Source organism: Rhizorhapis suberifaciens (assembly GCF_014200045.1).
In the GTDB taxonomy this organism is placed as follows: Bacteria; Pseudomonadota; Alphaproteobacteria; order Sphingomonadales; family Sphingomonadaceae; genus Rhizorhapis; species Rhizorhapis suberifaciens.
In genome coordinates this window covers 167,728-394,197 of sequence record NZ_JACHOV010000001.1, presented here as the reverse complement: position 1 = coordinate 394,197, position 226,470 = coordinate 167,728, and the positions used below count along the sequence as shown (strand labels likewise).

The window sequence follows — 226,470 nt, the reverse complement described above, 5'->3', positions numbered from 1 at the left end:
GCGCCTTCATCATGAGAAATGCGCCGGAAAGCAGGGCGAACCCCACCGACCACCAAAGTGGCGCGAGCGAAAGCTTCCTGTCCGGGCCAGCTAGCCGCAGCCAACCAAAACCGCCCAGCAAACAAAATGACCCTATGAAACCGTGCAGATAGCGATAACCCCAGCCATGTCCCTGATAGACAAGCACCAGAAGTCCCATGCCGCACCCCAGCGTCAATGGCAGGATGACTGATGTTTCCTTTGGAAGAACGCGCCAAGGCTGTTGCATTGCGCCCAGCAAAGCCAGCGGAAGAAGCAGGACATTGTTCCAGGCCATGAAGCGCGCCAGGTTCAGCAAGGGCAGCATGTCCTTGGCAAGGCGGTAGGTGACAAGATGGTAAAGCCGAAAGCCCAGATCGATGCGCTTGCCCCCCTCAAGCGGCTTGGCTCCGCTATAAAGGTCCGCCAATAATGCCGGGTAGAGCTTACCCCAGACTATCACGATGGCGGCATAGGCAATCGCATAAAAGGCGGCCGGTCCCCAGCGGCGGCGCAGCGCCAGCCACAAGATGAAGGGCGCGGCGAACATCGGATGGAAATGCAGTTGATGCAAGCCAACCGCAAAGAACGCGACCAGGACCGCGCCTATATGCCCCTTCCAGTCGTTCCTCAGAAACAGCGCCAGCCAAAGCATGTTTAGGCCGAAATGCGCCGACATGGCATAGGCGGTCATCGACATGACCAACAGCTGCGTCGATGAGAAACCCAGCAGCAATGTCACCAGGACAGCGTCAGGCCGGTCCGGGAATAACCGCAGCGCTATACGCCACAGGCAGACATAGCCGAGCCCCAGAAAAAGCGGACTGGTCAGCGCCGGGTCGGCAACAAAGGAAATGAGCGCCCGGATGGCGGCATGAAGCGGCAGATAGTTTGAAATCCAGGCAATATTGCCGCTGTAAACGCTCATGAAAATGGGGTTGATGCCCCGCACATAGTCCTGCCACTGCGGCGGCACCGACATGCCCAGCCTGCCCTCCCGGAGATAGAAGGTGGCGAACTCTCCCATCTGTTCATCGCGCGACAGCGAATATCCGCCGAAGACCAGATAATGCCCTGCCCATCCGATCAGGACCAATAGCAGGATGACACCGCATATAAGAGCGGGCGTCGCTAGGCTGATGGAGCGGCCACGTTCGAAACGAGGCCAGGCGAGAAGGAACAGGAACAAGGCCGCTGGGCCGAGTACGAACCGGTCCTGCTGCACCATGAACATCTGGGGCAGCGAATAATATCGGCTAAGAGCGAAATGGAAGAGGTAGACCAGTGCCAGCCAGACAATGACGAACAGCGCCGAGCACAGAAAAAAACGCCTTGTCGAGATCATCCGCCCCCACCTGCCGCCAATAGCATCAAAGCCGATCCCTTAGCGCCGCGAGCGGACCAAGGCGAGCCCCTCTCATGTTTTCGCAAGAAGGCGCTTTCAATCGGAGCGGTATCTGCAAGCGGCTTGCACCTATTGAACCCGAAAGGGCGCCATTGCATAAAAAAGAGCTTCTCGGGACGACACATTCATCTTGCTGTAAAGCTGTCGAATATGGCTGCGGACGGTGTCCAGGCTGATATTCAGCGAAGCGGCGCAGCTTTCGACATTATGGCCTTTTAGCAATTGCCCCAGCACGCGGTCCTCGGCATGAGTCACGCCATAATATGCGCGATAACCGCTGTAGCACGCCGATTCCGCCTCATTGGCCCATCGCAGTTCGAGGCCATATAACCGTTCTGGCGTGGATCGGCACGGAAGCATGCGGATGACCACCACCAGCCCCCTCAAGTCGCCTTCGTTGAAGGAGTGGACCACGATATCATTGTCGTGAAGTTCAGATAGCCGTGATTGAAGGGCAACCGTCACAGCCGCGCGCGTCATGCAGACGAAGCCGTCCCGCTCTTCGATGAATTCCCGCTCCTTCAAGGAAAGTCGAGCCGCTTTATTGGCCCATAATATTTCAAACGCTTCGTTCACGATCAAGCGAGCCAGCCTGCTTGTGTCGAGCCAAGTTAATGCCGCGTCACGCAGCTCCCCCACATATTTGAGCACCAGTCACCCCCTCACGCGCCAGTACTAGAACGTTCTACACCGTCCCGTATTCGGACAATGATTGTTCAGCAACACGGCAATCCCCCAGTTAATATAGTTAATGATGTTAAAAGGTTGGGCGTCACCAATTTTGGTGATGCGAATCGATATATGTCGGTCGTACTAGCCGACCTAGAACATAATTAATAACTTCTTAAGGTCTGCCTCAAGGGGCAGAATGGAAACGGCCTACTGGAACGACGTACTTGCGTCGGGATGGACGCTTGGGGGCAAGCGGGGCAGTTCCGCCACAGAAGTTAAAGCGGGTCGCAACCGCAATTCAATGCCTAATGGCATGTGGGGGAATAAAATGAAATCTGGACGAAGGCTGACCGCCCGAGCTTTTGTTGCGTCTATCCCAGTCCTACTCGCCGGGACAGGCGCCGCGCGAGCTTCCGACATGGTTTATACGCCAACCAACCCGTCGTTCGGCGGCAATCCCTTCAATTCATCACATCTGTTGGGCGTGGCCAACGCTATTAATAAATATAAGGATCCTGCGGCGTCCACCAGCTCGGATCCCGCTGCGCAATTCCTCAGAACCCTGCAAAGCCGGCTTCTCTCTACCCTGGCATCGCAGATTACTGACGTGATCTTCGGCGAAAACGCTCAGGAAAGCGGCCTCATCAAGTTCGGCGACCAGGAAATCAGCTTTGTACGCGGCATCGATTCCGTGACGCTGACGATCTCCGATCTTGCCACGGGCTCCGTCAGTGAAATCATTGTCCCCCTGCTTCAGGGAGCGGACTGATGCTGCCTCACGATCATCTTATGAAATTTGCGCCTTTGGTTCTGGCGGCTTCTTCGCTGACCGCCTGCGCGACCTATTCGCCAAGTTCCTGGAAGCAGCCCGAGCTCGCCAAGGCCTCTCCTACGCAGAACAAGCTGTTGGAGCTTCCGGCGAGCGGAAAACGCGTGGCGGTTGCGGTCTACGGCTTTACGGACCAAACCGGGCAATTCAAGCCCACCGACAATGTCCAGACCCTTTCCCGCGCCGTCACTCAAGGCGCAACCTCGATCTTGATCAAAGCTTTGCAAGACGCCGGCAACCGACAGTTTTTCCAGGTGATAGAGCGGGAACGGCTGGACAATGTGCTGCGTGAACGTGCCGTCATCAGGGAAATGCGCGCCTCCTATCTGGGAGAGAAGCAGGTAAATCCCCAGGCGCTTCCACCCCTGCTCTTTGCCGGACTGCTGCTCGAAGGCGGCATTATCGGCTTTGATTCGAACGTGAAGACGGGGGGTGCTGGTGCGCGCTTTCTCGGGATTGGGGCCAATGGCCAATACCGCGAAGATACGGTAACGCTTTATCTGCGCGCGGTCAGCGTCAAGACGGGCGAAGTGCTGACCTCGGTCAATGTCCGCAAGTCCATCGCATCAGTGGCGCTCGGGGCCAATGCCTTCCGCTATGTGGGATTTAAGGAGCTGCTGGAGCTGGAGACGGGCATCACCTACAATGAGCCCGACCAGTTGGCCGTGCAGCAGGCCGTCGAAAAGGCCGTACACGCGCTCATCATGGAGGGCGCTCTTCAGGATTTGTGGTGCTTTGGCACGACTGAAGCTTCCAGCGAAGATTTGCTGCGCAGCTATGTAGCGGAACGCGATTCCATAAAGCTTGAGCAGGTGGCTCTGCCCGCGCGCGCCGATGGCGGTCGCGTGACCGGAGCCTGCCGCGCCGCAAATCCAAGAGCGGCCGCCGCTCGTCCGCAGCCTATGCTGCCAGCGCCTGCGGCCATGTAACCAGGAGACGTGGAATTTAAAAGGATTGGGCTGGTCCGTCAGCGACAGTGATTGGCGTCAAGACGCCGACGGACCAGGTGGACAAGGTTGCGGAACCAAGTCCGGAGTGAGTGAAGCACTCACGGCGCAATTGTGACACAGAGGGTTGGCGCAGGCAATGAGCCTACACTTCGTTCTGGCGTGACAATGCTGCCCGGCTTCATCCCACTCCCTGACATTCCGCCGGCTGCCCCGAGGCCGGGAGCGGCAGCCGCACCCTCTCCGGCCGGACGTTACGGTGCCGCCCGATGGCGGCATCGGGGGCCATTTTGCCCAGAACAAGGGAGTGAACGGGATGAAGAAGATTCTATTGACGGCGGTATCAGCCTTCGCGCTGACCACCGCGGCGCAGGCGAACAACTCCACCAGCACGGTCAACCAGACCGGTGTCAGCGGACAGGCCGATGTTGATCAGACCGGCACGCTAGCTGGCAAGTCCGTGTCCGACATTCAGCAGGGCGGCAACACCAACGCTGCCAAGGTGACGCAGGGTTCCGGCGCCAACTCCGGTAGTGCCGACGTGAACGACAGCTATGTTCAGCAAGATGGCGACCACAACAGCGCAACCGTCGTCCAGAACAACTTTGGCGCCCCCAATAATCCGTCGGTGAAAAATGAATCCGACGTTCTGCAGGACGGCTCCACCAACAAGGCCAATGTTGAACAGCGTGGCGACGGCAACACGTCCAACGTCGACCAGACGGGCAGCAATAACAGCGCGTCGCTGCTGCAGGAAAAGGCTGGCGGTCCGCCTAACGCTCATGTGGATTTCAACACCTCGCTGATCAGCCAGAGCGATAATGGCAACACGGCCGACGTGTTCCAACAGGCCGACGGCCATGACTCGACCGTGACCCAGTCCAACTCCGGCAACTCGGCCACAGTGACGCAGAAAGGCGGCACCGGCATTGGCAGCACCTCCACCATTCTCCAGAGCGGCGTCAGCGAAATCGCCGATGTTACTCAGGACGGCGACAGCAACACCTCGCTCGTGACGCAGGATGGCGCATTCGGCAAAGCAACTGTAAACCAGACCGGCAACGGCAACTACTCGAACGTCGATCAGACGTCGCTCGCTGCTTCCGCCCCCGGCAGCACCGTTGACGTCACACAAACCGGCAACGCCAACATCTCGACGGTTTCGCAGCTGGCATCCTCTTCGTCCGTGAAGGTGGATCAGTCGGGCAATGGCAATATCTCGGGCGCGGCGCAGATTGCCGGAGATTCGACGATTGCAGTCAAGCAGACGGGCACCACCAACGTGTCTGGCGTCCTCCAGGCCTCCTTGTCCTCCACTGTCACTGTTGACCAGAACGGCACCAGCAATAATTCGGGCGTCCTTGAAATCTCTGCGGGATCATCGGTCGATGTTGAGCAGACTGGCAACAGCAACAATTCGCTGGTCGGACAGCTCGCTGCCGGCGGAACCGTTAAGGTCAAGCAGAACGGCGACAACAACAACTCGTTGGTCGGCCAAGCCGTTCTCGGCGGCATTGTGGATGTCACTCAGACGGGCGATGGCAATGGTTCGACGGTAGGCCAGCTCGGCGCAGGCGTATCGGTAACCGTCAGCCAGGACAGCAGCGCCGCAGCTTCGGGCAACAAGTCGCTGGTTGGTCAGTGGGGCGGTTCGACCCAGCTGATCGGCTATGGTTCGGACGTCGACGTCGCTCAGATCGGTGGCAACAACGAATCCGAAGTTGCTCAGGCTTCCGACTATTCGGACATCGACGTTCTGCAGAACGGCACGGATAACAACTCCTATGTGACGCAGAATCCGCGCAGCGGCGATCTCAACGAACGTGATACTGTCAACGTGAAGCAGATCGCTGTGAATGCTCTGTCCACCGTCGTTCAGGACGGTCGCAAGCAGGAAGCCCAAATATTCCAGGGCGGCGTGGACAATGTTTCCGACATCTACCAGGCAGGCCGTCGCCAATATGCTGAAGTATCGATGAATGGGAACGACAACCTGTCCGATATCGACCAAAGCGGTGAAGACCATCAGGCCTATCTGACGACGACGGGATCAGACAATGAGTCCTTCATCACTCAGTCGGGCGACGCCAACTTCGCCAAGGTGACGCAATCAACGGACAATAATATCTCTACTGTGATCCAAAGCGGCTTTGGCAACAGCGCCTACGTGGCTCAATAACATATTGGGGAACGGGCCTGGCCTCACGCTGGGCCCGTTCCTAATCACTTCGAGGCCAGAGCCCCGGGGCGCACCAAAAAACCGGACGAATTCCGGGTCGTTATGATTGGGACCTTCGATCATGAAGAAACTGCTTCTGACCACCGTTGCGGCGCTTGCGCTTTCGAATGCGGCTCACGCTGGCAATTCGACGAGCAACGTCATTCAGTCCAACAGCGACAATATCGCGGACGTCGACCAGACAGGGTCGCTTGCCGGTGGCGATTCGAAGGTCGAACAGACCGGCAAGCGCAACAGCGCCACGATCAAACAAAGCGATGACGGCACAGATCTGAACAATACCGCACCGCCGATCAACAAATCGACCGTGCTGCAGTCAGGCAACGACAATAAGGCAACAGTCACTCAGGCATCGACCACCAAGCAGATTCTGTCAGAGTCGACGGTCGCTCAATCGGGCAGCGAAAACGTCGCTACCGTTACACAATATGATGACTCGCAAACCTCCACAGTGGCCCAGTACAGCAACGGCAACGTCGCTACCGTCCTGCAGGGCGACCAAGCCAGAGCCACAGATGACTTGAGCTTCGGCAACAGCTCTTCCCTCAGCCAGTCTGGCATTGGCGGTCATCAAACCTCTGTCACGCAGACGGGCCTTATCAACAGCAGCATCATTGATCAGCAGGGTGACGCCAACACCGCCGATGTTACGCAAAAGGGCAATTTCAACAAATCCACCATAACCCAGACAGGTGATAACGCACTTGCAACGGTGCACGCCCCCGGCACCAACAACAGTTCGTTCATCACCCAGGATGGTTCAGGCGTCACTGCTACCGTGCTTCAGGGCGGCACTAGCAATAGCAGCAGCGTCGATCAGACTTCGCCCGGCGGCATTCGACCGATCAACAGCGACGTCCTCGTAAATCAAAGCGGGTTCGGCAATGCATCGATCGTCGTCCAGCGCGGCAACAATGCCTATACTGAGGTCTTACAGTCAGGTGATTTCAATAAGTCCGATGTGACCGATAATGGCAATCGTTCGGATGCCTATGTCGATCAGATAGGTTCATACAATCAGTCGCTGATCATGAACCGCGCCGAAGACAGTTATGCCTCGGTAACGCAGGAAGGGACTTACAATCAATCGACGATCATCCAGCGTGAGGACAGCACTCCGACCGAAAACTTCCGGGCCGAGGTCAAGCAGCCTGGTCATGAAAATATATCGACGATCGACCAGGACGGCGACAACCACTTCGCCGATGTGATCCAGTCGGGCGATTTCAACACATCACTCTTAGTTCAAACAGGCAGCACCAACAGCGCAACGCTGGTCCAGTCCGGCAACCATAATGACTCAAAAATCGACCAGTCTGGCTCGCTCAACAGCGTCGATGTCAAGCAGTCTTCCGATTTCAGCGTCTCGACGGTCACTCAATCCGGCACCGGCAATATTGCCATAGTGACGCAATGATTTCCCTTGAGATTTCCCCAGGCGGCGGGAGTGGTCGGGGCCATCTCCTGCCGCCGCCCCTTAAAAGGTTTCGGCCATGACGAAGATGCTCTCCGCGGCGCTATTCCTATCGCTTCACCCCTTGGCGGCTGCGGCACAGACAAGCGTTGCGATCAACAGCAGCGGCAGCGATCAGAGCATCTCCGTGGATCAATCCCAATCCACAGCGAGCCGGGTGGATATCGAACAGATCGGTGATAGCAACCATTTGACCCATATTCAGGCGGGCGACTCACAAACCTCCGGCTTTCGCGTCCTTGGTAATGACAACAACATCACCGCTCGTCAGGAGGGAAGCGGGGCCAACAGCCTTGCACTCGACCTGTCCGGCAATGGCAACGAAGCACGCCTACACCAGTCAAGCCTGGAGGGAAGCTCCAACACGCTGGCGCTGCTACAAAATGGCAACGGCAATTTCGCTGACCTCAGCCAGAGCGCCTATGCCGGGGCCAATCAGATGGCACTGTCGCAAAATGGCGACGGCAATAGCGCATCGCTCACCCAGAATGGCGATGACAACACGCTTTCATTGACGCAAAATGGCGATAGCAACCGGGCCGATCTCAGCCAGACCGGCAACGGACTTGGGCTCTCCTTGACGCAGGACGGCGGCGCTTCAATTGTCATCTCGCAAGTTAGCCCTTGAAGGAGGCTGCATGATGTCCGGCATATTCCTGGTGATGGCGCTTCTGGTTAATGAGAGCCCTTCGGCTCCCATCATGGACGGTCCTGCCGTGCAGGTTGAACAGGTGCAGGCGAGTCACGATGGCGCCGCCGACGTCTCGGTACCCAATATTGGTTCTGCGACCGATAACCCCACCTCGGTCCCGCAACTCCCAAACACGCTGGACGCGCCCCGCGAAGCCCCCAAGGGCGAGGCGGTGCTCGCTACTGGTGGCGAGAAAAAGGACCTGGCCGCCGAGGTCGCGCGCGCGTTGGAGTTCATCCGGCAACGCGGGCAGCAGCCGACGCCGGAGATACTGGCGCGGGAGATTGGTCCCGATGCTTTGGCAGCCTATCTCAATCAGGATCCTGCCCATATCGACATTTTCAGTACGACCAACGACACTCACCCGCTGCCGGCTGGCGATCCCGCGGTTCCGGACGGGGTTCAGCTTGTCCGGCCGGCAAGTCCAGAGGGTTGACGCAATGCATCCCGCTCGCTCCCTATCTTCTGCCGCTTTACTATGCCTGGGGGCAAATATGACCTTCACATCTGCTCATGCTGGGGCTGCGAAAGAAGAGCCGGTTCAACTACAAGTGGAACGGTCAGACGGACAGGTCCTGCTTCTTGTCACAGGTAAAGCGCAGGAGCCGACAAAGCTGCGTTTCGAACTGACGGTGGAGGGCGACTCAACGGTTCGCAATGCCAGCAGCGCCACCTTAGCAGCGAATGCGGCGCCCGTAATCTTGAGCAAGGTCGTCATTGGTGACAACCGCCCCTGGTCAGCGCGACTCTCGGTCACGATGGCCGATGGCCTAAGCTATGCGGTAACAGCGGACAATTCTTCCGCCAAATAAAGTGGTATTGGGGTGAGGGCGTCAGTGCGCCGCCTCATCCAGCCAGGCTGAGCCTGGCCTCCTTGGCTGGTTCGGGCTGATCCCGCCAAATGCCCCTTGTGTCATAGACATGCTTGCCCAGGCGCTCATCGAGCGGCACTGATTTGAAGACATCATGATCGACCAGCACAATGAAGACAGGGCAGCGCTCTATGGCCGCATCAATGTCGATCAACTCCGCCCCCGTTCCTGCAAACTCCATCGGCAAGGCTTCGGCATAGGGTTCGACCAGCTTCACCCTTTGTCCATAGCGGCGAGCCAGACGGTGCGCGATCTTTAGCGCCGGACTCTCGCGAAAGTCATCGATATTAGCCTTGAAAGCCAAACCCAGGCAGGCAATCTCAGCCCCTGGCAAGTCATCCATCATATGTGATGCGCGCTCAAAAACGTGATCGACCTTGGCATCGTTCACTTCGCGAGCGGTTCGGATGAGGCGCGCATTTTCCGGATCGCCGTGGACGATGAACCAGGGATCGACGGCGATGCAATGACCCCCGACGCCCGGGCCCGGCTGCAGAATGTTGACGCGTGGATGGCGATTGGCGAGCCGGATCACTTCCCACACGTCCAGATCCAGGCCGTCGGCAATAACCGACAGTTCATTGGCGAAAGCGATATTGACGTCGCGATAGCTGTTTTCGACCAGCTTGGTCATCTCCGCCGCTCGGGCGTTGGTGGTGATGCACTCCCCACGCACGAACTGGCGATAGAAGGTCAACGCCTTTCGGGCGCAGCGCGGCGTGATCCCGCCTATGCAGCGATCATTGTTGATGAGTTCGACCAATATGCGCCCCGGAAGGACTCGCTCAGGACAATAGGCAATCGCCACATCGGCTGCGCTTCCACCCTTGTTCGGCATTTTGAGATCGGGCCGCAATTGTGCCAGCACATCTCTCATCTTTTCCGTCGTACCGACCGGGGAGGTCGACTCCAATATGATCGTATCGCCCGCTTTCAGCACCGGAGCCAACATGCGCGCGGCGTCAAGCACATAGCTGATATCCGGCGCGCGGTCCTCGGCGACCGGGGTCGGCACCGCGATCAGGAACAGGTCGCTTTCCTCGATCTCGGTGGAGGCTCGCAACGTCCCGCGCGCAACCACGCCCTGCACCAAACCATCAAGGTCGACTTCTTCGATATGCACGCGGCCGCTGTTGACGGTGTCCACCACATGCTGACTGACATCCACGCCCAATACCTTAAACCCTGATCGGGCGATCAGGGCCGCCGTCGGCAGGCCGATATAGCCCAAACCAATAACAGAAACCCTTTTTTCAACCTCGATGGGCATCAGCGATGATCCTGGCTATGCGTTCCCCGCTCTTGCCGTCGCCAAAGGGATTATGGGCGCGCGACATGGCGGCATAGGCCTCGCTATCATCCAAAAGGTTGAAGATTTCGGAAACGATCCGGTCTTTGTCAGTGCCGACGAGCTTCGCGGTCCCGGCCGCAATCCCCTCGGGCCGCTCGGTCGTTTCGCGCATAACGAGCACGGGCTTGCCCAGAGAGGGCGCTTCCTCCTGCACCCCCCCACTATCGGTGAGAACGATCTCGCACATATCGAGCAGCCGCACGAAATGCGGGTAATCCAGAGGATCGATCAACACCACATTGTCGCGGCCCGCAAGCATGTCGCTCATGATCATCCGCACATTGGGATTAGGGTGGACGGGAAAAATCACGGCCACGTCGGGGCGCGCGGCAACCTCATTGATGGCTGAGGCGATGCTCTCCATGCCGCCACCGAAATTCTCGCGCCTGTGGCTGGTGACCGCGATGATGCGCTTGCCCTTGAAGCGCGCGGCCAATGGACTGAGACCTGCCGCAAGCGACGGCGTCTCCCGAATCCGCTCCCGCGTCGCCAGCAAAGCGTCGATCACGCTGTTGCCAGTGATATGAATAGTGACGGGATCGCGATTCTCCCTGATCAGCGCGTCCGCCGCCGCCTGCGTCGGTGCGAAATTCAGGTCAGCAATACAGGAGACGACCATGCGGTTCACCTCCTCCGGCCAAGGATGATGAATATCTCCACTCCGCAGCCCGGCCTCGACATGGCCCACCGGTATCTTTCGATAATAGGCCGCCAATGTCGCCACCATCGTCGTCAGCGTGTCGCCATGAACCAGCACTCGGTCCGGCCACTCGCGGTCATATACCTCGCCCAAGGCGACGATCAGCCGGGCGGTCAGGCTGTCCAGCGATTGATTGTCCTGCATGATGTCGAGGTCGATGTCGGGAACGATTTGCGCTATATCCAGCACTTGATCGAGGAGGGCGCGATGCTGCGCGGTGACGCAAATGCGGGTGTCGATGTCGGCATGGACTCGCAGCGCCTGTATAACGGGAAAGAGCTTGATGGCTTCGGGACGCGTTCCGAAGACAATAATGACTTTCTGCTTGCTCAAACCCGCCCCCCGGCCCAAATCAATAATGCTGATGATCCCTTATCTCGATATGGTTTAATTAGGGTGAAGAGACGCAAAGCAGGAGAAAATCGCGCTGATGACGCCAGCTGAGTCCCATTACCCACCGATCGTTCCGGTGATCCTGTGCGGTGGATCAGGAACCCGCCTTTGGCCGCTGTCTCGGCCCGAAAGGCCCAAGCAGCTTCTATCGCTTATCGATACGGACAGCATGATACAGTTGACCGTAAAGCGGACGTCTGGCCGCCCCGGCTTTGCGCCGCCGATCATCGTGGCGAATGCTCGCCATGCTGACCTGATCGAAGCACAGGTTCGGGAGTCAGAAGAAAGTGACGCTCGTTTTATCTTAGAGCCAGAAGGCCGTAATACTGCACCCGCTATTGCCTTGGCGGCCCTTGCCGTGGACAATCCGGCAGCCCCGATCCTCGTCATGCCGAGCGATCATGTCATTTCCGATCTCGAAGCGTTTCACGATGCCATCAAGCAGGCGCTGCCCCTGGCACGAGAGAAATGGCTCATAACTTTCGGGATAACGCCAACCGCGCCAGAAACTGGCTATGGTTATATCAAAATGGGCGATCCTTTGGCTCCCGGCGTACAGGAGGTCGAACGCTTTGTTGAAAAGCCCCACGCGGACAAAGCGCGCGCCATGATCGCCCAAGGCGAACATGTATGGAATGCAGGGATTTTTATGTTCCGGGCCGATGCGTATCTCGCGGCCCTCGAACAATACCAGCCTGAAATATTCAGGGTGGTTACGCAATCGGTAGAATGCGGCATCAAACATGGGAACCGGATCGTTCCCAATAAGGACAAATTTGCAAATTGCCCTTCTAATTCCATCGACTATGCCGTCATGGAAAAAGCCGGACGCGTGGCAGTGGTGCCTGTTAGCATGGGATGGTCCGATATTGGCAGTTGGGACGCGCTGCATGCCATTAACGCGTGCGACTCAAACGGGAACGCTTGCCGGGGGGAGGTGCTGGCAATCGAGACCAGCAATTGCCTTATCCACAGTGAAGGACCACGCGTGTCTCTGGTCGGCGTTGAGGATCTGATCGTTGTTGCAACCGGCAAGGACATATTGATCTTGCCTCGTGGCCGCTCACAAGAGGTAAGAAAGATCACCGAAGCGCTTGAAGAGGACTGAATTTACCCGCGCAGACCTTTCAAATACTCCCCATAACGGCTCTTGCCCAACCGGTCGATCGCCCGATCTAGACCATCATCGCCTATGAAACCCTGGCGCCAGGCGATCTCTTCGGGACATGCGATCTTCATCCCCTGTCGACGCTCCAACGTTCCCACGAACTCTGCGGCCTCAAGCAGGCTGTCCGGCGTCCCCGTATCGAGCCAGGCGTAACCCCGACCCATAAGTTCAACATTAAGCGTGCCGCGTTCCAGATAGGCGCTGTTGACGTCGGTGATCTCCAACTCGCCTCGCGCTGAGGGCGTCAGATTAGCTGCGATGTCCACGACATCGGCATCATAGAAATAAAGTCCGGTAACAGCCCAGTTGGATTTCGGCCGAACGGGCTTCTCCTCTATGCTGATCGCGCGCATGCTATGGTCGAATTCCACGACGCCATAACGTTCCGGATCGGCGACATGATAGGCAAAGACGGTAGCGCCGCTCTCCCGCTCCCGTGCCGACTGAAGAATTTGCGGAAAGCCGTGGCCGAAAAAGATATTGTCGCCGAGCACAAGGCAAGACGGGCAACCCGCCACAAAATCGGCGCCGATCGTATAAGCCTGTGCCAGTCCCCTAGGCTCGGGCTGGACCGCGTAGCTGAGTTGCATCCCCCATTGCGAGCCATCCCCAAGAAGATTGCGAAAGTTTGAGGCATCATGCGGCGTGGTGATTATCAGTACATCCCGGATTCCCGCCAGCATAAGCGTAGTCAGCGGGTAATAAATCATCGGCTTGTCATAGACCGGCATCAGCTGTTTGGAGACGGCCATTGTGATTGGATAAAGCCGCGTGCCGCTACCGCCCGCCAATATGATGCCCCGCATAGCCCCTCCCCTTAATCAAGCCTGCACAAGAAGCAGGCGCTCAACGACCGTTTCCATGGAATGCCGCCAATCTGGCAAGCGAACGCCGTGAATGTCCTCGAGCTTCCTGCAATCAAGACGAGAATTGATGGGGCGCGGCGCAGGAGTTGGATATTCGGCGGTGGTAATCGGCCGCACCCTTGCGCAGGGCCCTCCTCTTTTTTCCGAAGCTTCAAAGATGGCGACTGCAAAGTCCGCCCAGCTTGCCTCGCCGCTCCCGGTCATATGAAAGATGCCTCTGAGCTCAGGTCGGGAGTCGGAAACAAGCCTCTCAGCTAAAGCAAAAATTCCATCGGCAATATCGAGCGCGCTGGTCGGGTTCCCCCGCTGGTCGGCGACCACCCCTATTTCCTCGCGCTCTCCTGCTAGGCGCAGCATGGTTTTCAGAAAATTATTGCCAAATGGGCTGTAAACCCATGCGGTTCGTAAAATGATGCTGTTGGCGCACGCTGCTTGGACGGCATGCTCCCCGGCGAGCTTCGAAGCACCATAGACGCCGAGCGGATCGGGGCTGTCCTCTTCGGAAAAGGGCTCGACCTTCCGCCCATTGAATACATAGTCCGTCGAAAGGTGAATGAGGGGAACCTCCAGGGCGCCGGCCGCCTGAGCGACCGCTCCTGCCCCCATTGCGTTCACGGCATAGGCTGCCTCCACGTCCGCTTCTGCGCGATCGACCGCCGTATAGGCTGCGGCCGAGACAATGATGTCTGGCTGGCTCCTTTCAAGCGCGGGAAGTATTGGAGCGGGATCAGTCAAATCCAGGAGCGGCCTGCCCAAAGAGATGATTTGGTCGCCAGCCACTCGGGCACGTTCCATCAACGACTGAACCACCTGCCCGCGCGATCCTGTAACGGCGATCCTCATTCCGCCGCCTTCATTTCCGGCAAGACGCCAAGCCGCTCTCCGTCATAGCGTTCACGCAGTGGGCGCCACCACCATTCATTGTCCAGATACCATCTTACAGTCTTCTCGATCCCGGTCTCGAAATTCTCCAGGGCCTGCCAGCCCAGTTCGCTTTCCAGCTTCGTTGCATCGATTGCATAGCGTGCATCATGTCCGGGTCGGTCGGTAACAAATTCTATCAGTTCTTCGCGAGGGCACTCGCCAGGGACAAGCCGGTCCAGCACCTCGCAAATGCACCGGACGACTTCAATATTGCGCCGTTCATTGCGGCCTCCGACATTATAGGTTTCCCCTGGCCGGCCTCGTTCTGCGATCAGGTCCAGAGCACGGGCGTGATCCTCGACATATAGCCAGTCGCGAACATTCTCGCCCTTTCCGTACACGGGCAGCCGCTTGCTGGAGAGCGCGTTCAGTATAGTGAGCGGGATCAGCTTTTCAGGAAAATGATAAGGCCCATAATTGTTCGAACAGTTCGACACCACTACTGGCAACCTGTAGGTGCGCTGCCATGCCTTGGCCAGATGATCCGACGATGCCTTCGACGCCGAATAGGGCGAGCTTGGATCATAGGGTGTCGTTTCTTGAAACAGTCCATCGGCGCCCAACGAACCATAAACCTCGTCCGTCGAGACATGCAGGAACCGAAAGCCGTCCTTGGCTGCAGCGGGCAATGCATTCCAATAGCCGCGCGCCGCCTCCAGCAGGGTGAAGGTCCCTATGACGTTTGTCTGTACGAAATCAGCAGCGCCAGTAATCGACCGATCGACATGGCTCTCGGCCGCCAGATGCATGATGCGGTCAGGCGTGAAGCTTGCGATCGCGGTCTCCACTGCTTGCCGGTCGCAAATGTCAGCCTGAAGGAACTGGTAGTTATTCCGCCCCTCGACCAGCCGCAGCGACGCCAAATTGCCAGCATAGGTGAGCTTGTCGATATTAAGGACATTATAGCCTTTTTCCAGCACCATGTGCCGGACAAGAGCCGATCCAATAAAGCCGGCGCCTCCCGTAACGATCACACGCATCGATCATCCCCCATGGGAGAAGTAGAATGGGAGGTCGGCAAGACGCGGCTGCACCCGATCTTTTGCCGACAGAGTTTCAGTATCTGCCATTTCGGGCCAGGCGACGCCAATATCCTCATCATTCCAAGCAACGCCTTTGTCATGCTCGCCGTTATAATAATCCGTGACCTTATAGCAGACGACGCTGTCCGGCAGCAGCGTGCAAAAACCGTGGGCAAAGCCCGGAGGCACCCAGAGCTGATTGCCTTTGTCCGCGGAAAGCTCAATCGCTATCCATTCCCCAAAACCGGGCGATCCTTCTCGCAGATCCACGACAACGTCGAACAACGCTCCGGCCAGGCAACGCACCAGCTTCCCCTGCGCAAAGGGCGGGGTTTGGAAGTGCAGACCCCGAATGGTCCCTGCCTTCACGCTGTGCGATTGGTTCTCCTGAACAAATCTTACGTCGTCAACGGATGAACAGAATTGGTCGAGGCGAAAGATTTCAGAAAAATATCCTCTTTCATCGACGTGGCGGGCCGGAATGATCTCCACCACACCGGTAAGGTCTAGCGGACGAAACTGCATCATTGCCCCTGTCATATGAAAATCAACAGCTTCGGCTCTGCCGTAAAACATGCAGACTGTCTATCCAGACATATTCGGATCATATCTTTCCCCCTCCAAAATGGTCAGAAATAGCGCGAGAAAATATAGCAGACGCACGGCGTTGTTGCGGCGCAGTAAGCATTTTTAAACCATATCCACTGTACCAAATCGCACGGAAAGGCGCCCCTGTGGGTGGGGGAGAAGTCGCAGATATGAAAAAAGACCAGGACCAGGTCCAATCCATAGCCAAGTACCGCCGTCTTTGGGACGACCTGTTTGCCAATCATGTCGATGACGATCCGCTTTCGGCGGAGATTGGCGCGCAACAAATCAAGGAAGTGGCCAAGGGCATCATGCGTACCCGGCCCGCGGTGATGATCCTGTCCATCTGCATTGCCATGGTCCATCGTGCTGGGCCTGCTGCGGAGTTCGTGTTTTTCTTTGCGGCATGGCAAATCATTACCGCTGTGGCCATTCAGTTTGTGGCGCCCGCCACCAGCATGTGCCGGGTGAAATATAAAAACGTCAGATCTCAGTTCCGGGCGATCATTGGCTATACCGCGATAATTTCCGTGGGTTGGAGCGGCTTGCTCATCTCTTCGGGCTATGGCGCCGACATGGCTACCCAGTCGATGATGCTCTGTATACACATCGGCATCATCTCCGTTGGCGGTTTGACCTTCTCGATGATTCCAATGGCGGCGTTCATCTATATCCTGGTGATGGGCATCTCGATCCAGTTCCATATCGCGCTGCAGAAGCATGAGATATCCATCCTGCTCAATATCGCGACCGGCCTTTTCGTTCTCCTGCTTTGCCGCGCCTTCTTTCATACAGCGGGCCAGTTCGTGGGCCGAATACGCAGCGACGCGGAGCTCCGTTCGTTGGAGCGCAAACGGGCGTTGGAGGAAAAGCGGGAGCTGGAACGCCAGGCAGAAGCCGAACGGGGTCAATTGCAATTACGGGAAGAAGACCGCAGGCGGGCCGCCCACCTGCAGGAACAAGCAATGCTGGCCCTGGCGGCGCGATATGAAGATTCCGTCGCCCACCTGGCCGAACAGCTCGACGAAGCAATGAATGTTCTTTCGACCGCAACGGACGATATTGGAGACATCAATATCAGGGCCCTGTCCAAGGCCCAACGTGTACTCAATCTCGCCAGCACCACTACGCGATCGGCTCAAGCAGTGGCAGAATCAACCAAAGCTCTCACTGGCTCGGCCAGCCATATTTCATCCCAAGTGGAGGAGCAGGCGCGCATGGGCGATGCAGCCATGAACGCCGGCGATTCTGGCCAGCAGAGCCTCATGGCACTCACGGAAGAAGCCGATAGCGTCAGCGAGATCGTCAACCTCATCCAACAGCTTGCCGGACAGACCAATTTGTTGGCTCTCAACGCCGCTATTGAAGCAGCCCGAGCGGGCGACGCGGGGCGTGGTTTCGCGGTGGTTGCTAATGAGGTTAAGCAGTTGGCGTCCCAGACCCAAGGCGCCGTCGGAAAAATTGGGGAGATCCTCGATGGTATCCGAAACCGAATGGCGCAGGCGGACGTATCCATGGAGCTCATCACGGAAAATATCCGCCAAATGTCCTCCCGCGCTTCCGCTATTGCCGAATCAGCGGGCAATCAGACAAGCGCCACCAATGTCATTAAAGACGCCGCCGCCCGCGCCGCGGCAGGATCTGAGCAAGTGAGCCAGACAGCCGAGCAGGTGGCCGATGATGCCCGGAAAGCCAATGCCCTGGCCGAAGACATCCGCGCCGCGGTGGACGGCCTGCGTTCACGTTCGGAAGCGCTGCGTTCAACCAGCAATGACTTTCTCGCCTCCTTGCGGCGTGGTGCCGCAAACTAAGGCGGTGTCTTCACCCCGTGCTAGGCTCGCTTGCTGTCAAAATCGGATGCACAATCTTGATCGACCGCCATTTATAAATACTGACCACGCGGCCGCCCTTTCCCGATGCCTGCAGCCCGTGGGCAAGCGCAACCGTCCCTGCTCCCAGAGCAGTCCCTACCTCAACAATGAGGCCGCCGCTTTTGGCAGTTTCCTAGATATGCTCATAGACGGCCGGCGACAGCATGCCGTCGCAACGATGAACAATCTCCTCGAAAACGGACAACATAGCCCAGAACCCTTGATTTTAGGGAGGATTGTAGACCTATAATCAAAAGGAGGTAGTAATCCATCTTATATTGCCCGTTATAATGAGCAGTATAATGATGAGCCCCTTGCAGGATCCAATACCGCACATTTCTATCGCTCTGAATTTACGGCCTTCTACTGTTTGCATGACAAATCGCTTTACTTGACCTGGAGGCTCGCCCAATAGCGTCGTTCGCCCGCAAAGCCTTTACAAAGCCGCCATGTCGCTCAAGCCTCTTCGAACTGCTCTCACATTACCTTTCTGGGCGCTCCAACTGGCTAGCGGCGCGAAGTCGTTTCGCGACAATCCGTTGATCGGGTCGCCCAGATTGAACCGAATGGGCCTCCATGTCGCGCGGGTGAGACTTGCGCATAGCCTTGCATGGAGACGGCGAGCGAAACTGGCCCGGAACGTCAACGCAGAACATCGCGCGGCCTTTGACGAACAGGGATTTGTGGCAATCGAAAATTTCCTGCCAGAGCCGCAGTTTGCGGCTCTGCGCGAAAAGATCCTGCGCCAGGAAGCGCCCGCGCGCGAGATGCTTCAGGGCGATACGATCACGCGGCGGATCGCCATTGATCCGTTCTTCCTGAAAGCCGTACCAGAGCTGCGGAGCCTGCTTGCCTCTTCGACATGGAAAGGGCTTCTGCGCTATGTCAGCAGCTTCGACGTCGAGCCGCTTTATTATATCCAGACCATTTTACCCCACCGCGCCAACGCTCCTCCCGATCCCCAGACGGCTTTTCACGCCGACACCTTTCATCCCACGATGAAGGCCTGGTATTTCCTCCATGATGTGGCCGACGATGAAGGCCCCCTGACCTATGTGCCCGGCTCTCATAAAATGACACCGGAGCGCCTCGCCTGGGAAAGGGAGATGAGCCTGCGTGGACCATCGGCCATGGATCGCCTGTCCGCCCGCGGCTCGTTCCGGATCGATGAGGCCGGACTGGTGAGACTGGGCCTAGGCCCCGCCCGCCGCTTTGCCGTCCCCGCCAACACGCTGGTCGTGGTGGACACCAACGGCTTCCACGCACGCGCCCAAAGCCTGCTCCCCAGCAAGCGAATCGAAATCTGGGCCTATAGCCGCCGCAATCCTTTCTTGCCCTGGACGAGCCTAGATCCGCTCAGCCTTCCCGGCATCGCCGAGCGGCGAGTCTCGTGGTTGTGGGCAGTGCGCGATCGCTACAAAAAACAGTTGAAACAACCTTGGCGAGACGTCGGCTTCAGGAAGGTCGATGAGGGTTGATGGTCCGCTGCCAATGTGGGGCCTGTGGGAAATTTAGTGCAGCACCAAATATGCCCTTCGTTCGAATAAAAGTATGTGCGCAGATTTTTGTTTCAAACCCGATCCCGGGGGGGTAGTGATATTTTAAGCTGCGCAATAACCACAAAAAATCCTTGCGTTAAACGGTGTAGAGTTTGAGATGAATTACGGTGCCGAAAAGTTCGTTCGCCTCGAACAAGGCTGGCCTTTTCGTGGCCTGAGCAGGAAATTTCATTTCTCACCTTCCGCCTTTCCGTTACGGACTCGTATTATCTTGCTGCAAGGGCCGGTTGGCCCCTTCTTCCGTCATTTGCAGGAGCATCTGGAGGAGAGCGGGTTTGATGCGTGGCGAATCAGTTTCAACGCTGGCGACCGTTTCTTCGCCCCCCGCCGCAAGCGCATCGATTTCGCCGGGAGCCTGGATGAGTGGGAAAGCTGGTTCACCGCACTGCTGACCGAGGGCGGCTTTACGCGTGTTATCCTGTTCGGATCGAGCCGCCCGGTTCACCGCGTCGCGCGGCGCGTGGCAAAGGCGGTGGGCGTTGAGGTTCTTTCGCTGGAAGAAGGTTACATCCGCCCCGGCTATGTGACGGTTGAACGGGATGGCAATAATGCCGATTCCCCCATCGCTGGCAAGCTGCCGCCAAAGGATTTCGTGGCGCCGCCAGAAGCGCGCGAAGAAGTGACCGACTATAATAGCTTTCGTGCCATGGCTTGGCATGCAGCTGTTTATTATCTGGTCCGGGAGTTGTTCAGCACACGCAAGCAGAAGCGGCTGTCCCACCGCCGCGTGTCGATCCTGGCCGAGATCGCATATTGGATCCGCAATGGATGGCGCCGCGTCACGGGACAAGGGCGCAACTTCGCCGCGATCCAGCGCCTTTTGGAACATTATCATCACCGCTATTTCCTCGTCCCCCTGCAAGTCGCGGCGGACAGCCAGATGGGAGAGGCCGCGCGCGGATGGAACACGCCGCGCCTGATTGCCGAAACGCTAAGCTCCTTTGCCAGAACCGCCCCCGCCGGCTACCGGCTCGTGTACAAAATCCATCCCATGGAGCGCGGCCGCAGCAACGACCGCGCATTCATCATGCAAACCGCCGAGGCGCTGGGCGTAGCCGACCGCGTCGATGTCATCGACACCGGTTCCATAGGCCTCCTCACCCGGCACAGCGCCGGCATGATCACCATCAACAGCACATCGGGCCTGTCGGCGATCTATCACGGCGCGCCCTTGATGGTGCTGGGCGATGCGATTTATGCCCATGATGCATTGGTGGTCTGTGCCGAAAGCCACCCCCAATTTGATGCATTCTGGACCTGCAATACGGTTGCGGATGCGGCCGTTCGCCGTCGATATCTTGGATGGATAAGGGCGAAATGCTTGGTTAGCGGTGATTTTTATGAATTAAGCGGAATTAAAATTGCCCTGAACTTTTTATCTCACTTCCGCGCTGTGGAAAATGGCAGGTTTAGGCTTCGTTAATCCGCCCGCCGACACGCAGCAGTTGGGCGTCCAGACAGGAAGACTTTAAACACGCTATTTACCTCGCCAATATGTTTCAGTGTAAGGCCAAGGCTTCGGCAGCTTGGGCATGGCCAGGTGGGCTGTGGACTCGTCAATCATTTCATAGCGCGACAGGGCAGATTGGTAGGTTTCTAAAGTAGTGGCCTCGATAACGCCATTTTGGCCCGGCGCGGCGGCGACACTTTGCCCCCCCATAGCCTGCATCAGATACACGTCTTTTGCCCCGGCGGCTGCGTCGATATAATGCCCGACGACATCAGGCTCCATTTCCTGAAAGGATGCGGCATTCCAAAGAAGATCAAAGGTGGCACCGCGTAAAATATCGATATGCCAATTGCCAAAGATATGTATCTTCCCGCGCTGGATCTGATCGAAGCTGGTCAGTATCCGGCTCTCTTCGAAGGGCACGACCTCTCCAGGAAGGACGGACTTGAGATACTGATTGGCGACATAAATCTGCGGTGGAATATCGAAGATTAAAATTGTCGCGTCAGGGTGCGCCATTTTCAACAAGTGGGCCTGCTTGGCTGATCCGGACCCAATCTCAACGACGATCTTGCCCGACAGATCCAGAAACCGGCTCACATAAACGTAACGAAGATAGTAGTTCAGCCATGATAGCGTGAAGAATACGCCTTGGTGCTCAAAGCCTTCGGGATTGCCTACTCGCGAGGCAGGCAATTCATAGACATTCCGGGCGTGGCTTTGAACAGCGCGGTTTTGCACAACAGACATTATAGCCTCAGAGGCAAGGGGAGGCATCAGGTCCACTGCTCCGAATGCAGCGAATGTGGCAGCGGGCGTCTTCCTTGGCGCGCGAATGCGGCGAAAATCCTTTAATCCTGCCTCGCGCAGATAGGCCACTGCCATATTGCACTTCTTCGCCCAATAGTTCGTCCATTGGTAGATAGATGGCGCGGCTTTTTGCTCCGACAGCATCATATCCAGGAGGGCTATATCATCTTGAACCTGCATTGCTTCCCCTTTTCCGGTGTGCTTCCTAACAGCAGGCATAAGTAGCCGCCAAGGGGTTAGAATGGCCTTGCCGCTCAAACGTTCTACCACGCGGCTAAGATGTTGCACCCCGAAATATTGAATCCGTTTGCGTAGCGTCGGCCGGTCCTTCCGGCTGACTCCTAATTTTGACCGAACGATGCGAGCCAACTCCTCACCAATGAGCCTGTGACCGTGACTTGAAAAATGGTGCGCGTCTGGATGAAGGAATGTTTCTGTAGATGTCACCTGTAGCGCCTGTACATCAAGAAATTCTGAGCCGGATGCATCAGCGTGAGATCGGATAATGCTGTCATAGTGACTTATCGCAGCCTTGAGACCAGGGGTTTTTTCATGCGTGCGCTCATCAGCAAGGGCAAGCCCCATCAGGATGATCAACCTATCTGGCCTGCGTTCCCGAGCGAACTGCAAGGCTTCCCCTAACAGCCTATCAAACTCAGGCGCGGGGCACTTCTGCCCCCTGTTCCGTGGCCAGCAATCGACAATGCCGTGGTTGATCACCAACACATCGTCGTCCATCCACCCCATAACTTCCAGACGGCGGCTGATCATGAAATCAATGGTGCCGCCCCTGGAACCGAAGACGGAGGTCTGAACATCGCCATAATCACTTAGCGCCCTACGGGCGATATGCGGATAGGTTTGCCAGTATCGGGTGAACATCTCCGGATACAGATGGTCTTCCTTGTGCAACCATGGCAACGGAAGAGCTTGGGAATTACTATCAACAACGATGTGGATCGCAGGCTTACTCAGGTCTGAAAAATTTGTCACCGTGTCCCTTTATCGTTCTTCAACGACTAAAGAGGTTTATAGGCTATGCTCTTCGATTGGGTCAATCTTTGGTTAGATTAATGCAATAGACAATGGCAATTTAAAGCCGATAGAACCTACTTACCGGCATGGATCAAGCTGCTGGTCTGGGACGGCACCGGCCTGGTGCTTGTGAGCAAGGTTCTGCAGACCGGAGGCTTTCATTGGCCCAGGGCGCACGATGGTGTGATGCGGCTGTCGGCCTCGCAGGCATCGGTCTTGTTCGAAGGGCTGCAATGGTCGAAAATGCACACGCCGCGCACCCAGGTTCCGGTGACGACACGATAGGTCGCACGCCTGATTCCCCTGATCGAAAGGCCATTGCGGACCGCCCGGAAACCGCCAGAAATGGGGCATGTCGCCACGGCAGCCGACCTTCCTGACGATGTCGCCACCCTCAAGGCGATGGTCCTGGCTGGCCTCGAGCGTGAAGCTCGGATGCAGCATATTATCGACCAGATCACCCGCACGACATTTGGGAAACGCTCGGAAAAGCTGATCGAAGATCAGTTGGCGCTTGCTTCGATGATCTCGATGTCGCCCGCGCTGAACTGGAGGCGCTTGGCGAGCAGGCGACGGGCCGGAAGAAGGAGCGGGCGCGAAGGGAAAGCGGGACAGCGCGGGGGTCGCTGCCGGCGCACCTGACCCGCATTGAGGAAGTGATCCTTCCAGACGAGCAGGAATGTCCCTGCTGCGGCGGCGCGCTGCACTGCATAGACAGCGACATATCGAGCCGGCTTGATGTCATCCCGGTCCGGTATCGCGTGGTCGTGACGTCCCGACCGAGAATGGCGTGCCGCGCAGGCAGCGACGGCGTGTTCCAGGCGCCTGCGCCCAGGCATATAGTGCCAAGTGGCCTGCCCACCGAGGCGCTGATCGCCGATGCCCTCGTCAGGAAATATGCCGATCACACCCCCTTCTATCGGCAAGCACAGGCGCTGCGGCGTCAGGGCATCGAGATCGACCGGGGAACCATGTGTGACTGGGCGGGCAAAGCCGCTGCCTGGCTCGGTCGCCTGACCAGCCGCATGAAAGCGGATCTGCTGACGGGCGCGAGGCTGTTCGTCGATGAGACCACCGCCAAGGTTCTGGCGCCCGGCACCGGCAAGGTGAAGACGGGATATCTCTGGACGATCGCTCGTGATGATGGCGCGCATGGCGGCACCGATCCACCGGCGGTCGTCTACACCTACATGCCCGGTCGCGGGAGAGTCTGGGCGGAGAAGCTGCTCGGAGACTTTACCGGCATCGTTCAATGCGACGGCTATGGCGCGTACAAGCACCTAGAGGCGCCGGACCGGAAGGCCGGCCCCGGGACGTTCGCCTTCTGCTGGGCACATGTCAGGCGTGGCTTCTTTGACAACGCCAAAGGTGGCAATGCCCCGGTAGCCGAGGAGGCGCTGCGGCGCAAGGCGCGCTGGGTCTGCGAGCAGGCGCATCAGCAACTCAAGGAAGAACTCGGCCTCGACCACTTTGAAGGTCGTTCATGGCAGGGGCTCCACCGACACTGCCTCATGTGCATGATCGCGCTCCCATTCCTGCAATCCAGGCGGCTCAAACAAGTCGAAGGGGAAAAAAGAATCCCCGGACCTCCGCCCCAACCAAGCCTGCCAGCAGTGCGGCGGGCAATCCTCAACGCACTCGCCCAGCCCCCGCCAACACAATGCTCTCGTTGCCGCAACATCATCCATCCTGAAAATCTGCCAAAATAGTGCTAGTCACCTGAATCCGAAGTTCGGCTCATTTCAGTTCCAGGTGACTAGGTCGAATTATTCGCGTAGCCTTTGGTATAAGGCATGGAAATTTAGCATCTTTAACCGCCATGCGGCATATTACCGAGCACGGCATTATGGACTTGTGCCGATATCGGCATAATGATCAACGGTGAGTGCAGCCAAGCTTCTATCAGAATGACCGGACTCGCCGTCATATGGCAGGTTGATCGACCACTAGTTATTCGCCAACAACAGGGCGATCACTGCACAACCAATCAGAATTATTGGCACCGAAAAGATCCCGACTTTTTGAGAAAAGCTTATAAAAAGCTCTTCTATACCACAACCGCTTCAATGATTTACCTGATGGCGCAACATAGATCCCGCCTTCTTGCGAACGGCAGAACGCGGAAGCTCCATTTCTGGACCCTCTTTTCGAATTTTGGAGATAAGACGGGCGATCAGGCCCGTTCATCCACCTTCATAATTTCATCAACACTCAGGAAGTGAGGGTTGTTGCCGGAATGATATTCAAACCCCATTTCCACTGGTTCACCCGCCTCCTCAATGGCGTTCACCATATAGTCATCGTTCCGGTGGTGAAATTGAATCGATGGGCGCAATACGAAATGATCTGAAAATTCCAGGGTGAGGTGACTGTCGTCAGCCGGGCACATAATTTCATGCAGCTTTTCCCCGGGACGAATTCCAATGAATTTCGCCTGCCGAGTGCCGCTATAAGCTTCCACCAAATCCATAATCTGGACTGAAGGAATTTTTGGCACGAAAATTTCGCCACCATACATGCGCTCAAAATTCTTCAGCACAAAGTCGACACCATCCTGAAGCGTAATCCAGAACCGGGTCATATCCTGATGTGTGACTGGTAGCGGCGTCTGGCCAGCATCAATGAGCTTTTTGAAGAACGGCACCACCGATCCGCGTGATCCAACAACATTACCGTAGCGGACAACAGAGAAGATCGGGCCATGCCCGCCTGTCACGTTATTTGCAGCCACGAACAGTTTGTCAGAGGCAAGCTTCGTGGCGCCATAAAGATTGATTGGGTTTGCCGCCTTGTCAGTGGACAGCGCAATCACTCGCGCAACATTGGCGGCAATGGCCGCTTGAATGACGTTTTGAGCGCCATCAATATTGGTCTTGATGCATTCCATGGGATTATATTCAGCCACAGGTACATGCTTGAGCGCAGCAGCATGAATAACGAAATCAATGCCTTCCATCGCCTGTCGCAGTCGCGGCTGATCACGGACGTCGCCAATGAAATAACGCATGACTGGATTGTCGTAGACCTGCGCCATTTCATATTGTTTGAGTTCATCACGGGAATAGATGACGATCCTTGACGGGTTGTAACGGGCCAATATCGTTTCGACATACTTCTTGCCAAAGGATCCAGTGCCACCCGTTATCAAAACCGACTTTCCGTTGAACATGTTATTAATTACTCCAAATTAAAGCTAGACATTCACCTTGAGGCGGCCATCCAGTGATCCGCCTCTTCATGCAAGTGTTGTACAATCCATTCGTTCATTTTCTGGACAAGGGCGACAACCAAGCTCTGCTTGTCCTGAAGGATGCGCCCTTCGACATGGGTTACAGAATTATGCCAAACATCACTCATAGTGCTTTCCAATTTACGCCAATGCAGTTCTGACGAGTTGGACATAAGCCAGGTCGGTACACCAAGAGCACCGGCTAGTTCTACCACCGTAGTTGCGGACGTTATGACCAAATCTAGGCCTGAAATGAGAGCAGCCACTGAGTCAAGATCGTTATACTGATCAATCCACTCAGGATCGAATAGTCGACCGGGAAAATGGCTGTTTACAAAATCCAGTTCCTGCCGACATTCATCATACTGGAGATTAACAAATTGGACATTTTCAATTGAAAAAAGAGGAAGAAGTTCCTGCACCGACAAGTAATGCTCGTTACGGGAAAATGTATTTAGACTACTCCTCCAGCTAATTCCAACACGCAACTTGCCTTCTGGCAAGCGACATTTATGCCCCTCCGCCAGCTGTTTATCAGCCAACAGATATGGCTGGCCCGAGAAAGCATCATATGAACTTCGGAATTCAGCCAGCGCGTCTGTAACCGCAGCTGTAGCATCAACCCCTTCAATTATATGGACCGCGCGATTATCCAAAATTCCGCGAAGAAATGGGTTTCGGGTGAGGTTGTATAGATTAGGATCAAAATAATCAGCCTTCCGCGATTTGCGCTCAACCGCCACCATTCTCGCCTCGGGAAATGATCGTTGAAACAAAGTAAGAAGCCTTGGCTCACAGCCAATAAAAAGTTCGGTCTGTTTAACCGTTCTAATTATATCCGAATAAATACTCGCAAATCTTATTTCATCACCCGGTCCATAGAGAGGCAAAAGAAATATACTAGATCCATCAAATTTTTCGATATCGTCGGAGTAGTATTTCTCAGAAAAATGCTGCCTGAAGGTTTCGACAAGTTCAATTTCACGAAATGTCGCCAAAGCCTTGCCTGGCTCCCTCATTCCGAAATAGGTCTTTCGTGTGAGCATCTCGCCGACGGGCACATGGTTCCTCTCTGCAGATGTCAATATCTGCCGGGCAAAATCATAATCTCCTCGCAAGATGCAGAGCCTGAGCATTTCCCTATAAACCAAAGGCGAGTGCACGAACGCCGGAAAAACCGATGACATGAATTGAAACGCTTTGGCGATCTTGCCACCAGCAGCCAAAGCTTGAGAGTGGACCACGAGGACCGCCGGGTCACGCGGTGATTTTTGTATCAGTATTTCGGACTTCTCAATTGCCGTGGAAAAGTCTTCTAGCGCAATCAAAGCCTGAATCGTCGAAACGCTGATCTCCCCATTCAAATACACATGTTGGGCGACCAACACTGAAAGTCGCTCAATCTCCTCAGCATTTTCTGGCTGATGTTTTGGCACTAGCAAAGCAGATGCAGCAGCGGGCCGCGCTCCCACCAGTGCCGCCTGCCAACAGGCGAAATCAACCGGACTTGCACGCGGGAATTGTTCACATACGACGGCTAATGCCCGCAACATGTTCTTTGACGACGATGCATAGAGCATGATATTTGCGAGAGCATTTAGTGAGATAAAATTGAAATTCATTGATGCAATAGCCATTAACCTAGACATAATGTCTTCAGATCTATAGCCAAGAAGGAGAAGCTGAATACAGTTTCTGTGCGCTATTACATAATTTCTATTTGAAAAATTTGCCTGCATTACTTCGTAGAGAATGGCCTTTTGATCGTCATTTAGATCAGCAGGTTCTATATTGAGTATATCATTATCAGAATTTTGTCCGCTAATTATTTCCCATCTTTTCTGCGTCCCTTCCCTTACTAGAGACAATCCCACTCGTCGCAGGAACTCAGTTGCATCGCCAAATTCCGGATATTGACGAAGGTGATTGGCCATTACCTGCTTCGCAGCAAGACTTCCATCTATTAACAATAGACTATTTAGCAATTTAAAATATTGATCAGCATCCATGAATGCGCTTGCTTGAACGATAAGTTTATACTTAACTGGATTGTTGCTAATCCATCCATACATAAGAGCTATAATAATCTCTTGAAGAAACGGATCTCTGGATGAGATCATAATATCTTTGGCAGGAAAACGGGGCGCACAATCTTCTTCAGCTGTATTTCTAGCTTCAGGATCATCTACATTATGCAGCAAAATTGCAGGCCAGTGTCTACTTCCAGCAAGCTGCTGCCTGACCCGCCCCTCTTGCTGCGCCGTTTTGCGACATTCGGACAGGGTAAGCAAAATCTGATCGCCGCGAATCTTCAACGCAGTCGATTCCAGTGCATCAGCAATGTTGGGCAGATTTACCATATATTTCGGATACAGCAGATACACCGCTGCAAAAATTTCGGTTGGCGTCAGCGTACGGCCCTTCGGCTGCGCTGCTCTATCATCTGTGGCCCCCCACCCGGCATAGAATGGCGTTCCGAGGGTGGTGACCTTCACTCCACGGATCAAAGCCTCGAGACCCGAGAGCGAGGAGAGGGTGTAAACCTGATCAGTCGTATTAAGCAGTTCTACCAATGATCCTTCGGGGGACACGATGGTGGCGATGTTTTCCACCAGTTTTCTTTGAAATTTGGTCCGTTGGTAGCCGCGATAAACTTCCGGATGGGGACGGTACAAGATTTCGGCGTCCGGATTTTCCAGCTTCGCCAGCCGGACAATATCCACCATTCGCCATTTTCCGGGATTACCCATGCGGACGGCGGCGTCATTATCAACCTGCCCGATTACCAGGACTCTGCGCCGCGTCTTGATGCGATATTGGGCGGCAGAGTCTGTGATATCCGGAAGATTATATTTCAGCAGACCGTGCTCAACCACCAGACGGCGCGCACGCTCTGCATCTTCCATCAGTTTGGATCGGCTGCGAAATCGTGACGAGCCAGAATGTCGGCAAGGTCATTCGGCTCCAAATTATTATAATATAGCCCTTGGGTATCGAACACGAGCGAATAGGGCGTCGCATGGTTGGCACCCAGATCGGCCGAGCGGAGGAAACCATCCTCCACACGGATGAGAGGAATGTTCCATCGCCGGGCGAACCGCGCAATCCACGGCCGATCTGTATAACCCCAGACATAGATGCGACTGAGGTTCGGCACCAACTGGCGCACGGCGCGGTGGGCGCGGGCTCCCATGAATTTCCGGGGCGCGAAGGCAATCCGGACATCGGGGCAATAATCCGCAATGAACCCATATTTCCAGGCATTCATGCCAAATGCCAGGGCGATCGGCGCATCAGGCCGGTAGCGCCAGTTGCGTCCCACCAAATGAAAATGCTCCAGCCCCTCCGGCACATTTTGAAGTGTCGGGGCATAATGGACTTCATAAGGGTATTTTTCGCCGACCGGACGCTTGCGGTCGAAGAAATCCAATGTATCCGCACGCAATTTACCGAGCGCCTGCGCCGGTGCTGACGCCCGCGTCAAGCGAAACCACAGGCTCTGGGTAGCAACGCTCCCTTCGGTTCCAAACCGCTTCAGCTTCTTCGGCAGATGAATCTTCATGGGAGCCCCAATGCCCTTGTAAAATCGAAAAGAAAAGTCATTGCCTATAAATCATTTTCCGTCAGCCGCTCGGCAAATGCGATGGACCGCTTTGCGGACTTGCCAAGCAGCTGGTCCCAATAACGCGGAGCAAGACTAAGCCCCGGACGGCAGATCTTCAGGTTCTCCATCGTGAACATCTCGCCTGCGGCGATATCTCTGGTGGGATAAATTGATTGCCTGAACTGCCGCGACTTCGCTTCATTCTCCGTGCCGGAATAACTGATGCTGCCGCTGGCGTGCCAAGCTCTAGCGGTTTCTTCCTTCAACAGCTTCATTTCCCATGGCTCCAGAGAGAAAGCGGAATCCACTCCGCCGTCATTCCGATCAAGCGTGAAATGCTTTTCTATGACCGTCGCCCCATGCGCAACTGCGGCAACAGCTACGCCAATACCAAGCGTGTGATCGGACAATCCTACCTGCACACCGAAGCGCTCCTGCATATCGGCTATGGTTCGAAGATTGGCGTCGGCCGCATTAGCTGGATACTGGCTGGTGCATTTCAGTATGACAATATGCCCCCCACCGGCTTCCCGTGCGGTGGAAATAGCCTCGCTGATATCCTCAAGGCTGGCCATGCCCGTGGACATGATGATCGGCTTGCCTGTCTTGGCGACTTTTCGAATAAGAGGCAGATGCGTCAACTCAAAGGACGCAATCTTGAACATTGGCACGCCAAGGTCGTCGAGGAAATCTACAGCGCTCTCATCAAATGGCGTGGAAAAGGATAGCACTCCTAGGTCTTTGGCCGCCTGGAAAAGATCAGCATGCCACTCCCATGGTGTATAGGCTTCTTTGTAAAGGTCATGGAGTTGACGGCCGTTCCAAAGACTTTTCTCGTCGCGAATGACAAAATCATTCCGCATAGAATTCAGCGTCATCGTATCTGCCGTGTAGGTTTGAAACTTCAGGCAATCCACCCCGCACCGTGCTGCTGCACGGACGATCTCCAGCGCGCGCTCTTTTGAGCCATTATGATTTCCGGACATTTCAGCAATGATGAATGGCTCATGCTCAGGGCCGATCCATTTGCCCCCCATTATGAATGAAGATGTCATCTTGCGTCCTTATTCCTTGATTCCCGTAGTCCATACCAGGCATAGAATTCAGCGTGATAAGGTTCAAAATTGGCTTTTTTAAAAAGCGCATGAGATGCGGCATTTCCGGGAAGGACATGCGCAACAATGATCTCGTCCGAATGAAGAGTTTGCAGCTCCTGAAGTGCTTGTCGCGCCACACCGCAACCGTAAAATTCAGGTGCCGTCAGAATGGACACCTCGCGAATCTGCCTCCCATCTGCGTTGGGAGGCACGGGGGCATCCGTCCGATCCAGGCGCACCATTCCGCAAGGAATCTGACCGACGGAGGGAATGTAAAAGCTGCTGCTCTTGTTGGCCAGCTTTCCCCGTATCCATGTTTCATGTTCGTTCCAGGAGGGAGCGGCTGGATTGACTGCATAGCGACGAGTATCCGGGTAGCACTGCCAATCAAAGATTATTGGCGCGTCATCCCAAATCGCGGGTCGCAAATGAATTGCGTGTCGCTTAACAATAGCTGACAGCATTGCCCTGATAACGCGCTGCGAGCCGAGGCCATCTGTGACCCTCCGCGCAGCTTCGCTTATCGTTCTTCGCCTGTCCAAATCCTTAAGCAGCAACAGGGTGCTATCACTCAACTGTGTCCGAACATGTGCGTCCCAGGGACTCCGACCTCTGCTAAGATCACCTCCGTCCACGACAGCGCCCTCTGATAAAAGCTCAGCCGCAACGACCCTCTGATTTTCGGCCAAAACGACATTGACAGTGGGAAGGCCCAAGCAACACCGCTCCCAGCTCGACGTACCTGCCGCTCCAATGCAAAGGTCCATACGACCAAGAAGTTCGGCGACATCCCTAACACTGCGGTGAACGACAACCCGATCGGTCAAATTTTTCACTCGACCATCAAGTTTGTCGTTGTTCGGATAGGCTGGACCTATGAGTGCGTGTATTTGAAAATCATATTCTTTCAGGAGGGGGCCTAGGGCGTCCAGCACAAGGCCTGTTGCATCATGGGGGTCCGCACCTCCCATCGACACTAATAGGTTCTGGACGGGACTCCCCGTGCCGAACGCCTGGTCCCTACAGTCCAGCACTGTTGAGCGCATTCTCGCGAAATCGGGCCTCAATAAAGCGAAATCGGAGCCAACCATAATATGACATTCGGCGGGAACTAGGCTCTCATACGCTGCGGGTTGCTTACCAAAGGTCGTATCGAGCAGAAATTCACAATGGTGCCGTCGATTGAGATCATCAATGGCCAAAATTGGCGCTTTTGGGTGGGCGTCCACCATGACCTCCCAAATATAATCGAGCCCGTAATGATCCACCACAATGGCAACAGGCAGAGGCTCATTGGACCTCCTCAAGACCGAAAGTACAGTTTCCGCATCATATTCTTGTGTAGTCCCCAGCCATTCTCCATAACGTTGCTGGGGAGACGCTGGCGGGCCATCTGTCGGCAGCCGAATCAGCTGGTGGCCAGCTCCTTCAATCCATTCTGCAAGGCCATTCTCGATATTACGGCACAAGAACAGGCTTTTAACACCCCGCCTGAGCAATGCATCAGCAAGAGTGAGGCAGCGCATAACGTGGCCTGTCCCGATTTGCACGGAACCATCTACCCGAAAAACCACCCTGCCCTGATTTACGTCAGTCATGGAAACCGCCTCTTTCGCCGCCTCCCCTTTCGCCTTGAGCCAAGGCGAAGAGTCGTTCTGCGAAATTCCAATCTTCAATGGTGTCAATGTCCTGGACTCGCGCCCGGTCCAAGAGATAAATTGCTGATTGGGGGCCAAAGATTGGAATGCGCGCCCGTACGGCATCTGGTCTTAGCCAGTAAAATTGGCCGGCATCATGATAAGCGGGCTCAAGATCCTGGGACCGAGTCACAAGATGGTTAGGCTGGAACATTGCTACGCGCCCATCTACGATCCGCAGAGCCCGCTGGATGGGGTAAGCATATTCAGTAGCTGTGAACACGCACGATGCGCCGCTTTCCTTCAAACGGCGATAGGCACCGGAGAGGTCTTCCGCCCTTACGAATGGCGCTGTTGCATAAAGGCAGCATATGGCGGCGAGAGGTTCATTAATTTCTCTGTCCGCCCATTCCAGCGTGTCGGCGATAACGTCCATGATCGTGGCGTGATCGTCGGAAAGATGCGCAGCCCGCACGAATGGCACCTCTACGCCGGCATTTTGCGCCACCTCGGCAATTTCAGCGTCATCGGTCGATACGATCACCCGGTCGATTTTATCGCAAGACAAAGCGGCTTCAATGGATCGTTCGATAATCGGCTTGCCAAAAAAAGGCTTCACATTCTTTCGCGGAATCCGTTTCGATCCTCCACGAGCCGGAATCAGGCAGAGCTTCACCGTAAAGCCTGCTCGATGACGTTCATAACACGATCCTGCTGCAACTCGGTCATGTCATGGTAAAGCGGGATCGATATGGAGCGGGAATAATATCTCTCTGCTTCCGGGCAGTAACCTGGATCGAAACCCATCTGGCGATAAAAGGGCTGCAAATATATTGGTATATAGTGAAGGTTTACGCCAATTCTCTTCTGGCGGAGCTCGTCAAACACCTCGCGATGAGTATGCCTGATCTGATCCAGCCGTAATTGAATGACATAAAGATGGAAGCCCGAATATGCGTCCGCGTGCCGGAACGGTAGGTCCAGCGGGAGAGAGCGTAGGCCATCGTCATAGCGGCTGGCCAGCACATGCCGGCGTGCAACGAAAGATTCAAGGCGCGTCATCTGAGACTTCCCAAGTGCGGCCTGCAACTCGGTCATTCGATAATTCATGCCAAGGTCTATTTGCTGATAATACCATGGACCATGAGATGGCTCGGTCATCTTGCGCTCATCTCGTGTAATTCCGTGGGATCGCAGCAATCTCATTCTCTCAGCAAGTTGCTCATTCTGCGTAGTGGCGCAGCCTCCCTCCCCCGTGGTGACAATCTTGACCGGGTGGAAAGAAAACACCGTGATATCGGAATAATCGCATGCTCCTATAGGACGCCCCTGATATTGCCCGCCAATTGCGTGGCTGGCATCTTCTATTATTTTGAATCCATAGCGTTTCGCCAGCGCGCCGATCTCGTCCATACGGCATGGCTGGCCGCAAAGGTGAACCGGTATCACAACTTTTGGAAGACGTCCCGCCGCCTCAGCTTGCTCTAGCTTTCTTACCAGCGCCTGTGGACACATGTTGAATGTCGCCGGATCGATATCGACGAAATCTACCCGCGCGCCGCAATAAAGAGCGCAATTGGCGGAGGCTACAAACGAGTTGGGCGACGTCCATACCCAATCCCCCGCGCCCACCTCGAGCGCCAGACAAGCAATGTGCAGGGCTGATGTCGCTGAGTTTACGGCGACGCAATGAGCAGCATCTGCCACATCACCAACCGCTTCCTCAAAGCGCTCTACCGCAGGACCTTGGGTCAGGAAATCTGAACGGAGGACGTCAACAACAGCCTTTATATCGTTTTCATCGATTGATTGACGGCCGTACGGTACGTAATCCAATGGGTCTCTCCGCTTACTTTTTGAATGCATGGCAACTCAGTGCTTCGGAGGACTTGCGAAGGCTCACCTCCCAATTTTGCCTCGACCTCAGAGCCGTTGTCAGATCAGCCGCAAAGTCAGGTGCGACCGTAGTTATTTCCCAGTGTTGCCAGAATGTCCTTCAGCTGAGCAACTGGCACCATGTTCGGTCCATCTGACGGTGCATTATCGGGATCTTCGTGCGTCTCTATGAACAACGCCGCGCAACCCACTGCAACTGCAGCCCGCGCCAATGCCGGCACAAAGCGGCGCTCGCCACCACTGCTCGTACCTTTGCCTCCCGGCTGCTGCACTGAATGCGTCACATCGAACACGACCGGATAGCCCGTTTCGGCCATGATGGGCAGAGAGCGAAAATCCGTTACCAGCGTGTTATAGCCAAAGCTGGTTCCCCTCTCGCACAGCATGATCCGCTGATTTCCGGTCGAGGCGAGCTTGGCAGCGACATTGGCCATGTCCCAAGGAGCCAGAAATTGGCCTTTTTTTACATTGATTGCTGCTCCCGTCTCCCCAGCCGCGAGTAAAAGGTCGGTCTGACGGCAGAGAAAAGCAGGGATTTGAAGCACATCCACCACCTGTGCCACAAGTGCGCATTGAGCCGATTCATGCACGTCGGTTAAGACCGGGCAGCCGAAACGGTCTTTTACGGTGGCAAGGATCTCCAGTCCCCTTTCCATCCCAACACCTCGCGCAGTGTTGTGCGAGGAGCGGTTAGCCTTATCGTAGCTCGATTTGTATATGAAGCTGATGCCGGTGGGGGCACAGGCTGTCGCGATCCGATCCGCCATCATAAGCGCATGATCCACCGTCTCGATCTGGCATGGACCGGCAATAAGGACAAGGGGCAGATCGTTCCCAATGCTGATGTCCCCAACCTGGATATGTTTGCTGGACGTGTTTTTTTCCATCACCTCTTACAACACTTCCTCAATTCGAGCGACGTCCACGGGATTGTTGAGTTCCCAGAACAGCCGGCCCCGTGCATCCACCTCAACACAGAGAACGCGTTCGCCATTCTCCAAGAAACGGAGTTGTTCAAGGCCTTCATTGGCCTCCAATGGCCCTTCTGTCCACTTTGAATAACGGCTAAGCGCTTCGGGCCGATAGGCGTAAACGCCGACATGATGAAAGACCGGAAGAGGTTCGGTCACTTTCTCTTGTGGGAGGTAGGGAACCACTTCCTTCGAGAAATAAAGTGCACAGCGATCGCGGCCAAAGACGGCGGTGGTCCCCCCTACCCTACCCTCCGCACGGTCGGCGCGAAAGTGGGCGTAAGTCTGCATATTACATCGAAGTACCGGGGTGGCAACTGCAATGTCATGGCGGTCTCCAAGCGCGGCTATCAAGTCCTCCAGGAACCAGAAAGGCGTTAGAGGCGCGTCACCCTGAAGGTTGACAATCAGATCGGGCACTTGCTGCAGGTTGGCAAGCGCCTCAGCACAGCGCTCCGTTCCATTGGCGCAATTTTCGCTGGTCATAATGACTTTTCCGCCGAAATCGCGAACGCGAGCGGCGATCCGATCATCGTCAGTGGCGACAAAAACATCCTCGACCCCGGATGCAGCCAGGGCCGTTTCCCATGTTCTCTGAATCAACGGCTTTGAAACTCCGTCCGATCCCTTCAACTCCACCAGGGGCTTGCCCGGATAACGCGAGGAGGCATAGCGTGCAGGAATAACTATGACAGTTTTCACTGCTTCACACTTGCCCTTAGACAGTCATGGATGTGAAGCAGTCCAATGAGGCGCCCCACTTCGTCTTCCACCAGGCAAGCAGTGATGCCACGTACTGTCATCAGTTCTAACGCATCGGCAGCCAAGCAATCGGCACGCACGAACACGGGATCAGGCGTGGCAATATCGGAAACTTTGGAATGCCAGAGACGATTAACGTTCCGGCGCATATCTCCATCCGTCACAACACCATGGATATGATCGCCCTGAAGCGAAACGAGAATACCCAAAGATTTTTCCGACATTACCACAACCGCTTCAGCCATAGGCGTATCAGGCGCCACTACCGGCAGCGCATCACCGACGTGCATGAGATCTCCCACGCTGAGCAGCTTCGCTCCCAATTTGCCGCCGGGGTGATATCGCCGAAAGTCCTCCGGCGCGGTACCCAGAAGGTGAACCAACCCCACCGCCAGAGCATCACCGATCGCCAATGAAAGGGTCGTCGAAGTGGTCGGCGCTAGACCATTGGGACATACTTCCTGCACCTGGCCATAAGCGATGGTCGCTGTCGAATTGCGCGCGAGCGTGCTTTCGGCATTCGCCGTGATTGCGACAGTATCAATGTCGTGGACTTTACAATAATGGATGAGGTCCGACAGTTCCGATGTCTCCCCTGAGTTGGATAGAATAAGAACCGCGCTGTTCGTTTGAATGACCCCTAAATCACCGTGACTTGCCTCAGCCGCGTGAACGAATACCGACGGCTTCCCAATAGAGGAAAAGGTCGACGCGATTTTTTTTGCGATGTGTCCCGACTTACCGATTCCTGCCACGACCAACGGGCCGGTTGATGTGTGGATAAGCTGAAGCGCCTGCAGGAAATCCGGCCCGAGACGTTCGGCAAAGTCAAAGAGAGCAGCTGCCTCGGCAATTATTGCATCGCGGCAGGCGGCAGCCAAATTGCCAATGCCTGACAAGCCCCCTTCCTCCTCCAGTTGAATCTGGGGCATGGCAGCAAGCTGTATTTTCATTTTTTTCCAAATCCCTGTTAATGGTGGCGATATAAGGCACCCCACGCCCTGCTTACGCCCTGGGACAGAACCCCTCTTGAGTGCAGTTGCGACACGCCTATTTGCCTATCATTGGTGTATTCTTCATAAACGCCGCGAGACCGCGTATCAAGCAGTGACTTCCTAGAATGGGATACCTCTCTTTTTTTAGGGGAATGGCTTAAAGGGGGCAAATAATTATGTGGCCCAAAACATCTTATACAGCAGTTAAGAGCCTCCGAAGGGGCTAGCTTTAATCCGCCAACCTCGTAGACGCAATCCTGATGACAATTCTGATTTCCCGACGCATAGCCGCTATCCCATTCATTTCGACATTTCTAGGCGAAAACGTGACTTCTAATCGTCTTGAGTTGCCGAAGGCCAGCGCTGTTGCGGGCTGGGGCATCAAGCGTTCGGGTCGCCGCGCAGAAAAATTGGCACAGAGGCAGAGAGTTCCCGTTCTGCGCCTTGAGGATGGCTTTTTGCGTTCCTTTGGCCCCGGTCGGCGGTTTCCGCCTATCTCCCTAGTTGTTGATGATGTTGGAATTTATTATGACAGTACCAGGCCGAGCGCACTGGAAAACCTGCTGAATTCGCCTGCCAGCCCGTTAGATGGCGTTGAAGAACAAGCAGCATTGGCTAGACAGCTGCTGCTCAAACATGGGCTTAGCAAATATAACAACGCGCCCATGCTCGACTCATCGATCCTTCGTTCTGGCGACAAGGGACGGATATTGGTTATCGACCAAACGCGCGGGGACCTCAGCATTTCTCTGGGCGGGGCCAAGCCGGAAAGCTTCACGGAGATGCTTGCGCTGGCGCGGCAGGAAAACCCTGAAGCAACCATCTATGTTAAAACGCATCCGGAGGTTAGCTCTGGCCGAAAGGGTGGGCATCTCTGCCACATAAGGAATGACCTTCGGACTGTGCTCCTGAACAAGCCCATCAATCCGTTCAGTCTGCTTGTTGAAATGGACCGGGTCTATGTTGTGACCTCAACTATGGGATTCGAGGCGTTACTGGCAGGAAAGCCTGTCACCGTTCTAGGATTGCCATGGTATGCAGGTTGGGGCGTGACAGACGACAGGCAAAGCTGTGCCCGACGTGGAGCACGCAGAACGGTGGACGAACTGTTCGCTGCGGCCTACATCCATTATGCGCGCTACCTCAATCCCACCACCGCCGAAATCGGCACCATATTCGATGGCATCGACTGGCTTGCTACCCAACGCGAAGCTTATCACAAACTTTATGGGACGGATGGCGCGGGGCGCATAATAGGTGTCGGGCTAAGGCGATGGAAGCGGGCGAGCCTCGCACCATTGCTTTCCCCCAACCGACGTCAGACCTTGTTTGTTCCAGACGCCCGGGCCGCTCGAAATCTTTTGCTCAAGGCTGGGGATAAGATCATTTGGTGGGGTAATGAAGCCCCCCTAGGCGTGACCGAACTTGCAGACGAAAGTGGGGCGGGCACGATGTGCATGGAGGATGGTTTCATTCGATCCGTTGGCCTGGGGTCTGACCTGATTGCTCCGCTGTCGCTCGTTCTGGATGGCCAGGGTCTCTATTTCGACCCCCGGCGGCCTTCAGATCTTGAAACGCTGCTGGCGACCATCGAGTTTTCCGAAGAGGAACGGGAAAGGGCAAGGAATCTCCGCAATCTTATAGCGGCTCAGGGTATCAGTAAATATAATATGGAGCCGCGCGCGCCAGCAGAATGGACGGGCCAGGATCGACGCGTCCTTTTCGTACCAGGACAAGTCGAAGATGACGCCTCAATCCGTTTTGGCTGTTCAGACGTTCGCACCAATCACGATTTGCTCCGCGCTACTAGAGAGGCTGCGCCTGATGCATTCATTGTCTATAAGCCGCATCCCGACGTGCTGTCGGGCAATCGCAAGGGACGCCTTCCGTTGACCAAAGCCCGCAAATGGGCCGATCACATCGAAAACAGACTGTCGGTCATCAGTTGCATTGAAGCCTGCGACGAGGTGCACACAATGACATCCCTTTCAGGTTTTGATGCACTATTGCGCGAAAAGAGCGTGGTTACCTATGGTCAACCATTTTATGCCGGCTGGGGTCTTACTCTAGATAAATGCCGGGACGGAGCGGGGCTCAAGCGGCGTCAGCGATGGCTCACGCTCGACGAACTTGTTGCCGGCACTCTCCTGCGCTATCCTTTGTACTGGGATCCCGATTTAAAGGGTTACACCTCGTGCGAGGCAATGGTTCATAGAGTTGTCAACACCCGCTACGCACTTGAAAATAACGGAATGCTCGACAAATTACGCGCGGGCTATGTCCGACGTCAATGGCGTAAGCTTCGTGTCCTGGCCAAGGCGTGCCTAGCCTTACCATTTTAAACAACTTCGTACGAACCCCTCCAAACGGCACTGCACGTCTCCAATATCTGCATGCGGCCAAATGGGCCAGCACTCAAATCCCTAGAGCCACTCTCGCGCTTACCGCGATCTGGTAAAGGATCTGCGTCATTTCCTTGAATATCTGTCGGGATTTTACGTCTATCCTGGGCAACACCATAATCTGGTCACCAGAATCTATGGCAGAGGCTCGGCTTCCGAAGCTGAGCATCTTCGAATTCCGCTTGGCTTCCGCGAAGCTCCCGTCCTGACGGGCTACAATGATGCGAGAGGCATCGGCATTATTTGTAAAGCCACCAGCGCGATCGATATAGTCTCTGACCGTCATATTGCCGTTAAATGCGACCGCATTGGGAAACAACACCTCGCCACTCACCAGCACCAGTCCGTCCCTGACCGGCACGCGCAATATATCGCCGTTTTCCAGGAGCAGGTCATTCATGTCTGGAGATTGGGAAATTACCACCTGTCCATTCGGCTCTATATCCCGAGCACGGTCCACCCAACGTAGAATGAGGTCCGCCTCTTCCTGCCGCAGACGCGCTTCATCGCTCGTTCCAGAGCGTGCGGTAAGGGCGGCTGTTTCAAGCGCTCGTAAAGAAACCTCCAAAAGTTCCTTTTGCCGTTCCTTAACGCTTTGCCTGAATAATTGAAGGTTCTGACGGTCCGATCGACTGGAATACTCAATCTGGCTCAACAACCCTCCCAGCTTGGCACCGTAAGGCAATACATATTCCTGAGGGCTCTCATGCTCCCCTTCCACTCTTACAGTGATAGTCCCAAGTTTCTTGTCGGCAGTGAAAGATAGCTCGTCCCCATCTTGGATAATGACGTTGGTGCCTTCCGTCAGCGGATAATATTCTACGTTGCGTGTCACGCCGCTATTTCGAACGACACGCACATGTGTTGCTGACGGCATCGGTTTCGCCATCGCGACCAATGAATGAAGCGATTTGCTTTTTTCCTGAAACTCAAAGCGCTTTGCGTTTTCAGCAAGGCCGCTAACTAGAACCGTATTCTGCCGCGGCCCAACAAATATTACATCGCCGTCGGCCAGCTGCACTTGAGGCATTTGGCCATCCAAAAGGAAATCATACAGGCTCATCCGAGCGCGTACAGCTGATCCCCTTTTTACCTGAACCTCAAGGAAGGAGCCACGGTCGGGATCGATGCCGCCAGCTTGGTCCAGATAATGGAGAACGCTGTCCATGCTCGTGCCCGCATATGCGCCAGGACGATTTACGAAACCTCCAACATAGATCCGCACGGGTTGAGCCGCCGCCAAGCTGGCATAGGAAAATACATTGGACCGGAAAACGCGGCGAACGGCATTATCAATGACCGGCTGCAAATCCTGATTTCGGACACCCAACAACTGGACGGGGCCCACATTGGGAAGGAAAACATTACCCTGAGGATCCACTGTTAATGCCGCTTGAAATTCAAATGCGCCCCACAACCGCACCTGAACGCTGTCACCTACATTGATCACGTAATTCGGGTTGAACTGCGCCCCCGCCTGTCGTGCAAAAGCACCGGTGAACAGGTTGGCGCCGAAGACCTCACTCGTGACATTGCGAGAATAATCCAAATATTGAGGCTGTTGGGGCTGTTGGGGCTGTTGGGGCTTTTGGCTTTGTTGGAGTTGTTGCGAATCCACTTGCGCACTTGGTTCTTCAGTTTTTTCGGTGGCCGTCGAGGGACGCCGTTCCCCCCTCCCAGTTGATCTGGGATCGACATTTTCCCGCTGCAGCTCGCTAGATCCCGACCATCCTTGAATGGCGTCGAGTTGATCGCTAGCCAAGGTGGCCATGGGAATGAAAGATATAGCTACAGACACGACAAGGATAGGCAGCCCCATTTTTGAAAACATTTTTTCTCAATCCCTGTGGTCGTTAATTATAGCTAGAAGCAAATGCGCAATTCCAGCAATCAATACCGCAATAATTATATATAAAATCGCATTATATATCCGACGCGGCTTCTCGACACTTTCAGGTAAACTGGGCTTCTGTACAATAGACATTTTTTTGATTGTTCTAGTTCCCTCAACGCGTCCTTTTTCAAGAGCCACCAAGGCGGATTTGTACAAATCCAGCGCAAACGAAGCTTCCATCTTCAAACGCTGAAATCTTTCCATTTGAGCGTTGAGCTTGCCTCCCCCGGACGAGGTCAATTTCCCCGTTTCCTCTTCAATCTGACGATTGATGGCGCCGATCTGCTGCTCAAGCTGCACGATGCTGGGATGGTCGGAGACGAGATAAGATTGAAGAGAACTAAGTTTCGTTTCCATTTCGGTGCGCTGCCCTTCAAGCTGCGCAACAATTCCGCTGATGGTCTCAGTTGCCGCTTCGGGGGAAACCAGGCCATGTTTGTTCTGATAGTCCAGGACCGCCCCGCGGGCGTCCATGGCGCGGCGGTTCAACAGTGCTACCTGCCGCTCAAGGAACAACACCTGATCCTGAGCTAGGCTATGCGCCATAGCATTCATGAACTGCTCGCCCTCGCGAACGAGAGCCTTGGTGATTTCCTGGGCTGTGGCCGGGTCAAACCCTTCAGCACGGATAATTAAAACCCCGGTATAGTCATCAAACTCAATCTCTACTCGAGAGAGAAAATATCGGTGGAGCTCTTCGATCGTTGGGTCGGACTTGAGCTTCGAAAAGGGATCGATGCCGAAAGCCGAATAGTGGTCGCGCAGATTAAGCTCAACGTCGAGCTTCCTGATCATGTCAATCGACCGCAAGTAATCCCGAAGGATCAGCTGGTCTGCTCGGTTCGTACTCGAAACTCCAGTAATAAGACCCGCCAAGTCTGTCGGATTGCCTCCCGTCAGCTCGGTACGTTCCACAATTACATGCGCCTCGGAGACGTATCGATCCGAGGCTATAAATAACCAATACACTGCAGAGAGAAACGAAAAGACAAGGGCGGCGGCCCAGATCGGATTACGCTTGGCAAGGGGCAAAATGCCTCGTTTCACAAGGCGCGTACTGCGAGCGGTCAGATCGTTAAACTGAAGCTCGAGAATTTCGTGCTTCATAAAGACAGGCTACCTTTATACGCATCCAAGGCATCGGTGATATCGTCGAACCAATATGCTTGCCCCTTGTCAATCCAGATGCCGGCCTGACAAAATTCGCGAAGCGTCTCCTCGCCATGTGAAACCATAATTATACTCGATTTCCCCACCAAATTCCGAAAGGCATTCCGCGCTTTCTTCTTAAATGCCGCATCGCCCACCGACGTAATTTCGTCGGATATATAGACATCAAATTGGAAAGCCAGCGATAACGCGAATTGCAGGCGCGCCTTCATCCCCGATGAATAAGTTTTGACGGGCTCGTCGAAACCGTCGCCGATCTCGGCAAAATCCTGCACAAATTCGATCTTTTCGGGTATCGAATGAGCATGCCCATGTATACGACACACGAATTTGGTATTCTGGCGTCCCGTAAGGGAACCTTGTAAACCGCCGCCAAATCCCATCGGCCACGACACGCGACAATGTCTTTGAACTTTCCCCCGCGTGGGTCGATCTACTCCCCCCAAAATGCTCAACAGGGTCGACTTTCCCGCACCGTTTCGTCCGACAAGTCCCACGTTCAACTGGGGTGGAATGACAAAATTCACTCCTTCCAGGACCCACTTGCCGGGCCCGTGATCAGTTCTATAGCGTTTGTATACATTTTCCGCGATAATCATCTGGTCACCATGAATTCCGCGAGCCGCCTGTGCAGCAACAAGCCGGCAAAAACTCCCACCAATGCAAATGTATAAAGATAGGACAGGCTCAATCCCGGCACATGATGATAATAGGGCGCAAAACCGGTACGAGCCGCATCTAGGCCATGGGCGATCGGATTGAGCATTAGCCAACCTCTATAAGGTTGTGGGATACTCGCAATCGGGGCCAAAACGCCGGATATAAAATAAAGTGGCATCATTACCATATTAACGATGCGCCGAAATTCAGGAGCTAGTTGCGAAACGGCTGCCACTATCAAGCCGAAAGCCATTCCCAATAGCCACAAACCGGCAAATGCCAACAGCACAGCCAGAGGGTCAATTGGAAGGATATCGTGCCCCAGTAGAAGAAGACCGACCATCATCGCCGTCACAACCATGGCCATCAATACGGCCTCAAGCACCCCACGTATAAGCACTGTATCCGTAGGCGTTACCTGGCGATAGGCAAACAGCGCACGGTTGGCGTCAATCGCTCCGGCAGTCTGCGAAGCCGTTCTCCTAAACAAGAAAAAACCCTGAAGGCCGAGAACCAGGAAGATCAGCGTATCGATACCCCCGACTGTATGATGGCGAATGAACGCGTAGATGAATCCAATGATAACCATATGCACAAGCGGTTCGGCCAATAACCAGAACCATGCAGCGCGACTACCGAATAGCCGCGAAAGCGCTTCGCGCAGAAGAAGCGCGTTCCAGACCGATAACGTCACCCCAAAAGAGTTGCGGCGCGATTTCATTCCCATCCCAAAATGTTTCAGTATTCCAAACTTTAGGTAATATGAGCCCGCAACACCCGCTGAAAACTACAAGCGCCAAAAGCGAAGCGTCCCGTAAAGCCCGCTCCCCTAGTTCCAATGCCTTCATCTGTCAAACGAGGCAGTCAGCCGCATCGCCTTAAGTAACTAGGTCATTGCACTGCCTCATAATGCAAGGTGCGCGACGGGAAGCATCAAGCCGTCGGCTCCAGTCCGCTTTCCGGAAACGCCCCTTTCGCTCGAGCAGCCCCAAACACCAAATTCATTAACCAGTTCGACCAGCCGCAGTTTGTGCTAAAATCCTGGCGAAGGGTGTCATGGTGGAGTTGGTGCGCTTCGGGAGTCATCAGCAGACCCATGCGCCGCATCGCCAGTATGATCCTTGGATTGTCCTCCCGGTGCAGGGTACCGTGAAAATACTGCGCAAAAGTTCCGCCCATCAACATAGAGAAAAATCCAGCCGCCACCCAGCCAGGCAACTCTCCTGACCAGCAGATGAGATTGAACAGCACTGACACTGGTAAACCCCCGGCGACCACCGTAGAGCCGATCTGCCGCCACATATTCCTACGGCCCAGGGCATTGGGCCTGGGATGATGGTTCTTGAAGTCGTAGACTAGCCGCTGAAACGGATTAATTCCCGCCATAGTCTGCTGGAACAGAAGCTGATACTCCTCAGACCCACGGGAGCCTTCATAGAAATAGAGCCGGTCCAGCCCCTTACCCCTTGGGCAGGGATGATAATCCATGAACATGTGGACTAGGCCGGAGAGCATGTCCGCCACATACCACCCCGCCAGCAGGGCGGGGATCGTAAGCCAGCTGGGATCCCGCGCTGCCCAAAATAGGTTCAGCGCAGCTGAGAGTATGAAAAATAGGAGGATCAGACGCAGCTTCATGGCGCATTCGATACAGAAGCTAGGCGCGGATATAAAGCTTTGAAATGGAACAGCTGTGTTCTTTCGACTGGACTTCACAGCAAAGTCGAGCATCAGTGTCGTTATGTACTCGGCTACACGGCCATGTCGCGATCCACGCCGCGACAGATATTCCGCGGCTTTACAAGAATGGCGGTCGTGCCCAAATCATATTGCATGATGATGAAATCGAGCGCTTCTGCACGGAAGCACCGCAGCCGGTCGCGGATGGCATGCGGCTGGTGGCGCTGACGGGGCTTCGGCGCGCTGATCTAGTGGGCCCGTGCTGGAACGAAATCGAAGCGGTGAAAATTAGCCGCGTCATGCCCAAGAGCCGACGACGTCGAAAACGCGCCATCGTACCCATGGACTTGTGACGGTTTTGTGCCGGTCACCTGAGCGTATAGAGCTCGCAGCATGAGACCGAAGAGATGATGAAGCCTTCCGAAGAGTTCAAGCAGGGGGCGGTGCGTATGCGCTGACGAGCGGGTTGCCGCGTGAGCGCGTGGCAAAGGATTTGGGGGTGGGCAAATCGACACTGGGCAAGTGGGTGGCGCAGTATCGGCCATCTGATCTGATGGCTGCGCCGCAGGCCGATTTGGCCCGTGAGAATGAACGAGTTTGCCTGGAGAACCGGATCCTCAAGGAGGAGAGGGACATATTAAAAAAGGCCACACAGTTCTTCGCGAGCCAAAAGCCGTGAGGTTCGCATTCGTGGAGAGCTGACGGCACATGTGGCCGGTGGAGACGATCTGCCGGGTGATGCAGGTGAGCCCCCGTGGCTATCGTTTCTGGCGATCACGCCCCATGACCCGGCGTGATCGCACCGATCTGAAAAGTGCTTGCCCATATCCCTGAACAATGCAGCCTGAGCCTTGGCAGCTACGGCCGTCCACGCATGACGATTGAACTGAAGGAGGCTGGCCTCGATGTCGGCGAGCGTCGCGGTTCGCAAGCGCCTCCATCGCTTCTTGGAATAAGGAAATCCCATTCCCAGCTGAATTCCCATTTCAGGCAAGCGTCGCCGCCCGAAGAAGCTGAGACTTCAAGGGGTTGTCGCTGGCCGTGGCGCAGGGCCGACGACGAAAGTGCAAACTTTCCCAATAAATTCCCAACTAAATGGGAATTCCAGGCAAGCCCGATGAGCGAGCTTGGGCTTCTAGCCCCGCCCCTTGACACTTGCCTCAAAAACGCCGAAATCCGCCTTTCTCGCGGGTGTAGCTCAATGGCAGAGCAGAAGCTTCCCAAGCTTACGACGGGGGTTCGATTCCCCTCACCCGCTCCAGCTTTTCCGCCGTTTTTCATGCACAGCCCGGTTTTATTCCCGACACCGGCTTCGTCGGATGAGGGAAAATCCGCGCATTCATCGCCATGCTCACCCGCTTTGAACGGGCATCCGTAAGACAGGCTTGATGACCCGGCCGCTGTCGCCCGCGTGCAGGGCCTCATTGATTGCCTCGAACGGAAAATATTCGACCAGGCGGTTAAAGGGGAAGCGGCCGGCCTGATAATGGGCGATAAGTTCGGGGATGAATATCTGGGGGTTGGAATCACCTTCCAATATGCCTTTCACGGTCTTGCCGCCGCCCATTAGCGCTCCTTCATTGAAGGTAAGCGTGGCGTCGACATCGCTTGCGCCGACCAGTCCAAGAACGCCGCGTGGAGCGATCAGGTTGAATGCGTTTTCGATGACGGACGAAATGCCAGTCGTGTCGAAGGCAAAGTTCAATCCCGTAGGGCATATCTCCCTGATCCGGTCGTAAACGTCCTTGCCGCCTTCCAGCGCGTGTGTTGCCCCCAATTCAAGCGCCAGTTCCAAGCGAACAGGATTGAGATCGACTGCAATGATGATTCCCGCGCCCGCAATTTTCGAAGCCATGATTGCCGACAGACCGACTGCGCCCGAACCGAAGACAGCTATGCTGTTTCCCGCCTTCACCTTCATGTTGTTCAGTACCGCGCCGGCTCCCGTTTGGATTCCGCAGCCCAAGGGCCCGAGTAGTTCCAGCGGAATTTCGCGCGCCGTATCCGGCACCCTTACGGTATTGCGGGCATGCGCCAACGCGTGCGTCGCAAAAGAAGACTGGCCAAAGATATTCCCATGGATAGCTCCGCCTTCCCCAGAAAGCGTTGTCGATCCATCAGGGCGAATGCCCGCAAAGTTAAAGAGGCCAAACTGATGGCAATAGGCTGGCGCATGTTCCGCACAGTTGGGACAGGTGCCGCAGCTATTGAAGCTCAGCACGACCCGGTCGCCCACGGCAAGGTCACAGACGCCTTCGCCCACCTGTTCTACAATGCCCGACCCTTCGTGACCCAGAACCGATGGTTGCGGCACGGGCAATTGCTGCGCGCGCATCGCCATATCCGTGTGGCAAACGCCTGCCCCGACGATCCTCACCAGTACCTCGCCAGGACGAGGAGCATCAATGGCGACCTCCTCCAGTGCGATTGGGCCATCGGGCGTACGGCAAACGGCGGCCGTAATTGTCAACGTCATAGCTACGTCCTTACATGATCCCTGCATTTACCGGCCTTCAGCTACCCGAATGCCCGCCAACGACGCGTCACTATGGACGGTTGCGCCAAGGATATGACCGGTAACTTAAAGGGCTGGCGTCGGTCTTGCATTCACACGCAAAGGGGTTTGGACAGAAGCGCAACCGGTTCCAATTCTCAATCGCCCTGCACCCTTATCACGACCTTGCCAAATAACTGGGATGAAGCCTGATACGCATAGGCTGCCTTGGCGTCTTCCATTGGGAATATGCGGTCAACCACGGGTTGGATGCCGTGCCCGTCGATGAAGTCATTGAGCCGCTCCGCCATCAGGCTTGAGCCGACGAAGATGCCGCGCATGCTGGCCCCCTTGAACATCAGGCCGTGGGGGCTGGTATCACCTTCCCGGGTCAGCACGCCGATCAGGGCTATTTCGCCGCCAAAGCCGACCGCCTGGATGGATTGGGCCAGCGTACCTACACCGCCCACCTCCACGACATGCTCTACGCCGCCCTTGCCTGAAAGCCTGGCTGTCTCTGCTCCCCAATCGGACAAGGTCCGGTAGTTGATCCTTGCATCCGCTCCAAGCGCGCTCGCACGGTTCAGTTTCGCATCGGAAGAGGACGTGGCAATGACGCTGGCTCCCACCGCCTTTGCTATCTGCAACGCCAACAATGACACGCCGCCCGTACCGATCACCAGCACATGGTCGCCCGGCTTTACTGGATTGGGGCCTTCCATCAATGCGTTCCAGGCCGTCACGCCGGCACAGGGCAAAGTCGCCGCTTCTTCGAAAGTCAGCGAATTGGCAAGGGTCACCACGCCCGTCTCCGGAAGGGTTACATATTCTGCCAACATGCCCGTGGCCGGCGGCGCGCCCAGGGCGGGTCCAGCCGCTGGAGTGATTGGTCCTTCAAACCAGTTCTGAAAGAAAATGCCGGCGACCCTATCTCCAGGCCGGAAGCGAGTGACGCCGGGACCGACCGTCTCCACTTCGCCCGTTCCATCGGACAGGGGCACAATATCCTCGCCGACCGTGCCGCCAAAATAATGACCTTTTGGAATGAGTTGATCACGGTAATTTAGCGAACAGGCCCGCACCCGAATGAGAATTTCACCGGGACCAGGCTGGGGCTTTTCGACATCCACTAGATGCATATCGTCAAGCGATGTTGCGCCCTTGCGCAGCAGCCAGGCTTTCATGGATTTCGTGCTCCCCCTATTGTCCGGGGACTCAACCTCCGCGAATTGATGTTCCTCTTCAAGCGAAAACGCTATCATTCGGTATGAACATTGCCGCAGTAACGCCCCTAAGGCGGAAACGGCGGAACGCTGCTAGCGGAACCGCTCAGGCAGGGGCGGCGTTGGTCTGTCATGAGTACTGAACGCGCACGTCATCTATTGCACGGCGCGTCAGTCCAGATGCTCTTGGGCATGGCTGTGCTGACTGGCGCTACCGTTGGATTGGGGTTGGCCGCCTATACGACAGGCGGTAACCTGCATGATCGGCTGGCCGACAATCTCCGGCCGGTGGCGGAACTGGTCGGCAATCCTTACGCCGCTGAGGCGGATTTGCCCGTAGGGACGCAGGATGGCGGCGGCATTCCGGCAGACGAAATTCGATGCAGGGGTTGCGGCCCCAGTATAAGGGAGCGGCTTTGGGAGCAACCATTCCGCGCCGTCTATGATGAGCCGGTGATGGAAAATGACAATTATTATGACCACCCCAACAACGACGCTTCCTCGCGCGAGGAAAATCCGGATGATCCAGCTCCACCGCCACCGCTTGACGAAAGCTTGGACACGCCTGTCCGCGACCCCATCGTAGCGGGGACCGTAGCAATCATCCATCGTGACGGGCTGGTCAGGATGGAAGATATCCAGGGCCTTCCTTGATCTATGCCGGCACCTTGGGCCGTTCTTTCAGGATCAACCAGCGGTAGATTCCGAAAAAGTTGGTCAACAGCAGGACGATGTTCTGCCATAGCAGCGCTTGCTCTCCGTCTCGCATCCCGGCGATAATCCAGGCAACCGAACTTGTAGCGAAAAGGACGAAAGCCCACCCCGTGATCCTTCTGCCCAGGTTGGACGCAATCACTATGGCCGCCAGCATTCCCGTGAGACTGGCGTACCATCCAAAGAATCCGTCCATTTGGTGAGGCCTTTCCGTTAACGATCGAACATCATCGGAACGCTGAAATCGTTAAAGAGTTTAATCGGATATCGCCAAAGCATCGAACAGAAGCACATGGCGGCAAATAGTGGGGGCACAGCTGACGGAGAGTGTTGTGCTAAAACGCGGAACAGCCCAGGGAAAACAAGTTCTTACATCCGACGGAGAGTTTCTCGGAACTATCGAGGATGTCGCGACGGACGGCTTTATCATGCGAAGGCCAGGAGGCGACAGTCCTACCGCGCCCCTTCCGGAACTTTGGATCGCCGATATCGACGACCGGGTTCATTTGAACCGTACGGGCGCAGAGGCGGCAGCCGGCTGGCAGGCCATGCAGTTCAGGAAAAGCGCCAAGCCAACTCCTGAAACCGGCAGTGAAAAGCCTCATCGGACCAGTTCGGCGACGTGGCTGATTTTTCTAGCCCTTGTAGCAGTGGTGGTGCTGATTATCCTGGCGCTGCTGATGTAGGTGATCGGTGCGCCGGAACGGACCGACGCACTCCTAACAACACTCAGAAGTCGAGTTGCGCCCGTGTGCCGATAACATCCGCGCTGTAGCTTGCGTCGCCATTGGCTGTGACGCGGGCCTGATCATATTCCATATGGCCATAGTTGATCATGAATTTCAGATAGTCGATGGGCGTCCAGACCAATGACGCGGCATAGCCGTTTTGCGTGCCGCCGATGATACCGGCGTCCACGAGGTCCAGATAGTCGTAACGTAGATTGATCTGGATGGCGCCAATACCGCCCTTGCCCACCGGGTTCGCTGGTTTTACTCGGTCGAAGGCGCCAGCCTTGTAGCCTCGCGTATCACCGCCGGTTAGGAAGTAACCCACTTCGGCATAGCCACCGAAGAAGGTGGGATCTGCCAGGCCCGGCCGGCTGGCACGAAGCCAGCTTGCTTCACCCGCCGCGTGCAATCGACCCGCGACAACCGCCGCTTCCAAGCCGTAATTGGTCTCCTTGGACGCTGTAAATGTGCCAGTGTCGATAAAGCGCACGTCAGTGCTGTGGATGAATGGCCGCGCCCGATATCGGCTGCCCGCGTCAGTCAGGCTGATGTTAAGATCCCGATAGTGGGCAGAAGCCCCCAGATGCAGCTGCGCACTGCCGAATTTGGGCATCCATACCACCCGGCCATCAACGCTGTAGGATTTGTTCCCATCCTCGGTCAAATCGGTGACATTATCCGTGAACACACCGGCATTCACCATGAAGTCGCCCCTGCTGTAGCCGGCGGAAAGGCCAACCCGCCGCTCAAAGCCGAACGCGGTGGTAAAGGCGGCCCGTTCTGTAAAGCTTGTGAACAGGTCGCTTGTCATCTGCTCCAGCGAAAGGAAGGGGTAATGCTGACCGACGGTGATATTCTTTCCCTCATGATCATAGGTAAGGTAGATGTCCGTCCATTCGACCTCATTGTCGGCCAGGTCCGCCTCGGCCTTGTAACCAAAGCCACCCGGCATGGTGCCCTGGACACCCACATAGGCCCGGCGCACTTCGCTGGAAAAGCCCAGACCATCGTCGTCGATCGAGGAGGGCGCATCCACATGCCCTGCATCGAACTGCATCCGGCCCCTGACTTTGAAAGACCATCCGCTCTTGGTGCTGAGTTCGGGGGCGCCTTTCCACTTGATTGTGGTTTCGGGGGCAGGTGCTGGCGCGGGCGCGGCGGCAATGGCCGTGCTGTTCTCCTGCGTCTTGGCGTCGATGCTGTTCAGCCTGGCTTCCATGGCGCCCAATTGAGCCTTCAACGCTTGCACTTCCGCCCGTAAGGACGCTGCCTCTTCTGCGGACAACGCCTGCGCATTTGCGATGCCGGGCGTCAGTGCCGCCAGCGAACATGCAGTAGAAAGCTGCATGGCCCATTTCATCTTCATTATGAATTCCCCTTTAAGCAACCCTTGAGATTAGCGGCCCTCCAGCGGCCTTTTATGACGTTTCAACGCCAATTTTATGACAGTTTTATTACCTGGGTGGTGAATTGCGCCGGCTGCGTCACACCGCCAGTTCCAACTGAGTGAAGCGGACGGCCATAATGGGGGCCATGTCGAAACCACCCTTATCATCTTTCGTGATAACCGTCAGCCTCTGGCTGCCCTTGTCGCCCAGTGGCATGATAAGGCGTCCCCCAGGACTCATTTGATCCAGCAACGCAATGGGTGGTTCTTCGGCCGCCGCGGTGACGAGCACGCGGTCGAACGGCGCATGCTCCGCCCAACCCCGCGACCCATCCCCCACACGGATTTCGATCCCTTCATAGCCGGCAAGACCAAGGCGAACATTCGCTTGCTCGGCAAATTCCTCGACAATGTCCACACTCCACAACCGCACGCCCATTTCAGCGAGAATAGCAGCCTGGTAACCAAGCCCCGTGCCCACCTCGAGAACTTTTTGCCCCGGTGACACGAGTAATAAATGGATCATCAAGGCTGCAATGAACGGCTGCGAAATGGTCTTGTCGAAGCCGATGGGCAGCGGCGTGTCCTGGTACGCCATGGCCGCGAACTGCTGCGGTACAAATAGGTGGCGAGGCACCTTCAAAAAGGCAAGCCGCACATTTTCATCAAGCCGTCCGCTCCCAATCTCTTCGCTCAGCAGTTCAAAATTTACGTCGATCACTTCCACCATATGCCGGCGGAATATGGCAAGGTGCTTTTCAGTGAGAGGTTTCATGTCGCCGTATCCGTGCCTGTTCCAGGAACAACGCAGCAGGAACAAAACATATCATCTGAGACGCAAAAAACCCGGATGGCCTTTCACTCTGTCAGGACGGTCGCTCGCTTCGGGGGCCGGGTGAGCGCATGCTGGCTCGACCTTCAACTTCGTCCCTCGTTGAAGACCCACATCGGGCTCACCTGAATCTGGTTAGCCGAAGCGGCGGGATTGCTTGCCCATTGTTTCAGCTTGGAAAACTTCCGCAGTAGCTAATTCCCCCCTACGGCAAGCTGCCTCTGTATGAATTCGTACAGAAAATATAATTGCCAAGCTGCGCGGACTTTGAGATAAGGACGGCAATCCTCGTAAGCGCGCGTGGTAAAAAAAGATATATACCATGCAATATATAGAACAAAATTAGGGTCGCCTCTAATTTTTCGATATAAAAATGAGAGGATAACTAATGGCCAGACGACAGAGCAGCAACGTTTTTCAAAAAAGAAATTCTCTTGTTCCTCCACTCCCACACCCCAGTTGGGACATTTCCAGAAAATCTGTCTCGCCGCGCAGAATTTCTTCACAGGAAGCGCAGCAGATAGTAGCGCAGTTCTGGGAATCTATTGACGTTTGAGCTTGTCCAACATTTTCCAGGTTACCTAGTCACAAGATTGATTGGTGGAGAATGTCATGGACATATTCGCGAAAGAAAGGCGCAGGGCATATCCGGTGTCCCTGCTATGCGCCGCCGAGGCGGTGTTTGGACCCGATGCCCGATTAAGGCAGCTTTCCGGGTGCAAATCACCCCCGCAGCCAACCAGAACACAGGATGATAAGGCCAGTGGTTAAGGCCGAATAGCAGATGACTGCCGCGGCCAAGCCTGAAGGAATGGGCAACTGCAGCTGCCGTTATCATATTGCACATTGAGAACCTGAACGTCGCCGTTAGTGAAAGCCACCAACCTATTGCGACCCGGGTTGGTGGCGACATCTGGAACAAATGCCTCCGTTCCGATGAACTACGCGCGCCGAAGGCACTGCCACCGCTTCCCATTCCCCCGGGGAGCGGTGGCATTTTTTGTGCCGATCAATTGCGGGAATTCCGGAAACTGGTGGAGCCGAGGGGAATCGAACCCCTGACCTCATCATTGCGAACGATGCGCTCTCCCAACTGAGCTACGGCCCCGGTTCGGGTTCTATAAGCGCGGAGAAGGGGCCGTTGCAATGGCTTTTTATGGGCCGCAAACATCGCCGAACGCCTTGTAATCAGGAGCGTGATTTGGAACAAGCACGCCATCTTTTCCGTTCTAAGATCACGCAGCACCCAAAAGCTTTTCCGCATGAAGTTGCGGCAAAGAGAGCGAAAATCGGAAAGGACAGGATCATGGGTCACGCCGATTTTGAAAGCCGTCGTCATTTACGCCGCAGGCAGGATTTACGCGGGGATCCGTTCCGCGGGCCTGGCAAGACAGCCGTCCCGCCATCACAGGAGGAGGCGGACGCGCCACCCCAAGGCTATAATTTCGAAACGCGCAGCTTTTTCGACCGAGTAGGCGACGAGGTACGAAGCTGGTTCGGCGACGAAGAGGCCGAGCGGCGCAGGCAATATGACGAACAGATGCATCACAGCTATCTCGAAACCTACCGCGTGGGTTTCGCTTCAGCGGGCGGAGCTGCAGGACCACGGGAATTCGGCCCGATGACCTATCCGCAGACAGGCGCCCTTTCCAGCCGGCCGCCGCGTCCATTCATTGAACATGACCGGGAATTCGACCTGGAATATCAGGTATGGCGCGAACGCCAAATGGCTGGTCTCGATCGCGAATATCAGGAATATCGCAAGGAACGGCAGCAGCAGTTCGAAGAAAGCTTCAACGACTGGCGGGAAAAACGATCAGCGCAGCGCGGGTGCCTGGAAAGCGTGGCGCCGCATATGGAGGTGGTCGGAAGCGACGGGGTTCACGTCGGCACCGTCGATGGCGTTCGGGACGATGCCGTCGTGCTCACCAGGACCGATCCGGCGGCCGGGGGAACGCACCACAGCATTCCTTCGCGCTGGATAGACCGGGTGGAAGACAAGCTGATCCTGACCTTACCGGCAGACCAGGCAAGAACGGAATGGCGGGACGAAACCGACCAATAGCTATGCCGTGGCGATTCCGAAACTGTAGGAAAGGAAATCCGGGATTGGGCCATTCCAGCCGTCATCGGGACCGTCGTCCTCATGCTCACGACGGCGCCTCGATCTTGCAGGAGGGGCTGTCGGCCTTTCGGCGGCAACTGGACTTTTCGGCTCGCCCTGCCTGACTGGGTCTTGGTTCGCGCGGCGCTGATTTGATCGGGCCGGCTTGTCGCCAGCATCAGCAATTGCGGGGCTTGCAACGCGCTCGATTTTATGGCCGGTGAGCTTTTCGATACTCGAAATCGCGTCGGCATCATCCTTGGTGGCAAAGGTATAGGACGTGCCAGTCGCTCCTGCGCGTCCAGTACGTCCGATGCGATGGACATAATCATCGGGATGCCACGGCGCATCGAAATTAAAGACGTGGCTCACCCCTTTCACATCCAGCCCTCGGGCAGCAACGTCAGAGGCGACAAGGATATTGATGTCGCCGTTCTTGAAGCGATCCAATTCTGCAATGCGTGCGGACTGTTCCATGTCGCCGTGAATTTCACCGGCTGAATAACCATGCCGCTGAAGGCTTTTGGCTAGTTCACGCACGGCCGTCTTGCGGTTGCAGAAGATGATCGCCGTGTTGACGTTTTCGCTTTTCAGCAGCCCCCGCAGGGCCTCGCGTTTGTTTCGGCTCTCCACGGGCACAAGCCATTGTTTTATAGACGCGTTGGCACTGGCTGGCCGCGCGACTTCGATGTGCTTGGGGTTTGTAAGGAACTTGTCCGCCAGCTTTTTGATCGGCGGCGGCATGGTGGCCGAAAACAGGAGTGTTTGGCGCGCGGCAGGCAGCTTGGTGCAGATTTCCTCAATGTCTGGAATGAAGCCCATGTCCAGCATTCGGTCGGCTTCGTCAATCACCAGCAGATTGCAGCCGGTGAGCAATATGTTGCCGCGTCCAAACAGATCCATGAGCCGCCCGGGCGTGGCGATCAGCACGTCAACGCCCTTTTCCAGCGCCCTTACCTGATCGCCCATCGAAACGCCGCCGATCAGCAACGCCATGGAAAGCTTGTGGTACTTGCCGTATTTCTCGAAATTCTCCGCCACCTGCGCCGCAAGTTCGCGCGTAGGCTCCAAAATCAATGAGCGGGGCATCCGCGCGCGGCTGCGGCCATGCGCCAAAATGTCGATCATCGGCAAAACGAAGCTGGCGGTCTTCCCTGTACCGGTCTGGGCAATGCCGATCAGGTCCTTCATCATCAGAACCGGAGGAATGGCCTGCGCCTGGATGGGAGTCGGACTGTCGTAGCCGGCTTCGTTCACCGCCCTGAGCAATTCTTCTGAAAGGCCGAGATCGGCAAAATTCATGTTTTTTCCGGAAAATGGCGAGCGCACGCCATGCGCGCCCCTTAGCGCGGGCCATGCGCAACATTGGCTAAAATGTCAAGAATTTCCCGAAAGACAGGGCGCAGACGGATTGCATCGCGGTATCGAAGAGAACAGCAATTGCTATTTCTCCACCACAAGCCGCCTGAATGCCTCTATTTCGCAAATTGCGCCGCTACGCGCGTGAATCACGTCCCGATCCGCACACAGCAGCTCATCCCCGGTCGGTTCCATGTAAAAGCCCTGGTAGAAATCCGCCGATCGGCAACTGTCCAGCTTCGCCCGTACGCGCCGCTGGTCGCTGAGGATCAGGTCGACGCTATCCTTCTCCTTGATGGCCGCGCCGACAATATTTTTCATCGGCAGGCAACGTCCGGCCTTCTTTTCCTTCCACTCTATTTCCTGCTGCGGAGCAGGTCCCGGACGGCGCGTGACCAGTACCGGTACCCGAATAATGATGCGCCGCTGGATGGTGAGTTGCGCATATTCCCGGCCGGCCAGCGCATAAGCCTCGCCCATCCCGGCAGGCGCGAGCAGAAACAGCAGGAAAGCAACGGAAGGCAAGCGAATCCCCTTTTAAAGCTCCAGCCCTATGGCCGCGTGATTGAACAGCGGATTAATCCCGTCCGATCAACTGGAATTGTCACCCATCCTCACGCATATAACCGTCATGATCAGTGACGACAGCTTGGCCGCCTTTCGTGCAATTCTGGGTGAAAAGGGTTTTATTGAAAATCCCGACGACATTGAACCCTGGGTGCATGACTGGCGTGGCCGCTATCACGGGACGGCCCGCGCTATCCTGGCCCCTGCCACAACAGCCGAAGTGGCGGCCGCTGTGGCGCTGGCCGCCGAAAGAGCTGTGCCGCTGGTTCCTCAGGGCGGCAATACCTCGATGGTGGGCGGAGCCACGCCGCCCGCCGATGGCAGCGCTCTCATATTATCCCTGCGCCGAATGAATCATATCCGCGCCATTTCAGCCAGCGACAATCTGGCGGTTTGCGAAGCCGGCGTCATTCTTTCGAACCTGCACGAGGTGGCGGAAGCAATCGGCCGCCGCTTCCCTTTGAGCTTGGGAGCCAAGGGCTCCGCCACGATCGGGGGACTTATCTCAACCAATGCCGGCGGCACCCAGGTGCTTCGCCACGGCACGATGCGTGCTCTGGTAGAGGGAATTGAGGCCGTATTGCCCGATGGCAGCATTCACTATGGTTTGGAGGCCCTTAAAAAGGACAACCGTGGCTATGATATCAAACAGTTGCTAATCGGAGCCGAGGGAACCATCGGCATTGTAACTGCCGCCAGTCTGCGCCTGGTGCCTGCCATTGCCGACCGGGCGGTGGGGTGGACCTGCGTTCAGACGCCTCATGACGCCCTGGCGTTACTCCGGCTTGCGGAAAGCACGATTGGCAAGGTGGTCGAAGGGTTTGAGGTGCTGGGCGACGAAACGCTGACGGCGGTACTCAATCTTCTTCCGGGCGCACGCTGCCCCACCGCGACCCGCTCGCCCTGGCATATATTGATCGAGGTTGATCTTGATTCGCTTGAAGGCCCAAGCGCTCGAGACAGGCTGGAAACCGCGCTGGGGGCGGCATTTGAACAGGGTCTGATCAACGATGCCGCCATCGCAACCAATGAAACACAGGCCGAGGAATTCTGGCGGCTGAGGGAGTCGCTTTCCCAGGCGGAGCGATCACTAGGTCCCGCCTTGCAATTCGACGTGAGCGTCCCCGTGGCGTCCATGCCCGATTTCATGATCCAGGCCGGTAAAGCCGCCGAGCGCGCCTTTCCGGGAACGAGCACCAGCAGCTTCGGCCATTTGGGCGACGGCAATGTCCATTTCCACGTTCGCGCGCCCCAGGGGGTCGATGGACCATTGTGGATCGCCGAGAGCGGTCCTGTTATCAGCGCCTTTGTCCATGATCTGGTTGTCGTGGCGGGAGGATCTATTTCCGCCGAGCATGGCATTGGCCAGATGAAGCGCGCCGAGTTGGGCCGTCTCGCCTCCCCAGCGCAACTGCACGCGCTCCGCGCGATCAAGGCTGCCCTGGATCCCCAGGGCATCATGAACCCCGGAAAACTCATACCCCTTGCGTCCGACACCTAGGATAATTACTGCCATTGGCTTCTTTACGCGGCTTTCCTGCACCCGTCGGCCGCTTCACTAGGAGAGTAATGATGGCCAGTGCGCCAAATGCACAAAACCTGCCGATTTTTTACAATGATCTGGTGCCGCTCAACAGCGGGCAGCATGGCGATTGGCGCATCCGGCAAGTCGATTCGGCCCCGCATCTGGCGAAACAGCATGCCGTGCCTCTCACCATCGACGAGTTCGTGCAGGCGCAGCGCTTTTTGCCGATCATCTTTTCATCCGGTCCCAACCCGGTGCCGCTGGCGCTGATGGGCCTCAACGAAGGCGTCAACACGTTCCTCGACGAAGAAGGAAAGCTGCGCGGTCCCGCCTATGTGCCGGCCTATGTCCGCCGTTATCCGTTCATGCTGGCAAAGCTGCGGCCCGATTCCGATGAACTTTCGCTCTGTTTCGACCCCACCTCGGAAATCATCGGCGCTTTTGACGAAGGCGACAAGCTGTTCGACGAAGCGCAACCCACCGAAGTCACCACGAATATTCTGGGCTTCTGCGAGCAATTCGAGCAAGCCGCCCAGCGCACGGGACAGTTCGTCGAAGAACTCAAATCCTATGATCTGCTGATGGATGGCGAAGTCGCGATCCAGATGCCGGGCAACGAACAGCCTTTCGTCTATCGCGGATTTCAAATGGTGAATGAGGAAAAACTGCATGAAATGCGTGGGGACCAGCTCCGCAAGATCAGCCAGAACGGCATGCTGCCGCTGATTCACGCTCACCTGTTCTCGCTGCAGCTCATGCGGGACCTTTTCGGCCACCAGATCGAGCAAGGAAAAGTGCCAAATGTACCGTCGGCTCAGGCGATGGAAAGCGCGGCCACCGGCGCTTGATGAACATCACATTAATATAGTCCATACTGGACAGTACGATTTTTTTTCAAATATTCCTTTGGGTGCTTGAAACTCCTGGCCCCCTATCTTAGTTTATAGGCATGCGGTTTGCTCGCCCCCCTTTCGAGTAGCCGCATGGGCGTCTCCCCCTTTGGAGGCGTCTCCTCCCTGAACCTTGGCCACCCCATGCTTGCATGGGGTGGTTTTTTAATAAGCTCAGCAATCGCACTTCGCCTTGGTGGACTTCTTCGGAGCAGTCGTCGCGAACTCCGCAGGCGTAAGCCGTCCGTCTCCTTCCAGATCAGCCTCGGCGAAGCGATCGGACGTCTTGATCGCCCACTCCTCGAACGACAGCAGGTTGTTTCCGTCGGTATCGAGCTTCTGAAAGGCCTTTGTGCGCGTGGAAAGCATTTCGGTGCGCGTCACGATGCCGTCGCGGTTCCGGTCATAACGCGAAAAACGCTTTTGCTCTCGTGTCTGCGGCAAGGCGCTGGGAGGCATGGGTGGTGCTGCGCCCTTTAGGTTGGAATTTCCCACGGGCAATTGATCGTCCGCCCCAACGACCGGCGGAGGCGTCGCCTCGATATTGATCTCATCCCCCTGAGCGCGGCTTTGCCACCAGAAGAGACCAGCCCCTGTAAACAGCAGCGCAGCAGCAGCACCCGCCCATATCCGCATTTTCGTCATTCATGCCCCCAAGATGAACTCCCGCTTCTAAACCGTTGGCCTTGCGTTTCAAACCCTTAGCCACCTCGCATGCCCAACCATAGAATGCGCGCATATTGCCGCAGTTGAAGACCCGCCGGCGCGATCCGATCATGCAACGCATCCCGCCGCGCCAGACCCGTTAGAATACGCAACGATGCAAGCGACTTTGGCCACCCCCTTGCAGGAACATCGGTCAGGAATTCGCGAGCCAGCACGATTGCGCGCCGGGCTGTATCCTGATGGCTGATGTGCCCTGACAGGTCCCAAAGCGCCCATCCCATCCCTGCCTGCGCCAGCCAACCAGGAAAGTCGCCCGTCAGCCGTCCGATCTGGCGAAAAATTCCACCGCCCCGATGCTCTGCAAAGGCGATGAGCTGGCTATCACTGAGAGGCATGGGTTCCAGCAGCACTTCCCAGCCCTCAATCGCGGCCAGCAGCCCCTCCACCCCCGCATCCGACCCGACATCGCGCCGAAGGGCCTCGACCAAGGGCTCCCCGGCCCCTTTCCCTTCCCTCAGCGCCTCATGCCACCACGTCAACCGCATCTGCCCGATCATGGGTTCGCTGGTGGTCCGAACAATGTCGGCCATCCGGATGTCGAAAGCCCAGATGAGGTGTATGCCATTCTGAACGATTTTCGGAGCATAGGCCGTAGTGAGGCGCTGGAGGTGAGTAATTTCCATAGTGATATCAGTCACCTGCTTACAAAAATTCAGATTTCACGAAACTCCATGGTTAACCTGATCCTAACCACGATGATGTAGAGACGCCTTAACCACCAGTCGTACATAACGGAAGCAGGACTATGCCCCGGGGTGGGGGACGGTATGTGCATCGCGACACGGATTGAGGCAGTCTATGGCAAATCGCTCGGGGATTTCACAAGGCTTTCTGACGCGCCTGTCGCGCCATCAGGGGGGCAATACGTTAGCCATTGTGGCGGCGGCGATGCTGCCTCTAACAGCGATGATCGGCGCTGGCGTGGATATGAGCCGCGCTTACATGGCTAAAGCCCGCCTGCAACAGGCTTGCGACGCAGCCGCGCTTGCTGGTCGGAGAGCCATGGAAGGCTCCAGCATGTCAGACAGCGATAAGGCGGAAGCCCAAAAATTTTTCGACTTCAATTTCCCGCAAGGCTCATTCGGAACGGAAGTGTTTGAACCGGACATCGACAGCAAGGCCGGCGAAACCACCACCGTCACGGTATCGGCCAATACGGCCATCCCAACAGCCGTCATGAAGATATTTGGTTATAACGAACTGCCATTAAACGTATCCTGCGACGCCAAATTCGATGTGGGCAATACCGATGTCATGTTGGTTCTCGACGTGACGGGATCCATGAGTGGTTCCATTGATGACGGTGAGGAAGGAACCACAACACGCATGGCCGCCCTTCAGCAGGCCGTCAGAGATTTTTATGATGTGCTTGGCGCAGGTAATGAGAACACCGGGCGCATTCGCTATGGCTTTGTTCCTTATTCGAGCAACGTCAATGTCGGCGACCTCATCCCAACTGAATTTATGATTGGCGGTTCCACCGGCGACACATGGACCTATCAATCCAGACTGCCTGTTTATTATTACCCAGCCACCCCCACAACTTCAACGTGTTACAAAATATATAACAAGAGCACTTGCTATACATCTGCCAGCGATGCCAACAATGCGTCAGGAACGACAAATTTGTCGGCAAATAATTGCACCAAATATGGAAATAACAGGTACCCATCCAATGGATCGAATCCTTCGACTAGCGGAACTGCGCCATCGACCACCACATCAACAAGCTATACTTATGCCATGTTTAACGGATCAACTTCTGCACCCAGCGGTAGTACCGATAAAAAATGCGTGCGGAAAGAAGTTACTACCACTACCACCTATACAACAACAACTACAGCTGGTTCCAACACTACTTTCTATCAGTGGCGATATACATCGATGGCATATGATGTTACTCAATATATTACCGGCAATGCCATAACTAATCCGGCTTACATCGACGGAACGCAATCGACATGGGCCGGATGCATTGAAGAGGCGGATACTGATTCCACCATCACCTCGACCTCGTCCCTGACGATACCCGACGCAGCGCTCGACTTGGATATTGATCTCATTCCCGATACAGATGAGGAGAGATGGCGCCCATACTGGCCGGATGTGTCGTGGTACCGTCTTTCAACGCCCGCAACATCCCCCAGCAGCCCATCGTCGTCATCGACAAACTGGTCCAGCAATTACGGCGCATGTCCAATTGCAGCACGGCATCTTGCGCAATACGCAACACGCGATTCCTCGCCGTCGGAAACGGCATATTCAAGCCTTTCCACATTCAACAGCTACATAGATTCTCTTTCCCCGACTGGATACACCAACCACGGCATTGGTCTGCTCTGGGGGGCGCGACTTATGTCGCCCGATGGCATTTTCGCCAACCTTAACGGTGAGGCACCAAATGGGTTCGCCATTCAGCGTCACCTCATCTTCATGACCGATGGTCAGATGAATATTCAAGAAAAAAATTACGATGCCTGGGGCATCAACAAAATTGACGGCCGCATAACAAGCACCAGCGCCAATGCAACCACGCTGACATCCATTAACAGGCGCCGATTCGAGATGATCTGCAATGCGGTAAAGGGCAAAGGCATCACAATTTGGGTCGTTATTTTTGGCGACGCTCCCGACGACGAGGTGGTCAGTTGCGCGAGCAGCACCGGCCATAAATTTGAATCAGATACCGCGGCATCCCTGAGCTCTAACTTCAAAACGATCGCTCAAAACATTGGTGGCTTGAGGCTGTCGCAATGAAAAGTCCACGTTTCCGCTTGAATTTATTCCACTCGGATAGTCGGGGTGCCACTTTGGTCGAATTCGGCTTTGTGGCGTTGCCTCTTTCTGTTCTGCTGATGGGCCTTTTCGATCTTGGCTATCAGACCTATCTCAACGCCGTGACCAAAGGTGTACTGGAACAGGCTGCACGTTCTGCTTCAGTCGGCACCGTCACCGGCGACGAACTGGATTCATACATCGAAGATAAAATGGATGACATAAATACCGACCATGGAACGACATCTGTCATCAAAAAAAGTTATTACAATTTTTCCAATGTTGGAAAGCCCGAAAAAATTACTGGGGATACAGTTCCGCTCGGCTCTTATAACGAAGGCGATTGTTTCGAGGATGCCAACGGTAACGGAAATTACGATACGGATACTGGAGAAACCGGCATAGGTGGGGCAGATGACGTTGTCTTTTATGAGGTAACAATCAGCCTGCCTCGCCTATTCCCCATGGCAGGCCTGCTAGGGTGGAGCGAGACACAGTCCTCTACTGCAAAAACCGCAATTCGCAACCAACCCTGGGGCAATCAGGCAACGCCGGAGGAGGTATGCGACTAATGCGTCCACTCTTTCAGAGCTGTACAATTTGGATGACGCGTCTCCGGCATGACATGTCCGGCCTGGCGCTCATTGAATTCGCATATTCCCTGCCCGTACTGACCAGCCTTGGACTATATGGGCTCGAGGCCGCTCATCTTGCACAAGCACACATGCAGGTCAGCCAGATAGCCATGCAAGTGGCAGATAACGCTTCGCGCGTTCGGTCTTCCATAGATGAAACTGATATCAATGAGGCGTTAACCGGAGCAGATATGATCGGTGAAAGCATCGACTTCACCGCTAATGGCCGAATCATCCTTTCCAGCCTTGAGCCTAATGGACTTACTGGAGCGGACGAAGGCCAGTATATTCGCTGGCAACGTTGCTATGGTGACGGTGACTATGCATCCTCATATGGAGCATCCGGCGATGGAGAGACCGGCTCGACCCTTGCTGACGGTATGGGGCCGGCAGGTAATGAAGTAACCGCAATGGACGGTTCTGCCGTCATATTTGCTGAGGTCATTTACGATTATCAACCGTTGATCTCGAACAAGCTTTTTGGTGCGAAAACCATACGCTACAACAGCGCTTTTGTTGTTCGTGAGCGCACAGATCAAAGCATGAAGAACGCAAGTAACCTATCGGATAGCGCCAAAGCTTTATGCACCTAGACAACCGTTGCTGCTTTCTCTTTCTGCCAGCTAGCGATAACAAACCTTCTTCACCGCCTCGACCACACGGCTGCTGTTCACCAGCGCCGCTTTCTCCAGGTTCGCCGCATAGGGTAGCGGTACGTCCTCGTTCGTCACGCGCATGACGGGGGCGTCGAGCCAGTCGAAGGCTTCTTCCATGCAGATGGCGGAGATTTCGCTGGCGATGGAGCAGACTGGCCAGCCTTCTTCGACCACGACCAAGCGGTTGGTCTTTTTGAGGCTTTCCAGAACGCTCGCCTTGTCGAGCGGGCGCAGGGTGCGCAGGTCGATGACTTCGGCGTCGATGCCCTCCTTGGCCAGCATTTCCGCCGCTTCCAGCGCCAGGCCGACGCCGATGGAATAGCTGACGATGGTGACATCCTTGCCCGGCTTCACGATCCGCGCCTTACCGATGGGCAGGACGTAATCGTCCAGCTTCGGCACGTCAAAGGAACGGCCGTAAAGCAGCTCGTTTTCGAGGAACACCACCGGATCCTCGCTACGGATGGCAGCCTTGAGCAATCCCTTCGCGTCGGCGGCGTCATAGGGCGCAATGACGATCAGGCCGGGAACAGCGGCATACCAGGGACCATAATTCTGGCTGTGCTGCGCGCCAACCCGGCTTGCGGCGCCATTGGGCCCGCGAAACACGATGGGGCAACGCATCTGGCCGCCCGACATATAATTGGTTTTCGCCGCGGAGTTGATGATGTGGTCGATCGCCTGCATGGCGAAATTGAAGGTCATGAACTCGATGACGGGGCGCAGGCCGCCCATGGCCGCACCCGCGCCGACACCGGCAAAGCCATATTCCGTGATCGGCGTATCGATGACGCGCTGGGCCCCGAATTCTTCGAGCAAGCCCTGAGTAACTTTGTAAGCGCCCTGATATTCGGCGACTTCCTCACCCATGATAAAGACGCGGCCGTCGGCGCGCATTTCCTCGGCCATTGCGTCCCGCAACGCTTCGCGGACGGTCTGCGCGACAAGCTCCGTGCCTTCGCTCAGCTCGGGATCGCTTTTGGGTGCGGCCGAAGAGCGTTCTGCCGCTTTGGGAGCGGCTGCCTTGGGCGCTTCTTCCTTAACCACGGGAGCGGCGGCCGCGCTTCCATTGGCCTTCGGAGCCGGCGCTTCGTTCTCGCCATCCTCACCGGCGATGACGGCAATCACGGTGCCGACCTTCACATTGCCGGTGCCTTCGGGGACGAGGATCTTCGAAACTACGCCCTCATCCACTGCCTCGAACTCCATCGTCGCCTTGTCGGTTTCTATTTCTGCAAGGATGTCGCCAGAGGAGACCTCATCGCCTTCCTTCACCAGCCATTTTGCGAGCGTGCCTTCTTCCATCGTGGGCGATAGCGCCGGCATTTTCAGTTCGATCGCCATCAATATTGCTCCACCAGCACTTCGGTATAGAGTTCGGACAAATCGGGTTCCGGCGAGCTTTCGGCAAAATCGGCGGAATCGGCCACGATCTTGCGAATTTCCTTTTCTAACGTCTTCAATTCGTCTTCGGACACGCCCGCCTTCAGAAGTGCTGGCTTCAACCCCTCGATCGGATCGGATTTGTCGCGCATGGACTGAACCTCTTCGCGCGAACGGTATTTTGCCGGATCCGACATGGAATGGCCGCGATACCGATAGGTTTTAAGCTCCAGCAGCACCGGCCCCTTGCCTGCACGCACCCATTTCAGGGCAGCCTCGGCCGCCCCTCGCACGGCCAGCACATCCATTCCGTTCACCTGGAGACCGGGAATGCGAAAGCTTTCGCCACGGCGATAAAGCTGATCTTCCGCTGACGAACGGTTGACCGACGTGCCCATCGCATATTGGTTGTTCTCGATAACGAAGATGATGGGAAGCTTCCACAGCTCCGCCATGTTGAAGCTCTCATAGACCTGGCCCTGATTGGCCGCGCCGTCACCGAAATAAGCGACGCACACGCCGCCGTCATTCTTGTACTTATGGGAAAAGCCCAGACCCGTGCCCAGTGACACCTGCGCACCGACGATGCCGTGGCCGCCATAGAAGCCATGTTCGACCGAGAACATGTGCATCGAACCGCCCTTACCCTTCGAAATGCCGGCGGCGCGCCCCGTCAGTTCGGCCATGATGACCTTGGGATCAATGCCATAGGCGAGCATGTGCCCATGATCGCGGTAACCCGTGATAACACTGTCCTTACCCACTTCCAGTGCGGATTGCAGGCCCACCGCCACTGCTTCCTGCCCGATATAAAGGTGACAAAAGCCGCCAATCAGACCTAGTCCGTAAAGTTGCCCCGCCTTTTCTTCAAAGCGCCGGATCAGCAACATTTGCCGGTAAAATTCCAGCAATTCTTCCTTCGTCGCTTGATAATCGACAGGATCTTCCGGACGTTCACGATTGGGGGTCGCGGGAGGAGCCGATTTCCGGGCGGATGCTGTGCCCTTGTTGGTTCGCGGCGATGAAGCTTTGGCCAAGGAATTTTTCCTTTTATGCTTTCACTGGGGACATCCCCTATAGGAGCGAAAAACCGGCGAAGCAACGGGTGGGGTGGCCGCCGGGCGATTCCGTAAGAATGTTCCAAATGAAGACTGAAATATTGCCTATTTGGTGCGCAGCCAGCGACGAAAGACTGACATTCCTTAAGTTCACCGCCACATTCGGCCGAGCGGAATCAGGTGAAATATAGGTGCATGATCCGGGCCGTAAACCTGCACGAACGCCATACATTTAGCGCAGCGGGACGATAACCTCGTCAGGATGCGTCACATTGAGTTCGCGACGAACGAGTTCGTCCACAAGGTCGGGATCGACATGACGGGGATCGAGACGATCCACCCGGTTCTTCAATCGATTACGCTCCGCCTGAACCAGTGCCAGTTCCTGCCGCCGCTCCTGAAGCGTTTGGGTGTAATCGCCCCAAGCCAGAATCCCGTTGGAACCAAGCACGGCATAGCCTGCAAACAAGGCCAGAAGCACAATTGCGAACGCCGGCCCAAAGGCCGACATTAAAAGAATTCTGAGTTTCGCTATTTGCGCCATGGTTAAATAGAATCACACGGCCGATTCGGTTGCAAGGAGAATCGTGGTTCGCCCGCGATTTTGCGCTGGATTGAAGGGCCAGGGCACGGCCGGACGCTATAATAGAGTGTGCCCCTGCACCAACAGGAGCACTTTTCATTCCTCCATCGCCGGTAATTCGGCCGGCTTTCTCGTCAGTTGAAGATGGATCGGCCTGCATAAGCGGCAACGCTGCCCAATTCTTCCTCGATCCGAATAAGTTGGTTGTATTTGGCGAGCCGGTCGGAACGGGCCAGGCTGCCCGTCTTGATCTGACCGCAATTTGTGGCGACCGCGAGATCGGCAATGGTCGCGTCCTCGGTCTCTCCCGACCGATGCGACATCACGGCGGTGTAAGAAGCGCGCTGCGCCATCGAGACCGCCGCCAGGGTCTCGGTTAATGTACCGATCTGGTTCACCTTCACCAGCAGCGAGTTGGCAAGACCTTTGCCGATACCCATGGAAAGGCGCTTTGGGTTCGTGACGAAAAGGTCATCGCCCACCAGCTGAACACTGCCGCCGATGCGATCGGTGAGCAGCTTCCAGCCCTCAAAATCATCTTCCGCCATGCCATCCTCGATCGACTTGATCGGGTAGCGTGCACAAAGGTCCGCCAGATAGTCGGTCATTTCAGCAGGTGTCAGGGTCTTGCCCTCCCCCGCCATTTCGTATTTTCCGTTCTTGAAGAACTCGGTCGAGGCGCAATCCAGCGCCAGCACCACATCGTCGCCGGGTTTGAATCCAGCCTTTTCGACGGAAGCCATGATGAAATCGAGCGCATCGGTCGTGGAGGCCAGCGCGGGGGCAAAGCCGCCCTCGTCGCCCACGGCGGTGGCGAGACCCTTTTCATGCAGCCCCTTCTTCAGCGTGTGGAAAATCTCCGCGCCCCAACGCACTGCTTCGGCCAAGCTTGCGGCACCCACCGGCATGACCATGAATTCCTGAAAGTCGATGGGGTTATCGGCATGCTCACCGCCATTGATGATGTTCATCATCGGCACCGGCAGCACATGCGCCGACACGCCGCCGACATAACGGTAAAGCGGAAGCCCCCTGCTGTCCGCCGCCGCCTTCGCCGTCGCCAAGCTGACGCCCAAAATGGCGTTGGCGCCCAGGCGGCTCTTGTTCTCCGTCCCATCCAGCTCAATCATGGCCGCATCGACTTCGCCCTGATCTTCCGCTTCAAGACCGATAATGGCTTCGGCGATTTCGCTATTCACCGCCTCGATCGCCTGCAGCACTCCCTTGCCCAAATATTTGCTGGTGTCGCCGTCGCGCTTTTCCACTGCCTCATAAGCGCCGGTGGAAGCGCCGGACGGCACGGCGGCGCGGCCGAACCCGCCGTCTTCCAACATCACGTCAACTTCGACGGTAGGATTGCCGCGGCTGTCCAGAATTTGGCGGGCGTGAATGTCGAGAATGGCGGTCATGGCGGTTCTCCGTTCGATGGGGCAAGTTTCTGCGCGCGCCTTAACCGGCAACCATCGGCATGGCAATGGCGCTGCGATTTTGCGCGCTCAGCATCGGATTTTCCTGTTATGATTGCGCAAACGGAACTACTGTTTGGCCCATGGGTTAGATTCCCGAACCGCTAAAAACCCCACCCGCTCATGGAAAGGATCCGACATGGCTGATACCCCACCGGCAAAGCCCAGGGCCCCTCGTAAGACTGCGGCGAAGTCCACTATGACCACACCTACCGGGCGCAAAAAGGCTGTGGCTCCCGTGGTCGCCGAACGGACGGCCGTCGCGGAACCCCGCAAGCGCACCGCATCAAGCAAGGCAGCGACAGGTCAAAGGTCCACGCTTCCTTCAAGGGAGAAGCTGCGCGAACAGGCCGACGTGCTCAAGACCCAGGCCGCCAAGACTGCCCGCTCCGCCGCGGTCACCGGCAAGGCCAAGGCGGGCTCCGCCATGCAGGGCTTGTCCAAACTGATCAACGACACCGCGGGCAATCTCGACGACAAGCTTGGTAGCCAATATGGCGATTATGCCCGCTATGCTGCGGAGGCGATTGCCGGGGCGGCTGCAACGCTCGACCGCAAGGATATTGACGAACTGGTCTCTGACGCCCGCGACTTCGTCCGCAAAAGCCCTGCGGTCGCCATCGGCACCGCGGCTGTGGTCGGCTTCGTTCTGATGCGCCTGGCGAAATCGTCCAAGACGCCAGAGGCCGAAACCGAAGAGGCCTGATACGCTTTACGGGGTAGCATTTTGTACGAACAGCATGATCAGGCCGCGCCGCCCGATGAAGGAATCGGCGAAGTGCTATCCCGCCTTGCCGAGAGCGGCAAAGGCTATGCGCAAGCCGAATTTAACCGGCAGAAGATACGCGCAGCCGAAATCGGGCTGGAGTTCCGCAACATCGCGGCGCTGGTCGCGATGGCGGCCTTTCTTGTTTTGGCGGCGTCGGTAGCATTGATGGTCGGCCTGATCATCGCCTTGACCCCGCTAATCAGCGCTTGGGGAGCCACAGCCGTCGTCGTGGGCGTGGCTCTGGCTGCGGCCCTCCTGTTTTTGGTCATGGCCCGGAGCCGCTTCCGGCGCTTGAACGGAGAAGGACGGCCATGAAGCTCATTCCACGCAGCCCCGCCTACCGCAGGGCGGAAACAGAGGCCGAGTTGGCGCGCAGCAGCTTTCTGCTGGCCCTTGAGCGCGCCCGCCATCGCCTGCATCCAAGCGCCCTTAAGCAGGACCTGGAACGCAAGGTCAGCGAAGCGGCACATGGTACGCGACAGGCAGCTGCGCACTCTGCGCGCAGCCATCCTTTCGTCACGGGCGGCGCTCTGGCTATCGTCCTTGGCCTTGTATTTCGCAGGCCTTTAGCCGCACTTACAAGGAAGGCGAAAGCTTCCCTATCGAATGCTTGGCAAGCACGCAGAAATTCGGGAGACGATCAATGAGCAATCAACTTGGCGACAAGTTCAGTCGCGCGCGGGACTATGCGAGTGAGAAGACCGCAATCGCTCGGGAAAATGCTGCGGTTGCTTATGATGCTTCGCGTGAAGCCGTCGAAGTGGCCAAAGAGCGAGGCACAAAGATGCTTCAGGAAAATCCTCTTGCCGTAGTGGCCGGAGGTTTGGTCGTAGGCGCGCTTTTGGGCGCGTTATTGCCCAAAGCAGCGAAAGGTGGCGGCCGAGCCGCAGCGGCACTGACCGCCAGTCTGTTAGCGGCCAAAAGTGCCGGGGCGACCGCATCCGACGAACTCGTCAAGGCCGGCGGCAGGATCAAGGACAAAATTGGCGATATCGACACGGAAGCGGCGAAGGCCAAGCTCACCGAACTTGCCAATGTGGAGCGCGCCAAGGAAAAGATCAGCGGCCTTATCGAAAAGGCGGGCGACGTCGTAAGTTCGGCGGGCAAGAGCGCTGCGGAAACGCTTCGCCGCAAGGATTAGCCAGAACTTATATCTTTGCGTTAATTCGATCATGACCCGTCTTGGCCGGTTCGACGTTCGCTGCTACCGGAGCACTTTCCACGCGAAAGGTTGGCGAGTGAGCAAAATGCATCTTGTTATGGGCGGTCGGGTCAAGGACCCCATGACGCTGGAGTTTGAAGACCTGAGCAAGATCGACCTTGTCGGGGTATTTCCCGACTATGCGAGCGCCGAAAAAGCTTGGCGCTCTGCAGCGCAGCGAACCGTCGACGATGCCGAAATGAAATATGTCGTCGTGCATCTGCACCGCTTGCTGGAGCCTGGTGGCAAATAGAGATAGAGCGCGACGTTGGGTTGACCCCACGGGCATTGATGCTGATCACTGGCTTGCTGTAAGGTGCGCTGAACGGAGTGAGAGCAGTCACTTTCGATTGGCGGCCTATTTCCGCTGCTTGAACCGCGCGTAAACCATTGGCTTGGTGAGCAGCAATCCGGCGACAAAGCCGCCAATATGGGCGCCGATGGCAATTCGGCCAATACCGCCCAAACTCACGATACCGATCATGATCTGGATAATGGTCCACGCAGCCGCGAGCCAGAGAATGCGGACCGCATTGGCCGACAAAAACCCGATCGCCCTCACCTCCTGCTGGCTGAAAAGCAGCGCATAGGTGCCGATAATGGCTGAAATAGCGCCACTTGCTCCAATCATAGGATTGTCCGAGCTCGGATGGAACAGAAACTCAGTCGCCGCGGCGGCATAAGCGCCGATTAGAAACAGCAGCAGTAGCAGCTTTCCTCCCAGCACCTTTTCCACAAAGCGACCGCAGAAAAGCAGCATCACCATATTGAGCGACAGGTGCAGTAGCCCTGCGTGCAGGAAAGCAGCAGTCAGAGGTGTCAGCCAGACCGGCACCCCGCCCGGAACAGCAAGCCCTCCGCTTGCGCGCAGGGGAATGAAACCGCCAAAGACGGCCGAATAGTCGATACCCCACAGAAAAAAGGACAATATGAAAGCCGTCGCGATTGCGCCGCCCAGCCAGTTCGTCGTTTTTCCATCAGGAATGTTCACTATCAGCCGCCCCTGCGCTCCTGCAAATGCAGGCCCCGGAATCACAAGTGATGCTTTGGCTTATCTGGATGCCTGCCCGCGCAGGAGTCCAAGTGAAATCAGGCCATATCGCAGCAGCGTTCAAATGAACTCGATCTTGGATACGAGATAAAAGCGGTCGCCGGAAGGAACTGTCACCTCTACCTCGTCATCGACCTTACGGCCGATCAGCGCCCGTCCGAGCGGGCTATTGTAGCTGATTCGACCTGACTTGGCGTCAGCTTCAGCCTGACCGACAATCTGATAGGTTACCGGCTTCTCATCCTCGTCGAGAAGGGTGACAGTCGCGCCAAACACGATCTTGTCCCCCGACAAGGTCTTGGGATCAATTATTTGAGCGCGGGACAGCTTGTCTTCAAGATCGCCAATGGTTGCTTCCACCTGACCCTGACGTTCCTTGGCCGCATGATATTCCGCATTTTCGGAAAGGTCCCCGTGCGCCCGGGCTTCTTCGATCGCATCGACAATCTTTGGCCGCTCTTCCTTCAATGCGCGAAGCTGCGCCGTCAGCTTTTCATAGCCCTCGGCGAGCATCGGCATCTTCTCAACGGTCGCCATACAAGCGTTCCTTCGTCAAAATTCTCTTCAAGCGGTCCAGTCGAAAGGCCGCCGCAGCGTGACAGGATTGTCGGAAATCAAGCGTGCGAACTGTCATAATAGGATTGCAGCGGCCGTACTTCAAGAGTTCGTCCACGCAGAGCCTCGATCGCCTCCACGGCTGCAACACTTCCTGCCGCCGTTGTAAAGGAAGGAATTTTCATGTTGAGCGCAGATGCCCGGATCGATTGGCTGTCTTTCAAAGACTGCCAGCCCTCCGTCGTGTTGAAGATAAGGTCGATGCCGCCATCCTTGATGCGGTCGACGATATGCGGTCGTCCCTGCGCCACCTTGTTGACTTCTTCGACCTTCAGACCTTCTTCGACCAGGAAACGTGCGGTGCCGCCCGTTGCAACGATGGTAAAGCCCAGGTCTGCGATCTTGCGCGCCGCCGGAAGGATTATAGGCTTGTCACTGTCCTTCACGGAAATGAAGATCTTACCCGATTGCGGCAGGGTAACGCCTGCGGCAAGCTGCGACTTGGCGAAGGCCGTAGCGAAATTGCCGTCAATACCCATCACCTCCCCTGTAGATTTCATTTCGGGGGACAATACCGGGTCGGTCCCGGGAAAACGGCCAAAGGGGAAAACGGCTTCCTTCACCGCGATATGCTCGATATGTCGATTGATCGCCGGAAGGTCCTTCAGCTTTTCACCGGCCATCACCCGCGCGGCGATCTTGGCGATTGGCGCGCCGATGGCCTTGGCGACGAAAGGCACGGTGCGGCTCGCACGCGGATTGACCTCGATGAGGTACACCTCGCCATCCTTCACCGCGAACTGAATATTCATGAGACCCAGCACGTTCAGGCCGCGTGCCAGCGCCTCGGTCTGCCGTTCGATTTCAGCAATGACCGAAGAGGAGAGGCTGTACGGCGGCAGCGAGCAGGCGCTGTCGCCAGAATGGACGCCCGCTTCCTCGATATGCTGCAATACGCCGGCCACGATGACATCGCTGCCGTCGCAGAGCGCATCCACGTCGACCTCGATTGCATCACGCAGATAGCGGTCGATCAGGACTGGACTGTCGCCCGACACCTGAACAGCCGTCGCAATATAGTCGTCGAGCTGGCTTTCGCCGTCCACAATTTCCATTGCCCGGCCACCGAGCACATAGGATGGGCGGATCAGCACCGGATAACCGATGCGGTTCGCAACAGCGATGGCTTCGTCGCGGCTGCGGGCGATACCGTTTTGCGGCTGTTTCAGTTTGAGCTGATTGACGAGACGCGCGAACCGCTCGCGATCCTCAGCCAGATCGATGGCGTCCGGCGAGGTCCCGAGGATCGGAATACCCGCATCCTCCAGCGCCTGCGCCAGCTTCAACGGCGTCTGACCGCCAAACTGGACAATCACCCCGACCAGTTCACCCTTCGAACGTTCGACGTCCAGGATCTCCAGCACATCCTCAGCCGTCAGCGGCTCGAAATAGAGCCGGTCCGACGTGTCATAGTCGGTGGAAACCGTTTCCGGGTTACAGTTGATCATGATCGTCTCATAACCCGCCTCATCCAGCGCAAAGCAGGCATGGCAGCAGCAATAGTCGAACTCGATCCCTTGCCCGATCCGGTTGGGGCCACCACCCAGGATCACGATCTTCTTCCGGTCGCTTGGCTGCGCCTCATTCTCCGGCTCGCCGAAGCTTGGGGCTTCATATGTCGAATACATGTACGGGGTGCGCGCCTCGAATTCGGCGGCGCACGTGTCGATCCGCTTGAACACCGGACGCACTCCCAGGCGGTGACGCAGCGCGCGCACTTCCGCTTCGGTAACCCCACCGGTCATGGCGCGGATAGTCTCGTGGATCAGGCCGGATCCACGCGCCACAGCCCGGCGCGTACCCTTTGGCAGATTGGCCGATTGCAGCGAAAGATAGGCAAGCCGCTTGTCGGAAAAGCCCATGGCTTTCAAACGGCGCAAGCCATCCGTATCCTGCGGCAGCCCGTTCGCGCAAATCTCATCCTCGGCATCGACGATTTCCTTGATCCGCTCAAGGAACCAGGGATCATATTTGGCGACGGCGTGAACTTCCTCAATCGTCAACCCCTCGCGCAATGCCTGCGCGGCGACCAGCAGGCGCTCAGGCGTCGGTCGCGCTAATTCCGCGATTATATCGTCCTTCGACGCACCTTGCAGGCGCTCGACAAAGTTGAAACCCGACAAGCCGGTCTCAAGACCCCGCAGCGCTTTCTGCATCGATTCATGGATATTGCGCCCAATGGCCATCACCTCGCCCACCGACTTCATTGCGGTGCCGAGCAGCGGTTCGGCGCCCTTGAACTTTTCAAAGGCGAAGCGCGGGATCTTGGTCACGACATAGTCGATAGTCGGCTCGAACGACGCCGGGGTCGCGCCGGTAATGTCATTCTCGATCTCGTCGAGCGTGTAGCCGACCGCCAGCTTCGCAGCGACCTTGGCAATCGGAAAGCCCGTCGCCTTCGACGCCAGCGCGGAGGACCGCGACACGCGTGGGTTCATCTCGATGACGATCAGGCGGCCGTCCTTCGGGTTCACCGCGAACTGTACGTTCGACCCGCCCGTCTCCACCCCGATTTCGCGCAGCACAGCGATGCTGGCGTTGCGCATGATCTGATATTCCTTGTCCGTCAGCGTCAGCGCGGGTGCAACGGTGATGCTGTCGCCGGTATGGACGCCCATCGGATCGATATTCTCAATGGAACAGATAATGATGGCGTTGTCGTGCCGGTCGCGCACCACCTCCATCTCATATTCCTTCCAGCCCAGGAGCGACTCCTCGATCAGCACTTCGGTGGTAGGCGAAGCATCAAGCCCGCTGGTCACGATCTGCACGAACTCGTCGCGATTATACGCAACGCCGCCCCCGGTGCCGCCCATGGTGAAGCTCGGACGGATGATCGCTGGGAGGCCCGTGAACTCAAGCGCCTCCATCGCCTCTTCAAGCGTATGCGCAATGCGCGAGCGTGCGGATTCCAAACCGATTTTGTCCATCGCGTCCCGAAACTTCAGCCGGTCCTCGGCCTTGTCGATCGCCTCCGCATCCGCGCCGATCATCTGGCAGCCATATTTCTCCAGCGTGCCGTCATTGAAGAGAGCCAGCGCGGTATTCAGCGCCGTCTGCCCGCCCATGGTCGGCAGCACGGCGTCGGGGCGCTCCTTCTCAATGATCTTCGCTACAATCTCCGGCGTGATCGGCTCCACATAGGTCGCGTCCGCCATGTCCGGATCGGTCATGATCGTTGCCGGGTTGGAGTTGACCAGGATGATCCGATAACCCTCCTCCTTCAGCGCCTTGCACGCCTGCGTACCCGAATAATCGAATTCGCACGCCTGCCCGATGATGATCGGACCCGCGCCAATGATGAGGATGGAGGAGATGTCAGTTCTTTTGGGCATTATTGGCCTTGTCTATTCGAGGAGTTGTGCAGAGATTGCTCTATAAGGCGATTATTGTTCTCAAGAGCTTCTGCAATTCTGACCTGAGCCTCGTAGGAACGCTTCATAAGATTGGACATATCGGTATAGGCTGATGCCACGTAAACACTGTCCCTAATCTCTCTTTCGGTGACGTTTAGGTCCACTGCGTTTGAGAGAGCCAAAATAAGGTCATGCTTACGGTCCACAAAATCCTGCTCGTGACTGCCCTCATTTCCTGTCGACGGCTTCTGGTTTACATTTCCCATAAACCCCTTCCAAGCCGACCTTACTTTCGCGTCCTTATTAAAGATTATCGGTATAGCCCTAATTGCTGCAGAAAATTCAGCTTGGGTGGAATCGTGGTGAGTGTCCCAAATCGTCTGCGCCAGCTTAAAGCGCATTTCATGCTTACGTTGGCGGTGTTGCCACCACAATGTGATGACAACCGCAAATATTGGTCCAGCCAAAATCGCGCTAAGATTAATGATCTCATTAGTTGTCATTTCACCTAGCTCCCAACCCCTTCACAAACCGCTGGAACAAATAGAAACTGTCCTGCGGCCCCGGAGAGGCTTCGGGGTGGTACTGCACCGAAAACGCGCGCTTGTCGGTCAACTCAATCCCGCAATTGCTGCCGTCGAAGAGCGACACATGCGTCGCCCTCACATTCCCCGGCAACGTATCGGTATCGACCGCAAAGCCGTGGTTCATCGACGTGATCTCGACCGCGCCGTCCTCCAGCCTTTTCACCGGATGGTTCGCGCCGCGATGGCCCTGGAACATCTTCACCGTCTTCGCCCCTGCAGCCAACGCAAGGAGCTGGTGGCCGAGGCAGATGCCGAAGATCGGCATATCGGCATCAAGCAGCTTGCGGATCACCGGCACGGCATATTCGCCAGTCGCCGCCGGATCGCCCGGTCCGTTGGAAAGGAACACGCCAGCGGGCTTTTGCGCAATGATGTCGTCAAAGCTCGCGGTAGCGGGCAGCACCGTCACCTTCGCTCCTGCGCGCACGAGATTGCGGAAGATGTTCCGCTTCGCGCCATAGTCGATGGCGACGACGTGGGGGCGCTCCTCGCTCGCCTCACCGACCCCATAACCAAATCCCAACCGCCAGACGCCGTCCTTCCACAGCCGCGTTTCCTTGCCCGTCACCTCGATGGCAAGGTCCATGCCCTCCAGTCCCGGCCAGCTCATCGCCTTGTCTAGCAGCGCGTCGAGATCGAACCGCCCCTGCGGATCATGCGCGATCACCGCATTAGGCGCGCCCGACAGCCTTATCCGCCGCGTCAGCGCCCGGGTATCGATCCCCGCCAGCCCGATCCGGCCATTCGCCTTCATCCACTCGTCAAAGGGCTGCACATTGCGGAAGTTGGAGGGCGCGGTCACATCCTCGCGCACGATGCATCCAAACGCATGGGGCGCATCTGCCTCTACATCGTCCAGGTTGGTGCCGACATTGCCGATATGGGGGAAAGTGAAGTTGATGATCTGCCCGGCATAGCTCGGGTCCGTCATCACCTCCTGATAACCGGTCATGGCGGTGTTGAAGCACAACTCGCCTGCGGCCTCACCCACGGCCCCAAAGCCTCGGCCGAACAGGACTGTACCGTCCGCCAGAACCAATACCCCTGTTGCTCCATCGGGCACGGTCAGGGATTTGGCGCTCGCCATGGCTTGATCCTTTTTCTTGTCCTGGGCATGCCCGCATTTAACAGGCTAAACGGACGCGGAACTAGGCTGCCGATGCCCCCGGGTCAATCCTATTAAAACCAGAATTATGCCGCTATAGCTGTATCTTTCCAGACAAGAGGATGAAAGCGCCCGATGATTCGCGACGAGATCAAATCTGCCCAGACCACCGCGATGAAGGCCGGGGACAAGGCAAGGTTGGCCGCCGTGCGGCTGATCCTTGCAAAGATCAAGGATCGGGACATCGAACTGCGCACTGCTTCTCAGGTGCCAGAGGACGATGTGCTGGTGACCGATGTCTTACAGAAGATGGTGAAGCAGCGCCGCGAATCAATAGCGATGTACGAGCAGGGCGGAAGAGCCGAACTCGCCGCCAAGGAGCAGGCGGAACTGGACGTGATCGAAAGCTTTCTTCCTACGCAAATGAGCGAAGAAGAAACGCGCGTGGCAATCGAGGCGATCAAAGCGGAATTGGAGGCGTCATCGGTCAAGGACATGGGCAAGGTCATGGCGGTGCTGAAGGAACGCCACGGCACGCAGCTTGATATGAGCAAGGCGAGCGGACTGGTGAAGGCGGCGTTAAGCTAAATCTCCCCTCCCGCTTGCGGGAGGGGTCGGGGGTGGGCATTGCAAGGCAACGACAAAACATACCGCCGCCCAACCACGCGAGCTCAGGAACTCCGCAACAACGCCACCGAGGCGGAATGGCACCTCTGGAAATTTCTCCGCAAACGCCAGCTCGAAGGCTACAAATTCAGCCGCCAAATGCCCGTCGGACCATTTATTTGCGATTTTATGTGCAGGGAAGCTAGGCTGGTTATTGAACTGGATGGCGGCCAGCACGGGCAAATGCTTGAGGAGGACAGAAGACGCACGGCCTTTATCGAGCGGGAAGGATTTCGCGTCCTGCGCTTCTGGAACAATGATGTGATGGGGCGGACGGAAGGAGTCCTGGAAATCATTTGTGAGGCATTGATCGGTTCAAGCCCACCCCCAGCCCCTCCCGCAGGCGGGAGGGGAGATATTTAATGTCCCTCTCTCCTCAATTCCTCGACGAACTCCGCGCCCGCACCACCCTTTCTACGCTCATCGGCAAGACGGTGAAGGTCCAGAAGGCGGGCCGCGAATATAAGGCATGCTGCCCCTTCCATAACGAGAAGACGCCCAGCTTCACGATCAACGACGAAAAGGGCTTCTACCACTGCTTCGGCTGCGGCGCGCATGGGGACGTTATTCGCTGGATGACCGACCATCGCGGCCTGCCCTTCATGGAGGCGGTGAAGGAACTCGCGGCCAATGCCGGCATGGAAGTCCCCGCCCCGGACCTGCGCGCCGCCAAAAAGGCGGAGGAGGCCGCAACCCTTCATGAGGTCATGGCCGCAGCTCAGGACTGGTTCGTCGAACAACTCCAAGGCATCGAGGGACAAGAGGCGCGCGAATATCTGAAGCGACGGGGGATCAGTGATGTCACGCTTAAAAATTTCGGCTTCGGCTATTCTCCTGATGCGCGTGGACGCCTGAAGGAATCATTGAAAAGCCATGGCGAGTTACGCCTCGTCGAAGCCGGACTCCTGATCGACCCGGACGGGGCCGAGTCGGATAGCGACACCCGCAAAAAGCGCGACAGTTACGACCGCTTCCGGGGCCGCCTGATGATTCCAATCCGCGACGCCCGCGGCCGTGTGATCGCCTTTGGCGGGCGCATTCTGGGCGCGGGCGAGCCCAAATATCTGAACTCGCCGGACACGCCGCTCTTCGACAAGGGGCGTACGCTCTACAATCTCGACCGCGCTTCCCCTGCGTCCCGGCAAACCGGGCGGGTGATCGTGGTGGAAGGCTATATGGATGTCATTGCCCTTTCCCAGGCCGGCTTCAAGGAAAGCGTCGCCCCGCTGGGCACCGCACTTACTGAGCATCAGATCGAACGGTTGTGGAAAATGGTGGAAGTCCCCGTTCTCTGCTTCGATGGCGATTCGGCAGGACAAAAGGCCGGCATCCGCGCCGCCATGCGCGCCCTGCCCCTCCTACGCCCTGGCCATAGTCTTGCCTTTGCGACGCTTGCCCCTGGGCAGGACCCTGACGATCTGGTCCGCGCGCAAGGACCCGCCGCTTTCGAAGCTGTTCTCCAAAACGCCGAACCACTGGTCGAACGCCTCTGGAAACATGAGGTGGGGAGCGGCCCGCTCGACACGCCCGAGCAGCGCGCCGGCCTGAAACAGCGGCTCCGCGACATCGCGGCTCAGATCGGCCATGACGATATCCGCGTGCTTTATGCGCAGGCCTTCCGCGAACGGATCGACGCCCTCTTCTTCAGGCGCAGGCAGAGCGTTCCTGCGCCGTCATTTCAGCCCCGGAAACCCTGGAAAAAGGGCGACTTCCGCCCTTTCCCTGAGCCTCTATCCGGAGAGGTTCGCGCGATCGGGACCGCCGGCCTTGAAGGCATATTGCTGAACGGCGTCATCAGCGGCCTGCTCCGCTATCCAGGCGAGATCAGAGCCCATATGGAGGAGCTGTCCCACCTTTATATCGCCGACGCCCAAATGCAGGCGCTGATGGAATTTTTGCTTTCCTCGGCAATGCAGCAGGAAATACTTGATACCGATGCCCTCCTTACCATATTGGGGCAAGGTGAATTGTATAATATGGCGAGAGGGCTGCTTCGGGCCGATGCGCTGAATTTCACCTTCACCCGCAAGGATGCTGATCCCAGCCGCGCCCGTCGCGATCTGGGCGAAGCCATTCGGGTCATGGTGGCTGGACCGGAAATCGAAAGCGCGTTGGCTGATGCAACGCGCAGGATGAGTGAGACGTTGGATGAGGTGAGTTTCACGGAACAACAGAAGCTCCGTGAAATGAAGGCTGAACATGAACGACGGCTCGCCGACCTGATGCAGCCTGACGATAATATATGACGTATGTGAGACGTTAGAGAAGTTTGTAGGGCGAATAGATGGCGAGCAAGGCGAATAAGACTCAGACCGACGAACTCGACAGCGGCGATGCACCGCTTCTCGATCTCAACGAAGCATCGGTAAAAAAACTGATCAGCCGCGCCAAGAAGCGCGGTTATATCACTTATGACGAATTGAACGACGCCCTGCCGCAGGACCAGATGTCCTCCGAACAGATTGAAGACGTCATGTCGGCGCTCAACGACATGGGCGTCAATATCGTCGAGAACGAAGAAGCGAGCGAAGAGGGCGAAGAAGCCCAGGACGATGAAGGCGATACCATCGACGCTGCCGAGGAGGAGGATGACGATGGCTCATCCCGCTCCGTTCCCGAGAAAAAGAAAGAAACCGTCGACCGGACGGACGACCCCGTGCGTATGTACCTGCGCGAAATGGGGGCTGTCGAATTACTGAGCCGCGAAGGCGAAATCGCCATTGCGAAACGCATCGAAGCCGGTCGCGATACAATGATCCTTGGTCTGTGCGAAAGCCCGATCACCTTCCACGCAATTATCGAATGGTCCACGGCCCTTAACAATGGCGAAATGCAGCTGCGTGAGATCCTGGATCTCGACGCCATGCTGTCGAAGGACCCGGCTCCCGAAAGCCTTGAGGAAGGTGCGGAGGACGACGGCGAAATCAGTGAGAAAACCGCCGGCCCCACCTACAAGGAAGAAGAGGATATAGAGGAAGAGGCCGAAGAGGAGGACGAAGAGGACTCCATGACCGAGCGTCGCGCCCGGACCACCGGCGATGATGACGACGATGAAGACAACACCCTGTCGCTCGCTGCGATGGAGGAACTGCTAAAGCCAGGCGCGCTGGAAAAATTCGCCGCCATCACCGAGCTTTTCAAGAAATTTTCTCGGGTGCAGGCGCTGCGGCTTGACGCTCTTGGCGCAGGTAATGACTTCCCCAAATCAGAGGAAGACAAATATCAGAAGCTGCGCGAAGACCTGACCGCAGAGGTCGAAAGCGTACAATTCCACGGCGCCAAGATCGAATATCTGGTCGACCAGCTCTATGCCTATAACCGGCGGCTGACCGCGCTTGGCGGGCAGATGCTGCGCCTTGCCGAGCGGCATAAGGTGCCGCGCGCATCCTTCCTACATGAATATGTGGATCATGAACTGGACGAAGGCTGGCTGGAAAAAGTCGCTACGCTGGACAAGAAATGGGCCGCCTTCGCGCAACAGGAGGTGGGCGCCGTAGATCGTATCCGCGCAGAAATCTCCGAGATTGCCCAGGCGACCGGCATGTCGCTCTCTGAATTCCGCCGCATCGTCAACATGGTGCAAAAAGGCGAACGCGAGGCCCGCATCGCCAAGAAGGAAATGGTGGAAGCGAACCTTCGCCTCGTGATCTCCATTGCCAAGAAATACACCAATCGCGGCCTGCAATTCCTGGACTTAATCCAGGAAGGCAATATCGGTCTCATGAAGGCCGTGGATAAATTCGAATATCGTCGAGGCTATAAATTCTCGACCTACGCGACCTGGTGGATTCGGCAGGCAATCACGCGCTCGATTGCCGATCAGGCCCGGACGATCCGCATTCCGGTCCACATGATCGAAACGATCAACAAGCTGGTTCGCACGTCCCGCCAATTCCTCCACGAACAGGGCCGCGAGCCCACGCCCGAGGAAATGGCCGAACGTTTGTCCATGCCGCTCGAAAAAGTGCGCAAAGTAATGAAGATCGCCAAAGAGCCGATCTCCCTCGAAACACCCATCGGTGACGAGGAAGATTCGCATCTGGGCGATTTCATTGAGGACAAGAACGCGATCATTCCAGTTGACGCCGCCATTCAGGCGAACCTGAAGGAGACGGTGACACGCGTTCTCGCCTCACTCACTCCGCGTGAGGAGCGGGTGCTGCGCATGCGCTTTGGCATCGGCATGAACACTGATCATACGCTGGAGGAAGTGGGCCAGCAGTTCTCCGTGACGCGCGAACGTATTCGGCAGATCGAGGCGAAGGCGCTGCGCAAGCTGAAGCATCCCAGCCGCAGCCGGAAAATGCGTAGTTTCCTTGATCAATAAGGATTTTTTCTGATTGGCTGCATATAATTGATGCGGCCGTAAACCAGACATTTACGCTATCGCGCTATGACCTTGGGGACGGCAGTTCCGCACCCCCAAGGTGCCTTTCATAGGGCGATGTGCATGCACGGCAATCTGGCAAGACAAGGGCACAAAGGCGGCATTTCCGAACTGCTGCTTACCCTTACCGATCTGGATGGAACTGCTGGTCACAGCTTTCCGTCCGCCAGCGGCCTTGGCATCGGCGGTGACCTGACGCGCAACCTGCCCAATCTGGCGGATGCCGCACATTATCTTTCCATGATTCATGGGCGGCATCCCGGCTTGATCGATCATGCCGCCCTGCATACGACCGACAATGAAGCACGCGAATGGCTCATCAAGTCCGCTGACGGCTTTGCGGCCGAGCGCCGCTTCCTGACCCAGGTCACCGTTGCCGCCGGGCCCGTACCCAGCACCATCGGGCAAAGCGATGCCGACACGACTATTCTGGGGCAGCGGCATGCACTTGAGATGCTGGCACAATCCGATCGTCGCGGCTGCGCCGTCGGCGCGGCTTTTGCATTGGTCTTAGACTGGGTGGCCGTCCGCCGTATCTTGGATGCAGCAGCCCTGCGTTTAGGCCTAAGTCCCCACCGCAGCACATTGCCTGGCCGGCAGGAAACCTTGGCCGTGGCAGTTGCGATTTGTGAGGACGAGGCCGTTGAACGGGCGGTATATTTTGGCGCACGCCAACTTTTGGGCCAACATCGCGGTCTGTGGGATCTGCTAAGTGCAAGAGCCGCTGCACGACAGGCATAAAGCCTGACTTCCGAAGGCCGATGCCGGTCCTAAACCAGCCACCGATCGTAGACCGTCAGTGCCACTTCGAACGCGATCAGCGCGATGATCGCCAGTTCAAGGCGCACGGCACGCTTGTCCTGCACCAGATTAAGCAGCGCGTCCGCGGTGTCGCCGATAACCTCCAGCTTTGCGCCGATCACCTCGGCCCGCTCGTCCAGCTCATATTCCGCCTCCAAACGGGCATAAAGCCGGTCGAGTTCGGGATGGTCCCATAACAGGTCGGGCTTCTCACCCACTTGCGCACGGCCCACAACGCGGTGCCGCGCATCCAGAACCTCGCCAATGTCCTGCATCACCCGTCGAATCGGCAGCCCCGCCCGGCCCCGCGAGCGCAGCGCAGTGACCAGAGGTTCAATGCGGTCGAATGTCTGTGCAATGCGGCTTTCGTCCCTTGCGAGCACAACGCTGCGCGCCAGCACTGTTGCCACAAGCAGCAACCGCTCAATTCCCCCTTCGCGCAGGATGATATGACCGCTCGAATCCACCTGCTCGTCGGCTGACGGCCTTATTTCGACAGACGCCTTTTCGATCTCCGGCACGTCCAGCGGGTCGATGATGTGGTCCTTCAGGCGCTCCAGCAGGTCCTGTTCAATCCCATCTTTAGCGCCGAACAGCACGAGAACGCCGTAGCGGAACACGAACACCGCGCCCAACCCTTCGGTCTCAAGGCTTTCGGGTTCCACAAATCCAGCCAGGTTGCGCGTGTCGATGCGCTCACCCACCAAAATGGCGCGAACCTTTGCCCTTTTCAGTGGTCCGCCAAGCGACGAACCCACCACTTCCCGCACTCCCACCATCGGAGGACGAGCAGCCACCGGAGAGGACGTCGTAACTGGCTTTTGAATGTTCATTGCATCGCTCAATGTAACTTAGGAGCGTAATGCCCCCAAGCAGAAGCGATCATACATCAATAAAGAAGAAAAGCCCGCCGTTCTTGCTCCCAAGCCTGCTCATCAGGCAGTGCCAATGCATCAAGATCATCGGGACGCGCCGCGCTATCATCGACCCATTCCCGCAGTAGCGGACTGCCGTTGATCACGTCGATGGGCAGCTTTCCAAGTTCATATTCATAGGGAAAGTCACGCCATAAGTCATAGTCGGGTGAAAGTGATCGGATCGCTTTGAACGCCAATGCTTGTACGCGCCAGGGGCGAAAGGCCGCATGATCATAAAACCGCCCCTCCGCGTGGATATGAATACCGCTGCAAAGCTTGCCTACATGCTTGTGGAACGTAGGTTCGAACCAGCAATCGCGGAGCACACATCCGGCCAGCCAATGCGGTGCCAGGCGGCGCATTTCGGCAATTACAGCGCGGGCGTCGATATCTGGCGCACCAAAAAGTTCAAGCGGTCTGGTGGTGCCGCGCCCTTCTGACAAGGTGGCTCCTTCCAGCATGACCGTACCGGCATAGGCCCGCGCCATGTTGACGTTAGGGGCATTGGGGCTGGGATTGATCCAGATCCGGTTCTCCCCAGGCCAGCCATAGCCAGGTCCGGATTCCGGCCGCCATCCCTCCATTCCAATGGCAGAATAATCGACGTCGAGTTTGTAATGGTCAATGAACCACTGCCCCAATTCTCCTAGCGTCAATCCATGCCGCATGGGGATGGGGCCAGCACCGACAAAGCTTTCCCAACCCGGACGAAGGATTAGCCCTTCCACAGGGCGTCCTGCCGGGTTGGGCCGGTCCAGCACCACCACCTGTTTACCGTGCTTGGCCGCCGCTTCGAGCACGTAAAGCAGTGTTGTGATAAAGGTGTAGATGCGGCACCCCAAATCTTGAAGATCGATGAGAATCACATCGAACCTATCCATCATCTGGTCGGTTGGTCGCCGTACTTCACCATAAAGACTGAAGACGGGAATGCCGTGAATGGGATCGTTGAAGTCGGCCGATTCCACCATATTATCCTGCTTGTCCCCGCGCAGGCCATGCTGCGGGCCAAAGGCGGCAGTCAGGCGAATATCTTGGCAAGCGGCCAAAGCATCCAGACTATGGGTGAGGTCTGCCGTGACCGAGGCAGGATGAGCCAGCAACGCGACGCGCTTGCCCGCCAAAGGAGCGCGAAAGCTGTTGTCGGATAGAAGTCGATCAATGCCAAATTTCATGATTCTCTCGCTGCCCCCAGTTTCAGCGCAAAGCAATCCCAATGATGAAAATCCGGCTTTCCGCCAGGATGGTTCAGCGCCCACCAGGAGGTCTTCCCATCCCGCTGTTCAAGGACGGCTGAGATGCCTGCGGGGCCGTTGAGATCGCGGACCAAATTCCCAAGATCGAGAATCGCGGTAAGCCGCAGCGCCTCTCTCTCCACGGCAAAACGCACCACAGGCTCCACTCCTGTCAGAACCTGCATGCCATTCCGATAGCCTTCGAAACGGTACCCCGCCCAGCAGGTGGATGGCGAAAAGTTGAACTCCGCATATTTTCCGCCATCCAGCGCAACGAACAGCTCAAAACAGGTCGTTTGCCAAAGATTGTCCGCTCGCTCGGGATTAGCAATGGGGGGCAGCTTCAGCACATCTGTGTCACCTGTAACCCGGTAATCCAACTGCAGCGCGCAGGAGTGAAGCATCGACACCTCAACCGCGCACATGAGGCCCGCGGAACCCTGGCTCGCCGGATGACGCACCAGGGTCCTGTTCGCCAATACCCTACCCAAGACAGCAACCCCATGCTATGCGCCCGCGCGCTATGACAGAATTCAAATCCGATCTCCTCCGCTTACTCGACCAGCGCGGCTATATCCACCAGATCACCGATGCCGAAGGGCTGGATGAGTTGGCCGCCAAGCAGATCGTTCCGGGATATATCGGTTTTGATCCCACCGCTCCTTCGCTGCATGTCGGCCATCTTGTGTCCATCATGATGCTGCGCCAGTTGCAGAAGGCCGGGCACAAGCCAATTGTCCTCATGGGCGGCGGCACGGGCAAGATTGGCGACCCAAGCTTTAAGGATGAAGCACGCAAGCTCCTCACAGAAGACATCATCGAGCAGAATGTGGCGTCGATCCGGCGTGTGTTCGAACGGTTCCTGACCTTCGGCGATGGGCCGACCGACGCAATCATGCTGGACAATGCCGAGTGGCTGGACAAGCTTGAGTACATCCCTTTCCTGCGCGAAGTCGGCCAGCATTTCTCCGTCAATCGAATGCTGAGCTTCGATTCGGTGAAAATGCGCCTCGATCGCGAACAGTCGCTGAGTTTCCTGGAATTCAATTACATGATCCTCCAAGCCTATGACTTTATGGAATTGTCCCGGCGCGCCGCCTGCCGGTTGCAGATGGGCGGATCGGACCAATGGGGCAATATTGTCAATGGCGTGGAATTGGCGCGCCGCATGGACGGAACGCAAGTCTTCGGGCTCACGACGCCGCTTCTCACCAATGCCGACGGCACCAAAATGGGCAAGACGGTCGGCGGCGCGGTATGGCTGAACGAAGAGCAGCTTTCGGACTATGACTATTGGCAGTTCTGGCGGAACACCGATGACCGGGATGTCGCCGCCCGCCTGAGGTTGTTCACCGACCTTCCTGCGAACGAAATCGACCGGCTGGCGACATTGCAGGGCAGCGAAATCAACGAGGTCAAGAAGATCCTCGCAAACGAAGCGACAGCCCTTTGCCGGGGGCCCGCCGCAGCCGCGCAGGCGGCGGAAACCGCGCGACGCACATTTGAAGAGGGCGCTGCCGACGCCAACCTTCCTGCGGTCAAGCTCGTGGCGGAGATGACTGTAATGCAGGCTCTCACAGGCTTAGGTTTTGCTGCTTCGAACAAGGAGGTGAAGCGCAAGGTGAGTGAAGGGGCCATTCGTATCAACGATGTTGCGGTAAGCGATCCCCTTACGCCTGTTGCCCTCGGAGACAAGATAAGCTTTGGAACGAAGAAGCATGGCGTCATAGTGGATTGATCAACAGTTTTTTTTCAACGCGTTAACCATCTACGGCCAGATTCCTTTAGTAAATTTCGCGATACTTTCCGATGGGGAAGAGCGGAGTGCATATATGAAGAATCTGCGTTCGCTGAGCGAGCCTGCAAGTCCAGCCCATCTCCGCCGGACAGGCCGGGACCTTGTCGATTTCAAGACCAGCTTTTCCTCTCATCAGGGGGACGGCGATCTTCACGTGGTCAACATTTCCCCATTGGGCCTGATGGCGCGCACAGAAGCGCCGGTCAGCAAAAGCGAGCGCTTGATCGTTCAGCTTCCGCTGTGCGGGAAGGTCGAGGCGTTGGTGCGTTGGGTGGAGGACGGCCGGATAGGCACGGAATTCGTCACGCCCGTATGCGATCGGACCTACGCCCGGATGCTGTCGCTTATTCCGGGCCGACAGCCGGCCTGGTAGATCGCCTCAATTCGCATTCAACGCCTCTTCCTCCGTAAGGAAAATGGGCCGGTCCACCTCCGCACCGCCGACGAGGTGACGGTTGCGAGGCAGTGCTTCCGGCATTTCATCGCGTAGGAACGTCATCACGGCTTCGCGCACGTCGCAACGCAGGTCAAAGGCGTCGCCGGCATTCCCGGCACTCAGCAGCGCGCGAAGTTCCAGCGCTTCCGGGCGGTGTTCAGTTACCTGAAGCACGACAACGCGTTTGTCCCAGCGGGAATTGGATGCAGCCGTCTCCTCGATCTTGCGCCGGATGCGGGCGACATCGGCAGCCGGATCGACATGGAAAAAGACAGTCCCCAGCAAGTGACTGGTTTCGCGGGTCCAGTTCTGGAAGGGCTTTTCCAGGAACCACGAGACGGGGACCACCAGCCGACGATCGTCCCATAGGCGGACGACAACATAGGTGAGGCTGATTTCTTCGATTCGGCCCCACTCCCCCTCTACGATCACTACGTCATCCAGTCGGATGGGTTCGGTAAAGGCCATCTGAATCCCGGCCAGAAGATTTTTGAGCGCTGGTTGGGCGGCAGCGCCGAGCACCAGTCCGGCAATGCCCGCAGAAGCCATCAGGGTCACGCCAATGGCGCGCACTCCCGGAATGGCGATCAGCATCATGGCGAGCGTGATGAAGCCGATGACGAACTGTACGATACGATGGAGGATGGCGACGCGGGTGCGCCGGCGGCGGGCGCGAAGATTATCGGCGACGCTAATGTCGTTGCGCAATTCCACGATCTGCCGCAAAGCGCCGATGAACGCGATGGCCATCCAGCCGATGAGGGCTGCGAGCAACATCCGCGAACCAATGGCCCAATAGCGGTCCAGCGCCTCGCCAAGTGGCAGGGGCTCTATCACAATGCCTAAACCCACCAGCACCATCAGCCAGCGAACAGGCTGCTGCAGGGCATGCAAGACAATGTCGTCATCCTCTCGTCGCGTGTGCTGCATGAGGCGCTTGGCGAGCCAGAAAGCAAACTTGTGCAGGACAAGTGCGGTCAGGATGGCGGCGGCAATCATGGCCAGCGCACCGAGCGGGGTCGCTGGTGGAGCGAGGCTGAGGTCCGTTCGAGTCATGGTCGAGGGAACGCGGAAGGACCGCTGAGGTTTCGGCCTTTCCGTTCAAGTCGGTCGAGGCGTGGTCCGATGGGCCTGAAATGCTGCAACACTGCTTCAAGAAAGGAACGTTGATTTTGCAGGATTAATGGCCGATTGAAATCAGCCGCTCCGCAGCAGGGCGACGGCGGCATCGCGCTCGAAGAGGTAGAGGCATGTCCGGGCCGCTTCGCCCCGAGCGCTTCCCAAACCGCCATCGCGCTCCACCAGCAGCCGAGCGTCGTCGCGGGCAATGGAAACGAGCGCATCAATCTGTTCGGGCGTCGCAAGCTTGAACTGCGCCTCACCTGACTGGCGTGTACCCAATATTTCACCCGCCCCGCGCAGGCGAAGGTCCTCCTCTGCTATGCGGAAGCCGTCATTGGTTTCGCGCATCAGCGCCAGCCGCGCACGCGCCGTTTCGCTAAGGGCGTTGCCTCGAATGAGAAGGCAGATCGATTTCTTGTCCCCGCGCCCTACCCTGCCCCTCAACTGGTGCAGTTGGGCTAGGCCGAAACGGTCGGCCCCTTCGACGACCATAAGACTTGAGTTGGGGACGTCGACCCCGACCTCAATGACGGTAGTCGCCACCAGGACCTTGATATCGCCACGCTGGAAGCGTTCCATCACCGCGTCCTTCTCTGGCCCCTTCATTCGGCCGTGAACAAGGCCAATGGAATCGCCAAAGCGCAGGCGCAGCGATTCGGCCCGATGTTCAGCCGCGGCGAGATCGATCTTTTCGCTTTCCTCGACCAGCGGGCATACCCAATAGGCCTGCCCTCCACCGGCCATGTGGCGGCCGAGGGCATCGACAATCTCCGGCAGCCGCTCTGCAGACATGACGCGCGTTTCAATGGGCTGACGGCCCGGCGGCATTTCGTCGAGGCGCGACACGTCCATTTCGCCATAATAAGTGAGTGTCAGCGTGCGCGGGATCGGCGTCGCCGTCATGGCGAGAAGGTGCGGCACCCGTTCCGCCTTCGCCGTCAGCATCATGCGTTGGGCGACGCCGAAGCGGTGCTGCTCGTCAATGACAGCCAAGGCCAGTTTTTTGTAAGCGACCGCCTCCTGGAAAATGGCATGAGTGCCAACCAGGATATCGATCGAGCCATCGGCCAATCCCATCAAGGTTGATTCCCGCACCCTCCCCTTTTCCCGGCCTGTGAGAATGGCGATATTGACCGGGACGCCTGCGAGCATCTTTTGCAGAGTGGCGAAATGCTGCCTTGCTAGAATTTCGGTCGGGGAAAGCATCGCGCCTTGTGCGCCGGCCTCGACCACATTCAAAAGCGCCATCAGGGCGACCAGTGTCTTCCCCGCCCCGACATCGCCCTGCAGCAGGCGGAGCATCGGCTGAACCTGCGCCATATCGCCCGCAATTTCGTCACTGGCGCGGCGCTGAGCGCCCGTGGGAGCAAAAGGCAGTTTCACCATCGCCCGGAGATGGCCGTCCCCTTCTATAGGAATGCCGCGCCGCTTTCGCGCGCTCGCCCGCACCAGCATCAATGCCAGCTGTCCAGCGAAAATTTCGTCATAGGCCAGTCGTTCGCGTGGTTTTGCGTTGGCTGGATCGTTATGCGCGGCGTGCAGCGCTTCGCCCCAGTCCGGCCAGTGCTTCTGCGCGACTACACTCGGTTCGATCCATTCGGGCAGAGTAGGCGCTCGTTCGATGGCCTGGCCGGCAATATGGCGCATCCGGTTGTTGGTCAGTCCCTCCGACAGGCTATACACTGGTTCTCGTTCCGGTACGTCTCCAGCCTCTTCGGGAGCGAGTACATAGTCGGGATGAATGATCTGCAGTTCCTGGCCATAATGTTCGAGCTTGCCGGAAACGAAGCGTTTTTCTTTCAGTGGCAGCAGCTTACGCGCCCAAGCTGAATTTTTTCCGAAATAGACAAGCGAGACATAATTGCCGTGTGCATCCGTAGCGTGGACCCGGAAAGGGGCGCGGGCGCTGCCGCTCGCCTTGTAATCCACCGGCGTCAGTTCGATGGAAATCGTGCGACCTGCATCGGCCATGTCGAGTTCCGTGACTCGCTTCCGGTCGATCCAGTTGAGCGGGAGATGAAACGCCGCATCGACCACGCGGGCCAGCCCCAAGCGTTCAAGCGGCTTCGTCAGCTGAGGACCTATGCCTTTCAGCGCCGATATTTCGGCAAAGAGCGGATTGAGAATATCGGGTCGCATGGCTAAGGGACTTATAGACAAGCCGGCTGGCCTTGAAAGCGCCCGCCGGCCGATTTTTATTGCGCCCTTAAATGGCTGGGTGCTGTGTAGGAAATCGTGAACCCATGGAAAAAGACATTCGCCTGCGCCGCCTGCAATTCCGGGCATGGCATCGAGGCACTCGCGAAGCCGACATGATGATCGGCGGTTTTTTCAATCGCTATGGACCGCTCTGGTCGCCAGCGGAGTTGGACTGGTTCGAACGACTGCTGGAGGAGGACGATGTCGACATCATGGCCTGGGCCATCGGCAAGCAGCCAGTGCCGCACGCCTTCGCCGGCCCGCAAATGGATGCGATGAAAAAGCTGGATTATCTGGAGATTCCGGGTTGAGCTTCGCTTCCTTCCACCCTCTGTTTTTTGAAAAATTCTTTTCTTACGCCATGGCATGACCGACCTTCAGAAGCTCCTGAAATCCACCCACCCACTTACCCTTGCGGGCGTGCCGCAGGGGTTTTTGCCGTGGCTGCTTGCGGATCTGGCTCGAGCGGCCAAAGCGCGGGCGGTTTATATCGCGCCCGACGACAGCGCGATGCGAGCAGTGGCCGATACGGCCGCTTATTTCGCGCCCGAACTGCAGATCATCCAGATCCCGGCATGGGACTGCCTGCCTTACGACCGTTCTTCGCCGTCGCTGCGGTCAATGTCGGAGCGGCTGGCAGGGCTGCATGCCTTGCAGGAAAAGCATAGCCGTCCGCAACTGGTGCTCACCACCATCAATGCCATTACCCAAAGGACGCTGACGCCTTTCCGTGTTCGACAGTTGGTGGCGCGGCTTACGCCCGGCGAAAGCATCGCGATCGAGAAGCTGGCCGAATTGCTGCAAGCCAATGGCTATGTGCGCGTCGAAACCGTCGCCGACGCAGGCGAATTTGCCGTGCGGGGTGGCATTGTCGATCTTTTCCCTTCTGGGCAGGATTTGGCGCTAAGGCTCGATTTCTTCGGAGAGGAAATTGAAAGCGTTCGGCAATTCGATCCCGCCGACCAGCGCACCACCGGCAGGATCGACGGCTTTACCCTGCTGCCTGCATCGGAGGCTTTGCTCGACGAGGACAGCATCAAGCGCTTCCGAGGCCGTTATCGCGAAAAGTTCGGCGCGATGGCAACGGGCGACCCACTATATCAGGCGATCAGCGACGGTCGGCGGCTGGCCGGGATGGAGCATTGGCTACCCCTGTTCGAAGACAGGCTGGCAACGCTGTTCGATCATTTGGGTGAAGATGCGCTATATGTGCGTGACAGTGGCGTCACTGGCGCGGCCGAAGCGCGGTTTGAGGCGGTCCGGGACTATCATGGCAACCGCAAACAGGCCGCTTCTTCCGATCCTGGGAGCTATCGTCCGCTTGATCCGGAACAGCTCTATCTCTCCAACGAGGAATGGGATGCCTGCATTGGGCGGCATGTGGTGCATTTGGCGACTGCTTTCCACGAGCCAGAGAGCGAACAGGTGGTCGATTTCGGCGTCGACAATGCGCGCGATTTCGCGCCGGAACGGGCGCAGAACGCCAATGTCTATGAGGCAGTAGGGAAGCATATCGCGTCACTGCAGCGCGCGGACAAGAAGGTGGTGATCGCGAGCTATTCCGTCGGCGCGCGGGAGCGGCTTTCGGGGCTGCTGGCAGACCATGGCGTCAAACGGCTCACCAAGGCCGAAGACTGGCAGGAGGCGCTGGGAATTGCGGCCGGTGGCACGGTCGCCCTTTCGGTGCTGCCGCTCGACCACGGCTTTACCGCGCCCGACGTAGCGGTGCTGACCGAGCAGGATATGCTCGGCGACCGCCTCGTGCGGCGGCAAAAGCGCAAGAAGAGCGCAGATGCCTTCCTCGCCGAACTGGCGACACTTACGCCCGGCGACCTGGTGGTGCATGTCGATCATGGCATCGGGCGCTATGAAGGGCTGACATCCATACCAGTGGGGAACAGCCCGCATGACTGTGTCGCGCTGGAATATTCGGGCGGTGACAAGCTTTATGTGCCGGTCGAGAATATCGATGTCCTGTCGCGCTATGGCAATGACCATGACGGCGTGATGCTCGACAAGCTGGGCGGTGAGGCCTGGCAGCGGCGTAAGGCGAAAATGAAGGAGCGAATCCGCGAAATTGCGGGTGAGCTTCTGAAGACCGCCGCCGAGCGTGCTTTGCGGCCAGGACAAGTGGCCGAGCCCGACAGCGGCGGCTACCCGGCATTTGTCGATCGTTTCCCCTATCAGGAGACGGACGATCAGGACCGGGCAATTGCCGACGTGTTGGATGACTTGGCGGCGGGCAAACCCATGGACCGCCTGGTGTGCGGCGATGTTGGCTTCGGCAAGACGGAGGTGGCGCTACGGGCGGCCTTTGTTGCGGCGATGGCAGGGATGCAGGTAGTGCTGATTTGCCCCACCACCCTGCTCGCCCGGCAGCACGCCATGAATTTTGAGGAACGGTTCAAGGGCTTTCCGCTGAAGATCGGGCGGCTGTCGCGACTGGTCGGCGCCAACGAGGCCAAGGCCGTGAAGGAAGGCCTTGCCGACGGCACCATCGATGTTGTGGTCGGCACTCATGCATTGTTGGCAAAAGGACTTGAATTCAAACGCTTAGGTCTCGTTATTGTGGACGAAGAACAGCGCTTCGGCGTGGTCCACAAAGAACGGCTGAAGCAGCTGCGGACCGACGTGCATGTGCTGACACTCACCGCGACACCGATCCCGCGCACCCTGCAAATGGCGATGTCTGGATTGCGGGAGCTTTCAGTGATCCAGACGCCCCCCGTCGACCGGCTGGCGGTACGGACCTACGTGATGCCCTGGGACCAGGTGGTGGTCCGCGAAGCTTTGCTGCGTGAACATTATCGTGGCGGGCAGAGCTTCTTTGTCGCGCCCCGCGTATCGGACCTGACGGACATTGAGGAGTTCCTGCGCAAGGAAGTGCCAGAGGTCCGCTATGTGGTTGCGCATGGACAGATGGCCCCGAGCCAGGTGGAGGAGCGGATGTCGGCCTATTACGACAAGCGCTATGACGTCCTGCTTTCGACCACGATCGTGGAGAGCGGCCTCGATATTCCAAGCGCAAACACGCTCATCATCCACCGCGCTGACCGGTTCGGGCTGGCGCAGCTTTACCAGTTGCGCGGGCGGGTCGGCCGGTCGAAGACGCGGGCATATGCCTATTTCACCACGCCCGCCGACCGTCTGATCACTGAAACGGCGGAAAAGAGACTGAAGGTGCTTTCTGACCTGGACAGCCTGGGCGCGGGATTCCAGTTGGCGAGCCACGATCTCGACATACGCGGCGCGGGCAATCTGGTGGGAGACGAACAGTCGGGGCATATCAAGGAGGTCGGCTTCGAACTTTACCAGTCGATGCTGGAAGAAGCGATCATGGAGGCGAAGGCGGGCGGCTCCGGCCTTGCTCCGCGTGAGAGCTTCTCCCCGCAAATCACCGTAGATGCGCCGATCATGATACCGGACGACTATGTACCTGACCTGGATCTGCGGATGGGCCTATACCGGCGCATGAATGAGTTGGAGGACCGCCAGGGCATCGAGTCCTTCGCGGCGGAACTGATCGACCGGTTCGGCAAGCTGCCGGAGCCTACGGAAAATCTGCTGCGCGTGATCGAGATCAAGATGAACTGCACAAAGGCCGCGATCGCCAAGATCGACGTGGGGCCGAAGGGCGCGCTGGTCAGTTTCCACAATGATAGCTTTCCAAACCTTCCAGGGCTGATCGCCTATGTGCAGCGGCTGAACGGCGTTGCAAAATTGCGGCCCGACAGCAAGCTGGTGATCAACCGCGCCTGGGGCGATCCGAAATCGCGAATCAATGGGGCGCTGCAATTATCGAAGGGGCTTGCGAAAGCGGCGGCATAGGAAATCCTCCCCGAGATATCCCGGGGAGGATCCAGATCTTCAGGTCGTCTGTTTCGATCTTGCGCCAGTCGTTGTCGAGCCAGCGCCCGTTGACGTGCCGGTGCCGGCGGTGCCCGTAGCGCCTATCGAGCCAGTAGCCATGCTGGACGCGCCGGTCGTGCTGCCAAGACTTGCGGACTGCATCTGCACGCGCAGATTATTCTGGACGTTCTTCACGCCCGACACATCTTCCGCACAGTCCTCCGCACGGCGTTTCACGTCACGAGCGTCCACAGTCCCGGCCAGCGTCACTTCGCCATTGGATACCGTCACTTCGATGTTCGATGCATCCACGCGCGGATCGTCGCACAGGCGATCGCAAACGTCTTCACGAATACGGTCGTCGGAGCGAGTATAGCCCTTGGGCCCGCGGCCGCGATATTCGTCCATCCTGCGACGGCGTTCTGCATCATCATCGCCGAACCATGAGCGGACTTCGTCACCTGCCCGATCCCACCAGCCGCGATCTTCCTCCTCGCGCCCAGCTTCACGAGAACCATAGGCTCCGCTAGATCGCCGCGACCAATCGCCGCCAGTGCGGCCATAGGATGTCGACCCACTGCCAGCATAGCTGCGGCTGCCTTGCCAACCGCCGCGCCCCCATTCGTCCTCGTCACGGTCGTAAATCGAACGGCCGCGTTGACCATATTCGGCCCCAGAGGCGCCTTCGCGGCCATAGCCAAAGGACCCTGGACGATAATAGTCTTCGCTACCGCCGCCGATGCCGCCGCCATAATAGTCGCGGCCGTAACCACTTTCGGATTCACTGCTGCGGCCATAATCGCGACCGCCGCGAGAACGCCCATAGTCGCTTCCATATTGTCCACCGCGATACTCGCCGCCAGAACCGCGACGATACCGTTCTTCATCTCTCCATCTGTCTGCCATTTTCGCATCCTTTCTTGAAAGGCGCGTTCGTTTCTCCGGGCTTTTGCCGGTCTGCTTGATCGGGAAACCACGGAGGTTGCGCTACTGCTCCAATGCGTCCCTGCTGAGCAGGGTTCCGGAGGAAGCGACGAACCGTGACGACATCAGGAGCATGGCTGGATGAAGCAGCCGAGGCTTTCTATTCTGCGGTTGTCGGATCGATAACACGCTTTACCGCCGCGATGCTGTTCGCCGGAAGGCCGGCAGTTTCCGCATGGCGGCGGATCAGGTCTTCGCTGGGCGCGCGGTAGATGCAGTAGATCTTGTTGTCGGTCACATAGCTATGGACCCACTGTATATCCGGCCCCAGATCGCGCAGCACCGCGCAGGAGGTTTGGGACGCGCCCTTCAACTCGTCAGCGCTTAGATCGCCTGCACCCGGCATTTCCCGTTCAATGACAAACTGCGGCATGATGAGTCTCCCGCCAATAATTCCTGCAAACTACACTTTAAGCAGGTGGACGGCCAGCCCCGGCTCAGTCCTTCAGCCGATAGCCTGTCCGGAATATCCAGATGATCGCGCCGAGGCATAGCACCAGCATCAGCATGGTAAAGCCAAGGCTGACGCCGATGCTGACGTCCCCCTTGCCAAAGAAGGTCCAGCGAAAGCCGCTGATGAGATAAACCACCGGATTGAACAAAGTCACCGTCCGCCAAAATGGCGGCAGCATTTCGATCGAATAGAAAGCGCCGCCCAGGAATGTCATCGGCATGATCACGAGCAGCGGAATGACCTGCAACTGTTCAAAATTCTTTGCCCAGATGCCAAGAATGAATCCGAACAGGCAAAAACTGACTGCGATCAACGCCATGAAGGCGATCATGGCCACCGGATAAGCTATCGCCACGTCGACAAACAGGTTCGCCGTCGCCAGAATGATCAGGCCCAGAATCATGGACTTTGTAGCCGCCGCACCCACATAAGCGACTACGATTTCCAGCGGAGAAATGGGAGCGGACAGCGGTTCGTAAATTGCCTTGGTCCATTTCGGCATGAAGATGCCGAAGCTCGCATTGAAGATGCTTTCGGTAAACATCGACAGCATGATAAGGCCCGGAACGATGAACGAGCCATAGGGTACGCCCCCGATTTCCGTCATCCGCGAACCAATCGCCGACCCGAACACAATGAAGTAAAGTGATGTGGTTATGACGGGCGTCATCAGGCTGGTCATGATGGTCCGCCTGAAGCGATGCAGCTCCGCACGGTAAATGGTCAGGATTCCGCGAAGATTAAAGCTCATCATGCAACCTCGCTCACCGGCGCATGGACAAGGCCGACGAAGATATCTTCCAGGGAGCTCTCCCTGGTGTTGAGGTCGCGATAGGCAATGCCCAGATCGCCCAGACACCGCAGAAGGGTGGAGATACCCGTGCGCTCCGCCTTGGTGTCGAAAATATATTCGACCTGCATGCCATCGTCTGAGAGACGAAGCTGCCAGTCGGATAGCTCCTCTGGAAGTTCCTCCAAAGGCTCGGAGAGGTGAACCGTCAAAGTCTTCTTGCCGAGCTTCTTCATCAGCATGTTCTTTTCTTCCACCAGGATCAGCCGCCCCTTGTGAATGACCCCCACTCGATCGGCCATTTCCTCCGCCTCTTCGATATAATGGGTGGTCAGGATGATGGTGACGCCGCGTGTCCGCATCTGCCGCACCAACCCCCACATGTCGCGCCGCAATTCTACATCGACACCCGCCGTCGGCTCATCAAGGAAGAGTATGTCGGGTTCATGCACAAGCGCCTTGGCAATCATCAGGCGGCGTTTCATGCCGCCCGACAACGCCTCCACTTTTGAAGCGCGCTTGTCCCAGAGCGTCAGGTCCCGAAGTACTTTTTCAACATAAGCAGGGTCGTTTTTCTTGCCAAAAAGTCCGCGGCTGAAATTGACGGTCGACAGGACCGTTTCAAACATGTCCAGCGAGATTTCCTGAGGCACAAGACCGATTTTCAAGCGAGCGGCCTTGTAATTGCGGACGATGTCATGACCATCTACCAGCACGGCTCCGCTACTGGGCATCACAAGGCCGCAGACAATGCTGATCAGCGTCGTCTTTCCCGCACCATTCGCGCCCAGCAGCGCGAATATCTCACCCTTACGGATTTCCAGATCTATATTGTCCAGCGCCTTTGTGCCTGTCGCGTAGTTTTTCGACAGGCCTGATACGGAAATCACCGATGACATCTGATGAAGTGCCTCCCTTTAGGAGATATGCTGTTTTTTTATGAACGTAAGGAAGTTGAGGCCGGTTGCAAGGCAGTACAAACATAGCTTTTTTACAAAAGCACGGTCTAAGATAATGAGCGCATCATTCCGCCACCAGGTACAGAAATAGTTTCTTCCACTCTCCGCCCCTTTCCCATTCGTTACCTAGCGGATAACAGCAAGCCATGACTCCTGCGCTCAATATCAGCCGCTCCATTCTTGGCCAGCCCTGGCGCTGGCGCGGCCTGGGAACAGACGGGCGGGACCCGGCTTTCCAGCCCGATGATCTGGTGACGCAATTGCTGCTGGCGCGCGGCTGCACCCGCGAGAATTTGGCGGCGCACCGGGACCCGACGATCCGCGCCTTCATGCCCGATCCAAGCCTTTTTCAAGATATGGGCAGGGCGGCAAAGCGGATGGCCGACGCCGTGCAGGCTCAAGAAAAGGTCACGATTTTCGGCGATTATGACGTGGACGGTGCGACCAGCGCCGCGCTGCTCATTCGCCTGCTCCGTGACCTTGGCCTGAATGCGTCCGCCTATATTCCAGACCGGTTGATGGAAGGGTACGGCCCCAGCGGCGAAGCCCTGGTCCAACTGGCGCAGGATGGATCCACGCTGATCGTGACCGTTGATTGTGGCGCGCAGGCGTTCGAAGCGCTTGAGATGGCGCAGGCTGCCAAGGTCGATGTGATCGTGGTCGATCATCATAAATGCACGCCCGCTCTTCCCGTTGCTCATGCCTTGGTCAATCCCAATCGGCTGGACGAATGCGACGGGGCAGCGGCGCACGGCCATCTGGCCGCCGTCGGCGTTGCTTTTCTGCTGGGCGCCGCTCTTTTGCGAGAGTTACGGGCGCGCGATTATTTCCGCGGAAGGCCGGAACCCCGCCTGATCGACCTGTTGGATCTGGTTGCGCTCGGCACTGTAGCCGACGTCGCATCCCTGCGCGGGCTGAACCGCGCCTTCGTTGCGCAGGGTTTGAAGGTCATGGCGCATCGGCGCAATATCGGCATGGCGGCGCTCATAGAAGCCGCCCGCCTGCAACGCGCGCCTATCTGCTCCGACCTGGGCTTTGCTCTGGGCCCGCGCATCAACGCCGGCGGGCGCGTAGGCAAATCTGACCTTGGAGTAAGGCTGCTTACGACGGAAGATCCGACGGAAGCGCGATCCATCGCCTTGGAACTTAATAGCTTGAATGAGGAACGCCGCGCCATTGAGGCGGCGGTACAGGAAGCCGCCGAGGCTTTAACCGGAACCCAACATAACCGCGCGGTAGCGGTGGTAGCGGGTAAAGGATGGCATCCTGGCGTGATTGGTATCGTCGCGGGCCGCTTAAAGGAGAAGCTTCGACGACCCACCATCGTAATCGCCTTGGACCCGGATGGGACCGGCAAGGGATCGGGCCGCTCGATCAGCGGGGTTGACCTGGGCGCTGCAGTAATGGCGGCGCGCGATAGTGGGCTGCTGGTTGCAGGTGGCGGGCACGCAATGGCGGCGGGTCTGACGATAAGGGCCGACAAGGTGGACGCTCTGGCGGATTTTCTTGACGCCCGGTTGGGAGCGGATGTCGCCCGCGCCCAGGGCGAGCGGGCCTTGCTGCTCGACGCCGTCATTTCCCCCGGCGGCGTCAATCCCCTGTTCCTGCAGGCCATAGAAGAAGGCGGACCCTATGGCACCGGATGGCCCGCACCGCGCATCGCCACCGGGCCAGTCCGAATCATCAAGGCCGATATCGTCGGCAATGGCCATGTTCGCGCCGTTGTTTCGGGAGAAGATGGACGGAGCTTGAAAACCGTGGCCTTTCGCCAGGCGGAAAGCCCCTTGGGCCAGGCCTTGCTGGGCGCGGACCGGGACCGCAGATTGTGGATAGCGGGGCGAGCGAAACTAGACGATTGGGGCTCCCGCCCTGCTGCCGAACTTCATGTCGAGGACGCAGCCTGGGCGGATCGCAGTTGACCCGAACCGGCACGTGCCGCACCCAATAATTTGTCGAATCGTCCGGTGCCGCGGTTATCGTTCACCCCCGCCTTGTCCTGCTCGTCAGCTAATTTTGCCCGAAGGTCGGATAGTCAAGAAATGTTCCGCTTTTTCGTCCATTCCACACTTGACCAGCGTCCAACCCTACCCTAATGGCGTGCCCTCTGGCATAGCCTCACATCGGGGCCCCTTCGTCTAGCGGTTAGGACGCGGCCCTTTCACGGCTGAAACACGGGTTCGATTCCCGTAGGGGTCACCAGCTTTTCTATAGCTGGCTGGCATAGCTTAGCAGCCCAATTTTGATCATCATTTACGATTGGTTGGCTAAATCACGGGATGTGATGATCCGAGGTTAATTCATTTCCGCTGGTATCAGGCGAACGGTTACAAGCCGCTGCGCTCGGGAGAAACTATGTTCAGTAGCGCAACGGGTCGTTCAGCCTCTTACGGCGGCTCTGATTGGCAGTTGTCCCGGATGTGCGGGGCGGCGCTCGTAGCTGCCTCGAAAGTTGCGGCTGGCGACGAAATCGTCGGTTTGTCCCATGACGGTTTCTCCAGCGCCCAAAATCAGATGGCCGTCAGGGGTGCCCGCCCGCGTGAGATTATCGAACACCTTCCGGCGCAAATCCTGCGATAAGTATAGCAGGACGTTCCGACACAGAATGAGGTCAATTTGGCCGGACACCAATATCGGTTCCAGTAGATTGTCGACCCGATAGTCGATCATGTCCAGCAGTTCGCGGCTGGCCCGCCAGTCGTCACCGGCAGGTTCGAACCAACGTAGCAGATCCGTAATGCCAAGGCCGCGCTGTACTTCCATCTGGCTGTAAAGCCCTCCCTTTGCCCGGGCGATTACAGAGGAAGAAATATCGGTCGCCAGAATCTGAACCCTGCGGTCTTTCCAGCGCTCCTCATTTTTTCGGATCAACATGGCGATGGATAGAGCTTCCTGCCCTGTCGAACAGCCTGCGCACCAGATTCGCACGGTCTGCTTGCCCATCGATGCCAGATGCGGGAGCATTTCCCGCTCGATCATGGCGAAAGTCGAAACGTCCCGGAAAAAGGAACTTTCGTTATTGAGCATTGCATCTACAGCAGCGTCTAGCAGATGCCGCTCATCGCCGGCCAACAGGCGGACTACCAGATCCTCCAGGCTAGCCATATTGTGAAGGCGCAACAGGGGCTTGAGCGCCGTTTCGATCCTCCAGATGCGGTTGGCGGCAAGCTGCTGGCCCGTCCGTGCCTCCAGTAGCCCTGCAAGGACGCGCATGGCGCCTGTGAATTCAGGTTCAGTCATGCGGCCTTCGCCAATTGGCTCAGCATATAAGCCCCCATTCGCGCCGGCGGCATGATGGCGCTCGCCAGCCCTGCCCGGGCAATCGAACCAGGCATGCCCCACACAACGCTGGTTTCAGCGTCCTGAGCCACAATCCAACCTCCGGCGGCAGCTATTTTCTCCGCGCCGGCTGTGCCGTCACGCCCCATCCCCGTCAGCACGATAGCTACAGCTCCCGCGCCAAAGGTTTTTGCCATAGAAGCGAACATTGGATCTACTCCGGGCATGCTGGCCAATGGCTCACGTTCAGGATCGAGTATTATGCAAACCGATCCATCCACCCGCATCCGACAGGTGAGATTGGCCTCGCCCGGCGCGATATAGACATGATCGGGCCGCAAAACGTCGCCTTCTTCCGCGATTTTAACCGACATCGGCGTCATGCGGCTCAGTTGCACCGCAAAATAGGGCATGAAGCTAGGTGGAAGATGTTGCGTCAGCAGCACAGGCACGCCAATGCCCTGTCCTAATCCCGAGAATAATTGTCCCAAGGCGGGAATGCCGCCAGTAGAAGCCCCCACCCCCAGACAGGCGATACTGACGCGGCGGTCATAGCTACGCAAACCCATGGGCGGCGTGCTTTCGCCAGTGTTCTGACATTGCACTTGCCTGCCCAGCCTCAGCAACCGCTCAATCAGTATTTCGGCGAACTGGCCACTAAATGCACTGCGGCCCGGCTTGGACATGATGTCGCTAGCCCCGATAGCCAGCGCCTCAACGGCGGCAGCGCTGCCTTCTTCACAGTTCGAGGACAAAATGATGACCCTGGCATTGCCGCCCTGCTTCAAAATGTCCGGCAAGGCCGCGAGGCCGCTTTGGCCGGGCATTTCAATGTCGAGCATAATAATGTCGACCTGATTGTGGGCCAGATAGGTGAGGGCCGCCGCAGCGCTTGGAAGCGTTTCACAAAGCTGGAACTGCTTGTCCTGGGTAACGATCCGTTCAAAAACACTTCGTGCAACCAGCGAGTCGTCGACGATCAGCAGGCGTATAGGCCGGACGGCTTTTTCCCCTGGCGACTGGTTTTTATCGGAGCGAGCCATCGCCAGGTCCCCGTCAAATGACGCCGACGATCTGTAACTTGCTTTCCAGTGTATCTCTGTCGAAGGGTTTCATGACATATTCGTCCGCGCCTGCCTCGACCGCTGCCTTGATGTGACCAATGCCGTTCTCAGTGGTGCAGAAGATCACCTTAGGCCGGGATTCCATTTCAAGATCACCAAGTGCCTGCAGGAACTCCATCCCGCTCATCACTGGCATGTTCCAGTCCAACAGCACCACGTCAGGAACAGTTGCTTCGCAATGGGTCAGCGCTTCCTTGCCGTCGCATGCCTCCGATACCGAAAGCTGGAGCGACTCCAATATGTGTCGGGCGACCTTCCGGATCACCTTGGAGTCATCGACCACGAGACAGTTTTTCATGAAGCAACCTTTATCAACGTTGTTGTCGTGGAAACTACCCTATGTTCGTAAGGGAATGGTAAACGCTGCTTTCAAGCTGCAAGCGGCTGCGTTTGATCAACGAAGCTGCTGAGGCTGATCAGCAGGTGCGGTCCGTGTTCGTTCTCGACCATTTTGTATGCAAACGGGCGCCATGCGGGATCCAATTGCCCGCAAAGCGGCAGTTCGCCGCCCAATACCGGAGCTATGTCACTTACGGAATCCACGGTCATGCCATAGCTGTGCCCGATAATGTCTGTGATGATGGCAAACGATCCTGGCACGACTGAGGCCGGGCGGCCCCACACGAGCGCCGCCGTATCGATGATTGTGAGTACCCGGCTGCGCAGGGCCGACAACCCGGCGACATGCATCGGTACTCGCGGCACCGGTGAAATCTCCGTCAGCTTGACGACCGCTTCAATCTGTCCCGTGCGAATAGCGACGTCGGTGCCGCCGATGCGGGCGAAAAGATAAAGTTCGCTCATCAGGCCGCCTTTCCTCTTTTTACGGACTCGATCGCCGCAATCAATGCGTCCCTGTCATAGCGGTAGATGCTATGATCATCCGGGCCCTGAGGTCTTTGGCCGTTGCGAAGCTTTACCACTGGTCGATCTACAATAGTCTCGGCTACGCTGGACTGGGCCATGCAAAACACTATGTCTGCTCCCCTGGCGGCCGAAGCATCGTCCAGGACCGGTTCGTAGCCGGCCTGACGAATCAGGGGCGCCAATATCTCCTGCATCCAGGGATCGTCCTTATCAGCCAACAGGCAACGAACAGGTGTCGGCGCCACCCCTTCTTCAGGGACCGACGCCAACAGAGCGAAGGTATCTATGACCTCATATTGCCTGCCATCAATTGCGGTTACACCCCCAACGATGCCACTGCGATAGACCAGGTCGGCAACGGGTGGCATTTGAACAATGTCCATGATGTGGTCCACCGGATAACATAGCTCCCGACCGCCTTCGCGAAGTCGAAGTGCTGTTACGGGAGATTTTGGGCGCTCTGCCAACGGACGCACGACCGGCAGAAGCTTGCCGTCGATCCGCGCAAACCAGCGACCGGCCGATTGGCCGAAATGCTCAGCAGCGATGTCCTCGACGCGCTCTACCAACGACAGGCGGAGCAGCCGTTCCTCACCAGTGCGTTCGGTAAACATCAACGCACTCACCAGTTCTTCGGCCGCCACATCCTCAGGCGAGGAACGACGCTCCTTAGCCTCCGCTTCGCCGTCAATCACCGGCAACATTGCGGCGCTGGCGAGGCCGCTGGCGTCCAGCAGCAGCATCGGCTGGCCATTGTCCGGCAGCGTCATTCCTGCATATAGTCCCGATGCCATCACCAGGGGCGATGCTGGTCTAATGACCAGCTCCTCATGATTATCGACCGCCTGAACACCTAAAGCGAACGGCACACCCGATGTCGAACGGATCACGATCAGCGTTCTCTTGCCGGCTTCCTGAACGCGTTCGAGACAAAGCAGGTCTTCCAGGTCGATCATGGAATGGCGGATGCGCCGGATGGTGGCAATACGCGCGCCTCCAACCCCGGAAATGGACAGCATTTCATTGTTGTCATGGAGGATTTCCACCACCGCAGCCCGGGGAATAGCGAAATGCTGATTACCCGCCCGAATGATGAGACCGGGAATGATCGTCAGCGTCAGCGGCACGCGCAATGTGATCTTCAAGCCCCTGCCCGGATGGTTATCCAGGGCAATCACCCCGCCGATCCGCTCAAGGTTGGAACGAACCACGTCCATGCCGACGCCGCGTCCGGAAACCGCAGTGACCGCACCTGCGGTGGAAAGGCCTGCTGCAAAGATCAGGTCGAGGCGGGCCGCCTCGCTCAATTCGGCCGCCTTTTCGCGAGTAAGGAAATTGCTGGCAATGGCCTTTGCTACCAACTTGTCGGTATCGATGCCCCGCCCGTCGTCGGCTATTTCTATGACGATTTGATTCCCGGCCTGCCGAGCCGCGACTCGCAACTGGCCTGTCTCCGGTTTCCCCGCCTTCAGCCGCCCCGCCGGGGTTTCAATGCCATGGTCTATCGAATTGCGGACAATGTGAGTAAGTGGATCGACCACCATCTCCACCATCTCGCGGTCCATTTCGACGTCGCCGCCCTCGATCGTCAGTTCGATCTTTTTGCCTAGATCGCGGCCTAGATCGCGCACCATTCTGGGAATGGCCATAAATAACCGGTCGACGCGCTGCATCCGGGTTTTACTGATGGCATCGCGCATGTCGGCGACACAACTGGACAGCCGCTCAAACGTGCTTTCCAGTTCAGGGTCGGAAAAGCGCTCGCGCAGCTTGCGCGATAATTCATTCCGCGCCAGCACCATGTCGGAAACGCCATTCATCAGCTGATCGATAAGGCTGAGCGGGAGGCGAATGCTACGCATTGCAGGCGTGTGGCGTTTGGCTTCCGCGTTTGAAATGTCCGTCGGCTCATCAGCCGAATTGCCAACGGCCATTGGCGCCGCCTCCTCCGGATTGAGGAGGGCGTCGATCAATATGTCATCGCTTTCGCTGGGCACCGACGTGCCGGCAACGACTGCTTGCGCAAGTTCGCCGATGCGATCCATTATCGCCAGCACCGCGCTCACGGTTGCAGGATCAGCCTCCCTTTTACCCGAACGAATTTCGGAGAGCGCATCCTCGGCGGCATGGCTAAGCTTTTCAAATCTTGGCAGATTCAAAAACCCGCAGCTTCCTTTGACGGTATGAAAGAAGCGAAAGATCGCGTCCAGCCGCTCGCGGTCCATGGGATCAGCTTCCCACGCGACGATTTCGCCAGCGAGAGCCTCCATGGTTTCCTGCGTTTCGGAAATGAATTCCGCGAGTAACTCGTCCATATGGTCCCGTCCGACTTCAAAGTCGAAAGGCACCATGGCCGATGTTGGTTAAAGCCGCGTTAAAAAGAGGCTTCCGATCATCCCCGCGGGACACTTACTCCGAACAGCAAAACCGGATCAGTCGGCTCAGAAAGCATGACCTGGCCTCCGGCCTCGGTCACGAGCTTGTTGACCATCCACGCCGCGGCCGCGCGGGGTGTCAGACCTGCGTCATTTCCCTGGCCCTGCAGCGCGGCGCGCAGTTCGTTATCGAGAACAATCCGCGGTCCTTCGCCCCGCACCACGATTTCGGTGAATCCGTCCCGGCTCTCCGCCCCAATATCCAGCTGTCCACCGCGCACGAGGGCCTCTCCAGCGATCAGCGACAGATTGAGCAAAATCTTTACCGCAGCCTTGCTGAGACTGTTTTCGCTCACAAGCCAGCCGACATTCACTCGGCCGGTAGAGGAAAAAATCCCCTCGATCGCGGACTTCGCCTCTCCAGCCGGAACCATGTCGCCAAAGCCGCCCGCCGAACCGAAAGCCAGTCGGAAATATTTGAGCTTGTTCGCCGATGTCCGAGCACTTTCCGCCAAAAGTTCCAGACAGCGAGCCCGCATTTCGGGATCATTTTCATCAGACAGAAGCTCAAGCCCATTGTTGAGCGCACCAATTGGGCTTAGCAAATCATGACAAAGGCGAGAACAGAGAAGGGCGGCAAAGTCGATACTCTCTACGGTCATTTATCATCATCCTGTGCCGGGGCGATGGACATGCCCAAAGACTGGGTGTCAAGAACTCAGCCCGAACAGGCTGAGCATTATCGCGTTCCTAATGCAGGAGCGTGACTCTCTATGCAAGCTCGACATCGCCGTAAATCTCCATCGGCTCGGCTTGAAACCGGCCGTGAAGGGAACCGGCAGCCACCGCGCGCCAAAGTGTCGCCTCGCCTCGCGCCACAAGCAGCCAGAGCGATCCATCGGCAACCGCGTGTCGAGCGTCTGTTACAGAAGGGACAGCCTCGCCGGATGGATGCGAGTGGTAATGGCCAAGAATGCGGGCTCCCCCCGCCCTCGCCGCCTTGTGAGTGGCAATGAGCACTGTTGGATCCAATTCGAAATGGCGGAGAGGGTCGTCAGCAACATTGGGAGCAAAGCGCACATCATCAATATGCTCTTCCCCCAATAGAAGGCCGCAGCGTTCCACATTTGTTGCGATCGCCGCGTCCGCGATAATGCTGTCGAGGAGTGTTCTTGATATGCGGACGGCCATTTCTATATCTTATGATGTGAATTCGGGGGCTTCCAGTATCAACGCGTTTATCACCGAAGATTGCCACGGCATGAGGTTGGATCGTGCGCTCGCGGCGCTAATGCCGGACCTGTCGCGTGAACGTTTGAAGTCATTGATTATTGACGGAAAAGTTACACAAGGAGCCACACAGATCGCCACCCCTTCGCATAAGGTGAGTGAGGGCGAGCAGTATCAAATCGCTGTGCCCCCACCAATCGCGGCAGAGGCCGTTGCTCAGGATATTCCCCTCAACATCGCTTTTGAGGACGAACATCTGATCGTGGTCGACAAGCCCGCGGGTCTTGTAGTGCATCCAGCGGCAGGCAACCCGGACGGTACGCTGGTCAACGCCCTCCTCCACCATTGCCACGGACAGCTCTCGGGCATTGGTGGCGTGGCTCGGCCAGGGATCGTGCATCGGATCGACAAGGACACCTCCGGCCTTTTGGTGATCGCAAAGACTGACAAGGCCCATGAGGGGTTGGCGGCGCAGTTCTCCGAGCATAGCATCGACCGGCGCTATGTTGCCATCGTCAGCGGCCGCCCCTCTCCCGCCAGCGCCTCAGTCGACGCATGGATGGGCCGGTCTTCTCACGATCGCAAGAAAATGGCCGTCCAGCGCGAGGGAAGGGGTAAGCATGCGATCACTCATTATGAAGTCAAAGAGGTGCTGGACGATGCGGCATTGGTGGAATGCCGGCTAGAAACAGGGCGCACCCACCAAGTGCGCGTTCATATGGCGCATATCGGCCATCCGCTAATCGGCGACCCGGTTTATGGGCGGCCACGCAAGGGGCTTCGGTCAATTTTGGAAAAGCTGGGTTTCCGGAGGCAGGCATTGCATGCCGCAAAGCTCGGCTTTATTCACCCCGTCAATAGCAACGCTTTGGCCTTTCAAAGTGAAATTCCTGATGACATGCAGGAACTGTTAAGGCACCTTCGCGTATAAATAGGTATAAGAAAACGGCGTCCTTTCTCCGCATCGCCATGCTATAAAGGACGGATAAGAAACAGATTATAGGGAAAGTGAGCATATTCAATCATGGCCAATGGAACCAATGTCCCCGCGACAATTCCTGCACTTGGCGGTGATGCAAGTCTGAACCGCTACCTGGCAGAGATTCGGAAGTTCCCGCTTCTTAAGCCTGAGCAGGAATATATGTTGGCAAAACGCTATGCCGAGCATCAGGATCCTGAGGCGGCGGCACAGCTCGTTACGTCGCACCTGCGTCTCGTGGCAAAGATCGCCATGGGCTATCGGGGCTATGGCTTGCCGATGAGCGAACTCATTTCCGAGGGCAATATTGGCCTGATGCAGGGCGTCAAGAAATTCGAGCCCGACCGGGGCTTCCGCCTTGCCACCTACGCCATGTGGTGGATCCGGGCCTCCATTCAGGAATTCATCCTGCGCAGCTGGAGCCTTGTGAAAATGGGCACTACCGCGGCGCAGAAGAAGCTGTTCTTCAACCTGCGCCGGATGAAGAACAATCTTGAAGCTTTCGAGGACGGCGATTTGCGGCCCGAAGATGTGGAAAAGATCGCCACCGACCTTGGCGTAACGGAAGAAGACGTGGTCAGCATGAATCGCCGTATGGCAATGGGCGGGGACACCTCGCTCAATGTACCTATGCGCGAGGATGGTGATGGACAATGGCAGGATTGGCTGTCCGATGAAGGTCCATTGCAGGACGAACGCGTTGCCGAAGCCCAAGAGGCCGATGTCCGGCATGGCATGCTGGTTGAAGCGATGGCCGACCTAAATGAGCGCGAGAAGCATATTCTTGCGGAGCGGCGGCTCGCGGAAGAGCCCAAGACGCTCGAGGAACTGAGCCAGGTCTATGGTGTCAGCCGCGAACGCGTACGCCAGATAGAGGTACGGGCATTTGAGAAGCTCCAAAAAGCGATGATGCGGATTGCGGGCGACAAGAAGCTGGTACCGGCGGGGCTGTAAATTGCGCTTTAGGGCCATAGGTGACGCATTGGAGTGATGACGGGCCGAAAACTTCGCGCTAATCATCACGCATGGCTAACAAATCGGGCTCGCGCCGTTTTCTCCGTATCGCGTTCAAAATCCTTGTCTACTTCGTCCTTTTCTCGGTCTTGTGGGTCCTGCTGTTCCGCTTCGTACCGCCGCCTGTCACGGCGACCATGATCCTGGATGGCAAAGGCATTACCAAGGATTGGGTGCCGCTGGGCGAAATTGACCCTGACATGCCCCGTGCGGTGATCGCTGGGGAGGACAGCAAATTTTGCACTCACCATGGCTTCGATCGTGAAGCAATATTGGACGCCATGCGCCGCAATGCCAATGGCGGTCGTATCCGGGGCGGCTCCACGATCAGTCAGCAAACGGCAAAAAATGCCTTTTTGTGGCAGGGAGGCGGCTTTTTTCGCAAAGGGCTGGAGGCATGGTTCACCGTCTTGATCGAAACCCTGTGGCCCAAAAAACGGATCATGGAGGTCTATCTGAACGTCGCGGAAACGGGCATCGGCACCTATGGTGTTGAAGCCGGAGCGATCCGCTATTTCAATCATGGCGCCGATCGCCTCTCGCGAACGGAGGCTGCCCGGATTGCCGCTGTATTGCCGCTACCCAAGAAGCGTGCGGCAATCTCGCCCAGCGGGTTCACTCGCCGCTATGGGAACAGCATCATGCGGCGCATCGGCATAGTGAAGCGCAGCGGGCTGGACGCTTGTCTAAGGATTTAGGGCGGCTGGCGCGAATCGGAATCATCGCTGTTCGTGCCGGGTAGTCGAGGGACGTTGACCCGGACAGACTTGTCTCGACTAAGCTCGACACAAATGGATAGGGATGCCGATTACTCTAAAAGGGAGCGCCTACCCCCAAAGCGCCCCCCATTTCCGTTGGTCAATAACCTACCGTGAAACGCTGTCGGCTATGGGCGGGCTGTTCCAGTTCATCCACCATAGCAATGGCGTAATCGGCAAAACTGATGCTGCTATTGCCATCCGGCGCAACCAGCAATTCATCCTTGCCTAACCGGAATGTGCCGGTGCGATCGCCCGGTACGAACATCATCGAGGGTGACAAGAAGGTCCAGTTAAGTTCGCCTTCCTGCTTCAACCTATCGAAAAACCGAACGCCGCCGCCAACTTCCGGCATCCATTCTTCGGGGATTTGACCGCTATCGACTAGCCTCTGTGTCGTACCCGGCGCGTAAAGACTGGCTGCACCGCCCACCACCAGATAGCGGGGGACCGCTGCCGCCTTGATGGCCGCCAGAAGAAGTTCTGGATCGCTTTTGCTGAAAGGCAAGGCGCTGATCACTACATCATTGCCCTTAAGCGCGTCGGCCAAGGCTGACTTATCATTGGCATCAACGCTTTCAATCTTAACGTTCTTGGCCGCAGCAATTTTGCTTGTGTCACGCGCGATCGCGGTGACACTGTGGCCACGAGATACCAGTTCCTTCAGCAATTCAGACCCGGCATTGCCCGAAGCCCCTACCAACGCCACCTTCATATTGACCCCTTCAGTATTTATTGGAAACCTGCTTTCGAATCGAAAGTACAAACTAGTTCCGGAAGTGCCGGATACAAGAAGGCACCCTCAGAGCAGATAGTTTCCTGGGGGTAACCGAGAGGAAGATGGTATGCGCAACGAAGAATGGCTGACATCCCCCTGCCCCATCCGAAGCGTCCTGACGCGGTTTGGCGACAGTTGGAGCTTTCTTTTACTCATGACGCTGGGGCAAGAAGAACGGATGCGGTTCAACGCCCTGCGCCGTGCCGTTCCGGAAATTTCGCAAAAAATGCTGGCTCAAACGCTTCGGATCCTGGCCTGCGATGGTTATGTGGAACGCACCGTGGTCCCGGTCATCCCGCCGCAGGTCGAATATAGCCTGACACCGCTAGGGCACTCGCTCCTGGTTCCACTAACGAACCTCGCCAATTGGGCAGAAAAGCATCGTCAGCAAATCGTCACGTCGCGCCAGGAGCAGAACGCAGCCTGAAGTGGGAGGCAAATTAATGCCTCGCCAGTTCAGAGATATGCAATCGCCGGATTAAGCCGCGTCGCCGGTCTTCCGGCGTTCGCTGAACACGCGGACAGGTTCCTTGCGGCCTTCCACTACATCCTTGTCGATGACCACCTCGCCCACGCCTTGCATGGAGGGCAGGTCGAACATGGTGTCGAGCAAGATGGCCTCCAGGATCGATCGCAGACCGCGTGCGCCGGTTTTACGTTCGATGGCCCGCCTGGCGACCGCCACAAGCGCGTCATCCGTGAAGGTCAACTCGACATTTTCCATGTCGAACAACTTCTTATACTGCTTGACCAAGGCGTTCTTCGGTTCCGCCAAAATCTTGACCAGCGCCTCATTGTCGAGGTCCTCAAGCGTCGCGATAACAGGCAGACGGCCGACAAATTCTGGAATCAGACCAAATTTCAGCAGATCCTCAGGCTCGCACTGACGCAGAAGCTCGCCGGTGCGGCGTTCCTCTGGTGCGGCCACATGAGCGCCGAAACCGATGGATTTGGCCTCCAACCGATCGCCGATAATCTTTTCAAGGCCAGCAAAAGCTCCGCCACAGATGAATAGGATGTTGGTCGTGTCGACCTGCAGGAATTCCTGCTGCGGATGCTTGCGGCCACCTTGGGGCGGAACGCTCGCCGTGGTGCCTTCCATCAGCTTCAGCAAGGCCTGCTGCACACCCTCGCCCGACACGTCGCGGGTGATGGACGGGTTCTCGGCCTTGCGGCTGATCTTGTCGATTTCGTCGATATAGACGATGCCGCGCTGAGCCTTTTCGACATTATAGTCGCTCGCCTGAAGCAGCTTCAGAATGATGTTCTCAACATCCTCGCCGACATATCCTGCTTCGGTAAGGGTCGTTGCGTCCGCCATTGTGAAGGGCACGTCGAACGTCTTTGCCAACGTCTGCGCGAGCAACGTCTTGCCGCAGCCAGTGGGGCCCACGAGCAGAATGTTAGACTTGGCAAGTTCGACTTCGCCCGATTTCGCCCCATGATTAAGGCGCTTATAATGATTGTGCACGGCCACTGACAGAACGCGCTTGGCGCGGCTTTGACCGATGACATAATCATCCAGGACATCGCAGATTTCCAAGGGCGTAGGCACGCCGCCGTCCTTGCGGCCGACCAGTCCACCCTTCGTCTCTTCCCGGATGATGTCGTTGCATAGCTCAACGCATTCATCGCAAATGAATACGGTCGGCCCTGCGATCAGCTTTCGCACTTCATGCTGCGACTTGCCACAGAAGCTGCAGTAGAGGGTGCTTTTCGAATCAGAGCCCGTCAATTTTGTCATTTTACCTTCCTGGCGCCCGTCGCTACGAGCACATTGTGGGCATGTTGCCCGCATTCCTACTGCCGAACAATGGCAATTTTTCTTTAGCGAGCGGTTCAAAAGTAATTCGTGAATTCCGCGCCTGCAAATCCGTTAACGTCTTTTTTTCGATATTTACCGGCCAGCCGTGCCTGCTCGGGGTCAGATGAAGCGTGCGCCGAAAGGGGCGCGGCCCAGTTGCCGCACCCGATTTTTTCCTCAAATCAATCTGATACGTCGTCGGTCAACTCTCCGTCCGGGGGGTCTCTTCGGTCGCGGCCGGGCGACGGTCGAACACCTCGTCGATCAGACCAAAAGACTTAGCTTCATCCGCCTCAAGGAACGTATCGCGATCCATTGCAGCTTCGATCTTTTCCAGCGGTTGCCCGGTATATTTGGCATAAAGACCATTCATACGGCTGCGAATCCGAAGGATTTCCTTCGCTTGGATTTCGATGTCGGAGGCCATACCCTGCGCTCCGCCGGACGGCTGGTGAATCATGATGCGGGCGTTGGAAAGCGCTACACGCATACCCGGCTCGCCTGCCGCCAGAAGGAAACTGCCCATTGAGGCAGCTTGACCGATGCAGACCGTGCCCACGCGGGGACGGATATATTGCATGGTGTCATGAATCGCCATGCCAGCCGTCACCACGCCGCCGGGCGAGTTGATGTACATGTAGATGTCCTTTTTCGGATTTTCCGATTCCAGGAACAGTAATTGGGCGACGATCAGGGACGCCATCTGGTCTTCGACGGCACCCGTCACGAAAACGATGCGTTCGCGCAGCAGGCGGGAGAAGATGTCGAAACTGCGTTCACCGCGGTTCGACTGCTCAATGACGATGGGAACAAGCGCGCTTATGGGATCCGGAAAACTGTCGTGCATGAGACTCTTTCTTCTCTTTATCGATGTGCCGCCCCTACATCGGAGCAAATTGCCGAAGCTTCAAGAGGGCTTGCCTGCGAAGGCGCAGGAAAGGCGAGATAGGCGAGCCGCTTCATTTCTCGCCTGCCCCGCACCACTGTATCCAGGATAAGACCGCACATTCCGTTAAGAACAGCCACAATTACCAGTCCGGTGGCTAGAATGGCAGTGGGAAAGCGGGGCACCAGCCCGGTTTCGATGTAGGTGAAAAGCAAGGGCGAAGCGAGAATTAGCGCCGCGAGGATTAAAATCCCGGCTACCCACCCGAAAAACCAGATCGGCTGTTCTACCCGGAAGAGAGTGAAGATAGTCCGCAGGATACGCCAGCCGTCGCGATAGGTATGCAACTTGCTGACCGATCCCGTTGGCCGGGCGGCATAGTCCGTAACTCTCTCCGCGACCGGCATACGAAGTTCCAACGCGTGTACGCTCATCTCAGTCTCGATCTCAAAGCCGGATGAAAGCACTGGGAAACTCTTGACGAACCGGCGGGAAAAGACGCGGTAGCCGGAAAGAATATCTGTGAAGCTGCGGCCAAAAAGATAGCGCAACAGCCCTGTCAGCAGTCGGTTACCCAAACGATGGCCACGGCGATAGGCAGCCTCGATTTCCGATTTGCGAGCGCCGACCACCATGTCCAGATTGTCGCGCAGCATATCGGCGACCATTGCGGGCGCAGACGCGGCATCATAAGTCGCGTCGCCATCGGCCATGATATAAATATCAGCTTCCACATCCGCGAACATGCGACGGACCACATGGCCCTTCCCCTGTTGACGGACGCTGCGCACTATAGCTCCGGCGTGTGCGGCGATCTCCGGGGAACTGTCGGTACTATTGTTATCATAGACGTAGATGGTGGCGGTCGGCAGCGCCGTGGCGAAGGCCTGCACTGTCTGCGCAATGGCCTTGGCCTCATTATAGCAGGGAAGGAGGACCGCAATGCGGAGAGTGACGGGAAGCGAAACAGGGTCGGCAGCTGTCATCAGAGGTGACTGATACCGGAACATGGGAATCCTTCCGTAAGAACCACCGTGCTCCTGCCAAAGCAGGAGCCCAGCGTCGCCGGCGCTGCGCGAAAGGTCCTGGGCTCCTGCTTTCGCAGGAGCACCACATCACTTGAGCAACCGGGATCCACGATTATTCGTCGCCCCCATGTTTCCCTTCACTCGCTGTCAGCGGCCTTCTTGGCGGGCTTTTTCTTTGCCGCAGGCTTCTCACCCGCATCTTCAGCGTCGGCGGCGACCTTCTTCGGAGCAGCCTTTTTCGCAGGCTTTGCCTCAGCGGCCGGGGCGTCTTCAGCGGCTTCCTTTTTCTTGGCAGCGGCCTTCTTGGCCTTGGGCTTTTCCTCATGAGCGTGGTCATGGCCGCAGCCTGGACCATGAACATGCCCCTCTTCATCCGCCTCAATGGCCGTTTCCAGTTCCTCACGGCTCACGGCACGCTCGGTGATCTCAGCCTTGTCGAACAGGAAATCGACAACCTTGTCCTCATAGAGGGGCGCGCGCAGCTGAGCCGCAGCCATCGGCTCTTGCTGGACATACTGGATGAAGCGCTCGCGGTCCTTCGGGTTATATTGCTGCGCGGCCTGCATGATCAGGCGGTTCATTTCCTGCTGGCTGACCTCAACCCCATTGGCCTGGCCGATTTCGGAAAGCAGCAGCCCCAGGCGAACGCGACGCACCGCGATGGTCCGATATTCTTCCCGGTCCTTTTCCATTTCGGCACGAGCGGCCTCGGGGTCTTCCTCATGCGTCGCTTCATGCTCAAGCTGACGCCAAATCTGCTCGAACTCAGCCTCGACCATGCTGGGCGGCACCTCAAAGTCATGCGAGGCAGCAAGCTGATCGAGCAGCTTGCGCTTCATATAGGTGCGGGTGAGGTTGTTATGCTCCTGCTCAATCTGGTTCTTGAACAGATTGCGCAGCTGTTCCAGGCTCTCAAGCCCCAACGTCTTGGCAAATTCGTCGTCGATCGCCGCTTCGGATGGGATTTTCACTTCCTTGATCTTAAGGTCGAAGGTCGCTGCCTTCCCCTTCAGATTCTCGGCGTTATAGTCGTCAGGGAAAGTGACATTGATCGTCTTGTCTTCGCCAGCCTTCGCGCCGATCAGTTGATCCTCAAAACCCGGAATGAGGTTGCCCGACCCGATGACGATCGACATGTCCTCGCCAGTGCCGCCTTCAAACGCGACGCCATCGACCTTGCCAACGAAATCCATGAGGATCTGATCGCCGTCCTTGGCCACATGGCCCTCTGGCGCATCTTCATAGCGCTTCTGGTTCGAAGCGAAGCGGTTGACCGCCTCGTCCACCTGCTCTTCGTTGACTTCAGCGATCAGGCGCTCAAGCTTCAGTCCCTCGATGGATGGCGCGGGGACGTCCGGGAGCACTTCCAGCTCAACCTTGATCTCCGCATCCTTGCCGTTCTCATAGCCCTCGCCCAGTTCCACGGAAGGCTGCATGGCCGGCCGCAGCTTGTTATCGGCGAGCAGCTTCTGCACGCCTTCCTGGATCGAATTGTTGAGGGCGTCACGCCGAAGGGATTCACCGTGCATTTTGCGGATGAGGTTGGCAGGCACCTTACCTGGACGGAAGCCGGGCATCCGCACTTGCGGCGCAATGGTCTTCACTTCCTTTTCAACGCGTGCGTCGATGTCCTTGGCAGTGATGGTCAGGGTATAGGCGCGCTTCAGCCCCTCGTTCAACGTTTCGACAGTCTGCATCTTTTTTACTCTAACGCTTTCTAAAGCTTGAATTTGGCTGGCGTGGCCAGTGCGCGAGCTAACGGCGAAACTGGTGCGGGCGAAGGGACTTGAACCCCCACATCTTTCGATACCAGAACCTAAATCTGGCGCGTCTACCAGTTTCGCCACGCCCGCATCGGTCGCCGGTTGGCGCGGCATAGATCAGATGCGAGCCAAGGGCAAGGGCTGGCGGCGAACGACCTCAGGAACCTACGCGGCAGGCATATATTATGTTTTAAAAGGAGAGTTCGCCAATGGCCACCAACCCCGAAATTCCGCAGCCAGACCGCATCGAGCCCCAGTCGCCGCCCGAAACCCCGCCCGACAGCCCGCCGAGCGAGACGCCGTTCCAGGAACCCCCGGAGATCGCGCCGGAGAAACCGGATTACGACAAGCCCGACCGGGGGCCAATCGAAACGCCGCCTCCGCCGGATTGACGCTAAGTCATTGTGAGCCGTTAGATAGCGTATCCGCGCTTACTGTTTGCGGGCTTGCACCGGGCCGGCTGGAACGACCTCCAAAACGATTGACCAAACCCCCAAGATAGTTTCCGAACTTGTGATTAGGAGCAAATTGGACAGCCGTTACCGAACGACCCGCCAAAACTGACGGCATCGCAATATCACTCACTCCTCGCTTATGCCAATCGATGCGGACCGGACGCTGCTCCTTGGGCGCGAAAGAACCAAAAAGCATAGCGCCTATGAGACCTGCCGCCCTGCTCTTGGGCTTTTCTCCTTCAGCCCAATCAATAGAAGGCTTCATCACCCCCAAATCAACAATTTGACCGGGAGCAATCGCAAACGACATACTTCCCAGAGAAAATGCTGTGCCGTTTGCACCCTCAACAATCCAAGTGTCAGGAACAACTTTTACAAGATAAAGGCGAGCGGCCTTACTCTTCATAACTGGCTTTTTCGAAAGAGTCACTCGCACGTCGTCTCCGGCGGGAGGGGCGGTTTCGGGCGAAAGATGGCCGCCCCGGATATCAGCCCTGATGGGGTCATAGCGGGCGAACGTCAGGACGCCGGGCGCTTTCGTTCCTTTCATGAACGCATCATCAAGGTTCTGAACTTCCACCAAAATATATGCTCCCAGGGGATCGATGGGCGCTTCTTTTGCTGCCACGGGAGCAGCCATCATTACGAGAAGTGAAAATAAAGAAATTAACCGACGCATCATTCGACTATCCTCTTTCCTACGGGCAGACCGGCAGTCGCCAATGCGAAGTAATGTTCCACACGATCTTCTATTCTACTCAGCTTTTCTATGTTCTTCACTACAAGTTTATCAACAGCGTATCGTAAGTATCCCTTGTCCGCCATGCATGTTCGTTCGACCGTATTGGTGGTTTTTCTAACAGCAGAACCTGACATCAGGCCGGTAAACAAACCTGCCAGACCGGCGGCAATGGCGTTTTGGCCAGCGGTAAGATTGCTGTTACGCGGCATGTAATATGTGGAGGGCAGACCCGCGCCTTTGGCTGTCACACCTCCGGACAGGCGATCACATTCTGAACGGTCCGCGACATATTCGTCACGCGAGACATTTGGCTTGTAAAAATAATAATATTCTCTGGCGAGTGCTGCCGAATTCCCAGTTGCAAAGAGAATTGTCGCCGACCCAATTGCTATCGTTCTACGCATGCACTCCCCCAATGCATCGTTTGCATCAGGCTATTTCATGGGCAAAAAGTCATAAATATGCAAGATTAAGGCATAGACCTATCAACCCAATGCCTTCTTCAACAATTCATTCACGACCTTCGGATTGGCCTTGCCGCCCATCGCCTTCATCGTCTGCCCGACGAAGAAGCCGAACAAAGCTTCCTTGCCGCCGCGATACTGTTCGACCATGTCGGCGTTGGCGGAAAGGACGCCTGCGATCACTTCTTCGATAGCGCCTGTGTCGGAGGTCTGCTTGAGACCCTTTTCTTCGACAATCTTTTCCGGACTGTCGCCGGTTTCCAGCATGATTTCGAACACCTGCTTGGCAAGTGTGCCGGAAAGGGTGCCATCAGCCACCAGCGCCAACAGTTCAGCCCCCTGCTGGGGACTGACAGGGCTGTCGTCCAGCGTCTTGCCGAGGCGGTTCAATGCGCCGAACAGTTCGGAGAGCAGCCAGTTGGCGGAGGCTTTCGCTACTTCGCCCTCGCTCTTCTTCTGGATGCGTGCGCCTTCGGCCAGAAGTGCCTCGAACCAGCGGGCGGTTTCGGCTTCTGCGGTCAGGACAGCTGCGTTGTAGGAGGTGAGGCCGAGTTCCGTTTCATAGCGGCGGCGCTTGGCATCAGGAAGTTCCGGAAGCGACTTGCGGCATTCGGCGAGAAAATCCTCGTCCAATTCCAGGGGCAACAGGTCGGGATCGGGAAAATAGCGGTAATCATGCGCGTCTTCCTTTGACCGCATGGACCGGGTTTCGCTCTTGTCGGGATCGAAGAGACGGGTTTCCTGGACAATCTTGCCGCCCGATTCCAGCACATCGACTTGGCGGTTCGCTTCATATTCTATGGCCTGCATGACGAAGCGGACCGAGTTGACATTCTTCGTCTCTGTGCGGGTGCCGAGTTCTTCCCCGGGCTTACGAACCGACACGTTGACGTCGGCGCGCATGGAACCTTCCTCCATATTGCCGTCACATGAGCCGACATAGCGCAGGATCGCGCGAAGCTTGCGCAGGTAGGCGCCCGCCTCCTGCGGAGAACGCATATCGGGACGGCTGACGATCTCCATCAGTGCTACGCCCGAGCGGTTGAGATCGACATAGGACCGCGTCGGATGCTGATCATGCATCAGCTTGCCCGCGTCCTGTTCGACATGGATACGCTCTATGCCGATGCGCTTGGTCGGGCTGTCCGGATCCTTTTCGTCCAGCGTCACTTCGATCTCGCCTTCGCCCACCAGCGGATGGTAGAGCTGGCTGATCTGATATCCTTGCGGAAGGTCGGCGTAGAAATAATTCTTCCGGTCGAAGCGCGACCACTGATTGATGACCGCATTGATCGCCATGCCGGTGCGAACGGCCTGCCGGATGCATTCGCGGTTGGGAACGGGCAGCATGCCCGGCATGGCGGCATCGACCAGGCTCACCTGGCTGTTGGGCTCCGCACCGAAGGCTGTGGCCGCGCCGGAGAAGAGCTTCGCCTGGCTGGTCACCTGGGCATGCACTTCAAGGCCGATCACGACCTCCCACTCGCCGGTTGCGCCCTGGATTCGGTAGGTTGACTCAGTCATAAATTTTGATCCATCGACGGAATATCAGAGGTATCAAGCCTATTAGAGGAGCGGTCAGCCAAGCCAAACCAATCACCCCCATTATGGTCATCGGATAGCCTAACTCACGGCAGGTCAGCACATAAGCGGCACCGCCCGTCATCAACGCGGTCGCGCTCGCAACCGTAAATTTCGTTGTCGATATGCCTCGAATAAGCGCGATACCCAACGACCTGAGGCTCAGCCCAACAAAACCTATTTCAACAAGCAACGCTCCAATTCTGATCACCCTGTCAAAATCCGGAGGTGATTGAGCCAGTTGCACTCCAAGATAAGCACTTAAGAAAGCCCCGAAGGTTAGATTAACGAAGTCAAAAACCCGCTCCGCCTCCTGAGCTTCAAAGGCCATATCATCGCCTTGATGCCTCCCCCTCACCACCACTTCCCCGGCCGCGCGGTGAAATTCGCTCGTTCCTCTATCGCGAAGCCTGCATTCAGCACCCCCTGCTCATCCAGGGGCTTGCCGATGATTTGGAGACCCAGCGGCAAGCCCTGCGCGTCGAGGCCGCCAGGCACCGACATCGCCGGGAGGCCGGCCAGCGAAGCAGGAACGGTGAAGACGTCGTTCAAATACATCGCCAGCGGGTCGGCCTGCTTTTCTCCCAACGCGAAGGCCGCGCTGGGGGCAGTGGGGGTCAGCAGCAGGTCACAGCTTTCCCACACCTTTTCGAAATCGCGGGCGATCAAGGTGCGGACTTTCTGTGCCTGTGTGTAATAGGCGTCGTAGAAACCGGCACTGAGCACATAGGTGCCGATCATGATTCTGCGCTTCACCTCCGCGCCAAAACCGGCAGCGCGGGTGGCGGCGTACATGTCCTGCAGACCCGCTCCTTCTGGAAGTTCACGATGTCCGTAGCGGACACCATCATAGCGTGCGAGGTTGGACGACGCCTCTGCGGGAGCGATGATATAATAGGTCGGCAACGCGTATTGGGTGTGAGGCAAGGAGACCTCGACGATCTCCGCTCCCGCATCCTTCAGGAACGCGATACCCTGCTCCCAGAGCGCCTCGATCTCGGCAGGCATGCCAGCGACGCGATACTCTTTGGGTATGCCAACGCGCTTACCCTTCAGGTCACTGGAAAGGCCGGCTTCCCATTGCGGTACCGGCAGGTCGAGCGAGGTCGCGTCACGCGGGTCGAAGCCCGCCATATTTTCCAACATGATTGCGCAATCGCGCACATCGCGGGCCATTGGCCCTGCCTGATCGAGCGAGCTGGCGAAAGCGACGATGCCCCAGCGCGAGCAACGGCCGTATGTCGGCTTGATACCGGAAATGCCCGTGAAGGCTGCCGGCTGCCGGATGGAGCCGCCCGTGTCGGTGCCGGTCGCCGCTGGGCAGAGACGCGCGGAAATTGCCGAAGAACTGCCGCCGGAAGAGCCGCCGGGAGCCAGGTCGGCGTTGCCGCCGTCGGCGCGGCGCCAGGGCGAAATCACATTTCCGAAATAGCTCGTCTCATTGGAGGAGCCCATCGCGAACTGATCGAGATTGAGCTTCCCGAGCATCCCGGCCCCGGCCTCGAACAAATGGCGGGAAACGGTAGATTCATAAGTGGGAACGAAACCTTCCAGAATATGGCTGGCGGCGGTTGTCTGGACACCCTGTGTGCAGAAAAGGTCCTTCATGCCGATAGGAACGCCAGATAACGGCAGCAGCTTTCCGTCGGTCCGCGCCTTATCCGCGGCATCGGCGGCGGCAAGCGCGTGATCCGGTGTTTCGACGATAAAGGCATTCAAGGCCCTGGCGGCTGCGACATTGGCATTGAACGCCTCCGCTACTTCGCGCGCGGTAAAGTCGCCCTTGCGGAAGCCATCGCGGATGCTGGCGACGGTGAGATCGGTGAAGTCGGTCATTATTCGATCACCTTGGGCACGGCAAAGAAGCCATGTTCAGCTTGCGGCGCGTTGGCGAGCACCTTTTCGCGGACATTGCCGTCAGTCACGATATCCTCTCGCAGATACAGCTTCTTGGGAATAACGGCGGTCATCGGCTCTACGCCAGTGACGTCTACCTCCCCAAGCTGTTCCACCCAGCCAAGGATATTGTTGAGTTCGGGCACCAGCGCATCGGCCTCGGCATCACTGATCGCGAGGCGAGCGAGGCTGGCGATTTTCTTGACGGTTGCATGATCGACAGACATGTCCAGCCGCTAGCACCCGCTCAGCATTGCTTCAAGCCGCTTTCCTATTCAAAGGGCTGACCGGCGGCTTTCCCATCAATGAAAAGCTGGCGGCGCCGGACCGGGCGGATGTCCACCTTGCCCTGCCTTATGGCTTCCGCAATGGCTTGGCGCTCCGCTTCGCTTGGAGAAGCCTGGCGCGCGGAAATGACTGGCCAGACCGCAACGGGTCCACTGCCCTGTTGCTCCTGCCACCGACCATTGAGCGCATAGATAGGCCGCACCATTGGGTCGCAATTGTCGCAAGGCGTGGTGATCAACACCGCGCTGCTTTCGCTAGGGCGGTACAGCAGAACGCAGCTTTGGGAAGGTCCGCACATGTCACTGCCTGAAAGGCGTGTCTGAAGGTCTTCCGGTAACGCCACCTTTGCCGGCAGGATGGTCAGCCTGCGGTCGAGCGTTTCGGCGGCGATGCGGCGCTGGTCAAGCTCCGTCGCGTCCCACCGATATTTGGCCTGCTGAATCTCCTTCGCACGTTTGCGGATTTCAGCGTTGCCGCTTTTTGCGAGGTCCCGCACGGCCTGCTTTCCGGTTGGACCAAAGTCGAACCAGAGAGCCGCCCAGTCGAAGCGGCCCAGCGGCGTCCGCCCATCTTTCAGCCGCGCAACCTGGTCCCGGGTGGAGAGCGCCCCAAAACTCAAGAGCGGCGTCGAAAGTATGAACGCTATGCCGCAGAGCAGGATCGCCAGCACCAAATTCGCCCTTCGAAGAGGCATGGCCCAGCCCGCGCGCTTCCATGCCAACGCAACCGCATAGGCAACGCCGAACGCCATGGCGATGGCGGTAAACACCACCGCCCACAATCTGTCGGGAGTGAGGCCATATTGGCCGATCCGGAGCCCGGTCGATATCGCCGCAATCACGGCGAGTGGCAAAATCGTCGCGCCCAGAGCCATCGCGCCCCAGCGCAACGCGGGCAACTTTGCCTCATCTTCGGTCGAATCGCCGATCACGGCATTGATAAGCAGAATGGCGGCACTGATTGTGGAAAGAAGAATGGGCGTCGTGGAGCGGGTCGCATCCCATAGCGGCGTCAATCCGGTGAACGGAAGGGCTAGAACGAACAGCAACAATCCAGCGCCCAATATCGGGGCCAGCACCGAAAATATGGTCATCGCTACCCGTTGAAGCATGGCAAGCATTCGGTCGCGGTCCCGCAGCAGTCCAATGCCCGCGCCGAGTGCTGCTCCCAACAGGCCCATGATGAACCAATCCTCGCGAAGCGCCTCTCTCAGGAATGTGATGCCGATCAATTGGAACAGTTCTGAAAGGAGCAACGCCAGCAACATGACGATGCCGGCAAAGGCCCAGGCCAGAAACCACAGGACCACGGTAGTCCAAGCGCGATCATGCACAGACGCGTAGGGAAAGGCTGTTCGCCAATCGAACGCACCCTCCGACCGTTCACGCCAGGACTGGAACAGTGGCGCGGCGATGGCGACCGCAATAGCCGCACAAAGGAGCCGCCAGCCATTGGCGGCGTACCAGTCGTCAGGGCCACCATTCCAATAAATGACGGAGGATACGACCAGAGCGGCCAACAGGGAAAAAGTCGCCGTCGAACGCCATTCCCGGCGCTCCAGCGTAAAGCCGAACACCGTCACTCCAGTGCCGATGAGGGTCGCGAGCGCAAGGCGGAAACTGTCCGGGGGCGATCCCGCGACGCTGTCTCCCAGCCAGTGAACGACGATCCCTGCGACACCGCCCAGCAGAAAGAGGAGCCATGTCCTGAAAGCCCAGCCCTGCTGATCATCGACTTCCATATCATGCCCTCCCCAATCCGCTGCACAAGATGTTAGGGTGTAGAGTGGCAATCCGCAAACGCCAGAAAACTTGAGCTTCCTGCATAGGGATTGCCGCCGCCAGAGGATTCAGCTCTCCCTGGAAGCAAGCCGCCGGGCCGTCACAAGCGTTTGAGTGAGGAAAAGCAGGATGAATATTATTCCGACGGACCCGACAAAGAGATCGAAGCCCGAAGCCGGAGCGAACAGGGCCGGTGCCGGGCCAAAGGCCATCATAGCCAAGGTCAGCGTTATAAGGACCAGCCTGAGCTCGGTAGGTCCCGCGGCGAGATAGGAAAGCTTCAGTTCGCCCATTACACGGGCAGCAAGATAGGCGTGAACGGAAAGCAGCAAGTAGCCCGCAAGCGCGATCAGAGCGACGTCCAGCCTTATATATGGACTAAACCCCATTCCAACGAGGATGAGCAGCGTTGTAATGCCGTCACAACTATGATCGATAAAATAGCCAAAGGATGGCCGTTCAACATGACGATACCGTGCCAGGCTTCCATCCATGGAATCGCCGAACCATTGCACGACATAACCGCCGATCGCCAGCCAAAGCCAGCCTACAGCAAAGCTGCTTGCCGCATAGCCGGCGAATATCGCCACCGCCCCCACGACACCGATGGTGGTAAGATGATCCGGCTTAACCCACAGGGGCATTCGGCTGCACAACCACAGTAAAAGCCTGCGTTCCGAGGCGGCCAAAAGATTTGCCTGAATTCGGGTTATCGGCTTGGGAGAATGTCCGGTCTGTTCTGTCATGGCGCCTTATCTAGGGTCCGCGCCTGTTAGGCAACACTTGCCCGGTGCTTAATTGATAATCGCGGTTGGCGTTGACGACGGGGCAGTTATTCGCAAAGGCTGCAAGCGAGGGACAACATCACTCAAATAAGTTAACCGGCAAGCTGTTGTTCACCCAATCCCCTTGCATGACAAACGGCATCCGTGCTTGGAAGACGGAAGCCGTGCCCCGACCCTGTCAGTTACATTGCGTTATCGGAGAGCCATTTGGCCCGCAAATTTCTTTATCTGGTAGCCATATTGATCATGCTCGTGGTGGCTGGCGCCTTTGCCTATCGGATATGGGGCGAGCAGCTGATGACCGCCGCCATGGTTCCCTCCGCTGACTATGTTCCATTGAAGCGCTTGCGGCAGAATGCCTATGAGTCGCCGCGCATGTGGTATGCGCGGCCGGACATTGCGCACGATAATCCGGCGCTTTGGACGCCCCATGGCGTTGAAGCTGGTAAGGCAGGATCCGCGGCGATATTCTTCATTCACCCGACATCCTATCTGGAACGGGAAAGCTGGAACGCACCGCTGGACGATGTTGAAGCCTCGGATCGTGCTAAACTGTTCATCCAGAGTCAGGCCAGTGCATTCAACAATGCCGGTGAGATCTGGGCCCCGCGTTACCGCCAGGCGACCTTCGGCGCCTTCCTGACCGGCAAGGTGGAGGCAAAGCGGGCATTGTCGGCCGCCTATATCGATGTCCTTTCCGCCTTTGACGAGTTTCTGGCCCGCAATCCCCAGCGGCCACTGATCCTTGCCGGGCATAGCCAGGGCGCACTGCATCTCGTCCGGCTGTTGCGGGAGCGTGTCGCCGGAACCCCCATCGCCAGCAGAGTGGTCGCCGCCTATGTGGTTGGCTGGCCGATTTCTGTCGAAAATGACTTGCCTGACCTGGGGATGCCGGCTTGTGGCGACAAGGCGGAAACGGGTTGCATCTTGAGCTGGCAAAGCTTTGCCGAACCAGCCGATCCGGCCGCTATTCAGACGATTTACGATACAAGCGTCGGTTTCAATGGCAAATCGCGGAAGGGCACCCACATGCTTTGCACCAACCCGTTGACCGGCGCGCCGGACAGCGAGGCGGCCGCAAATCTGAACCTTGGCACACTAATCCCCGATGAGGAGATGAGCGGCGCTGCGCTAATTCAAGCGGCTGTTCCCGCCCGTTGCGACGCACAAGGCTATTTGCTGATAGGGGATCCGCCAGAGCTTGGCCCCTATGTGCTGCCCGGCAACAATTACCATGTTTATGATTATGCGCTTTTCTGGGCGAATGTCCGGGCAGATGCGAATGAAAGGCTAAAGTCATTTCTGACGCGCTGATCACCGCCGACAGAACGCAGTTCCGCGCGGCGCTGCCCTCGGGCGGGCGATTGATCGGCCTGGATGTAGGCACGAAGACTATCGGCCTGGCGCTGTGCGATGCCGGCTGGTCTATCGCCAGCCCGGCCCACACCCTCACACGGACGAAATTCACCAAGGACAAGGCTGCGCTGGCCAAATTTATGGGGGAGCAGCAGGTGAAAGGGATCGTCGTCGGACTACCCTTCAACCTGGACGGAAGCGAATCGCCTCGAAGCCAGTCCAGCAGGGCCTTCGCCAGAAATATGACGGATCTGGGCCTTCCCATATTGCTGTGGGACGAGCGCTGGTCGACGCAGGCGGTGACGCGGACGCTGATCGATGCCGACGCCAGCCGAGGACGCCGGGGCGAGTTGGTCGACAAGCTGGCCGCGAGCTACATCCTGCAGGGGGCAATCGACGCGCTATGCAGCTGATGGAGTGATCGCTCCACTTTGCATCAAAATTGGCTGAGAGAAATCAGGGATCTGGAAAGATCACGCGCCCTTGTTTTCCCGGCGCTATCGCCAGGGCCAGGTTCGAAATGACATCAAATGTTCTCAAAACGAACCCAATGTCGGTTGCTGACAAATAGGAATAGACCTACCCCCCGCAAGCCAAAAGATTGTTCACAATTGACTTTCCGAGGCGCCTTCATGGCTGCTTGTAGCGCCCCGAAGGAGCAGGTCCGCGCCTGTTTGCTTTAATGATGAGGCTGTTATCCCATGTCCCTTTATGACGCCGATGACACCGCCGACATTCTCGAATTTCTTTGCCTTATGGAAGTCATCAGTTTTGAAGATTTCGAGTTTGCCCTGGTCTTTTCCCAATTGAAGGCGAGTGTATTGGGCCAGGCTGCGGATCACAGCTGGGTGCTTCCCGCAGGGCGTAGCGGCAAGCATTTCTTCCTCGCCGGTACTGGCATCAACGGGGGGCATCATAGCATCGCAGCGCACGATATCGCCTGCATCCACCCATCAGCGCCGCTCTCATCGCCAGCCCGTTTGAGCGAGGCCGCCCATTCATTCGACAAGCTTGCCAAACGCGGACTGCGTACCTGCCTGCTCTACGACGCCGCTGAACCGAAAATCGGTCGAGATCTGTTGAACATGACAGATGGCGAGCGAGGCGTCGCATGGGAGATTCCCGCTGCGTCGGCACGCAGGACGAGCGGTTTCCTGTTTTCGCGGAACTGGAAGAGCGGCGTCTGCGAGCAGGTCGTCAAGGTGCTCGACAACTATCTTCCGACCCTCTCCCCAGCGACGAGGCGCGGCTTCTCTCACCATATCGAAATAGGCGGTAACACATAGATGAGCTTCACACTTCATCTCATCCGAGGGCCCACCAGCACCGGCAAAACTGCGGCCGCTGTCGCCCTTGCCGAACGAACCGGCGCACCGGTGATTTCACTGGATCGGGTGCAGTGCTGTTTCGAGATATCGACCGGAAGCGGCCGACCGATGCCAAGCGAGCTGCGGGGCACACAAAGGATTTATCTCTGTTCGCGGAAGTTGATCCAAGGCGTCATTGCGGCAGACGAGGCAAATGAGTTGCTCAAACGGCGTGTAGCCGAGTGCGCTGTCAGCAGCGAGTTGGTCATTCTGGAAGGCGGCTCGGTATCCCTGCTGAACAGAATGATTTCGGACCCCTATTGGGAGCGCTTTCAGTGGCGGGCAGACAGCCTTCAACTGGGCGATCCCGACATGTTCCTGACCCGCGCAAGGGCTCGGGTTCAGGAGATGTTCCAGCACAGGGAAGGACAACCGTCATTACTGGACGAACTTGTCTCCCTATGGTCTGATCCGGCCACCCATCCCATTCTCGAGGACATTGATGGATATCGCTATGTCATCCGCTTCGCCAGGGAACACGGGTTTCCAGTGCCGCAGATCGTTGAACTGGACCGTCGACGCCAGCGCCAGCTGATCGAGGGCATAGCCGAGGAGTATCTTGATCATGCCCGATGGCAGACACGCGAGTTCCATCCGCTGCCGCTGAGCTGGCAGGGGGATGCGCAACATAACGAGGCGCAAATTCTCCCTGTCAACGCGATCCCTGCTGGTTCATGATTGGAAAGGCGGGCTGTTGACGCGCATGGACGGTAACAGGATGGGCGAGATGCAATCAGTGTGCGTATTCTGCGGCTCGGCTGAGGACGCCGATCCGGCTTACCTGCGCTCAGCGGCGCATTTGGGCCGCGCGCTTGCGCAGGCCCGTTTGACGCTCATTTACGGCGGCGGCGGTGTTGGCCTGATGGGCGCTTGCGCACGCGCGGCGCATGAAGCAGGTGGTCGAGTGCTGGGGCTTATCCCTGAATTTCTCGTGGCTCCTGAACGTGCTCTTGAGATCGTCGAGCACGTCGTGGTGGAAAGCATGCACGATCGCAAGATGCGGATGTTTGAACAGTCCGACGCCTTTGTGGCGCTGCCGGGCGGGATCGGCACGCTGGAGGAAATCGTCGAAATTTTATCCTGGCGCCGACTGGACCTGCATAGCAAGCCTGTGGTGTTCTATAACCGGGAAGGGTTCTGGCAACCGCTGTTCGACCTTTTTCAGCACACGGTGGACGCCGGTCTGACACCTCCTGAGTTCATGCAGGCATGGATCGCTGTCGATCGCGTCGAGGATATTGTGCCCGCGCTGCAGGGCGCGAACTATGAGGCTGAACCGCCGCCATTGCCGTTGAGCCGCACTTTCTCTTGAGCTTCTGGCCCTGCTGGAATAAGCCCGGCAGCCATGCAGTCATCCTCGCCGTCCAAGTCCAGCAAGTCCGGCCTTACCGGACGGGAAAATTTTCCGCACCGCCATCTGTTGGGCATGGAGAAGCTTCAACCCTGGGAAATCCGTTTCCTCCTGGATGAAGCGGAGAACTGGGTGGCGCTCAACCGCCGCTCGGCCAAGCATGACGATCGGCTGGCCGGCCTGACGCAGATGAACGCATTCTTTGAGAATAGTACGCGCACGCTGCTGTCGTTTGAGGTTGCTGGCAAGCGGCTGGGCGCGGACGTCGTCAACATGCATGCGGCGCAATCAAGCGTGAAGAAGGGCGAGACGCTGATCGATACGGCGGTGACGCTGAACGCCATGCGCGCCGATGTGATCGTGATCCGGCATCAAAGCTCCGGCGCGGTGCAGTTGATCGCGGACAAGGTCGATTGTCCGGTGCTGAACGCAGGCGACGGGCGGCATGAGCACCCCACTCAGGCGCTGCTCGACGCGCTGACCATCCGGCGGCGGAAGGGACGGATCGAAGGATTGATTGTGGCCATTTGCGGCGATGTGCTGCACAGCCGTGTAGCCCGATCAAATATCATCGGGCTTTCCACCTTGGGCGCGGAAGTGCGGGTGATCGCGCCGCCAACGCTGATGCCGGACGCAATCGGCCAGATGGGCGCGATCTCCTTTACCGACTTCGATGAGGGGCTGAACGGCGCAGATGTGGTGATGATGCTGCGGCTTCAAAGCGAGCGGATGGAAGGGGGGTTCATCCCCTCCCCGCGCGAATATCATATGCTTTACGGGCTGACGCCGGAGCGGCTGGCGAAGGCGAAGCCGGATGCGCTGGTCATGCATCCAGGGCCCATGAACCGGGGCGTCGAGATCACCAGCGGAGTCGCCGATCATCCCCAACGTTCCGCCATTACAGAACAAGTGGAGATGGGTGTGGCGGTACGCATGGCCTGCCTGGATGTGCTTACGCGCAGCGCACGGGGGGTCGAAGGATGGGCGTGAACCGCCTTTTAGCCATTACTAATGGCCGCCTGGTCGATCCGGCGGGATCCATGGTGGAGCCAGGCGTCCTGCTGTTGAAGGGAGATGCCATCCTAACGGCGGGCAAAGTTGAGGTTCCGGCGGAGGCGGAGGTGGTGGACGCCAAGGGTCTGCTAGTGGCACCGGGCATTGTGGATCTGGGCGTATTCAAGACCGACAAGCCCGCTTTTCATTTCGGCGGCATCACGCGAGCCGCGCTTATGCCCGATCAGTCGCCGGTGCTGGACGATCCGGGGCTGGTCCAGCATGCCGCCCGCGCCGGTAAGCCGGATTTCTGGGTTCACCCGCTAGCGGCGGCGACGCGAGGGCTTGAAGGACGTGAACTAGCCGAAATGGCGATGATGAAAGCGGCCGGAGCCAGGGCCGTAGCCACGGGGCGGCGATGGATCGCAAATTCCGGGGTGATGCTCCGGGTGCTCACCTATGCAGCGGCGCTGGAACTGGTTGTCATTGCTCATGCCGAAGATGACGGGCTGACCGCTCATGCCGTGGCGACATCCGGTGAAACCGCAACGCGGCTGGGCCTGCCCAGCGCTCCAGCCTGTGCAGAGGCCATTGCCATTGCGCGGGACATCATGCTGGCGCGGCAGGCGAAGGCGGCCATCCACTTCCGCAATGTGACGACGGCTCAGGGTTTTGAATTGGTGCGGAAGGCAAAGGCGGAGGGGCTGGCCGTGACCTGCGGGATCAGCCCTGCATATTTGTTTCTATCCGATAATGCGGTTTCCGACTTCCGTACTTTTGCCCGGCTATCCCCGCCGCTGAGGAGCGAGGAGGACCGCAAGGCCGCGCTGGCCGCTGTCAGCGACGGCACTGTGGACGTCATTTCATCAAGCCACGATCCCCGCGGACCAGAGGATAAGCGCCTGCCCTTCGCTGACGCCGCGCCAGGAATGGCGGGAGCGGAAACATTGCTGGCGCTGTCCCTTAACCTGGCGCGCGATGGCGTTGTCGGAATGAACCGGCTCTTCGCGCTGCTGACGGCGAACCCTTCCCGAATACTTGGCATCAACGCCGGGACCTTTGCGGAGGGCGCGGCCGCGGACATCATCCTGATCGATCCTGAAACACCCTGGCAGGTGGACTCCGACAAGATGGCGGCTGCGGCGGGCAATACCCCGTTCGATCGAATGCCGGTACAGGGACGGGTACGCAGAATCATGAAGGGCGGCCAGTTTTTGAACTGACCGCCCATCGGGAATGTGGTTTTGATGGCTGTTCAGGTTCCGCGCGACGCGATTTGCTTCAGATCGCGGGATACCCATTGAGTGGCTGCCGCGCCATTTATGCTGCGAACAAAGCAAACGGAGCCCTTCGCCCTTAGTTGACCGCAAAGCCGTTCGGCATCGGCGCGGCTTTCGAAGCCGGATAGCGCGAGACGATGGAAGGTGCGGCCTTTAACCTGTGTCCGATTGGCAATCGAGGTGAAGCTACGGATATTCTGGTAACGACTGCTGAGCTTGCGCCAAGCCTGGTCGACGGCTCCGGCGCTGCTGAACGCACCGAGCTGCACGGCATAGCCCGACCCGCCCGCCCGGTAAGGCATTTTCTTTGGCGCAGGCATGGCCGCCGGGATTGATACGGGCTGGATCATTGCCAAAGCAGGCCTTGCAGGTTCAGCAGCGGGCGTGACCTCGGCAAAGTTTTCGTTTTCAGCCGCAGGTTCCGGAGAATAGGCTGGGGGGGTGAGCTCGGGCGCTGACACCATTTGAACCGTTGCGGGTTCAGCCGCTGCGTTCAACGCCAGCGCGACGGGAAGGCCAGGGTCGGCCTGGGGCGTGACGCCGATAAGCTGCGCTACCTGCTGCGCATGAGCCCCGGGGCGGGCGAGCACGGCCCATTCCGTTACGCGCTTGCCTGCATCGGCGGGGGAAAGATCCTGGCTGGCAACCAGCTTCGATTCTTTCCAACGGCCCGCCAGCGCGAGCGTGTAGGCAAGGTTTTGGCGCACCTTTGCCGTAGCATCGGGCTGCCGCGCTTCGGCCCAGAGAATGCGAAGCCCCTCATCCGTATCGCCGGTCAGCGCCATGGCAAGGCCATAATCGGCCGCAGGAACGACATCCATATTCTGTTGCAAAAGGTCGTGGGCGGCGTCGCTCCGTCCCCCCGCTATGCGGGACATGGCAAGGCCGATCACCGTCCGGGCATCCGTCTGGCCGAGTGAAATGGCGCCTTCAAAGCTGGTTTCGGCGGACGCAAATCGGCCTTCATTGAGATAGACCTGGCCCAGCGCTGCACGGAGGTGCGCGTCATTCGGACTGGCCGCGACTGCAGCTTCAGCCGACGCCACCGTCTTGGAAAGCTTGCCCGGCTGATCGACGTTAAGCGCGGCAATCCCCCTGCTTCCCGGCGAAGACGTTGTGGCGCAGCCAGCCATAGTGGCCCCCAAAATGAAGGACGACGCTGCGAATTTGAAGAAAGCTGAGCGTTTCATGCCTTGTTCCCTGATCAGGCTCTGGCTGCACGCCGTGGCTTCAATTGCCCGGCGAGTTGTTCCACATGCGGCGATTGTTGCAGAAGTTCGTCCAGCGCCTGGATTACCAACTGTTGCGCCGAACGATTGGTGACTGCGCAGGCAAGCCTCAGTTTCAGATGACGATCCGGATCGAGACGGAGGGTGAACGCCGCCTTCGCCTGGCGCTGCCCTGGCCCCGTGGATTTGGACCTGGCCTTCGCCGTCCCTGCCTTGGTGGCGGAGGCTTCTTCCTCGAACTGTCCGACCTTTTCCACCAGCATCTGGCGCTGTTCGACTATTGCAGGCACCTCAACGGGAGCAACGACTAGCTCATCGACGAGCGCTACCGGAGGCTCCGGCTCTGCCACTGGCGTGTGGCTCGGCAGCGGCGACAGACCCGCATGGGGCTGATTCACGACGGGCGCGGTATCGCTATCCTCGCCCATGTCGTTCCAGCCAAGGTCTTCATGGCCGAGGGTCATGCCCCCCATGCCGCCCATATATTGACGCCGCATCGCCGGCTTGGCCGCACCCTTGCGAGCCAGCAAACCCGAGGTGAGAGAGGCAAATGGTTTTGGTTCGCCCATGTTCACATCCCTCACTTTACTGGCCAATCACGCGGCGGCCAAAGCCGCCCATCGGCCGCGGCGCGCCCAAATGCCCGCTCGCCATTTGCGGAGTGGCAAAGACTGTGCGGCGGAAATTCTTTTCCAGTCGGTCGGAAACATAGCTCCAGAGCGCCACCACTTCCTGAGCGGACCGGCTTTTGGGATCGACTTCCATCACCGTCCGGCCATCGATCATCGACGCGGCGAAGTCAGTGCGATGATGCAGCGTCACTGGAGCGACGGTCCCATGCTGGGAAAGTGCGACCGCAGCCTCCGACGTGATCTTCGCCTTTGGCGTCGCGGCGTTCACCACGAAAATAAGCGGCTTGCCTGCACGTTCGCAAAGATCGACCGTGGCGCCAACCGCCCGCAAGTCATGCGGGCTAGGCCGGGTCGGCACGACGATCAGTTCAGCAACGGAAATGACGCTTTGGATCGCCATGGTAATGGCGGGCGGCGTGTCGATGACCGCCAGCTTGAAGCCTTGCTGACGAAGGATCTCCAGATCGGACGCGAGCCGAGCCACAGTGGTTTGCGCAAAGGCGGGATATTCGGCCTCCCGTTCGTTCCACCAATCCGCCAGCGAGCCCTGCGGATCGATATCGATCAGGACAACCGGGCCAGCGCCTGCATTTTGTGCCTGAACGGCGAGATGACCTGACAAAGTTGTCTTGCCGGATCCGCCTTTTTGCGATGCCAAAGCTAGGACGCGCACAATCTTCCCCTTGAATTGCGGAGTTTCATGATGATTGCCACGCCGGCCGCTAACATCTGGTTAATGGCGCAAGAGCACCAAATGGCAATTCCGTGCGGTCGCTTTATGGTCGATGTAGAATTAACCGGCTGCTGATATATATAGCGATATTGAATTGGGCTTTTTGGGGTGGGAGGCCATGTACGTGAAGTTGTTTTTTTCGGTGATCGGCGGCGCATGTCTTGCCTGTGCAATGCCTGTCATTGCGCAGGTCAAGAACAGCGCGGCCGACGTCAAAGCCGGCGTAGAGGCCTGGCAACGCGCCGATTACACCGCCGCGATCGCGAAATGGCGTCCCGCAGCCAATGCAGGTGATGCCGATGCGCAGTTCAATCTGGGCCAGGCTTATAAACTTGGCTGGGGCGTCCCGATGGATTTGCCGGTCGCAACGGAATGGTTCCGGAAAGCGGCTGCCCAAGGACACGTTCGGGCGGAAGACAATTATGGCTTGCTGCTTTTCCGGTCGGGAAAACGCCCAGAGGCGATGCCCTATATCCAGAAGTCGGCCAGTCGCGGAGAACCCCGGGCGCAATATATTTTGGGCACCGCCCTCTTCAATGGTGAAAATGTACAAAAGGACTGGGTTCGCGGTTATGCGATGATGACCCGCGCCGTGGCGCAAGGCCTGCCCCAAGCGACGACGAGCCTTGCTTTGATGGACCAATATATTCCGATGGATCAGCGGCAAGAAGCCACCAAGCTCGCCGCCGAACTTGAAAAGCAGGAGCGCAGCAACATGCTGGCCGGCACGAAGATGCCGCAGCAACCAGCAACGGGAACGAGCGCGGGCGCGCCGTTCGCTTCCACCAGTTCCGCCAAACCCAAGCCGATCCTGCCCACAGATCTGCCGCCCTCTACGGTGGCAGGCACGCCCATGGTGCAGCCGATCCCCGCTCCGGCTGTTCCCGCTGCCAAGCCTTCAACGAAACCGGTAGAGAAGCCAGCAGTCGCCAAGGCGCCAACTCCAGCCACCAAGTCCGCCACATTGCCCGCCGGCAACTGGCGCGTTCAACTCGGTGCGTTCAGCGACGAGGCCAAGGCGCGCACGCTTTGGACTAACCTGTTGACGCGCGTGAAAGGCCTGGACGCCTATCAACCCTATCTGGTGAAGGAAAATGCCGTCACTCGGCTGCAGGCGGGGCCCGTTGCCAGCCAGTCCGCCGCGCTAAAGCTATGTGCGACCGTGAGAAAGGCCGACGCCGATTGTATCGTGAAGCAGCGCTAAAGTATGATCATTTAAATTGTCTCACCACCGCTCGTGTCGAGCGAAGTTGAGACAGGTTGAGCCAAGTCAACTTCCTTCGACTTCGACCTTCGGCTGACGTTATCCCGAGCGCCTGCCTTGCAGGCACTCGGGTCCGGAACGAACGGTTCAATCCAAGATAATCATGTTATAGTTCCTCACCACGCCCGAAAATTGGACATTGCGCCCGGCGGGCTTGGGTGCGAGAGCGGTGCCATGCTTTCTGATCGTGTGATATTCTGTGACGGCGAGGCGCTGGTCCTCGACAAGCCCGCGGGCCTTGCCGTCGATCCGCCGAAAAATGGCGGCCTGAGCCTTGAGAACCATCTCGCCAGCCTGACCTTCGGGTTTCAGCGTTGGCCCACAGCGGTGCATCGACTCGATCGTGACACCAGCGGCTGCCTGTTGCTGGCGCGGAACCCAAAGGCGCACAAACGCTTCGCCGCCGCCTTTGAGGCGCGACAGGTCGTGAAGGGCTATGTCGCCGTGGTGGAGGGCGTGCCCGCCGACGCTTCGGGATTGATCGATCTGCCACTCATGAAGGTGAGCAGCGCTGAGGAGGGCTGGCGCATGGTGGTCGATCCGCGCGGCAAATCAGCGGTGACGCGGTGGGAAAAACTTGCGGAAAAGGATGGCCGTAGCTTCATTCGTTTCTTTCCGGAAACCGGGCGGACGCATCAGATCCGGGCGCATGCGCTTTACGGACTGGGCGCAGCGATCGTGGGCGATCCGGTCTATGGGACCGGCCGGAGCAAGGGACCGATGTTGCTGCATAGTCATTTCCTTTCACTGTTGAGAGAAGGGAAACCGCCGGTAGAAGCCACTGCCCCTCTGCCGGATCGTTTTATCGCCGCGGGTTTTGGGCCTGAACTGCTCGATGTTTGATCGGGAAAAATATCAGCTACCGGCGGATGCCATCGAGGAACGATTCATCACCGCCAGCGGTCCGGGCGGCCAGAATGTGAACAAGGTGGCGACTGCCGTTCAGTTGCGGGTCGATCTGTATCACCTGGGGCTCCCGCCCTATGCCTTTCGGCAATTGAAGGCGCTGGCTGGATCACGTGTGACAAATGAGGGCGTGCTGGTTCTGACGGCGCAACGCTTTCGTACGCAAGATGCAAATCGGCAAGATGTACGGGAACGGCTGGTCGACATGATCGCCAAAGCGCATGAACGGCAAGCGCCAAGGATCAAGACCAAGCCGAGCAGATCGGCCAAGGCGAAACGGGTCGAGGGTAAGGTTGCGCGGGGTGCCATCAAGAAGGGGCGCGGCAAGGTGCAACTGGATTGACGGAGACGAACCATGTTTACGTTCGACATTGATCTCGCAGCATCCAAGGCGGACCTTTATGCGGAGCTTTTAACGGCCGCGCAGGCATTGACGCATAGCGAGCCGGACCCGATTGCCAACATGGCCAATGTCGCGGCGCTGATATGGCAATATATGCCGGGGTTGAACTGGGCGGGCTTTTACCGGCTGATCAACGACGAACTGGTGCTGGGACCGTTTCAAGGAAAGCCCGCCTGTCTTCGCATCCCCTTGGGTCAGGGCGTGTGCGGCACCGCCGCTCTGAGTGGTGAGACCCAGTGCGTCGCGGATGTGCATAGCTTTCCCGGACATATTGCTTGCGATGCGGAGTCACGTTCGGAGATCGTGGTGCCGGTTGTTCATGCCGGACGGCTATTGGGGGTATTGGATCTCGACAGCCCCGTTCCAGCACGGTTCGATCAGGAGGATGTCGCCGGACTGAAGCGGCTGGTGGAACATTTGGCGTTCTCGCTGGCAGGCTGATGTTGTTGAACCTGCTCTTCCATGTCGATTTAGAGTGAGGTGCCATCAAATCTGCATCAATGCCCGTACCTCCCGAGCGAAGTCGAGACACGCTCAGGCTTGGCCAGCGCCCTCGACTTCGCTCGGAGGGACGGAAGGGATTCCGATTTTGCGCCAGCCACTCCAAAAAAAAATGCCTGCATCCCTCCGCTTTTTTCGGAGAGAGGGATTTGCATTTATTCGCCGTCGTCGTCCGCATCGGGGCCGGACATCATGGCCTCTGCAACACTTTCGGTCTTGCCCCGGATCGCCTTTTCCAGCTTGGCGCAAAGCTCGGAATTTTCCTTGAGGAAAGTCTTCGCATTTTCGCGGCCCTGACCAATACGGACGGAGTCGTAGCTGAACCAGGCGCCGGACTTTTCAACCAGGCCGGCCTTGACACCCAAGTCAAGAATTTCGCCGATCTTGGAAATACCTTCGCCATACATGATGTCGAATTCGACCTGCTTGAAAGGCGGCGCAACCTTGTTCTTCACGACCTTCACGCGCGTGGTGTTACCCACAATATCGTCACGATCCTTGATCTGGCCAGTGCGGCGGATGTCAAGGCGAACCGAAGCGTAGAATTTCAGCGCATTACCGCCGGTCGTTGTTTCAGGATTGCCGTACATGACGCCGATCTTCATGCGGACTTGGTTGATAAAGATCACCATGCAGCGCGAGCGGCTGATGGAACCGGTCAGCTTGCGTAATGCCTGGGACATGAGACGCGCCTGAAGACCGACATGACTATCGCCCATTTCGCCTTCGATTTCCGCGCGCGGAACAAGCGCTGCGACCGAGTCCACCACCAAAACGTCGATTGCATTGGAGCGGACCAGCGTATCGACGATTTCTAGCGCCTGTTCGCCCGTATCGGGCTGCGATACGATGAGTTCATCAATATCCACACCCAATTTTTTAGCGTAAATGGGATCAAGCGCATGTTCGGCGTCGACGAAAGCAGCGGTGCCACCGCCTTTCTGCGCCTCAGCAATCGCGTGCAGCGCCAAAGTAGTCTTGCCTGAGCTTTCCGGGCCGTAAATCTCAATGATACGTCCGCGCGGAAGGCCGCCGATGCCCAGTGCGATATCAAGACCCAGCGATCCGGAGGAGATCGCCTCAATCTCCATCTTTTCACGGCTGCCCAGCTTCATGGCAGAGCCTTTGCCAAAGGCGCGATCAATTTGCGACAACGCTGCTTCGAGAGCTTTTTGTCTATCCATATTGGCTTTTTTTTCCTCGGAATCGATAAGTTTGAGCTGTGCGGCCATAGCCCCGCTCCCTCCTAGGTTGATCGCGCGTTCCAATCAACGCGTGACTTCGATGTACCGCATATGTTCTAACGGAACAATAGGAGAACGATTTTTATTTTGCGGACAGTGAACCCCTTCTGGCGACGTTTGCCTTTCGCACCGCTCATTTAAACATATGCTAAATGCGATTGCCGGAACCGGCCCTATGAAATTGCGAAGAGTTGTCCCAGAGCATGTTCTACGGTCGCCATGGTAAAGGGCTTTTCCAGCCGTGCACAGGTCGCAAAGCGAACGGGAACATCCTCCGAACTGCCGCCGGTGACGAACAGGAAAGGAACGCCCTTTTCCATTAAAATGTCCGCTGCGGGCCACACCATTTCGCCGGCCAGATTCACATCCAGAATAGCCGCATCGAAGCCGCCAAGCCGTGCATAGCGGCAAGCGGTGATCAACCCATCCGCGATGCCCGCAACATCATAGCCCAGGCTGTCGAGAAAATCCTCCACCATCAGGCCGATCATCGGCTCGTCTTCGACGATCAATATGCTCTTGCGATCCAGCATGTGTTTGTCTTGCCCTAACCCTTTGATCTTGCTGGCTATCTCAGATAAATTACCCGTTGCCAAGCGCATCGCGTGCAGCCTCGGCAAGCTGCGTCACGGAGAATGGCTTTGGGAGAAAGGACACATTGTCAATGTCGATGGATTTACGCAACTGCTCTTCCGCATAGCCCGACATGAACAAAACGGGCAGATCGGGGTGTGCGGCACGAGCGTGGCGGACCATGGAGGGACCGTCCATATTGGGCATGACCACATCCGAGATCATGAGGTGTATCTCCTCACCGCGGGCAAGCACTTCCAGCGCCTCCTCCCCATCATTGGCCGTCAGCACCTTGTAACCTTGCCGCGTGAGCGCCCGTTCGGCAACGGAGCGCACCATGTCCTCATCCTCCACCAGCAAGATTGTCCCCGTACCCCAAAGTTCGTTTTTCTTTTCCTGAGGCTTTGCCTTGGCGATAGCAGGCGCAGGGGCGGCGTAGACCGGGAGATAGATGGTAAAACTGGTGCCCTTCCCTTGTTCGGAATCCGCGAAAATATATCCGCCCGACTGTTTGACGATACCATAGACCGTGGAAAGACCAAGACCCGTGCCCTTCCCCACTTCCTTGGTCGTAAAGAAAGGCTCGAAGATCTTGGCCAGGATCTCGGGCGGAATGCCCGTGCCGGTATCGGTGACGCGGAGCGCGGTATAATCGCCCACCGGCAGAAACTCGCTCCGCATCTCGCGCACCTGTCCTGCGGTAACGCCAAACGTCTGGATCAGCAGCTTGCCACCCTCCGGCATAGCATCGCGGGCGTTGACGGCAAGGTTGACTATGACCTGTTCAAGTTGTCCGGGATCGGCGCGGACCGCGCCTAAATTGCGGCCGTGGCTAACGTCCAGCGTAACCGTGTCGCCCATCAGGCGGCGAAGCAGGTTCGAAACTTCGGATATGACGTCGGGCAACTGCAATATCTGCGGCCGCAGGGTCTGCTGACGGGAAAAGGCCAGAAGTTGGCGCGTAAGGCTGGCCGCTCGGTTGGAGTTGCCCTTGATTTGCTGGATATCGTCATAGTCGCTGTCGCCCGGCGTGTGGCGCATCATCATCAGATCGCAATGGCCGATGATCGCAGTCAGAATATTGTTGAAGTCATGCGCGACGCCGCCGGCAAGCTGTCCGATGGCCTGCATCTTGGTTGCTTGAGCGACCTGACGTTTCAGCTTCGATTCTTCGCTATTGTCCTTCAGGCTGAGTAGAACGGCCGCTTCGCCCAGGCCCCTGACGCCGGCAAGGCTGAGCGCGATAGGTTCGTCGGGTTGAGAACGCATGCGGACGGCAATGTCGCCAGAAAGCTGCTGCCCCACCGCATAGCGACGGATAGAATCAGCGACCGCGGACTGATCTTCGCGAACCACGAGGTCGCCAGGATAGGATGGTTTTTCGCCCTCCTTCACGCCAGCAGCGCGCGCGAACGCTTCGTTGTAGAAGAGGAAGCGGCCATCGCGATCGGCCATGGCAAGACCAAAGGGCAGAAGTGACAGCAGTGTTTCGATGTAGGAAAGCGCGCTACCGCCATCGCCGCCGCCCGCCTGTTCATCAAGCATCATCAGCAGCATCGGACCATCGGGACGGTCCCGGCGGACAGGGATTTGCAGAAGGCGGATGGGAATGGCGTTCCGCTCCTCGCGAGCGAAGAAGACCCGGCCTTTATTGTCCACACGCATGAAAGAAGCGAAATCCCGCCCGGTGATCGCGGCGTCGTGTCGTCCGGTAGCGCGCAGGAGAAAGGCCGGATTTGCCGCGCGAATGCGTCCCTCTCCGCCTATGAGCGCCCCCATAATGCCCGCGTCGGTAAATTGTCGCCCTGCCTCGCCGAGCAGCATCTTCATATAGTCGTCGATGATGTTCGCCTGCTTCACCGGCATGAACCGCCAGAGCAGATAATCTTCCGACCGACCGGTCCGGGTGATTTCAACGTCGACCCGGAGCGCCCCCTTCGCAAGACCGTTGATACGCCCTGCGCCATCCCGCCAGGCGGCCCGCCCGGCAGCGGCAAGCTTTTCGGCTCCATTACCGTCCAGAGGCAGGCTTGGCGGCGTGGGATAGCCATCGAACCAGTCACCGAACAAATCGCTGGCGCACACCAACCTTCCGGCGCGGTCGGTTACGGCGATGGCGACGTTGGAACTATCGGCTGCAGCCCGAGCGATGGTCCAATCCGGCAGTTCGCCGTGAATAACGGTTTCGGCCGGAAAGAGTTTTCGGAAGTAAAACGCAAGCACGGCCGCACCGATCAGGGCAGCGGCAAAACCCGCCGCAAAGGCCGGCTCATCCACAATCCAGTAAAGGAGCGCGGCCGTCAAAAGCGCGCCTATGCCGATCAGCGGAACAAGGCCGCGCAACGACGCCTTTCCGACCAGCATCGCCACGTCTTCCCTGTCATGCGCGAGTTCGTGCGCCGGCACTCGATATCCTTCTAAAGAATAAACCCCATCTGCCTTAATGGCCATGTTGGGGGATGAGAACAGAATTATGAAATTCCTATCCAAATGCGCCCGAATGCACTCGTTAAAGGCCAGGAGCGTCATTTTTATCCGCGACCGACAAGAGACAAACAATTATGCTTGCTCCGAAACGGCAGGAGAGCGGGCCATGGGCGAATCCGGCGAAATCTTTCTCGGCATGGGGGGCGGCCGGGCACAGGCGCTAAATCTGCAGCGCGCCAACCGGCATGGGCTGATTGCGGGCGCCACAGGCACCGGCAAGACGGTGACGCTGCAAGGCCTGGTCGAAGGATTTTCCAGCGCCGGTGTGCCCGTATTCGTCGCCGACGTGAAAGGCGACCTGGCCGGACTTGCGCTTCCCGGAACTGCCGCAGGAAAGATGCACGAAATCTTTGCCGCACGGGCCAAGGAGATAGGGCAGGACGATTGGGTCTACAGGGACAATCCGATCATCTTTTGGGACATCTACGGCGTGCTGGGCCATCCGGTCCGCACGACCATATCCGAAATGGGTCCGCTATTGCTCGCGCGGATGCTGGGGCTGAACGATACACAGGAAGGCGTGTTGTCCATCGCCTTTCGCGTCGCGGATGAGCAAGGGCTGCTTTTGCTGGACCTTGGCGATCTGCAATCCATGCTCATATGGTGCGGGAACAATGCCGAAGCGCTTTCCGTGCAATATGGCAATGTCACCAAGGCGAGCATTGGCGCAATCCAGCGCCAGTTGCTGAGTTTGGAAAGCCAGGGGGCCGGCCATTTCTTCGGCGAGCCTGCCCTTGATATTTCCGACATGATCCAGTGCGACGGCGATGGCCGCGGTTATGTCAACATTCTCGCCGCCGACCGCCTGATGTCGAGCCCGAAGCTATACGCCACCTTCCTACTTTGGCTGCTGTCGGAGTTATTCGAAACGCTCCCTGAAACAGGAGATCCGGACAGGCCGAAGCTCGTCTTCTTCTTTGACGAGGCCCATTTGCTGTTCGAGGACGCGCCCAAGGCGCTGCTCGACAAGATAGAGCAAGTGGTGCGACTGATCCGATCCAAGGGCGTCGGCGTTTATTTCATTACCCAAAATCCCATCGACATTCCCCAGGATGTGGCGGGACAGCTGGGAAACCGGGTTCAACACGCACTGCGCGCCTTCACGCCGCGCGATCAAAAGGCGATCAAGGCTGCCGCCGAAACTTTTCGCGCCAATCCGGAAGTCGACGTCGCGACCGCGATCACCGAGTTGCGTATCGGTGAGGCGCTGGTTTCAGTGCTTCAGGCCGACGGCTCTCCCTCGCCCGTCGAACGAACATTGATCAAGGCGCCTGCTTCGCGAGTTGGTCCACTGGAGGAGCGCGAGCGCGCGATCATCTTGAGCACAAGTCCGTGCGCCGGGAAATATGACGAGCTCGTGGACCGGGAATCAGCCGAGGAAATCCTCGCCGCCCGCGCCCAGCAGGCCGTTGCCAAAGCGGCCACGCAAAAGGCGGAAGCTGAGGCGGCCAAGGCGCGCGAGGCACAGCTGAAGGAGCAGGCACGGGCCGAAGCCGCCGCCCGAAAGGAAGCCGATAAACCAGGCAATCTTGACCGCGCGATCCAGTCCGCGACGCGCGCCGCATCCTCGTCCATCGGTCGTCAGGTTGCCAACGAGATCGGCCGCCAGATTTTCGGCGGCGGAAGGAAGTCATCGGCAGGAGGACTGGCCGGGCGAATTATGCGCGGAGTTCTGGGCGGTTTGCTTCGAGGGTGAACCCTGGAATGCTGCAATAAACCAATTGAGGAAATCTTAATTCACATCGGCGCCGGTTCGGATTGGCGCGTCAAATGCCGCCGGTGCTTGTGGCGCCTGCGCCATTTGCGAGCGACCCAGGCCTTCCAACCCCATCCTGCGACCACATAGCCGATGGCGCTGAAAATCACGGCCAATACGATCAATCCGAAGGCCGTAACCGAAAAGGCGCCAGTCAGCCATTGAAGCCAACTGCCCGGATCGCTGCGGAGCTGGGTATTCAAGGGCTGTCCATAGGTCATGGCGTCCAGATGAAGGATCCAGTCGCCAACCTTATAGGCCACCAGCCACAGGATCGGCGTGGTTATGGGATTGGTGATGAAGGTCGTCACAGCCGCAACCGGCACATTGGCGCGGCAGCTAAGTGCCAGCAATGCCGCGAATACGATTTGCGCCAGTGGGATGATGATGCCGACCAGCATACCGAGCGCCACGCCCCGCGGAACGGAGCGCCGGGTGAAGCGCCAAAGCTCGGGCGCAAGGATGCGGTTGGCGAAGGGCGCAAGAAAGCGATTGGCGCGGATCGTATCATGCGTCGGCATGTGGCGGGTAAGCCAGCGAAGTTTGCGGGGGCCCATAGCCGCTCAGCCTTTCTCACGCAGCAGACGGCCCTGCTCGCGCTTCCAGTCGCGTTCCTTTTCCGTCTCCCGCTTGTCGTGCAGCTTCTTGCCCTTGGCGAGGGCCAGTTCGACCTTCGCCCGGCCCCGGCTGTTGAAATAGATGGACAGAGGAACCAGCGTCATGCCCTGTCGGGCCACGGCACCGTGCAGTTTGGAAATCTCGCGTTCCGTGAGCAACAGTTTGCGAAGTCTCTTGGGCTCATGATTATAGCGGTTGCCATGGCTGAATTCAGGAATGTTGCTGTTGACCAGCCACACCTCGTCGTCCTTTACCTCCGCGTAGCTTTCGGCAATGGAGCCTTCGCCGAAACGGAGCGACTTGACCTCGGTGCCGGAAAGAACGATCCCGGCCTCATAGACATCGTCAATGGCATAGTCGAACCGCGCGCGCCGGTTCTCAGCGACGGTCTTCACCTTGTCGAATGTAGCGTGACGCGGTCGGGCCATTTTATTTAATTCTAGACATTTCCATTTCGGCGGAGCTTGTCAAAGCCCTGCACGTCTTCAAATAAAGGATCGCCCTTCGACAAGTTCGGGGCAAACAGCAATAACAAACGGCCCTTACACCAGCCCGGCAATCTCCAGCGCCCGATCCACTGCCGCCCTGCTCGCCTGCGACGGCGACGTGATCGGCAATCGAACCTCCTCCGGCATATCAGGTCGGATCCGGCTGAGCGCATATTTGACGGGGCCGGGTGAACAATCGCTAAACATCGCATCATGCAATGGATAAAGCTTGTCCTGCAGCTCCAGCGCGCGGGTCCAGTCTCCTGAGACGCAGGCCGCCTGGAACTCGGCGCAGAGCCGGGGCGCGACATTAGCCGTCACTGAAATGCAACCGCTGCCGCCCATTGCGTTGAAGCCAAGAGCCGTTTCGTCATTACCGGACAGCTGGCAGAACTGTTCGCCGCAGGCAAGGCGCTGTGCGGTGACGCGCCCCAGATTGCCGGTCGCGTCCTTGATACCGACAATAGTCGGATATTGGCGCAGTCGGCGCATCACATCCACGCTGATATCGGTGATCGTGCGGGATGGGACATTGTAAAGCATGATCGGCAGCGCGCTGCGTTCGGCAAGATAGGCAAAGTGCTGGAAAACGCCTTCCTGATTGGGCTTGTTGTAATAGGGAGCTACGACCAGGGCAGCATTGGCGCCGGCGGCCTCTGCGGCCTTCATATGTTCGAGCGCCGTCATGGTGTCGTTGGAACCGCAACCTGCGATCACCGGCACGCGACCTGCCGCCTGTTCGACGCAGATCTCAATAACGCGATTATGCTCCTCAATCGACATGGTCGCGCTTTCACCAGTCGTGCCGCAGGGGACGAGCGCAGAGCTGTTCTCCGCGATCTGCCAGTCAACGAGACTCCGAAAAGCGGCCTCATCCAACGCACCGTTGCGAAAAGGTGTCACCAGCGCCGGAATCGACCCAGAATACATCAAAATACTCCTTCAAACCTTCGCCAGCGCAAGGCATAATGACCGAACGAAGCGGTATTTGCGGCGTCCTATAGCGCGGCGTTCAGCGCCTGATAAGGATCGAATGGGCATCATGTCCAGTATGGTATCAAGAATCGCACTTTTGGCCGTGCTGGCAGGTAGCACTTCCTTCACCATGGCCGCCACCTCCGAAACACCGCAACAGGATTGGGAACGCGTACGCGACACGCTCGCCACACCCGCTCCGACCGATGTGCAGGTGAGTTCCGCCGTCAGCGAATGGCGGCGTCTGAACCAGAGCGACACGCTCAGCTTTCTTGAATATGCCAGCTTCCTGAGCGCCAATCCGGGCTATCCCGGGGAAGAGCGGATGCGGAAGGTGGCTGAGCAAGCGATCAACCCGCTGAGTTACTCCCCCTCGCAGGTCGTGTCCTTTTTCGCCAAATATCCCCCGCTGACCAACACCGGCTGGGCGCGATATGCCATTGCCTTGTCGGCTAGCGGCCGATCGGGCGATGCGGCCCGGGCCGTGGATGCCGCACGCAAGGCGTGGCGCGCCGGCGCGCTCAATCCTGATGATGAAGCCCGGCTGCTCAGCCTGTTCGGGCGGTCTTTTGGTCAGGGCGACCATGACCTGCGTATGGATGCGCTGCTCTGGACGAATGCGACCAGTGGGGCCGACCGTCAGCTTGCTTATGTTTCCCCTGCCCGGCGTGCTGTCTTCGAAGCGCGGCTTGCGTTGAAGCGGAAGATGCCGGACGCGGCGCTGAAAATGCAGCAGGCGGACCCGGCTGGCGCGACAGATGCGGGATATCTCGCAGACAAGGCCATGTGGTTGCGCGACAGCGGCAACAGCTGGGCGGCGCGCGAGTTGCTGGCGAAACGCGCGAGCGTGGCCGTACCTCCCGCTGACGCGGAAAAATGGTATGAGGCGCTTCTGACGAACGCACGTGGGGCCGCCAACGACCGGCAATGGCCGATCGCCTATGCCATAGCGAGCAAGGTGGATGACGCCTACGCGCCCGGCACCGACATTCGTGACCGCCCGATCGGTGAGCGGGACGATTATACCAGCCTGGTATGGCTGGCGGGCACCGCGGCCTATTATGAACTGAAGCGCCCGCATGACGCGGCCGAGATGTTCCGCCGCTATGCAGAGGCCGCCCGTTCGCCACAGACCGTATCGAAGGGCTATTATTGGGCTGGGCGCGCCGCGCAGGAAGCTGGCAAGGCGACCATAGCGAGCAGCTATCTTGAGCGGGCGGGGACCTATGCGGACCAGTTTTATGGGCAACTGGCGCTTGAACGACTGGGGCGAAATTTGCCCGTCCCTGCAGCGTCCCCGCCCATACAGGTGTCCGAAGCCGAACGAACCGCTTTCTATAATCGGGGCGTGGTGAAAGCCGTCCGCATGCTGGGTCAGCAGGGTTATTGGCAGGACCAAAGCAAGTTCCTCCGCGCCATAGCCAATGGCGCGAGCAGTCCTGCCGACGCCATACTGGCGGCTGAGCTTTCCAAAAGCATCGGACGGCCCGACCTTAGCGTCATGGCAGGCCGGCGGGCCGGGTCCATTGGCCTGCTGAGCTATAGCGAGGCGAGCTTCCCACGTATTTCCGTCCCCATGGGACATCAGACGAACTGGACCATGATCCACGCCATCGCCCGGCAGGAGAGCCAGTTCGACCGTCAGGCCATGAGCCATGCCGGCGCGCGCGGCCTTATGCAGTTGATGCCGGGGACGGCGCGGGAAACGGCAGGCAAGATCGGCCTGTCTTATGACCCGGCCTCGCTCAACGACCCCAATTACAATATCCAGCTGGGCAGCACCTATTTCCAATCGATGCTGCGTTATTTTGGCGGCAGCTACCCGCTTGCCGTGGCCGCTTACAATGCGGGGCCCGGCAATGTGAACAAGTGGATTGCCGCCAATGGCGACCCCCGTATGCCTGGAGCGGATATCCTTCGCTGGATCGAGAATATTCCGATCTACGAAACCAAAAATTATGTGCAGCGGGTGCTGGAGAATGCGGTGGTATATGACCTGATGAACCCGCAACAGGCCAAGGTGACGACTAAAGCGCCGTTGAGCCGCTACCTGGGAAAGAATCAGCCGGGCTGATCAAACCACGGACCGCTGAGCCGGCGTGAAGCTGGTACTGGGTTCAGGCTGCGCCAAGAGGACCCCTGCCTCGACAAATTCAGGGCGAACGGGATAGATCTTCATCATGATCAACCGCCATAACTACATCACTCCGGCAGGCTTTTCCGCACTTCGCGCGGAATATGAGCGGCTGTTCGCAGTCGAACGGCCGATGATCGTCGAAATCGTGAGCTGGGCGGCGGGTAACGGCGACCGCAGCGAAAATGGCGATTATCTTTACGGCCGTAAACGCATGCGGGAGATTGATGGGCAATTGCGTCGCTTGTCCAAGAAAATGAAAGAAGCGAAGATCATCGATCCGGCACAGCAGCCGGATAAGAGCCGCGTCTATTTCGGGGCTACCGTCACAATCGCCGATGAGGAGGACAATCACCGCACCGTTACATTGGTGGGTGATGACGAGGCCGATGCCTCGGCCGGTCGCATAGGGTGGAACGCCCCGCTTGCCCGCGCGCTGCGAGGCGCCGGAACTGGAGACCTGCGCAGGGTCATTCTGCCTTCGGGGGAAAAGGAATATGAGGTGCTGGAGATTAGTTATCCCGGCTGAGCAATGTAATGCAGCCCAATCACGCCGGCATCATCCCTCACGATAGTCAAATGCTTCTTTCGCCAGCGTGAGCACCTCTGGATCGACCTCTGGCATATCCATCGGCACTGCCGCCTCCAGTCGGTCGGCGACATAGGTCAGCGCCGCGATCCGCGCCGCTTTCTTGTTGTTCCCGTCAATAACCTCCCAGGGTGCCCAACGGCTGTTGGTCTGGCGAAACATTTCGTGCATCGCCGTGAGATAGTCATCGCGTCGGGCGCGGTTGCGATAATCATCGACTCCTGTTTTCCAGCGTTTCCATGGGGTGGAGAGCCGGGCGGCGAGGCGTTCGTCCTGTTCCTTCTGCGTGACGTGCACGAACAGCTTGACGATATGAGTGCCGCTGTCGATCTGCTGCGCCTCGAATTCGTTGATCTCGTCATAGCCGCGCTTCCATTCGGATTCCGAGCAAAGACGTTCCACCCGCTCCACCAGCACGCGGCCGTACCAGCTGCGATCGAAAACGCTGATGTCCTGACAGGCGGGCAGTTTCTGCCAGAAGCGCCATAGAAAATGATGATCCCGCTCCTCCTGCGTCGGAGCGGAGATCGGCCAAACCTCAAAATAGCGAGGGTCCCACTCGGCCACCAGGCGGCGAATGATGCCGCCTTTTCCCGAAGCGTCCCAGCCTTCGAGCAGCACGATACTGCGGCGGCGGTGGACGATATGGGCCACCTGAATGCGGGCGAGCCGTTCCTGAAGGTCCTTCAGGTCGGCGTCGTAATCGCCTGCATATTTCTTGCCGTCCTCATAATCGCTGAGATTGATGGTCATTTCTGGCCTCCTGAATCCATTCGGACGAGCCTGTCGGAGTCCCTTGCCTTCTAAAGAAGGGAAAGGCCCTTCGACAAGCTTAGGGCAAACGGAACCTGACGCTCACCCTTTCTGCGGTTCCACGATCCGAATATTCAGTTCGCGTAACTGCTTGGCCGAAACCTGGCTCGGCGCGTTCATCATCAGGTCCTCCGCCTTCTGGTTCATCGGGAACAGAACGACTTCACGAATATTGGGCTCGTCCGCAAGCAGCATGACCATGCGGTCCACCCCTGGAGCCGAGCCGCCGTGGGGAGGCGCGCCATATTTGAAAGCGTTGAGCATGCCGGAGAAGTTCTGCTCGACCTCTTCCTTGGTATAGCCGGCGATCTCGAAGGCCTTGTACATGATCTCCGGCTTGTGGTTCCGGATCGCACCCGAAGACAATTCCACCCCGTTGCAAACAATATCATATTGCCATGCGAGGATGTCGAGCGGATCCATTGTCTCCAGCGCTTCCATCTCGCCTTGCGGCATGGAGAAGGGGTTGTGGGAAAAATCGACCTTCTTGTTCTCCTCGTCATATTCGAACATCGGGAAGTCGACGATCCAGCAGAATTTAAACACGCCCTGTTCGACCAGGCCAAGTTCCTCACCGGTGCGAGTGCGCGCCGCACCCGCCAGCTTGGCCGCCTGAAGCTCCTTGCCCGCGGCAAAGAAGACGCCATCATTGGGGCCAAGGCCGAGCGCTTCGATCAGCTTTGCCGTCCGCTCTTCACCATGGTTTTTGGCGATGGGACCTCCGGGAATGCCGTCCTTTATGTTAATATATCCAAGGCCGGCATGGCCTTCGCTGCGCGCCCAATTATTCATGTCATCGAAAAACTTGCGGCTGAGCGCACCGGCGCCCGGCGCGGGAATGGCGCGGATGACCCCACCGGATTCCACGATGCCAGCGAAAATACCAAAACCACTGCCCACGAAGTGATCGGTAACGTCCATGATTTCGATGGGATTGCGGAGGTCGGGCTTATCGCTGCCATATTTGAGCATGGATTCGCGGAACGGAATTCGCGGAAAGGGTGCGGGCGTGACAGCCTTGCCCTTAGCGAATTCCTCGAACACGCCATGGAGAACCGGCTCCAGCGCATTGAAGACGTCGTCTTGCGTGACAAAGCTCATTTCCAGATCGAGTTGGTAGAATTCGCCAGGCGAACGGTCGGCGCGAGCATCCTCGTCGCGGAAGCATGGAGCGATCTGGAAATAGCGATCGAAACCCGCGACCATGAGCAATTGCTTGAACATCTGCGGCGCTTGCGGCAGCGCATAGAATTTCCCCGGATGTACGCGGCTGGGCACCAAATAGTCGCGCGCGCCCTCGGGAGAACTGGCGGTGAGGATCGGCGTTTGGAATTCGGTAAAGCCCTGATCCACCATGCGACGCCGAAGTGAGGCAATCACGGCGCTGCGCAGCATGATGTTGGCATGCACGCGTTCGCGGCGCAGGTCCAGAAAGCGATAGCGCAGGCGGATATCTTCGGGATATTCCTGGTCGCCGGCCACAGGAAGCGGAAGCTCCTGCGCGACCGACTGCACGACGGCTTCTTCCACCCTTATCTCGATTTCACCGGTTGGAAGGCCAGGGTTCACCGCCTCACCCGCGCGTGCCACAACTTTGCCGGTGACGGTGACAACGCTTTCGTTCCGTAACGATTCGATGACGTTGAAAGCGGGACCATCCACTTCAGTCACAATCTGCACTATCCCATAATGATCGCGCAGATCGATGAAGACGAGATCGCCATGATCGCGCTTTTTATGTACCCAACCCGAGACGCGAACCGTCTCTCCAACATGACTTGCGCGAAGCTCTGCACATTTGTGGGTACGGTAGACGTGCATAAATTGTTTCTTTCCCGCTATATTCAGGGCTAAAGTCGTGAAAACGCGTAACAGGAGAGATGCGGGCCATTGTCAACCCTTGCCGCCCTGCTAGGAGGGGCCAGCCAATAATAAGATCGAAGCCTATATGCAAATCCATCCGTTGATAACCGACAGCAACATATTGGCCGAACTTTGCGGCCGCCTCTCCAAATCCGAATTTGTCGCCGTCGATACCGAATTCATGCGGGAAAACAGTTACTGGCCGGACCTTTGTCTGGTGCAGATCGCGGACGACAAGGAAGCCGCCGCCATCGATCCAAAGGCGCCGGGGCTGGACATGGGTCCCCTCCTCCATCTGCTCACGGAAAATGAGGAGGTGTTGAAGGTCTTTCATGCGGGCGGCCAGGACATTGAAATTGTCCATAATCTGACGGGCAAGACGCCTCACCCCATGTTCGACACGCAGATCGCGGCCATGGCATTGGGGCAAGGGGAGCAGATCGGTTATTCCAATCTTGTCGACGCTTATCTGTCCATCAGCCTGGACAAGGGCGCGCGCTTTACCGACTGGGCGCGGCGGCCATTAGACAAGCGGCAAATCGATTACGCCATCGGCGATGTGACTCATCTGGCAAGCATCTTTCCACTCATGCTGGAAGAATTGCGAAAGACCGGACGGGGAAGCTGGCTCAATCAGGAGATGGAACGCATCTGCGACCCGTCAAATTATGTGACTATGCCGGAAGATGCGTGGAAGCGGGTGAGAATCGCGAGCCGAAAGCCCGATGTACTTGGACGGCTGAAGGCACTGGCCGGATGGCGTGAGCGCGAGGCACAGGACAAGAATCTGCCGCGCGGTCGGATCGTGAAAGATGAAACGCTGGCCGACCTGGCATCGCACCCCCCGCGGGCACAGGAGGATTTAAGCAAGGTCCGGGGACTTTCGGCAGCCTGGAAAGCCAATGACATTGGGGCTCGGCTTATGGCTTCTCTGGTTGATGCCCAGCCCTTGCCACGAGAGGAAATGCCGGAGCGGGATCCCAAGCGACCGGGACTTACCAAAGACAGCGCCCTGGTAGCCGACCTGCTGAAGCTATTGCTCAAGATCCGGGCCAAGGAGATCAACGTCGCCTCACGGCTGCTGGCACGGTCGGACGACCTGGAGATGTTGGCGGCGGGCGTACGCGATGAGTTGCCGATACTGGAGGGCTGGCGCTTTGAACAATTCGGGCGCGACGCCGTTGACCTGGTGGAAGGGCGCATGGCCTTTGCCGTGAAGGACGGGAAACTGCGCATGACGAGGACATAAGGAGCCGATAGGCATGAGGTATGTCGCCACATTTACGCTGTTGATGCTTTCCAGTTGCGCCACCGCCCAAGCTGGCGATCCGAGTAATGCGTCAAATGAAGGCGCTTGTCGCAGCGAGCAACTTAACCAGTTTGTTGGCCAAAAGGCGGACGCAAGCGTTGGCGCGAAAATGCTGGAGGTGTCGGGCGCGAGAGTATTGCGCTGGGTGGCGCCCGGCATGGCAGTAACGATGGACTTTCGCGCTGACCGGCTAACGGTGACCTATGATGCGGCTTATATGATTACGCAAGTGAGCTGCGGGTGATCGAAGGCGGCGGACGACGGCCGGAGCATAGCGCCTGCGCATCTCACCCCCTTCGTCCCGAGCATAGTCAAGGGACATGTGGGTCAGATTAAAAGCCCATATTCTAAAATCCAGCTACTTCAGAACAAACTCACTCCTCAGCCCCATCGCGGTGGCAAGGTGACGCAAACGTCGCTCGACGGCCTCTCCAAAGAGCGCCGCATGGGCATTCGCCAACACCAGCCTGAGCGCGTCTCCATCGCCTTCAAGGGCGCCAAGCTCAAGCGGTCCGGCAACACCCCCGCTTAGACGCTGGGCCAGACGGATCGCAAGGCCCCAGCGGATCGCCTGTTGCAAGGCATCGGCGGGAGCAAGGCCTTCTACCTCGGGCGCGATCGACGTACCGCCACCCAGATGGGAGTAAAGCGCCTGCGCCAGCATGGCCCTGCCTGCCACGTCGATTCCAACCCAATTGCCGTGAAGCGCAATTTCCAGGCCTCGCTCCGCTCGGAATTCGGGGTTAGCCCGCCAACCAACGTCAGCCAGTAGACAGGCCGCCCGTCTGATGCGGCTCCATTCGGCGTGATCTCGCCTGAATATGGGAGCGATCCAACGGTCAATGAGGTCGCCATGACCCCGGAAACGACCCTGCGTCTCACCCTCGGCCGCCGCCGCTGTCAACAGCGGGTCCAGCGCTTTGATGCTCGAAGGCAAGTCCTGAAACAACAATCCCTCGCGCAGACCGAAGGCCGATACGATAAGCTTTGCGCTATCCAAATGACGGACCATCGCCGACAGCAGCAGCGCGGCGTCGGATAATGTGGGAATACGACTGGATGACAGCGAGGAAATGGCCCGCAGCTTGTTCTTATCCGTGCTGGCAAGAACCCTGACCAGATGCGCGGGCATTTGCTTTTCCATGTCATAATGATGGATCACGGGCAGCGGAAAGCCGGTCTGGTGCATGTCCAGCCGCGCCAGTGCACGCCATGATCCGCCAACAAGGTAAAAAGGCAGATCAGGAGTCACTTTGTCCCACCCAGCCTTTTCGAGCAGCTTTGCCACGTGCCGGTCGAGCACATGCTGCCCCTTAACGCGAATGTCGGGGAGACGAAGCACGCCGAGCGGGAGCGACACCGATTCCCGGACCTCACCGCCTGACACCCGCACCAGTTCCAGGCTGCCACCCCCCAGATCCCCAACGATTCCATCTGCGTCCGGAATAGCGGACAAAACCCCATAGGCGGCTCCGCGGGCCTCTTCCTCGCCCGAAAGAAGCCGAACCTTAAGGCCCAACGCTTCGGCGCGACGGATAAATTCCGACCCGTTGCTTGCTTCCCGCACGGCTGCCGTCGCAACGCAGCGGACCTCATCGACTTCCATTTCACGGCAGAGCTGATGGAAGCGCCCCAAAGCTGTCAAACCGCGACGCATTGCGGCTTCCTCAATCGCGCCCGTCTTGGCAAGAGAGGCGCCAAGACCAGCCATCACCTTTTCGTTGAAGAGGATGAAGGGGATGCGGCGCGGACCATCGTAAACGACCAGACGAACGCTATTGGAACCAATATCGATGATCGCAATGCGAGCCGTCACTAGCGCAAATGCCTCCCTCTTCGGTCGTTCTAATGGACGCGGACGTGCAAGAACAGCTTCTTCGAGCATCAACGCCGCCGCCGCAGACTGAGCTTTGGCACCGCGTCGGCCTTGCGCAGAGCAGCGCCTCGACCGGAAAGCGACGGATTCGTCATGAAATAATGGTGCAGGTTAAAGGGTTTGTCGCCCGCATCCAACCGATGGTAACGACCGTCGCTGTCTAATGTCCAGCTCTGCTCATTATCGATAAGGTTGGCCACCATCACTTGGTCCAGGACCTGATCATGAACTGTCGGATTCTCAATGGGCAGCATATATTCCACCCGCCGGTCGAAATTGCGCGGCATCCAGTCAGCCGAACTAATATAGACCTTCGCTTCACTGTTGGGCAGTTCCTTGCCATTGCCGAATGCCCAGATACGGCTGTGCTCGAGAAAGCGGCCTACCACTGATTTAACGCGGATATTCTCCGACATTCCCGGCACCCCTGGGCGCAAGCAGCAAATCCCGCGCACCACAAGTTCGATTTTCACCCCAGCCTGACTGGCGGCGTAAAGCTTTTCGATGATAGCGGGATCGACGAGCGAGTTCATCTTGGCCCAGATCGTGCCGGGCCGCCCCGCCTGAACATGAGCGACTTCTGCATCAATGAGATTGCAAAGGCTGTCGCGCATGTCACGCGGTGACATGGTCAAAAGATCAAGCTTCTGCGGTTCGACATAGCCAGTGATATAGTTGAAGAGCGCGGCCGCGTCCCGACCCGCCCGCGGATCGGCCGTAAAGAAGCTGAGGTCGGTATAAATGCGCGCGGTGACCGGATGATAATTACCGGTCCCGAAATGGCAGTAGGTGCGAAACTGTTCACCCTCCCGCCGGACGACCATGGAAATTTTCGCATGGGTTTTCCATTCGATGAAGCCGTAGACGACCTGAACCCCGGCGCGTTCGAGCGCGCTGGCCCAAAGGAGATTCTGCTCCTCGTCAAATCGAGCCTTGAGTTCCACAACAGCCGTCACCGATTTACCCGCTTCCGCGGCGTCGATAAGGGCGCGGATCACCGCCGACTGCTTGCCCGCACGGTAGAGGGTCTGCTTGATTGCTACGACGTCCGGATCCTCGGCCGCCTGTCGCAGGAACGCTAAAACCACTTCGAAGCTTTCATAGGGATGGTGGACGACGATGTCCTTGGCACGGATGGCGGCAAAGCAGTCACCGCCATGTTCCCGAATGCGTTCGGGAAAGCGGGGGGCATAGGGTTCGAATTTCAGGTCAGGCCGATCCTCATCCACAATACCGGAAAGCTCGCCGATACCGATAAAGCCATTCACTTCAGCGATAACCGCCTCATGCCCTTGCAACATGTCCTGAAGCATTTCTTCGACGGCAGGCGGCAAGCCGGTTTCGATTTCCAGGCGGATCACGCGACCGCGGCGACGGCGCTTGATGGCGCTGCGGTAATAACGAACCAAATCTTCCGCTTCTTCCTCGATTTCAATATCGCTGTCGCGAATAATCCGGAAAACGCCGCTGTCCTTGACCGCATAGCCGGGAAACAGCAGCCCGGAGAAGCGCCGCAGTATAGCCTCCATCGCTATGTAGCGCGCCGGTTCACCCGGAATGCGGACCCATCGTGAAACTGTGGAAGGGATCATGACCAGTTCCCTGACCGGCTGCTTGTCGGAAAGGCGGACGAGGTCAAAAACGACGCTCAATCCCTGGTTGGGAATGAAGGGAAATGGATGCGCTGGATCCAGCGCCTGTGGCGTCAGAATCGGAAAGATCTGTGTCATGAATTGGTTTTCCAGCCACGCATCGGCCTTTTCACTCATGAAGCTTTCGCTCACGACCTCAATGCCCTGATGCGCCAGTTCCCGGTGCAAGCTGTGCCAGACACTCTGCTGTTCGGTCATCAGGCTGTCTGCCTCTGCCTCAATGGCTTGCAGCTGCTGGCTGGGGGTCAGTCCGTCGGCGGAAGGAAGGTCAACATCCTGAAGCTGCTGCCCTTTCAGGCCCGCCACCCGGACCATGAAGAATTCGTCGAGATTGGTGCCCGAAATTGACAGAAAACGCACGCGTTCCAGCAGGGGATGAGCGGGATTACAGGCTTCCTCCAGCACGCGCCGGTTAAAGGCCAGCCAACTCAATTCACGGTTGAAATAGCGATCACCAGGGAGGCTCAACGACGTTGATGGGTCGGCTTCTGCCACATTCTTTTCCTTGCTACCCTGCACATTCACGGAAAATGGTTCAGGGTCTGGTCGAAAACTATATATGCTGAAGCCCTGATTTGTGCAGGACTTCCTTTGCGAATGGGACGGAAATTTTACGCGACTGTGACAATGAAGCGTCGTTGAGGCAGGCTATGGTCGCGGCGATGGCGGCATAGCTGCGCTCAATGCGACGATGAAGGAAACTTGCCAGATCGGGCGAATAAGCCGCCCCGCAGTCCGACAGGCGCTTTTCTATCAGCGCCAGCGCCAGCGAATCGTCCGGTTCCTCAATTGCTACATGCGGCGCCGCAGCAAGGCGGGAGCGCAGGTCGGGTAGTGCCACATTCCACATGGCAGGCGGCAGGTCGGCGATCAGCAACAATGGATAATGGCGCAGTTGCGCGTCGTTCCAGGCGTGGAAGATCGCCTCTTCGTCGGCATGGCGGGCGTCATCGATCATCTTGCCGCCCGTCTTCCGCTCAAAAAGGCGGCCGAGGGTGGAGCGGCCGGATTTGGAAGGACCGGTCAATATACTGGTGCGGACGGGCCAGACGCCCCAATGATCCAAATGCCGGACCGCCAGACGATTACTTTCGCTCAGCAGAAATGTTTCGCCCTTATCGCGTCCTGTCCAATCCAGCGGCAGGCTGATCTGGCTCATTGCTCGTTCGACGGGGTCCCCGCCGGTCCGCGACGTTGAATGCGCAGCGTGTTGCCCGACACCGCCACTGTCCACCCCCGCGCGGCAAGAGCGGTACGCAGGCTATCGGCGGTTCCGGCATAGCTGACGCTCATCACGGATGTTCCGCCCAGTGCCAGACTGGACGTCGCAGCGCCCCGGACGCCGGGGATGGAACGCAATGCCGCCTCGCCAATGCTGACAGAGCTTACATCGGGCGTGTCGAACTGGATCGAGAAGGACGTGACGCCTTGTGCCGCCGTATCGCCAGCAAGGGCATCGTCGAGCGTGGTTTCCTCGCCTTCTTCGATGCCCAGCTCTTCAGGTTCGACTGGCTCCTCGATGATGAGCGAAGGATCGGGACGCAAAGTGCCGTCCATCAGAGCGCGCGTATAGAGATCGTCCATCCGCCTGACCGCTTGATCCATCATCTCAGGAATACCACTGCCGTTTGCGACGCGAAGGACGAAGGTGCCAATGAGGCGATTATCCGGCCCGTAGCGTGCCGCAAAACGACCAGTAACGGGTCCGCCAGGCCATTGCCGTTCCAACCGCGCCAGTGGCATGATCACGTCGGCGGCGCCATATTGGTCAAGCAGCACCCGCCACCACAATCGCCCGCGCCTGCCCGCCTGTCCTGCATTGAGCAGCAGCGGATCAGGCCCGGTGCCGGTAGTACGAACATAATCAATCGCGCTGTCGCCCGTGCGATACCGTGCCCAAGCCTTTTGCCATTCGGTCCGGCTTTCAAAAGTTTCTTGAGCGCCCGCTTCAGTAATGATCGGGAGCACAAGGAGGGGCGGCGAACGCATCGCACTGGCCCTGACGCCCAAAATTTGTCCTGCGCGCGCGCGGTCAAAAAGAACGCCCAAGGTTGCGATATAGCGGTTAGGGCCAATCTGTTCCTGCTGAACGACGATCCCTGAAACGATGTTTTCCAGCATCGAATCATTGAGGGCCGGAACCCCGTTGCCCGGATTCATCTTTTGCCAAAGCTTGCGCCAGCCAAGGCGCTGCGCAGCGCGCCAGCCTGCCTGCCGGGCCTTTTCCGCAGTATCAGCATAGACATCGACCTTGACGCCATCGACCTCAAAGTCGCCTTCGCTGCTGATTGGGGGGACGCCGCGTTCGCCCTCAATCTGCGCAAAAAGCGCTGCGCCCGCCCCAATACAGGCGAGCGCCCCGGCTATGGCGATGTTGCGAAAGCGGGTCCTGGTCATTTGCACGGCGCCCTTTTGGCGACAATTGCGTAGAAATCCAAGAAAGATATCGGTAGGCGCGGCATATGACCCAGAAAGATGACGTTCCCGAGTCCTATAGCTATGCCCAGGCGGGCGTGTCGATAGCCGCTGGCAATGCGCTGGTGCGGGCCATCGCCCCGCTGGCCAAGTCCACCAGCCGCCCGGGCGCAAATGCCGAACTGGGTGGCTTCGGAGGCTTTTTCGACCTGAAGGCCGCTGGGTACAAGGACCCACTGCTAGTGGCCGCCAATGATGGCGTCGGCACGAAGCTGAAGCTTGCCATCGATCAGGACCGGCATGATGGGGTGGGAATCGACCTTGTCGCCATGTGCGTCAACGACTTGATCGTTCAGGGCGCCGAGCCGCTTTTCTTCCTTGATTATTACGCCAGCGGCAAGCTGGAGAGCGCCGTCGCCGAACGAGTGATTGCCTCCATCGCGGAAGGATGCAGACAGGCGGGATGCGCCCTGATCGGCGGCGAAACGGCTGAAATGCCAGGCATGTATGCGCCGGGTGATTACGATCTTGCCGGCTTTTGCGTAGGGGCCGTGGAGCGGGAGCAGGCACTGACCGGCATCAAAGTGGCCCAGGGAGATGTCCTGTTGGGACTGGCATCTTCGGGTGTGCATTCCAACGGTTTTTCGCTGGTACGGCGGCTTGCGGCGGATAAGGGATGGAAGCTGAACCGCCCTGCCCTTTTCGACCAGAACGTGCTGCTGATCGACGCCCTGATGGCGCCGACGCGAATCTACGTAAAGTCGCTGCTGCCGTTGATCCGAACGGGGCGAATTGCCGCCTTGGCCCACATCACGGGCGGCGGTCTGCTTGAAAATATTCCCCGCGTGTTGCCAGAGGGGCTGCACGCCGTCGTCGAGGCCGATGGTTGGGAACAGCCTCGCCTCATGGCTTTCCTGCAGGCGCAAGGCAATATAGAGCCCGAGGAGATGGCGCGGACCTTTAATTGCGGGATCGGCATGGTTCTGGTCGTGAAGGAAAATGATGTCGCGGACGTCATGCAACAGTTGAGCGTGGCCGGTGAGACCGTATCGCGCATTGGCAGCATCCAGTCGGACGAGAAGGGCTGCACCGTCCGCGGGAGCGCTGAATGCTGGAGCGCTCGGGAGGCTTGGAGCGCGACTCACAATGGCTAAGGCGCGGGTCGCGGTTCTCATTTCGGGCCGTGGCTCAAACATGGCGGCGCTGGTCTATGCGGCGAAGCATCCTGACTGCACCTTCGAGATCGTACTTGTCGCCTCTAACGATCCCCAGGCGAAGGGACTGACCTTTGCAGAGGCGGAGAACATCGCGACTTTCGCGCTGCCCCACAAGGGCATGAAGCGCGCGGAGTTCGATGCCCTTATCGACGCGGAGGTTCGCAAGGCGGGGGCGGAATATATTGCGCTTGCCGGCTATATGAGGCTCCTGTCGCCGGAATTCGTAAACAAATGGGAAGGGCGGATGCTCAACATCCATCCTTCGCTCCTACCCAAATATAAGGGGCTCGACACCCATGAACGCGCCATAGCGGCGGGAGATAGGGTCGCGGGCTGTTCGGTTCATATCGTAACGGCGGAACTCGACGACGGGCCGGTGCTGGGCCAGATCGAGGTGGCCATACTGCCCAATGACACAGCAGAGACGCTTGCAGCGCGTACGCTGATCGCGGAGCATCAGCTTTATTCACGCGTGCTGGCCGACTATGTCACACGGGAAACCCGTCCCGACTGGCTGCTCTCGCAAATACGCGAATTGGCGCTGGCGCTTCCAGAAGCCGCCGAAAAGCTGTCGCATGGGAGCCCTGCCTTTCATGTCGAGGGCGGCAAGTTTTTCGCCTATTTCAGCTATGACCGTCACCATGACGGTGTTACCGGGTTGCTGGTGAAATGCAGCGGGCAGGAAGAACAGGCCATGCTGATCGATAGCGATCCTGAGCTTTATTACCGCCCCGCCTATTTTGGCCCTTCCGGCTGGATCGGCATCAGGTTGGACCTCCCACCTGTGGATTGGACGCATATCAGCGAATGGCTGGCCAAAAGCTGGCGGCTATCGGCGCCACGGCGTTTGACCAAGCTGGCTGACATTGCGGCGGAATTTTGATCGCTGGCCTTTCGTCTATTTACCCTCCCTCTGCCCGCCTAATTTGAACAGCTTGCCTAATTCCAATGGGAAGGGAAAGACAATGGTCGAACTCTTCTCTGCCGCTATCACGTTCAAGGAACCCAGGTAGCGAAGCTGCATCGCTTCGGGCTGCTGGCTCAAAGTCTGGGCGGCCTCCAGCAATTTTTGCGCCGCCTGCTGCTCGCCCTCGGCAATGATAATCTTGGCCCGGCGCTCGCGTTCCGCCTCCGCCTGGCGGGCAATGGCGCGGATCATGGTCTCGTTGAGGTCTACATGCTTGATTTCGACATTAGCGACCTTGATCCCCCAGTTATCCGTTTGAAGATCAAGAATTTCCTGGATGTCGTTGTTGAGCTTGTCGCGTTCCGCCAGCATCTCGTCCAATTCATGCTTGCCAAGAACAGATCGCAAAGTGGTCTGCGCCAGCTGGCTGGTCGCCTGCATATAATCTTCGACCTGAATGATGGCTTTTTCCGAATCAATTATCCGGAAATAGATGACGGCGTTCACCTGAACCGAGACATTGTCATGGCTGATCACATCCTGAGTCGGTACGTCCAGCACCACGGTGCGCAGGTCCGTCCGGACCATTTGCTGCACGAATGGAATGAGGATGATGAGGCCGGGACCCTTGACGCCCGTAAAACGCCCCAGCGTGAAAATCACGCCCCGCTCATATTCCCGAAGGACCTTGATCGCCGCCGACAGGAACAGCAGCAGCAAGACGAGGGCGGGGATGTAATAGACAAGGCCGGTCAACATCGCTTCATTCTCCTTGGGCCGGTTCGTCCCGGTCGACATGCAATGTAAGGCCATCAAATCCCCGTACGCGGACCCGTGAGCCTGGCTTCAGCGGTCCTGTGCCTGACGCATTCCACCGTTCGCCATGCGCAAAGACGTGCCCCCGGCCGCCCCGCCAGTCCTGCACCACAGCGCAGGCGCCGATCATTTCTTCCCGCCCGCTGACAATTCGGCTGTGCCGGGCGGTAAAAGCAAGACGACCAATGAAAAGGATGACGGCAAGGCTTAGCCCCGCCAGTCCCGCTATGAGCGGCCAGGCAATGCGGAATTCAGGCACGTCGGTGTCAATCAGGATGGTCGCGCCCAAAATGAACGCAACTACGCCCCCAATTCCCAATATGCCGAGCGACGGCGTGAAATGCTCCGCCACCATGAGGCCTATCCCAAGCGCCATCAGCCCCAGTCCCGCATAATTCACCGGCAACGCCGCAAAGGCATATAGGCCGGTGAGCAAGCAGATCGCGCCGATCGTCCCTGGATAAATCGAGCCGGGATTGATGAATTCGAAGATGAGGCCATAAATCCCTACCATCATAAGGATAACCGCCACATTGGGATTGGTGATGGCGTTCAATAATGTCGTCCGCCAATCGGGCTGAACCTGAATGACGGCCACCCCGCGCGTCGCCAATGTGACCCTGTTGCCAGCAACATTGACTTGCCGCCCATGCGCCTTGTTCAGCAGGTCGGGGATGGAACGGGCTTCCATGTCGATAACACCACCTTTCAGCGCGGCGCTGGCCGAAAGGCTTGCCGCTTCTCTCACCGCCTTTTCCGCCCAATCGGCGTTGCGCCCACGCATTTCGGCTAGGGATCGAATATAAGCGACGGCATCGTTCACCGCCTTGGCGGTCATCGCATCGTTGGACTTGGCGCCTTCCTGCTTCTTCTTGTCTTCTTCGTCACCGCCAAAGGGCATGCCCCCGATCTGAACCGGGGTTGCCGCGCCAACATTGGTGCCAGGCGCCATGGCCGCGATATGGCTGGCGTAGAGCAGGAAGGTTCCGGCACTTGCCGCCCGCGCCCCGCTGGGGCTGACGAAGGTAGCTACAGGTACGGGCGACGCCAAAATGTCCCGGATCATCGCACGCATCGATGTGTCCAGCCCACCCGGCGTGTCGAGCCGCAGGATCACCAGCGGCGATCCATCCTCCGCAGCCCGCTTCAACGTTCGGGAAAAATAGCTGGCGCTGGCGGGGCCGATAGCTCCGTCCAGGTTGAGAACGATGGCCGGCGATCGCGGTTGCGCCGCCGACAACATCAGGCCCAGGAGCATCAGAAAGAGGACGCGCACGGAATGAAGCGCGCGCCATGCCGACCCAAGTCGTCGATCTACCGCCATGGCCTTTCCTTTGATGCTGACAGCATAGCACAAACTTCCCTGTCCTGCGAAGATCGGGTCCTGCGAAGATCGGGACGCGGCAGTTGCTTGAGCCCACTCACCCTGTCCTGCCGGAGCGCCCGTGTTTCCCGCGCTTGATATTCGCGCGCTGATCTCATATTTTCAGGGCATGGCCATTCTTCCGATCATAGAGACCCCTGACCCGCGGCTTCGCACTATCTCCACGCCTGTGGACGCAATCGACGACGATCTTCAGCGGCTGATCGACGATATGTTCGAAACCATGTACGACGCCCCAGGCATTGGACTGGCCGCCATTCAGGTCGGCGTTCCCAAGCGCGTCCTGGTAATCGACCTGCAGGAACCGAATTCCGAAACGGGGGAAGCCGTGCGCAACCCGATGGTCTTCATCAACCCCCAGATCATGGAGGGGTCGGAGGAACATAGCGTCTATCAGGAAGGCTGCCTGTCCGTTCCCGACCAATATGCCGAGGTGGAACGTCCCGCGACGATCCGCGCCAGTTGGTTGGACCGCAAAGGGGTGATCCATGAGGAAGAGTTGAACGGCTTGCTCGCCACCTGCCTTCAGCATGAGATGGATCATTTGGAAGGTGTGCTCTTCATCGACCATCTGTCGCGGTTGAAGCGCGAGATGCTGCTGAAGAAACTTGCCAAGGCGCGCAAGGACAACGCCCAGGCTGCCTGACCGGAGGAGGGCATATATTCCGTTACTTCTTCCGTTCTTCGGCGCGTATCTCGCTGGCCTGGCTTGAGATGTTCAGGACAAGCCGCTAGGTTCCCTTTTCGTTCCTCACGAAAAGGCTGCTCATGACAGACGCTCTCCCCTGGATTTTTGCCCTTCTGGCGGCCTTTGCTGGGCTCGCTGCGGGCTGGATGCTTGGGAACCGAGGAGTCGCTGACGCGCGCAGGGAGCGCGACGCGCTGGCCGAGCGGTTCAATGCCGCCATCCGGGACCTTGCAAGCGCTTCGGAACGGGTCAAGCTGGCTGGGGAAACCCAATTTCGCCTGGACGCTGCGATTACCGAACGGGACGAAGCAGGCCGGGAACTGGCTGCGCTTCGGTCGCAAAGCCAGGAGCGAGAACGGGCGCTTGGCGAACAATTCGCCCAATTGCAACGCATGAAGGAACAGCTTTCCGTCGAATTCAGCGACTTGGCGCAGAAGGTGATGATTGAGGCGCAGGGCCAGTTTTTGAAACGTGCGGATGAGCGTTTCAATCAGGCCGGCGAGAAGAATGAGGCTCAACTGAAAGCCCTGCTTCAACCGGTGGAAACCACCCTGAAACAATATCAGGAGGGTTTGCAGCGAGTAGAAAAGGATCGAGTGGACAGCTATGCCGGGCTTCGCGAAGCCGTGGACCAGGTGCGCGTTGGCCAATCCCAAGTGAAAGACGAAGCCGCACGACTCGTCAATGCCCTGCGGTCCAGTCCCAAGGCACGCGGACGATGGGGCGAACAGTCGCTGCGCAACGTGCTGGAGCAGGCGGGACTTAGCCCCCATGCCGACTTCCGGTCGGAAGTATCGGTTGATACCGACGATGGAAGGCTTCGGCCCGACGTCATCGTGAGCCTGCCGGGCGGTCGCGAGTTGGTGATCGACGCAAAATGTTCGTTGAACGCTTATCTGGACGCGTCGCAGGAAGTGGATGATGCGCTTCGCATCGCCCATCTCAAAACCCACGCCGCCTCGATCCGCACCCATGCGCAGCAACTTGGCGCAAAGGATTATTGGGCGCGTTTTGGCAAAGCCGCGGATTATGTCGTGATGTATATTCCGGGCGAGCATTTCCTGTCTGCGGCGCTGGAACAGGATGAGGCATTGTGGGAATGGGCGTTTGAGCGCCGTGTCCTGTTGGCGACACCCACGAATCTGGTTGCGATCTGCCGAACAGTCGCGAGCGTCTGGCGCCAGGAAAAGCTGGCGGATGAAGCACAGGCAATCGGCATGCTGGGCAAGGAGCTTTACGAGCGCCTGGCAGTCGCGGCGGGCCATTTGAAAAAGGTCGGCAGCGGGCTCAACAATGCGGTCAATCATTATAACAGCTTCGTTTCCAGTTTCGAGGGGCGCGTGCTGGTTACCGGGCGCAAGTTCCGCGACATGAACATAGAAGCGGGATCGCGTGACATTGAGTTGGTGGAAGGTGTCGACGCGCTGGCAAAGGAACCGCAGGTGGAGGCATTGCCAAGTCCGGCAGAATAGGAGCGGGCTTTGCTTGGATAAACCCGTTCGTCCCTAGCAAAGTCGAGGAATGGTGGCTTGCGCAAGCCTGTTTCGACTTTGCTCGACACGAACGGGAATGGGTTAACCTAAAATCATCGCATTCCAGGTCCTACCTCTCCGCTCCCTTCATCTTTCCCCAGGTTCGAGCAGCGGTATAGCCGAGATAGCCCGTGCCGAAGAGCGCGTAGAGCGGTTCCGGGATGCCCGACAGATAGGCGGTCATTCCTTTGGCTATAGCCTCAGCCATTTCCGGACGGGACGCCGCGATCAGGCCCATGGGAATGGACCAGAGCAGAAGCGCGTACATCACATAGAGAAAGCTCGGCCGGGCGCGGCTAGTCCAGGGATCAGCGGATTGCGCTTCGGCGACAATGGCCGAAAGCTGTGTCTTCATTGCCTCCATTTCCTGGCTGCCTTCGAGTTTCAGCAGTTCCAGCTTCGCCTTGTCGCGGGCATCAGGATCGGGAATGATTTTGTCGATGATCTTGGCGAGGGGGCCAATCAGGCCTTCAAGAAAGGACATTTATGTCTCTCCAATGTCGAAGTTCACACTGTTCCAAGAGGCGGAATTCAGCCAATTCGGTTGGCCATCCAGCCATATAGGAAAGCCTCATTGGCGGGCCGCTGTTCGGCGAGGGTCAGATATCGCTCCCCCTGCAGTGCCTCCATGGCTTTCAGGAGTATGATTTCACCCTTGTCTCCCCTCCCGGCGAGGAAAGCGCGGAGCGCCTTCAGGGTGGCAGGACCGATCTTCCGGTCTACTGTCAAATCGGGATAGTCGCGCTGCTGCCGATTAAGGGCGTTCAAAGCCCGCTGCAAAAAGCCAATGGCGATGGCTGGTCCCATGTTGACGCCGGTGTCGAAAAGTTCGGTCGCGAGCTTTGGGGAGTGACCGCCAACAGCGGCAAAGCCGGGCTCGTCCCAATAGATTTGCCGGTAGATCCTGACAGCGTCCGCCCGCGGCAGGACCCGCATGTCCCCTTCAAAACCACGCGCTTGGGCAACGGCCTGCGTAATGCCCCAGCGCGTCGGCCCGCCCTTGTCCGCCGGATGGTCGCAATAGCCGCCCTCCCGCGCGATCACTGCGTCGATAAGTCTTTCGATGTCCATGATTCAGCCTCCATTTCATTTTGGGGCCGATCATTTATCCTATATGGTTATATGTAGGACAGAGCCTTGGGAAGGTTCCGTCCTTTCATTGCGCTTGCCCTGCCCGGCTTTTATCGCGAATGGCGCGGAACTCGTCGCCTTCCTTCCAATTTGGCCAGTCGCTGGTCATCGCCAGCGCCCGCCCGACGAGATAATAGAGCCGAACGTCGCTCAATGCGCCGTCCCAATTCCAATTGGGGTCATATTCATCCTGCGGCCCATGATAGCGGTTCTTGGTATAATCAGCGACGGCAGCAGCCCCCGCCGTTCGCCCGCCTTGAACAAGGTCTTCGCCGCCCTCGAAATAAAGCATCGGCACGCCCTTCTTGGCCAGGCTGAAGTGATCGGACCGATAATAATATCCCTTTTCCGGTGTCGGCTCATTTTCAGCAACCCGGCCTTCCACCGCCAGCGCCTTATCAAGATAGGCGTCCAGTTCGGACTTGCCTTTGCCGATCACTGTGAGGTTACGAGCTGCGCCGGCCATGCTGAGCGCGTCCATGTTGACCCCGCCAACGGTCTCTGCCAACGGAAACACGGGATTATCCGCATAATATTCAGATCCAAGCAGCCCGGATTCTTCGGCCGTCACTGCCAGGAAAACAAGGCTGCGATCGGGTGCGCCCGCCTTCACATGCGCCTGCGCCAGCGCGACCAGCGCAGCAATACCAGTGGCGTTGTCGATGGCTCCGTTGCAAATATCATCGCCCGTCGCGTCAGCCGTGCAGCGGCCCAGATGGTCCCAATGCGCGGTGTAGAGCACATATTCATCGGGCCGCGACTTGCCCGCCAATAGGCCGACAACATTCTTGGATTGGTGCCTGTGGATGCTGTTGTCGAAAGACAGCGACGCCATGACGCCGTTGAGATTGACCGGCTTGAAGCCCGGCCGCTTGGCCGCAGCCATCAGGACCTCCAGATCCTGCCCGCCGCTCGCCATCAGCTTGCGGGCGGCATCGAACTGCATCCAGCCATTGGCCTTGGTCTGATCCATATGGCCATTGGCTGCGTCGGCCACCTGCTGCGCGCCTGTCCAGCTTGATTCGACCACGTTCCAGCCATAAGCCGCAGGTCCGGTGTCATGGACGATGATCGCGGCGGCCGCGCCCTGACGCGCAGCTTCCTCGAACTTGTAGGTCCAGCGCCCATAATAGGTCATGGCGCGGCCGTTAAACGGTCCATCCAGGCCATTCGTCTGATAGTCGGGATCGTTGACGAGGATGATGACGGTTTTGCCCTTCACATCGACGCCCGCATAATCATTCCAGTTTTTTTCCGGGGCGTTGATGCCATAGCCGACGAAGACGACCGGGCTGTCCTTGATGTCGATGCGCGGTGCGATCCGGTAAGTGCCCGCCACGAAATCGGAACCATAAGCGAAAGAGAGCGGCTGCTTTCCGCCTGAAAAAGTCAGCGGAGATATGTTCTTCGCGGTGATTTCCGCCAGCGGCACATTCTGGAACCAACTGCCCTTGTTACCGGGCTTCAGCCCTGCCTTGCCGAACTGCTCCACGAGGTATGTCAGCGTCTTTTCCTCGCCCGCAGTGCCGGGCGCGCGGCCCTCGAACGCGTCGGAGGAGAGGGTTTGGGTGACGCGTTTCATCGTGTCGAGGCGGATCTGGGGAATCTTTTCCGCTGCGATCGCTGGGGTGGCGAGCGAGAGAGCCAGCGCTAAAGCGAGAAGTCTGCTAATATGCTGCATGTGTCGCATCTCGAAAATTTCAATACCGATTTTGTTGCATTCGCAACTACCCGACGCAAGAGCCTACACAGAAAGCACAGGTCTTCGGTGACAGCTACAGCGATCTTGCTTGGGTTACGTTCCGTCAATGACCTTTAGAAACAGCCTGAAAACATCTACCCCACAGGCCTCCGCGCCCGCAGCGCCTGGGCCAGGGTGCCCTCATCCAGATAATCAAGTTCTCCGCCGACGGGCAAACCATGGGCGAGCTGCGTGAGGCGCACTGGAAATTGCTCGATGCGCTCGGCGATATAATGGGCGGTCGTTTGCCCCTCCAGCGTGGCGTTCATCGCGAGCACCACCTCGTCAACGCCGCCCGCCGCAATGCGCGTAATCAGCGCTTCGATGCTGAGATCCTCCGGCCGAATCCCCTCCAGCGCCGATAAGCGCCCGCCCAGCACATGGAACTTGCCGGGGAACAGGCGCGAGCGGTCGAGTGCCCAAAGGTCGGCCACGTCCTCCACGACGCAGAGCGCGCGTTCGTCCCGGCGCGGATCGGAACAGATGGAGCAGGGATTGACGGTGTCGACATTGCCACACACCGAGCAGGTTTCGAGCGCCTCATTCACTGCCTCAAGCGCGCGAAGGAGAGGCCCCATGGCTGCCTCCCGCTTCTTGAGCAGATACAGCACTGCGCGCCTGGCCGAGCGGGGGCCAAGACCGGGAAGCTTCGAAAGCGCTTGCGTGAGGGACTCAATCTCTGGTGATGCCATGGCAAAGCAGATAAGGGGTTGCGCTCTCTACTGCCAAGCGTTTCAGAGGACCTATGCGTATAATCTACATGGGAACACCGGATTTTGCGGTGCCTACGCTGGAAAAGCTGGTCGAGGCCGGACATCAGGTCGTGGCCGTCTACAGTCAGCCACCCCGTCCCGCCGGTCGCGGCAAGGCGCTGCGCCCAACGCCAGTACAGGCGCGCGCGGAATCGATGGGACTGGAAGTGCGGACGCCGGTTTCCCTGAAGGATCCCGATGTGCAGGCCGCGTTTGCCGCGCTCGATGCCGATGTGGCTGTCGTCGCGGCCTATGGCCTGATCCTGCCCGGCACGATCCTTGCTGCGCCAAAGCATGGTTGCATGAATGTCCATGCGTCGCTTCTTCCACGCTGGCGCGGCGCTGCCCCGATCCAGCGGGCCATTCTTGCCGGCGATAATGTGTCGGGCGTCACCATCATGGACATGGAGGCAGGGTTGGACACTGGCCCCATGCGCGCCAAGCATGTGACACCGATCGAGGACAAGACCGCCGGGCAGTTGACAGCCGAACTGGCCGCCGCGGGTGCCGAATTGATGGTGGAGGTGCTGGAGGATATGGACGCTCAGCCTCCCATTCCCCAGCCGGAGGAAGGCGTCATCTACGCCGCCAAGATCGACAAGGCGGAAGCGCGTATCGATTTTTCCCGCGATGCCTATTCGATCGAAAGGCAGATCAGGGCTTTCAATCCAGCACCGGGCGCCTTTTTCGAATATAAGGGAGAAAGATTTCGCATCCACGCCGCCCATGTCGAGCATGTGAGCGGGTCACCCGGCATGTTGCTTGACGACAGCCTGCTCATCGCCTGCGGCAAGGACGCTATTCGACCGACTTTAATCCAGCGGGCGGGAAAGGCGGCGATGAGCGTAGGGGAATTGCTGCGCGGATTTGAAATGGCTCAAGGGACGGCGGTGGATGGATAACTTTCCTTGCCGCCTGCCCTTGGACCCGAACGCGGCATCGGTATGACATGACCCGATTCGCCCTCACCGTGGAGTTTGACGGCAGGCCATTCATGGGATGGCAGCGGCAGGCCCACGGGCCAAGCGTGCAGCAGGCGATAGAGGAGGCTGCCTTTTCCATAACAGGTGAACGGTGCGTCCTTCATGCGGCGGGCCGTACCGACGCTGGCGTCCACGGGCTAGCCATGCGCGCGCATTTCGACATAGATAAGCCCCTTGCCCCCTTTCGTCTGATGGAGGGATTGAATGCGCTGCTGCGACCGGATCCGGTGGCTGTTCTTGCCTGCGAAATCGTGCCGGATGATTGGCACGCCCGCTTTTCCTGCATCGGACGCTCTTATATCTATCGCATCGCCAACCGTCGAGCGCCGCTCACTATTGAGGCAGGGCTTGCCTGGCGAGTGGTGCAGCCATTGAATCACGCGGCGATGCACGAGGCAGCGCAGATTCTGGTCGGCCTTCATGATTTTACGACCTTTCGATCGGTGCAGTGCCAGTCGGCAAGCCCGGTCAAAACGCTGGACCGGCTGGATGTGGAGCGGCAGGGCGAACATGTGCTGATCCACGCCGCCGCACGATCGTTCCTGCATCATCAAGTCCGTTCTATGGTCGGATGCCTGGCGCTTGTAGGCATGGGAAAATGGCAAGCGACAGATATGCGCGCGGCCCTCGAAGCGCGGGACCGGCAGACGCTGGGCCTCAATGCGCCGCCGGATGGGCTCTATTTCGTAAGCGCCAGCTATCCCGATGAGGAGGCTGAAAATGAGTGAGGATTTCAGCGGAAAATCGGCGCTGATTAACGGGCGCGACGTCGCCATCGCCAATGCCGGAGTCGCCGGGAATGGCGGAACTCACCTCATCCTGCCACAATTGCCGCGTCGCGCAGGCCGCGCCAGAGCTGGAGGGCTTGCCTTGTCTCGTGAACATCATGAACGCGGACCATTTGCGCGCCTTGCTGGACGGCGTGGAAAGCAAGGGCCACCGAACCGCCCAGCCGCTCGTTTGCGGGGGCTTCATTGGCTAGCGCCCCGATGATGCGCTTGCGGCTGGCACCAAAGAGCAGCGGCAGTCCAAGGCCCTGAAACATGGCAAGCCTGTTGCAGATGGCAAGGTTATGTTGCAGCGATTTACCAAAGCCGATGCCGGGGTCGACAATGATTCTGTCGCGCGCGACCCCGGCGGCGACCGCGGCTTCGACGCGGGCGGACAGCCAGTCATAGACATTAATGACCGCTTCGCCATAGGCCGCCTCGGCGTGGGGGTTATCGCCTGCCGAAGGCGAGTGCATCAGCACCACCGGACAGGCCGCCCTTGCCACCACTTCCGTACTTCTTGGGTCGTGGAGAAGGCCGCTTACATCATTCACAAGATGTGCGCCCGCTGCCAGCGCGGCCTCCATGACCGAAGCTTTTCGGGTATCCACCGAGACGGGCACGCCACCCTTGGCCAGACGCTCAATGACGGGGACGACGCGGCTTATCTCATCACCCTCCCAGACGGGTTCAGCCCCCGGACGTGTGGATTCACCACCGACATCGATGATCGACGCGCCTGCTTCATACATGGCGAATGCGGAATCCGCCGCCGCAGAGGGATCGCCTGCATGCTTGCCGCCGTCGGAAAAGCTGTCGGGGGTCATGTTCAAAATGCCCATGACATGGGGCGTATCGAAACGAATGACGCGCTCCCCTAGGGTCAATGGCTGCCGGGATGTCGTAAAACCATGAAGCATGGCGCGGGCATGTTCCGGATCGGAAAGCGCACTAAGGGCTTCTTCCAGATTTTCCACGTGAATGAGGTCGCGATGCAGGCGCTCTTCGCCCTTCATCGCGGTCAGTTCCACGGCAGAGAACCAGAGCAGGCCATGCGCCAAACGCTCGGTGCGGCCATCGAAGCCGATGGGGGAGTCCACGAAGTTGCAGGGGCGCAAATAGATGCGGGCGTCAGTGGGGAGGGAAGAGAGCGCTGCGGTCATGGCTGACGTCTATACCGCTCTTCATTCCCAAGAAAGCGGGAACCCATGCTTTCCATCAATTCGCCCCCTGAAGGCCGCTTTACTTCCCAGGAATGACGGAGAAATTATGGCTCCGTGGCGAGAATATAGGTCTGACGCACCGCGTCGATCGGTTTCAGCGTACCACCCTCTTCATAATGCCAGAACGTCCAGCCATTGCATGACGGCGCCTTTTGCAGGAGGGCGCCAAGCTTGTGAATGGACCCGCTATCCCCCTCCGTTTGGAGCGATCCATCGACGCGCACAACGGCCTTCCATCGGCGCTTTGCGTCATAGAGCGGCGTTCCCGCCTTCAGATAGCCATTTTCGACCAGCGTGCCAAAGGCGACCTTGGGCTGCGCCTTGGGCGACTGCATGATGGTAAGTGCGGACTCATCGAGCGGCAGGGAAGCAGCGATGCGTTCCAGCGCGACTTCGCAATAATCCTCTTCCCGTTCGATGCCGATCCAATGGCGCCCTAAGCGGCGTGCAACCGCGCCGGTCGTGCCAGTGCCAAAGAAGGGATCGAGAACTATGTCGCCAGGTTTCGTGCAAGCAAGCAGGATACGGTAGAGCAGCGCCTCTGGCTTTTGGGTAGGGTGAGCCTTAACGCCGTTGCGCTTCAATCGCTCCTGCCCACCGCAAATCGGAAGCACCCAGTCCGAACGCATCTGCAGTTCATCATTGAGCGTCTTCATAGAGCGATAGTTGAAGGTATAGCGCGCGTCTTCACCCTTCGAGGCCCAGATGAGCGTCTCATGGGCGTTGGTGAAGCGAGTGCCCTTGAAATTGGGCATGGGATTGGCCTTGCGCCAAATGATGTCGTTGAGGATCCAAAAGCCACGATCCTGAAGCGCCGCACCCACCCTGAAAATATTGTGATAGCTGCCGATGACCCAGATAGTGCCGTTCGGCTTTAAAATGCGCCGCGCCTGTTCCAGCCAGGCGTGGGTGAAGGCGTCATAAGCCGCCAGCGTATCGAACTTGTCCCAGTCATTATCCACCGCATCGACGCGCCCGCCCTCCGGTCGGAACAAGTCGCCGCCCAGCTGAAGATTATAGGGAGGGTCGGCAAAAACCATGTCGACGCATGCATCGGGCAGCGCCGCCATTGCGCTGATGCAGTCGGCCCTGATCAGCCGGTCTGCTTCTACCGGCGCGGTCTGGACAGCAGCCTTACCCTTGCGCGTCGAAACGCGTTCCATGACACCCATATTCTTATTGACCCCTGTTGAGCCCTTAGGGTGAGTCCTTGGGAGGACTCCGTCAAGTTCAAAAGCTTAGGAGATGAGCCTGACAAAATGGTTAACGTTGTGAGAACGAAAGGAGTCCCCACGACATATTGGGTCAAGCATGCAGATCCGGACTCAAGATATCGTGGGTGTGGCTGCAAGGACTCAGCGAAAAACTTTGGTAAATTTATGCCACCAGGCGCTCAAAGCAGGACCAGCTGCGCCACTGGGGCGAAGCTTTTGCGGTGCAGGGGCGTGGGTCCATGCAAGCGCAGCGCCTCCAGATGTTCGGGCGTGCCGTAACCCTTATTCCGCTCCCAGCCATAATTGGGGTGGGCGCGCGACGCCTCCACCATCATGCGGTCGCGCGCCTCCTTCGCCAGGATCGACGCCGCCGCGATGGAAAGGCATTTGGCATCCCCCTCCACTATTGCCGTCGAGGCCCAGCGCCACTGCGGGCAGCGATTGCCATCGACCAATATATGCGCGCAGTCGCGAGCCATGGCTTCTACTGCCCGGCGCATTGCCAGCATGGTGGCCCATAGAATGTTGAGTTCATCAATCTCCTCGACGGTGCAAATGCCGATGCCGAAGCAGATCGCGGACTGGCGGATTTCTCGCTCAAGCACTGCACGTCGCGCTGCGGGAAGCTGCTTACTGTCGTTGAGGCCATCAGGCACAGCTTTCCGGTCAAGTATCACTGCGGCCGCGAGAACTGGCCCTGCCAACGGACCGCGGCCAGCTTCGTCTACGCCCGCAACATGGCCGGTGTGCCGGTCCTCATGGGAAAAATCAGGCATAGCGCGGTACACCCACCGGACCATGGCCGCCGCCGAGCCCTGGAGCCGCTATCAGGGCGGCACGGACATATTGCCGTGCTCGCGCGACGGCGTCTAGGAGCGGCATTCCTTGTCCCAATCCGGTCGCGATCGCACTGCCCAGGGTGCAGCCAGTGCCATGGGTGTGAGGCGTCGCTATGCGCTGGTCTTCCCAGCGGGCGATTTCACCGCCCTGATCGAACAGGCGGTCAACCAGCCGATCACCCGGTGCATGCCCCCCTTTGGCGAGCACGATGCATCCGTGGCGCGATACGGCCGCGTCACCGCCCAAAGCTTCCAGCTCTGGCAGATTGGGCGTCACTAGCGTTGAAATCCGCATCAATCGTTCAAATGCCGAAATCGTTTCCGCGTCAGCCAAGGAAGAGCCGCTGGTCGCAACCATTACTGGATCAAAAACAATCGGTAAGTCGCTATATCCGACATCATTTCGTAATTTGGACAGATAATCCGCCGTGGCATTTGCGGTTGGCGCAGAACCTATCATTCCTATTTTTACAGCATCGACGCCTATATCCGACACAATGCTGTCGATCTGCGCGAGCACCATGTCAGTGGGGACGGCATGCACATCCTGCACGCCCAGCGTGTTTTGCGCGGTTACCGCCGTGATCGCCGTCATTGCATGACCGCCCAGCATTGTGATGGTTTTGATGTCCGCTTGGATGCCCGCTCCGCCGCTGCTGTCGGAGCCTGCAATCGCCAGGATGCGCGCAATCTTCACGCCTTTCCTTTCCGCTCCGTGGAAGCAGGATATATCCCCAGCAGACGAGCCGAGCGCGTCGGCCGGTCGAGCAGTTCGCCCCCGCAATTGGGACAAAGATCATCCATTGCTTCGGAGCATCGGGCGCAGAATGTGCATTCAAAGGAACAGATGAATGCGCCGCCCGCGTCGGCCGGCAGATCAACGCCGCAGCGTTCGCAATCGGGCCGCATCTCCAGCATCAGCCCGCGACCTCCGCAACAGCAGCACAGATGCGTTCCACCACATCCTTGACCTGGTCCTGCCGGTCCCCTTCGGCCATGACCCGGATCACAGCTTCAGTGCCCGAAGGACGAATGACCAGTCGGCCGCAGCCGTTCAGTTCCCGCTCCGCCTGAGCGATCACTTCTTGAACCTTTGCATTTTCCAAAGGCTTTCCAGAAGCATAGCGCACATTCTTCAAAAGCTGTGGCACAGGATCGAATTGGTGCAATACCTCGCTCGCGGGCTTGCCGCTTTCCACCACGGCTGCGAGCACCTGCAATGCCGCAATGGTGCCGTCGCCCGTGGTCGCATGATCGGACAGGATCATATGGCCCGACTGTTCGCCGCCGACATTATAGCCCCCCTCGCGCATCTGCTCGAGCACATAGCGGTCGCCCACTTTGGTGCGAACAAGATCGATCCCCTGCCCGTTTAGAAAGCGTTCCAGGCCCAGGTTCGACATGACAGTCGCCACCAGACCGCCGCCGCGCAACGTCCCCGCCTTCGCCCAACTGCTACCGATCAACGCCATGATCTGATCGCCGTCGATGATCTGTCCCTTTTCATCCACCACGATCAGGCGGTCAGCATCGCCATCAAGCGCAATGCCGATATCGGCTCCCGAAGCCACCACCGTCTCCTGGCAGGAGAGCGGCGCAGTCGATCCGCACCCATCATTGATGTTCAAGCCATTGGGATTGACGCCGATGGCGACGATCTCCGCACCTAATTCCCACAGCGCGGAGGGCGCCACCTGATAGGCCGCCCCATTGGCGCAGTCGATGACGATCTTCAGCCTATCCAACCGCAAATGTGCCGGGAAGCTGGATTTGACGGCATGAATATACCGACCGCGTGCGTCCTCCACCCGGCGGGCGCGGCCGATGTCCTGAGATGCAGCAAGCGGAATATCGCTTTCCAGCAATGCCTCTATCTTCAGCTCATCCTCATCGGAAAGCTTGTAGCCATCAGGTCCGAACAGCTTGATGCCGTTGTCGAAATAGGGATTGTGGCTGGCCGAAATCATGACGCCCAAATCAGCGCGCATGCTTTGCGCCAGCATGGCCACAGCCGGTGTCGGCACCGGCCCGAACTGGACCACATCCATGCCGACGCTGGTGAAGCCCGCGACCAGCGCGTTTTCGACCATATAGCCGGAAAGGCGCGTATCCTTGCCAATCACCACACGGTGACGATGCGTTCCGCGCTGGAAATGCGCACCTGCCGCCATACCGACCTTCATGGCCAGCTCGGCCGTCATCGGCCAAGCATTGGTGCGGCCGCGAATGCCGTCCGTGCCAAAGAATTTCCTGCTCATATGCCGGTTCGCAGCCCTCCCAGCGCCGTGCTCCTGTCCCGGTGCCCGCGGCCCGAGACTCCTCTCATTCGCCTATACCGAAATTTGATCGACAATCCAGAACCGGCGCGATCACATCGGCATCATCGGTCATACGCCTTTGGCAAGGCGGCGGGCGCAAGTGAGCGATATCGCTCCCGCAGGCGTGTCTGCCGGGTTTCCATCGACTGCTTCACGCCATCGATAAAGACGATTTCGGGCGTTGAGGACAGCTCCAGCGGATCACCGCTCCAAATCACGACATCCCCCACGCGGCCGGGCTTCAGCGAACCCATGACCTGGCCCAGCCCTGCTGCCTCTGCCGGGGCAGAGGTGATCGTGGCCAGCGCCGCGCCCCATTCCAGGCCTGTCGCACCGGGCACCCTCTGCAAGGCCACAAGGTTCCCAGCATATTGCGGGGTATAGCGTAGCTGATGAGCGTCATTGTCACCGATCATTCCGATGGCGACGGAGACACCCGCCTTCTTCATCCTGCCGACATTGGACTGGGTGGCGTTCAGCCGCTCGAACGCGGCTGGAAGGTCGTTCAGCGCGCTCGCAATGACCGGCACTTTTGCAGCCGCAATCCTGTCCGCGACCATCCAGCCTTCGCTCACGCCGACCAGTACGAGCTTCAGCGCAGGGAAATCCCTCCTGAGCGCCAGCGACTGCAATATGTCGCTCGCCCGCTCCACATGAATGAAAAGCGGAACCGTACCGTTGATGACCGGCACCAGCGCCTGCGCGTCTGCCCGCAGCAGCAGATTGTCCTTCGACCGACCGTCATAGGCCGCTGGCGCTCGCGCATAATCCTGCGCCTCGCGCAGCATAGCCCGGAACAAAAGATGCGAGGCCGCACGACTGCCGCCCGCACTGCTTGCTCCGGCCTCGCCCAGCTCCACGAACTGGAAGGCGCGGGCGCGCGTGATTGGCTCCATGTCGCCGCCAAGGTCTATCACTGCGCCCTGACCCGCAAAGATGCCGCCAAGCGCGACAGGTGCGACAATCGCCCGGGTCACCCCCCCTGCGCGACTTATCGCCACCGGAGATGCCAGCGGATTGATTGCCGGAGCGACATCAATGGCGGCTGAAAAGGGGGATCGAGCTCCCGCATCATTGGTGGATTCCACCGACTCCACCTCAATGAGGCCGACGCGCGAGAATCCCGCGACGATGCCGGGCGTGACCCATTTTCCGCTCGCGTCGACCCGTTGTGCGCCGGGAGGAATGGGAATCTTGGCTCCGGCCGCAGCGATCTTGCCATTGGCGATGACAACCGTGCCGTTGTCAATCGGCGCGCTACCGTCGCCGATGGCGACCTTGCCACCGGTAATGGCGATGGTCTGGACAAGGGCAGGGGCTGACATTGACAGCAGCGCGATGCCTAAAAGGATTCGAGCTGAGGCCGTCGACGCCCTGCTGACCCTCACTTCACATCCCCCTCGCCCGCCTGGCCGAGTTCGAAATCGCTCACCGGCCGCCGCGCCGGATCATTGGCGTCGAACAGCAACGCGCCATCAATCCACACCTTTTCCGGCCTGGTATAGACGCTGAAGGGATTGCCGTTCCACAGCACCACGTCCGCCATTTTGCCGGACTTCAAGCTTCCGGTGCGGTCAGCCACGCCCAAGGCCTTTGCGGGATTGTAGCTGAGCCACTGCCATGCGTCGGCTTCGCTGATGTCCAGCCCCATGCGCCGCCCGTTCGCAAGCGCCTTGGCCGCTTCCTGGTTCAAGCGCTGAATCTGATTTTCATCGTCACTGTGCACGATCGCGCAAGCCCCTGCGCTGTGAACCAGTGGGATATTCTCCTCGATGGCGTCATAGCTTTCCATCTTGAAGCCCCACCAATCCGCCCACATTGCGGAGCAGATGCCGTTTTCGCGAAGCAGGTCCGCGATCTTGTAGGATTCCACGGCATGATGAAAGGCCGTCACCTTGTAATGGAACTCCTTGGCCATATCGATGACGATCGCCATCTCGTCGGCGCGGTAACAATGGTTCTGAACCAGGATCTTGCCCTCCAGGACGTCGGCCAATGTTTCCATGTCGAGGTCCCGCGTCTGTTCCTTTCCCGCCGCCCGTTTCTTTTGATATTCGCGCGCGGCGATCCAGGTCTGGCGATCCAGCGCCACATTCCCCATGCGAGTGCTGGGCTTTTGTCTCCGGGCGCCATAGACGCGCTTTGGATTTTCGCCGCACGCCATTTTCAGGCCATAGGGCGCTCCAGGAAACTTCATGCCCTGAACAGTCCGGGCCGGCACATTTTTCAGTACGACCGAGCGGCCGCCAAACAGATTGGCTGAGCCCGGCAATATCTGCAGGGCCGTGACGCCACCATTGACCAGCGCACGCGAAAAGCCGGGATCCTGCGGCCAGACGCTGTGTTCCACCCATACATCGGCGGTGACGGGTGAGGTCATCTCATTGCCATCACTGTTCGCTGCTACACTGGGCGAGGCATAGTCACCCAAATGGCTGTGGACATCAATGATGCCGGGCGTGATGAATTTACCCCTGCCATCAAGCACCAGCGCACCGGCCGGTATCGGAGTGTCCGGACCGCCAATCGCCTCGACCTTGCCGCCCGACAGGAAGACCACACCGCCATCAATCCGTCCACCTTCGCCATCGAGGATGGTCGCGCCACGGATAGCCGTCGGCTGCGATGGGTAAGGAGCGTAGGTGGAAGGATAGGGATCGAGGGGCCCCGCCGAGAGACTTGCCTTACCCTTGTCGTCTTTCTTGTCCTCTCCCAGGGCCCCGCCGGTCGGCAACAGCGCCAGCCCCATTCCCAGCGCCGCCAGCATTGGAAGCGACCGGGTTAAGGACATCAGCGGGTTTCCCCCCTGGTCTGAACCCCTGCAGCCGCCGGCTCACCAAGCTCTGGCTCGCCCGCCATCGCATGATCGCTGTCATGGTCCTTCAGCGTGTCGAGGTGCATGAGCTTCAGGATCAGAGGAGAGATCACCACCACCGCGACACCAACGGCAACGGCGGTCCACCCGACCGTTGAATATACCGACAGCACTGTTTCCTTGCCTGCCGCCTCCCCTTCCAGTCCCTCAGCGCCGGTGGCTGCCGCGATCAACCCGGCCGCAAAATTCCCTGTGGCCGAAGCGAAGAACCAAGTCCCCATGATGAGGGACGCCATATGGGGCGGCGCCAGCCGGTTCATGGCCGACAGACCCACAGGAGAAAGACAAAGCTCGCCCATGGTGTGCAGCAGATAGATCAGGAAGATAAAGATGACCGGAGTTAGATTTTCTGTGCCAAAGGCCGCGGCGCCCGCAACCAGGGCCAGGAAACCTGCGCCCAGCTGCACCATTGCCAGACCGAACTTCGCGGGCGCCGACGGTTCAAGCCCCCGTCGGCCCAATGCCGTCCATAGCCAGGCGAACACCGGTCCCAAAAGGACGATATAAACAGGATTGACCGCCTGAAACACCGAAGCTGGAACTCCGGCGCGATCGACATGGCGGTCCGTAAACAGGTTCAGCGACGAACCCGCCTGTTCGAACAGCGCCCAGAACAGGATCGATCCGAAGATGAGAAAGATGGCGGCAAAAATCCGGTCCCTGTCCTGCCCCGGAAGCTTTGCGACAGCGGTGTAAAGGACATACGCGACCAATATGGCTCCCGCGCCACCCAGCATCCAGCCGATAAGTTGCTGATATTGGATCAGGGCCCAAATGACGGCCACCGCCCCCACGCCGAAAAGATAAAGCAGCCATTCCAGCTTCAGCCCGGCCACCGGTCGTCTGAGCGCCGCCGGATCGGGCGCTTCACCCCGGCCCATGAGCAGCGGCTTGTACCGAACGAAGACCCCAAGGCCCGCCAGCATGCCGAAACCCGCCAGACCGAAGCCGTAGGACCAGCCATAGGTCTGACCGATGAGGCCACAGAAGAAGGACCCGAGCGCCGCACCCAGATTGATGCCCATGTAGAAAATCGTATAGGCGGCGTCGCGTCGGACATCTGTCCGGGGATAAAGCTGTCCCACGATCACCGAAATATTGGCCTTTAGGAAGCCCGAGCCAACGATGATGAAGGACAGCGCCAACCAGAATATATTGATGGCAAAGCCGCCCTGACCGCCGTCCCCTTCAAATCCCATCAGGAAGTGGCCGAGGGTCAGCAGCACCGCCCCGAAAAGCACGGCCTTACGCTGTCCAAGATAACGGTCGGCCAGATAGCCGCCGATCACGGGCGTGATGTAGACCAGCGCCGTGTATGCCCCGTATATTATCGACGCCTGCTGGTCGGAAAACAGCCAATGCTGCGTCAGGTAGAAGATAAGCAGGGCGCGCATGCCGTAATAGGAAAAGCGCTCCCACATTTCAGCAAAGAACAGGACGAAAAGACCCCGGGGATGGCCCAGGAACGTCTTTCCCTGCTCGATTGGAAAATTGTCTGTCGAAGTCGCCATGAGGGCTTTCCGCTCCAAGATGATCGGGCAACTGAGCCGCCGTATCGGCAACGCAGACTAAACCAAAAATTACGCCTGTGAAGAAGATTATTTCAAAGCAGCCTGTCCCGAAGGGAGAGGTTTATGTGAGAAATATGGGATAAACCTTGTGTTGCTGCGCAGAGCCAAGTGGGGGATCAGGGCGCGGGACGGCACAAGCCTTGGCTACCCTTCGCTGTCGCACTATAGCCGTTCCATGTTTAACGACTTCTCCTCCCCCATTCGCTATTTTCTCACGCGCCGCTCCACCAAGCCTCGCGATTTGGTCGCGCCCGGTCCCGATAGCGAGCAACTGCGCCAGATACTCACCGCAGCCATGCGAACGCCGGATCATGGCAAATTAGCGCCATGGCGGCTTGTCGTGGTTCATGAAGATCAGCGAGAAAAACTGGCGGAACTTCTCTCCGCCGCGTATCGCGCCGAAAAACCGGACGCAGGGCGTTTGGAAATCGAGGCGATGGTGCAGTTCGCCCATCAGGCTCCGGCGATGGTGGTCGTACTGTCATCGCCGGTGCAGGCCAGCAAAATTCCCTTGTGGGAGCAGGAGTTGTCAGCAGGCGCTGTCTGTATGAACCTGCTGCATGCGGCAACTGCGCTTGGTTTTGGAGGCGGGTGGCTGACGGGTTGGCCAAGCTATAATGATCAGGTCCGTGACGCTTTTGGCGAAGCGCATGAACGGATCGCAGGTTTTCTTTTTCTGGGCACGCCGTCCCGACCGCTCGATGAGCGTCCTCGGCCAGATTATTTCGAACACGTAAGGGATTGGGACAGATAATTTCGTTTCGCCTGTGCGCGCTATTGGTTTCCAACCCTCTCTTGTTCAAATCCCGCCAATTCGCCGTTGACCGGACTCGCTGTATTATGCGACTGATGCAGTGATGAGCGAAAGTTGCAAACCGGTCTATCTTCGTCTGCGGGACATCATCTCCGCTTCAATATTGGACGGCGCGTTCCGGGATGGCGATCTTCTCCCATCGGTGCGCGCCTTTGCCGCCAGCCAGCGGGCCAATCCCCTTACAGTCGCCAAGGCTTATCAAAGTTTTCAGGACGATGGGCTGATAATCGTAAAGCGCGGAGTGGGCATGTTCGTTGCCGAGGGCGCAAGCCGGAAATTGCGCTCCATGGAAAAGGCCAATTTTATCGAACATGTCTGGCCGGAGGTGGAGGCACAGATGCGGCGGGTAGGGGTCACCCTTGATGACCTGGCCGTCAATCAAAAAGCGTGAGCGGCTTCCCCGCCTTTAAAAATCCGGCTTTTCATAATGGGCTGGAGGCACAATCACCTCCATCCGTTCCGATAATAAGGGACGGAAAGAGGGCCGCGATTTGAAGCCCGCATACCAGCGCTTGGTCTGTTCATGCCCTACCCAGTCAATGCCCCCCAGATAGTCGGCCACTGAAAGTTGAGCAGCCGCAGTGACGTCGGCCAGGCTCATCGTCGCGCCGCCCATCCAGTTCCGATGGTCGAGCAGATAATCCATATAATCCATGTGGGTGTTAGCGCGCTTCATCGCTTCTCGTAAGACACGGGCGTCAGGAGAGACGCGTTCCACCAGCCGCTTGCGCATCCGTTCGTGCAGCAGGGGCGCAACCACGTCCCCATAGAAATTCTGGTCGAACCAGGCGGTAAGGCGGCGAATTTCCGCACGGCCAGCCGCCCCTCCGCTGATCAGCGGGAATTTTTCCACCGTCTCTTCAAAATATTCGCAAATGGCCTGGGAATCGATGAGGGTGATACCCCGCTCCGTATCGGCCATGACTGGCGTACTGCCGGCCGGGTTCATGTCCAGGAATTCGTCCCGCTGCGCCCAGGGGGATTCCCGCACCAGATCGTAGCCAATGCCCTTTTCACCAAGCAAAAGCCTGACTTTTCTGGAAAAAGGACATAAGGGGAATTGATAGAGCTGCCACATGGTCCCTTATGTAGCGTCCAGGCGCGGATATGCCAGCGGGGATTCCACCGCATTGACAGACCGATTTCATCCAATCGCCAATCAGACTCTTTCCGGTCTTGTTCGGGAGTCTACTTCACCGCAATCGCGCCGCTGCCAGGGTCCCAACCACCGCCAAGCGCACGGAACGATGCCACAGCGGCCCGAGCGGCGGCGGCTTTCGCCTGAACCTCGGCGTCCCGGGTTTCCAGCAGGCGGCGGTCGGCATCAAGAACGTCGAGCAGGCTGGATACGCCACCTTTATATGCAGCCAGCGAGGCGCTGCGCGCACGGGTCAGGGACGTTTCTCCCTGACCAAGAATCTCCGCGCGGGCCTCCTGCTTGACCAAACCGGAAAACGCATTTTCGACATCCTCTGATGCACGAAGCACCGTGAGGCGGTAGGCCGCCAGTTCTTCCGCATTGCGTCCGCGCGCAACCTTGATCTCCGCATCAATGCGCCCGAAGTCGAAGAGCCGCCAACGAAGTCCCATTATCCCGCCAGCCTGAGTGGCGCCGCTTCCCAGAAACCCACCGATCGCCGTCGTGGCGCTCCCAAGCAGGCCGCTTAATGAAAGCTTCGGATAATATTCCGCCATCGCCACGCCGATCCGGGCGTTGGAGGCAGCAAGCCTGCGTTCCGCCGCGATGACATCCGGACGCCGCCGCAGCATTTCCGCCGGGCCCCCGGCCGTCGATACCGAGGGCGGGGCCGGAATGGGTCTGGCCGGGGTGAGTTCTCCGCGAGACGCCCCCGGCTGTACGCCGACGAGCACATCAAGCGCGTTCATCGCGGCATCCAGTCCCTGTTCCAGTTCGGGCACCACGGCCTGAACCTGGGACAATGCCCCTTCAGCCTGGCGCAACTGCAACTCCGCGGCCACTCCTTTTCGGTATTGCAAGGCAATAAGTTCGACCAGGCGCCGCTGAGTATCGCTTTGTTCATTTGCTATGGCGAGACGCATCTGGAGCGCACGGATGAGGATATAGGTGTCCGCGGTCTGCGCGATCACTGCCAGCCGAGCGGCGACCGCCGCCGCTTGCGACGCCTGCCAGTCGGCTCGAGCGGCGTCTCGCGCGGCGTCATTGCCGCCGAAGAGGTCCAACTCCCAACTTGCTCCTAGATTTGCCTCATAGCTTTGCGTTTCCCGATCGAATCCCGGAAATGAGCTCGCCAATCGGCCGATCGACGTTTCCTTGGACTGATAAAGCTCACTGGCCTGCCCGCTTAACTGCCCCGAAGGCAGCAATGCGGCATTCGCATTTTTCAGCGCCGCCCGCGCCTGCGTCACCCGCGCGGTGGCCTGCTGAAGATCGAGATTTTGCGCGAGGGCACGATCGACAAAGCTGGTCAACATCGGATCGTTGAACGACCGCCACCAGTCGACAAGATCGACCGTAGCGATTGGCGCTGCTCGCGCCTCGACCGCAGCTTCACCCATGAACGCCGGCGGGGTCGACAAGGACGGCGCATCATAGCGCGGACCGACCGCGCAGCCGCTCAGGCTCACCGACACCGAAGCCGCGGCTATCAGATGCCGTAAATTCCTCATGGCATCGCCTCCGACAGAAACATCATGTGTGACCAATGATATAATTTGTCACTATTTGTCAAGATCAAAAACCTTGCTATAGGGATTCATATGACGAACCAGACAAGCAAGACCGGCATTCAGCAGCGAGGCCCCGCCGAACACGCTATTCGCGACCAGATCGTGCAGGCGGCGCACGAACATTTTGCCCATTATGGCTATGGAAAGACCACCGTAGCCGATCTCGCGCGCGAAATCGGCTTTTCCAAGGCTTACATTTACCGCTTCTTCGATTCTAAGCAGGCGATCGGCGAGGCGATTTGTGCAGATTGCCTGACGCAGTTGCTGGCCAAGGTTCGGGAAGCCGTGGACAAGGCCGACAGCGCCACCGAAAAATTCAGGCAATTCGCCAAAACCGTTACGAATTCTGGCGTCGAACTTTTTTTTACGGATCGCAAAATCTATGAGATTGCAGCCTTGGCATCCTCGGAAAAATGGTCGTCGGCGCAGGCTTATACCATTTCGTTGCAGGCACTGCTGGCGACCATTCTCAAGGCCGGCCGTGAATCGGGAGAGTTCGAGCGGAAAACGCCGCTCGACGAGACCTGCCGTGCGATATTTTACGCTCTGCTCCCGTTCATCGATCCTCTGTCCCTTGAGCGCAACCTTAATCTCTTGCCTGATGCCCCATCGGAAGTGGCGGGGCTCGTGTTGCGGAGCCTTGCGCCCTGAGCAGGCAAATTACATGTGACTAATTGACATATTGGTCACATGGTGACATCTGGTTCCAATCGCTTTGGAGGAACTGGTGTGTTGAATCGTTCTTGGGGCCCCACCGTCGGCGTGATTGCCCTCTGCTCGTCCATGCTCGCCGGCTGCGGCCGCTCGGAAGCCGATCCACGTGTCGCGCCCCCTTTGGTGCGCGTGACAACGGCCGGTGCCGCACACGATGCGCAGCGCCAGTTTACTGGCGTTGTCGCGGCGCGAGTGCAGAGCGACCTTGGTTTCCGCGTCGGTGGAAAGGTCATCGAACGCCTCGTCGATGCCGGGCAGACCGTTCGCAAGGGCCAGCCATTGATGCGAATCGACCGCACCGATCTGGCATTGGCGACAAGAGCGCTGTCAGGAACCGCGGAGGCGGCTCGCGCCCGCGCTGTTCAGACGACGGCCGACGAACGACGGTATCGCGATTTGGTTTCCGCCGGTGCCGTTTCCGAATCTGCTTACGACCAGATAAGGGCGTCCGCCGACGCCGCTCGCGCGCAACTTGCCGCAGCGCAGGCACAGGTCCTGGTCGCGAGCAACGAAGCCAACTACACGACATTGGTCGCCGACGCCGACGGGACGGTGGTAGAAACACTGGCCGAACCAGGCCAGGTGGTTGCGGCCGGCCAAGTCGTCGTCCGAATCGCCCGATCCGGACCGCGCGAAGCGATCGTCGATCTGCCTGAAATCTTGCGCCCCACCCTTGGCACAGTTGCGTCGGCTGAGGCTTATGACGGCAGGAAGGGCCGGGCGCGGTTGCGCCAGTTATCGGATGCCGCCAACCCCGCATCGCGGACTTTCGAGGCACGTTTCGTCCTCGACGGTGCGGTGACGAGGGCCCCCCTCGGGTCCACCATCTCCATTACGTTCGCCCTACCCAGCCAGTCAGCGGCGATCGCTGTACCGCTCGGCGCGCTTCATGATCGCGGACAGGGCCCGGGTGTCTGGATTGTTGGGTCCGGGATGAAGCCCAAAGTGGATTGGCGGGCGATCAGGCTAGCGTCCATGGATGACGAGAGCGCCATCATTTCTAAAGGCCTGAGGCCAGGGGAGCGGATCGTCGCCCTTGGTGCCCACATGCTGCACCAGGGCGAAACTGTCCGGATCGCGGCATTGAAAGCGACGGTGCGATGAGCAGCACCCGGAAACAAGGCGGCGGTTTCAATCTGTCCGCCCTCGCCGTTCGAGAACGGTCGGTTACGCTGTTCTTCATCATCGCCATCACGCTGGCCGGCATCGCCGCCTTTCTGAACCTGGGGCGCGCCGAAGATCCGAGCTTCACCATCAAGGGTATGACGGTCGTCACCACATGGCCCGGCGCTACGGCGCAGGAGATGCAGGATCAGGTAGCAGAACCGCTGGAGAAGCGCCTGCAGGAACTGCGCTGGTATGATCGCAGCGAGACGTTCACGCGACCTGGCCTTGCCTTTACGACATTAACGCTCCGCGACACGACGCCACCTGCCGAGGTCCAAGGCGAATTTTACCAGGCGCGCAAGAAGCTGGAGGATGAGGCGCCGCGTTTGCCGCGCGGCGTGATGGGGCCATTCATCAATGACGAATATGGCGACGTCACCTTCGCGCTCTATGCCTTGAAGGCGAAGGGCGAGCCCCAAAGGCTGCTGGCCCGGGAGGCCGAAACACTTCGCCAGCGCCTGCTCCATGTGCCTGGAGTCAAGAAGGTCAACATCGTCGGGGAGCAGCCGGAACGCATTTATGTCGAATTTGCGCAGGAGCGGCTGGCGACGCTCGGCGTGTCTCCGCGCGACATTTTCGCTGCGCTGGCAAAGCAGAACCTCATCACTCCCGCCGGCGCCATAGAGGCGAAGGGGCCAGCGGTCGTCGTCCGCCTGGACGGCGCCTTTGATGATCTGGACACCATTCGAAACCTGCCGGTCGTCGCAAAAGGTGCGACGACGTTGCGCCTCTCCGACATCGCCGAGGTCAAGCGCGGCTATGAAGACCCTGCCACCTTTCTAATTCGTAGCCAGGGCGAACCCGCGCTGCTGTTGGGCGTCATCATGCGGGAGGGCTGGAACGGCCTCGATCTGGGCAAGTCATTGAAGACCGAAGTCCAGGGGATTTCATCCGAACTGCCGCTGGGCATGACCCTGACCAAAGTCACCGACCAGTCAGTGAACATTTCGCAGGCGGTCGACCAGTTCATGAAGACCTTCCTCGAAGCGCTCGCGATCGTGATGATCGTCAGCCTTGTCAGCCTGGGATGGCGGGTCGGCATCGTGGTAGCGGCGGCGGTGCCGCTGACGCTCGCGGTCGTCATCGTCATCATGTGGGCGACGGACAGGGTATTCGACCGTATCACGCTGGGCGCGCTTATCCTGGCGCTCGGTTTGCTGGTTGACGATGCCATCATCGCCATCGAGATGATGGTGGTGAAGATGGAGGAGGGTTACGACCGAATCCGTGCATCGGCCTATGCCTGGAGTCACACCGCCTCCCCCATGCTGGCGGGAACGCTGGTTACGGTCATCGGCCTGATGCCGGTCGGCTTTGCCCAGTCCACCGCCGGCGAATATGCCGGCAACATCTTCTGGGTCGTGGGCTTTGCGCTGATCGCCTCCTGGGTCGTCGCGGTTATCTTCACCCCATATATGGGGGTCAAGCTGCTTCCCGACATCCAACCGGTCAAGGGCGGCCACGCGGCGATTTACGAAACACCCCGATACCGCAATATTCGCGGCATCATCCGTTGGGCGGTTCACCGTCGCAAGCTGGTGACGCTGGCTACGCTCGGCGCGTTCATCGTCGCCGGGCTGGGCATGGCACTCGTCAAGAAGCAGTTCTTCCCGGCTTCCGACCGGCCCGAGGTGCTGGTCGAGGTACAAATGCCCAAGGGCACTGCGATCGAGCGCACCACCGTGGCCGCAGGCGAGGTCGAAGCATGGCTGCGCCGTCAGCCTGAAGCAAAGATCGTCACCACCTATATAGGCCAGGGTGCACCCCGCTTCTTCATGTCGCTCTCGCCCGAACTGCCGGATCCATCCTTCGCCAAGATCGTGGTTCTGACCGCGTCCGAGGAGGCCCGCGACACGCTGAAATCGCGCCTGCGTCAGGCTGCCGCCGATGGACTCGCGCCTGCAGCGCGGGTACGCGCCACGCAGCTTGTCTTTGGTCCCTATTCACCCTTCCCCGTCGCTTTCCGCGTGGGCGGCCCGGATGTCGCGACAGTGCGGGAGATTGCCGAGCGGGTACGCGCGGTCATGATCGCCGATCCGATGATGCGGACGGTCAACACCGACTGGGGCGAGCGCGTGCCGTCGCTCCACTTCGTTCTCGACCAGGATCGGCTCCGCGCCATCGGCCTGACGTCGAGCGAGGTGGGCGAGCAACTACAATTTCTGCTTTCGGGGGTTACCGTATCGCAGGTGCGCGAGGACATTCGCACCGTTGACGTAGTCGCGCGCTCGGCGGGAACGAAGCGGCTTGACCCCGCGCGGATCGCCGACTTCACACTGACGGGAGAAAGCGGCCAGCGCATACCGATCAGCCAGATCGGCAAGATCGAAGTGCGTATGGAGGAACCGATTCTGATGCGCCGGGATCGGGTGCCGACGATAACCGTGCGCGGCGACATCGCCAACGGGTTGCAGCCGCCCGACGTCTCCAACGCAATCCATGAAAAGCTCCAGCCAATCATCGAGACGCTACCGGTGGGTTATCGCATCGACATGGCCGGCTCGATCGAGGAAGCGGGCAAGGCGAATGCAGCGCTCGCACCGATCTTCCCCATCATGATCGTGCTGATGATGATCGTCATCATCCTCCAGGTGCGACAGCTTTCCGCGATGGCGATCGTGCTGCTCACCGCGCCATTGGGCCTGATCGGTGTGGTCCCGACCTTGCTGGTGACGGGTCAGCCCTTTGGGTTCAACGCCATCCTCGGCTTGATCGCGCTGGCGGGCATATTGATGCGCAACACGTTAATCCTGATCGGGCAGATCCACGATCATGAACGCGATGGGATGCACCCTTATGATGCGGTAGTCGAGGCGACGGTGCAACGCGCCCGCCCAGTCATCCTGACTGCCCTGGCGGCGGTGCTGGCGTTCGTACCTCTGATTGAATCGGTATTTTGGGGATCTATGGCCATCACGCTGATCGGCGGCACGCTGGGAGGGACAATTCTTACGCTCGTGTTCCTGCCCGCCCTTTATGCGCTGTGGTTCCGGATCGATCCCAATAAGGACGCTCCGGAGCCGGCGACAAAAGCGCAGGCGCTTGCCCCCGCGGCGGCCTGAGCGGCAGCAATGCCGGGCTTGCGACGCCCAAGGAAAGCGCATCTGGAGGATTAGTTCTTCGGCTGTTGGATGCTGGCTAGCAGCCCTCGCTTCCTTGTCCATCCGCATATTGCGTCAAAAATCCGTTCGTGATCCGCGACGGCGCCCGTATCCCGGTAATGGATTACAGTGGTTGGAAAACGATCCTGCCCTCCCCTACCGTATCACTCCCACTCGATCGTTCCGGGCGGTTTGGAGGTATAGTCGTAAACCACCCGATTAATGCCCTTCACCTCGTTTACGATCCGAGTAGCGGCACGCGTCAGGAAGCCTGCGTCGAAAGGATATACGTCGGCTGTCATGCCATCCGTTGAGGTCACGGCCCGCAGTGCGCAAACGCAGTCATAGGTCCTGCCATCGCCCATGACGCCGACGGTACGCACAGGAAGGAGAACGGCGAAGGCCTGCCAAATGGCGTCATAAAGTCCCGCATTGCGGATTTCCTCAAGGTAGATAGCGTCTGCCTTGCGAAGAATGTCGCACCGTTCCCGGGTGACTTCGCCAGGAATCCGGATCGCGAGGCCAGGCCCGGGGAAAGGATGACGACCCACAAAATGCTCGGGTAGCCCAAGTTCCCGGCCCAGCTCGCGCACCTCATCCTTGAAAAGCTCGCGCAAGGGCTCGACCAGCTTCATGTTCATGCGTTCGGGCAAGCCGCCTACATTATGGTGGCTTTTGATGGTGACCGATGGGCCGCCGGTGAAACTCACACTTTCAATGACATCCGGATAGAGCGTACCCTGGGCCAGAAAGTCCGCGCCGCCGATCTTGCGGGCTTCCTCATCGAAGACATCGATAAAAGTCTTGCCGATGAACTTTCGCTTGGCTTCCGGATCGGTCACGCCGGCGAGACCGTTCATGAATAAGGTCTCCGCCTGAACATGAACGAGCGGGATGTTATATGCCCCACGGAAAAGGCTGACGACCTGCTCCGCCTCTCCCTGACGCATCAGACCGTGGTCAACAAACACGCAGGTCAGTTGGTCGCCAATGGCCTCATGGATCAAAACAGCCGCCACCGCGCTGTCGACGCCGCCTGACAAGCCGCAGATGACCTTGCCCTTGCCCACCTGGGCACGGATCTCCGCGATTTTGGTGGCGCGGAATTCGGCCATGGTCCAATCGCCAGCAAGGCCGCACACATGGCGCGCGAAGTTGGCGATCAGCTTCGCGCCGTCGGGGGTGTGGACAACCTCCGGATGGAATTGCATGCCGTAAAATTTGCGCTCTTCATCGGCGATGATCGCAAAGGGCGCGCCTTCAGTGACCGCCACCACTTTGAAGCCGGGCGCGAAGGCCGTGACCTTGTCGCCATGGCTCATCCAGACCTGGTGCTTCTCCCCTTCCTTCCAAAGGCCATCGAAGAGAGTGCAGCTATCGGAGACTTCAATGAAAGCCCGACCGAACTCACCCGTTTCACCGCCTTCAACCTTCCCTCCCAATTGCGCCATCATCACCTGTTGGCCATAGCAGATGCCAAGGATGGGGATACCGGCCTCAAAAAGCTGCTGGGGCGCCCGGGGACTTCCCTCGCCGGTGACCGAGGCTGGCCCGCCGGAAAGAATGATCCCCTTGGGTTTCATCCGTTCAAAGGCTTCGGCCGCCATGCTGAAGGGGGCAATCTCACTATACACCCCGGCTTCACGGACGCGGCGCGCGATCAACTGAGTTACCTGACTGCCGAAATCGACGATCAATATGGATTCGTGGCCCGGAGCAGTCATGGGGGATTCGCCTCTTCACCTTAAGGATCAAGGAGCCGGTTAATGCAGTTTGGGCCGGGTTGGAACCTTAATTTGCGAAAAGGGCCAGAGCGTCATCTCAGTCTTAGAGCAGTCCTGGTTGGAGCCATGCCCGATTGCGACCAAAGGTTTACCTGCAGCGATAAATTACATCGTCCCGGAACGCCCTTCGCAGGTGCACATAACAAGGTTTTTCCATGCTTTCGGGGATATATTTTCCTTTCCGCAAAAACGACGGTTGCATTTTGTGCAATTGCAATAATTTTTTTGCGATTGCGAACAGTGGGCCGCAGGGGTAGTTAAGACCTTGCAATAAAACTACACGTTGGAGTAACAAAAATGCGTATCGCACTTTATGGCGCGGTAGGCCTGGTCTCGGTAGCAGTTAACGTACTGACCTACTCGACCGTCCTGTTCGCCTGAACATGAACGACCGCCCCAAAGCCTCAAAAGCCAAAGGGCGGTTTTCATTTTACAGGGCCTAAGGAGGGCTTGAGCCTCCGTCCCTGTCTCAACGGCCAATGCTAAGCCGCATGACAAGCATTTAGTCTCGCTATTGATCCAGCGCCTACTGGTATCCGGCCATCGACAATCGCGCACTGCGCCGTCGCCCCAAAAGCGTCATCATCGCCAATAAGCTCCGCCGATCAAAGGCGCATAGCTCCTCCATGCCTGTCCCGCAGAACATGGAGGATGCAGCTATCGGCTTGAACCATCCAGAATTGCGCCGATCGCCTCTGCGACGTCAGCCATATCCGCCATTCCGTCTACGCGGCTGACGATTCCCTGCGCCTCGTAAATCGGCAGGATCGGAGCAGTCTTGGCCCGGTATTCCGCCATGCGTGTGCGGACGGTTTCCTCATTGTCGTCCGGGCGGCGCTTGAATTCACTGCCGCCGCATTTGTCGCATCGACCAGCCTGGGCGGGCTTTTTGAAAACATCGTGATAACCTTCGCCGCAGGTTGCGCAAGTAAAGCGCCCCGTAATGCGTTCGACCAGGGCATCCTCGTCCACAGCCAGTTCGATGACATGGTCCAGCGTGCGCCCCCGACCGGCCAGGATCTGCGCAAGCGACTCCGCTTGAGGAGCAGTGCGAGGATAGCCATCGAAGATTACGCCTGTCCCCGGACCAAGTTCGTCCAAACGGTCGCCGATAATGCCCGATACGATGTCGTCTGAAACCAGCTCACCAGCGTCCATCACGGCTTTGGCTTTAAGGCCAATCGGCGTTCCCGCCTTTACCGCCGCCCGAAGCATATCGCCGGTCGAAAGCTGGATCATTCCGCGCTCGGCCTCCAGACGGCTCGCCTGTGTCCCTTTGCCCGCCCCCGGGGGGCCCAGCAATATGATATTCATGAATGGCTCTCCCCTGTTAGAAGCCGATTATCGGAGACGTCCGCCCTTCAGTTTCGCCTTCTTGATCAGATCCCCATATTGGTGGGCCAAAAGATGGCTTTGTATCTGCGTCACCGTATCGACCGTGACGTTGACAACGATCAGAAGGCTGGTGCCGCCAAGGTAGAAAGGTATGCCGGCCCGCGCGATCAGGAACTCCGGCACCAGACAAATGAAAGCAAGATAAGCAGCGCCAATGACCGTAATGCGCGTGAGGACATAATCCAAATAGGTTTCGGTGTTCTTGCCTGGCCGGATGCCCGGAATAAACCCGCCATTACGCTTGAGATTTTCGGCCGTCTCTTCAGGATTGAACACCACAGCAGTGTAGAAGAAGCAGAAGAAGACAATGCCCAGTCCATATAGCGCCATATAAATCGGGGTGCCATGGGCCAGCAGCTGATTGAGCTCAATAACGAAATCACCCCAAGCGCTTTCGCCGGCCACGCGATTGCCAGCAAATTGTGAAATGGTGAGCGGCATCAGCAGAAGCGATGATGCGAAAATGGGTGGAATCACGCCAGCCGTGTTAACCTTGAGCGGCAAATGACTGCGGTCCGCCTGCATGATGCCCTGGCGGGTTTGGCGCTTGGGATATTGGATCAAAACCCGGCGCTGGGCCCGTTCCATGAAGCAGATGAAGGCGATGAGACCCAAAGCGAGCACGATGATGCCCATGATCAGCAAGCCCGAGATCGAACCTTCCCGGCCGCTCTGAAACAGGTTGGTGAGGGTCACCGGCAGCTGAGCCACGATGCCGGCCATGATGATCAGCGACACACCGTTGCCGATCCCGCGGCTGGTGATCTGCTCACCCAGCCACATCAGGAACATCGTGCCGCCTATCAGCGAAACGACAGCGGCGACGCGAAACAGCATGCCGGGTTCGACCACCGCCTGAAGCCCGGACTGGGCCCCATAGCTTTCAAGCCCAACGGCGATGAAATAGCCCTGCACCGCAGTCAATCCGACGGTGCCATAGCGCGTATATTGGTTAAGCTTCTTCCGTCCGCTCTCGCCTTCCTTTTTGATGGCCGCAAGCGTTGGCGATAGCGACGCTGCGAGCTGAACCACGATGGAGGCCGTGATGTACGGCATAACGCCTAGTGCGATGAGGCTCATGCGCTCAAGCGACCCGCCTGAGAAGGTATTGAAGATATCCAGGACGCCGCCTTGCGTCTGCTTATACAGCTGCGACAAAACGGTAGGATCGATACCCGGCAGCGGAACGAAGCTCAAGAAACGGAAAATGATAAGAGCGCCCAAGGTGAACCAGAGGCGCTTCTTGAGGTCCGTCGCCTGCGTAAATTTCGCAAAGCTGATATTGGATGCAAGCTGATCGGCCTTCGATGCCATATTTGCCTTAAACCTCAGATCAAATTCATGCGCCGTGCGTGTTCGTCGAATCCCTTAGCGGGGCTTGCGGGGGAAGTCGATTGCTACGATCATTCTCCCGCCATTCCAGCGAAAGCGGGAATCCATCCTTCCGGGCTTTCTGTTGCCACGCCGGAAAAAATGGCGCCGCTCCCTTAGCGGGATGACGAAAAGCTGCAGGCCGAAAACGCGGCGACCCCGCTGCACCATCTGGGCGTGCGGGGTCGTTCATGCAAGCATCGGGAGGATGCCTATTCCGCTGCGGCCTTCGCCTTGGCCAGGATATCCACCTTGCCGCCAGCTTTTTCCACGGCTTCAACCGCAGCCTTTGAGGCGCCTGCGACAGCAAAGCTGACCTTGGCCTTCAATTCGCCCTTGGCCAACAGCCGCACGCCATCTTTACCACCCCGAACCAGACCAGCGGCCTTGAGAGCAGCCTGATCGACGGTCGCAGAGGCGTCCAGCTTTCCGGCATCAATCGCTTTTTGCACCATACCCAGATTGGCCTCGGCATAATCCTTGCGGAAGATGTTGTTGAAGCCGCGCTTCGGCAGGCGCATGTGAAGCGGCATCTGGCCGCCTTCAAAACCGTTGATGGAAACGCCCGAGCGCGCCTTCGCGCCCTTTTGTCCGCGACCGGCGGTCTTGCCCTTGCCCGAACCAATGCCCCGGCCAACGCGCATGCGGCCCTTCCGAGCGCCTGCATTATCGGAAATGTCATTCAGTTTCATGTATCTGCACTCGCTTTCGCTATGTTCGCGCCAGTAAGGACATGCTCCTGCTTCCGCAGGGGCACATGCTTTAACCTTCGACTACCTGGACCAGATGGTGCACAGCCTTGACCATCCCACGGATTTCCGGCGTGTCCTCATGCTCCACAACGCGGTGCAGCTTATTGAGGCCAAGGCCGATCAGCACCTTGCGCTGGGCTTCGGGACGGCGAATGGGCGAACCCGTCTGCTTGATCTTGATCTTCGCCATGGGTCCTTACTCCACAATTGCTTCAGCGTCGGCCTGCGCCACCGCATCGGAAGCACCGCCGCGACGCAGCAGGTCGGCAACTTTCTTGCCGCGACGCTGAGCCACCGACTTGGGGCTGGTCTGTTCACCGAGCGCAGAAAACGTCGCCCGGATCATGTTATAAGGGTTGGAGGTGCCGACCGATTTGGTCACCACGTCCGCCACGCCCAGGCTTTCGAAGACAGCGCGCATCGGACCACCGGCGATGATACCTGTACCGGCAGGAGCCGAACGCACCGTCACCTTACCAGCGCCGAAATGGCCATTGCCATCGTGATGGAGCGTCCGGCCTTCCTTGAGGGGAACGCGCACCATCTTTTTCTTGGCCGCCGCCGTCGCTTTCGAAATCGCCTCCGGCACTTCGCGAGCCTTGCCATGGCCAAAGCCGGCGCGACCCTTGCCATCGCCCACTACCACCAGCGCCGCGAAACCAAAGCGCTTACCGCCCTTGACGGTCTTGCTGACGCGGTTGATGTGAACCAATTTTTCAATCAGCTCCTCGCCTTGCTCTTCATCACGAGGGCGACGGTCGTCACGGCGGCCACGGCCACCCCGATCACCACGCTCGCCGCCACCACGTCCGCCACGGCCACGACGACCACGGCCTTCCTGCTGCGGTGCTTCGGCCTCAACGCCGGGAACGGCTGCCGCTTCGATGTTGTTTTCTTCTGCCATGATCAGAACTCCAATCCGCCTTCACGCGCGGCGTCAGCCAGCGCCTTCACGCGTCCGTGGAAAAGGAAGCCGCCGCGATCAAACACGACCTTGGTTACGCCGGCCTTGGTGGCAGCGGCCGCGACGCGCTTTCCGACATCGGCTGCAGCTTCGGCCGTTGCGCCGGTTTTGCCACGCACATCCTTGTCCAGCGTTGATGCAGCGGCAACGGTCTTGCCCTCCGCATCATCGATGATTTGAGCATAGATGTGTCGGCCCGAACGATGCACGGAAAGACGGGGACGCTGCGCCCCGCGGCTTTTGAGTGCGGTGCGAACTCGGCGACGACGCCGTTCAAAGAGAGAGAGTTTCGCCATGGCTTACTTCTTCTTGCCTTCTTTGCGGAAGATAAACTCGCCGCGATATTTGATGCCCTTGCCCTTATAGGGCTCCGGCTTACGCCAGCGGCGGATTTCGGCAGCAACCTGCCCCACCTTCTGCTTGTCGTTGCCCGTAATCTCGACCGTAGTGTTATCCGGGGTCTTGATTTCAATTCCTTCCGGAATGGAGAAATCAACGTCGTGGCTATAGCCAAGCTGCAACTTCAAATTCCGGCCCTGGGCATTGGCGCGATAGCCGACGCCGGTAATTTCCAGCACCTTGGTGAAACCTTCAGTGACGCCCGTCACTAGGTTTTGAACCAGGGTGCGCTGCATACCCCAATAGGAACGCGCGCGCTTTGTAGCGTTGGCGGGCTGAATTGAAATCGCACCATCCTCAATGGAATAGGTAACTTCGTCAGCCAGCGGCAGAGTCAGCGTGCCCTTCGGGCCCTTGACCGACAGAAGACCGCCTTCAATCGTTGCCGTTACGCCGCTGGGGATCGCAACAGGCCTTTTTCCAATGCGTGACATGGTCAGAATACCTCCGCCAGGACTTCGCCGCCCACATTCTGGTCTCGCGCTTCCGCATCGGACAGAACGCCCCGAGGCGTCGAAACAATGGTGATGCCCAAGCCATTGCGAACCACGGGCAGCCCCTTCGAGCCGGAATAGACCCGGCGGCCAGGCTTAGAGACGCGCGCAACATGCTTAATCGCAGGCTGGCCCTCGAAATATTTCAGCTCGATGCGCAGGCCCTTATGCTTACCAAGGTCTTCTTCGCTGTAGCCGCGAATATATCCTTCGCGCTGCAGCACGTCGAGCACGCGGACGCGAAGCTTCGATGCCGGGCTAACGACGCTGTCCTTGCGCGCCTGCTGGCCGTTACGAATGCGGGTGAGCATATCACCCAAAGGATCGGTCAATGCCATCTATCTAATCCTTACCAGCTCGACTTGGTGACGCCGGGGATCAGGCCCTTGTTGGCCAAATCACGGAGCTGCACCCGGCAGAGCCGGAATTTACGGTAATAGGCGCGCGGACGGCCTGTGATTTCGCAACGATTACGAACCCTGGTCGGGTTGGCGTTGCGAGGAATTTCCGCCAGCTTCAAGCGAGCGATCAGACGCTCGGTCTCATCGAGCGCTTCATCATCCGCTACTGCCTTCAGCTTCGCATATTTGTTGGCATATTTTTTCACCAACTTCTTGCGACGCTCATTCTTGTTGATGGAACTCAGTTTCGCCATGACTTAAGTTCTCTTCCTTTTCCTACTAGGAAGCAGAACCGCTCACGCGGCCTGCTTCTCTGCCTCTGCGGGGAACGGGAAACCGAACAGGCGCAGCAATTCGCGGGCCTCTTCGTCCGTCTTCGCGGTGGTGGTTACGATGATGTCCATGCCACGCACCTTTTCGATGCGGTCATAGTTGATTTCCGGAAAGATGATCTGTTCCTTGATACCGAATGCATAATTGCCCCGGCCGTCAAAGGACTTCGGATTCAGACCACGGAAGTCGCGAATGCGAGGCATCGCTATCGTCACAAGGCGATCCAGAAACTCGAACATACGTTCGCGGCGCAGCGTTACCTTCGCGCCGATGGGCATGCCTTCACGCAGCTTAAACTGTGCGATGGACTTCTTCGCCTTGGTAATGACCGGCTTTTGACCAGCGATCAATTCCATTTCCTCGGCCGCCGAAGTAACCTTCTTCTTGTCCTGGGTGGCTTCACCGACGCCCATGTTCAAAACGATCTTCTCGATCTTCGGAACTTGCATCGGATTCTTATACCCGAATTTCTCGGTCATCGCCTTGATGATGGTCTCATCATAAAGCTTCCTCGAACGCGGCGTGTACGTATCAGCCATCGATCGTCTCCCCAGATTTGGCGGCGACGCGAACCTTCTTCCCGTCCTTCACTTCAAAACGGACACGGGTCGGCTTGCCGTCCTTGGGATCGGCAATGGCCACCTTGGAAATATGCAGCGGCGCTTCCGAACGCTCAATACCGCCCTGCGGATTCGTCTGCGTCGGTTTGCGATGGCGAGCAGCGATGTTAACGCCTTCGACGACCAGTTTGCCGTCCTTGGGCATCATCTTGACAACGTTGCCGGTGCGGCCTTTGTCCTTACCGGACAGGACAACCACCTTGTCGCCCTTTTTGATCTTGGCGGCCGACATTACAATACCTCCGGAGCCAGGCTGATGATCTTCATGTGCTTCCTGGCACGAAGTTCGCGTACCACAGGGCCGAAGATACGAGTGCCGATGGGCTCATCATTCTTGCCGACCAGAACGGCCGCGTTGCTGTCGAAGCGAATGACTGAGCCATCGGCGCGACGAACGTCCTTGGCAGTGCGAACGATGACCGCGCGATGCACGTCACCCTTCTTCACGCGGCCACGTGGGGCTGCTTCCTTCACCGACACGACGATGATGTCACCGACGCCGGCAAACCGCCGCTTCGATCCGCCCAGCACCTTGATGCACTGGACGCGCTTGGCGCCGCTGTTGTCAGCGACATCAAGATTTGACTGCATCTGGATCATTGATCCGGTTCCTTCTTAATTGGCTTTCCGGGATGCCCCGGGAGTTCCGTTAGCTCCTAATCAGCCCGCTGCCTTTTCCGGCGATTTGTGCGTATCCACTCGCTCAATCACCTTCCAGCTCTTCAGCTTGGAAATTGGTGCGGTTTCCTCGATCCGCACGGTTTCCCCTTCCTTGAAGGCGTTCTCGGCGTCGTGGGCATGGTATTTCTTCGACCGACGGATGATCTTGCCGTAGAGCGGGTGCTTGACCTTGCGCTCCACCTTTACCACCACGGTCTTGTCTGTCTTGTCGGAAACAACCGTTCCCGTCAGCACGCGCTTGGGCATGGTCTTTCCTTCCTTACTTCGCTTCAGCGGCGCGAGCGCGCTCGGTCTGAAGGGTTTTGATCTGAGCGATCGAGCGACGGACCTCGCGCATGCGGCTTGGTTTTTCCAGCTGGTTCGTCGCAGCTTGGAAGCGCAGGTTGAACTGCTCGCGCTTCAATTCGCCCAACTGCTCGCTCAGTTGATCGTCGCTCTTCACCTTAAGATCAGCAATCTTGGCCATTGTCATGCTCCCAGATGCGACGTGTCGCCGAGGCGGGCCACGACCTTGGTCTTAATGGGCAACTTCATCGCCGCGCGAGAGAACGCCTCGGCAGCAAGCGGACCCGGAACGCCGTCCAATTCGAATAGAATGCGGCCCGGCTTGACGCGAGCTGCCCAATATTCGATCGATCCCTTACCCTTACCCTGACGAACTTCGGCCGGCTTTTTCGAAACGGGAACGTCCGGAAAAACGCGGATCCACAAGCGGCCCTGACGGCGAATGTGGCGCGTAATCGCGCGGCGAGCCGCCTCGATCTGACGCGCAGTAACCCGCTCAGGCTCCATCGCCTTAAGGCCATAGGAACCGAAATTCAGGGTCGTACCGCCGGGCGCATCACCCTTGATCCGGCCTTTGAAGGCCTTGCGGAACTTCATTTTCTTTGGTTGCAACATATCTTGTTACCTTCTGACACCGTTGGTTCGGCCGATCAGGCGACGTTTAAAGGAATGACCCTTATCGCGCCGGCCGGACCCCCGATGTTTGCGCTTCCATCATCAAGCGGTCTGTCGCCATCGGATCGTGGCCCAGGATCTCGCCCTTGAAAATCCACACCTTGATACCGCACACACCATAAGCGGTGTGAGCCTCAGCCTCGGCATAATCGACGTTCGCACGAAGCGTGTGCAACGGAACGCGGCCCTCGCGATACCATTCCACCCGTGCGATTTCCGCGCCACCCAAACGACCGCCGCAAGTGATCCGAATGCCTTCAGCACCCAGACGCAGAGCAGATTGAACGGCGCGCTTCATGGCACGACGAAAAGCGACGCGGCGCTCAAGCTGATCAGCAACGCCCTGCGCAACCAGCTTGGAGTCGATTTCCGGTTTACGGATCTCAACGATATTCAAGCTTACATCACTGGAAGTGAGCTGGCCCAGCTTCCGACGCAGCTTTTCAATATCCGCGCCCTTCTTGCCGATGATCACGCCAGGACGTGCGGCATAGATGCTGACGCGGCAAAGCTTTGCCGGACGCTCGATCACAACCTTGGAAATTGCGGCCTGCGGCAGGTTCTTCATGACGTACTGACGGATTTTGATGTCTTCCATCAGCAGGCGACCATAATCCTGACCTTCAGCGAACCAGCGACTGTCCCAGGTCCGGTTGATCTGCAGGCGAAGCCCGATCGGATTGCTCTTCTGACCCATGACTTACGCCTCTTCTTCCTGCTGTTGGCGAACGACGATGCGAACCCGGCTGAACGGCTTCAGTATCCGGGTCGACTTGCCACGGCCGCGAGCGTGGAAGCGCTTCATGGTGATGCTCTTGCCCACGGACGCTTCCGACACGACCAACGCGTCGACGTCCAGATTGTGGTTGTTTTCCGCATTGGCAATCGCGGACGCGAGTACCTTGCGAACATCAACCGCCATCGCCTTCTTCGAAAAAGCCAGGATGTTCATGGCGTCTTCGACCTTGCGGCCGCGAATCAGCGAAGCCACCAGGTTGAGCTTCTGCGCGCTGCCGCGGATGGAGGTGCCAACCGCCAGCGCTTCATTGTCGGCTACCCGACGAGGAGCTGCTTGCTTGCCCATTAGCGCTTGCCCTTCTTGTCGGCAGCATGACCGGGAAAGTAACGCGTCGGCGCGAACTCACCCAGTTTGTGGCCAACCATGTCTTCGTTCACCGACACGGGAACATGCTTGCGGCCATTATAGACGTTGAACGTCAGGCCAACGAATTGCGGAAGAACGGTGGAGCGGCGCGACCAGGTCTTGATCGGCGCACGGCCGCCAGCTTCCTGTGCGGTTTCCGCTTTCTTCAGCAGATGCAGGTCCACGAAAGGACCTTTCCAGACGGAGCGGGCCATCTCTTACCTCTTCTTCTTCGCGTGACGCGACCGAATGATCATCTTGTCGGTCGCCTTGTTGTTGCGGGTGCGTGCGCCCTTCGTCGGCTTGCCCCATGGGGTCACCGGATGACGACCGCCAGAGGTGCGGCCTTCGCCACCACCATGGGGGTGATCGACCGGGTTCTTGGCAACACCGCGGGTAAGCGGACGCTTGCCGAGCCAGCGGTTCCGGCCTGCCTTGGCCAGGTTCTGGTTGGCGTTGTCCGGATTGCTGACAGCACCGACCGTTCCCATGCACTCGCCGCGAATGTAGCGTTGCTCGCCGGAATTCAACCGAACGATCACCAGCCCGCGATCACGACCGACAAGCTGCGCATAAGTGCCGGCTGAACGAGCAATCTGTCCACCCTTGCCTGGCTTCATCTCCACATTGTGGATGATCGTGCCGACCGGCATCTGGCTAAGCTCCATCGCATTTCCAGGCTTCACGTCCACCTTCTTGCCAGCGACGATCTTGTCGCCCACCGCCAAGCGCTGCGGCGCGAGAATGTAATTGAGCTCGCCATCTTCATATTTGACAAGCGCGATGAAGGCCGTGCGGTTGGGGTCATATTCCAGACGCTCCACCGTCGCTTCCACGTCCCACTTGCGACGCTTGAAATCGACGAAACGATAACGTTGCTTGTGACCGCCCGCGATACCGCGCGAAGTCACATGGCCCTTGTTGTTGCGGCCACCGGTCTTGTGCTTGCCTTCCGTCAATGCCTTGACGGGCTTGCCCTTCCAGAGGCTGGATTTATCGACCAGGACCAAGCCGCGCTGGGCCGGGCTCGTCGGATTATAATGCTTGAGTGCCATTATTCTCTTCCGCCTCAGATACCGGTGGTGACGTCAATCGACTGGCCTTCGGCCAGGGTGACAATCGCCTTCTTCACATCGCTGCGCGTGTAGGGCTTACCCTTCCAACGCTTCGTCTTGCCCTTTTGGACAAGCGTGTTCACTGCCTTGACCGAAACACCGAATAGGGCTTCCACTGCAGCCTTGATCTCCGGCTTGGATGCATCCTTCGCGACCTTGAAGACGACCGCGTTATGCTCAGAGAGCAGCGTAGACTTTTCGGTGATTACCGGCGCGACAACGACGTCGAAATGACGGTTATCGACTGCCTGAACTTGCTTCTTAGCCATTGAAACGCGCCTCCAGCTTCTCGACCGCAGCGCGCGTGAGCACCAGCTGGTCATGCTTCAATATGTCATAGACATTGGCGCCGACGGCGGGCAGCACATTGACGCCCACGAGGTTGGACGAAGCCTTGGCGAAGCTGATATTGACGGCATCGCCATCAATGAACAGCGCCTTTTTGGCCAAGCCCAACTTTTCAAGCTGCCCGGCCAGCACCTTCGTTTTGCCTTCAGCGACATCAAGATTATCCAGAACGACAAGCGAGCCGTCCTTCGCCTTGGCCGAAAGCGCCATCCTAAGCCCAAGAGCCCGCACCTTCTTGTTCAGCGAAGGGTCGAAGTCACGGACGCGGGGACCATGGGCCTTACCACCACCAATAAAGATTGGCGCCTTACGATCGCCGTGACGTGCCGTGCCGCCACCCTTTTGGCGGCCGAACTTCTTGCCCGTGCGAGCGACATCACTGCGCTCACGAGCGGCGCGGGCGGTGCCGCGGCGCTTCTCAAGCTGCCAGGTGACGACGCGATGCAAGATGTCGGCGCGGGGCTCCACACCGAACACAGCATCATTCAATTCCACGTCGCCATTAGCGGTCGCGTCGAGGGTCTGAACCTTAACTTTCATGGCTTAGCCCTCCTGACCTTCTGCAACTTCCGGAGCCGCGACTTCTTCAGCCGGGGTGTTCGCGGGAGCTTCATTGCTGTTCGCAGCCTGCTTTACAGCGCCAGGATAAGGCGCATCAGCATGGCGCGCGACCTTCACGGCATCCTTGACAAGCAGCCAGGTACCCTTTGACCCGGGAACGCTGCCCTTCACAAAAAGAAGACCACGCTCGACGTCCGTGCGGACGATTTCAAGGTTCTGCTGCGTGCGCTGACGGTCACCCATATGACCTGCCATCTTCTTGTTCTTGAAGACGCGACCTGGGTCCTGACGGTTACCCGTCGAACCATGCGCACGGTGAGAGATGGAAACACCGTGAGTGGCGCGCATACCGCCGAAACCCCAGCGCTTCATTGCACCGGCGAAGCCCTTACCCTGGGTGTGGCCGGTGATGTCGACCAATTGGCCTGCGACAAAATGGTCGGCCGAAAGTTCGGCCCCAACGTCCAGCAGCGCGTCATCGGCAACACGGAATTCGGCAACCTGCAGCTTGGGCTCCACCTCCGCCTTAGCGAAGTGGCCGCGCTGCGGCTTGGCAACATTTTTTGGTTTCGCGGCGCCGGCGCCGAGCTGGAGAGCTACATAGCCATCCTTTTCAGCATCACGGCGGGCTACGACCTGGCACTGTTCAAGACTCAGAACGGTGACCGGCACATGGCGGCCGTCGTCCTGGAACAGGCGAGTCATACCCATCTTCTTCGCGATCACGCCAGTACGCATGATCCATTCTCCCATAGAGGCCCACGTTAGCGGCGGGCGTATCCAACGAAAAAACCGCTCAGGATCGCTCCCTTGCGGCCAACCCAATTTGCAATCACCCCGTCCGGGCTGGATGCCCCCGCATAAACGAGGGCGACGGGGGACCAGGACCACGGCCAAGCCGTGCGGTATCCCAATTTTCGCTCGGAAGCATTCGCCTCCAGAAACTTGAGTTCCTGCGAAAGCAGGAATTCTCAGGGCCGGCGCGGCACCGCCCTGATCCCCGGATCAAGTCCGGGGCAAATCGGCTTACGCCAATTTGATTTCGACGTTCACGCCGGCAGCAAGATCCAGCTTCATCAGCGCGTCGACCGTTTGCGGCGTCGGCTGCACAATGTCAAGCATGCGCTTGTATGTGCGAACCTCAAATTGCTCCCGCGACTTCTTATCAATGTGCGGTCCACGATTCACGGTGAACTTTTCGATGCGCGTAGGCAGCGGAATGGGACCGCGGATCAGCGCGCCGGTGCGGCGGGCGGTGTCGGCAATGTCGCCGGTGGCCTGATCCAGCACACGGTGATCAAAAGCCTTTAGACGAATGCGGATATTCTGCGTTTCCATGTCCATTACCGATGAGAAAGAGCTAAAAAACAAACCGCCCCATATGCCCTCTAGAATTTACATTCCGGAGAGGATCGTCCGGGGCGGCTAAAATTTCGGGCCGCTCAAATCTTCCGATTCGTGCGGCCCGCTGCCTATATTACTTGGAGATAGAGCTGACAACCCCTGCGCCGACGGTCCGGCCGCCTTCGCGAATGGCGAAGCGCAGACCCGGGTCCATGGCGATCGGAGCAATAAGCTTCACAGCCAACTTCACATTGTCGCCGGGCATGACCATCTCGGTGCCTTCAGGCAGAACCACTTCACCGGTAACGTCCGTCGTACGGAAGTAGAACTGGGGACGATAGTTCGCAAAGAACGGCGTGTGACGGCCACCCTCTTCCTTCGACAGGACATAGACTTCGGCGTCGAAGTCGGTGTGCGGCGTAATGGTGCCGGGCTTCGCCAGAACCTGACCACGCTCGACTTCTTCACGGCCAACGCCGCGGATCAGAGCACCGATGTTATCGCCAGCCTGACCCTGATCGAGCAGCTTGCGGAACATTTCAACGCCGGTGACAGTCGTCTTCTTCGTAGGCTTGATGCCGACGATTTCGACTTCTTCGCCAACCTTGACGATGCCGGATTCCACACGACCGGTCACAACCGTACCGCGGCCCGAGATCGAGAACACGTCTTCGATCGGCATCAGGAAGGGCTTGTCGATTGGACGCTCGGGCTGCGGAATGTAGCTGTCGACAGCGTCCATAAGCGCCTGGATCGAGCTCTTGCCGATATTGTCATCGCGGCCTTCGAGAGCGGCGAGAGCCGAGCCCTTGACGATGGGAATATCGTCGCCGGGGAAATCGTAACTGGAAAGCAGTTCACGAACTTCGAGTTCAACGAGCTCAAGCAGTTCCTCGTCGTCGACCTGATCGACCTTGTTCATGTATACCACCAGAGCAGGCACGCCCACCTGACGGGCCAGCAGAATGTGCTCGCGGGTCTGGGGCATAGGACCATCAGCAGCGTTCACCACCAGGATCGCGCCGTCCATCTGCGCCGCACCGGTGATCATGTTCTTCACATAGTCAGCGTGGCCGGGGCAATCGACGTGGGCATAGTGACGCGCAGGCGTTTCATATTCCACGTGCGCCGTCGAAATGGTGATGCCGCGCTCACGCTCTTCGGGAGCCTTGTCGATGTTGGCATAATCGGTGAATTCGGCGCCGCCAGTTTCTGCCAGAACCTTGGTGATCGCGGCGGTCAGCGTGGTCTTGCCGTGGTCGACGTGACCGATGGTGCCGATATTGCAGTGCGGTTTCGTCCGCTCAAACTTAGCTTTCGCCATTTTTCCCTACCTTCTTGTCCAAATATCGTGGTTTTGACCGCTTGGGGACGCCTCGCGAAGTGGCGCTCATAGCATCAAAAAAAATTTATGCCAGCTTTGCTTTCACTTCGTCGGCAACATTCTGCGGCACTTCCTCATAATGAGAGAACTGCATGGAATAGTTTGCGCGTCCCTGGGTAAAGGAACGAAGCTGATTCACATAGCCGAACATGTTGGCCAGCGGCACCATCGCCTCAATGACTTGCGCATTGCCGCGCGTGTCGGTGCCCTGGATCTGGCCGCGACGGCTGTTCATGTCGCCGATAACGTCGCCCAGATATTCTTCCGGCGTCACGACCTCGACCTTCATGATTGGCTCGAGCAGCTTGATGCCCGACTTCTGAGCCGCTTCGCGCATCGCGCCGCGCGCGCATATTTCGAACGCCAATGCCGACGAGTCGACGTCGTGATATGCACCGTCCGTCAAGTGGACCTCGAAGTCGATGATCGGGAAGCCGATGAGGCTGCCGGTTTCGGCGGTCTCACGGAAGCCCTTTTCTACCGACGGAATATATTCGCGCGGAATGTTGCCGCCCTTGATCTCGTCGAAGAACTGGAAGCCGGAACCACGCTCACCGGGGATGACCGTCACCTTCACGCGACCGAACTGCCCCGAGCCGCCCGACTGCTTCTTATGCGTGTAGTCGATGTCGACCTTCTTGCCGAGATATTCGCGATAAGCCACCTGCGGCGCACCGACATTGGCTTCGACCTTGAACTCGCGCTTCATGCGGTCGACGAGAATTTCGAGGTGAAGCTCGCCCATGCCCTTGATGATCGTCTGGCCCGATTCGTGATCGGTCGAGACGCGGAAGCTCGGATCCTCAGCAGCAAGGCGATTAAGCGCGATGCCCATCTTTTCCTGGTCGGCCTTGGTCTTGGGTTCCACCGAAAGCTCGATGACGGGCTCTGGGAACTCCATCCGCTCCAAGATGATTGCCTGACGCTCCGCGCAGAGCGTATCGCCGGTGGTCGTTTCCTTAAGGCCCGCAAGAGCGACGATATCGCCCGCATAAGCAGTATCAATGTCTTCCCGGCTGTTCGCATGCATAAGCAGCATGCGGCCGATCTTTTCCTTCTTGTCTTTCACCGAGTTCAGGTAGCTGCCCTTGGTCAAAGTGCCCGAATAGACGCGCAGGAAGGTGAGCGATCCCACAAACGGGTCGTTCATGATCTTGAACGCGAGGCCGGCGAAAGGCGCATCGTCGGCCGTTGCGCGGCTGTCGGGCTCGTTCGTGTCCGGATTCACGCCCTGGACGTCGGGAATATCAAGCGGGCTGGGCAGATAGTCGACGACTGCGTCGAGCAGTGGCTGCACGCCCTTGTTCTTAAATGCCGAGCCGCACAGCACAGGCACGAATGCCTGGTTAAGCGTGCCTTTGCGGATCAGCTTCTTGAGTGTTGCGACATCGGGCTCATTGCCTTCGAGATAGGCTTCCATCGCCTCATCGTCCTGTTCAACGGCGAGTTCGATCAGCTTTTCGCGATATTCGGCAGCCTTGTCCGCAAGATCGGCCGGAATCTCTTCATAGGAGAACTCAGCGCCAAGATTCTCATCTTTCCAGATGATCGCGCGATTCTCGACGAGATCGACCAGGCCCTTAAAGTCGCTCTCCGCACCGATAGGGAGATAAAGGACGGCCGGCTTGGCGCCCAGACGGTCAATGATGGTCTGCACGCAATAATAGAAGTTGGCGCCGGTGCGGTCGAGCTTGTTGATGAAGCACATCCGCGGCACTTTGTACTTGTCCGCCTGACGCCACACCGTTTCCGACTGCGGCTCCACGCCGGCAACGCCATCGAACGCAGCGACCGCGCCGTCGAGTACCCGCAGTGAGCGCTCCACTTCGATGGTGAAATCCACGTGGCCGGGTGTGTCGATGATGTTCAACCGATGGTCGTTCCAGAAGCAGGTCGTGGCGGCGGACGTAATCGTGATGCCCCTTTCCTGCTCCTGCTCCATCCAGTCCATGGTAGCCGCGCCGTCATGGACTTCGCCGATCTTGTAGGACTTGCCGGTGTAATAGAGGATACGCTCGGTCGTCGTCGTCTTGCCGGCGTCGATGTGCGCCATAATGCCAAAGTTGCGGTAACGCTCGAGCGGGTGGCTGCGGGCCATGATCTATACTCCATGTGCCGGCGAAACCGGCGCGTTCGTTAAACGGTGCGAGGATCACCCTGGTCCCGCACTTGGGCGGGACCATGGTGATCGAATATTACCAGCGATAGTGCGAGAATGCACGGTTCGCTTCGGCCATGCGGTGGGTGTCTTCCCGCTTCTTGACCGCGTTGCCGCGATTATTCGCCGCATCGAGAAGCTCACCCGAGAGGCGGGCGGCCATGGTGGTTTCGCTGCGCGCGCGGGCGGCGGTGATCAGCCAACGAATGGCGAGCGCCTGGGCGCGGTCGGGACGAACCTCGACCGGGACCTGATAAGTCGCACCGCCAACACGGCGGCTGCGAACTTCGATGCCCGGCTTCACATTGTTGAGAGCATCGTGGAAAAGCTGGATTGGATCCTTCTTCGCCTTGGCCTCGACCACGTCGAGAGCGCCATAAACGATGGATTCAGCAACCGATTTCTTTCCGTCCAGCATGACGCTGTTCATGAATTTCGAAAGCACCTGATCTCCAAATTTGGGATCAGGCAGGATAACCCGCTTTTCGGGACGACGACGACGTGACATGTCTAATTCCTTATAACCTGTACCCCGGTCTGCGCCGGGATGACCTGAGCGGACTCAGATCACTTCGGACGCTTGGCGCCGTATTTGGAGCGGCTCTGCTTACGGTCCTTGACGCCCTGGGTGTCAAGCACGCCGCGCAGCACATGGTAACGCACACCGGGAAGGTCGCGTACGCGGCCGCCACGTATGAGGACCACGCTGTGCTCCTGCAGGTTATGGCCTTCGCCCGGAATATAGCTGATCACTTCGCGCTGGTTGGTCAGGCGAACCTTCGCCACCTTGCGCAGAGCCGAGTTCGGCTTTTTCGGGGTCGTGGTATAGACACGGGTGCAAACGCCGCGCTTTTGCGGGTTCGCCTCCATCGCGGGAACTTTCGAGCGCGCCTTTTGCGGCTCGCGACCCTTTCGGATCAGCTGGTTAATCGTCGGCATGAAGCCCTTCACCTTTGTCTAGTTACTTTACCGGCGGACGCGCGTTTCCGTGGGATTGTCCCAATAGAAAAAGCCCCGGCGGTCATATGACCCCCCAGGCCCGCACACGCACCCGGCAATGTTCAAGCTCAAAAAATCCGCCCTGAGGCGGCCTGAAGGGAAATCATTCCCAGCCAGAGAGCCGCAAAGCAGGCGCGCCCTATAACTATTCAGGCAATCATGGTCAATGGGCCCAAACCGAGTTTCCGTCGCTCCGGCGCGCCAAGATTTTTAACGCCGGACAAGGCGTACCGGCGGAATACGGAAACTACGTACAGACGCAAATTCGCACAATGCTTAATATAGAGCAGCGATCTGAAGGGCGCTTGGTCTGCGGTATAACGGAGCCCGCGGCGAAGAAGCCCTTCAACTGCGACCCCCCGGCGGAAGCCCCCTTTTTCCGCCGGGGATTTTTTCTGATTCGCCTTTCTGACCAAGCGGATGTTTGTCCAGATCGGCGGAACAAAATCGCCAAAATCTCATTTCACCCTGCCAATCGTCCGACTCGTCATGACTCTTGTGTGACGGATTCGCGACTCTTCAGCCCCTTTGCTACGGGCCGAGTCGGCAAAAAAAACTAGCGGGTTGGCAAGTGTCGAAAAGCGATGTCCGCATCGCCAGTCTTGTGACTGGTGTGTGGCGGTTATTTCCTGAGCGGGAAATTTTTCTCAGGTCCGGGGGAACTGTAAGGTTCTTGAAGGTCAGCAGTCGGCTGCAAATGCTGTTTGCCGGATTACTCGCGCTGACCCTTATATTAGCGGCGGTCGCCACGATATTTCTTGCTATTACCAAATATGACATTGCGCGCGACAGGGCCGCTCTAGCAAGGCAGCAAGCCGCTATCGCCAGTTCTGCACGCAATGTGACCAGTTACCGCGCCTCGGTAAAAGAGGTCGCCGCCGAGCTGGAACAGCGGCAGGAAAATCTTGAGGGCCTGGTCAAAAGCCATTTCGGCGAGGATCCTGTGGCCCGAAAAATTATCGGAGCCAAAGAGGGCAAGGCAGGTTCAAAAACCAGCAGAATCAGCGCAGCCATTCCCGAGGCGCACGAGTTGCGCCGCATCGAGGAGCAGCAGATCGCGTTTGCAAGCCAGCTTGGGGATGCAGTGGCGCGCCGTGCGGAAAAGCTGGAATTTGCTATTCGCAGTTTTGGCCTCAAACCTCCCAGGCTTATACGTCAATCGCGCTCCGCGCAGGGGGGGCCTTTCATTCCCGTAAAAGGCGATAGTGGCGATATCAGCGAAGAATTTGCAGACCTTAGCAAAGCTTTGCAAAGGCTCGACATCCTTGAAAATACTATGCTTGCCATTCCTTCAGGCAAACCGACTAATATCGTGATGCTGAGCAGCGGCTTTGGCCGCCGAAGCGATCCCTTTAATGGTCATGCGGCCTTTCACGCGGGACTTGATTTTCGTGGATCCTATGGTCAACCGATCCTAGCCGCAGCCAATGGCCGCGTAACCTATGTCGGCCAGCGTTCGGGCTACGGCAATGTGGTGGAAGTTACCCATGGCCACGGCATGATGACCCGCTATGCCCATCTTTCCGGCTTCAACACCAAGACGGGCCAAAAGGTGCATCGCGGCGAACAGATCGCCCGGATGGGTTCAACGGGCCGTTCCACCGGGACACATCTGCATTTCGAAGTCAGAATGAACGGCCAGCCAATTAACCCCCGCCGTTTCCTGGAGGCCAAAGCCGATGTTCTCGAAGTCCAGAAAATTGCCCTTCAGCGCGTCGGCTCCCAAGATAACGATCGCGGCAACCGGGGCTAGGAATACGCCCTTCTCCATCATTGGCAGCGATATCGTCATTACCGGCAATATTCGCGCGTCGGTGGACCTGCATGTCGACGGCAAAATCGAAGGGGACCTGAGTTGCGCCAATCTGGTTCAAGGCGCCGATAGCGAAATCCGGGGTTGCATCATGGCGGAGACCGCCCGGCTTGCAGGACTCGTGGACGGCTCTATCACGGCAAAGGACCTTTTCATCGAGCACACCGCCCGTATCACTGGCGATATTGTCTATGAAAACATCACCATTGAGCCGGGCGGCCAAGTGGTTGGTCAGTTCCGCCATCGGGGAAATATACAGTCCAGCGAGCTGAAGCTGATCACCAGCGATGTGTGATCCGCGCAGAAATGCTAAGCAGCTTCCCCCTTATCGAAGGGATCGGGGCCAAATCGATTGGGACCGCGGGTCCCTCCCATCACCAGGAAGATCAATAATATCAGTCCGCCGATAAAGGGTATGAAGCCCAGCAGCAGGTACCAGCCAGACCGATCGGTATCATGCAGCCGACGAACGGCGACGGCGAGGTAGGGAACAAGCATCGCCAGCAGGAACAGGCCCGTCAGCGGCCCTGCGCTATTCCGGAAACCCGCCGATGCGCTCCATCCTTCCCGAAAAGCCCAGCGTTCACTCGTGTTGAGCCCAAGCGCCGCTTCGACAAAGCTCAGCAGGACTATGCAAATGATCAGGAAAAGGAAAAACATCCAGAATTCCTTCGGCCGGGCGCGGCCGGAAAACTGGGTGTAGCGCTTCAGCGGCAACAGCATCCATTCCATCATTTGCCTCCTTCTTCACAATCAGTTTCTTGGAACCTGCCGTCGATAGCTCAACGCCTCCGCCACATGAACGCGCCCTACCCTTTCGGCGCCCGCCAGATCAGCGACCGTGCGTGCGACGCGAAGCACCCTGCTATAGCCTCGCGCGGAAAGCCGCATAGCCTCTGCCGCTTGTGCCAGAAGCTGACGCCCAGCGTCGTCGGGACCAGCCACTTCCTCCAGCAGGTCGCCGTCGACCTCGGCATTGGTGCGTACGCTATAGCCACTGTAACGGGCCGTCTGACGTGCACGGGCTTCAGCCACTCGCGTTGCGACTTGTGCCGAGCCTTCAGTTGGAGGCGGAAGAACCAGATCCGCGGCTGTGACCGCGTTGACGTCGACATGAAGGTCGATCCGGTCAAGCAACGGGCCCGACACTTTCGCCTGATAGTCGGCGGCGCAGCGTGGGGCCCTGGAACAGGCAAGGCCGGGGTCGCCCAGATGACCGCATTTGCACGGGTTCATCGCCGCAATCAATTGCACCCTTGCGGGAAAAGTCACATGTGCGTTGGCGCGGGCCACGCTGACTTCACCGGTTTCAAGCGGCTGCCGCAGGCTATCGAGGACTACGCGCTGGAACTCAGGCAACTCGTCGAGAAACAGCACGCCCAGATGCGCAAGGCTTACCTCGCCCGGTTTGACCTTGAGGCCGCCGCCGACGAGCGCTGCCATGGAAGCACTGTGGTGGGGAGAGCGATAAGGCCGCGCCCGGCTCATCTTGCCGTCCTGGAGCGTTCCCGCAACGGAAGCGACCATCGACACTTCCAGCGCCTCAGCGGGCGTCAGATCCGGAAGAATACCGGGGAGGCAACTGGCCATCAGCGACTTCCCCGCGCCCGGCGGGCCGACCATCAGCAGATTGTGACCTCCAGCCGCCGCAATCTCCAACGCCCGCTTGGCGCTTTCCTGCCCCTTTACCTGTTTGAGGTCGGCACCTCGCACAAGTGCTTCGGCTTCTCCAGGCAATGGCGGCGTCAGCTGCGAACTGCCCTTGAAATGATTTAAAAGGCTGATGATGTCAGGCGCAGCAATCACTTCCACATTCCCGGCCCAGGCCGCTTCTGCGCCCTGTGATGCGGGGCAGATCAGGCCGAGTTGCCGCTCGCTGGCTTGCAATGCGGCGAGCAGGACGCCCGGCGATGGCGCAACGCGCCCATCCAGGCCAAGCTCGCCTACGACCAAATAGCTCGCAAGCGTTTCGGCATCGATAACACCTATCGCGCCCAGCAGCGCCAAGGCGATAGGAAGGTCATAGTGAGAGCCCTCTTTCGGCAAATCGGCAGGCGATAAGTTCACGGTGATCCGCTTGGGAGGAAGGGACAATCCTATGGCGGACATGGCGGCACGCACCCGCTCGCGGCTTTCGGCCACCGCCTTGTCGGGAAGACCCACAACGACAAAGCCCGGCACGCCGGCCGCCACTTGGCATTGAACCTCTACCCCGCGCGCCTCCAGACCCAGATAGGCAACTGTCGAAACCGTCGCGACCAAGCGTTTCCCCCTTGAAATTCAATACTGTTCGACTTCTGTTCTTGCCGGACCCGAAACGAAGAGTCGAGAATATTCTCGATCACTCGGAGCGCATAAAGCTTGCGTGCGGGTGTGCGCTTGGGTTTTACCGCATCCCTGCCTGCTCCCACTATCGCGGTGAAGCGGCATCCCCTATGCGCGAGCGCGAACAGGACAGGGGACAGTTCCTATGAGAATCATTGCAGGACAATGGCGCGGTCGCCTTCTCGACGCACCCAAAGGTGTGAGCACTCGTCCTACGGCCGACCGAGCGCGCGAGGCGCTCTTCTCCATGCTTGCCAGTCGGCTTGGCAGCTTTGAAGGCCTTGCAGTGGCAGACCTGTTCGCCGGCTCGGGCGCTTTGGGGTTAGAGGCCCTCTCCCGGGGTGCGGCGAGCTGCATCTTCGTTGAGCAAGACCATGCGGCAATCAGTGCGCTCCGGGCCAACGCAGAGCGGTTTGGAATACGTCCCGATGTAAAAGCGACCTCGGTCCTTGCCCTCGGACAAGCGCCTGCGCCGCTCGACCTCATCATGATGGACCCGCCCTATGGCACCGGCGCCGGCGCGGTGGCGATCGACAAGCTGAACCGCCAAGGTTGGGTTGGCCCCGCCACTTGGATCAGCGTGGAGACCGACCGCAAGGAAAGCCTTGCCGTCAAAGGCTTCACCGTTGAAACTGTCCGCGACTGCGGCAAGGCCCGGCTGCACTTGCTCCGCTTGTCCGATTAACGGCGGCGCTTCTTACTTCTCGGCGCCTCACCAGGATTCATGCAACTGTCCTGAATGGTCTTGGAACAGAGCGGATAATCCTTCTTGGGCGCTGGTGGAGGCGTCACGTTGCCGCCCACTACCGCAGGATTGGCTGCCGTGCCGACCGGCGCGTTGGGATCCGGAGCCGCACCGGATGGAGCAGGCGTCATGCCTCCCGCTTCAGGAGGTACGGGAGCCGGAACAGCCTGCGCATTGGGATCGGCAGAAGGAATAGCCGTCGTGCCGTCGGGGGATGTAGTTCCTGCTGGAGGAGTGGGTGTTCCCTGTGGCGGGGGAGCAGGCGCGGTGCTGTCGGGCGCTGGCGTGGGTGTTCCGCCCGGTTGCGTGGTAGGCGTTTGGGTGGAACTATCAGGCGGCGGCATTCCTGCAGGAGGGGCGGTCGAAGGCCCTGGCTGAGGCATGGTGTCGGGCTGCTGCGGAGGTACGTCCTGTCCCATCGCAGTCCCACAGATCAATAGAGCGGCGGCGCTTATGGAAATAATTCTGATCATATCGTCTCTCCGGGAACGCTCCCCGCGCATTCACGAAGGTCAATATTTTCTACACGCCCCTTGGTTCCCGACGATCGTTTCAGACCCGGTGAACCGTTGCTGAGTTCCGGCATGCCGTTAGGGTGCAAGAAGGCTTGCCCCCGCACCTACTGTTCCCTAACTGTTCACCCGTGACTCAGCCCATCCCCTTCCCTGATGATCCGCCTTATCTCAAAGGGCTCAACCCGCCGCAACGGGAGGCGGTGCTTACTACGGACGGGCCGGTACTGGTCCTTGCCGGCGCGGGAACCGGGAAGACCGCTGCGCTGACGGCTCGCCTTGCCCATCTGATCGCCATCCGCAGGGCTTGGCCATCCGAAATCCTCGCCGTGACCTTCACCAACAAGGCGGCGCGGGAGATGAAGGAGCGCGTCGGCCGCATTATCGGAGAGGCGGTGGAGGGCATGCCGTGGCTTGGCACCTTCCATGCGATCGGAGCCAAGATGTTACGTCGGCACGCCGAACTGGTGGGCCTGCAAAGCAACTTCACCATCCTTGACACTGACGACCAGCTTCGCCTTTTGAAGCAGATCATCCAAGCAGCCGGAATTGACGAGAAACGCTGGCCCGCCAGACAACTGGGCGGTCTTATCGACAAATGGAAGAACAAGGGCCTGACCCCGTCTGACCTTGATGCAGGCGAGAGCGAAACCTATTCCAGCGGTCGCGGACAGGAAATGTATCGCCTCTATCAGGAGCGGCTACAGGCGCTGAATGCCTGTGATTTCGGCGATTTGCTGCTCCACATGCTGACGATCCTGAAGCGGGAGCGCGACGTGCTGGAACTCTACCAGCAGCGGTTCAAATATATATTGGTTGACGAATATCAGGACACCAATGCCGTTCAATATCTCTGGCTGAGACTGCTGGCGCAGGCACGCAAGAACATTTGTTGCGTCGGCGACGATGACCAGAGCATATATAGCTGGCGCGGCGCGGAGGTGGCCAATATCCTGAAGTTCGAAAAGGACTTTCCGGGCGCAAAGGTGATCCGCCTGGAACAGAATTACCGTTCGACGCCGCATATTCTGGCCGCGGCCAGCGGAGTAATCGCCGAAAATGGCGGGCGTCTGGGCAAAACGCTGTGGACGGAGGAAAAGGAAGGGGAGAAAGTCCGGATTTTGGGGGTCTGGGATGGCCCCGAAGAAGCGCGGCGTGTCGCCGATGAGATCGAATTTCATCAACGCGGCGGCGGTTCCCTTGACGAAGTTGCCATTCTTGTGCGCGCGCAGTTCCAGACACGCGAATTTGAAGACCGGTTCATCCAGATCGGCCTTCCGTACAAGATCATCGGCGGCTTCCGCTTCTATGAGCGGGCCGAGGTTCGCGATGCGCTGGCCTATCTGCGCCTCGTCAATCAGCCCGCCGACGACCTTGCCTTTGAAAGGATCGTCAACGTCCCCAAGCGGGGTCTTGGGGATAAGGCGCTGGAAAAAATCTATCGAGTGGCCAGGTCAGAGCAGGCGCCGCTTACCCTGGCGGCCGCGCGCATATTGGACACCGACGAACTGACTCCCCAGGCCCGCCGCAGCCTTGGCAGTTTCATAGGTGACATCGCCCGATGGCGAGATCAGGCCTCCGCCCTGCCCCATGCGGAACTTGCGCGCATCATTCTCGATGAAAGCGGCTATACGGCCATGCTGCAGGCCGACCGCTCCGCCGAGAGCGCCGGACGGCTCGAAAACCTTAATGAACTAACGCGCGCCATGGAGGAATATGAAACCCTGGGCGCCTTTTTGGAACATGTCAGTCTGGTCATGGACAATGACGCTCTGGCGACCGACCGCAAGGTTACGATCATGACCATCCATGCAGCCAAAGGCCTTGAATTCGAACAAATTTTCCTTGCGGGATGGGAAGAGGGCGTGTTTCCTTCGCAACGGACGCTCGACGAGGGCGGGCTCAATGCCCTGGAGGAAGAGCGCAGGCTTGCCTATGTCGCAATGACTCGCGCGCGCAGGCAGTGCACGATCCTGCACGCGGCCAATCGCCGCATCTATGGCCAGTGGACCAGTTCCATTCCTTCCCGCTTTATCGGCGAAATTCCCCGAGCGCACATGACAGAGGAAAGCAGTATGTCGGGCGGCGAGTCTCTCTGGCGCGCCAACTGGTCGGAGCGGGCCGATCCCTTTGCCAATGTCAATCGAGGCACCGGCCGTGGTCCAGGATGGCAACGCGCCGCACAATCAGGCGGCTTCAAAACCGAGCCCGCACGCATCGTAGAAGCCCGTCAGTCCGCCATCAGCCTGGGCAACAAGGGCCGCTCCGATATGAAAGTGGGCCTACGCGTGTTCCACACCAAATTCGGCTATGGAACCATCGCCGAAATCGAGGGCAACAAGCTGGAGATCGACTTCGAGCTGTCAGGCCGCAAGCGCGTGATGGACAGCTTCGTCACCATCGCATGAGCGGATGTGGCGTGGCGTGGCGTGGCGTGGCGTGGCGTGGCGCATTGCTTACGCTGAACGGCGGTCCTTGCAAATCTAGAAAACTGCCTTTGCTTCGCCGCCCATCATCTGCTGGCGCACCAGTGGAATAGGTGGGCCGCCATAGCTGAGAAATGCGTCGTGAAATTGTTTCCATGCCTTGCGCCCGCCTCTCTTCGCGGTCCAATCGTCGCGTAGCTTGCGGATCATGAGCTTGCCCATTGTGTAGTTGAGATAAGCCGGATCATAGGTCCCTCGCGCGGCCTGTTGCCGGGCATTGCCTTCGTCCTGATAGCATTGCTCGACGAACATCTTGCGTGACTGGTCCATTGTCATGCCGCGCGCATGCAGGCCGATGGCCGAAAGAAAGCGGCAATCCCGCAACAGGGCATTTGAAAGCTGGCCGATATGGGTTTCGGCGTCACCCTCATTCAAACCAGCGTCCCACATCATCTCCTCAGCATAATGCGCCCAGCCTTCTGCGAAGGCATAGCCGACAAACACCTTGCCGAAGATGAATTTGGAACGGTTGCTGTGCAGGAAATTGAGAAAATGACCGGGCCAGACCTCATGCACGGACGTAAAGAGCAGATCCTTCTCGCCGGGGATATAGGCATCCTGCACCGCTTTGGTCCAGGCGGGATCAGGGGGCGAGATATAGTAGACCGAGGGAAGGCCTTTCTCATAGGGTCCCGGAATGTCGATATAGGCGGCGTTCTGCCGATTATAGGGCGGAGATTCCTCGACTTGCGCCACTTCCGTTCCTGGGATCGACACGATGTCTTTCTGCACCAGAAAAGCCCTCAGCGTCGGCAGTTGCCTCCGCGCAACGGCAACCACGCCGCCTTCCGGCTTGTCCGCATTCATTTTGGCCATGCACTCCGGGATCGACTTACCCGGGGAATAGTCCGCACAAGCCGCTTTGAGTGCGTCCTGGTTGCGCTTGAGATCGGCCCGGCCGACTTTTTCAAGCTCGGAGAGCGGGACATTCACGCCTTCCGTCATCGCCAACATTTGGGCCATGCGTTCCGGACCCAGTGCGAAGTCTTGCATCGCATCTTTACGCTGCTTGTCCAGCCACTCGGCCAGCGCCTTCATGGCCTTTGACGCAGAGCCAGCCGCTTCGTCGAACTCCTTTTGAAGAGCCGCGTCCTTCACGTCCGCAAAAGCCGCCTTGGCATCGCCCGTGAAATATTCAGCCAATCCACCGAAACCCGCCTTGCCATAATCAATATAGCTTAGCGGCAGCGGCGTCCGCAGATTCACCCTGATTTGATCGGCTGCGCGAGGGATGTTCCGTGCAAAGCCGATGAAAGCCTTCATGCGAGTGGCCGGATCCGCATAAGGCCGGGCGATGTACACATTTGGATCCAGCCCATTGTTGATGTACCAGGCTGGGTTGGTGTGCGGAAAATCCGCCTCGGCCAGCCAAAAAAGCTGTGCCCGCGCCACGGCCAGTAGATAAGATCGTTCGAACTTTTGTTCCTTGCTGAGCTTTTTCGGATCGAACGCCTCTGCCTTGGCAATGGCCGTTCTAAGAAAGTCGCCCTGTGCCTCCAGGCCTTTGTGGCTCCAATCGGGCAATTGCCCATCAAACTCGTGCCGGCCCTGGTAAATGGCGAAACTGGGATTGAGTTTGAAATATCCTTCCAGGAACGAAGCGGAAAATTGCGGCCATTTCATTGGCGCGGGATCGACATGGGTCGCGTTCGCCGTGGCATTTTCATGGCTGGCGTTGTTCTGGCATGACGGCAGGACAGCGATCAGCGCCAGCGATGCAAACAAGGTGAATGACTTCGATTTCATGTGCATCCTTTCGCTCGACGCCATCATGGGTTTCGCCTTAACGCCAGCTGTACTCTAGAAATTTCAGCCGTTGCGGCAAGTGCAGGCCCCCGGCTTCCAGTTTTTTCTTTGCAGTCAAGAAATTTGCCCCCTTGCTGGACAAGGGCAGCAACCGCTAACGGAACCATATGAGCGAAGGGACCACAGATCATCCTATTAAAATTCCCGCGTTCCGGGCTTATCTGATCGGACGGTTGAGCGCAGTATTATCGCAATATGCAATGATGCTGGCGATCGGCTGGCAGGCGTATAACATCGCTCGCGAAACCATGAGCACTTCGGCAAGCGCCGCGCAGCTTGGCCTTATTGGTCTGGCCCAGTTCATGCCGCTATTTCTCCTGACCCCCCTCACAGGCTGGGTGGCCGACCATTATGATCGCCGGGTCGTGGCCCGCTGGTCGCTGTCACTGCTGATCATCTGTGCCGCCACCTTGGGAACGGCGACTTATGAGGGCTGGGTCAGCCTGCCGCTAATCTTCACCATCGCGGTATTTTTAGGCGTAGCACGCGCTTTCAATGGACCCGCGCTTTCCGCGCTGGCGCCTAACCTCGTCCCGCGAGCGACCCTGCCGCAGGCGATCGCGATCGGCAGTGTTGCCTGGCAGGCGGGTATGATCATAGGACCCGCCCTGGGCGGCTATACCTATGCCGTCGCTCCTGAGGCAGCCTACGGCTTTAGCGTTCTGCTTTTTATCATTGCCCTTTTCTGCATGTTTTTGATCGGAAAAGTGCCTCAGCCCGAACGAGACAGGAGCAGGCATCCTATCGCGCAAATGCTTGACGGGATCGCCTATGTACGGCGCAATCGACTGGTGTTCGCAGCCATCACGCTCGACCTGTTCGCGGTGCTACTCGCAGGGGCGACCGCGCTTCTACCAGTCTACGCCCGTGACATCCTGCATGTAGGCTCGACGGGCCTAGGTCATCTCGCCGCCGCACCCGCATTTGGCGCGGCAACTACAGCGCTGTGGTTTTCCTTTAAGCCGCTGAAATCAGATGTGGGCCTTAAAATGCTGGGTGCGGTAATCATCTTCGGGCTCGCTACCATCCTATTCGGCCTATCTACATGGGTTCCGCTTTCGCTCGCCTGCCTGGTGACGTTGGGCTGCGCGGACATGTTCTCCGTCTATGTCCGCCAGTCGTTGATCCAATTGCATACGCCCGACGAGATGCGCGGCCGTGTGGGAAGCGTTTCACAATTGACGATCTCTGCCTCCAACGAATTGGGCGAGGCCGAGTCCGGTTTTCTGGCGGCGCTGGTTGGCCCCGTCGCTGCCGTGGTTCTGGGCGGCCTGGGCGCCATAGCCATCACCCTTGCTTGGGCCAGGATTTTTCCCGAATTGAGACTTGCACGAACTTTCGATCCGCCCGAAACTGAAGCGGATCGAAGGCTCAAGGCCCAGGAGAGCACGACATGAAAGCTGCCAATATCCTCGAAACAATCGGCAATACACCGCATATTCGTGTCAATCGCCTGTTCGGTGATGCGGAAGTGTGGATCAAGTCCGAGCGGACAAATCCTGGGGGCTCCATCAAGGACCGCATCGCACTGTCGATGATAGAAGCTGCGGAACGGTCGGGGCAGCTAAAGCCTGGTGGAACCATCATAGAGCCGACCTCCGGCAATACCGGCGTAGGTCTAGCCATGGTCGCGGCTGTAAAGGGGTACAGACTGGTGCTCGTCATGCCGGAATCCATGTCGCTGGAACGCCGCCGCCTGATGCTGGCTTATGGCGCCACCTTTGACCTTACCCCCAAGGAAAAGGGCATGAAGGGCGCTATTGAGCGCGCCCTGCAGTTGATCGAGCAGACGCCCAACAGTTGGATGCCGCAGCAGTTCGAAAACCGCGCTAATGTCGATGCCCATATCGAAACCACGGCGAAGGAAATCCTTGCCGATTTCGGCGACGCGCCCATCGATGTGCTGATCACCGGGGTCGGCACTGGCGGCCACATTACCGGCTGTGCCGAGGTGCTGAAAAAGGCATGGCCTTCGTTGAAGGTGTTTGCCGTAGAACCGACGCTTTCGCCGGTGATCAGCGGCGGCGCACCCGGGCCGCACCCCATTCAGGGCATTGGCGCCGGCTTCATCCCGGCCAATCTCCACACTCGGCTTCTTGATGGAGTAATCCAGGTCGAGCCCGCCGAGGCCAAGGAAATGGCGCGACGGGCCGCCCGGGAAGAAGGCGTGCTTGTGGGCATCTCTTCCGGCGCCACCCTGGCCGCTATCGCGCAAAAACTTGCCGATCTTCCAAAGGGCAGTCGCATTCTGGGCTTTAATTATGATACGGGCGAACGCTATCTTTCGGTGCCAGATTTCCTGCCGGAATAGGATTCATCAGGCCAAAACTTAGTGCCCTAGCCAGGATGATTGCCTGAAGCCTACGCTTCGGAAAGGTGATCAGGCCTATCCGAAATCGCACTGGCATCATCATCCTGTCCGGGGCACGATCGGTCGCAGCAGGCTTGCGCGCGAATCCCGGGCGAATGTAGAAAACGTCTTGGCGCGTTCCGTCTGTGGTGCCGCGAGTGGGGGCTTGGACAGGACTGCGCAAGCCGTGACCGATAGCAATAGCGATGACGCCATGACTTCACCGATGAGCGGAAGGCGTTGGGCCTTGACGCTGCTGCTTCTGGCCGTGATCGCCCTTCCGGCCGCCATTGGGCTGCGAGATCAGCAGCAAAACCCGCATATCCGAAAGATTGACCGGCCGACAAAAGCAACTCAGCTTAGGCCGTCTGCTGCTGCACCAGTGGTTGAGCCGATGGTGGTGCAGTTGGTTGCGCCTCAAAAGGCCCGTCTCCTAAATGCTGCCATTCCCTTTTCGTCGCTGCCCAATCCCGCGGCCAAGCCTTTCAAATTGAAGGTGGCAGACCTTGATCTGGACCGCGCCATCGACTGTTTGGCGGCCGCCCAATGGTATGAGGCCGGAGACGATCCAGTTGGGCAGCGCGCCGTTGCGCAGGTCGTTCTAAATCGCGCCCGCCACCCGGCCTTTCCCAAGACGGTCTGCGGCGTCGTCTTCCAAGGGTCCGAGCGCGCGACAGGCTGCCAATTCACCTTTACCTGCGATGGTGCCCTCGCCCGCACGCCATCTGCCGTCGCCTGGGAACGCGCGCGCCTGATCGCCAAAGAGGCCCTGTCTGGATCAGTGTTCAGCAAGGTCGGCAACGCCACTCATTATCATACGGATTGGGTGGTTCCTTACTGGAGCAGCAGTCTGGACAAGGTGTCCGCGGTTGGAACGCATTTGTTTTTCCGCTGGAAAGGCTGGTGGGGCACATCGGCGGCTTTCAAGGGGGTGTCACCAGGAAAGGAACCTCGCGTCGCCTTGATCGCCCGACTGTCAAAGGCGCATGCAACCAGCGCCATGGATGATGATGAGCTGCCATTGACATTGGCGAGCAGCACCGCCGCCGCCCCACCGCGCTTTACCGGACCGGTCACTCCTGTGGCCGCGGGACAGCGTTTCGGATCAGGGGAAGTGGTTGCGGTTTCGCCGGACGGCGCCTCCTTCATCCTTGCCGTCGATCGCTCTGCCTCACCCAATGGTTTTCAGGCCCAGGCGCAGAAACTATGTGGTGGCCGTCAGCGCTGCAAGGTTCTGGCATGGACAGATCCTGCACGCACTCCCGGAGGCTTTCCGATCATGGACGGCTTACTTGATGCCATGGCCTACAGCTATATGCGCGGAGAGGGTATTGAGCGTTCGCTCTGGAACTGCCAACAACATCCGCGCAGCGTGCAGAGCCAGTGCATGGTGGATCGCAACCCGGTTAAAGTGGCTTTTGGAGCAAGCGGCTTAGCAGCGAACGGCGCGCAACTGAAATAAGCGCGGGTTCAGGGGCCCGTCAGGCCACCGCGAACATTTCTGGATCCAGAGCCATGACCGCCTCCGCACCACCTTCGATTTTCCGGCGCAGCGCTCCCGCATCAGGCATGATCCGTTCGGCAAAGAAGCGCGCTGTCACCAGCTTCGCTTCAAGATATTTGGCATCCCCCTTGCCCGCGTCCAGCATCCGAATGGCGGCGCTGGCCATCCGAAGCCACATCAACCCCACGGATACAATGCCCATAAGGTGCATATAGCTATAAGCCGCCGCGCCGGCATTATTCGGGTTCTGCATTGCATTCTGCATCAGCCACATTGTCGCAGCTTGAAGCTGTCCGTTCGCCCGTTCCAGAGCATCGGCCAGAGCCGAAAGCCTTTCCTGCTTCTTGGCTTCCGCCACTTCCTCCGCGATGATCTTGAACAATAGCTGGATTGCGCGGCCTCCGTTCATAGGCAGCTTGCGGCCAACCAGATCCATCGCCTGAACGCCGTTCGCGCCTTCGTAGATCATCGATATCCGGGCATCTCGGACATATTGTTCGACTCCAGTTTCAACGATGTAGCCATGGCCGCCAAAGATCTGCTGGGCGTTAGTGGCGATGTCATAACCCTTGTCCGTGCCATATCCCTTGATCACCGGCGTCAGGAGCGAAATGAGATCATCAGCGGCCTGCCGCTCCTCTTCGGTGGCTGCATTATGTGCCAGGTCTACTTGCAATGCTCCCCAAAGGCACAGCGCTCGCAGCCCTTCGGTCAGTGCCTTACCTTCCATCAGCATACGGCGCACATCGGGATGAACGAATAGAGGATCAGCCTTTTCCTGGGGTTCGGCGGGGCCGGTCAGCGCCCTGCCCTGCCGCCGCTCGCCCGCATAGATAACAGCGTTCTGTAAGGCCACCTCGCCGAGCGACAGGCCCTGCAACCCAACGGCAAGCCGGGCCGCATTCATCATGATGAACATGGCGGCAAGGCCCTTATTCTCCTCTCCGACCAACCAGCCGGTCGCGCCGTCATAGTTCATGACGCAAGTGGCATTGCCGTGGATGCCCATCTTTTCCTCGATGGAACCGCACGTCACGCCGTTGCGATCACCCAAAGACCCATCTTCGTTCACCAGGAACTTGGGCACAATGAACAGCGAAATGCCCTTGCTGCCTTCCGGACTGCCCGGTACCTTCGCCAGCACCAGATGGATGATATTGTCGGTCAGGTCCTGCTCGCCAGCTGAAATGAAGATCTTGGTGCCGGTTATCGCATAGCTTCCATCGGAATTGGGAACGGCACTAGTCCGGATCAGGCCCAGGTCGGTGCCGCAATGGGGCTCGGTCAGGTTCATCGTCCCGCCCCATTCGCCAGAGATCATCCGGGGCAGATATTTCTCTTTCTGCTCCTGGCTGCCCTTGGCGAGGATCGCCGATACCGCCCCCAGCGCCAGGCCATTATACATGGCAAAGGCCATGTTGGCGCTGATCAGATATTCCTCGAAAGCCGTGGAAAGGACATGGGGCACGCCCTGCCCGCCAAATGCTTCCGGCATGGAGAGCGTCGGCCAACCTGCTTCCACAAATTGCCGGTACGCGTCCTTGAACCCGCTGGGGGTGGTGACGCTGCCGTCCGGATGCCATGTGCAACCTTCGCGGTCCCCGACATGGTTGAGCGGAAACAACACCTCGGCAACAAAACGGCCGCCTTCCGTCAGAACAGCCTCGATCACATCTGGCGAGGCATTCTGAAAGCCTCCAAGATTTGAATAGCGATCCAGTTGCAGGACCTGCTCCAGAACGAATTTGGTATCCCTAATGGGCGCCACGTAGCTGGGCATGTCTTCTCTCCGGCATTTATGAAAGGGCACAATTCCTGAGATGTCAGGATTGGTTAACTCATGCTCCACCTTCCAGCGTGGCGACAAATTTCGACAGTTCCTCGACGGCCGCATCGATATCTTGCCGCTGGCGGGTCAGCAAGTCGATGCGGGCCTCGCATTTGGCCAGGGTAACACGCTTCTGTTCGGCACGACCGTCATTGCGATCATAAAGATCGATCATCTCTCGAATGTCGGCAAGACTGAATCCGACCCGCTTGCCTCTTAGTATCCAGGCAAGCCGCGCCCGGTCGCGGCGCGAATATATCCTGGTCAATCCTCGCCTTTCGGGAGCAATCAGCCCTTCGTCTTCGTAAAAACGCAACGTGCGCGCCGTGACTTGGAATTCCTCACAAAGTTCGGAAATGCTGTAGCTTAACTTATCGTCAAGGTCAGGCATTTCGATACCGGCGATGGACGCCGTCGATGCAGATCGTCGCATGCGTCAGAGCTAATGCAGCTTTACGTTTGCGTCAAGACGCAGCCCTACACATTGGAGCGCCGTCAACTCCGCGGACAGAACGGGCAGTCCGGATATTGGACGAAATTCTGGGCACGGACACCCCGGCAAAGGATGAACGCTCAGAACAAAGCTTATCGCATTCCACATCGACCGCACCGGCAAGCGCCACCCGATCTCCTTCATATTGGGCGACAATTATGCATCGGGATGGCTTGTCGAAGCGCAGAACCAATAGCTGCCCCGCCCGCTTCGCCCTGCCCCTGCCGAAACATCTCGATTTGTCGCCCGAGGTGGCAACAGCGCCAAATCTGTACTCGCGATCCCCATCGGGGGTCATGCAAAGCATGTCGGTTCCCGCTTCATGGCGACGCATGAACAGACCCGCAGGGTCCATCCGCGAAACGTCGGCAATGGCTCCGCTTTCTATTGCGGCCTGCTCAAGGTCGGGACTGTCATCTACTGGAGGACTGGAGGGCGATTGCCCGCTGCACGCGGCCAGCAGCAGGGCCAAGGCAGGACTAGTCAGCTTCATCCGGCACATAGTCCAGCCCCTCGGCCGTCAGCCGCCGGTAGAAACAAGTCCTGCGCCCGGTATGACAGGCGGGCCCGGCTGGGTCGGCCTTCACCCAAAGAGCATCCTGGTCACAATCGATCCGCATTTCGACAACATGCAGAAAATGCCCCGAGGTCTCTCCCTTTTTCCATAAGCTCTGCCGGCTGCGGGACCAGAAATGCGCAATACCGGTTTGTTGCGTCAGCACCAGAGCCTGGGCATTCATATGCGCCACCATCAGGACGTCACCGCTCCCATGGTCAGTAACCACTGCCGTGATCAGCCCATTGGCATCATATTTGGGATCAAGAACCGCCCCACTTTCTCGAACATCGCTCATATCCCCACTCTATAGTGGGTTAGCGACGGATTTACAAAAGGTTCAAGGATGGCGCTATGCTTGGCTGGGAACTATCCCGCTCGCACTTGAAGAAGCGCATTCACCAGGGTCGCTTCCACATAGGGTTTGGACAGAACGGTACTATCTGGATAGCGGTCGTCCAGACCGGAAGGCCCGTAGCCGGTCGCAAACAGGAATGGAATATCGTGCGCCGCCAACGCATCGGCCACGGGATAAACCCGCTCCCCGCCCAGATTGACGTCCAATATGGCCGCGTCCACGCGAGGCGCGACCTTTTCGACCTGGTCAAGCGCTTGCCCCACTGTTCCAGCGAGACTTACAACCTCGCAGCCCAAATCCTCAAGCATCTGCTCCAATAGCATTGCCACCAAAGCTTCGTCTTCGACTACGAAAAGGCGCAACCCGCGCAGCGGTTCGGGCATGGTCATACCGGCGAAACCTTGTGGGACGCGGGAAGGCGAATTCTGCCGTTGAAGCCCTGGGGATCATAACGCAAATCCACTTCTCCATCCAATTCTCGGGTGAGGCCTTGTTCCACCAGCCGGGTGCCAAATCCCCGGCGGGCGGGCGGTGCGACCTTGGGGCCGCCCTGTTCGTTCCAAAATAATTCTATGACCGGTGGGACGCTCGTCCTGTCCACATTCCAACAAACGTCCAGCCGTCCCTCCGCCACCGACAGCGCACCATATTTGGCGGCATTGGTAGCAAGTTCATGAAAGGCCATGTTCAGCGTGACCGCCGCATTAGGACTAAGCATCACCATTGGCCCGCCAAAAATGATCCGCGGCGGTGCATTAATGGCTGAGGGCGCATAGGGCGCGAGCGTACGGCCGATGACATCCATCAGCGAGGCCCCCTCCCAGGAAGCCTCGGTCAGCAAGTCATGGGCTCCCGCCAAGGCGGTAATGCGGCCTTCGAAAAGCTCGCTGAACTGCTCAGGCGATGCAGCGCTCCTTCGGGTCTGCATGGCAATCGACTGCACAGTGGAAAGCGTGTTCTTCACCCGGTGATTGAGCTCATCAAGCAGCAGCCGCTGCCGTTCCTCAACCCATTTGCGTTCGGTGATATCCATGTAAACGGCGGTAGCCTCGACCGCCTTGCCCCAGCTATCCCGCTCTATGTGGAAGCGGGCAGCCAGCCAATGGACCGTACCATCGGGCCAAATCACCCGGTGCTCGACTTCCAGATATTCGGTATCGCCGATCAGGGCCTGTGCCCTTGAGCGTTCGACAGTCAGCCAGTCTTCCGGATGATAAGCGGCGCGAATGTCCTCAAGCGTGAGCTGCCGTTCGGCGGGCTGTCCGTAAAGGAGGGCGAAGCCGGGAGTGTGGATGATACCGTCCGCTTTCAAGTCGAATATGGCTTCACCCATGCGGGCCGTCTCCATGGCCAGACGGAGCTTGGCTTCAGCGCGGGCGGTTACGAGTTCATTTTCCTTAAGCGCTGCCTCCCGGCGCATCTTGCCCAAGCGCAGCGCTGCATCGATCCGCGCCAGAAGCTCGCGTGCGCCAAAGGGCTTGACGATATATTCGTCAGCGCCGGCCTCTAACCCCTCGATCCGGGCCTCCGGACCAGCGCGGGCAGAAAGAAGCATCACAGGCAAAGTCTCCGTCCCAGGATCGGCGCGCAGCGTCCGGAGCAGACCAAAGCCGTCCAACCGGCCCGGCATCATCACATCGGTCAGTACAAGATCGGGATGAGGCGACTCCTTTAGCGCCGAGAGCACGGCATCGCCGTTTGAAACCGCATGCACCTCATAGCCAACTCCTATGAGGACACGGGCGACATAAGCACGCATGTCCGCATTATCATCGGCCAGCAAAATACGCCTTCCAGTGCCGACCCCGTCGATTGCGGGCATATCTGCGGCCATGGAGACATCGCTGGACGGCAACCAATGCTCAGCTTCCCGCGCATAGCCCAAAGCCTGCGGGCTCACCGAAGAAGAAAGGGCTTCGTCGCCTGTCCCTCCCTGCAGATCCTGACGGCGAAGGGGCATGGTCACGACGAAACTGGTGCCCTTCCCCGGTTGGCTGTCCGCAGTAATTTCGCCTTCATGAAGGCGCACAAGCTCTCGCACAAGCGAAAGGCCGATGCCGCTTCCCTCATGACTACGGCCGGGCTGCCCCTGAACCCGGTGGAAGCGTTCAAAAATGAGCGGCAGTTCCTCCGCCGGAATGCCGACGCCGCTGTCCCGAACGGTCAGCTCAACCATCTCGTCCACTTGGCGCAGCGACACGGCGATTTCACCCTGAAGGGTAAATTTGAAGGCATTGGAGATCAGGTTGAGGACGATCTTCTCCCACATGTCCCGATCGACCGAGACAGGGGCGTCCATTGGAGGGCAGTCAATCCTGAGGGCAAGGCCTGCATCTGAACAGGCAGAGTCGAAATGACTGGCGAGTTCCGACGTCATCTCCGGAAGGTTAGTGTCCTGAAATCGAGTCTTGACCCGCCCCTCTTCCAGCCGCGAGAAATCCAGCAAGGCATTGACCAGTTTCTGCAGGCGCAAGGCGTTCCGCTGAGCACTTTGCACGAGCAGCCGGTCTTCGTCCGTCAGGAGGCGCTCCATCAACTCCTCGAGCGGTCCCAGCATAAGGGTTAAAGGTGTTCTAAATTCGTGCGATATGTTGGCGAAGAATTCCGTCTTCAACCGATCCAGATTTTCCAGTCGCGAGTTCGCCTCCACCAGTTGTTCCGACATCGCCTTCAGCTGGCGATTTGCGTCCTTGAGCTCAGTGCCGCTTCGCCGAACTTCGGCCTCAAGCTTATCGCGCGCGCGAACGCTTCCGGATCGGCCCAAAATGGCCGCGCTTTTATCCCGGCGAGCGACGATGAAATCCGTGATATCCTCGACCCGGTGCAGAATATGGCTGATACGCCCGTCCGCGTCCTTGATTGGGGTGTTGATAGGGCTCCAGTAGCGGATCTCGAAGCGACCGGAACCGTCACGGAGCTGAATATCATAGCGCTGCACACCCAGGACATCGACCGCACCGTCCCGAAGCACACGGTCCAATGAGGTGCGGAGGTCGCTTGCCCCAGTGTCCGCCTGAGGATCGGCGTCGGCATCTGGAAACACTTCGAACAACCCCCGTCCCAACATCAATGAGCGCTCAGTTCCAGTGGCGCGAACATAAGCTTGATTGACCTCGATGATGGTATATCGGGGCGGATCGGCGGAAAGCAGCAGATAAGGTCCCGGAGCAGCATCGAATATCGCCCTGAAATCTATGGCCGGGTCCGATCTGGCCATGACCTTATCCCCGCCTGAAAATGAGCGATTTGGCAGCTGGCAATCGTTGAAGCGACATGTTGAGCACTCCCAAATCGGGCGGTGCGACCAATATTTTCATTGACTTAACCTAATTCAAAAGCTGCATTCTTGCAATCACCGCGCCGTCGTTTCGGGTCGGAATCTAAACTGAAACAGCGTCATTCCGGCGCAAGCCGTCTTGCCCTGCGAGTTGGCGCTCCCCAAATTCCGTTCATGTCGATGGTTAATGGCAACCGGACCCTATGGAAGGAAAGGCTGCGCCTTTTTTTTCTGGTGCTTGGCATCATGCTGATGCTGCTGGCGCCGGTGGTGGGCGTACTACCGGGTCCGGGGGGCGTGATTCTGATGGCCGGAGGTCTTGCCCTTACCCTGAAGAACAGCAATTGGGCGAAGCGCCTTTACGTTCGCTTCAAGCAGCGCTGGCCGAAATATGGCAGTTGGGCCGACTGGAGCCTTCGGCGCAGGAGCCATTTCAGACGTCTCAAGAGAAAAGAGCAAGCCAGGGAAGCCAAAGATTGACTCATGGTCCGCTTTTGCCTATCGGCCCTTTCCATCTGAGGCCGCCCGGCTGTGGCGGCCCTTTTCATTATGCTATTTGACTTGAGGAATGAGCGATGAAGCGCACCTATCAGCCGAGCAAAATCGTGCGCAAGCGGCGTCACGGGTTTCGGTCACGCATGGCGACTCCGGGCGGCCGCAATGTGCTGCGCGCGCGCCGCGCACGCGGCCGCAAGTCGCTGAGCGCCTGATCCGACCGGAAGATGCGCGCGCCGTCCTGACAATCGGCAGGCGCGCTGATTTCCTGGCAGCGAACAAAGGCAGACGGGCGCCC

General features: G+C 58.1%; 220 protein-coding genes, 4 tRNA genes and 2 pseudogenes (2 of these 226 cut by a window edge). 83 read left to right on the top strand and 143 right to left on the bottom strand.

Annotation, left to right across the window (positions count from 1 at the left end; all coding sequences use genetic code 11):
* Positions 1-1,363 carry the 5' portion of an MFS transporter gene (locus tag HNQ99_RS01980; protein WP_184473942.1) on the bottom strand. 359 nt of this gene lie to the left of the window's left edge, so only the first 1,363 of its 1,722 coding nucleotides appear in the window; its start codon is at positions 1,361-1,363; its stop codon lies off the left edge, out of view.
* A 129-nt stretch (positions 1,364-1,492) separates the two neighbouring features.
* Positions 1,493-2,074 (bottom strand): helix-turn-helix transcriptional regulator, encoded by a 582-nt coding sequence (locus HNQ99_RS16840; RefSeq protein ID WP_184473941.1) that lies wholly within the window; start codon positions 2,072-2,074, stop codon positions 1,493-1,495.
* 322 nt (positions 2,075-2,396) lie between these two features.
* Between HNQ99_RS16840 and HNQ99_RS01970 the strand changes: the two genes are divergently transcribed.
* The 7 genes from HNQ99_RS01970 (at position 2,397) to HNQ99_RS01940 (ending at position 9,087) form a co-directional block, all read left to right on the top strand.
* Complete coding sequence (locus HNQ99_RS01970) at positions 2,397-2,864, top strand: curli assembly protein CsgF (RefSeq protein ID WP_407692295.1); 468 nt, start codon at positions 2,397-2,399, stop codon at positions 2,862-2,864.
* Positions 2,864-3,853 carry a CsgG/HfaB family protein gene (locus HNQ99_RS01965; protein ID WP_184473939.1) on the top strand — a complete coding sequence of 330 codons (990 nt, stop codon included), beginning with the start codon at positions 2,864-2,866 and terminating at the stop codon, positions 3,851-3,853. Before HNQ99_RS01970 ends, HNQ99_RS01965 begins: the two co-directional genes overlap by 1 nt.
* Before the next feature lie 334 nt (positions 3,854-4,187).
* Positions 4,188-6,050 carry a beta strand repeat-containing protein gene (locus tag HNQ99_RS01960; RefSeq protein WP_184473938.1) on the top strand — a complete coding sequence of 621 codons (1,863 nt, stop codon included), beginning with the start codon at positions 4,188-4,190 and terminating at the stop codon, positions 6,048-6,050.
* A gap of 121 nt (positions 6,051-6,171) precedes the next feature.
* Positions 6,172-7,527 (top strand): hypothetical protein, encoded by a 1,356-nt coding sequence (locus HNQ99_RS01955; RefSeq protein ID WP_184473937.1) that lies wholly within the window; start codon positions 6,172-6,174, stop codon positions 7,525-7,527.
* Between the two features lie 76 nt (positions 7,528-7,603).
* Positions 7,604-8,212 (top strand): hypothetical protein, encoded by a 609-nt coding sequence (locus HNQ99_RS01950; RefSeq protein WP_184473936.1) that lies wholly within the window; start codon positions 7,604-7,606, stop codon positions 8,210-8,212.
* A gap of 13 nt (positions 8,213-8,225) precedes the next feature.
* Positions 8,226-8,711 (top strand): hypothetical protein, encoded by a 486-nt coding sequence (locus tag HNQ99_RS01945; RefSeq protein ID WP_184473935.1) that lies wholly within the window; start codon positions 8,226-8,228, stop codon positions 8,709-8,711.
* A gap of 58 nt (positions 8,712-8,769) precedes the next feature.
* The gene (locus HNQ99_RS01940; protein WP_184473934.1) at positions 8,770-9,087 is read left to right on the top strand and encodes a hypothetical protein; all 318 of its coding nucleotides are present in this window, start codon (positions 8,770-8,772) and stop codon (positions 9,085-9,087) included.
* Positions 9,088-9,121: 34 nt separating this feature from the next.
* Here HNQ99_RS01940 and wecC read toward each other — a convergent pair whose 3' ends face one another.
* Positions 9,122-10,417, bottom strand: coding sequence for a UDP-N-acetyl-D-mannosamine dehydrogenase (gene wecC / locus HNQ99_RS01935; protein ID WP_184473933.1), 1,296 nt, complete (start codon positions 10,415-10,417; stop codon positions 9,122-9,124).
* Positions 10,401-11,531, bottom strand: coding sequence for a non-hydrolyzing UDP-N-acetylglucosamine 2-epimerase (gene wecB, locus HNQ99_RS01930; protein ID WP_184473932.1), 1,131 nt, complete (start codon positions 11,529-11,531; stop codon positions 10,401-10,403). The genes wecC and wecB overlap by 17 nt, the downstream gene beginning before the upstream one ends.
* A 97-nt stretch (positions 11,532-11,628) precedes the next feature.
* On the opposite strand from wecB, the gene HNQ99_RS01925 reads away from it, so the two are divergent.
* Positions 11,629-12,699: a mannose-1-phosphate guanylyltransferase/mannose-6-phosphate isomerase gene (locus HNQ99_RS01925; protein WP_184473931.1), complete on the top strand. Its 1,071-nt coding sequence runs from the start codon at positions 11,629-11,631 to the stop codon at positions 12,697-12,699.
* Between the two features lie 2 nt (positions 12,700-12,701).
* On the opposite strand, the gene rfbA is transcribed toward HNQ99_RS01925, so the two are convergent.
* Genes rfbA through rfbC form a run of 4 tightly spaced genes read right to left on the bottom strand, consistent with a single transcriptional unit; the run spans position 12,702 to position 16,099 of the window.
* Positions 12,702-13,565 (bottom strand): glucose-1-phosphate thymidylyltransferase RfbA, encoded by an 864-nt coding sequence (gene rfbA / locus HNQ99_RS01920; protein WP_184473930.1) that lies wholly within the window; start codon positions 13,563-13,565, stop codon positions 12,702-12,704.
* Between the two features lie 15 nt (positions 13,566-13,580).
* Complete coding sequence (gene rfbD / locus HNQ99_RS01915; RefSeq protein WP_184473929.1) at positions 13,581-14,468, bottom strand: dTDP-4-dehydrorhamnose reductase; 888 nt, start codon at positions 14,466-14,468, stop codon at positions 13,581-13,583.
* Positions 14,465-15,529 (bottom strand): dTDP-glucose 4,6-dehydratase, encoded by a 1,065-nt coding sequence (rfbB, locus tag HNQ99_RS01910; RefSeq protein ID WP_184473928.1) that lies wholly within the window; start codon positions 15,527-15,529, stop codon positions 14,465-14,467. The genes rfbD and rfbB overlap by 4 nt, the downstream gene beginning before the upstream one ends.
* 3 nt (positions 15,530-15,532) lie before the next feature.
* Positions 15,533-16,099, bottom strand: a complete 567-nt coding sequence (gene rfbC / locus HNQ99_RS01905; RefSeq protein ID WP_407692292.1) for a dTDP-4-dehydrorhamnose 3,5-epimerase — start codon at positions 16,097-16,099, stop codon at positions 15,533-15,535.
* Positions 16,100-16,329: 230 nt separating this feature from the next.
* Here rfbC and HNQ99_RS01900 point away from each other — a divergent pair, with 230 nt between their 5' ends.
* From HNQ99_RS01900 to HNQ99_RS01890, 3 genes are all read left to right on the top strand, one after another.
* The gene (locus HNQ99_RS01900; RefSeq protein ID WP_184473926.1) at positions 16,330-17,970 is read left to right on the top strand and encodes a methyl-accepting chemotaxis protein; all 1,641 of its coding nucleotides are present in this window, start codon (positions 16,330-16,332) and stop codon (positions 17,968-17,970) included.
* A 509-nt stretch (positions 17,971-18,479) separates the two neighbouring features.
* Complete coding sequence (locus HNQ99_RS01895; RefSeq protein ID WP_184473925.1) at positions 18,480-19,508, top strand: phytanoyl-CoA dioxygenase family protein; 1,029 nt, start codon at positions 18,480-18,482, stop codon at positions 19,506-19,508.
* A 178-nt stretch (positions 19,509-19,686) separates the two neighbouring features.
* Entirely contained in the window at positions 19,687-21,012 is a 1,326-nt protein-coding gene (locus tag HNQ99_RS01890; RefSeq protein WP_184473924.1) for a capsular biosynthesis protein, read from the top strand.
* Between the two features lie 54 nt (positions 21,013-21,066).
* Here HNQ99_RS01890 and HNQ99_RS01885 read toward each other — a convergent pair whose 3' ends face one another.
* Positions 21,067-22,842: a putative sugar O-methyltransferase gene (locus tag HNQ99_RS01885; protein ID WP_184473923.1), complete on the bottom strand. Its 1,776-nt coding sequence runs from the start codon at positions 22,840-22,842 to the stop codon at positions 21,067-21,069.
* Between the two features lie 165 nt (positions 22,843-23,007).
* Between HNQ99_RS01885 and tnpB the strand changes: the two genes are divergently transcribed.
* Positions 23,008-23,169, top strand: coding sequence for an IS66 family insertion sequence element accessory protein TnpB (tnpB, locus tag HNQ99_RS16925; protein ID WP_407692291.1), 162 nt, complete (start codon positions 23,008-23,010; stop codon positions 23,167-23,169).
* A 60-nt stretch (positions 23,170-23,229) separates the two neighbouring features.
* Positions 23,230-24,593, top strand: a pseudogene (gene tnpC / locus HNQ99_RS16485) (IS66 family transposase).
* Between the two features lie 464 nt (positions 24,594-25,057).
* Here tnpC and pseB read toward each other — a convergent pair.
* The 10 genes from pseB to HNQ99_RS01825 form a co-directional block, all read right to left on the bottom strand.
* Positions 25,058-26,053 carry a UDP-N-acetylglucosamine 4,6-dehydratase (inverting) gene (gene pseB, locus HNQ99_RS01870; protein ID WP_184473921.1) on the bottom strand — a complete coding sequence of 332 codons (996 nt, stop codon included), beginning with the start codon at positions 26,051-26,053 and terminating at the stop codon, positions 25,058-25,060.
* Positions 26,054-26,085: 32 nt separating this feature from the next.
* On the bottom strand, positions 26,086-29,019 hold the full coding sequence (locus HNQ99_RS01865) for a capsular polysaccharide export protein, LipB/KpsS family (RefSeq protein WP_184473920.1): 2,934 nt from the start codon (positions 29,017-29,019) through the stop codon (positions 26,086-26,088).
* Entirely contained in the window at positions 29,019-29,675 is a 657-nt protein-coding gene (locus tag HNQ99_RS01860) for a capsular polysaccharide export protein, LipB/KpsS family (RefSeq protein ID WP_184473919.1), read from the bottom strand. Before HNQ99_RS01860 ends, HNQ99_RS01865 begins: the two co-directional genes overlap by 1 nt.
* A 44-nt stretch (positions 29,676-29,719) precedes the next feature.
* Positions 29,720-30,772 (bottom strand): pseudaminic acid synthase, encoded by a 1,053-nt coding sequence (pseI, locus tag HNQ99_RS01855; protein ID WP_184473918.1) that lies wholly within the window; start codon positions 30,770-30,772, stop codon positions 29,720-29,722.
* Positions 30,769-32,412, bottom strand: coding sequence for a UDP-2,4-diacetamido-2,4,6-trideoxy-beta-L-altropyranose hydrolase (gene pseG, locus HNQ99_RS01850; RefSeq protein WP_184473917.1), 1,644 nt, complete (start codon positions 32,410-32,412; stop codon positions 30,769-30,771). Before pseG ends, pseI begins: the two co-directional genes overlap by 4 nt.
* The gene (gene pseF, locus HNQ99_RS01845; RefSeq protein WP_184473916.1) at positions 32,405-33,127 is read right to left on the bottom strand and encodes a pseudaminic acid cytidylyltransferase; all 723 of its coding nucleotides are present in this window, start codon (positions 33,125-33,127) and stop codon (positions 32,405-32,407) included. The genes pseG and pseF overlap by 8 nt, the downstream gene beginning before the upstream one ends.
* Positions 33,124-34,287, bottom strand: a complete 1,164-nt coding sequence (pseC, locus tag HNQ99_RS01840; protein WP_246414331.1) for a UDP-4-amino-4,6-dideoxy-N-acetyl-beta-L-altrosamine transaminase — start codon at positions 34,285-34,287, stop codon at positions 33,124-33,126. Before pseC ends, pseF begins: the two co-directional genes overlap by 4 nt.
* Before the next feature lie 116 nt (positions 34,288-34,403).
* On the bottom strand, positions 34,404-35,234 hold the full coding sequence (gene kdsA / locus HNQ99_RS01835) for a 3-deoxy-8-phosphooctulonate synthase (RefSeq protein ID WP_184473914.1): 831 nt from the start codon (positions 35,232-35,234) through the stop codon (positions 34,404-34,406).
* Between the two features lie 6 nt (positions 35,235-35,240).
* Positions 35,241-36,020, bottom strand: coding sequence for a 3-deoxy-manno-octulosonate cytidylyltransferase (locus tag HNQ99_RS01830; RefSeq protein WP_184473913.1), 780 nt, complete (start codon positions 36,018-36,020; stop codon positions 35,241-35,243).
* Positions 36,017-37,033 (bottom strand): KpsF/GutQ family sugar-phosphate isomerase, encoded by a 1,017-nt coding sequence (locus HNQ99_RS01825; protein WP_184473912.1) that lies wholly within the window; start codon positions 37,031-37,033, stop codon positions 36,017-36,019. Before HNQ99_RS01825 ends, HNQ99_RS01830 begins: the two co-directional genes overlap by 4 nt.
* Before the next feature lie 302 nt (positions 37,034-37,335).
* On the opposite strand from HNQ99_RS01825, the gene HNQ99_RS01820 reads away from it, so the two are divergent.
* Entirely contained in the window at positions 37,336-39,417 is a 2,082-nt protein-coding gene (locus HNQ99_RS01820) for a capsular polysaccharide biosynthesis protein (protein WP_184473911.1), read from the top strand.
* A gap of 73 nt (positions 39,418-39,490) precedes the next feature.
* Here the strand turns inward: HNQ99_RS01820 and HNQ99_RS01815 are convergent, their stop codons facing one another.
* The 5 genes from HNQ99_RS01815 to HNQ99_RS01795 all read right to left on the bottom strand — a co-directional run bounded on the left by HNQ99_RS01815 (position 39,491) and on the right by HNQ99_RS01795 (position 44,839).
* Positions 39,491-41,026 carry a polysaccharide biosynthesis/export family protein gene (locus tag HNQ99_RS01815; protein WP_221232512.1) on the bottom strand — a complete coding sequence of 512 codons (1,536 nt, stop codon included), beginning with the start codon at positions 41,024-41,026 and terminating at the stop codon, positions 39,491-39,493.
* A 288-nt stretch (positions 41,027-41,314) separates the two neighbouring features.
* The gene (locus HNQ99_RS01810; protein ID WP_221232511.1) at positions 41,315-42,478 is read right to left on the bottom strand and encodes a hypothetical protein; all 1,164 of its coding nucleotides are present in this window, start codon (positions 42,476-42,478) and stop codon (positions 41,315-41,317) included.
* Complete coding sequence (locus HNQ99_RS01805) at positions 42,475-43,140, bottom strand: ABC transporter ATP-binding protein (RefSeq protein ID WP_184473910.1); 666 nt, start codon at positions 43,138-43,140, stop codon at positions 42,475-42,477. Before HNQ99_RS01805 ends, HNQ99_RS01810 begins: the two co-directional genes overlap by 4 nt.
* Positions 43,137-43,922 (bottom strand): ABC transporter permease, encoded by a 786-nt coding sequence (locus tag HNQ99_RS01800; protein WP_184473909.1) that lies wholly within the window; start codon positions 43,920-43,922, stop codon positions 43,137-43,139. Before HNQ99_RS01800 ends, HNQ99_RS01805 begins: the two co-directional genes overlap by 4 nt.
* A 212-nt stretch (positions 43,923-44,134) precedes the next feature.
* Complete coding sequence (locus HNQ99_RS01795; protein ID WP_184473908.1) at positions 44,135-44,839, bottom strand: fatty acid desaturase CarF family protein; 705 nt, start codon at positions 44,837-44,839, stop codon at positions 44,135-44,137.
* A 95-nt stretch (positions 44,840-44,934) separates the two neighbouring features.
* Between HNQ99_RS01795 and HNQ99_RS01790 the strand changes: the two genes are divergently transcribed.
* The 3 genes and pseudogenes from HNQ99_RS01790 (at position 44,935) to HNQ99_RS01780 (ending at position 46,142) form a co-directional block, all read left to right on the top strand.
* On the top strand, positions 44,935-45,234 hold the full coding sequence (locus HNQ99_RS01790) for a hypothetical protein (RefSeq protein ID WP_184473907.1): 300 nt from the start codon (positions 44,935-44,937) through the stop codon (positions 45,232-45,234).
* Positions 45,235-45,288: 54 nt separating this feature from the next.
* A pseudogene (locus HNQ99_RS16480) lies at positions 45,289-45,803 on the top strand (transposase); the annotation flags it as partial.
* Positions 45,804-46,068: 265 nt separating this feature from the next.
* Positions 46,069-46,142, top strand: a tRNA-Gly gene (locus tag HNQ99_RS01780).
* A gap of 90 nt (positions 46,143-46,232) precedes the next feature.
* Here HNQ99_RS01780 and HNQ99_RS01775 read toward each other — a convergent pair.
* Entirely contained in the window at positions 46,233-47,357 is a 1,125-nt protein-coding gene (locus HNQ99_RS01775; RefSeq protein ID WP_221232510.1) for an NAD(P)-dependent alcohol dehydrogenase, read from the bottom strand.
* A gap of 176 nt (positions 47,358-47,533) precedes the next feature.
* A complete protein-coding gene (locus tag HNQ99_RS01770) occupies positions 47,534-48,559 on the bottom strand; it encodes a zinc-dependent alcohol dehydrogenase family protein (RefSeq protein ID WP_184473906.1) in 1,026 nt (341 codons plus the stop codon).
* Between the two features lie 171 nt (positions 48,560-48,730).
* On the opposite strand from HNQ99_RS01770, the gene HNQ99_RS01765 reads away from it, so the two are divergent.
* The gene (locus HNQ99_RS01765) at positions 48,731-49,252 is read left to right on the top strand and encodes a hypothetical protein (protein WP_184473905.1); all 522 of its coding nucleotides are present in this window, start codon (positions 48,731-48,733) and stop codon (positions 49,250-49,252) included.
* Position 49,253: 1 nt separating this feature from the next.
* Here the strand turns inward: HNQ99_RS01765 and HNQ99_RS01760 are convergent, their stop codons facing one another.
* On the bottom strand, positions 49,254-49,508 hold the full coding sequence (locus HNQ99_RS01760; RefSeq protein ID WP_184473904.1) for a hypothetical protein: 255 nt from the start codon (positions 49,506-49,508) through the stop codon (positions 49,254-49,256).
* 232 nt (positions 49,509-49,740) lie between these two features.
* Here HNQ99_RS01760 and HNQ99_RS01755 point away from each other — a divergent pair, with 232 nt between their 5' ends.
* Positions 49,741-49,998 carry a hypothetical protein gene (locus HNQ99_RS01755; protein WP_184473903.1) on the top strand — a complete coding sequence of 86 codons (258 nt, stop codon included), beginning with the start codon at positions 49,741-49,743 and terminating at the stop codon, positions 49,996-49,998.
* 43 nt (positions 49,999-50,041) lie between these two features.
* On the opposite strand, the gene HNQ99_RS01750 is transcribed toward HNQ99_RS01755, so the two are convergent.
* The 3 genes from HNQ99_RS01750 to HNQ99_RS01740 form a co-directional block, all read right to left on the bottom strand.
* A complete protein-coding gene (locus HNQ99_RS01750; protein ID WP_322790291.1) occupies positions 50,042-51,409 on the bottom strand; it encodes an OprO/OprP family phosphate-selective porin in 1,368 nt (455 codons plus the stop codon).
* Between the two features lie 118 nt (positions 51,410-51,527).
* A complete protein-coding gene (locus HNQ99_RS01745; RefSeq protein WP_184473902.1) occupies positions 51,528-52,205 on the bottom strand; it encodes a protein-L-isoaspartate(D-aspartate) O-methyltransferase in 678 nt (225 codons plus the stop codon).
* A 1,089-nt stretch (positions 52,206-53,294) separates the two neighbouring features.
* Positions 53,295-53,370: transfer RNA gene (locus HNQ99_RS01740), tRNA-Ala, on the bottom strand.
* Between the two features lie 198 nt (positions 53,371-53,568).
* Here HNQ99_RS01740 and HNQ99_RS01735 point away from each other — a divergent pair.
* On the top strand, positions 53,569-54,327 hold the full coding sequence (locus HNQ99_RS01735) for a DUF2171 domain-containing protein (protein WP_184473901.1): 759 nt from the start codon (positions 53,569-53,571) through the stop codon (positions 54,325-54,327).
* Here the strand turns inward: HNQ99_RS01735 and HNQ99_RS01730 are convergent, their stop codons facing one another.
* Together HNQ99_RS01730 and HNQ99_RS01725 are read right to left on the bottom strand one after the other, a co-directional pair.
* A complete protein-coding gene (locus HNQ99_RS01730) occupies positions 54,328-55,668 on the bottom strand; it encodes a DEAD/DEAH box helicase (RefSeq protein ID WP_184473900.1) in 1,341 nt (446 codons plus the stop codon).
* Positions 55,669-55,809: 141 nt separating this feature from the next.
* Positions 55,810-56,250: a hypothetical protein gene (locus HNQ99_RS01725; protein ID WP_246414329.1), complete on the bottom strand. Its 441-nt coding sequence runs from the start codon at positions 56,248-56,250 to the stop codon at positions 55,810-55,812.
* 106 nt (positions 56,251-56,356) lie between these two features.
* Between HNQ99_RS01725 and HNQ99_RS01720 the strand changes: the two genes are divergently transcribed.
* Together HNQ99_RS01720 and HNQ99_RS01715 are read left to right on the top strand one after the other, a co-directional pair.
* Complete coding sequence (locus tag HNQ99_RS01720) at positions 56,357-57,793, top strand: FAD-binding oxidoreductase (protein ID WP_184474030.1); 1,437 nt, start codon at positions 56,357-56,359, stop codon at positions 57,791-57,793.
* Positions 57,794-57,864: 71 nt separating this feature from the next.
* On the top strand, positions 57,865-58,665 hold the full coding sequence (locus HNQ99_RS01715; protein ID WP_184473899.1) for a SapC family protein: 801 nt from the start codon (positions 57,865-57,867) through the stop codon (positions 58,663-58,665).
* A 216-nt stretch (positions 58,666-58,881) separates the two neighbouring features.
* Here the strand turns inward: HNQ99_RS01715 and HNQ99_RS01710 are convergent, their stop codons facing one another.
* The gene (locus tag HNQ99_RS01710; protein ID WP_246414327.1) at positions 58,882-59,352 is read right to left on the bottom strand and encodes an EF-hand domain-containing protein; all 471 of its coding nucleotides are present in this window, start codon (positions 59,350-59,352) and stop codon (positions 58,882-58,884) included.
* 56 nt (positions 59,353-59,408) lie between these two features.
* A complete protein-coding gene (locus tag HNQ99_RS01705) occupies positions 59,409-60,071 on the bottom strand; it encodes a squalene/phytoene synthase family protein (protein WP_184473898.1) in 663 nt (220 codons plus the stop codon).
* 160 nt (positions 60,072-60,231) lie between these two features.
* Between HNQ99_RS01705 and HNQ99_RS01700 the strand changes: the two genes are divergently transcribed.
* From HNQ99_RS01700 to HNQ99_RS01690, 3 genes are read left to right on the top strand one after another with little or no spacing between them, the layout of a single operon-like run.
* Positions 60,232-62,190, top strand: a complete 1,959-nt coding sequence (locus HNQ99_RS01700; RefSeq protein ID WP_184473897.1) for a TadE/TadG family type IV pilus assembly protein — start codon at positions 60,232-60,234, stop codon at positions 62,188-62,190.
* Entirely contained in the window at positions 62,187-62,780 is a 594-nt protein-coding gene (locus tag HNQ99_RS01695; protein ID WP_184473896.1) for a TadE/TadG family type IV pilus assembly protein, read from the top strand. Before HNQ99_RS01700 ends, HNQ99_RS01695 begins: the two co-directional genes overlap by 4 nt.
* A 53-nt stretch (positions 62,781-62,833) precedes the next feature.
* Complete coding sequence (locus tag HNQ99_RS01690; protein WP_246414325.1) at positions 62,834-63,436, top strand: TadE/TadG family type IV pilus assembly protein; 603 nt, start codon at positions 62,834-62,836, stop codon at positions 63,434-63,436.
* Positions 63,437-63,466: 30 nt separating this feature from the next.
* Here HNQ99_RS01690 and HNQ99_RS01685 read toward each other — a convergent pair whose 3' ends face one another.
* The 4 genes from HNQ99_RS01685 to eno all read right to left on the bottom strand — a co-directional run bounded on the left by HNQ99_RS01685 (position 63,467) and on the right by eno (position 67,932).
* A complete protein-coding gene (locus HNQ99_RS01685) occupies positions 63,467-64,843 on the bottom strand; it encodes a pyruvate dehydrogenase complex E1 component subunit beta (RefSeq protein WP_184473894.1) in 1,377 nt (458 codons plus the stop codon).
* On the bottom strand, positions 64,843-65,919 hold the full coding sequence (gene pdhA / locus HNQ99_RS01680; protein WP_184473893.1) for a pyruvate dehydrogenase (acetyl-transferring) E1 component subunit alpha: 1,077 nt from the start codon (positions 65,917-65,919) through the stop codon (positions 64,843-64,845). Before pdhA ends, HNQ99_RS01685 begins: the two co-directional genes overlap by 1 nt.
* A 253-nt stretch (positions 65,920-66,172) precedes the next feature.
* Positions 66,173-66,484, bottom strand: coding sequence for an FtsB family cell division protein (locus tag HNQ99_RS01675; RefSeq protein ID WP_184473892.1), 312 nt, complete (start codon positions 66,482-66,484; stop codon positions 66,173-66,175).
* Positions 66,485-66,657: 173 nt separating this feature from the next.
* On the bottom strand, positions 66,658-67,932 hold the full coding sequence (gene eno / locus HNQ99_RS01670) for a phosphopyruvate hydratase (protein WP_184473891.1): 1,275 nt from the start codon (positions 67,930-67,932) through the stop codon (positions 66,658-66,660).
* Between the two features lie 196 nt (positions 67,933-68,128).
* Between eno and HNQ99_RS01665 the strand changes: the two genes are divergently transcribed.
* From HNQ99_RS01665 to HNQ99_RS01645, 5 genes are all read left to right on the top strand, one after another.
* On the top strand, positions 68,129-68,695 hold the full coding sequence (locus tag HNQ99_RS01665; protein ID WP_184473890.1) for a hypothetical protein: 567 nt from the start codon (positions 68,129-68,131) through the stop codon (positions 68,693-68,695).
* 21 nt (positions 68,696-68,716) lie between these two features.
* The gene (locus tag HNQ99_RS01660) at positions 68,717-69,073 is read left to right on the top strand and encodes a phage holin family protein (protein WP_184473889.1); all 357 of its coding nucleotides are present in this window, start codon (positions 68,717-68,719) and stop codon (positions 69,071-69,073) included.
* Entirely contained in the window at positions 69,070-69,405 is a 336-nt protein-coding gene (locus tag HNQ99_RS01655) for a hypothetical protein (protein ID WP_184473888.1), read from the top strand. The genes HNQ99_RS01660 and HNQ99_RS01655 overlap by 4 nt, the downstream gene beginning before the upstream one ends.
* Entirely contained in the window at positions 69,402-69,899 is a 498-nt protein-coding gene (locus HNQ99_RS01650) for a hypothetical protein (RefSeq protein WP_184473887.1), read from the top strand. The genes HNQ99_RS01655 and HNQ99_RS01650 overlap by 4 nt, the downstream gene beginning before the upstream one ends.
* A gap of 97 nt (positions 69,900-69,996) precedes the next feature.
* Positions 69,997-70,212 (top strand): DUF4170 domain-containing protein, encoded by a 216-nt coding sequence (locus tag HNQ99_RS01645; RefSeq protein WP_184473886.1) that lies wholly within the window; start codon positions 69,997-69,999, stop codon positions 70,210-70,212.
* Positions 70,213-70,317: 105 nt separating this feature from the next.
* Here the strand turns inward: HNQ99_RS01645 and HNQ99_RS01640 are convergent, their stop codons facing one another.
* The 5 genes from HNQ99_RS01640 to carA all read right to left on the bottom strand — a co-directional run bounded on the left by HNQ99_RS01640 (position 70,318) and on the right by carA (position 76,655).
* Positions 70,318-70,950 carry a rhomboid family intramembrane serine protease gene (locus HNQ99_RS01640; protein ID WP_322790290.1) on the bottom strand — a complete coding sequence of 211 codons (633 nt, stop codon included), beginning with the start codon at positions 70,948-70,950 and terminating at the stop codon, positions 70,318-70,320.
* 120 nt (positions 70,951-71,070) lie between these two features.
* A complete protein-coding gene (gene greA / locus HNQ99_RS01635) occupies positions 71,071-71,547 on the bottom strand; it encodes a transcription elongation factor GreA (protein WP_184473885.1) in 477 nt (158 codons plus the stop codon).
* A 77-nt stretch (positions 71,548-71,624) separates the two neighbouring features.
* Entirely contained in the window at positions 71,625-74,960 is a 3,336-nt protein-coding gene (gene carB / locus HNQ99_RS01630) for a carbamoyl-phosphate synthase large subunit (RefSeq protein ID WP_184473884.1), read from the bottom strand.
* The gene (locus HNQ99_RS01625) at positions 74,960-75,484 is read right to left on the bottom strand and encodes a DUF6680 family protein (RefSeq protein ID WP_184473883.1); all 525 of its coding nucleotides are present in this window, start codon (positions 75,482-75,484) and stop codon (positions 74,960-74,962) included. The genes carB and HNQ99_RS01625 overlap by 1 nt, the downstream gene beginning before the upstream one ends.
* 1 nt (position 75,485) lies before the next feature.
* On the bottom strand, positions 75,486-76,655 hold the full coding sequence (carA, locus tag HNQ99_RS01620; protein WP_184473882.1) for a glutamine-hydrolyzing carbamoyl-phosphate synthase small subunit: 1,170 nt from the start codon (positions 76,653-76,655) through the stop codon (positions 75,486-75,488).
* 153 nt (positions 76,656-76,808) lie between these two features.
* Here carA and HNQ99_RS01615 point away from each other — a divergent pair, with 153 nt between their 5' ends.
* The 5 genes from HNQ99_RS01615 to HNQ99_RS01595 all read left to right on the top strand — a co-directional run bounded on the left by HNQ99_RS01615 (position 76,809) and on the right by HNQ99_RS01595 (position 82,467).
* Complete coding sequence (locus HNQ99_RS01615; RefSeq protein ID WP_184473881.1) at positions 76,809-77,261, top strand: GatB/YqeY domain-containing protein; 453 nt, start codon at positions 76,809-76,811, stop codon at positions 77,259-77,261.
* A 39-nt stretch (positions 77,262-77,300) separates the two neighbouring features.
* Positions 77,301-77,702 (top strand): endonuclease domain-containing protein, encoded by a 402-nt coding sequence (locus tag HNQ99_RS01610; RefSeq protein ID WP_184473880.1) that lies wholly within the window; start codon positions 77,301-77,303, stop codon positions 77,700-77,702.
* On the top strand, positions 77,702-79,585 hold the full coding sequence (gene dnaG / locus HNQ99_RS01605) for a DNA primase (protein WP_184473879.1): 1,884 nt from the start codon (positions 77,702-77,704) through the stop codon (positions 79,583-79,585). The genes HNQ99_RS01610 and dnaG overlap by 1 nt, the downstream gene beginning before the upstream one ends.
* 38 nt (positions 79,586-79,623) lie before the next feature.
* A complete protein-coding gene (gene rpoD, locus HNQ99_RS01600; RefSeq protein ID WP_184473878.1) occupies positions 79,624-81,666 on the top strand; it encodes an RNA polymerase sigma factor RpoD in 2,043 nt (680 codons plus the stop codon).
* A 123-nt stretch (positions 81,667-81,789) separates the two neighbouring features.
* Positions 81,790-82,467 carry a DUF6975 family protein gene (locus tag HNQ99_RS01595; RefSeq protein WP_184473877.1) on the top strand — a complete coding sequence of 226 codons (678 nt, stop codon included), beginning with the start codon at positions 81,790-81,792 and terminating at the stop codon, positions 82,465-82,467.
* Between the two features lie 29 nt (positions 82,468-82,496).
* Here the strand turns inward: HNQ99_RS01595 and HNQ99_RS01590 are convergent, their stop codons facing one another.
* From HNQ99_RS01590 to HNQ99_RS01580, 3 genes are read right to left on the bottom strand one after another with little or no spacing between them, the layout of a single operon-like run.
* The gene (locus HNQ99_RS01590) at positions 82,497-83,360 is read right to left on the bottom strand and encodes an RMD1 family protein (protein ID WP_184473876.1); all 864 of its coding nucleotides are present in this window, start codon (positions 83,358-83,360) and stop codon (positions 82,497-82,499) included.
* Positions 83,361-83,416: 56 nt separating this feature from the next.
* Positions 83,417-84,619: an exo-beta-N-acetylmuramidase NamZ family protein gene (locus HNQ99_RS01585; RefSeq protein WP_184473875.1), complete on the bottom strand. Its 1,203-nt coding sequence runs from the start codon at positions 84,617-84,619 to the stop codon at positions 83,417-83,419.
* On the bottom strand, positions 84,616-85,158 hold the full coding sequence (locus HNQ99_RS01580; protein WP_184473874.1) for a DOMON-like domain-containing protein: 543 nt from the start codon (positions 85,156-85,158) through the stop codon (positions 84,616-84,618). Before HNQ99_RS01580 ends, HNQ99_RS01585 begins: the two co-directional genes overlap by 4 nt.
* A 44-nt stretch (positions 85,159-85,202) precedes the next feature.
* On the opposite strand from HNQ99_RS01580, the gene tyrS reads away from it, so the two are divergent.
* Together tyrS and HNQ99_RS01570 are read left to right on the top strand one after the other, a co-directional pair.
* Positions 85,203-86,417: a tyrosine--tRNA ligase gene (gene tyrS, locus HNQ99_RS01575; RefSeq protein ID WP_184473873.1), complete on the top strand. Its 1,215-nt coding sequence runs from the start codon at positions 85,203-85,205 to the stop codon at positions 86,415-86,417.
* A gap of 94 nt (positions 86,418-86,511) precedes the next feature.
* Positions 86,512-86,850, top strand: coding sequence for a PilZ domain-containing protein (locus HNQ99_RS01570; RefSeq protein WP_184473872.1), 339 nt, complete (start codon positions 86,512-86,514; stop codon positions 86,848-86,850).
* A 6-nt stretch (positions 86,851-86,856) separates the two neighbouring features.
* Here the strand turns inward: HNQ99_RS01570 and HNQ99_RS01565 are convergent, their stop codons facing one another.
* A complete protein-coding gene (locus tag HNQ99_RS01565; protein ID WP_184473871.1) occupies positions 86,857-87,969 on the bottom strand; it encodes a mechanosensitive ion channel family protein in 1,113 nt (370 codons plus the stop codon).
* A 141-nt stretch (positions 87,970-88,110) separates the two neighbouring features.
* On the bottom strand, positions 88,111-90,174 hold the full coding sequence (gene recG / locus HNQ99_RS01560; protein WP_184474027.1) for an ATP-dependent DNA helicase RecG: 2,064 nt from the start codon (positions 90,172-90,174) through the stop codon (positions 88,111-88,113).
* 104 nt (positions 90,175-90,278) lie between these two features.
* Between recG and HNQ99_RS01555 the strand changes: the two genes are divergently transcribed.
* Both HNQ99_RS01555 and mfd read left to right on the top strand, forming a co-directional pair.
* The gene (locus HNQ99_RS01555) at positions 90,279-90,545 is read left to right on the top strand and encodes an FAD assembly factor SdhE (protein WP_184473870.1); all 267 of its coding nucleotides are present in this window, start codon (positions 90,279-90,281) and stop codon (positions 90,543-90,545) included.
* Between the two features lie 55 nt (positions 90,546-90,600).
* Positions 90,601-94,062 (top strand): transcription-repair coupling factor, encoded by a 3,462-nt coding sequence (gene mfd / locus HNQ99_RS01550; protein ID WP_184473869.1) that lies wholly within the window; start codon positions 90,601-90,603, stop codon positions 94,060-94,062.
* Between the two features lie 39 nt (positions 94,063-94,101).
* Here mfd and HNQ99_RS01545 read toward each other — a convergent pair whose 3' ends face one another.
* The 4 genes from HNQ99_RS01545 to HNQ99_RS01530 form a co-directional block, all read right to left on the bottom strand.
* Entirely contained in the window at positions 94,102-94,989 is an 888-nt protein-coding gene (locus HNQ99_RS01545) for a BON domain-containing protein (protein WP_184473868.1), read from the bottom strand.
* A gap of 178 nt (positions 94,990-95,167) precedes the next feature.
* On the bottom strand, positions 95,168-95,440 hold the full coding sequence (locus tag HNQ99_RS01540) for a DUF4242 domain-containing protein (protein ID WP_184473867.1): 273 nt from the start codon (positions 95,438-95,440) through the stop codon (positions 95,168-95,170).
* A gap of 64 nt (positions 95,441-95,504) precedes the next feature.
* The gene (locus HNQ99_RS01535) at positions 95,505-96,275 is read right to left on the bottom strand and encodes an ABC transporter permease (RefSeq protein ID WP_184473866.1); all 771 of its coding nucleotides are present in this window, start codon (positions 96,273-96,275) and stop codon (positions 95,505-95,507) included.
* Entirely contained in the window at positions 96,272-97,210 is a 939-nt protein-coding gene (locus tag HNQ99_RS01530) for an ABC transporter ATP-binding protein (protein WP_184473865.1), read from the bottom strand. Before HNQ99_RS01530 ends, HNQ99_RS01535 begins: the two co-directional genes overlap by 4 nt.
* Positions 97,211-97,416: 206 nt before the next feature.
* On the opposite strand from HNQ99_RS01530, the gene recJ reads away from it, so the two are divergent.
* Together recJ and HNQ99_RS01520 are read left to right on the top strand one after the other, a co-directional pair.
* Positions 97,417-99,189 (top strand): single-stranded-DNA-specific exonuclease RecJ, encoded by a 1,773-nt coding sequence (recJ, locus tag HNQ99_RS01525; protein WP_184473864.1) that lies wholly within the window; start codon positions 97,417-97,419, stop codon positions 99,187-99,189.
* A 205-nt stretch (positions 99,190-99,394) separates the two neighbouring features.
* Positions 99,395-99,469: transfer RNA gene (locus tag HNQ99_RS01520), tRNA-Glu, on the top strand.
* A 177-nt stretch (positions 99,470-99,646) separates the two neighbouring features.
* Here HNQ99_RS01520 and HNQ99_RS01515 read toward each other — a convergent pair.
* The 7 genes from HNQ99_RS01515 to HNQ99_RS01485 all read right to left on the bottom strand — a co-directional run bounded on the left by HNQ99_RS01515 (position 99,647) and on the right by HNQ99_RS01485 (position 106,103).
* The gene (locus tag HNQ99_RS01515) at positions 99,647-100,507 is read right to left on the bottom strand and encodes a CheR family methyltransferase (RefSeq protein ID WP_184473863.1); all 861 of its coding nucleotides are present in this window, start codon (positions 100,505-100,507) and stop codon (positions 99,647-99,649) included.
* A complete protein-coding gene (locus HNQ99_RS01510) occupies positions 100,504-101,589 on the bottom strand; it encodes a chemotaxis protein CheB (protein WP_184473862.1) in 1,086 nt (361 codons plus the stop codon). Before HNQ99_RS01510 ends, HNQ99_RS01515 begins: the two co-directional genes overlap by 4 nt.
* Before the next feature lie 13 nt (positions 101,590-101,602).
* A complete protein-coding gene (locus tag HNQ99_RS01505; protein WP_184473861.1) occupies positions 101,603-101,968 on the bottom strand; it encodes a response regulator in 366 nt (121 codons plus the stop codon).
* 71 nt (positions 101,969-102,039) lie between these two features.
* Positions 102,040-102,474: a chemotaxis protein CheW gene (locus tag HNQ99_RS01500; protein WP_184473860.1), complete on the bottom strand. Its 435-nt coding sequence runs from the start codon at positions 102,472-102,474 to the stop codon at positions 102,040-102,042.
* Entirely contained in the window at positions 102,474-104,852 is a 2,379-nt protein-coding gene (locus HNQ99_RS01495; protein WP_184473859.1) for a chemotaxis protein CheA, read from the bottom strand. The genes HNQ99_RS01500 and HNQ99_RS01495 overlap by 1 nt, the downstream gene beginning before the upstream one ends.
* Positions 104,853-104,929: 77 nt before the next feature.
* Positions 104,930-105,574: a histidine phosphotransferase family protein gene (locus tag HNQ99_RS01490; RefSeq protein WP_184473858.1), complete on the bottom strand. Its 645-nt coding sequence runs from the start codon at positions 105,572-105,574 to the stop codon at positions 104,930-104,932.
* A gap of 109 nt (positions 105,575-105,683) precedes the next feature.
* A complete protein-coding gene (locus HNQ99_RS01485; RefSeq protein ID WP_184473857.1) occupies positions 105,684-106,103 on the bottom strand; it encodes a Mov34/MPN/PAD-1 family protein in 420 nt (139 codons plus the stop codon).
* A gap of 16 nt (positions 106,104-106,119) precedes the next feature.
* On the opposite strand from HNQ99_RS01485, the gene HNQ99_RS01480 reads away from it, so the two are divergent.
* The 3 genes from HNQ99_RS01480 (at position 106,120) to mtgA (ending at position 108,833) form a co-directional block, all read left to right on the top strand.
* On the top strand, positions 106,120-107,073 hold the full coding sequence (locus tag HNQ99_RS01480; RefSeq protein WP_407692294.1) for an RluA family pseudouridine synthase: 954 nt from the start codon (positions 106,120-106,122) through the stop codon (positions 107,071-107,073).
* Positions 107,074-107,166: 93 nt separating this feature from the next.
* The gene (rpoH, locus tag HNQ99_RS01475) at positions 107,167-108,075 is read left to right on the top strand and encodes an RNA polymerase sigma factor RpoH (RefSeq protein WP_184473855.1); all 909 of its coding nucleotides are present in this window, start codon (positions 107,167-107,169) and stop codon (positions 108,073-108,075) included.
* Between the two features lie 71 nt (positions 108,076-108,146).
* The gene (gene mtgA / locus HNQ99_RS01470; RefSeq protein WP_184473854.1) at positions 108,147-108,833 is read left to right on the top strand and encodes a monofunctional biosynthetic peptidoglycan transglycosylase; all 687 of its coding nucleotides are present in this window, start codon (positions 108,147-108,149) and stop codon (positions 108,831-108,833) included.
* A gap of 160 nt (positions 108,834-108,993) precedes the next feature.
* Here mtgA and HNQ99_RS01465 read toward each other — a convergent pair whose 3' ends face one another.
* Positions 108,994-109,608 (bottom strand): NAD(P)-dependent oxidoreductase, encoded by a 615-nt coding sequence (locus HNQ99_RS01465; RefSeq protein WP_184473853.1) that lies wholly within the window; start codon positions 109,606-109,608, stop codon positions 108,994-108,996.
* 130 nt (positions 109,609-109,738) lie between these two features.
* Here HNQ99_RS01465 and HNQ99_RS01460 point away from each other — a divergent pair, with 130 nt between their 5' ends.
* Positions 109,739-110,098, top strand: a complete 360-nt coding sequence (locus HNQ99_RS01460; protein WP_184473852.1) for a winged helix-turn-helix transcriptional regulator — start codon at positions 109,739-109,741, stop codon at positions 110,096-110,098.
* A 51-nt stretch (positions 110,099-110,149) separates the two neighbouring features.
* Here the strand turns inward: HNQ99_RS01460 and clpX are convergent, their stop codons facing one another.
* From clpX to HNQ99_RS01435, 5 genes are all read right to left on the bottom strand, one after another.
* Complete coding sequence (clpX, locus tag HNQ99_RS01455) at positions 110,150-111,415, bottom strand: ATP-dependent Clp protease ATP-binding subunit ClpX (protein ID WP_184473851.1); 1,266 nt, start codon at positions 111,413-111,415, stop codon at positions 110,150-110,152.
* Between the two features lie 262 nt (positions 111,416-111,677).
* On the bottom strand, positions 111,678-112,322 hold the full coding sequence (gene clpP / locus HNQ99_RS01450) for an ATP-dependent Clp endopeptidase proteolytic subunit ClpP (protein WP_184473850.1): 645 nt from the start codon (positions 112,320-112,322) through the stop codon (positions 111,678-111,680).
* Between the two features lie 17 nt (positions 112,323-112,339).
* Positions 112,340-113,347 carry a glycosyltransferase family 2 protein gene (locus HNQ99_RS01445; RefSeq protein WP_184474026.1) on the bottom strand — a complete coding sequence of 336 codons (1,008 nt, stop codon included), beginning with the start codon at positions 113,345-113,347 and terminating at the stop codon, positions 112,340-112,342.
* 179 nt (positions 113,348-113,526) lie between these two features.
* Positions 113,527-115,086, bottom strand: coding sequence for a trigger factor (tig, locus tag HNQ99_RS01440; protein WP_184473849.1), 1,560 nt, complete (start codon positions 115,084-115,086; stop codon positions 113,527-113,529).
* A gap of 71 nt (positions 115,087-115,157) precedes the next feature.
* A tRNA-Leu gene (locus HNQ99_RS01435) sits at positions 115,158-115,242 on the bottom strand.
* 119 nt (positions 115,243-115,361) lie between these two features.
* Here HNQ99_RS01435 and HNQ99_RS01430 point away from each other — a divergent pair.
* Complete coding sequence (locus HNQ99_RS01430) at positions 115,362-115,544, top strand: hypothetical protein (protein ID WP_184473848.1); 183 nt, start codon at positions 115,362-115,364, stop codon at positions 115,542-115,544.
* Positions 115,545-115,551: 7 nt separating this feature from the next.
* On the opposite strand, the gene HNQ99_RS01425 is transcribed toward HNQ99_RS01430, so the two are convergent.
* The 8 genes from HNQ99_RS01425 to HNQ99_RS01390 all read right to left on the bottom strand — a co-directional run bounded on the left by HNQ99_RS01425 (position 115,552) and on the right by HNQ99_RS01390 (position 123,105).
* Positions 115,552-116,289, bottom strand: a complete 738-nt coding sequence (locus tag HNQ99_RS01425; protein ID WP_184473847.1) for a hypothetical protein — start codon at positions 116,287-116,289, stop codon at positions 115,552-115,554.
* Positions 116,286-116,753, bottom strand: a complete 468-nt coding sequence (locus HNQ99_RS01420) for a hypothetical protein (RefSeq protein ID WP_184473846.1) — start codon at positions 116,751-116,753, stop codon at positions 116,286-116,288. Before HNQ99_RS01420 ends, HNQ99_RS01425 begins: the two co-directional genes overlap by 4 nt.
* Positions 116,754-116,834: 81 nt before the next feature.
* Complete coding sequence (gene gatB / locus HNQ99_RS01415) at positions 116,835-118,337, bottom strand: Asp-tRNA(Asn)/Glu-tRNA(Gln) amidotransferase subunit GatB (protein ID WP_184473845.1); 1,503 nt, start codon at positions 118,335-118,337, stop codon at positions 116,835-116,837.
* Complete coding sequence (locus HNQ99_RS01410; RefSeq protein ID WP_184473844.1) at positions 118,330-118,725, bottom strand: hypothetical protein; 396 nt, start codon at positions 118,723-118,725, stop codon at positions 118,330-118,332. The genes gatB and HNQ99_RS01410 overlap by 8 nt, the downstream gene beginning before the upstream one ends.
* A 23-nt stretch (positions 118,726-118,748) precedes the next feature.
* A complete protein-coding gene (gatA, locus tag HNQ99_RS01405; RefSeq protein WP_184473843.1) occupies positions 118,749-120,230 on the bottom strand; it encodes an Asp-tRNA(Asn)/Glu-tRNA(Gln) amidotransferase subunit GatA in 1,482 nt (493 codons plus the stop codon).
* A complete protein-coding gene (gene gatC, locus HNQ99_RS01400; RefSeq protein WP_184473842.1) occupies positions 120,230-120,517 on the bottom strand; it encodes an Asp-tRNA(Asn)/Glu-tRNA(Gln) amidotransferase subunit GatC in 288 nt (95 codons plus the stop codon). Before gatC ends, gatA begins: the two co-directional genes overlap by 1 nt.
* Positions 120,518-120,561: 44 nt before the next feature.
* Positions 120,562-122,319, bottom strand: coding sequence for a DUF4153 domain-containing protein (locus HNQ99_RS01395; RefSeq protein ID WP_184473841.1), 1,758 nt, complete (start codon positions 122,317-122,319; stop codon positions 120,562-120,564).
* 108 nt (positions 122,320-122,427) lie between these two features.
* Positions 122,428-123,105 carry a CDP-alcohol phosphatidyltransferase family protein gene (locus HNQ99_RS01390; RefSeq protein WP_184473840.1) on the bottom strand — a complete coding sequence of 226 codons (678 nt, stop codon included), beginning with the start codon at positions 123,103-123,105 and terminating at the stop codon, positions 122,428-122,430.
* Between the two features lie 246 nt (positions 123,106-123,351).
* Between HNQ99_RS01390 and HNQ99_RS01385 the strand changes: the two genes are divergently transcribed.
* The 7 genes from HNQ99_RS01385 (at position 123,352) to HNQ99_RS01355 (ending at position 129,434) form a co-directional block, all read left to right on the top strand.
* Positions 123,352-124,458 (top strand): DUF3089 domain-containing protein, encoded by a 1,107-nt coding sequence (locus HNQ99_RS01385; RefSeq protein WP_184473839.1) that lies wholly within the window; start codon positions 123,352-123,354, stop codon positions 124,456-124,458.
* The gene (gene ruvX / locus HNQ99_RS01380) at positions 124,455-124,913 is read left to right on the top strand and encodes a Holliday junction resolvase RuvX (RefSeq protein ID WP_184474025.1); all 459 of its coding nucleotides are present in this window, start codon (positions 124,455-124,457) and stop codon (positions 124,911-124,913) included. Before HNQ99_RS01385 ends, ruvX begins: the two co-directional genes overlap by 4 nt.
* A gap of 288 nt (positions 124,914-125,201) precedes the next feature.
* Positions 125,202-125,786, top strand: a complete 585-nt coding sequence (locus tag HNQ99_RS01375) for a hypothetical protein (protein WP_184473838.1) — start codon at positions 125,202-125,204, stop codon at positions 125,784-125,786.
* The gene (locus HNQ99_RS01370) at positions 125,787-126,545 is read left to right on the top strand and encodes an isopentenyl transferase family protein (protein ID WP_184473837.1); all 759 of its coding nucleotides are present in this window, start codon (positions 125,787-125,789) and stop codon (positions 126,543-126,545) included.
* A 25-nt stretch (positions 126,546-126,570) separates the two neighbouring features.
* Positions 126,571-127,179, top strand: a complete 609-nt coding sequence (locus tag HNQ99_RS01365; protein WP_184474024.1) for an LOG family protein — start codon at positions 126,571-126,573, stop codon at positions 127,177-127,179.
* A 33-nt stretch (positions 127,180-127,212) separates the two neighbouring features.
* Complete coding sequence (locus HNQ99_RS01360) at positions 127,213-128,208, top strand: aspartate carbamoyltransferase catalytic subunit (RefSeq protein WP_184473836.1); 996 nt, start codon at positions 127,213-127,215, stop codon at positions 128,206-128,208.
* Between the two features lie 50 nt (positions 128,209-128,258).
* Positions 128,259-129,434: a dihydroorotase gene (locus tag HNQ99_RS01355; RefSeq protein WP_407692293.1), complete on the top strand. Its 1,176-nt coding sequence runs from the start codon at positions 128,259-128,261 to the stop codon at positions 129,432-129,434.
* A 32-nt stretch (positions 129,435-129,466) separates the two neighbouring features.
* Here the strand turns inward: HNQ99_RS01355 and HNQ99_RS01350 are convergent, their stop codons facing one another.
* Genes HNQ99_RS01350 through HNQ99_RS01340 form a run of 3 tightly spaced genes read right to left on the bottom strand, consistent with a single transcriptional unit; the run spans position 129,467 to position 132,025 of the window.
* Positions 129,467-130,681, bottom strand: a complete 1,215-nt coding sequence (locus tag HNQ99_RS01350; RefSeq protein WP_184473834.1) for an SPOR domain-containing protein — start codon at positions 130,679-130,681, stop codon at positions 129,467-129,469.
* A gap of 14 nt (positions 130,682-130,695) precedes the next feature.
* Entirely contained in the window at positions 130,696-131,289 is a 594-nt protein-coding gene (locus HNQ99_RS01345) for a hypothetical protein (RefSeq protein ID WP_184473833.1), read from the bottom strand.
* 16 nt (positions 131,290-131,305) lie between these two features.
* Positions 131,306-132,025: an AAA family ATPase gene (locus HNQ99_RS01340; protein WP_184473832.1), complete on the bottom strand. Its 720-nt coding sequence runs from the start codon at positions 132,023-132,025 to the stop codon at positions 131,306-131,308.
* Between the two features lie 178 nt (positions 132,026-132,203).
* On the opposite strand from HNQ99_RS01340, the gene HNQ99_RS01335 reads away from it, so the two are divergent.
* From HNQ99_RS01335 to HNQ99_RS01320, 4 genes are all read left to right on the top strand, one after another.
* Positions 132,204-133,289 carry an SPOR domain-containing protein gene (locus tag HNQ99_RS01335; RefSeq protein WP_407692289.1) on the top strand — a complete coding sequence of 362 codons (1,086 nt, stop codon included), beginning with the start codon at positions 132,204-132,206 and terminating at the stop codon, positions 133,287-133,289.
* Between the two features lie 234 nt (positions 133,290-133,523).
* A complete protein-coding gene (locus HNQ99_RS01330) occupies positions 133,524-134,192 on the top strand; it encodes an RluA family pseudouridine synthase (protein ID WP_184473831.1) in 669 nt (222 codons plus the stop codon).
* Positions 134,185-134,598 carry an alternative ribosome rescue aminoacyl-tRNA hydrolase ArfB gene (gene arfB / locus HNQ99_RS01325; protein ID WP_184473830.1) on the top strand — a complete coding sequence of 138 codons (414 nt, stop codon included), beginning with the start codon at positions 134,185-134,187 and terminating at the stop codon, positions 134,596-134,598. Before HNQ99_RS01330 ends, arfB begins: the two co-directional genes overlap by 8 nt.
* A 12-nt stretch (positions 134,599-134,610) precedes the next feature.
* A complete protein-coding gene (locus HNQ99_RS01320; RefSeq protein WP_184473829.1) occupies positions 134,611-135,099 on the top strand; it encodes a GAF domain-containing protein in 489 nt (162 codons plus the stop codon).
* Positions 135,100-135,314: 215 nt separating this feature from the next.
* Here the strand turns inward: HNQ99_RS01320 and recA are convergent, their stop codons facing one another.
* The 3 genes from recA to HNQ99_RS01305 form a co-directional block, all read right to left on the bottom strand.
* Positions 135,315-136,391, bottom strand: coding sequence for a recombinase RecA (gene recA / locus HNQ99_RS01315; protein WP_184473828.1), 1,077 nt, complete (start codon positions 136,389-136,391; stop codon positions 135,315-135,317).
* A 185-nt stretch (positions 136,392-136,576) separates the two neighbouring features.
* Entirely contained in the window at positions 136,577-136,936 is a 360-nt protein-coding gene (locus HNQ99_RS01310; RefSeq protein WP_184473827.1) for a response regulator, read from the bottom strand.
* A 49-nt stretch (positions 136,937-136,985) separates the two neighbouring features.
* Positions 136,986-139,340: a hybrid sensor histidine kinase/response regulator gene (locus HNQ99_RS01305; RefSeq protein ID WP_184474022.1), complete on the bottom strand. Its 2,355-nt coding sequence runs from the start codon at positions 139,338-139,340 to the stop codon at positions 136,986-136,988.
* A gap of 229 nt (positions 139,341-139,569) precedes the next feature.
* Here HNQ99_RS01305 and HNQ99_RS01300 point away from each other — a divergent pair, with 229 nt between their 5' ends.
* Positions 139,570-141,159, top strand: coding sequence for a helicase HerA-like domain-containing protein (locus tag HNQ99_RS01300; protein WP_184473826.1), 1,590 nt, complete (start codon positions 139,570-139,572; stop codon positions 141,157-141,159).
* 41 nt (positions 141,160-141,200) lie between these two features.
* Here the strand turns inward: HNQ99_RS01300 and HNQ99_RS01295 are convergent, their stop codons facing one another.
* From HNQ99_RS01295 to dapA, 3 genes are all read right to left on the bottom strand, one after another.
* Positions 141,201-141,776 (bottom strand): DUF2062 domain-containing protein, encoded by a 576-nt coding sequence (locus HNQ99_RS01295; protein WP_246414322.1) that lies wholly within the window; start codon positions 141,774-141,776, stop codon positions 141,201-141,203.
* 6 nt (positions 141,777-141,782) lie between these two features.
* On the bottom strand, positions 141,783-142,265 hold the full coding sequence (gene smpB / locus HNQ99_RS01290) for an SsrA-binding protein SmpB (RefSeq protein ID WP_184473825.1): 483 nt from the start codon (positions 142,263-142,265) through the stop codon (positions 141,783-141,785).
* 114 nt (positions 142,266-142,379) lie between these two features.
* The gene (dapA, locus tag HNQ99_RS01285; protein WP_184473824.1) at positions 142,380-143,255 is read right to left on the bottom strand and encodes a 4-hydroxy-tetrahydrodipicolinate synthase; all 876 of its coding nucleotides are present in this window, start codon (positions 143,253-143,255) and stop codon (positions 142,380-142,382) included.
* A 112-nt stretch (positions 143,256-143,367) separates the two neighbouring features.
* Here dapA and HNQ99_RS01280 point away from each other — a divergent pair, with 112 nt between their 5' ends.
* Together HNQ99_RS01280 and greB are read left to right on the top strand one after the other, a co-directional pair.
* Positions 143,368-145,374 (top strand): lytic transglycosylase domain-containing protein, encoded by a 2,007-nt coding sequence (locus HNQ99_RS01280; RefSeq protein ID WP_184473823.1) that lies wholly within the window; start codon positions 143,368-143,370, stop codon positions 145,372-145,374.
* 106 nt (positions 145,375-145,480) lie between these two features.
* Positions 145,481-145,963 (top strand): transcription elongation factor GreB, encoded by a 483-nt coding sequence (gene greB / locus HNQ99_RS01275; protein ID WP_184473822.1) that lies wholly within the window; start codon positions 145,481-145,483, stop codon positions 145,961-145,963.
* A 30-nt stretch (positions 145,964-145,993) separates the two neighbouring features.
* On the opposite strand, the gene HNQ99_RS01270 is transcribed toward greB, so the two are convergent.
* Both HNQ99_RS01270 and aspS read right to left on the bottom strand, forming a co-directional pair.
* Positions 145,994-146,776: a polyphosphate kinase 2 family protein gene (locus tag HNQ99_RS01270; protein WP_184473821.1), complete on the bottom strand. Its 783-nt coding sequence runs from the start codon at positions 146,774-146,776 to the stop codon at positions 145,994-145,996.
* Between the two features lie 102 nt (positions 146,777-146,878).
* Positions 146,879-148,657 (bottom strand): aspartate--tRNA ligase, encoded by a 1,779-nt coding sequence (gene aspS / locus HNQ99_RS01265; protein ID WP_184473820.1) that lies wholly within the window; start codon positions 148,655-148,657, stop codon positions 146,879-146,881.
* 127 nt (positions 148,658-148,784) lie between these two features.
* Between aspS and rnd the strand changes: the two genes are divergently transcribed.
* Both rnd and HNQ99_RS01255 read left to right on the top strand, forming a co-directional pair.
* Complete coding sequence (gene rnd, locus HNQ99_RS01260) at positions 148,785-149,948, top strand: ribonuclease D (RefSeq protein ID WP_184473819.1); 1,164 nt, start codon at positions 148,785-148,787, stop codon at positions 149,946-149,948.
* A 13-nt stretch (positions 149,949-149,961) separates the two neighbouring features.
* On the top strand, positions 149,962-150,252 hold the full coding sequence (locus HNQ99_RS01255; protein WP_184473818.1) for an I78 family peptidase inhibitor: 291 nt from the start codon (positions 149,962-149,964) through the stop codon (positions 150,250-150,252).
* A gap of 114 nt (positions 150,253-150,366) precedes the next feature.
* On the opposite strand, the gene HNQ99_RS01250 is transcribed toward HNQ99_RS01255, so the two are convergent.
* Genes HNQ99_RS01250 through HNQ99_RS01235 form a run of 4 tightly spaced genes read right to left on the bottom strand, consistent with a single transcriptional unit; the run spans position 150,367 to position 155,933 of the window.
* Entirely contained in the window at positions 150,367-151,893 is a 1,527-nt protein-coding gene (locus tag HNQ99_RS01250; RefSeq protein WP_184473817.1) for a Ppx/GppA phosphatase family protein, read from the bottom strand.
* Complete coding sequence (locus tag HNQ99_RS01245) at positions 151,893-154,031, bottom strand: RNA degradosome polyphosphate kinase (protein ID WP_184473816.1); 2,139 nt, start codon at positions 154,029-154,031, stop codon at positions 151,893-151,895. Before HNQ99_RS01245 ends, HNQ99_RS01250 begins: the two co-directional genes overlap by 1 nt.
* A gap of 58 nt (positions 154,032-154,089) precedes the next feature.
* Entirely contained in the window at positions 154,090-154,695 is a 606-nt protein-coding gene (locus tag HNQ99_RS01240) for an HdaA/DnaA family protein (RefSeq protein ID WP_184473815.1), read from the bottom strand.
* Positions 154,692-155,933 carry a heavy-metal-associated domain-containing protein gene (locus HNQ99_RS01235; RefSeq protein WP_221232508.1) on the bottom strand — a complete coding sequence of 414 codons (1,242 nt, stop codon included), beginning with the start codon at positions 155,931-155,933 and terminating at the stop codon, positions 154,692-154,694. Before HNQ99_RS01235 ends, HNQ99_RS01240 begins: the two co-directional genes overlap by 4 nt.
* Positions 155,934-155,998: 65 nt before the next feature.
* Here HNQ99_RS01235 and purM point away from each other — a divergent pair, with 65 nt between their 5' ends.
* Entirely contained in the window at positions 155,999-157,105 is a 1,107-nt protein-coding gene (gene purM, locus HNQ99_RS01230) for a phosphoribosylformylglycinamidine cyclo-ligase (protein ID WP_184473814.1), read from the top strand.
* Positions 157,098-158,051 (top strand): phosphoribosylglycinamide formyltransferase, encoded by a 954-nt coding sequence (gene purN, locus HNQ99_RS01225; protein ID WP_184473813.1) that lies wholly within the window; start codon positions 157,098-157,100, stop codon positions 158,049-158,051. The genes purM and purN overlap by 8 nt, the downstream gene beginning before the upstream one ends.
* A 15-nt stretch (positions 158,052-158,066) precedes the next feature.
* Here purN and HNQ99_RS01220 read toward each other — a convergent pair whose 3' ends face one another.
* Together HNQ99_RS01220 and HNQ99_RS01215 are read right to left on the bottom strand one after the other, a co-directional pair.
* Positions 158,067-158,834, bottom strand: coding sequence for a slipin family protein (locus HNQ99_RS01220; RefSeq protein ID WP_184473812.1), 768 nt, complete (start codon positions 158,832-158,834; stop codon positions 158,067-158,069).
* A 4-nt stretch (positions 158,835-158,838) separates the two neighbouring features.
* A complete protein-coding gene (locus tag HNQ99_RS01215; RefSeq protein ID WP_184473811.1) occupies positions 158,839-160,215 on the bottom strand; it encodes an NfeD family protein in 1,377 nt (458 codons plus the stop codon).
* 169 nt (positions 160,216-160,384) lie between these two features.
* Between HNQ99_RS01215 and def the strand changes: the two genes are divergently transcribed.
* The gene (def, locus tag HNQ99_RS01210) at positions 160,385-160,921 is read left to right on the top strand and encodes a peptide deformylase (RefSeq protein ID WP_184474019.1); all 537 of its coding nucleotides are present in this window, start codon (positions 160,385-160,387) and stop codon (positions 160,919-160,921) included.
* Between the two features lie 122 nt (positions 160,922-161,043).
* The gene (rmuC, locus tag HNQ99_RS01205) at positions 161,044-162,435 is read left to right on the top strand and encodes a DNA recombination protein RmuC (RefSeq protein ID WP_184473810.1); all 1,392 of its coding nucleotides are present in this window, start codon (positions 161,044-161,046) and stop codon (positions 162,433-162,435) included.
* A 130-nt stretch (positions 162,436-162,565) separates the two neighbouring features.
* Here the strand turns inward: rmuC and HNQ99_RS01200 are convergent, their stop codons facing one another.
* The 4 genes from HNQ99_RS01200 to recR all read right to left on the bottom strand — a co-directional run bounded on the left by HNQ99_RS01200 (position 162,566) and on the right by recR (position 166,059).
* Entirely contained in the window at positions 162,566-162,979 is a 414-nt protein-coding gene (locus tag HNQ99_RS01200) for a holin family protein (RefSeq protein WP_184473809.1), read from the bottom strand.
* A 47-nt stretch (positions 162,980-163,026) separates the two neighbouring features.
* Positions 163,027-163,566: a glycoside hydrolase family 108 protein gene (locus HNQ99_RS01195; RefSeq protein ID WP_184473808.1), complete on the bottom strand. Its 540-nt coding sequence runs from the start codon at positions 163,564-163,566 to the stop codon at positions 163,027-163,029.
* 85 nt (positions 163,567-163,651) lie between these two features.
* On the bottom strand, positions 163,652-165,307 hold the full coding sequence (locus HNQ99_RS01190; RefSeq protein ID WP_184473807.1) for a M28 family metallopeptidase: 1,656 nt from the start codon (positions 165,305-165,307) through the stop codon (positions 163,652-163,654).
* 155 nt (positions 165,308-165,462) lie between these two features.
* The gene (recR, locus tag HNQ99_RS01185; protein WP_184473806.1) at positions 165,463-166,059 is read right to left on the bottom strand and encodes a recombination mediator RecR; all 597 of its coding nucleotides are present in this window, start codon (positions 166,057-166,059) and stop codon (positions 165,463-165,465) included.
* A gap of 53 nt (positions 166,060-166,112) precedes the next feature.
* Between recR and fmt the strand changes: the two genes are divergently transcribed.
* Both fmt and truA read left to right on the top strand, forming a co-directional pair.
* Positions 166,113-167,021, top strand: a complete 909-nt coding sequence (gene fmt, locus HNQ99_RS01180) for a methionyl-tRNA formyltransferase (protein WP_184473805.1) — start codon at positions 166,113-166,115, stop codon at positions 167,019-167,021.
* 47 nt (positions 167,022-167,068) lie between these two features.
* The gene (gene truA / locus HNQ99_RS01175) at positions 167,069-167,830 is read left to right on the top strand and encodes a tRNA pseudouridine(38-40) synthase TruA (RefSeq protein WP_184473804.1); all 762 of its coding nucleotides are present in this window, start codon (positions 167,069-167,071) and stop codon (positions 167,828-167,830) included.
* An 86-nt stretch (positions 167,831-167,916) separates the two neighbouring features.
* Here the strand turns inward: truA and folP are convergent, their stop codons facing one another.
* From folP to HNQ99_RS01130, 9 genes are all read right to left on the bottom strand, one after another.
* Complete coding sequence (gene folP, locus HNQ99_RS01170; protein ID WP_184473803.1) at positions 167,917-169,035, bottom strand: dihydropteroate synthase; 1,119 nt, start codon at positions 169,033-169,035, stop codon at positions 167,917-167,919.
* 104 nt (positions 169,036-169,139) lie between these two features.
* Positions 169,140-170,267, bottom strand: a complete 1,128-nt coding sequence (locus tag HNQ99_RS01165) for a site-specific DNA-methyltransferase (RefSeq protein WP_184473802.1) — start codon at positions 170,265-170,267, stop codon at positions 169,140-169,142.
* Between the two features lie 221 nt (positions 170,268-170,488).
* Positions 170,489-171,085, bottom strand: a complete 597-nt coding sequence (locus tag HNQ99_RS01160) for a ribonuclease HII (RefSeq protein WP_184473801.1) — start codon at positions 171,083-171,085, stop codon at positions 170,489-170,491.
* Positions 171,078-171,845 (bottom strand): bifunctional hydroxymethylpyrimidine kinase/phosphomethylpyrimidine kinase, encoded by a 768-nt coding sequence (thiD, locus tag HNQ99_RS01155; protein WP_184473800.1) that lies wholly within the window; start codon positions 171,843-171,845, stop codon positions 171,078-171,080. The genes HNQ99_RS01160 and thiD overlap by 8 nt, the downstream gene beginning before the upstream one ends.
* The gene (locus tag HNQ99_RS01150) at positions 171,842-172,066 is read right to left on the bottom strand and encodes a DUF1272 domain-containing protein (RefSeq protein WP_184473799.1); all 225 of its coding nucleotides are present in this window, start codon (positions 172,064-172,066) and stop codon (positions 171,842-171,844) included. The genes thiD and HNQ99_RS01150 overlap by 4 nt, the downstream gene beginning before the upstream one ends.
* Positions 172,066-173,406: a phosphoglucosamine mutase gene (gene glmM / locus HNQ99_RS01145; RefSeq protein ID WP_184473798.1), complete on the bottom strand. Its 1,341-nt coding sequence runs from the start codon at positions 173,404-173,406 to the stop codon at positions 172,066-172,068. Before glmM ends, HNQ99_RS01150 begins: the two co-directional genes overlap by 1 nt.
* A 122-nt stretch (positions 173,407-173,528) precedes the next feature.
* Positions 173,529-174,791: an amidohydrolase family protein gene (locus HNQ99_RS01140; RefSeq protein WP_184473797.1), complete on the bottom strand. Its 1,263-nt coding sequence runs from the start codon at positions 174,789-174,791 to the stop codon at positions 173,529-173,531.
* Positions 174,792-174,850: 59 nt separating this feature from the next.
* On the bottom strand, positions 174,851-176,257 hold the full coding sequence (locus HNQ99_RS01135; RefSeq protein WP_246414321.1) for an amidohydrolase: 1,407 nt from the start codon (positions 176,255-176,257) through the stop codon (positions 174,851-174,853).
* Positions 176,257-177,852 carry a peptide MFS transporter gene (locus tag HNQ99_RS01130; RefSeq protein WP_184473796.1) on the bottom strand — a complete coding sequence of 532 codons (1,596 nt, stop codon included), beginning with the start codon at positions 177,850-177,852 and terminating at the stop codon, positions 176,257-176,259. The genes HNQ99_RS01135 and HNQ99_RS01130 overlap by 1 nt, the downstream gene beginning before the upstream one ends.
* A 235-nt stretch (positions 177,853-178,087) precedes the next feature.
* Here HNQ99_RS01130 and HNQ99_RS01125 point away from each other — a divergent pair, with 235 nt between their 5' ends.
* Together HNQ99_RS01125 and HNQ99_RS01120 are read left to right on the top strand one after the other, a co-directional pair.
* Positions 178,088-178,666 (top strand): nitroreductase family protein, encoded by a 579-nt coding sequence (locus HNQ99_RS01125; protein WP_184474017.1) that lies wholly within the window; start codon positions 178,088-178,090, stop codon positions 178,664-178,666.
* A gap of 103 nt (positions 178,667-178,769) precedes the next feature.
* Entirely contained in the window at positions 178,770-179,117 is a 348-nt protein-coding gene (locus tag HNQ99_RS01120; RefSeq protein WP_184473795.1) for a GntR family transcriptional regulator, read from the top strand.
* Positions 179,118-179,132: 15 nt separating this feature from the next.
* Here HNQ99_RS01120 and HNQ99_RS01115 read toward each other — a convergent pair whose 3' ends face one another.
* Entirely contained in the window at positions 179,133-179,804 is a 672-nt protein-coding gene (locus tag HNQ99_RS01115; RefSeq protein WP_184473794.1) for a glutathione S-transferase family protein, read from the bottom strand.
* Between the two features lie 110 nt (positions 179,805-179,914).
* A complete protein-coding gene (locus HNQ99_RS01110; RefSeq protein WP_184473793.1) occupies positions 179,915-181,375 on the bottom strand; it encodes an efflux transporter outer membrane subunit in 1,461 nt (486 codons plus the stop codon).
* Between the two features lie 90 nt (positions 181,376-181,465).
* Between HNQ99_RS01110 and HNQ99_RS01105 the strand changes: the two genes are divergently transcribed.
* The 3 genes from HNQ99_RS01105 to HNQ99_RS01095 all read left to right on the top strand — a co-directional run bounded on the left by HNQ99_RS01105 (position 181,466) and on the right by HNQ99_RS01095 (position 186,378).
* Positions 181,466-182,086 carry a TetR/AcrR family transcriptional regulator gene (locus HNQ99_RS01105; protein WP_184473792.1) on the top strand — a complete coding sequence of 207 codons (621 nt, stop codon included), beginning with the start codon at positions 181,466-181,468 and terminating at the stop codon, positions 182,084-182,086.
* A gap of 78 nt (positions 182,087-182,164) precedes the next feature.
* Positions 182,165-183,253, top strand: a complete 1,089-nt coding sequence (locus tag HNQ99_RS01100) for an efflux RND transporter periplasmic adaptor subunit (protein WP_322790287.1) — start codon at positions 182,165-182,167, stop codon at positions 183,251-183,253.
* Entirely contained in the window at positions 183,250-186,378 is a 3,129-nt protein-coding gene (locus HNQ99_RS01095) for an efflux RND transporter permease subunit (RefSeq protein ID WP_184473791.1), read from the top strand. Before HNQ99_RS01100 ends, HNQ99_RS01095 begins: the two co-directional genes overlap by 4 nt.
* A gap of 203 nt (positions 186,379-186,581) precedes the next feature.
* Here the strand turns inward: HNQ99_RS01095 and guaA are convergent, their stop codons facing one another.
* The 28 genes from guaA to rpsL form a co-directional block, all read right to left on the bottom strand.
* Positions 186,582-188,141 (bottom strand): glutamine-hydrolyzing GMP synthase, encoded by a 1,560-nt coding sequence (gene guaA / locus HNQ99_RS01090; protein WP_184473790.1) that lies wholly within the window; start codon positions 188,139-188,141, stop codon positions 186,582-186,584.
* Between the two features lie 717 nt (positions 188,142-188,858).
* Complete coding sequence (locus HNQ99_RS01085; protein WP_184473789.1) at positions 188,859-189,515, bottom strand: adenylate kinase; 657 nt, start codon at positions 189,513-189,515, stop codon at positions 188,859-188,861.
* 27 nt (positions 189,516-189,542) lie between these two features.
* Positions 189,543-190,910, bottom strand: coding sequence for a preprotein translocase subunit SecY (gene secY, locus HNQ99_RS01080; RefSeq protein ID WP_184473788.1), 1,368 nt, complete (start codon positions 190,908-190,910; stop codon positions 189,543-189,545).
* A 269-nt stretch (positions 190,911-191,179) separates the two neighbouring features.
* Complete coding sequence (rplO, locus tag HNQ99_RS01075; RefSeq protein WP_184473787.1) at positions 191,180-191,659, bottom strand: 50S ribosomal protein L15; 480 nt, start codon at positions 191,657-191,659, stop codon at positions 191,180-191,182.
* Positions 191,660-191,729: 70 nt separating this feature from the next.
* Positions 191,730-191,909 carry a 50S ribosomal protein L30 gene (rpmD, locus tag HNQ99_RS01070; protein ID WP_184473786.1) on the bottom strand — a complete coding sequence of 60 codons (180 nt, stop codon included), beginning with the start codon at positions 191,907-191,909 and terminating at the stop codon, positions 191,730-191,732.
* Positions 191,910-191,915: 6 nt separating this feature from the next.
* The gene (gene rpsE / locus HNQ99_RS01065) at positions 191,916-192,623 is read right to left on the bottom strand and encodes a 30S ribosomal protein S5 (protein WP_184473785.1); all 708 of its coding nucleotides are present in this window, start codon (positions 192,621-192,623) and stop codon (positions 191,916-191,918) included.
* 2 nt (positions 192,624-192,625) lie between these two features.
* Entirely contained in the window at positions 192,626-192,979 is a 354-nt protein-coding gene (rplR, locus tag HNQ99_RS01060; protein ID WP_184473784.1) for a 50S ribosomal protein L18, read from the bottom strand.
* Between the two features lie 3 nt (positions 192,980-192,982).
* A complete protein-coding gene (rplF, locus tag HNQ99_RS01055) occupies positions 192,983-193,516 on the bottom strand; it encodes a 50S ribosomal protein L6 (protein WP_184473783.1) in 534 nt (177 codons plus the stop codon).
* A 2-nt stretch (positions 193,517-193,518) separates the two neighbouring features.
* Positions 193,519-193,914 carry a 30S ribosomal protein S8 gene (gene rpsH / locus HNQ99_RS01050; protein WP_184473782.1) on the bottom strand — a complete coding sequence of 132 codons (396 nt, stop codon included), beginning with the start codon at positions 193,912-193,914 and terminating at the stop codon, positions 193,519-193,521.
* 11 nt (positions 193,915-193,925) lie between these two features.
* The gene (gene rpsN / locus HNQ99_RS01045; protein ID WP_184473781.1) at positions 193,926-194,231 is read right to left on the bottom strand and encodes a 30S ribosomal protein S14; all 306 of its coding nucleotides are present in this window, start codon (positions 194,229-194,231) and stop codon (positions 193,926-193,928) included.
* Positions 194,232-194,273: 42 nt separating this feature from the next.
* Positions 194,274-194,849: a 50S ribosomal protein L5 gene (gene rplE / locus HNQ99_RS01040; protein ID WP_184473780.1), complete on the bottom strand. Its 576-nt coding sequence runs from the start codon at positions 194,847-194,849 to the stop codon at positions 194,274-194,276.
* Positions 194,842-195,162, bottom strand: coding sequence for a 50S ribosomal protein L24 (rplX, locus tag HNQ99_RS01035; RefSeq protein WP_184473779.1), 321 nt, complete (start codon positions 195,160-195,162; stop codon positions 194,842-194,844). The genes rplE and rplX overlap by 8 nt, the downstream gene beginning before the upstream one ends.
* Positions 195,162-195,530, bottom strand: coding sequence for a 50S ribosomal protein L14 (gene rplN / locus HNQ99_RS01030; protein ID WP_184473778.1), 369 nt, complete (start codon positions 195,528-195,530; stop codon positions 195,162-195,164). The genes rplX and rplN overlap by 1 nt, the downstream gene beginning before the upstream one ends.
* A 60-nt stretch (positions 195,531-195,590) precedes the next feature.
* A complete protein-coding gene (gene rpsQ, locus HNQ99_RS01025) occupies positions 195,591-195,857 on the bottom strand; it encodes a 30S ribosomal protein S17 (protein ID WP_184473777.1) in 267 nt (88 codons plus the stop codon).
* A gap of 13 nt (positions 195,858-195,870) precedes the next feature.
* Positions 195,871-196,077, bottom strand: coding sequence for a 50S ribosomal protein L29 (gene rpmC, locus HNQ99_RS01020; protein ID WP_184473776.1), 207 nt, complete (start codon positions 196,075-196,077; stop codon positions 195,871-195,873).
* Positions 196,078-196,079: 2 nt separating this feature from the next.
* On the bottom strand, positions 196,080-196,511 hold the full coding sequence (gene rplP / locus HNQ99_RS01015; RefSeq protein ID WP_184473775.1) for a 50S ribosomal protein L16: 432 nt from the start codon (positions 196,509-196,511) through the stop codon (positions 196,080-196,082).
* 61 nt (positions 196,512-196,572) lie between these two features.
* Positions 196,573-197,268, bottom strand: a complete 696-nt coding sequence (gene rpsC, locus HNQ99_RS01010) for a 30S ribosomal protein S3 (RefSeq protein ID WP_184473774.1) — start codon at positions 197,266-197,268, stop codon at positions 196,573-196,575.
* Positions 197,269-197,271: 3 nt separating this feature from the next.
* Complete coding sequence (gene rplV, locus HNQ99_RS01005; protein ID WP_184473773.1) at positions 197,272-197,655, bottom strand: 50S ribosomal protein L22; 384 nt, start codon at positions 197,653-197,655, stop codon at positions 197,272-197,274.
* Positions 197,655-197,930 carry a 30S ribosomal protein S19 gene (gene rpsS, locus HNQ99_RS01000; protein WP_184473772.1) on the bottom strand — a complete coding sequence of 92 codons (276 nt, stop codon included), beginning with the start codon at positions 197,928-197,930 and terminating at the stop codon, positions 197,655-197,657. The genes rplV and rpsS overlap by 1 nt, the downstream gene beginning before the upstream one ends.
* A gap of 3 nt (positions 197,931-197,933) precedes the next feature.
* Complete coding sequence (gene rplB / locus HNQ99_RS00995; RefSeq protein ID WP_184473771.1) at positions 197,934-198,770, bottom strand: 50S ribosomal protein L2; 837 nt, start codon at positions 198,768-198,770, stop codon at positions 197,934-197,936.
* A 14-nt stretch (positions 198,771-198,784) separates the two neighbouring features.
* Complete coding sequence (locus HNQ99_RS00990; RefSeq protein WP_184473770.1) at positions 198,785-199,099, bottom strand: 50S ribosomal protein L23; 315 nt, start codon at positions 199,097-199,099, stop codon at positions 198,785-198,787.
* Positions 199,092-199,718: a 50S ribosomal protein L4 gene (gene rplD, locus HNQ99_RS00985; protein WP_184473769.1), complete on the bottom strand. Its 627-nt coding sequence runs from the start codon at positions 199,716-199,718 to the stop codon at positions 199,092-199,094. The genes HNQ99_RS00990 and rplD overlap by 8 nt, the downstream gene beginning before the upstream one ends.
* A 3-nt stretch (positions 199,719-199,721) precedes the next feature.
* Positions 199,722-200,477, bottom strand: a complete 756-nt coding sequence (gene rplC / locus HNQ99_RS00980; protein WP_184473768.1) for a 50S ribosomal protein L3 — start codon at positions 200,475-200,477, stop codon at positions 199,722-199,724.
* Positions 200,478-200,765: 288 nt separating this feature from the next.
* On the bottom strand, positions 200,766-201,077 hold the full coding sequence (gene rpsJ, locus HNQ99_RS00975) for a 30S ribosomal protein S10 (protein ID WP_014077880.1): 312 nt from the start codon (positions 201,075-201,077) through the stop codon (positions 200,766-200,768).
* A 139-nt stretch (positions 201,078-201,216) separates the two neighbouring features.
* Entirely contained in the window at positions 201,217-202,407 is a 1,191-nt protein-coding gene (tuf, locus tag HNQ99_RS00970; RefSeq protein ID WP_184473767.1) for an elongation factor Tu, read from the bottom strand.
* Between the two features lie 85 nt (positions 202,408-202,492).
* Complete coding sequence (gene fusA / locus HNQ99_RS00965) at positions 202,493-204,565, bottom strand: elongation factor G (protein ID WP_184473766.1); 2,073 nt, start codon at positions 204,563-204,565, stop codon at positions 202,493-202,495.
* Between the two features lie 97 nt (positions 204,566-204,662).
* On the bottom strand, positions 204,663-205,133 hold the full coding sequence (gene rpsG / locus HNQ99_RS00960) for a 30S ribosomal protein S7 (RefSeq protein WP_184473765.1): 471 nt from the start codon (positions 205,131-205,133) through the stop codon (positions 204,663-204,665).
* 59 nt (positions 205,134-205,192) lie between these two features.
* Positions 205,193-205,564 (bottom strand): 30S ribosomal protein S12, encoded by a 372-nt coding sequence (rpsL, locus tag HNQ99_RS00955; RefSeq protein ID WP_106639566.1) that lies wholly within the window; start codon positions 205,562-205,564, stop codon positions 205,193-205,195.
* 733 nt (positions 205,565-206,297) lie between these two features.
* On the opposite strand from rpsL, the gene HNQ99_RS00950 reads away from it, so the two are divergent.
* Both HNQ99_RS00950 and HNQ99_RS00945 read left to right on the top strand, forming a co-directional pair.
* On the top strand, positions 206,298-207,377 hold the full coding sequence (locus tag HNQ99_RS00950) for a M23 family metallopeptidase (RefSeq protein WP_246414319.1): 1,080 nt from the start codon (positions 206,298-206,300) through the stop codon (positions 207,375-207,377).
* Positions 207,304-207,732 carry a bactofilin family protein gene (locus tag HNQ99_RS00945; protein ID WP_184473764.1) on the top strand — a complete coding sequence of 143 codons (429 nt, stop codon included), beginning with the start codon at positions 207,304-207,306 and terminating at the stop codon, positions 207,730-207,732. Before HNQ99_RS00950 ends, HNQ99_RS00945 begins: the two co-directional genes overlap by 74 nt.
* Before the next feature lie 14 nt (positions 207,733-207,746).
* On the opposite strand, the gene HNQ99_RS00940 is transcribed toward HNQ99_RS00945, so the two are convergent.
* On the bottom strand, positions 207,747-208,172 hold the full coding sequence (locus tag HNQ99_RS00940) for a DUF805 domain-containing protein (RefSeq protein ID WP_322790286.1): 426 nt from the start codon (positions 208,170-208,172) through the stop codon (positions 207,747-207,749).
* A gap of 18 nt (positions 208,173-208,190) precedes the next feature.
* Positions 208,191-209,699 carry a YifB family Mg chelatase-like AAA ATPase gene (locus HNQ99_RS00935; protein WP_184473763.1) on the bottom strand — a complete coding sequence of 503 codons (1,509 nt, stop codon included), beginning with the start codon at positions 209,697-209,699 and terminating at the stop codon, positions 208,191-208,193.
* A 208-nt stretch (positions 209,700-209,907) separates the two neighbouring features.
* Here HNQ99_RS00935 and rsmD point away from each other — a divergent pair, with 208 nt between their 5' ends.
* On the top strand, positions 209,908-210,447 hold the full coding sequence (gene rsmD, locus HNQ99_RS00930) for a 16S rRNA (guanine(966)-N(2))-methyltransferase RsmD (protein WP_184473762.1): 540 nt from the start codon (positions 209,908-209,910) through the stop codon (positions 210,445-210,447).
* Here rsmD and HNQ99_RS00925 read toward each other — a convergent pair.
* Complete coding sequence (locus tag HNQ99_RS00925) at positions 210,444-210,980, bottom strand: Fe-S oxidoreductase (protein ID WP_184473761.1); 537 nt, start codon at positions 210,978-210,980, stop codon at positions 210,444-210,446. The genes rsmD and HNQ99_RS00925 overlap by 4 nt on opposite strands.
* 170 nt (positions 210,981-211,150) lie before the next feature.
* Here HNQ99_RS00925 and HNQ99_RS00920 point away from each other — a divergent pair, with 170 nt between their 5' ends.
* Positions 211,151-213,427, top strand: a complete 2,277-nt coding sequence (locus HNQ99_RS00920; RefSeq protein ID WP_184473760.1) for an ATP-dependent helicase — start codon at positions 211,151-211,153, stop codon at positions 213,425-213,427.
* Positions 213,428-213,502: 75 nt separating this feature from the next.
* Here the strand turns inward: HNQ99_RS00920 and HNQ99_RS00915 are convergent, their stop codons facing one another.
* Entirely contained in the window at positions 213,503-215,251 is a 1,749-nt protein-coding gene (locus tag HNQ99_RS00915) for a DUF885 domain-containing protein (protein WP_184473759.1), read from the bottom strand.
* 167 nt (positions 215,252-215,418) lie between these two features.
* Here HNQ99_RS00915 and HNQ99_RS00910 point away from each other — a divergent pair, with 167 nt between their 5' ends.
* The 3 genes from HNQ99_RS00910 to HNQ99_RS00900 all read left to right on the top strand — a co-directional run bounded on the left by HNQ99_RS00910 (position 215,419) and on the right by HNQ99_RS00900 (position 219,123).
* A complete protein-coding gene (locus HNQ99_RS00910; protein WP_184473758.1) occupies positions 215,419-216,708 on the top strand; it encodes an MFS transporter in 1,290 nt (429 codons plus the stop codon).
* Positions 216,705-217,622, top strand: a complete 918-nt coding sequence (gene cysK, locus HNQ99_RS00905) for a cysteine synthase A (RefSeq protein WP_184473757.1) — start codon at positions 216,705-216,707, stop codon at positions 217,620-217,622. The genes HNQ99_RS00910 and cysK overlap by 4 nt, the downstream gene beginning before the upstream one ends.
* A 226-nt stretch (positions 217,623-217,848) precedes the next feature.
* A complete protein-coding gene (locus tag HNQ99_RS00900) occupies positions 217,849-219,123 on the top strand; it encodes a cell wall hydrolase (RefSeq protein WP_184473756.1) in 1,275 nt (424 codons plus the stop codon).
* A gap of 19 nt (positions 219,124-219,142) precedes the next feature.
* Here the strand turns inward: HNQ99_RS00900 and HNQ99_RS00895 are convergent, their stop codons facing one another.
* From HNQ99_RS00895 to HNQ99_RS00870, 6 genes are all read right to left on the bottom strand, one after another.
* Positions 219,143-220,945 carry an acyl-CoA dehydrogenase C-terminal domain-containing protein gene (locus HNQ99_RS00895; RefSeq protein ID WP_184473755.1) on the bottom strand — a complete coding sequence of 601 codons (1,803 nt, stop codon included), beginning with the start codon at positions 220,943-220,945 and terminating at the stop codon, positions 219,143-219,145.
* A gap of 58 nt (positions 220,946-221,003) precedes the next feature.
* Entirely contained in the window at positions 221,004-221,426 is a 423-nt protein-coding gene (locus tag HNQ99_RS00890; RefSeq protein WP_184473754.1) for a MerR family transcriptional regulator, read from the bottom strand.
* Between the two features lie 31 nt (positions 221,427-221,457).
* Complete coding sequence (locus HNQ99_RS00885) at positions 221,458-221,979, bottom strand: hypothetical protein (RefSeq protein ID WP_184473753.1); 522 nt, start codon at positions 221,977-221,979, stop codon at positions 221,458-221,460.
* On the bottom strand, positions 221,966-222,340 hold the full coding sequence (gene hisI, locus HNQ99_RS00880) for a phosphoribosyl-AMP cyclohydrolase (protein ID WP_184473752.1): 375 nt from the start codon (positions 222,338-222,340) through the stop codon (positions 221,966-221,968). The genes HNQ99_RS00885 and hisI overlap by 14 nt, the downstream gene beginning before the upstream one ends.
* A 71-nt stretch (positions 222,341-222,411) precedes the next feature.
* Positions 222,412-222,789, bottom strand: a complete 378-nt coding sequence (locus HNQ99_RS00875; RefSeq protein WP_184473751.1) for a response regulator — start codon at positions 222,787-222,789, stop codon at positions 222,412-222,414.
* On the bottom strand, positions 222,786-225,617 hold the full coding sequence (locus HNQ99_RS00870) for an ATP-binding protein (RefSeq protein ID WP_184473750.1): 2,832 nt from the start codon (positions 225,615-225,617) through the stop codon (positions 222,786-222,788). Before HNQ99_RS00870 ends, HNQ99_RS00875 begins: the two co-directional genes overlap by 4 nt.
* A 234-nt stretch (positions 225,618-225,851) precedes the next feature.
* Between HNQ99_RS00870 and HNQ99_RS00865 the strand changes: the two genes are divergently transcribed.
* From HNQ99_RS00865 to rnpA, 3 genes are all read left to right on the top strand, one after another.
* Complete coding sequence (locus tag HNQ99_RS00865) at positions 225,852-226,157, top strand: hypothetical protein (protein WP_246414317.1); 306 nt, start codon at positions 225,852-225,854, stop codon at positions 226,155-226,157.
* A gap of 95 nt (positions 226,158-226,252) precedes the next feature.
* Positions 226,253-226,387, top strand: coding sequence for a 50S ribosomal protein L34 (gene rpmH / locus HNQ99_RS00860; RefSeq protein ID WP_184474011.1), 135 nt, complete (start codon positions 226,253-226,255; stop codon positions 226,385-226,387).
* 32 nt (positions 226,388-226,419) lie between these two features.
* On the top strand, positions 226,420-226,470 hold the 5' portion of the coding sequence (rnpA, locus tag HNQ99_RS00855) for a ribonuclease P protein component (protein ID WP_184474012.1). The gene runs 372 nt beyond the window's last position; 51 of the gene's 423 nt are visible here — the first part of the coding sequence; the start codon lies at positions 226,420-226,422; the stop codon falls past the right edge of the window.

What these genes read in the sequence shown, in the direction of transcription:
- HNQ99_RS01970 (WP_407692295.1), top strand. Translation starts at nt 2,397, where the DNA reads ATGCCTAATGGCATGTGGGGGAATAAAATGAAATCTGGACGAAGGCTG.
- HNQ99_RS01965 (WP_184473939.1), top strand. Translation starts at nt 2,864, where the DNA reads ATGCTGCCTCACGATCATCTTATGAAATTTGCGCCTTTGGTTCTGGCG.
- HNQ99_RS01960 (WP_184473938.1), top strand. Translation starts at nt 4,188, where the DNA reads ATGAAGAAGATTCTATTGACGGCGGTATCAGCCTTCGCGCTGACCACC.
- HNQ99_RS01955 (WP_184473937.1), top strand. Translation starts at nt 6,172, where the DNA reads ATGAAGAAACTGCTTCTGACCACCGTTGCGGCGCTTGCGCTTTCGAAT.
- HNQ99_RS01950 (WP_184473936.1), top strand. Translation starts at nt 7,604, where the DNA reads ATGACGAAGATGCTCTCCGCGGCGCTATTCCTATCGCTTCACCCCTTG.
- HNQ99_RS01945 (WP_184473935.1), top strand. Translation starts at nt 8,226, where the DNA reads ATGTCCGGCATATTCCTGGTGATGGCGCTTCTGGTTAATGAGAGCCCT.
- HNQ99_RS01940 (WP_184473934.1), top strand. Translation starts at nt 8,770, where the DNA reads ATGACCTTCACATCTGCTCATGCTGGGGCTGCGAAAGAAGAGCCGGTT.
- wecC (WP_184473933.1), bottom strand. Translation starts at nt 10,417, where the DNA reads ATGCCCATCGAGGTTGAAAAAAGGGTTTCTGTTATTGGTTTGGGCTAT.
- HNQ99_RS01925 (WP_184473931.1), top strand. Translation starts at nt 11,629, where the DNA reads ATGACGCCAGCTGAGTCCCATTACCCACCGATCGTTCCGGTGATCCTG.
- rfbA (WP_184473930.1), bottom strand. Translation starts at nt 13,565, where the DNA reads ATGCGGGGCATCATATTGGCGGGCGGTAGCGGCACGCGGCTTTATCCA.
- rfbD (WP_184473929.1), bottom strand. Translation starts at nt 14,468, where the DNA reads ATGAGGATCGCCGTTACAGGATCGCGCGGGCAGGTGGTTCAGTCGTTG.
- rfbB (WP_184473928.1), bottom strand. Translation starts at nt 15,529, where the DNA reads ATGCGTGTGATCGTTACGGGAGGCGCCGGCTTTATTGGATCGGCTCTT.
- rfbC (WP_407692292.1), bottom strand. Translation starts at nt 16,099, where the DNA reads ATGATGCAGTTTCGTCCGCTAGACCTTACCGGTGTGGTGGAGATCATT.
- HNQ99_RS01900 (WP_184473926.1), top strand. Translation starts at nt 16,330, where the DNA reads ATGAAAAAAGACCAGGACCAGGTCCAATCCATAGCCAAGTACCGCCGT.
- HNQ99_RS01895 (WP_184473925.1), top strand. Translation starts at nt 18,480, where the DNA reads ATGTCGCTCAAGCCTCTTCGAACTGCTCTCACATTACCTTTCTGGGCG.
- HNQ99_RS01890 (WP_184473924.1), top strand. Translation starts at nt 19,687, where the DNA reads ATGAATTACGGTGCCGAAAAGTTCGTTCGCCTCGAACAAGGCTGGCCT.
- pseB (WP_184473921.1), bottom strand. Translation starts at nt 26,053, where the DNA reads ATGTTCAACGGAAAGTCGGTTTTGATAACGGGTGGCACTGGATCCTTT.
- HNQ99_RS01865 (WP_184473920.1), bottom strand. Translation starts at nt 29,019, where the DNA reads ATGGAAGATGCAGAGCGTGCGCGCCGTCTGGTGGTTGAGCACGGTCTG.
- HNQ99_RS01860 (WP_184473919.1), bottom strand. Translation starts at nt 29,675, where the DNA reads ATGAAGATTCATCTGCCGAAGAAGCTGAAGCGGTTTGGAACCGAAGGG.
- pseI (WP_184473918.1), bottom strand. Translation starts at nt 30,772, where the DNA reads ATGACATCTTCATTCATAATGGGGGGCAAATGGATCGGCCCTGAGCAT.
- pseG (WP_184473917.1), bottom strand. Translation starts at nt 32,412, where the DNA reads ATGACTGACGTAAATCAGGGCAGGGTGGTTTTTCGGGTAGATGGTTCC.
- kdsA (WP_184473914.1), bottom strand. Translation starts at nt 35,234, where the DNA reads ATGGAAAAAAACACGTCCAGCAAACATATCCAGGTTGGGGACATCAGC.
- HNQ99_RS01825 (WP_184473912.1), bottom strand. Translation starts at nt 37,033, where the DNA reads ATGAAAATACAGCTTGCTGCCATGCCCCAGATTCAACTGGAGGAGGAA.
- HNQ99_RS01820 (WP_184473911.1), top strand. Translation starts at nt 37,336, where the DNA reads ATGACAATTCTGATTTCCCGACGCATAGCCGCTATCCCATTCATTTCG.
- HNQ99_RS01810 (WP_221232511.1), bottom strand. Translation starts at nt 42,478, where the DNA reads ATGAAGCACGAAATTCTCGAGCTTCAGTTTAACGATCTGACCGCTCGC.
- HNQ99_RS01805 (WP_184473910.1), bottom strand. Translation starts at nt 43,140, where the DNA reads ATGATTATCGCGGAAAATGTATACAAACGCTATAGAACTGATCACGGG.
- HNQ99_RS01800 (WP_184473909.1), bottom strand. Translation starts at nt 43,922, where the DNA reads ATGAAATCGCGCCGCAACTCTTTTGGGGTGACGTTATCGGTCTGGAAC.
- HNQ99_RS01795 (WP_184473908.1), bottom strand. Translation starts at nt 44,839, where the DNA reads ATGAAGCTGCGTCTGATCCTCCTATTTTTCATACTCTCAGCTGCGCTG.
- HNQ99_RS01775 (WP_221232510.1), bottom strand. Translation starts at nt 47,357, where the DNA reads ATGACGTTGACAATTACGGCCGCCGTTTGCCGTACGCCCGATGGCCCA.
- HNQ99_RS01770 (WP_184473906.1), bottom strand. Translation starts at nt 48,559, where the DNA reads ATGAAAGCCTGGCTGCTGCGCAAGGGCGCAACATCGCTTGACGATATG.
- HNQ99_RS01765 (WP_184473905.1), top strand. Translation starts at nt 48,731, where the DNA reads ATGAGTACTGAACGCGCACGTCATCTATTGCACGGCGCGTCAGTCCAG.
- HNQ99_RS01760 (WP_184473904.1), bottom strand. Translation starts at nt 49,508, where the DNA reads ATGGACGGATTCTTTGGATGGTACGCCAGTCTCACGGGAATGCTGGCG.
- HNQ99_RS01755 (WP_184473903.1), top strand. Translation starts at nt 49,741, where the DNA reads ATGCGAAGGCCAGGAGGCGACAGTCCTACCGCGCCCCTTCCGGAACTT.
- HNQ99_RS01750 (WP_322790291.1), bottom strand. Translation starts at nt 51,409, where the DNA reads ATGAAGATGAAATGGGCCATGCAGCTTTCTACTGCATGTTCGCTGGCG.
- HNQ99_RS01745 (WP_184473902.1), bottom strand. Translation starts at nt 52,205, where the DNA reads ATGAAACCTCTCACTGAAAAGCACCTTGCCATATTCCGCCGGCATATG.
- HNQ99_RS01735 (WP_184473901.1), top strand. Translation starts at nt 53,569, where the DNA reads ATGGGTCACGCCGATTTTGAAAGCCGTCGTCATTTACGCCGCAGGCAG.
- HNQ99_RS01730 (WP_184473900.1), bottom strand. Translation starts at nt 55,668, where the DNA reads ATGAATTTTGCCGATCTCGGCCTTTCAGAAGAATTGCTCAGGGCGGTG.
- HNQ99_RS01720 (WP_184474030.1), top strand. Translation starts at nt 56,357, where the DNA reads ATGATCAGTGACGACAGCTTGGCCGCCTTTCGTGCAATTCTGGGTGAA.
- HNQ99_RS01715 (WP_184473899.1), top strand. Translation starts at nt 57,865, where the DNA reads ATGGCCAGTGCGCCAAATGCACAAAACCTGCCGATTTTTTACAATGAT.
- HNQ99_RS01710 (WP_246414327.1), bottom strand. Translation starts at nt 59,352, where the DNA reads ATGACGAAAATGCGGATATGGGCGGGTGCTGCTGCTGCGCTGCTGTTT.
- HNQ99_RS01700 (WP_184473897.1), top strand. Translation starts at nt 60,232, where the DNA reads ATGGCAAATCGCTCGGGGATTTCACAAGGCTTTCTGACGCGCCTGTCG.
- HNQ99_RS01695 (WP_184473896.1), top strand. Translation starts at nt 62,187, where the DNA reads ATGAAAAGTCCACGTTTCCGCTTGAATTTATTCCACTCGGATAGTCGG.
- HNQ99_RS01690 (WP_246414325.1), top strand. Translation starts at nt 62,834, where the DNA reads ATGTCCGGCCTGGCGCTCATTGAATTCGCATATTCCCTGCCCGTACTG.
- HNQ99_RS01685 (WP_184473894.1), bottom strand. Translation starts at nt 64,843, where the DNA reads ATGGCGATCGAACTGAAAATGCCGGCGCTATCGCCCACGATGGAAGAA.
- HNQ99_RS01675 (WP_184473892.1), bottom strand. Translation starts at nt 66,484, where the DNA reads ATGGCGCAAATAGCGAAACTCAGAATTCTTTTAATGTCGGCCTTTGGG.
- eno (WP_184473891.1), bottom strand. Translation starts at nt 67,932, where the DNA reads ATGACCGCCATTCTCGACATTCACGCCCGCCAAATTCTGGACAGCCGC.
- HNQ99_RS01665 (WP_184473890.1), top strand. Translation starts at nt 68,129, where the DNA reads ATGGCTGATACCCCACCGGCAAAGCCCAGGGCCCCTCGTAAGACTGCG.
- HNQ99_RS01655 (WP_184473888.1), top strand. Translation starts at nt 69,070, where the DNA reads ATGAAGCTCATTCCACGCAGCCCCGCCTACCGCAGGGCGGAAACAGAG.
- HNQ99_RS01650 (WP_184473887.1), top strand. Translation starts at nt 69,402, where the DNA reads ATGAGCAATCAACTTGGCGACAAGTTCAGTCGCGCGCGGGACTATGCG.
- greA (WP_184473885.1), bottom strand. Translation starts at nt 71,547, where the DNA reads ATGGCGACCGTTGAGAAGATGCCGATGCTCGCCGAGGGCTATGAAAAG.
- carB (WP_184473884.1), bottom strand. Translation starts at nt 74,960, where the DNA reads ATGCCCAAAAGAACTGACATCTCCTCCATCCTCATCATTGGCGCGGGT.
- HNQ99_RS01625 (WP_184473883.1), bottom strand. Translation starts at nt 75,484, where the DNA reads ATGACAACTAATGAGATCATTAATCTTAGCGCGATTTTGGCTGGACCA.
- carA (WP_184473882.1), bottom strand. Translation starts at nt 76,655, where the DNA reads ATGGCGAGCGCCAAATCCCTGACCGTGCCCGATGGAGCAACAGGGGTA.
- HNQ99_RS01615 (WP_184473881.1), top strand. Translation starts at nt 76,809, where the DNA reads ATGATTCGCGACGAGATCAAATCTGCCCAGACCACCGCGATGAAGGCC.
- dnaG (WP_184473879.1), top strand. Translation starts at nt 77,702, where the DNA reads ATGTCCCTCTCTCCTCAATTCCTCGACGAACTCCGCGCCCGCACCACC.
- rpoD (WP_184473878.1), top strand. Translation starts at nt 79,624, where the DNA reads ATGGCGAGCAAGGCGAATAAGACTCAGACCGACGAACTCGACAGCGGC.
- HNQ99_RS01595 (WP_184473877.1), top strand. Translation starts at nt 81,790, where the DNA reads ATGCACGGCAATCTGGCAAGACAAGGGCACAAAGGCGGCATTTCCGAA.
- HNQ99_RS01590 (WP_184473876.1), bottom strand. Translation starts at nt 83,360, where the DNA reads ATGAACATTCAAAAGCCAGTTACGACGTCCTCTCCGGTGGCTGCTCGT.
- HNQ99_RS01585 (WP_184473875.1), bottom strand. Translation starts at nt 84,619, where the DNA reads ATGAAATTTGGCATTGATCGACTTCTATCCGACAACAGCTTTCGCGCT.
- tyrS (WP_184473873.1), top strand. Translation starts at nt 85,203, where the DNA reads ATGACAGAATTCAAATCCGATCTCCTCCGCTTACTCGACCAGCGCGGC.
- HNQ99_RS01570 (WP_184473872.1), top strand. Translation starts at nt 86,512, where the DNA reads ATGAAGAATCTGCGTTCGCTGAGCGAGCCTGCAAGTCCAGCCCATCTC.
- HNQ99_RS01565 (WP_184473871.1), bottom strand. Translation starts at nt 87,969, where the DNA reads ATGACTCGAACGGACCTCAGCCTCGCTCCACCAGCGACCCCGCTCGGT.
- recG (WP_184474027.1), bottom strand. Translation starts at nt 90,174, where the DNA reads ATGCGACCCGATATTCTCAATCCGCTCTTTGCCGAAATATCGGCGCTG.
- HNQ99_RS01555 (WP_184473870.1), top strand. Translation starts at nt 90,279, where the DNA reads ATGGAAAAAGACATTCGCCTGCGCCGCCTGCAATTCCGGGCATGGCAT.
- mfd (WP_184473869.1), top strand. Translation starts at nt 90,601, where the DNA reads ATGACCGACCTTCAGAAGCTCCTGAAATCCACCCACCCACTTACCCTT.
- HNQ99_RS01545 (WP_184473868.1), bottom strand. Translation starts at nt 94,989, where the DNA reads ATGGCAGACAGATGGAGAGATGAAGAACGGTATCGTCGCGGTTCTGGC.
- HNQ99_RS01540 (WP_184473867.1), bottom strand. Translation starts at nt 95,440, where the DNA reads ATGCCGCAGTTTGTCATTGAACGGGAAATGCCGGGTGCAGGCGATCTA.
- HNQ99_RS01535 (WP_184473866.1), bottom strand. Translation starts at nt 96,275, where the DNA reads ATGATGAGCTTTAATCTTCGCGGAATCCTGACCATTTACCGTGCGGAG.
- HNQ99_RS01530 (WP_184473865.1), bottom strand. Translation starts at nt 97,210, where the DNA reads ATGTCATCGGTGATTTCCGTATCAGGCCTGTCGAAAAACTACGCGACA.
- recJ (WP_184473864.1), top strand. Translation starts at nt 97,417, where the DNA reads ATGACTCCTGCGCTCAATATCAGCCGCTCCATTCTTGGCCAGCCCTGG.
- HNQ99_RS01515 (WP_184473863.1), bottom strand. Translation starts at nt 100,507, where the DNA reads ATGACTGAACCTGAATTCACAGGCGCCATGCGCGTCCTTGCAGGGCTA.
- HNQ99_RS01510 (WP_184473862.1), bottom strand. Translation starts at nt 101,589, where the DNA reads ATGGCTCGCTCCGATAAAAACCAGTCGCCAGGGGAAAAAGCCGTCCGG.
- HNQ99_RS01505 (WP_184473861.1), bottom strand. Translation starts at nt 101,968, where the DNA reads ATGAAAAACTGTCTCGTGGTCGATGACTCCAAGGTGATCCGGAAGGTC.
- HNQ99_RS01500 (WP_184473860.1), bottom strand. Translation starts at nt 102,474, where the DNA reads ATGAGCGAACTTTATCTTTTCGCCCGCATCGGCGGCACCGACGTCGCT.
- HNQ99_RS01495 (WP_184473859.1), bottom strand. Translation starts at nt 104,852, where the DNA reads ATGGACGAGTTACTCGCGGAATTCATTTCCGAAACGCAGGAAACCATG.
- HNQ99_RS01490 (WP_184473858.1), bottom strand. Translation starts at nt 105,574, where the DNA reads ATGACCGTAGAGAGTATCGACTTTGCCGCCCTTCTCTGTTCTCGCCTT.
- HNQ99_RS01485 (WP_184473857.1), bottom strand. Translation starts at nt 106,103, where the DNA reads ATGGCCGTCCGCATATCAAGAACACTCCTCGACAGCATTATCGCGGAC.
- rpoH (WP_184473855.1), top strand. Translation starts at nt 107,167, where the DNA reads ATGGCCAATGGAACCAATGTCCCCGCGACAATTCCTGCACTTGGCGGT.
- mtgA (WP_184473854.1), top strand. Translation starts at nt 108,147, where the DNA reads ATGGCTAACAAATCGGGCTCGCGCCGTTTTCTCCGTATCGCGTTCAAA.
- HNQ99_RS01465 (WP_184473853.1), bottom strand. Translation starts at nt 109,608, where the DNA reads ATGAAGGTGGCGTTGGTAGGGGCTTCGGGCAATGCCGGGTCTGAATTG.
- HNQ99_RS01460 (WP_184473852.1), top strand. Translation starts at nt 109,739, where the DNA reads ATGCGCAACGAAGAATGGCTGACATCCCCCTGCCCCATCCGAAGCGTC.
- clpX (WP_184473851.1), bottom strand. Translation starts at nt 111,415, where the DNA reads ATGACAAAATTGACGGGCTCTGATTCGAAAAGCACCCTCTACTGCAGC.
- clpP (WP_184473850.1), bottom strand. Translation starts at nt 112,322, where the DNA reads ATGCACGACAGTTTTCCGGATCCCATAAGCGCGCTTGTTCCCATCGTC.
- HNQ99_RS01445 (WP_184474026.1), bottom strand. Translation starts at nt 113,347, where the DNA reads ATGACAGCTGCCGACCCTGTTTCGCTTCCCGTCACTCTCCGCATTGCG.
- tig (WP_184473849.1), bottom strand. Translation starts at nt 115,086, where the DNA reads ATGCAGACTGTCGAAACGTTGAACGAGGGGCTGAAGCGCGCCTATACC.
- HNQ99_RS01430 (WP_184473848.1), top strand. Translation starts at nt 115,362, where the DNA reads ATGGCCACCAACCCCGAAATTCCGCAGCCAGACCGCATCGAGCCCCAG.
- HNQ99_RS01425 (WP_184473847.1), bottom strand. Translation starts at nt 116,289, where the DNA reads ATGATGCGTCGGTTAATTTCTTTATTTTCACTTCTCGTAATGATGGCT.
- HNQ99_RS01420 (WP_184473846.1), bottom strand. Translation starts at nt 116,753, where the DNA reads ATGCGTAGAACGATAGCAATTGGGTCGGCGACAATTCTCTTTGCAACT.
- gatB (WP_184473845.1), bottom strand. Translation starts at nt 118,337, where the DNA reads ATGACTGAGTCAACCTACCGAATCCAGGGCGCAACCGGCGAGTGGGAG.
- HNQ99_RS01410 (WP_184473844.1), bottom strand. Translation starts at nt 118,725, where the DNA reads ATGGCCTTTGAAGCTCAGGAGGCGGAGCGGGTTTTTGACTTCGTTAAT.
- gatA (WP_184473843.1), bottom strand. Translation starts at nt 120,230, where the DNA reads ATGACCGACTTCACCGATCTCACCGTCGCCAGCATCCGCGATGGCTTC.
- gatC (WP_184473842.1), bottom strand. Translation starts at nt 120,517, where the DNA reads ATGTCTGTCGATCATGCAACCGTCAAGAAAATCGCCAGCCTCGCTCGC.
- HNQ99_RS01395 (WP_184473841.1), bottom strand. Translation starts at nt 122,319, where the DNA reads ATGGAAGTCGATGATCAGCAGGGCTGGGCTTTCAGGACATGGCTCCTC.
- HNQ99_RS01390 (WP_184473840.1), bottom strand. Translation starts at nt 123,105, where the DNA reads ATGACAGAACAGACCGGACATTCTCCCAAGCCGATAACCCGAATTCAG.
- HNQ99_RS01375 (WP_184473838.1), top strand. Translation starts at nt 125,202, where the DNA reads ATGTCCCTTTATGACGCCGATGACACCGCCGACATTCTCGAATTTCTT.
- HNQ99_RS01370 (WP_184473837.1), top strand. Translation starts at nt 125,787, where the DNA reads ATGAGCTTCACACTTCATCTCATCCGAGGGCCCACCAGCACCGGCAAA.
- HNQ99_RS01365 (WP_184474024.1), top strand. Translation starts at nt 126,571, where the DNA reads ATGGACGGTAACAGGATGGGCGAGATGCAATCAGTGTGCGTATTCTGC.
- HNQ99_RS01360 (WP_184473836.1), top strand. Translation starts at nt 127,213, where the DNA reads ATGCAGTCATCCTCGCCGTCCAAGTCCAGCAAGTCCGGCCTTACCGGA.
- HNQ99_RS01355 (WP_407692293.1), top strand. Translation starts at nt 128,259, where the DNA reads ATGGTGGAGCCAGGCGTCCTGCTGTTGAAGGGAGATGCCATCCTAACG.
- HNQ99_RS01350 (WP_184473834.1), bottom strand. Translation starts at nt 130,681, where the DNA reads ATGAAACGCTCAGCTTTCTTCAAATTCGCAGCGTCGTCCTTCATTTTG.
- HNQ99_RS01345 (WP_184473833.1), bottom strand. Translation starts at nt 131,289, where the DNA reads ATGGGCGAACCAAAACCATTTGCCTCTCTCACCTCGGGTTTGCTGGCT.
- HNQ99_RS01335 (WP_407692289.1), top strand. Translation starts at nt 132,204, where the DNA reads ATGTACGTGAAGTTGTTTTTTTCGGTGATCGGCGGCGCATGTCTTGCC.
- HNQ99_RS01330 (WP_184473831.1), top strand. Translation starts at nt 133,524, where the DNA reads ATGCTTTCTGATCGTGTGATATTCTGTGACGGCGAGGCGCTGGTCCTC.
- arfB (WP_184473830.1), top strand. Translation starts at nt 134,185, where the DNA reads ATGTTTGATCGGGAAAAATATCAGCTACCGGCGGATGCCATCGAGGAA.
- HNQ99_RS01320 (WP_184473829.1), top strand. Translation starts at nt 134,611, where the DNA reads ATGTTTACGTTCGACATTGATCTCGCAGCATCCAAGGCGGACCTTTAT.
- recA (WP_184473828.1), bottom strand. Translation starts at nt 136,391, where the DNA reads ATGGCCGCACAGCTCAAACTTATCGATTCCGAGGAAAAAAAAGCCAAT.
- HNQ99_RS01310 (WP_184473827.1), bottom strand. Translation starts at nt 136,936, where the DNA reads ATGCTGGATCGCAAGAGCATATTGATCGTCGAAGACGAGCCGATGATC.
- HNQ99_RS01305 (WP_184474022.1), bottom strand. Translation starts at nt 139,340, where the DNA reads ATGCTGGTCGGAAAGGCGTCGTTGCGCGGCCTTGTTCCGCTGATCGGC.
- HNQ99_RS01300 (WP_184473826.1), top strand. Translation starts at nt 139,570, where the DNA reads ATGGGCGAATCCGGCGAAATCTTTCTCGGCATGGGGGGCGGCCGGGCA.
- HNQ99_RS01295 (WP_246414322.1), bottom strand. Translation starts at nt 141,776, where the DNA reads ATGGGCCCCCGCAAACTTCGCTGGCTTACCCGCCACATGCCGACGCAT.
- smpB (WP_184473825.1), bottom strand. Translation starts at nt 142,265, where the DNA reads ATGGCCCGACCGCGTCACGCTACATTCGACAAGGTGAAGACCGTCGCT.
- dapA (WP_184473824.1), bottom strand. Translation starts at nt 143,255, where the DNA reads ATGTATTCTGGGTCGATTCCGGCGCTGGTGACACCTTTTCGCAACGGT.
- HNQ99_RS01280 (WP_184473823.1), top strand. Translation starts at nt 143,368, where the DNA reads ATGTCCAGTATGGTATCAAGAATCGCACTTTTGGCCGTGCTGGCAGGT.
- greB (WP_184473822.1), top strand. Translation starts at nt 145,481, where the DNA reads ATGATCAACCGCCATAACTACATCACTCCGGCAGGCTTTTCCGCACTT.
- HNQ99_RS01270 (WP_184473821.1), bottom strand. Translation starts at nt 146,776, where the DNA reads ATGACCATCAATCTCAGCGATTATGAGGACGGCAAGAAATATGCAGGC.
- aspS (WP_184473820.1), bottom strand. Translation starts at nt 148,657, where the DNA reads ATGCACGTCTACCGTACCCACAAATGTGCAGAGCTTCGCGCAAGTCAT.
- rnd (WP_184473819.1), top strand. Translation starts at nt 148,785, where the DNA reads ATGCAAATCCATCCGTTGATAACCGACAGCAACATATTGGCCGAACTT.
- HNQ99_RS01255 (WP_184473818.1), top strand. Translation starts at nt 149,962, where the DNA reads ATGAGGTATGTCGCCACATTTACGCTGTTGATGCTTTCCAGTTGCGCC.
- HNQ99_RS01250 (WP_184473817.1), bottom strand. Translation starts at nt 151,893, where the DNA reads ATGCTCGAAGAAGCTGTTCTTGCACGTCCGCGTCCATTAGAACGACCG.
- HNQ99_RS01240 (WP_184473815.1), bottom strand. Translation starts at nt 154,695, where the DNA reads ATGAGCCAGATCAGCCTGCCGCTGGATTGGACAGGACGCGATAAGGGC.
- HNQ99_RS01235 (WP_221232508.1), bottom strand. Translation starts at nt 155,933, where the DNA reads ATGACCAGGACCCGCTTTCGCAACATCGCCATAGCCGGGGCGCTCGCC.
- purM (WP_184473814.1), top strand. Translation starts at nt 155,999, where the DNA reads ATGACCCAGAAAGATGACGTTCCCGAGTCCTATAGCTATGCCCAGGCG.
- purN (WP_184473813.1), top strand. Translation starts at nt 157,098, where the DNA reads ATGGCTAAGGCGCGGGTCGCGGTTCTCATTTCGGGCCGTGGCTCAAAC.
- HNQ99_RS01220 (WP_184473812.1), bottom strand. Translation starts at nt 158,834, where the DNA reads ATGTTGACCGGCCTTGTCTATTACATCCCCGCCCTCGTCTTGCTGCTG.
- HNQ99_RS01215 (WP_184473811.1), bottom strand. Translation starts at nt 160,215, where the DNA reads ATGGCGGTAGATCGACGACTTGGGTCGGCATGGCGCGCGCTTCATTCC.
- def (WP_184474019.1), top strand. Translation starts at nt 160,385, where the DNA reads ATGGCCATTCTTCCGATCATAGAGACCCCTGACCCGCGGCTTCGCACT.
- rmuC (WP_184473810.1), top strand. Translation starts at nt 161,044, where the DNA reads ATGACAGACGCTCTCCCCTGGATTTTTGCCCTTCTGGCGGCCTTTGCT.
- HNQ99_RS01200 (WP_184473809.1), bottom strand. Translation starts at nt 162,979, where the DNA reads ATGTCCTTTCTTGAAGGCCTGATTGGCCCCCTCGCCAAGATCATCGAC.
- HNQ99_RS01195 (WP_184473808.1), bottom strand. Translation starts at nt 163,566, where the DNA reads ATGGACATCGAAAGACTTATCGACGCAGTGATCGCGCGGGAGGGCGGC.
- HNQ99_RS01190 (WP_184473807.1), bottom strand. Translation starts at nt 165,307, where the DNA reads ATGCAGCATATTAGCAGACTTCTCGCTTTAGCGCTGGCTCTCTCGCTC.
- recR (WP_184473806.1), bottom strand. Translation starts at nt 166,059, where the DNA reads ATGGCATCACCAGAGATTGAGTCCCTCACGCAAGCGCTTTCGAAGCTT.
- fmt (WP_184473805.1), top strand. Translation starts at nt 166,113, where the DNA reads ATGCGTATAATCTACATGGGAACACCGGATTTTGCGGTGCCTACGCTG.
- truA (WP_184473804.1), top strand. Translation starts at nt 167,069, where the DNA reads ATGACCCGATTCGCCCTCACCGTGGAGTTTGACGGCAGGCCATTCATG.
- folP (WP_184473803.1), bottom strand. Translation starts at nt 169,035, where the DNA reads ATGACCGCAGCGCTCTCTTCCCTCCCCACTGACGCCCGCATCTATTTG.
- HNQ99_RS01165 (WP_184473802.1), bottom strand. Translation starts at nt 170,267, where the DNA reads ATGGGTGTCATGGAACGCGTTTCGACGCGCAAGGGTAAGGCTGCTGTC.
- HNQ99_RS01160 (WP_184473801.1), bottom strand. Translation starts at nt 171,085, where the DNA reads ATGCCTGATTTTTCCCATGAGGACCGGCACACCGGCCATGTTGCGGGC.
- HNQ99_RS01150 (WP_184473799.1), bottom strand. Translation starts at nt 172,066, where the DNA reads ATGCTGGAGATGCGGCCCGATTGCGAACGCTGCGGCGTTGATCTGCCG.
- glmM (WP_184473798.1), bottom strand. Translation starts at nt 173,406, where the DNA reads ATGAGCAGGAAATTCTTTGGCACGGACGGCATTCGCGGCCGCACCAAT.
- HNQ99_RS01140 (WP_184473797.1), bottom strand. Translation starts at nt 174,791, where the DNA reads ATGTCAGCCCCTGCCCTTGTCCAGACCATCGCCATTACCGGTGGCAAG.
- HNQ99_RS01135 (WP_246414321.1), bottom strand. Translation starts at nt 176,257, where the DNA reads ATGTCCTTAACCCGGTCGCTTCCAATGCTGGCGGCGCTGGGAATGGGG.
- HNQ99_RS01130 (WP_184473796.1), bottom strand. Translation starts at nt 177,852, where the DNA reads ATGGCGACTTCGACAGACAATTTTCCAATCGAGCAGGGAAAGACGTTC.
- HNQ99_RS01125 (WP_184474017.1), top strand. Translation starts at nt 178,088, where the DNA reads ATGTTTAACGACTTCTCCTCCCCCATTCGCTATTTTCTCACGCGCCGC.
- HNQ99_RS01120 (WP_184473795.1), top strand. Translation starts at nt 178,770, where the DNA reads ATGAGCGAAAGTTGCAAACCGGTCTATCTTCGTCTGCGGGACATCATC.
- HNQ99_RS01115 (WP_184473794.1), bottom strand. Translation starts at nt 179,804, where the DNA reads ATGTGGCAGCTCTATCAATTCCCCTTATGTCCTTTTTCCAGAAAAGTC.
- HNQ99_RS01110 (WP_184473793.1), bottom strand. Translation starts at nt 181,375, where the DNA reads ATGAGGAATTTACGGCATCTGATAGCCGCGGCTTCGGTGTCGGTGAGC.
- HNQ99_RS01105 (WP_184473792.1), top strand. Translation starts at nt 181,466, where the DNA reads ATGACGAACCAGACAAGCAAGACCGGCATTCAGCAGCGAGGCCCCGCC.
- HNQ99_RS01095 (WP_184473791.1), top strand. Translation starts at nt 183,250, where the DNA reads ATGAGCAGCACCCGGAAACAAGGCGGCGGTTTCAATCTGTCCGCCCTC.
- guaA (WP_184473790.1), bottom strand. Translation starts at nt 188,141, where the DNA reads ATGACTGCTCCGGGCCACGAATCCATATTGATCGTCGATTTCGGCAGT.
- HNQ99_RS01085 (WP_184473789.1), bottom strand. Translation starts at nt 189,515, where the DNA reads ATGAATATCATATTGCTGGGCCCCCCGGGGGCGGGCAAAGGGACACAG.
- secY (WP_184473788.1), bottom strand. Translation starts at nt 190,910, where the DNA reads ATGGCATCGAAGGCCGATCAGCTTGCATCCAATATCAGCTTTGCGAAA.
- rplO (WP_184473787.1), bottom strand. Translation starts at nt 191,659, where the DNA reads ATGAAACTGAATGACATTTCCGATAATGCAGGCGCTCGGAAGGGCCGC.
- rpmD (WP_184473786.1), bottom strand. Translation starts at nt 191,909, where the DNA reads ATGGCGAAGATCAAGATCAAGCAGACGGGTTCGCCCATTCGCCGTCCC.
- rpsE (WP_184473785.1), bottom strand. Translation starts at nt 192,623, where the DNA reads ATGGCAGAAGAAAACAACATCGAAGCGGCAGCCGTTCCCGGCGTTGAG.
- rplR (WP_184473784.1), bottom strand. Translation starts at nt 192,979, where the DNA reads ATGGCGAAACTCTCTCTCTTTGAACGGCGTCGTCGCCGAGTTCGCACC.
- rplF (WP_184473783.1), bottom strand. Translation starts at nt 193,516, where the DNA reads ATGTCACGCATTGGAAAAAGGCCTGTTGCGATCCCCAGCGGCGTAACG.
- rpsH (WP_184473782.1), bottom strand. Translation starts at nt 193,914, where the DNA reads ATGGCATTGACCGATCCTTTGGGTGATATGCTCACCCGCATTCGTAAC.
- rpsN (WP_184473781.1), bottom strand. Translation starts at nt 194,231, where the DNA reads ATGGCGAAACTGAGTTCCATCAACAAGAATGAGCGTCGCAAGAAGTTG.
- rplE (WP_184473780.1), bottom strand. Translation starts at nt 194,849, where the DNA reads ATGGCTGATACGTACACGCCGCGTTCGAGGAAGCTTTATGATGAGACC.
- rplX (WP_184473779.1), bottom strand. Translation starts at nt 195,162, where the DNA reads ATGTCGGCCGCCAAGATCAAAAAGGGCGACAAGGTGGTTGTCCTGTCC.
- rplN (WP_184473778.1), bottom strand. Translation starts at nt 195,530, where the DNA reads ATGATCCAGATGCAGTCAAATCTTGATGTCGCTGACAACAGCGGCGCC.
- rpsQ (WP_184473777.1), bottom strand. Translation starts at nt 195,857, where the DNA reads ATGCCCAAGCGCGTGCTGACGGGAACGGTTGTTTCCGACAAGACAGAC.
- rpmC (WP_184473776.1), bottom strand. Translation starts at nt 196,077, where the DNA reads ATGGCCAAGATTGCTGATCTTAAGGTGAAGAGCGACGATCAACTGAGC.
- rplP (WP_184473775.1), bottom strand. Translation starts at nt 196,511, where the DNA reads ATGTTGCAACCAAAGAAAATGAAGTTCCGCAAGGCCTTCAAAGGCCGG.
- rpsC (WP_184473774.1), bottom strand. Translation starts at nt 197,268, where the DNA reads ATGGGTCAGAAGAGCAATCCGATCGGGCTTCGCCTGCAGATCAACCGG.
- rplV (WP_184473773.1), bottom strand. Translation starts at nt 197,655, where the DNA reads ATGGGCAAGCAAGCAGCTCCTCGTCGGGTAGCCGACAATGAAGCGCTG.
- rpsS (WP_184473772.1), bottom strand. Translation starts at nt 197,930, where the DNA reads ATGGCCCGCTCCGTCTGGAAAGGTCCTTTCGTGGACCTGCATCTGCTG.
- rplB (WP_184473771.1), bottom strand. Translation starts at nt 198,770, where the DNA reads ATGGCACTCAAGCATTATAATCCGACGAGCCCGGCCCAGCGCGGCTTG.
- HNQ99_RS00990 (WP_184473770.1), bottom strand. Translation starts at nt 199,099, where the DNA reads ATGGCTAAGAAGCAAGTTCAGGCAGTCGATAACCGTCATTTCGACGTC.
- rplD (WP_184473769.1), bottom strand. Translation starts at nt 199,718, where the DNA reads ATGAAAGTTAAGGTTCAGACCCTCGACGCGACCGCTAATGGCGACGTG.
- rplC (WP_184473768.1), bottom strand. Translation starts at nt 200,477, where the DNA reads ATGCGTACTGGCGTGATCGCGAAGAAGATGGGTATGACTCGCCTGTTC.
- rpsJ (WP_014077880.1), bottom strand. Translation starts at nt 201,077, where the DNA reads ATGGAAACGCAGAATATCCGCATTCGTCTAAAGGCTTTTGATCACCGT.
- tuf (WP_184473767.1), bottom strand. Translation starts at nt 202,407, where the DNA reads ATGGCGAAAGCTAAGTTTGAGCGGACGAAACCGCACTGCAATATCGGC.
- fusA (WP_184473766.1), bottom strand. Translation starts at nt 204,565, where the DNA reads ATGGCCCGCAGCCACCCGCTCGAGCGTTACCGCAACTTTGGCATTATG.
- rpsG (WP_184473765.1), bottom strand. Translation starts at nt 205,133, where the DNA reads ATGTCACGTCGTCGTCGTCCCGAAAAGCGGGTTATCCTGCCTGATCCC.
- rpsL (WP_106639566.1), bottom strand. Translation starts at nt 205,564, where the DNA reads ATGCCGACGATTAACCAGCTGATCCGAAAGGGTCGCGAGCCGCAAAAG.
- HNQ99_RS00945 (WP_184473764.1), top strand. Translation starts at nt 207,304, where the DNA reads ATGTTCTCGAAGTCCAGAAAATTGCCCTTCAGCGCGTCGGCTCCCAAG.
- HNQ99_RS00940 (WP_322790286.1), bottom strand. Translation starts at nt 208,172, where the DNA reads ATGATGGAATGGATGCTGTTGCCGCTGAAGCGCTACACCCAGTTTTCC.
- rsmD (WP_184473762.1), top strand. Translation starts at nt 209,908, where the DNA reads ATGAGAATCATTGCAGGACAATGGCGCGGTCGCCTTCTCGACGCACCC.
- HNQ99_RS00925 (WP_184473761.1), bottom strand. Translation starts at nt 210,980, where the DNA reads ATGATCAGAATTATTTCCATAAGCGCCGCCGCTCTATTGATCTGTGGG.
- HNQ99_RS00915 (WP_184473759.1), bottom strand. Translation starts at nt 215,251, where the DNA reads ATGAAATCGAAGTCATTCACCTTGTTTGCATCGCTGGCGCTGATCGCT.
- HNQ99_RS00910 (WP_184473758.1), top strand. Translation starts at nt 215,419, where the DNA reads ATGAGCGAAGGGACCACAGATCATCCTATTAAAATTCCCGCGTTCCGG.
- cysK (WP_184473757.1), top strand. Translation starts at nt 216,705, where the DNA reads ATGAAAGCTGCCAATATCCTCGAAACAATCGGCAATACACCGCATATT.
- HNQ99_RS00895 (WP_184473755.1), bottom strand. Translation starts at nt 220,945, where the DNA reads ATGCCCAGCTACGTGGCGCCCATTAGGGATACCAAATTCGTTCTGGAG.
- HNQ99_RS00890 (WP_184473754.1), bottom strand. Translation starts at nt 221,426, where the DNA reads ATGCGACGATCTGCATCGACGGCGTCCATCGCCGGTATCGAAATGCCT.
- HNQ99_RS00885 (WP_184473753.1), bottom strand. Translation starts at nt 221,979, where the DNA reads ATGAAGCTGACTAGTCCTGCCTTGGCCCTGCTGCTGGCCGCGTGCAGC.
- hisI (WP_184473752.1), bottom strand. Translation starts at nt 222,340, where the DNA reads ATGAGCGATGTTCGAGAAAGTGGGGCGGTTCTTGATCCCAAATATGAT.
- HNQ99_RS00875 (WP_184473751.1), bottom strand. Translation starts at nt 222,789, where the DNA reads ATGACCATGCCCGAACCGCTGCGCGGGTTGCGCCTTTTCGTAGTCGAA.
- HNQ99_RS00870 (WP_184473750.1), bottom strand. Translation starts at nt 225,617, where the DNA reads ATGGCCAGATCGGACCCGGCCATAGATTTCAGGGCGATATTCGATGCT.
- HNQ99_RS00865 (WP_246414317.1), top strand. Translation starts at nt 225,852, where the DNA reads ATGTCGATGGTTAATGGCAACCGGACCCTATGGAAGGAAAGGCTGCGC.
- rpmH (WP_184474011.1), top strand. Translation starts at nt 226,253, where the DNA reads ATGAAGCGCACCTATCAGCCGAGCAAAATCGTGCGCAAGCGGCGTCAC.